This window comes from Actinoplanes sp. NBC_00393, from assembly GCF_036053395.1.
In the GTDB taxonomy this organism is placed as follows: Bacteria; Actinomycetota; Actinomycetes; order Mycobacteriales; family Micromonosporaceae; genus Actinoplanes.
In genome coordinates this window covers 462,501-693,186 of sequence record NZ_CP107942.1, presented here as the reverse complement: position 1 = coordinate 693,186, position 230,686 = coordinate 462,501, and the positions used below count along the sequence as shown (strand labels likewise).

The window sequence follows — 230,686 nt, the reverse complement described above, 5'->3', positions numbered from 1 at the left end:
TCACCGTCCGTAGTCACCGCATGTCAGACCCGTCACCCCTTGTCCGCGCCGGCCGTCAGCCCCTCGGTGAGGAGGCGCTCGGCCGCGAAGAAGATGATCACAATCGGCAGGGTGAGGACGACGGAACCGGCCATCAGCACGGTCTTGCTCACCTCGATCCCGCCGGAGAGCTGCGCCAGGCCCAGCGAGACTGTCCAGTCGGCGCGGTCCTCGACCAGGAAGAGCAGGGCGAACAGGAATTCGTTCCAGGCGATCATGAAGACGTAGAGCGCGTTCGCCATCACGGCCGGAGCGGCCAGCGGCAGCACGACCTTGCGCAGCGTCTGGAGCCGGCTGTACCCGTCGAGCGCGGCGGCCTCCTCCAGGCTCTCCGGGATCGTGGACAGGTAGTTGCGCAGCATGTAGATCGAGACCGGCACGGTCTGCGCGATGTACACCAGCGTCAGCCCGCCCAGCGAGCCGCGCAGCCCGAGGCGCGTGAACAGGACGAACAGCGGGATCGCCAGCAGGATCGACGGGAACAGGTAGACGGCGAGGAACAGGAAGTGCACGTGGCGGCGGCCGACGAAGCGCATGCGGCTCACCGCGTACGCCCCGGGGATGGACACCAGCAGGGTGACCGCGGTGGCGGCCAGCGACACGATCGCCGAGTTGGCCAGGAACCGCAGGAAGCCCTGCCCGCCGCTGTCCGCGGAGGTGAGCACCTCCCGGTAGGTGCGCGTGGTCCACTCGGACGGCCCGATCCAGAGCCGGCCCGGGTTCTGCAGCAGCTCCTCGATCGGGCGGACCGAGAGCAGCAGCATGTACAGGAACGGGAAGACCGTGACGAGGATCAGCACGGTGATCACGATCGGTCGCAGCACCCGCAGCGCACGGGTCTCGACGGTGGCCCGGTCCATCAGTCCTGGTCCCCTTCCACCCGGGGCGCGAGGAAGCGCAGATAGATGGCGAGCAGGACGACCAGGCCGAGGGCCAGGACCAGCGCCTGGGCGGCCGCGGCGCCGACGTCGAACCGCGCGGTGAGGAACTCGTAGACGCGTACGCTCACCACCTCTGTTCCGGCGCCGCCGCCGGTGAGCAGGTAGACGTCGTCGAACTTGTTGAACGTCATGATGAACCGCAGCACGCAGAGCAGCGCGATCACCGCGCTCAGCTGCGGCAGCAGCACGTGCCGGAAGACCTGGGTCGGCGCGGCGCCGTCCACCCGGGCCGCCTCCTCCAGCTCGTGCGGGACCGCCTGGAGGCGGGCCAGCAGGAACAGGAACGCGAACGGGAAGTACCGCCACGACTCGAAGACGATCACGGTGAGCAGGGCGAGCGGGATGTCGACCTGCCAGCCGAGGAGGTTGAGGGCGTACTCCCGCTGGCTGAGGAAGGCGATCGGCCGGTCCCAGCCGAGGAACCGCACGCCCCAGTCGTTGGCCAGGCCGAACTGCGGGCTGAGCAGGACGTTCCACACGAACGTCACGGCCACCACCGGAGCGACGTACGGCAGCAGCACCGAAGCGCGCACCAGGGTGCGGCCCCGGAACGGGGCCCGCAGGGCGAGCGCCGCGATCAGGCCGAACACGATCGACCCGAACGTGGAGCCGACCGTGTAGATCACCGTGGTCCAGAGCGACGACCAGAAGCCCGGTGAGGTCAGCACCGTCTCCAGGTTCGCCAGGCTGTACTCGCCGAACACCCCGGCCCGGCGCAGATTGATCAACCGGATCCGCTGGAACGCCAGCATGACGGTCCACAGGATCGGCAGCACCACGACGACCAGGACCACGATCAAGGTCGGTGAGAGGTACGCCAGCCCCGCCCGGTTCTCCCGTTGCCGGGCGGTCAACTGCTTCTTCGCCGGCCGCTGACCCTCCTCCGGAGCCGGCGGCCGCTCGGTCGTGACGCTCACTCGAGGGACTTCTGGATCGTCTTGACGTCCTCCGCCGCCCGTTCCGCCGCACCGGCCGCATCGAGCTCCCCGCTCGCCAGGCTGTTGATCGCCTTCGGCACGGGCAGCTCGCCGAGGGTGGCGCCGACCAGCGCGCCCTGCTTCTGCGGGAAGCCCCAGCGCTGGAACGTGTCCGGGCTCTTCTGCAGGGCGGTCAGCACCTCGGCCGGGTAGATGCCGGCGAGCGGCTTCTTGGTGTCCACGCCGGCCGGCAGCTTGTTCCAGGCGGTGGTGAACTTCTCCGCCTCCTCGGCGGTGCCCTTGCGTACCGGGAACTTGCCCTCCGGGGCGATGCCGAGCCAGTCCGTGTAGCCCTCGTTCATCATGTAGGCCACGAACTTCTTCGCCGCGTCGGTGCGCGGGCCGTCCTTCGTGATGGTCCAGGTGGTGATCTCACCGAACTGGGCCGGCTGCCCCTGCGGCCCGGCGATCGCGGTGACCACGCCGGTGTTCTTCGCCAGCCAGGCCGGGTCGCTCTTGCACTGCGGGCAGGTGGGCAGGGCGTCGTTGCGCAGCCCGGCCAGCTCGTCGAGCAGGAACGACGACCAGATCACCATGGCGGCCTTGCCGGAGAAGTACGTCGCGCGGGTGGTGTCGACGTCCTGCGCGCCCGGCACCGACCAGTTCTTCAGCACGTCGGAGACGAGCTGGAAGGTCTCGACGCACTGCGGCGAGGCGAGCTGCACGTTCTTGGCGTCGTCGACCAGCTGGCAGTTGTTGCCGAGCGCCAGGTTCTCGAAGGTCTGCTGGGTGAACGAGTCGTTCCCGACCGTGGCCAGCGTCATCCCGGCGACGTCCTTCGAGTTCAGCTTCTGCGCGGCGGCGCGGATCGCCTCGTACGTCTCCGGGGCGGCCAGCCCGGCCTGCTCGAACAGGTCCGTGCGGTAGAAGAGCAGCTGCGCCCAGCCGTCCGACGGCACCGACAGCTGCGCGCCGTCCTGGGTGGTCAGCTCCAGCGCCCGGGCGGAGAACGTGCCGGTGCCGAGCTGATCGACGACGGCCTTGTTCGCGTCGGTGTCGACCAGTTCGTTCGTCGCCATCTGCGCGACCGCCGCCAGCGGCAGCGCGCCGATCACGTCGGGCAGCGTCCCGGCCGCGGCCGCGGAGGTGATCAGGCTGCTGAACTGGTTCTCGTCGGTCGCGACCAGCTTCACCTGGATGCCGGTGGCCGCGGTGAACCCGTCGATGATCTTCTGGGTCGCCTGCACCCGGTCGGTCAGGTTCTCCAGGCTCCAGACGGTGAGCGTGCCACCGCCCTCGTCACCGCCGCCGTCGTCGCCGCACGCCGCTGTCGTGGTGGCGAGCAGCAGAGCGGCGGCCGCCGCTGCCCATCGTGACCTCGTCGTCATGATGACCTCCCCGTTACGCATCGATGACGGAGAACTTGTACCGACGGTAAGCCCGCCACCCGGGGCGCGCGACCCGAGACGAGAATGAGCGCATGACGTTGACCATCCGGGTGGCCACCCACGACGACCTGCCGCGGCTGCGGGAGCTGATGGCCGCGGCGATCGCCGTGCTGCAGAAGGACTTCCTCGACCAGGCGCAGATCGCCGCGAGCCACGCGATCATGGGCATGGACACGCAGCTCGTCGACGACGGCACCTACTTCGTCGTCGAGGACGGCCGGACGATCGTCGGCTGCGGCGGCTGGAGCCGGCGGGCCACCCTCTACGGCGGCGACCACTCCGCCGGCCGCGACGCCGCCCTGCTCGACCCGGCCCGGGACCCGGCGAAGGTGCGGGCCATGTACACCGACCCCGGGCACGCCCGCCGCGGCATCGGCCGGATGATCCTGGACGCCTGCGAGAAGGCGGCGGCCGAGGAGGGCTTCACCACGCTGGAGCTGATGGGCACCCTCTCCGGGCAGCCGCTCTACACCGCGGCCGGTTTCGAGGTCGTCGAGCACCTGGCAGACGACCGGGGCGGGGTGCCGGTCCCGCTGGTCCGCATGCGCAAGCCGATCCGCTAAGGGGCGAGCCAGGCGGCGGCGTCGCGGGCCAGCAGACCGTCCGCGGTCAGCGGCTCGCTAGCCAGCAGCAGCGTGCCGGGCGGCAGCGGCACCGGGCCCGAACCCATGGCCACCACCAGCGTCAAGTTCGGGCGGCGGGCGAGCAGCCGGTCGTCGCCGTCGACCGACCACTCCACCGGGTCGCCGGACCGCAGCACGCCGTCGGTGTGCAGGTGTTTGCGCAGCGCCACCGCCTCCCGGCACAGCGCGAGCGTGGGCGAGGTCAGATGCTCGTCCCAGCCGGCCGGGACCGGCAGCCACGGCGGCGCGGCGCCCGGTGGGGAGAAACCGCCGGGCCAGGGCAGCGGGACCCGGCAGCCGTCCCGGCACATGCCGGAGCGCTGCCACGCCGGGTCCTGCCGGGCGGCCTCCGGCACGTCCACCTCGGGCAGGCTGAACTCCTGGCCCTGGTACAGGTACGCCGCGCCGGGCAGCCCGAGGACCGTGAGCAGGGCTGCCCGGGCGCGGGCCACGCTGCCGTAGCGGGTGGGTGTCCGGATCACGTCGTGGTTCTCCACGACCCAGGTGACCGGTGGATGGCGCAGCAGCCGCTCCCCGGTCTCCCGCCAGGCACGGGCGTCCCACGGGGCGATCACGAAGCCGAAGGCGAACGCCTGGTGCAGCCGGTTCGGCGCGACGTAGCGGGCGGCCCGCTCCGGGTCCAGGTTCACCTCGCCGATCAGGGCGCGGGGCGGATCGTACGCGTCCGCGAGCGCCCGCCACCGCTCGAAGAGCACGGGTGTCTCCGGCTGGTCGCAGGCGTACGGGTTGCCCCGCAGCCGGCCCGGCTCCGGCTCGACGCCCGCCGGCAGCGACGGCAGGCCAGGTGCCTTGAACAGACCGTGCGCCACGTCGATGCGCATCCCGTCGACGCCCCGGTCGAACCAGAACCGCAGCACCTCGTCGAAGAACGGCGCGGTCCGCGGGTCCCGCCAGTTGAAGTCCGGCTGCTCCGGCGCGTACAGATGCAGGTACCAGGCGCCGTCCGGCGCCTGACTCCAGGCCGGCCCGCCGAAGACGCTGGGCCAGTTGTTCGGAACGTCGGCGAAATGGAAACGGGCCCGCGCGTCCGGGTCCCCGGCCAGCGCCTTCTGGAAGAGCGGATGCTCCGACGAGCAGTGGTTCGGCACCACGTCGATGATCACCCGCAGGCCCAGCTCGTGGGCCCGGGCCAGCAGCGCGTCGAAGGCCGGCAGGTCACCGAAGAGCGGATCGACGTCGGTGTAGTCGCTCACGTCGTACCCATGATCTTTCTGGGGTGAGCGCTGGAACGGCGTCAGCCAGATCGCGTCGGCGCCCAATCCGGCGATGTGCCCGAGGCGGGCCGTCAGGCCTGCGAGATCGCCCACCCCGTCCCCGGAAGCGTCCGCGAAGGAACGCGGATAGACCTGATAGACGACCCCGTCCCGCCACCAGTCGGTCACGGGCTCGGCCATCAGCTCAGTGTGCCCGATGCGTGGCGGGCCGGGGAGATCCGGAGAATGCTAGGGGCGGAACCGATCTGAGGGAGCTGCTGTGGAGACCGAACTGTTCATCGGTGGCAAGTGGGTGCCGGCCTCGGCGGGCAGCCGTTTCGACGTGCTCGATCCGGCGACCGGCGACACCATCGCCTCGGTCGCGGACGGCAGCGAGGCGGACGCGATCGCCGCGGTGGACGCGGCGGCGGCAGCGGGCCCGGCCTGGGCGGCGACGCCCCCGAGGGTACGCGGAGAGGTGCTGCGCAAGGCGTTCGAGCTGATGACCGAGCGGGCCGGGGAACTCGCGAAGATGATCAGCCTGGAGAACGGCAAGGCCCTGGTCGACGCGAAGGGCGAGGTGACGTACGCGGCCGAGTTCTTCCGCTGGTTCGCCGAGGAGGCGGTCCGTGGCGAGGGCGTTGTCGCGACCGCGCCGTCCGGCGCGAACCGGATCATCGTGGTCCGCCAGCCGGTCGGCGTGTGCGTGCTGGTGACGCCGTGGAACTTCCCGGCCGCGATGGCCACCCGCAAGATCGGCCCGGCCCTGGCCGCCGGCTGCACGGTGATCCTGAAACCGGCCAGCGACACCCCGCTGACCGCGCTGGCCATGGCCGCGATCCTCGCCGAGGCCGGGGTGCCGGAAGGCGTGGTCAACGTGCTGCCGTCCCGCAGCTCCGGCAAGGTGGTCGCGACGATGCTGCGCGACCCGCGGGTCCGCAAGCTGTCGTTCACCGGCTCCACCGAGGTGGGCCGGATCCTGCTCGCCCAGGCCGCCGAGAACGTGGTGAACACGTCGATGGAGCTGGGCGGCAACGCGCCGTTCGTGGTCTTCGGCGACGCCGACCTGGACGCCGCCATCGAGGGCGCGATGATCGCCAAGATGCGCAACGGTGGCGAGGCGTGCACCGCGGCGAACCGGTTCTACGTCGAGTCGACGGTCGCCGAGGAGTTCTCCCGCCGGCTGGCGCAGCGCATGTCCGGCCTGGTCGTCGGGCCTGGCACGGACGAGAAGACGCAGGTCGGCCCGCTGGTCAACGAGGACACCGTGGCCAAGGTGGACGGGCTGGTCCGCGGCGCGCTGGACGGCGGCGCGGTCGCGGTGACCGGTGGCAGCCGCCCGGACGGCGCCGGCTTCTACTACCCGCCGACGGTGCTGACCGGCGTGGCGGCGGACGCGCCGATCCTGCGCGAGGAGATCTTCGGGCCGGTCGCGCCGATCGTGACGTTCAACAGCGAGGACGAGGCGGTCCGGCTCGCCAACGACACCGAGTTCGGGCTGGTGGCGTACGTCTACACCGGCGACCTGGCCCGCGGCCTGCGGGTGAGCGAGGCGATCGAGGCCGGCATGGTCGGTCTGAACCGGGGCCTGGTCAGCGACCCGGCAGCGCCGTTCGGTGGCGTCAAGCAGAGCGGCATCGGCCGTGAGGGCGGGCACGACGGGCTGCTCGAATACCTCGAGTCGAAATACATCGCCGTCAACTGGTGAACGCGGCGCAGATCTCGGCGAGATTCGGCGGCTCCAGGCGGTCCGGCAGCGAATTCAGATCGGCGGGCAACACCCACGCGTGTTCCAGGAGCTCGCTCTGCTCGTACGCCAGCAATCCCTCCCGGACCACCTGCGGCCGCGACGTGCCGTAGCGGGCGGTGAAGAATTGTTCGTCGCCGGCGAAACGCCGGCCTTTCCACCAGGTGTCGCGATGCACGTCGACGAAGTCCGGGCCGATCGCCGCGGGATCGAGCCCGGTCTCCTCGGAAAGCTCGCGCCGGGCCGTTTCCAGCGGCGTCTCCCCTGGTTCGATGCCGCCGCCGGGCGGTTCCCAGAGCCGGGAACCGTTGGACGGATCCTCCCAGTGCATCAGCAGAATCCGTCCGTCGGCGTCGAAACAGATCACTCGGACGGCTGGCCGGTAAACGGGGTCCATGATCAGACCCTAAGCTGGTCCGAGTGGCGAAGTATTTCGACGTGCACCCGGACAATCCGCAGCCGCGGAGCATCCACCAGATCGTGGACCTGATTCGCGCGGACGGGCTGATCGCCTATCCGACCGATTCGTGTTTCGCGCTCGGCTGCCGGATGGGCAACAAGGACGGGCTGGACCGGATCCGCGCGATCCGGCATCTGGACGACCGGCACCACTTCACCCTGATGTGCCACGACTTCGCGCAGCTCGGACAGTTCGTGCAGATCAACAATGCGCTGTTCCGCGCGGTGAAGGCGTCCACGCCGGGGCCGTACACCTTCATTCTGCCGGCCACCAAGGAGGTGCCGCGGCGGCTGCTGCACCCCAAGAAGAAGACCGTGGGGGTACGCATCACCGCGCACACCACCGCCCAGGCGATCCTGGCCGAACTCGGTGAGCCACTGGTCTCCAGCACCCTGCTGCTGCCCGGCGAACCGGAGCCGATGACCCAGGGCTGGGAGATCAAGGAGGCCCTGGACCACTCGGTGGACGCGGTCGTCGACTCCGGCGAGTGCGGCACCGAGCCGACCACCGTGATCGACCTGTCCGAGGGCGCCGCGGAGATCCTGCGGGTCGGCGCCGGCGATCCGGAACGCTTCAGCGGCTGAGCTTGGCCCGCAATGTGGCGGCCCCCGGGTGGTCGAGCTTCTCCAGCAGCGCGAGCGCCTTGCGCCACTGCCGGCCCGCGGCGTCCCGGTCGGCGGCCGCGGCGTGCGCGTCGCCGAGGTGCTCCCGGATCTCCGCCTCGTTGAGCAGGTCCCCGGCGGCCCGGTACAGCTCGAGGGCCCGCCGGTAACCCGCCACCGCCTGCTCGTGGTCGCCGAGGTGGTGGTGCGCCCAGCCGATGCTGTCCCAGGCGGCGGCTTCGCCGTACCGGTCCCCCAGCTCGTGCTGCAGTCGCAGCGCGGCCCTGCAGTGCCGCAGGGTGAGGTCGTAGCGGCCGTGATGCCCCAGATACCAGCCGAGCGCGTTGAGCGCCCGCGCCTCACCGACCCGGTGCCCGGCCGCCCGGTACAGCTCCAGCGCCCGGGTGGTGTGCCGCAGACAGTCGTCGTAGCGGCCCTGCTGCTCCCGCATCCAGCTGATGCTGAACAGCGTGTGCGCCTCCCCGACCGGATCACCGGTCGCCTGATAGAGCCGGTCCGCCTCGGCGTAGTGCGGTTCCGCCTCGTCGTAGCGGCCCAACTGCACGTACCCGCGCGCCAGCACCCGCTGGGCGAGCGCTTCCGCGCGGGCCTGCCCACGGCGGCGGGCGGCGGCGACGGCGATCTCCTCCACCGCGATCCAGTCGTCCCAGTGCCCCTGCCGGTCCAGGAAGTCGATCAGCACCCAGGGCAGCTGCCAGCCGTAGTCCCCGACGTCGCCGCACGTCCGGATCAGCGCCATCAGGTTGTCGTGCTCGGCGCCGAGCCATTCCAGCGCGGCGGCCTCATCGACGATCGGTTCCGGCGTCACGCTGGGCGGCGGCAGCGTCAGCGGTTCCCGCTGCGGGTCGAGCCGCAGCGCGGCCGCATGGCCGGTGTGCAGATGGTGGTCCAGCAGGCGGTTCAGCGCGAGGCCGCGTTCCCCGGGCGTCAACAGACCGGCGGCGTACGCCCGAAGCAGATCATGCATGACGAAACGGCCGGGCCGGTGTTCGCTGATCAGGTTGGCCGCCACCAGCTCCGCAAGGCTCTGCCTCGTCCCTGCACGTCCGGCGCCTGCACCGTCCGCGGCTTCCGCTGCCGCTCCCTCTGCGGGCGCTTCGTTTGCCGCCGCCGTCTCTGCCGCGGCTCCCCCTGCGGGCGCTTCGTTTGCCGCCGCTCTCCCTGCCTCCTTCTCCTCCTCTCCTACCACTCCCCCTGCGGCCAGCTCCTCTGCCGCCGCTTCCCTTGCCGCCACGCCCTCTCCCGGCACTCTCTCCGCCGACGCTTTCGATGCTTCGCCGGCCAGGGAGCTGAGGGCCGCCATGGAGATGTCGGGGCCGGGGAAGGCGCCGAAGAGCCGGAACAGGCGGGCGGCGGCCGGGCTCAGTGCCCGGTACGACCAGGAGAAGACGCTGCCCGGGTCGGTCGCCTCGTCCGGGCCGCGCAGGCCGTCGAGCCCGGCGCCGGAGATCTCGGCGGCCAGCTCGGCGAGCGGCTGGCCGGCCCGCAGTGCCGCCCGCGCGGCCACGGTGACCAGCGCGAGCGGCAGGCCGGCCGTCGCTTCGAGCAGCGTGGCCACCGTGCAGGGGTCAGCGGCGAGCCGGCCGGCGCCCAGTCGCCCGGCGAGCAGGTCCGTCGCCTGCTCGTCGTCGAGCGCCCCGAGCGAGACCGGCAGCGCGCCGTGCGAGGCGACCAGGCCGGTGAGCCGGTCGCGGCTGGTCACCAGGACCGCGCAGCCGCCGGTTCCGGGCAGCAGGGGCCGCACGTGGTCGGCGTCGCGGGCGTTGTCGAGCACGAGCAGCACCCGGCGGCCGGCGAGCAGGCTGCGCAGCAGGCCGGTCCGGGCGTCGAGGCCGGCCGGGACGGGCCGGTTCGGGGCGAGTGTCACGAGCAGATTGCGGGCCGCCTCGGCCGGGCTCATCACCTCGCCGGAGCGGTCGAAGCCGCGCAGGTTGAGGTAGAGCTGACCGTCCGGGAAGCGGTGCCGCGCCCGATGTCCCCAATGGGCAGCCAGGGCCGATTTGCCCACCCCGGGCGGGCCGGTGACGACAGCAACCCGCACGCCGCCGGACGCCGGCTCCGGCAGCGACCCTGCTCGCGGACTCGGAAACAGCGGCCCGGGCGGCAGCGCGGAATACGAGGGCGCACCGGCCGACAGCGCCGAATGCGGCGGCGATGCGGGCGGCGGCACCGGAAACGGCGGCTCTGAGGACAGCAGCGCTCGGTCCAGGTCGGCGAGCTGGGGGGCGCGGCCGGTGAAAGCGACGGCGTCGGCCGGGAGCTGGGCCGGCGCGCCCGGCAGTGGGCGCCACGGCTCGGGTGCCGGGGTGGTCGCGTCCCGGCCGTCGCCGCGGAGGATGCGGGTGTGCAAGGTGGTGAGTTCCGGGCCTGGTTCGCTGCCGAGTTCCTCGGCGATCGCGTCGCGGGTGCGGGCGAACAGTTCCAGAGCCTGCGCCGGACGGCCCGCCGCGACCAGGGCGTTCATCTGCACCGTGATGAGGGCTTCGACGGTCGGGTGCTCGGCCGCGTACGGGGCCAGCCGTTCAGCAGTCTCCTCAGCCCGGCCCAGTCGCAGCGCGGTGCGGCCCAGCCGGGCGAGCACGTCGAGTTTCTCCCGGGCGAGGGTGTAGCGGACCCGTTCGGCCCAGGCGCCCGGCACCCCGGTGAGCGCCTCGTCGCCCCAGTCCTCCAGCGCCTCGAGCAGCAGCGTTCCGGCTCGCTGCAGGTCGCCGGCCTCCTCGGCGGCGCGTGCCTCGAACACCCGGCGGCGGGACCGGTGCAGGTCCACCAGGTCGGGTTCGCAGTCGATCAGGTAGCCGCCGGCCGCGTACCGGAGGGTGTCCGGGCCGAACACCGGGTCGAGGATGCGGCGCAGGCGGGTGGCGTACGGGGCGATCGGTGTGCGGGAGAGCGGCGGCGCCTCACCCCAGACCCGGTCGATGAGGGTGCTCACCGGCACCACCTGGCGCGGGGTGAGCAGCAACGCGGCGAGGACACACCGCTGCTTGCCCGGACCGAGATCAAATCCGGACTCGGCGCCGGCCTCGTCGACCAGCCGCATGTGCCCCAGCAGCCGCCACCGCATCCGTTCGTCCCCCGTGAACCTCTGTCGGAGGTGACACGATCACCCACGATGCAATCGTTTTGCAAACCGTTGTCGGCAACATGGTCCGGCGTCCACGAGCACCACGGGGATTCGTGGGCGCCACAGCGTCCATGGGGGGCGATGCCGGGGGCGGCCGATGGTCGTTCCCGGCGCCCCGGACCCACGTTCCCCGTCCTCGCGCCAATCAATCCCGCTCCGGCCTAAATCCGGCCAGCCTCGCTCCCGCTCAAGCTCAATCCAGTCCGGCCGGCCCGCTCCCAGGCTCAAGATCGCCCGGCCGTCCGCTTGTTCCGGGGCCGTCCGCCTGGCTTCGCTCCCACTCGATCACTTGTCACGCAGGCCGGCCCGTCTCGCATCTCGCCCGGCCACCAGCCGCGGTGGCGGGTCCTTCCTGATGGCCCAGGACCACGCCTGGGTCCTGCCCCGGGAAACCCGCTCTGCTGGCGGCTCGCACTGCCCAGCCGCCGCTCAGGCATGCTTCCAGGGGGCGGTGAAGCGTGCGTGGGTGGCGGCTCGCACTGCCCAGCCGCCACTCAGCCACGCTTTCCCAGCCGGGAAACCCGCCCCGCCGGCGGCTCGCACTGCCCAGCCGCCACTCAGCCACGCCTACCCACCCGGGAAACCCGCCCCGCCGGCGGCTCGCACTGCCCAGCCGCCACTCAGGCACGCTTCGCGGATCAGGCAGGCGTGGGCGGCGGCTCGCGCAGTCCGGCCGCCGCTCAGGCCCGCTTCGCGGATCAGGCAGGCGTGGGCGGCGGCTCGCGCAGTCCGGCCGCCGCTCAGGCCCGCTTCGCGGATCAGGCGGGCGTGGGCGGCGGCTCGCGCAGTCCGGCCGCCGCTCAGGCACGCTTCGCGGGTGGCTCAGGCCCGCTTCGCGGGTGAGGCGGGCGTGGGCGGCGGCTCGCGCAGTCCGGCCGCCGCTCAGGCACGCTTCGCGGATCAGGCGGGCGTGGGTGGCGGCTCGCGCAGTCCGGCCGCCGCTCAGGCACGCTTCGCGGGTGGCTCAGGCCCGCTTCGCGGATCAGGCGGGCGTGGGCGGCGGCTCGCGCTGTCCGGCCGCCGCTCAGGCGTGCTTTCCGGCCCGGCGGACCCTGCACTGCCGGCGGCTCGCACTGCCGGCGGCTCCGCTGCTCGGTTTGACCGGCGGTGCCGGGAGTGGACGTGACGTCGCCAGCGCGCGGCTGACGCCGCGTTTCGGGCACGGTTGATCACCCGGCCGCGCGGTCATGCTGTCCCATCGCCCGGCAGACAGCGCTGCCGGGCGGCTGAGTGATCGAAGAGGCCGAAACAGCGGCCTCAGCCGCGCGTTGGCGCTGTCACCCGCTGATCATCAGCTGAGACAGCGCTCACGTCGGCCGGTGGAACTCACCTGGCTCCGGGGGTGTGGTCAGGCGAAGAGTGCCAGCGGCACTGCCGCGGCCAGCGCTCCCATGCCGGCGTCGTTCGGGTGCAGGTGGTCACCGCAGTCGTAGGCCGCGAGCATCCGCCGCGGGTCCCGCGGGTCGCGGATCGCCGCGTCGAAGTCGATCACCGCGTCGTACTCGCCCGAGGTCCGCATCCAGGTGTTGAACCGCTCGCGCTCAACCCGGTTGCGCGCGTTGTCGTACGTGCTGCGGGCCCCGCCGAACGGCAGGAGGGTGCCGCCGTAGACGCGCAACCCGGCGCGGCGGCCGCGACTGATGATCTCCCGGTGCCCGGCGATCAGGTCCTCAGCGGTGGTGCCCGGCGTCTGGCCGAGGTCGTTCACCCCGATCAGCGTGATCAGGTAGCGCACCCCGGACTGCTCCAGCACGTCACGTTCGAGGCGGCGGACCGCGGACGGCCCGGCGTGCGCGCGTTCCCCGGAGCGCCCGGTGGGCTGCTCGAACCCGACGAGCAGACGGTTGCCGCTGAGCCCGAGGTTCAGCACGCCCCGCTGCCGGAGCAGGCCCGGCTTGCGGACCTGGCCGTGCTGCGCGAGCCGGCCCGCCGGGACGGAGCCGGACCCCGCACCGGACCCGGCGACGGTCTCCGCGCCGGTCTCCGCGCCGGTGAAGCGTACGTCGTTGATGCCCGGATCGTCGCGGTCCGGATCGTGCAGGCGCAGCCGGGTGGCGAGCAGGTCGGTCCAGCGGTGGTTGGTGTTGAGCTGGGTCCGCACGCCCACGGTGATCGAGTCACCGAGCGCGGCGATCGACGCGGCCGAGCGGCTGGCCCGCACGGTGACCCCGGAGAGCAGCAGGTAGCGGCCGACCCACGAGCCCGCGAACGGCTCGGTGGCGAAGGTCATGTCGCCGTCGCCGATCAGCGTGGACTGGAAGGACTGCGGGCTGACCGTGCCGATCGGGGCCGGCTCCGGCAGGTACAGGCTGATCACCAGGTCGCCGCCGGGCGGCAGGATCAGGTCGGCGGGGTCGCTGGTCAGGGTGCCGCCGGCCGGGAGAACAGCCTCGGTACGCCCACCGAAGGTCAACTGCCGTCCGGTGCCCGGGACGGTCGCGACGCTGTCGAAGGTCCCCCGCCGCAGCGCGATCCGGGCGGTGGCGATGCGTACCGCGCTGGTGCCGAACGTGTTGGTCAGGGTGACGCAGGGCCGGTCTCCGCCGACGCTGAGGTGGACGACCTGCCGTATCGTCTGGTTCGCCACCGTGATCACCTGGCCGGGTTTGACCGCGGTCGGCGCGGTCGCCCAGGTCGCGACCCGGGTCGGCGCTTCGCGGACCGGGTTGCGCTGACCGGCGGCGCCGGGTGTGGCGGCCAGCAGGACAGTGCCGGCACCGCCGAGCAGCAGGGCTCGCCGGGAGGTGGCCCGGCCGAGGGCAGCCCAGCTGCCCGGCCCGGGTACGCCCCCGCTCCCCGCCATACCGATGAGAAAGTTATTTCGCTTTATGGCGACAAATTAAGGAACGGCCGCTCGCGCCGTCAAGCCGCTGAAAGGCGTACCGGCCCCCGGTGGTGTGACGGTTGTCGCACCACCGAGAGCCGGTGATCAATACCCGAAGGTCAGGCAGTTGTGCAGGTCAGGTTGTTGACTTGCGGCGCCGTCGCCCCGGAGGCGAGGAACCCGAACGTGACATGACCGTTCGCCGGGACCGAGGCGTTCCACGACTCGTTCGTCACCGTGACGAGCGAGCCGCTGGCGGTCGCCTTGCCGCTCCAGGCCTGGGCCAGGGTCTGGCTGCCGGGGAAGGTCCAGGAGACGTTCCAGCCGTTCACCGGCGTGGAGCCGGCGTGGACCATCACCTCACCCTGGAACCCGCCCGACCAGGCGGACGTGATCGAGTACATCGCGCTGCAGCCCCCGGTACCCGGGTTCGGGTGCGAGGGCGAAGGGCCCGGGTTGGACGGGCTCGGGCTGGACGGCTGCGGGTTGGACGGGCTCGGGCTGGCCGGGGTGCTCGGGCTGGGTGACTGGGTGCCGCCGTTGCCGATCCCGGTGACCTCACCGTTGCCGCCGTCGAAGACCACGTCCGAGCAGCCGTAGAAGGTCTCCGTGCTGTCCGAGCGGGACCAGACCGAGTAGATCAGGTGCTTGCCGGTCTTGCCGGCGGGCAGCCGGCCGGTCCAGTAGTAGTGGCCGTCGTCGGTGCCCGGCCCGCCGTTGGCCGGCGGGTTGGTGACCTGGTCGAACGGGGTCGGCTCCAGGTCGCTCCACTTCAGCGGCTTGGTCGGGTCGTACCCGTCCTTCGTGATGTACAGGTAGAACGTGCCGGGGTGCTTGGCCCAGTTGTTGTACTTGACATTGATGTTCGCGCCGGCCGTCAGGTGGGTCGTCGGCCAGTCGTTGCGGGCCAGGTTGAACCCGGTGAAGTTGTACGGCCCACCGGTCCCCCCGCTGCACAGCGTGCCGTCCGGGAGGAATCCGTTGACCCGCCCGGCGCCGTCCGAGCGGAGCACGGCGAACCAGTTGTAGAGCGAGTTCACGCCGCTCTGCGCCACCGCCGCGGCACAGGCCGCGTTCTTGGGCTCGATGGCGCCGGTCTGCGGGTTGCGCCCGTCCTGGTAGCAGAACCAGGTACGGCTACCCGGCACCTGGATGGCGCCGTGCGCCTGAGCGGGCGAGCTGGGTAGTGCCAGGATCCCGGCTGCCGCAGCGAACAGGGCCACGGCAGCCATGCGTACGAATCTCATCTGATCACCCCTGGGGGAAGAGCCGGGCGTAGTCGGCGTAGCCGGTGGCGACGTCGACCTGGGCCCAGAACCGGTGATAGTTGAACGTGGGCGCGGGTCCGCCCTTCAGGTACGCGTCGACCTTCGGGAACTCCGGGTCGCTGCGGTAGAAGGAGCGGATGTCGAGGAACGACACGCCCGGCTGGATGACGTCGCCGTTCGGCATCTCGCCGCGCCAGCCCTGCGGGATGTAGATGCCCTGGCCCGTGGAGGCGTTGTAGGCGTCGTCCATCCGGTTGTAGTCGGCCCGGGTCTCGGTCACCGAGACGCCCTTGTCGTCCTTGTACGCCCAGATCGCGTCGAGCAGCCCCTTGGCCGCCGTCTTCGCCTGCGCGTTGCCGGACTTCGCGGCGTAGTAGGTGAGCAGCTTGGCGAACGAGCCCGCGATGCCCAGGTCCTGACCGTGGGCGGTGACCCGGACGCGCAGGTTGGTGTTCGGCTGCGGGCTGGACGGGTTCCACGTGGCCGGAGCGCCCGACCACTCCATCTCGGCGGGGATGGAGAAGCTGTCCGCCTCGATGGTGGTGTTCGCCAGCGCCCACGGCACCCACTTGTCGAGCACCGCCTTGGCCTTGGCGTTCCCGGTCACGTAGTACAGCTCGGCGAGCCGTTCCAGCGACCAGGTCTGCATGCCGAACCAGCGGTTGGACGGCGGGTCGGCGTAGACCGGGGCTTCCACGTACGCGAGACCGTAGAAGGTCGGCGTGCCGGCCGGCCGCGCCGAGTAGTTGCCGTTCCAGCTGTTCGTCGCGCCGCCGGCGATGGCGCCGTCGGCGGACTGCAGCCACTGGTAGAACTCGAGCTGCCGGTCCAGGCTGGCCTGCCAGTCCGCCTTCGCGGTCGGCGACTTCGGGGTGAACGCGCTGACGTTGGACAGGATGTACGCCGCCATCGGGTTCTGGTAGCCGAAGTGGCTGGTGCTGGAGCCGATCCGCCACGCCCAGCCGGCGCTGGTGTCGTACGCGCCGCCCCAGGCGTAGTACCAGGACATCAGGTTGCTCGACGCGTTCTTACCGGTGCCCGCGGGGCACGAGGTGGACGCGCAACCGGGCTGCTTGAAGTACTTGTCGTAGAACGAGTACCGCAGGTAGTCACCCATCTTGGCGGCCTTGGCCACCGCGTCGGAGATCTGCGACGCCTTGCCCTGCTCGGTGGCCCACTGGTGCGCCCAGTACGCCACCTGCACCGCACGCGCGTCGGCGTCCGGGGCGTTGGTGTACTTCCACTGCTTGGCGTACGAGGCGTCCTTGGTGAACAGGTCGAGGAAGCCGTTCGGGCCGCCGTGCGCGAAGGTGTCGCAGGACGGCTGCGGCACGGTCTCGAACACCGACTCCTGCGGGCCGCGCTGGAACGTGTTGATGTACGTGACCCGGGTGGTCCCGTCACCGCAGTGCCCGAAGCCGTACGTGTTGTCGACGTCCAGCAGCCAGTGCATGCCGTAGATGTCGTCGGTGCCGTACGCCGCCTTCAGCTCGGCCGCGAGCGGGTCAGTGCCCACCGAGACCGACGAGTCCAGCTGCGACGGGTACTGCGACGGCTGCGGGTACTCGGCCGCGTACGTCGCCGGCTTCTGCGCGTTGTAGTTGGCGTTGGTCGGCTGGTCGGCGTGCGACGGGATGATGTACTTCTCCATCGTCGCCCAGGCGCTGTTGAACGGCGCCCACTCACCGGTGATCTGGCCGTGCTCGGCCTCCAGCCAGAGCCAGTAGCTGAACGCCTCACTGGTGGTCTCGTGGCCGTGGTCGGGCGCCTCGTTGATCAGCGTCTCGATCGAGTGGTACGGCACGCCCTCCGGGCTGAAGTACCCGTTGGCCGGGTTCTTCAGGTCGTTGTAGAGCTGGGTGAACCGGGCGTCGACCGAGCCCTCTTCGATGATCGTGACACCGAGCTGGGCCGCGGTGTGCCCGGTCGCGGTGGCCGCGATCGTGGCGGTGGAGCCGACGGTGGCCGAGGTGGCCGCCGCGACCGACACGTTCTGCGCGGTGTTCCAGTTCGACGGGGTGAAGGTGAGCGTGGCCGGGGTGGCGGTGACCGCCGTGGTCCCGGCGGTGCGGGCGACCGCGACGCTGACGTTCGCCGTCGGCGCCTTGCTCAGCTTCAGCTGCCACTGGCCGCTCTTGCCGGCCGCGAGGGCCAGCGAGGTGGCGCTGGCGACGACCGACGGGGTGGTCGCCGCGTCGACGAAGACCGGCACGTCGGCCGTGCTGCTCTTCAGCCCGGCGCCGTCGTAGGCCACGGCCTGGAGGTGGTAGGCCGCGGACTGCGCGGGGACGCCGTCCCAGGTGTACGCGTACGGGGCGGTGGTGTCGCTGCCCAGCAGCAGACCGTCGTGGTAGAACTCGACCCGGCTGATCGTCTGCCCACTGGCCGCCGCCGCGGTCGCCGCGATCGGGATGGACGCCGGTGCGGTGAACCGGGTGTTCGCGGCCGGGCTGGTGATCTGCACGGTCGGCACGTTCGCCGTCTGGTTGCAGGCCGTCCCGTTCAGCGTGAACGCGGTCGGCACCGGGTTGGCCGAGCCGAACGTGCCGTTGAAGCCGGTGCCGACGCTGGCGTTGGTGCCCAGATTGCCGTTCCAGGCGGCGTTGGCCACGGTGACGTGCTGGCCGCTCTGGCTGTAGACGCCGCTCCAGCCCTGGCCGGCCTTCTGGCCGGCGTCCGGGAAGTCGAACTCCAGCTTCCAGCTGGTCAGCGGGTCACCGGTGTTCTTGATCTGGATGTCGCCGGTGAAGCCGCCGGGCCATTGGCTCTGCACCTTGTACACGACGGTGCAGCCGGCCGCGGCGTAGGCCGGGGCGCCGGCTGCCAGGACCGCGCCGGCGCCGAGGACGGCGACGCCGGTGAGGGCCAGCCTGCGTCGCAGGCGTTGACGGAATGGTCTCACGGTGTTCCTCTCCGCCGGACCGGCGACGCTCAGCGCATCGCCGGCCCGGCCCGCGGGGACGGGGTGGTGCTCAGGTGGTGGAACAGGTGATCGGGGACGGAACGGGGTTGGTGGTGCCGGTGTTGCTGCCGAGGAATCCGAAGGTCGTGGATGCCCCGGACGACAGCGCGCCGTTGTACCCGGCGTTGACGACGCTCACGTTCGCGCCGGACTGGGTGGCGGTGCCGCCCCAGCTCTGGGTGACGGCCTGGCCGCCGGTGTAGGCCCAGGTGACCTTCCAGGCGGTGGTGGCGGCCGTGCCGGTGTTCTTGACGGTCACCTCGCCCTGGAAGCCGCCGCCCCACTGACCGGTCACCTTGTAGATGGCGGTGCAGGACGCAGTGCCCGTGGAAGGAGAAGGGCTCGGTGAGACGGAGACCGACGGCGAGACCGACGGCGAGACCGACGGCGACGGAGAAGCTGAGGAGGAACTGGCCGAGGGCGACGGGGAGACCGGGCCGCCGGCGCGATCGGCGTAGAGGATTCCGCGGCCGTTGGTGCCCAGGTACACCCGGCCCCAGATCCGCGGGTCACCGGCGAGGGCGTCGCCCGCGTTGCCGTACTGATGCTGGTCGTCGTTTATCCGTACCCAGCTCGCTCCGGTGTCGTCGGACCGGTAGACCCCGGCCGTCCCGTCGACCGTGCCCACCAGGAAGATCGCCGGGCGGGTCGCGCCCGGCGCGGCCCTGCCGAAGGCGACGTTGATGCCCTTGCTCACGCCGCTGACCGCGGTGAAGGTCGTCCCGGAGTCGGTGGAGCGCAGCAGACCGGTCTCCCCCGCGAGCCACACCTCACCCGGCGCGCCGGGCACCGCACGCAGGTTGACGCGTCCGGTCGCCGGCATGGCAGCAGCCGACTCCGCGAAGGTCGCCCCACCGTCCGTGCTCGTGTAGAACTTGCCCGCGGCGTACGCATAGAAGGTCTTGGGGTTGACCCGGTCCGACTCCACCTTGGCCCCGGCCGGGATCCCGGTCGAAGCGGTCCACGAGCTGCCCCGCGTGGTCGAGTAGTGCACGCCGGTGCCGGCCGGCGACCAGACCACCGCGTTCGCGTCGGCGCCGACCGCCACGGTGCCGCCGCCGGTGACCCCGGACGGCTGTTGCCCCTGGTACCAGTTCTTGCCGCCGTCGTTGGAGATGCCGATGTGCGGAGCCGCCGAGTTGTTGCCGACCCGCACGAAGAACTGCGGGTTGAGCTCGGCGAAGTCGAGGCCGGTGTTGCTGCCCAGGTTCGGGCTGTCGTGGTAGCTCGCCGGCACCGTGTCCAGATCGGCGTGGTAGAAGCCGCCGACGTCGAAGAGGGCGCTGACCAGCGGCGCGCCGGTCGGTGGGCTGGCCAGGTCCTGGACCGCGGTCTCCTCCAGGCCCTTGGCGAACGGCTTGATGGTGAACGTGGTGTTGCGGTCCCAGTTGGTCAGCTGGGTGGTGCCGTAGACGGTGGCGCCGGTGCCGTAGAACAGGCGGTCGGAGTTGAACGGGTCGATCGCGAGGGACTCGTTCATCCAGCCGAGCTTCGGGGCCTCCTCCGGCGGTGTCGGGTTGCCGTTGAAGTCCAGCCACGGGTTCGCCGAGATGTCCATGGTGTATCGCTTGGTACGGCTCGGGTAGCCGTTCCAGTCCCAGATCCGGGTCCAGGTGGCGCCGTAGTCGGTGCTGCGGAAGAAGATCGCGTCCGGGAACCAGGAGATCTGGGTGGCGACCATCAGTGTGCCCGGCTTCTGCGCGTCGACCGTCAGGCCGGAGTAGCCGTAGTACCGGTCGGCGACCGGGGTCGGCGAGATGTCGGTCCAGGTGCCGGTCGTGGTGTCCAGCCGCGCGACCTGCCCGGCCGTCCCGTCGTACGGGCCTCCGGTGTCACTGGTCGCGATGAACAGGTACCTGCCCTGCACGACGCCCTTGTGCGCGAGATAACCGGTCGGCTGGCCCGGGATCCGCTCCCACGTGGCCCCGGAGTCGAGCGACCGGTAGACCGGGTTCTCCTTGTCCGCCACGCCGACGTAGATCGCCGGCGAAGCGGAGTCGAAGGTGACCCAGGTGAGTCCTTGGTTCTGGCTGAGGTAACCGTTCGTGTCCGACGGGTCCTGGACGTAGTTGCCGGCGTTCGGGAATTGGGACACCTTGCCCCACGTGACGCCGTAGTCGGTGCTGCGCCAGAGCCCGTTTCCGCCCTCGGCGGCGAAATAGACGTTCCGGTTGTTGCGCGGGTCGACCGCGAGGCGCTCCCCCATGCCGCGCCCGGGCATGTTGCCGCCGACCTTGAACGGCAGCGCGGTCCGCTGCCAGGTGTTTCCCTTGTCCGTCGAGCGCAGGATGGCGCCGTTGTTCGGGTCCCAGCTGTTGGTGTACATGCCGACCGCGGCGTAGACCCGGTCGGTGGCGACCGGGTCGGGCGCGATGCTCAGCACGCCGTTGTGGCCCCAGTCGTCCTGTCCCACCCAGTCCAGCAAGGGTGTCCAGGACTGGGCCGTCTGGTTCCAGCGGTAGGCGCCGCCGATGTCGGTGCGCGCGTAGATCAGGTTCTTCTCGCCCGGGTTGAAGACGATGCCCGGGACGAAACCACCGCCGTCGATCCGCACGTTCTTCCAGGTGTACGGCTCGGCGGCGGCCGCGGTGGCGGCGCCCGGACCGGCCACCACGGCGACCGCCGCGGCCGCGGTCAGCAGGGCGGCGACCAGCGCGCCGGCGGGGGACCTTCGCATACGGGCACCTTCCATCGACGAACGTTCATGTGGGAGCGCTCCCAGCAGCGTCGTTCCCCGTCATCGGTATGTCAAGAGCCGGAAACACCGCGCACACGCTTCGTGGCCGCGCGTGAAAACCGTCGCGATTACGGAGAGCAGCGGCCGATCACGGGGCGTTGCGGGCTTGGGGTTACCTGGGTAAAGAGAGGCTGCTGAGGTCGGCAGCGTAGGACGAAGACGGCATCCAGGGACAAAAGTACGGGTCTTCGGCTGTGTATCATTCGGCCCGGAACACGCAGGCCGACGCCACCGCACGTCGTCCGGCCGGCCCGGCGAGAGCCGGGGACGCGGTCGGCAGCACGTGGCGTAACCGCGGCCCGCGAGCGGTGGAGGAGATTGCATGAAGGTTTGCGTTGTCGGTACCGGCTACGTCGGTCTGACCACCGGCGTCAGCCTCGCCTTCCTCGGGCACGAGGTGACATGCCTCGATCTCGACCAGGCGAAGGTCGACATGCTGCGGGCCGGACGCTGTCCGATCTACGAGCCCGGCATGGAGGAGTTGCTCGCCGAGGCGGCGCCGAACCTGACGTTCACCACCTCGTACGAGGACGCCGTCCCCGGCTCCGACGTGGTCTTCGTGGCGGTGCAGACGCCGTCGGCCGAGGACGGCAGCCCCGACCTGCGGTACCTGCGCAGCGCGGCGGAGAGCGTGGCGCAGGCCCTGGACCACGACTTCACCGTCGTCGTCAACAAGTCGACCGTCCCGATCGGCAGCGGCAACTGGGTGGACGCCATCCTGCGCGACTCGTTCGTGCAGCGCGCGGAGAAGAACGGTGAGTTCGCCGTCGCCTCCAACCCGGAGTTCCTGCGGGAGGGCAACGCCATCGCGGACACCCTCTACCCCGACCGGATCGTCATCGGCTCGGACAACCCGCGCAGCCTCGAGGTGCTCAACCGCCTCTACCGGCCGATCATCAACCAGACGTTCACGCCGCCGACCTTCCTGCCCCGGCCGGAGGACGTCAACGCGGTCCCGCTGGTCTCCACCGACCTGGCGTCGGCCGAGCTGATCAAGTACGCGGCGAACGCCTTCCTGGCTCTCAAGATCAGCTACGCGAACGAGATCGGGCAGCTCGCCGCCAAGGTCGGCGCGGACATCACCGAGGTGGCCCGCGGCATGGGCCTGGACCAGCGGATCGGCTCCCGGTTCCTGCAGTCCGGCGTGGGCTGGGGCGGCTCCTGCTTCGGCAAGGACACCAAGGCCCTGATCGCGACCGCCGCCGAGTACAACCTCGAGATGCCGATCGTGCAGGCGGCCCGCGACGTCAACCAGCGCCAGCGGGCGATCGCCGTGGAGCGCCTCCAGGACGAGCTGCGCATCCTCAAGGGGCGCAAGATCGGGCTGCTCGGGCTGGCGTTCAAGCCGAACACCGACGACCTGCGCGACGCGCCGGCACTCGACATCGCGAACTCGCTGCTCGCCCGGGGCGCCCGGGTCAAGCTGCACGACCCGGTGGCGACCGAGCGGTTCCGGGTGGAGCAGCCGGAGCTGGCGGCGTACCTGACCGAGACGATCGACGAGCTCTTCGCCGACTGCGACGCCGTCGTGCTGGTCACCGAGTGGGCGCAGTACCTCGAGCTGGACTGGTCGAAGTTCGTCGGTCTGATGCGTACGCCGGTGGTGCTGGACGGCCGCCACGTGCTCGACGCGGAGCGCATGCGCCGGCTCGGTTACCGCTACCTGGCGGTCGCGCGCTAGCGCGCCGCGACGTTACAACAGACCCGCCGCGGTGGCCCTGTGCCACCGCGGCGGTTCCTTTTTGCGGCTGAACCGCCGGATGCGCCCCTTGCCGACTGAAGCAGCTTCCCGCGAACGCCAACAAAACCGACTCACTCTTATCCATACGCCGGTTTAAGGCGGAGATTTCGGGGTATAACGGTGCAAGTTGTGTGCCTCTTTCGCCAATCTTCTTAACCGGTTAAGGTTCCGAGGTATCGCAGCGATATCGTTACCGACTCGATCACGGCGAAATCATTGCGCAACTTGCTGGTTACCTCTTGACTGTTGGTCAAGAAGCGCTTCGGACGGCGGCGTCATCATGACGCCGGAGGCGCTATATGACATAGGGAGCGGTATGTTCGGTCAACGTGGGAGTTCGCGATCCCGGGTCGCGCTCGCCGGTGCCCTCAGCGTCGGGCTTGCTTTCAGCCTGACCGCTTGTGGCGGGGACAGCGACTCGGAAGGCGGATCCACCGACACTCAGGCAGCGTCGATCGACTGCGCGCCGTACAAGGCGTTCGGCGACCTGACGGGCAAGACGGTCACGATTTACACCGGAATCGTCACTCCGGAGGACACTCCCCACAAGGAGTCGTACAAGCCCTTCGAGCAGTGCACCGGCGTCACGGTTAAGTACGAGGGCGACAAGGCCTTCGAGACCCAGATCCTGGTCCGCGCCAAGGCCGGCAACCCGCCGGACGTGGCGTTCGTGCCCCAGCCGGGTCTGCTGCAGCAGCTCGTCGCCACCGGCAAGGCGGTCGAGGCCCCGGCCGAGACCGCGGCCAACGTCGACAAGTGGTTCGGCGAGGACTGGAAGAGCTACGGCACGGTCGACAACAAGTTCTACGCCGCGCCGCTCGGTGCGAACGTGAAGTCCCTGGTGTGGTACTCCCCGAAGGAGTTCGAGGAGGCCGGCTACACCGTTCCCACCACGCTCGACCAGCTGAAGACGCTGACCGACAAGATGGTGACGGACGGCAAGAAGCCGTGGTGCGCCGGCATCTCCAGCGGTGAGGCCACCGGTTGGCCGCTCACCGACTGGATGGAGGACTTCATGCTCCGGACCGGTGGTCCGGAGACCTACGACAAGTGGGTCAAGCACGAGATCCCGTTCAACGGCCCCGAGGCCACCGCGGCCCTCGACGCCGTCGGTGCGTACCTGAAGAACGACCAGTACGTGAACGGTGGTCTCGGCGACGTCAAGAGCATCGCCAGCACCACGTTCCAGGACGCCGGTCTGCCGATCCTCGACGGGCAGTGCTCGCTGCACCGCCAGGCGAGCTTCTACGCGGCGAACTTCCCGAAGGAGACGAATATCGCCAAGGACGGCGATATCTACGCGTTCTACCTGCCGGGCAAGGACGAGACCAGCAAGCCGGTTCTCGGCGGTGGCGAGTTCGTTCTCGCGTTCGCCGACCGTCCCGAGGTCAAGGCGTTCCAGACCTACCTGTCCAGCGACGTGTGGGCCAACGCCAAGGCCAAGCTGTCGTCGGGCTGGGTCAGCGCCAACAAGGGCCTCGACCCGAACAACCTGAAGAACCCGATCGACCAGCTGTCGGCGACCATCCTGCTCGACCCGAACGCGACCTTCCGGTTCGACGCGTCGGACCTGATGCCCGCCGCGGTCGGCTCCAACGCGTTCTGGAAGCAGACGACGGCCTGGATCGCCAGCGGACAGGACACCAAGACGACTCTGGACAACATCGAGAAGGCTTGGCCGCAGTAATGCGCTAGCACCACCGCGGGGCCGGTCGGGATCTTGCCCGACCGGCCTCTAGCAGTTCGGCCGTCTTTGCACTTCACTAGTCTTCTTGCTGGGAATCCGCCCTAGGAGGAACGGGACGCGTGTTCACCACCGCCTCCACCACCACCGACAAGCTCGTCCAGATGTTCGCGGCGATCTTGTTGTTCGCCGCTGTCGTCGGCGTGCTCCTGTTCATCGCCGGTCGTTTCGGCGGTAAGCGCGACCGCGTGGTCGCCTATCTCTACCTCGCCCCCGTCGTGCTGATGCTCAGCGTGGGCCTCCTCTACCCCGGCGTGCGCACCATCTACGAGTCGTTCTTCAACGCCGCAGGTGACGCGTTCATCGGGATCGACAACTACAAGACCATCTTCACCGACTCGGAGCAGTTGGTCGTGCTCCGCAACACGGCGTTCTGGGTGCTGCTCACGCCGTTCGCGGCGACCGGCGTCGGCATGCTCTACGCGATCCTGGTCGACAAGGCCAAGGGCGAGGCGTTCGCCAAGGCGCTGATCTTCCTGCCGATGTCGATCTCGTTCGTCGCGGCGTCGGTGATCTGGAAGTTCATGTACGAGTACCGCCCCGACCAGGGCAACGTGAAGCAGATCGGTCTGGTCAACCAGATCATCGTCTGGCTCGGCGGCAAGCCGGTCCAGCTGCTGATCGACTCGCCGCTGAACACCTTCCTGCTGATCGCGGTCATGATCTGGATCCAGGCCGGCTTCGCGATGACCGTGCTGTCGGCGGCCATCAAGGCGATCCCGGACGACATCATCGAAGCGGCCCGTCTCGACGGTGTCGGACCGTGGGGCATGTTCCGCTTCGTCACGCTGCCGGCCATCCGCCCGGCGGTGATCGTCGTGATCACCACCATCGCGATCGGCACGCTCAAGGTCTTCGACATCGTGCAGACGATGACCGGCGGCCGGTTCAACACGAGCGTGATCGCCAACGAGTTCTACAGCCAGAGCTTCCGCAGCGCCAACCAGGGCCTCGGCGCCGCGCTCGCGGTCGTGCTGTTCGTTCTCGTGATCCCGATCGTCGTGTACAACATCCGGCAGCTTCGCCGTTCGGAGGCGTGATGACTACCGCTACTCCCCTCACCACCACGCCTCCGGTCGCCGTGGACAAGAAGGAATCCGCCGCGTCCAAGGCGAAGAAGAAGCTCACTTCGCCGTGGGCGTCACTCGTCGCGATCATCATCGCGGTGCTCTGGACGCTGCCGACGTTCGGCCTGCTGATCTCCTCGTTCCGGCCGGAGCGGGCGATCAAGACGAGCGGCTGGTGGACGTGGTTCTCCGACCCGACGTTCACCCTGGACAACTACCGGTCGGTCTTCGACCCGGACGCCATCAACCTGGCCGACTTCTTCCTGAACTCGATCGTCATCACACTGCCGGCAGTGATCATTCCGCTCTGCCTGGCGTCACTGGCGGCGTACGCGTTCGCCTGGATGAAGTTCCCCGGGAAGAACTTCCTGTTCATCGCGATCTTCGCCCTGCAGATCGTGCCGATCCAGGTGACCCTGATTCCCCTGCTGACGCTCTACGTCGACATGGGCATCGCGAACACCTTCTGGACGCTGTGGCTGTCGCACTCGGCATTCGCACTGCCGCTGGCGATCTACATCCTGCACAACTTCATCAAGGAAGTGCCGTCCAGCCTGATCGAAGCCGCCCGCATGGACGGCGCCGGCCACGTGGCGATCTTCTTCCGGGTGCTGCTGCCCCTGCTCACCCCCGCGCTCGCCGCGTTCGGCATCTTCCAGTTCCTCTGGGTCTGGAACGACCTGCTGGTCTCGCTGACGTTCGCCGGCTCGCCGGAGATCTCCCCGCTCACCGTCCAGCTGTCCAACCTCAGCGGCACCCGCGGCACGGCCTGGCACCTGCTCTCCGCAGGCGCCTTCGTCTCGATCATCGTGCCGGTCACGGTGTTCCTGCTGCTTCAGCGCTACTTCGTCCGAGGCCTGCTCGCAGGCAGCGTCAAGGGGTAGCTGTATCCGCGTCACCAAGGGCCGCATCCAGCTTCGGATGCGGCCCTTGCGCTTCACCCCGCTTGCCGCCGCACGCTCGACCCCTCCTGCTCACCTCCGCGCGCTTCACCCCTCCCGCTTACGCCTTCCTTCCGCTTACCCCTCCCTTCCGCTTACCCCTTCCTCCGCTTACGCCTTCCAAGATCAACATCCTCCCCGGTACGGGCATTCGCCGCCCCGCCGAAACCTGCCCGTCCCGCCGAGCCGCGCGGCCACCTGCCATTCAAGGCCGAAGCGCGACCACCGGGAAACGCCACGGCTGCCGCCCAGGCCCCAGCCCTCAGCTGTCACCCAGCGCTGCTTCACGAAGGCCGAAGCAGCACTCACCGTCAGCCAGGATGATCCAGCTGACCACGAACGCTGCCTCAAGCCCGCCGAAGCAACACTCACCGTCAGCCGGGGTGGTTTGGCTGACGGCGGGCGCTGGCTCGAGCCCGCCGAAGCAACGCTCACCGTCAGCCGGGGTGGTTTGGCTGACGGCGGGCGCTGGCTCGAGCCCGCCGAAGCAACGCTCACCGTCAGCCGGGGTGGTTTGGCTGACGGCGGGCGCTGTCTTGAGCCCGCTGAAGCAGCGCTCACGGTCAGCGTGGTGCGTGGGCGGGGGTTCGGGCTGGTTTCGGGTGCAGTGACCGGGCTGCCAGGGTGACGCTCAGCGTCAGGAGGACGACCGGCACCAGGTAGGTGGCGCCCACGGCGGCTGCCAGTCCGGATTGGGCGGCGTCGCGGGCGGCCTGGTCCAGGGCGAGCATCTCGGCTACCCCGCCCTCCCCGGGCATGCGGGCGGTGATCAAGGCGCTCAGCGTGACGGCTACGGCAGCGCCGCCGAGGGCTGCGGCCAGTTGCTGCGCCAGCGCGAGCAGGGTGGTGCCGCGTGGGGTTTCGGCGTTGTCCAGGTCGCGCAGCGCCACGGTCATGGTCGGCATGATGGTGGCGCCTGAGCCGGCGCTGACCAGGACCGAGGCTGTCACGATCCAGGGGTAGCCGGCCTCGGCGACGGTTGTCACGGCGAGTCCGGCGGCGCCGGTCAGGGTGAGCAGCGTGCCGGTGAGCACGATTCGGCGCGGCGGCACACGGTCGACGAGCCGGGTCGCGATCTGGGCCGTCACGCCCACGGCGATCGCGGACGGCAGGGTGAGCAGACCGACCAGGCCGGCGCTGTCTCCCCGGACGCCCTGCACGTAGAGCGGGAGCACCGCCATCGAGCCGAAGTAGGCCGCACCGAAGAAGACGAGCACCGCCAAGCCTGCCCGGAACGGCCGGTGGGCGAGGAGCCGCAGGTCGACGAGCGGTTCCGGTATCCGCCGCGCCCGGCGGACGAAGGCCGCGATCAACAGCAACCCGAGCACCAGTAGCCCGGCCGCCGGCCACATGACGGCGCCGGGCCGGTCGAGCAGGGTTCCACCGAGCACGACCAGCACTGCTCCCCCGGCCAGCTGTGTCAGCCCGATCCAGTCGACCCCGCCGGGACCGGCCGAGGCCGTATTCGGGGAGGGCGCGGCAGGAAAAGAGGCGGCCGGAGGTGGTCCCGCAGCGGGAGGCCCTGCAGCTGCGGAGGCAACAGCCGGAGACGGCGCCGTAGCGGGAAACCATGCGGCCGGGGAGGAGACGGCCGGAGACGGCGCTGCAGTGGGAGGCCGTGCGGGCGGGGAGGAGGCGGCGGGAGGTGGTGCGGGGTCGGCGGGGAGGATTCGGGCGCAGACCAGGAGGGCTATGAGGCCCAGCGGGATGTTGATCAGGAAGATCCAGCGCCAGGAGGTGGTGTCGATCAGCCAGCCGGCCAGTAGCGGGCCCAGCACCGGGCCGATCATCAGCGGGAGCACCAGCAGGCTCATCAGGCGGCCGCGCTGGTCGCGGGGTGCGGCTCGGAGGCCGATGGCCTGGCCGACCGGGTTCAGCAGGCCGCCGCCCAGGCCCTGCAGGACCCGGAACACCGCGAGGGCGGCGGCGCTCCAGGCGAGGCCGGCGAGGGCCGAGAAGAGGGTGAAGGCCAGCAGCGCCGCCAGGTAGACGCGGCGGGCGCCGTAGCGGGCCGACAACCACCCGGCCAGCGGGATGACCGCGACTATGCCGAGCAGGTATCCGGTGGTCACCCACTGGACGGCGGGCAGGGTGCTGTCCAGGCCGGCGACGATGGCGGGCAGGGCCACCACGGTGACGGTGGTGTCGACGACGACCATCAGGCCGCCGAGGGCGAGCGTGAGACCGATCCGGCGGACGCTCATCGGCGGGCGAACGGGGTCTCGCGCCGGGCGCCGCGCAACACCCCGGCCCACCAGGTCAGCTCGTGCAGCGCGGCGTCGAAGGCCGCTTCCACGCCGGGCGGCGGCGCGTACCCGGTCGGTCCGAGATCGTTCCACGGGGTCCGCAGGCCGACGACCCGGCGGGTGGTGACCATGTGCAGTTCCGCGAAGACCCCGCGCAGATGCTCGGTGGCGAGCAGCCCGCCCTGGACCCCGTAGGAGAGCACCGTCGCCGGCTTGAACATCCACTCCCGGTAGTGCCAGTCGATGAGCCGCTTCAGGCTGGCCGGATAGCTGTGGTTGTACTCCGGGGTGACGAACACGAAGGCGTCGGCGGCGTCGATCCGGGCGGCGACCGGCGAGCCCGAGCTGCCGCCGGGGCGCAGTTCGGCATCGTCCGGCAGCACGCAGTCGGCGCAGTCGACGAGGTCGACCTCCAGATCACCGGCGGCCCGGAAGGCGGCCCATTCGGCGAAAGCACGGCCCATCCGCTGCTCGCGGACACTCGCGGCGACCACGACGAGACGCAGGGGCGGGCCGTCGTCGGCCGCGGGGACGGTGGGCAGGTCGGTAACGGTCGTCTCAGTCATGCCGCCAGACTCAGCGTTCAACATATGTTGAAGTCAAGGCAGAACCGGAGGGAGCATGGGCCGATGACGGTTACTCAGCAGACTGGCACCTACACGCTCACCGTCGGGGAGGTCGCCGCCGACGCCGGGGTGGCGCCGTCCGCGGTCCGCTTCTACGAGCAGCACGGCATCATCCGGGCCGAGCGCACCGCCGGTGACCAGCGGCGTTTCGACGAGAGCGCGGCCTGCCGGATCCGGGTGGCGAAGGTGGCCCAGCGGGTCGGCCTGACGGTCCGCGAGATCGCCGAGATCTTCGCCGACCTCCCCGAGGACCCGGGCCCGCGGGACTGGGGCGGCGTCGCCGAGCAGCTGATCACCGAGGCCGAGGAGCGGACCGCCGCCCTGAAGGCGTACCTCGGTGAGATGCGCTCCGGCGCCAAACTGTGTGAGCTCTAGACCAGCCGCCCGTCGCGCAGGGTGAGGACCCGGTCGGCCCGGTCGATCAGGGCGGCGTCGTGCGTCGCCACCAGGGCGGTCATCCCGCGGGCGTCGACCACCGCGCGCAGCAGGTCCATGATGGCCCGGCCGGTGTCCGAGTCGAGCTGGCCGGTCGGTTCGTCGGCGATGAGCAGATCCGGGTCGTTGGCCAGGGCGCGGGCCACCGCGACGCGCTGCTGCTGGCCGCCGGAGAGCTCGCCGGGACGCTGCGCGGCCTGCCCGCCCAGGCCGACCAGTTCGAGGAGTACGGCCACGCGCTGGTCACGTTCGGCCGGGTCACGTCGGGCCAGCCGCATGGGGACGCTGACGTTCTCGGCCGCGGACAGGATCGGGACCAGGCCGAACGACTGGAACACGAAGCCGATCACGTCGCGCCGCAGCTCCAGCAGCTTCTTCTCACCCGCCCCGGTGACCTTGTGGCCGGCCACCGCGATGGTCCCGGCGTCCGCCCGGTCCAGCCCGCCGATCAGGTTCAGCAGGGTGGTCTTCCCGGCGCCGGACCGGCCGCGGACCGCGACCAGCTCGCCTTTCGCCACCTCGAACGAGACGTCGGTGAGCGCGTGCACCTCCCGGTCACCGCTGCCGTAGACGCGGCTCACCCCGGCCACCTCGACGACGTTCATGCCTGCTCCTCCTGCACGTCGGACGATTGAGAGGGCCGGACCTCGACGTGGTCCGGTTCCAGGTTGAGGCGTACCCGGTCGCGCAGCGAGAGCGCCTCGACGAACGCGGCCGGCAGTTGCAGACGGCCCGCCCGGTCCAGCACCGCGTACTCCTCGGTGACGTGCTGCTCTGTCCCGTCCGCACCGATGCGCGCGCTTCGGCGTACCTCTGATGCGGTCTTCCCGTCGCGGATGGCGACCGCGCGCCGCACCTGCCCGGCCACGTTCATGTCGTGCGTGACCACCACGACGGTGACCCCGAGTTCGGCGTTGACCGTGCGCAGCGCGCCGAAGACCTCGTCGGCGGTGGCCTCGTCGAGTTCGCCGGTCGGCTCGTCGGCGAAGAGCACCTCGGGGTCGTTGGCCAGCGCCACCGCGACCGCGCAACGCTGCTGCTCGCCGCCGCTCATCTGGTCGGGGCGGCGATCCGCCCGGTCGGCGACGCCGACCATCTCCAGGAGCTCCATCGCGCGGTCCCGCTTGCGGTTGCCGGCCAGGCGCATCGGCAGTTCGACGTTCTCCCGGGCGGACAGGTACGGCAGCAGGTTGCGGGCCGTCTGCTGCCAGACGAACCCGACGATCTGCCGCCGGTACTCGAGCCGTTTCTTCGCCGACATGCCGAGCAGCTCGTAGCCGGCGACCCGGGCCATGCCGGCGGTCGGCTCGTCCAGCCCGGAGAGGATGTTGAGCATGGTGGACTTGCCGGAGCCGGACGCGCCCACCACGGCCAGCAGTTCACCCCGGTCGACGACCAGGTCCAGGCCCTGCAGGGCGACCACCTCGACGCCCTCGGTGCGGAAGATGCGGACCAGGCCGTCGCAGACGATGTGGCCGCTCAGCCGGTCCTGCCCGCCGGCGCGGGCCGCGGCCCGTTCCGCCGCGCGACGTTCCAGGTCAGCGAGCTCCATCATGGCTCCTCTCCGAGCCGCAGCACCGTACCGAGGCGCAGGCGGCGGTTGGCGACGTCCTCGACCACGAGCGCGGCGGCCACGGCCAGCGCCGCGATCAGCAGCACTCCGGCGGCCAGCAGGGGGTCGATGCTGATGCCGGCGGGCAGGCCCGCGGTGAAGGTGCTCAGGCCCAGGGCGGACCCGATCAGCGCGGGCAGGGCGATCCCCACCAGGCCGCCGACCAGCACGGCGACCGAGATGAGGGGTACGAGTTCGAACACGAGCAGCCGTCTCCCCTGCCGGGTGGACAGTCCCAGGGTGCGCAGGCGCGACAGCGTCCGGCCGCGGTCCGGCGCCCCGGCCAGGACGGTCAGCGCGACCGCGAGCAGGGCGAGCCCGGCCGACGCGGCCACCCCGGCGGCGAAGGTGAAGGCGAGCACCCCGTCGACCCCGCGGTTGTCGAGCTCCGCGCGGTACGCCTCCCGGGTGGTCAGGGTGGCGGGCATGGCCAGCTCGAAGGTGTCCTGGGCGGTGCCGGTGGCGTCCTCGGCCTGCCGGCTCTGACCGAGGTCGGCGGCCTTGCGGACTGCCTGCGGGTCGTAGCCCTCGCCGTCGATCAGGATGCGGTTGGGCACGATCGGCTGGAAGTCCGGGATCGGCATGGCCTGCGCGGGGAGGGCCACGAAGTCCCGGATGCCGGTGCCGAGCCCGGGCACAGTGTCCTGGACCGCCGCGACCCGGAACTTGTATTGCCGGGACTGGATGTCGATGATGCCGCCGGCGCCGATGCTCGCGGCGAGCTTCGGCGACACGACCGCCGGCACCGGATCGGCGCCGGGACGCGCGCCGGCGAGCACCGCGGGCATGCCGGGAATCGCCGAGGCGTCGGCCACCAGCGCCGGCGCCTGGGTTAGCAGCGGGCTGGTGTCGCCGCGGATGGTGGCGGCGGACTGGATCAGCACCGGCACCGCGGCGGTGACGCCGTCCACCGCCGCGACCTCACGGTCGGTGCCCGGGGCGAACAGGAAGCCGGTGACCATCGCGTCGGCCGGGATCGCGAGCTCGGCGGCGCGGTCCCGGGCGTGGCTCACGGTGGTCAGCACAGTGCTGCTGAAGATTCCGGTCGCGATCGCCACCACCAGCACGGCGAGCGGTCCGGAGCGCAGCGGGGCGCCACGGCCGGCGCCGCTGAGACCGAGGAAGACCACGGCGCCGCGGGCCCGGGCCGCGAGCCGGCCGAGCCGGCGCAGGGGGAACGGCATCAGCCGCAGCGCCACCAGGGAGGCGGCCAGGGCCAGCAGGACCGGGACCACCACGAGGTACGGGTCGACGCCCGCCCCGGCGTCCAGCCCGCGACGGCGTACGAGATAGGTGCCGCCGAACGCCAGCGCCACGATGAAGATCTCCGCGGTGAGCCGGCGTGGGGTCGGCCGGTCCCCGGCCAGGTCCCGCCGGTGCCCGGTGAAGTCCGGCCGGCGGGCCACGGCCGCGGCGTACCCGGCCGGCGCCGCCACCGCGAGCAGGACGATCGCCGCGACCAGCAACGGTTCTCCAGCGTCCGGCCGTCCCCCGGTGAGGAAACCGGCGAGCCAGCCGGCCAGACCGGCGGGCAGGGCTACGAGCACGGTCTCGGCCAAGGAGCGGGCGCCGATCGAGCGGACCGAGCCGCCGCGGGCGCGGATCAGCGCGTACTCGTTGCGGCGCCGGTCCACGGCGAGCCGGGCGGCCAGCAGGATCAGCCCGGCGGTGGTGGCCAGCAGGCCGGCCTGCACCACCGCGAGCAGCGCCCGGACGCCGCGCAGCCGCTCGTCGAAGTCGGCGAGAGTGCTGTCCACGCTGCTCAGCAGCGAGGTGTTGGCCGGCGGGGCGCGGCGGGCAGCGGCCACCGCGGTGGTGAGCTCGCCGATCCGGTCGGCGGTCAGTTTCCCGGCGTCGATCCGGTACCGCCAGCGTTCCTTCAGCTCGCCGGCGCCGATGCCGGCCGCCTCCGCCCCGGCGGCGTCGGTCAGCAGGGTGGCCCGGAACCGGGTGCCGTCGTCCACGCTCGGGCAGGAGACCCGGGTCAGCTTCATGTCCGCCCAGAACGGGTCGGCGGGGTCGACGACCTCGTAAACGCCGACCACGCGGACCGTCGCGACGCCCCACCGGCCCAGGACGCTCAGTGTGTCGCCGATCTTCAGGTTCAGAGCCTTGGCCTCGTCCCGCCCGGCGACCGCCTCCGCGACCTTTCCGGATTTCGGCATCCGGCCCTCGGTGATCCGGACGGCCTGCTCGGCGCCGGTCTGCCGGCGGACCGCGGCCAGCGGCGGGCAGCTACCGGGATCGGCGTTGCCGACGGCCGCGTTCGCCGGGCCCACCTCGGAGACGAACCAACCGTTCTCGATCAGCCCGGGCAGCGGCGCCGGCAACTCCCGGCGGATCTTGTCGAGCTCGCCCGCCTTCCAGTCGGCCGACGGGCCGAACTCGGGGTCGAAGAACGACAGCGAGAACGTCAGGTCCCGCTGGCTCGACTCCAGCCGGCCGATGTCGGATCGCAGGCCGGCGTCGGTGCGGTCGTTGGCGATCCGGGGCAGGCCGGAGGCCAGGAACGCGGCGAGCACCACCAGGGCGGCGATCAGGCCCAGCTGAGCGGCGTAGGTTCGGACGCGGTGGAGCGTACCCCTGAGGTTGTTCACTGGTCCGCTCCCAGGCGCAGGCGCGCGGCAGGCAGGCGGCGTGCTGCGGAGGCCGCGCTCGCGGCGCTGAGCGCGAGCGCGATGCCCACCAGAAGCACCACGCTGCCCATCGTCGGCAGCCAGCCGACCTCGACCACCGGCTCCGGAACCGGCCGCACCGCGGCCGGGGTGAGCACCAGCAGCGGCGCCATCGCGCCGGCGACCAGCAGACCGACCGCGAGCCCGGCGAACGCGCCGACCCCGGCCAGGAACGCCTGCTCGACCACCAGCGACCGGGCCAGCAGCCGCGGCCCGGCGCCGAGGGTGTGCAGAACGGCCAGCTCACCGGCCCGGCGGCGGGCGGTGGCCCGGGAGTCGGCGGCGATGCCCGCGGCGGCCAGCAGCACCGCCCCGAAGGCGGCAAGGAAGAGCGCGACGCGTGCGCCGGCGCCGAACGGATCGCGCGAGGCGGCGTCGGCCAGCTGCCGGCGATCGAGTACGCGCACCCCGGCCAGATCGCCCGCCCCGGCCGGCGCACCGCTCAGCCACCACTCGCCGGTCCCCTGCACGAGCCCCCAGCCCTCGAAGAGCGCGGCGTCGAGAGCCGCCCGGTCGGCGAGGATCGCCTCGCCCCCGGCGGTGCCCGGCACCCGCTCGACCACCGCGACCAGCCTGATCGGCACGCCGGCGTTGCCGATCTTGAGGAAGGTGGTCTTGCCGGCCTCCGCGTTCAGCTCGGCCAGCGCGCCCGGGGTCATCGCGACCGGAACCGGGGACCGGCTCGGCGACCGCGCGACGGCGAACCGGCCGGCGAACTGCACCGAGCCGTCCGGGAGCGCGGCCTGCCCGGTGCCGGTCGGGCCCACCGCCCACCAGCTGCCGTCCTGCCCGCTGACCCGCCACGTCACCGTGCCGGCGCCGGGGTCCGTTCCTGCGCCGGGATCCACGATGAAGCCCAGGAGACCGGGTCCGGCGGCGGTGAAGTCCAATGGCCGGTTCCGGTCGCTGAGTCCGAGTTCGATCCGCCGGCCGTCGGTGAAGATCGCCGAAGTACGGGCCGGCCCGCTGGTGACGATCCGGCCCGGCTTCAACTCGCCGGTGCGCTGTCCCGGGGCGCGCGCCGCGACCAGCCGCTGGAACAGCTGCTCCGGCGGTCCGCCGGTGGCGTCGTCGCGGGCCCGCACCACCTTCGCGGCGGCCTCGGCGTCCAGCGCCAGGAACTCGGCCGGCTCCTTGCCGGCGGTCAGCGGCATGCTCTCCCGCCAGGCCGGGACGATCGTGCCGGCGCCGGGCAGCGCGGCGAGCTGCTCCAGCCGGCCCGCCGGCGCGACGCCACCGGTCTCGACCAGGCGCATGTTCGCGCCGACCTGCTGCTCGGCCTGATCGTTCAGCGAGGCCCGGGCGGTGCCGGCCAGTCCCCAGGAGACCGTGGCGGCGGCGACGGCGAGCGCGAGCATCACCATCGGGCCGGCGTGCGAGCGGCGGCCGGCCTGCCAGGTGCCGAGCAGCCGGGCCCGGGTCACGCCCCGGTCCAGCCGGGCCGCCGCGAGCCGGGCGATCGGCGGGAGCAGGCGGATCGCGACGACCGCGCCGGTCAGCACGCCGAGGGTGGGCGCGGCGGCGAGCAGCGGGTCGATGCCCAGCCCGGCGCCGACCGGCGACGAGTACTGGCGCAGCTGCAGCCAGCCGAGCACGGCGAGCGCGATCACCACCAGGTCCAGGCCGGCGCGGCGCAGAATCGGCAGGCGGGCGCGGGTCGCGGTCTCGGCCACATAGGTGCGGCCGCGGCTCAGCGCGGGAAGGGTGAGCGCGAGGATCCCGCCGGCCACGGCGAGGGCCGCGATCAGCCACACCGAACCGTCCAGGCGGGCGTCGACCTGCAGGCCGCCGGGGAGCGGGACGGTCCGGACCAGGAACACCGCGAGCGGTGGGGCGAGCAGGGCAGCCGGCAGCATCAGGACGAAGGCTTCGGTGGCGGCCAGCCGGGCGAGCTGGCTGCGGGCGGCGCCGCGGGCCCGCAACAGCGCGGTCTCCGAGCGGCGCGCCTCGCCGAGCAGCAGGGCCACCAGGGTCAGCGCGTACAGGCCGAGGACGGCGAGCAGCAGCATCGGCGTGACCAGGGCGGAGCGGCGCACCAGGTCGGCGCGGTCCAGGCGGGCGGACAGGCCCGGCAGGCCGGAGGTGATGGTGGCCGACGAACCCAGGCCGGTGCGTTCCGGCACGGCCGCAGCGGTCGAGGTGGCAGCCTCAGCGGTACGCGCAACCTGCGCCAACGACACGTCAGCGAGATCCGGCCGCGCCAACCAGCCGGCCGAGGCGCCGGTGGCGAACACCCGGTCGAAGACGGCCCGGTCCACCACGATCGGGCCGTGCGTGCTGGTCTGCGGCGCCCGGCCGGCGAACACGTCCGGGGTGAGCAGCCAGTACGGGTCGGTGGCGTCGGCCGGGCGCCACAGCCCGGAGACGGGCACCGGGACGATCCGCTGCGTGCGACGGTCGACCAGGCGCAGGGTGTCGCCGGTGGTGACGCCGAGCAGAGCGGCGACCGGCTCGGCGAGCGCGGCTGATCCGGTGCTCGACGCCCACTCGCCGGACACCAGGGTGGCGTGGGCGGGCAGGTCCTCCAGGGCCACCACCGAGGCGTAGGCCACCCCGTTCGAATCGGTGACCGCGCCGGCGCCGGGCCGGTCGATCGACCAGCCGGAGCCGTAGACCGCGCCCTGGACGGTGACCGGCGTACCGGCCAGGCCGTCCGCATAAGCCTCACGCACCGCCCGGTCGTGATCGGCGCCGCCGGTGCCGCGAACCAGGACAGACCGTTCCTCCGGCGCCGCCGCGGCGACGGCAGCACCGACTCCCGCCTCGCCGGCCGCGCCCGCGTACGCGGTGAGGCCGGCCAGCAGGAGCACGGCGATGAACATGACCGCGGCTCCGGCGGCCAGCAGACCCTTGGTGGCAGCGGCGCGCCGGACCAGCAGAAGCATTTTCCGGATCTTGCCATATGGACAGCGGGCCGGTGGTCCCCCACCGGCCCGCTGATGATCACGGTTTGCTGCGCGGGCTGTGCGGGGCCAGCGAGTCGATGAACTCGTTCGGCTCGTTGGCCTTGTCGGAACGGGCGGCCGCGCCCTCCGCCTTCAGCGTGCTCGCCACCGAGCCGGTGTCCACGCCCGGGATGGCGGCCACCTTGTCGTAGGCCTTCTCCGCGAGCGCGTACGCCGCCCGGTACTCATGCGCGGCGAACGCCTTCGCCGCCAGGGCGAGCAGACCGTCCGCGGCCAGCAGCGCGGTGCGGCCCTTGCCCTTCGGCACGGTCGCGGCGAGCCGGTTCGCCGCCTCCCAGTACGCCGCGGTCAGGAACCGGTCGCTGTTGTCCCGGTCGAACTGGCTGAAGTCCCAGTTCAGGTCGATGTAGCTCATGATCGAGTTGCTCTCGTCGCCGGCGTTGGCGAAGTAGAAGTCGCCGACCGCCTCATAGGCGACACCGGTGGTGCTGTCGTAGCCGTCGTGCGGGTGGCTCAGCCCGAGGTGGTGGCCGACCTCGTGGATCTGGGTGGTGGTCAGGCCGTAGCCGGCTTCGACGATCTCCGGGGAGATGAAGTTGAAGACGTACGTCTGGTCGCCGGTGGTGTAGTCGTCGTCGGCGAAGCCGAGCAGGCCGCTGCTGAGGTTCGGCCCCACCGCGTAGTTGAAGATCGGCAGCTCGTAGTCGACCTTGCCGGTGTCGTCCAGCACCCGCTCCAGGTTCTCCCGGTTGTACAGGTACAGGTTCGCGAACGCCGGGTAGCCGGAGTCCGGATAGCACGACTCCTCGGCGAGGAAGCCCAGGTAGCACGTCTCGGCCTGCCCGGTCAGCGGCAGGTCTTGCTTGTCATGGCTGAATCTGTTGCGCCAGCGCAGCTCGGAGAGCTCGTCGACCAGCAGAGACGGGGTGATGTACTGCTCCGAGGCGTCCACCCCGGCCCAGCCCTCGTACGTGTTGTTGTCGAGGTTGATGGTCTTGGGCGGCTCGGGGGTGGGCAGTTCCACCGGGTAGTACGGCGAGCTGGTGAAGAGCAGGTTCAGCGCCACGTACCGGGTGATCTTGCCGAGGTCCCCGGCCAGCGCGTCCGGGGAGCGGTAGCCGTCCGCCGTGTACTCCCAGGTCGGCGGCATCCGGTAGTCGGGCACCCCGTCGCCGTCCACGTCCGGGTTGTCCACGTCGTAGTTGCCGGTCCACGCCTCCGGGCCGGCCGACAGGTCGTGGAACCAGACCCGCCGCGTGCTGCCCAGACCGGTCTCCTCGTCGTCGGCGGTGGTGCCGCCCCACGCGATGACCTTGCGGCTCTCCCGCTGGACGCCGAAGTCGTAACCGGTGTCCGGGTCGGGCTCGCCGGTCTTGGTGTAGACGTGGTGCTTGAAGTCGGACCGTCCGTACCAGTTGATGAAGAAGACGGTGTTGCGCCGGGTGTCGACGCCGGCGGGCGCGTGGTAGGCGAGCCACTTCTCCACGCTCGGCGCGTCGATGGTGTGGTTGCCGGCGACGTCGAGGACGTTGTTCTGCTGGTCGTTGTAGGCCTGCTGGTACTGGGTCAGCGCGGCCGGCTTGGCGAGCTTCGACAACTGGCCGAAGAAGGCGTTCTCGTACGATTTGTTGGCGTAAGTGAGCCGGTAGTCGTACTTGTAAGTGATCCCGATCTTCTCGGTGATGTCGTAGTAGAGCCGGGAGCGCACCACCGGCTGATACGACCCGGCAAGCTCGGCGAGGAACTTGCTCTTGGCGACCTGTGCCGGCTCATAGCCGACGAAGACGACGTTGACCGGCACCTTCTCCACCAGGCGGGGCTGGCCGCCGGGGTCCAGATAGCCGAATCCGGGTGCGGCCGTGGCGCCGGCGGGTCCCGCCGAAGCAGCCACCAGCGCCGCGACGAGCGTCGCGATGAACGGGCTCTTCCATCTCATGTGGACACGCTGCCATCAACCGCTACCGATGGCTACCCCCATCGATACGGAGAGGTCCACTATGCTCGCCGCGTGGGTGCCGCTGCGTTGGAGATCCGTGGACTTTGCAAAACATTCGGGACATTCCAGGCGGTGGATGGCGTTGATCTGACCGTTCGGGCGGGCACCTTCCACGGCATCGTCGGGCCCAACGGGGCCGGCAAGTCGACGACCATCGGCATGACCGTCGGCCTGATCACCCCCGACGCCGGCGAGATCCGCATCCTCGGGCACGACGCGCTCGCCGACCGCGGCCGCGCCCGCGCCCTCACCGGCGTCCTCCCCGACGGCCTCGACCTGCCGGAACGGCTCACCGGCGCCGAGCTGCTGCGCTACAGCGCCGGCCTGCGCGGCCTGCACCGGACGGCGGCGGCCGGCCGGGTCGCCGAGCTGATCGAGGTCCTCGGCCTGGCCAAGGCGGCCGGCACCCCGCTCGCCGACTGCTCCACCGGCACCCGCAAGAAGGTCGGCCTCGCCCAGGCTCTCCTCCATGCACCCCGGCTGCTGGTCCTCGACGAGCCGTTCGAGGCGGTCGACCCGGTCTCGGCGGCCACCATCCGCCGGGTCCTGCGCCGCTTCGTCGACGGCGGCGGCACGACCGTCCTCTCCACCCACTCGATGCTGCTGGTCGAGCAGATGTGCGACGACGTCACCGTGATCCACCAGGGCCGGGTGGTAGCCGCCGGCGCCGTCACCGAGGTCGCCGCCGGCTCGGACCTTGAGGACCGCTTCGTCCAGCTGGTCGGCGCCGACACCCCTGGCACCGACGGCCTGGATTGGCTGACCACGCCCGGAGCTCCCCAATGACCGCCCGCCGCCACCCCATCACCGCCACCGCCGCTCCCGCTTCGTCTGCTGGTTTCGCTCCTCCTGCTTCGTCCGCTTTCCCTGCTGCTCTCGCTTCTCCTGCTTCGTCCGCTTTCCCTGCTGCTCTCGCTCCTCCCGCTTCGTCCGCTTTTCCTGCTGCTCTCGCTTCTCCCGCTTCTTTTGCGGCCACCGCGCTGATTGGTTCCATCTCCTTGGGAGGGTCGCGGTGAGCGCCGGAATCCTGGGCCCCGGACCGCTGGTCACGCTGGGTGCGAAGGTCGCGGTTCCGGCCCGGATGCGCGCCGCCATGCTCCGCCGCTCGCTGCGCGAACACCCCGGGCCCGTGGTGGCCGGCCTCTGCGGTCTGCTCGCGGCCGCCTGGCTGATCCGGTACGCCGTACGCGGCGACCAGCACACCCTGTCCATCCTGGCCGGCACCTGGGTGCTCGGCTGGATCGTGCTGCCGCTGCTGCTGGGCGGCGGTCGCGGCCGGGTCCGCCCGGCCCACCTGCGCCTGGAGCCGATCGGCGGGTTCACCGCCGCGGCCGGCCTGCTGGCAGCCTCCGCCGTCGGCATCGGCCCGGCCGTCTCCCTGCTCGCCCTGGCCGCCCTCCCCGTCCACGCCGCCCGCTACGGCCCGCGCGCCGTCCTGATCACCGCGTTCGGCGCCCTGCTGCTGTGGCTGATCGGCCTGATCGGCTCCGCAGTCGCCCTGGAAGCGGTAGGCCACGCAGGCGGCCCCACCGGAGCCGTGCTGACCGGCGTCTTCACCGGAACCGTGATGGGCGTGCTCGGCTCCATCTGGGCAGTCGCCCCCTGGCTGACGTTCCTGCTCGTAGTCGGCCCACCCGGCGAGATAGTGCGAATCATGCCGTACGTCCCGAGCAGCTGGCCGATCTCCGCAGTCCTCGGCCCACCCGACCGCCGCGTCTGGATGCTCACCGGCCTCGTCGCTCTCGTGGCGCTGAGCGCTGCGGCGTACATCGCCCTGGTCCGTCGGTCCCTGACCGGCACGGTGACGTTCCGCCCCCACCGCTCCAAACCGGTCCCACTCCCCCACCGCACCACCCCACCGACGCTGAGCCCGACCGCAACCACCAGCCCTACGTCGCCTCGCGTCGCCCCCACCTCCCTGGCCAAACCCAGCTCACCGTCACCAGCCACCGAACCCGCCTCGCCACAACCGGCCGCCACTTCCATCGCCAGACCCGCCTCGCCGCTGTCGGCCGCCACTTCACCCGACTTTCCTGCGCCGGCCGCCATACCAGCCGCCTCGCCCCGGCCGGGTAGCGCCTCGCCCACCGGACCCGCGTCGCCTTCGCCGCTGGCCACCTCAGTAGCCGACCCCGCCGCGCCTTCACCGAGTGCCACATCACCGGCGGTGGCCCCGAGACCGGGCGGACCCGTCGGCCCCGCCCCAGCCTCCGGCGCTGTCCCGGCCGCCGGCACCGCCGGCCGGATCCGGCTTCTTGATCGGGTGCCCGCCCCGGTGCGGGCCGTCACCGGCAGAGAGCTGCACACCTGGTTGCGGCACCCCCTCCGGCTGCAGTACCTGGCGTTCGCGGTGGTCTACGGTTCGCTGCTGGCCGGCCTGCCGCTGCTGGCCGACGTGGACCTCCTCGCTCCCTGGGCCGGAGCGCTGACCGCGCTCTGGGCAGCGGCGATGTCAGCCGGGCTGGTCGGTCTCGACGGCACCGCGCTCTGGCTGCCGTTCACCACACCCGACGGCGAACGCGCCGAAGTCCGCGGCCGCGCCGTCGCCTGGCTCGCGCTGATCACCCCGATCGCGCTGCTGCTCACCGCATCCGGGCTGCTCGCCGCGCCCGGCGTCGACCCGCTGCCTGCGCTCACCGTTCTGCCCGCGGTACTCGGGGCCGGCGCAGCGTTCCCGGTCTGGGTGTCGCTACTACGGGTACGCCCGGTGCCCGACCCCCGGCATCCGACCGCCGCCGACAACCCGACCGACATCATCAGCGTCCTGGTCGCCACCGGCGCCGGCCTGATCGCCGCAGCCCCCGGCTTCGCCTTGCTGATCTGGGGCCCGGACGACCTACGCTGGCTCGCTCCGCTGGTAGGCCTGGCGTCCGGTGCGGCCGCCTGGTGGGGCGGCACCTGGCTGGCCGACGACCGCCTGGCCCGGCACCGAGCCGAGGTACTCACCGCCGCCGGTCAACGCACCCGTCCACCGGAAGCGCCGATCCCCCTCACCTGGGACGCCGACTGGTACCGCGAGAACCGCGCAACGGCCTGGGCCCTGATCCTGCTCACGCTCGGCTGGATCCCGGTGATCCCACAAGGCTTGATGGTCCTGGCCTTCGGCATCGACGGCGGCTGGATCATCGCCTCCCACCTGGAGGGCGCCGCCCACACCGGCACAGCTCTGGCCATGGTCACCCTGGGCGGCGCCATGCTGCTGACCGGCCTGGTCCTTTGGGGCCGCCGCCCCACCCCGAACTGATCACCGCGCACGACGGGATCACCGCCCTGCACGATGGGCCCGCCTGGCCACGGCCCCACGCCACGGCCACCCAGCCTTCGTCCTAGACCACGGCCCTGCCTTCGTCCTAGACCACGGCCCTGCCTTCGTCCTAGACCACGGCCCTGCCTTCGTCCTAGACCACGGCCCTGCCTTCGTCCTAGACCACGGCCCTGCCTTCGTCCCAGGCCACGGCCGCGCCTTCGTCCCAGGCCACGGCCGCGCCTTCGTCCCGGGCCACGGCCGCGCCTTCGCCTCAGGCCGGGGCCCTGCCTTCGTCCCGGGCCAGGGCCGCGCCTTCGCCCTGGGCCACGGTCGTCACCCGATCTTGGAAAGCCAACCACTCAACGGCAAGACGGCGTGCACGGAGGCCCAAGATCTCCCCCGCCAACGCCAGGCCCGCAGATCTTGGGCCGACAACCACCCCTCGGGGTGCATACAAGCCCAAGATCGCCGCCGCGGCGCCACGGCCCGCAGATCTTGGGCGAATTGCCACATCACGAGGTGGTCAAACACCCAAGATCGGTTAGCGCCTTCCTATGTGCAGAGCGCGCACACCGGGGAGAGTCCGACGCCGCAGGGGCCAGCCCACTACACATCGCTCGCCCACCGCGGAGAGTGCGCCGCAGAAGGTGCATACCATCGCATATCACCCGGCCACTCACATTGCCAGCCGTCGCGGAAGGCGCCACCGAGCGAACACCATGTAAGAGGCCGCCGACCGCGGGTTACCGGCCAACGTGGACTGGTCGCCAACCGCACAAGGCCCGCTCCCGCGCAATGCCCGACCGCCGAATAAGACCCGCCCCGCGCAAGGCCCGCCCCCGCGCAATGCCCAACCGCCGAACAAGGCCCGGCCGCCGCGCAACGCCCTCCCAACACGGACGCCCAACCAAACACGCCAACGCCGGCCCGCCCGGCCGCGGCGCGTCAGGCGGGGAGTAAGCGCGCCGCCAGCAGATCCACGCCCGGCCCACTGAGCTGGGGCAAGGCGACGCCCCGCCCGCAGCACACCAGCAACAGCGCGGCGGTCGGCCCGCGCACCTCAGGCCCATCCCCGAACGACCACGCCGTGTCGGTGGCGGCGAGGTGGAGGCCGGCGATGGCGCGTACCGATGGGGGTGGCGGTGGGATCCGCATGGTCAGCGTCCGCTGGGCGCAGACGGCGGCCGCCGTCGGCGGCATCGGGTGGTCGCGGCAGAGGGGCAGTGCGATGTCCTGGCTGTGTACGAGTAGGTCGGTCAGCGTCTCGACCGGCGTGACCCCGAAGTTGCGCCGCCGCAGGCCGGCCGTATCGCGGATGTCGGCGATGATCTGCCGGGGGCTGAGTTCTGCAGCGCGCCGCTGGGCCGCGGCCTGGATGGTCCGGTCCATGCTGCCTTTCCAGTGGCGTGGCATGCGGAGTACGTCGCGGAACCGCAACTGCTGGAGGGTGAGGTGGGCGGCGACATCGTGGATGGTCCAGCCGTCGCAGAGGGACGGCCGGGCCCATTCGCCGGGGTCGAGGGAGTCGAGCAGGTCGGCGACGGCGAGTCGTTGACGGTGGATCTCGGGCCACGGGTTCATGTCGGCACCTCTGCTCCGAAGACGGCAGTGACGAGGGACGTGAGCTGCTCGGACGGGTCGAAGGCCGGGTCCGGCACGGCGAGTTCGTGCAGGACGACGCCGGTCCAGTAGTTCATGATCAGGGGGGCCTGGCGGTCCGGGTCGGTGGAGCCGGCGAGGCGCAGCCAGGCCATGAAGTACGCGTTCACGCGCGCGCCGGTCGTCAACAGCCGGGCGCGCAGTGACGGGTGGATGCCGGCTTCGACGAGAATCGCGTACCGCGCGAGGGTGAGGGTGCGGTGCGGGCCGACGGCGTCGTGCGCCATCCGGGTCAGGACTTGCGCCAGCTCGGCCGGGCCGTGGGGCACCGACTCCATCAGGATCGCCTCGAAGTTGTGCCGTTCCCGGTCGGCGAACCGCTCGACGACCGCTTCGAGCAGCGCGTCCCGCGTGCGGAAGTGGTTGGAGCAGGAGCCGGCCGGCAGGCCCGCGGCCGCGTCGACGCGGCGATGGGTGAGCCCATGCATGCCGGACCCGCCGAGGACTTCGATCGCGGCGTCGAGCAGGTCGTTTCTCCTGTTCCCCACACTTCGACACTACCATCGTAGTCACGATAACTACACCAGTAGTGCGACGGGCAATCGCGGGAGGATGTCGCGCTCGACGGTGAACGCATGCGCCCCGGTGCTGGTCGAGGACGGCCGGATCGCCGCGGTCGCGCCGCCCGGCACGGAGCCGGGTTGCCCGGTGGCCATGAAGGCACCCAGGACGAAGGGCCGCACCCCTCGCGGGATGCGGCCCCTGAGAACGAAGCCGAAGCTCAGTTCTTCTTCCAGTCGTTGCTGTGCTTCTGGCCGTGCCAGTTGCGGTCGCCGCGGTTGTTGGTGTGCTTCTGGCCGTGCCAGTCGCGGTCGCCGTGCTTGTTGCCCTGGTGCCAGTTCCAGCCGTAGTAGACCTTCAGCGCCCAGTCGCCGCGGTGGAATCCGCGCCAGACCTGGAAGCACTGGTAACGCTCCCAGTTGTCCTTCCAGACGCCGACCCGGCCCAGCTTGTGGCAGGTGCGCGGGCTGCGGTAGAAGCCGACGATGCGGTCACGCCGCTGCACGTCCTGCTGCTTGGTGGCGGCGGGCTTCGCGCCGGCCTCGGCGCCCGACGGGGCGGTCGAGGTCGCCGCGGCCGGGCCGGCGGCCATGGTCAGCCCGGCGGCCACCGCCACGCCCGTCATGACGAACGAACGCGTCAACTTGTTCATGAAATCACCGCTTCAAGAGCAATGGTAAATCCGGACATCAGGGACTCTAGGTCATAAATCGGGCAAGGCCAGCAGCGACGCGCTCAACCGGAAGACACAACAGCAGAGGTACGGGTTCTCGAAGGAGTACCGCCGAGCCGCGCGAGCCTCAGCGAAAGCCGGGGCCCCAGCGCGACCGCCGGGAAACGGCACGGGGACGGCCCGGGCGCGCTGCGCGCACCCGGGCCGGAAGGGACCAGAATCAGACCGCGATCTTCGTACGCGCTGCCGGCCGCAGATAGACCGCCCAGGTGACCAGCACACAGAGCGCGTAGAACGCGATGAACCCGATGTACGCCGCGTCGGCGTCCTTGTAGGTCAGGAACGACTGCCGGAACGCCAGGTTGACCAGGACGCCGCCGACCGCGCCGATCGCGCCGGCGATGCCGATGACGGCTCCGGAGATGCGGCGGGCCTGATGCTCGTCGCCGGCGTACTTCTGCTTGAAGATGGCCGGGATCATCTTGTACGACGAGCCGTTGCCCAGACCGCTCAGGACGAAGAGCGAGATGAACCCGACGAGGTAGAGCGGCAGCGACCGTTGCTGGGCCGCGACCAGGACGATCGAGGCGCCGACCGCCATCGCGATGAAGTTGACGAAGGTGACCTTCGCGCCGCCGAGCCGGTCGGCCAGGGCACCGCCGAACGGGCGGATCAGCGAGCCCAGCAGCGGGCCGAGGAAGGTCAGGTAGGCGGCCTTGATCGGGGTGTTGAACGTGTCCGCGAACTGCACCTGCAGCACCTGGCCGAAGGCGAACCCGAAACCGATGAACGAGCCGAAGGTGCCGATGTAGAGCAGCGACATGATCCAGGTGTGCGACTCCTTGGCGGCGTCACGCATGCCCCGCTTCTCGTTGCGGGCCTGGGACAGGTTGTCCATCTTGAGCGCCGAGAGGACCACCGCGATCACGATGAACGGAATGTAGATGCCGGCCACGATGCCCGGGTTCCCGGCGCCGAAGACGGCCAGGACGAAGAGGCCGATCAGCTGCGCGACGGCCACACCGAGGTTGCCACCGCCGGCGTTGATACCGAGCGCCCAGCCCTTGAGCCGGTCCGGGTAGAAGGCGTTGATGTTCGCCATCGAGGAGGCGAAGTTGCCGCCGCCGACACCGGCGAGCGCGCCGAGGATCAGCAGGGTGGAGTACGAGACGCCCGGCTGGATCAGGAAGGCCGCCGCGATCGACGGGACGAGCAGCAGCGAGGCGCTGATGATCGTCCAGTTCCGGCCGCCGAAGGTGGCGACCGCGAACGTGTACGGGATCCGCAGCGCCGCGCCGACCAGCGCCGGAACCGCGGTGAGCAGGAACTTCTGGGCCGGGTCGATGCCGTACTCGGGGCCGAGGAAGAGGACCAGCACGGACCAGAGCGTCCACACCGAGAAACCGATGTGCTCGGAGAAGATCGAGACGATCAGGTTGCGCTTGGCGATCGCCGCGCCGCCGTTGTCCCAGAACTCCCGGTCCTCGGGCCGCCAGTCGTCGATCCAGTGGCCCTTCAGGCTCGCGGCTGCCGGCCGGGCCTCGGTAACGGTCGGGGGAAGAGTCGCAGTCACTATCAGTCTCCCAGGATGATCTGATCGCCGTCGACCCGGACCGGGTAGACGTCGATCGGGGGCTGGCCGGACTGGGAGCACCCGGTGGCGAGGTCCCATGCGTACAGGTGCAAGGGGCAGACGACAACCTTGTTGTCAATCTGGCCGTCCGCGAGCGGGCCGCCCTTGTGCGGGCAGACCGCGGACACCGCGCGAAGGGAGCCGTCGCGGAGGCGGAAGACTGCGATCATTTCGTCGCCGACGGCGTAGGTGCGTCCTTCGCCGAACGGGATCTCTTCGAGGGGGCCGAGAACGGTCTTCTCGACAGGAGCGATAGTCATGCGCGCACCGGAACCTGGGGGAGAACGGTCAGGGGAAGGGAGGTACGGAACTGGCCGGGCGTGGCCGGGACGGCCCGCTCCTTCCAGGGGTCCTTGTAGGACTGCACGGCCTCTTCGACCGCGGCATCCAACTCAAGGGCGATGCCGTCGGAGTCCTCGACGACGATCTCCCGGATCCGCTCGATGCCGACCCGCGGGACGAACGCGTACGTCCGCTCCAGCCAGTTCGCGTTCTCCCGGTAGTACTGGAGGAACCGGCCGGTCAGCTGGATGACCTCTTCGGCGGAGCCGACCGTGGCGAGCAGGTCACCCTTGCGGATGTGGGCGCCGGCGGCACCGCCGACGTAGATCTCCCACTTGCCACCGTCGATCGCGACGACACCGAGGTCCTTGACGTACGCCTCGGCGCAGTTGCGCGGGCACCCGGTGACGGCGAGCTTCATCTTTCCGGGGCCTTCGAGGCCTTGGAACCGCTCCTCGATCGCGATGCCCAGGGCGGTGGAGTCGCCGACTCCGAACCGGCAGAAGTCCGAGCCGACGCAGGTCTTCACCGTGCGGAAGCTCTTCGCGTAGGCGTACCCCGAAGGCATGTCCAGATCTGCCCACATCGCCGGAAGCTGTTCCTTGGGAATGCCGAGCAGGTCGATGCGCTGGCCGCCGGTGAGCTTGACCATCGGCACCTTGTACTTCTCGGCGACCTCGGCGATGCGCTTGAGCTCGGCCGGGGTGGTGACGCCGCCCTTCATCTGCGGGACCACCGAGAAGGTGCCGTCCTTCTGGATGTTGCCGTGCACCCGGTCGTTGATGAAGCGGGCGTCGCGCTCGTCCTCGTACTGATCGGCCCACATCATCTTGAGCAGCGAGGCCAGGCCCATCTTGCTCTTGGCGTCGTGCTCGCCGCCCGGCACCAGCTTCTCGAAGACCGCGGAGACGCTCTTCAGCTCGTACTTGCGGATGGCGGCCATCAGCTCGGGCTTGGGCATCGGTACGCCGGGGACGTACCAGGACGCCGCCGGGTCCTCCTCGGCCTCGCCGCCGGCCGCCCACTCGACGATCCGCTGGACCAGGGGCTTGCACGTGCCGCAGCCCTTGCCGGCGCGGGTCTTGTCCATCACGCCGCTGACCGTCTTGCAGCCGGCGTTGACCACTCCGCAGATCGCGCCCTTGCTGACGCCGTTGCAGTTGCAGACCTGGGCGTCGTCGGGCATGTCCGCGGGCGCGACCTCACCGGCCGGGCCGCCGATGTCGAAGAGCATCTCGGCCCGCTCCTCCGGCAGGGCCTGGGCCCGGTCGAAGGCCTGGATCAGGTTGGCGGCCTTGCGGTTGTCGCCGACCAGGATCGCGCCGGCCAGCACCCCGTCGCGGATGATCAGCTGCTTGTAGACGCCCTTCTTCGGCTCGTTGTAGATGATCACCTCGTCGTCGGTCTCGGGTTCGATGAGACCCATCGAGGCGACGTCGATGCCGGCGACCTTGAGCTTCGTGGAGAGCTTCGAGCCGGTGTAGGCAGCTTCGACGTCCCGCCCGGTGATGTGGTCGGCGAGCACCTTCGCCTGGTCCCACAGCGGCGCGACCAGGCCGTACAGGTTGCCGCGGTGCTGGGCGCACTCACCGACCGAGTAGATGTCGTCCTGGCCCTGCACCCGCATCTGGTCGTCGACCACGATGCCGCGCTCGACCGCCAGGCCGCTGTCCGCCACCATCTGGGTGTTCGGCCGGATGCCGGCGGCGATCACCACGACGTCGCACGGGATCTCCCGGCCGTCGGCCAGCTTGACCCCGGTGACCCGGTCCTTGCCGAGGATCTCGGTGGTCATCGCGTTGGTGACCACCTCGATGCCGAGCTTGCCCTCGACGCTGGCCTGCAGCATCTTGCCGGCCCGCTCGTCGAGCTGCCGTTCCATCAGGTGGCCCATGGCGTGCAGCAGGGTCACGTGGCTGAGGTGGTTCTGCAGGCCGCGTGCCGCCTCCAAGCCGAGCAGGCCGCCGCCGATCACGACCGCCCGCTCGTGGTCCCGGGCATAGCGGATCATGCCGCGGGTGTCGTCGAGCGTCCGGAAGGCGAAGACGCCCTGGTGGAAGCCGCGCTTCGGGTTGTGGATGTTCTTGATCGGCGGTGTCCACGAGCTGGACCCGGTCGCGATGATCAGCTTGTCGTACGGGGTCTTGGTCCCGTCCTCGGCGATCACGAACTTCTTCGACCGGTCGATCTTCGAGATCCGGACGCCGGCGTGCAGCGTGATGTTGTTGTCCGCGTACCAGCTCAGGTCGTTCAGGAAGATCCCGGCCTCGTCCTCCACCCCGGCGAGCAGGTTGGAGAGCATGATCCGGTTGTAGTTGCCGTACGGCTCGTCACCGAACATCGTGATCTGGAAGTCGCCGTTGCGGGCGAGGATCTCCTCGACCGTACGGGCGCCGGCCATGCCGTTGCCGATCACAATCAGCCTTTGAGTTGAAGAACGCTGGGTCATCCGAAAGTCCCTTCCGGCACGCGCGTGATCGCCACCGCGCACACCTTGAAAGCGGGCATCTTGGAGTGGGGGTCCAAGGCCGGGTTGGTCAACGCATTGGCTCCGGGCCAGTGGAACGGCGCGAAGACCGTGTCCGGGCGGATGCCGTCACTGAGCCGGGCGCGCAACGTCGCGACGCCCCGGCGGCTACGGAGTTCGACCAGGTCGCCGTCGGCGATGCCGTGGCGGCGGGCCAGGTCGGGATGGATCTCGGCACGGGGTTCGGGCAACGCCACGTTGAGCGCCTTCACCCGCCGGGTCTGGTTGCCGCTCTGGTACTGCTGCATGTTGCGGCCGGTCGTCAGCACGTACGGGAAAGAAAGATCGGGAAGCTCGGCCGCGTCGCGGTGATCGACCCGGATGAACCTGGCGCGGCCGGAGGCCGTCGGGAAGCTGTCGGCGAACAGCCGAGGCGTGCCCGGATGATCGAGCGACGGGCACGGCCAGAAGACGCCCTGCTCGGCCTCGATGCGCTCGTAGGTGATGCCGGCGTAGTCGGCGATCCCACCGGCGCTGGCCCGGCGCAGCTCCTCGAAGACGGCCTGCGGCTCGTCGGTGAAGAACTCGCCCCGGCCGAGATGCGCTGCCAGCTCGGTAAGAACCTGCAGGTCGGTCTTCACCAGAGGCGGCGGCGGAAGAGCCATCTTGCGGCGGATGACCCGGCCCTCGAGGTTGGTCATCGTGCCCTCCTCCTCCGCCCATTGGGCGGTGGGGAGGACGACGTCGGCGAGCTCCGCGGTCTCCGAGCGGAAGATGTCCGAGACGACCAGGAAATCGGTGCTGCCGAGGCGATCGCGGACCCGGTTGCTGTCCGGCGCCGAGACGACGATGTTGCTGGCCAGGACCCAGAGAACCCGAACGCCACCTTCGGTGCCGAGACGATCGATCATTTCGTACGCCGAGAGCCCCGGCTGCGGTAGTTCGGCGGGGTCGATCCCCCACACCTTCGCGACGTGCTCACGGGCGGCCGGGTCGTCGAGCTTGCGGTATCCGGGCAGCTGGTCGGCCTTCTGGCCGTGCTCGCGGCCGCCCTGCCCGTTGCCCTGGCCGGTGATCGTGCCGTACCCCGAGTAGCGCTCGCCGACCAGGCCGAGCGCGAGCGCCAGGTTGAGCCAGGCCTGCGCGGTGTCGGTGCCGTTGCTGTGCTGCTCGGCGCCGCGTGCGGTGAGGATCATGCTCGGGCGGTTCTCGGCGAGCAGCCGGACCGTCTCGCGCAGCTGGGCCTCGGGAATGCCGGTGATCCGCTCGACGCGCTCCGGCCAGTAGGAGTTCGCTTTGTTGAGGCTTTCGAAGCCTTCCGTTCTCTTTTCTACGAATTCTTGATCAACGTATCCCGCACGGATCGCGATGTGCAGCATCCCGTTCGCGAGAGCCAGATCCGTGCCGGGCAGCGGCTGCAGGTGCAGGTGGGCGCCGTTGGCGGTGTTGGTGCGCCGCGGGTCGACCACGATGTGCTTGGCGCCGTTGGCCCGGCCGGCGTCCAGGTACTGCATGGACGGCGGCATCGCGTCGGCCGGGTTCGCGCCGACCAGCAGCACGGTCCGGGCCTCGGCGACGTCGGCGAGCGGGAACGGCAGGCCCCGGTCGATGCCGAGCGCCCGGTTGGCCGCGGTGGCCGCGCTCGACATGCAGAACCGGCCGTTGTAGTCGATCGCCGACGAGCGCAGCGCCACCCGGACGAACTTGCCGAGCGCGTACGCCTTCTCGTTCGTCAGACCGCCGCCGCCGAAGACGCCGACGCTGTCCCGGCCGTACTGTTCCTGGCTGTCCCGGATCGCTCCGACGATTCGCTCGTACGCCTCTTCCCAGGAGGCCTCCCGCAGCGGGCTCTCCCGGTTGCCGGGCTCCTTGCGGACCAGCGGCGTCAGCAGCCGGTCCGGGTGGTCCAGCAGGTCCGCCGCGGTGAAGCCCTTGGCGCACAGGCCGCCCCGGTTGACCGGGAACTCGGCCGGCTCAAGCCGCACCCGGGGGATTCCGGGCGTCAGCGTCATCCCGCACTGCAAAGCGCAGTAGGGGCAATGCGTCTGGGTCGCCGTCACGGGTTGTAGCTTTCCGGCGGCCCGTTAACCCTTTCGACAACCTCTGGTGACGCTGTTGTCAGGAAATCCCTACAACGCGCCGGCGGCCATTGTGAGCCGGGCGGCATCGAAACGACGCAGAACCAGATCGGCGATGGCCGGATCGTGGCACAGCGGCGGGGTCACCGAATCGGCGCCGGACGCGTGCAACGTACGGTAGAAAAGTCCTTCGGCCAGCAGATACGCAGCGACGGCCACCTTTTTCGCACCGTCCGCGCGCAGCCCTGCGACCACGTCGGCCACCCGCGGCCCGCTGCCGGAGGTGTAGCCGACCGCGGCGGCGCCGAGCTCGGCCGCGACGTTGTCGACGTCGGCGCGCCAGAGCGGATCGGAGGAGCCGGCCGCCGCGAGCACCACCGCGTCGGCGTCCGGCAGGTTGCGGCGCATGCTCTCCAGCAGCACCGGGTCCGGGCCGAGCGGGCCGGTCACCGGGAAGTTCCTGCCGGTCACGGCCTCGGCGATGTCGACCCGCACGTGATAGCCGCAGGAGAGCAGCAACGGTACGACCACCGCGTGGCCGGCCGTCGGCACGATGTCGGCGACCTTCGGCTCCTGCACGTCGACGTAGCAGAGCCGGACGTCGAGGCCGGGCCGGCGCCGCTGCACCGCGGCGGCCAGCTCCTGGATCTGCCGGCGGCCGACCGGCGAACGGGTGCCGTGCGCGACAGCTATCAATGTCTCGGTCACGATGTTCTCCTCGGGTGCGGTATCTCCGGTAACGAGCGGCCCGGCAAGACATCAGGCACCACTCGGCATCACTGCCGGCATTTCTCCGGGCGGAGTAATCCGCTCAGGCGGTACGCCGTATTCTGCAGTCGCCGTGTTTCCGGCCGACTCCGAATTGAGTCCGCCGTGTTTCGTCGCCGCTGTGTTCCGGGTCTCCTCGATACCGGAGCCACCATTTGTTTCCGTGCCGTTTCGGAATGCTCACGGCCGGCGTTGTGCCGATCGGCGCCGTGCCGGATCGGCGCTATGCCGCGTCGTCTATCCGCAGCCGGTAGCCGCGCTTGATGACCGTCTCGATGTGCTTGCCGGAGCCGAGCGCCGCCCGCAGCCGAGCCACCGCTACGTCCACCGCGTGCCCGTCGTTGCCCCGCGGCAGCGCCTCGGCCAGCAGATCCTTCGACACCACCGCGCCCGGCCGGCGGGCCAGCGCGGTCAGAATCGCCATGGCGGCCGGCGCGAGCGTGTGAATCGTCCCGTCGATCAGCACGGCGTGTCCGCGTACCTCGAGGGTGGAACCTGCCACCTGGAGCTTCACCGCCCGCTTGGGCAGCTCGTCGGTGACGGTCTTGATCAGCGCGCCGAGCCGGTACCGCTCCGGCATGACCACCGGGATACGCCGGTCGATCAGCGGGGCGGCGGTCACCGGGCCGACGCAGGCGGCCAGGGTCCGGCAGCTGAACGCGGTGTTCACATCCGCGCCGGCCTCCTCGGCGATCTGCAGGAACGCCTTCACGGCCGGCGCGCTGGTGAACGTGACCGCGTCGATCTGCCCACCGGCCACCTGCTCCGCCAGCCTTTTCACCGGCGCAGTGTCCGGCGGCATCGCCCAGCGGTATACCGGCACCTCAACGACCGCCGCACCGGCCGCACGCAACGCGTTCACGAACTCGACCTGCGGCTCGCCGTGCTCCTGCACCACGATCCGCCGCCCGGCGACGCCCTCGCTCAGCAGCCGCTGCAGGATCTCCTCGTTCGCCTCGGTCTTGGCGGCCCACTCCTCGGTGAGGCCGGCCGCCCGGATGGCGCCGCACGGCTTCGGGCCGCGGGCCAGGATGCGGGCGCCGCGCAACGAGGTCCGGAGCGTCTCGCCCATCCCCCAGCCCTCGGCCGCCTCCAGCCACCCGCGGAAGCCGAAGCCGGTGGTCGCCACGACCAGATGCGGTTCCAGGCCGATGCAGGCCGCGGTCGCCGCGTGCAGCGCCTCGTCGTCGATCAGCGGAATGATCGTGATGGCCGGTGCGCTGACCACGCGCGCGCCGCGGCGCTCGAGCAGCGCCGCCATCTCGTTCCGCCGCCGCTCCGCGGTCACCGCCACGGTGAACCCGGCCAGCGCGCCCTCGGCCAGCGATCCCTCGGTCATCCGGTCCCCATCCTGTGCCGCCGTCACCGAGGCCTGCTCACGTGCCGTGTGCAACAAGCCCCGACGCTAGAGTCCTAAGACCTGATTTCGGGACCGGCAATGCCATGTTTCCGCCAGAATAACGGCCGGTCACTTGCCCACCGCCCGCCGATGTGAATTGTTGATCATGCCCCGGTCACACAGTGGCCCTGGTCACAGCCCGACATCCCGCCGGGCCGCCCACCCCGATCCGCTGCCGCCGGGTCCGCTGCCGCCGGGCCACCCACCCCGATCCGCTGCCGCCGGGCCGCCCGCCTCGGGCCGCTCCCTCGCCGGGCCGTTTACGCCGGGCCGTTTACGCCGGGCCGTTTACGCCGGGCCGTTTACGTCGTCGGGTCGTTCGTAGAGCGAGCCCTCCACCCCCAGGATCCGCCGGATCTCGGCAATGTGGTGGAAAGCGGCGATCCGCCCGTCCAGCAACCCGACCCGGTAATCGGCGCCGACCTCAGGGTCCTCAGCGATCTGCGGATCCCGGAGCCCAGCAGCCCCGTCCACCCGGCCCGCGTTGTAGGCCACCAGAGCGTCGTCCATCGATTTCTCTCCCCATACCCGCCGAACGTCGCGACAGGTTCCCACGCGCGACACCCCGGGCCCACCGGCCGACCGGGCGGATCACACCTGTCCGTCGGGCACCACGGGTCACCCACCCAGCGGCCAACCACCGGCAACTCCGCCGAAACCACCTCGCACCCCAGCGATCTCCGTCACCCGATCTCCACAGCTGGCACTCACGGCTGTTTCCCGCGCCCGCAAACAACCCTCACCGCCAGCTGGATCACCACGGCTGGCTCCCACGGTTGTTACCCACGCCCGCGAACAACCCTCAGCGCCAGCTGGATCACCACGGCTGGCGCTCACGGCTGTTTCCCGCGCTCGCAAACAGCCCTCAGCGCCAGCCGGGACAGCGTCGCAGAGGACGACCGGCGCGAAGATCAGCCGCGGTGACAGCGGGGAGGCAAGCGGCTGCGCGCGTTGTCCGTACCGCTGCGGGATTTGAACTGTGGGGATGCGGGCGGGACCGGCCGGGCTGGGCGGGACCACCGGCCCGGCCGGCGTCAGGGGTCAGGCGGGCCGCGGCAGCAGGCCGGAGGCGCGCCACAACGCGGTGCCCGGCCCGCCGATCAGGTCCAGGTCCTTGAGGAACGTGACCACCCGCTCGCCGGCCCACCGCATGGTCTCCCGGTGGTACGGGTTGGCCCGCGCCGCCCGCCGCCCCTCCTCCGGGTCGATGCCGACCGCGGAGTAGACGCGCGGGTCGACCAGCCGGGTCCCGGTGAGGTACGCCGCCCGCCCGATCACCAGCTTGTCGAAGGCGAGCCGCCCTTTGCCGGCCACCCGGATCTGCCGGGCGAGTTCCTCCCGGGCATAGCGGACGTGGCGCGCCTCCTCGACGACGTGGATGCGGGAGACCATGCGGACCAGCGGCTGCACGTCCTCGTCGGCCATCGCCTCGCGCTGCAGGGTGTCCAGGATCTCCTCGGCGATCAGGATGGCCGCGTACATCCGTGGGCCGACGCCGGTGTGCGCGATCCACTTGCCGAGCCACTGGTTGAATCCGCCGGGCTGGTACACCGGAGTACCGAGGCGCGCGATCATCCGGCCGAACATCACCGAGTGGCGGCACTCGTCGCCGATTTCGGTCAGCGCGTACTGCGCGTGCGGGGCGGTCGGGTCCTGCTTGAAGTACTCCCGGACGAGCAGCTGCATGAGGATGGTCTCGAACCAGACGCCGAGCCCGGCGATGCTCGCCACCTCGTGTTTCGTGAGCTCGATGCGCTGCTCGGGGGTCATCCGGTCCCACAGCGCGGTGCCGTAGAGGCTGGACCGGTGCGGGGGCACGAAGTACTTGCCCTCGGCGAACGGCGCCTCCCAGTCGATCTCGACCTCCGGATCGTACGAGTGCTCGGCGGACGAGCGGAGCAGCCGGGTGGCGGTGCGGTCGCGATCGGACGGAGTCACTGTGGTCATTTTTCCAGCCTCCGAAGCCTTGACGTTACCGGCGGTAACAGTTACTTCTAGTACTATGAACTCGGTCACTCCCCCCGTCAATCCCGATCGATCGGACGGCCGCCGCGGCCGCTGGGACGGTCACCGTGAACAACGCCGGGCGGAGCTGACCACTGCGGCGATCGAGGCGATCCGGATGCACGGGCCGGACATCGGCATGGAGGCGATCGCCGCCCACGCCGGGGTCAGCAAGCCGGTGCTCTACCGCTACTTCGCCGACAAGTCCGAGCTGTGGCTCGCCGTCGGCCAGCAGGCCGGAAACATGGTGATCGAGGCGATGGTCCCGGCCGTCGCCGCGGTCCGCGAGGAGCGGGCGATCATCGCCGCGGCGATCGACGTCTACCTCGCGCACATCGAGGGCGACCGCAACCTCTACCGGTTCGTCGTGCACCAGCCGGACATCGCGCGGCACCGCGACGTGGTCGCCGACGTGATGGACACCGTGGCCAGCGGCCTGGCGCGGATCTTCGGCGATCGGCTGCGGGCCCGCGGGCTGGACTCCGGGGCCGCGCTGCCCTGGGCGTACGGGGTGGTCGGCTACGTACAGGCGGTCGGTGACTGGTGGCTGCGGCAACAGCAGCCGATCAGCCGGGACGCGCTCGGCGAATACCTGACGACGTTCCTCTGGAGCGGTATCGCCGGCATGCGCCGCGCCGCCGACATTCCCGGAGGACTGGCGGCACACGAAGGGTGGGCGGACAGGGCGTGAGCACCGAAGAGGAGGAGTACCGGGGGCCGGCACAGTTACGGCTGGACGACGGGACGGTCTCGGTCGAGGTCCGGATGTCGGCCCGCTTCGAGCCGATCGAGGGCCGGTTCCGCTGGGCCGGCCGCACCGGACCCGATGAGATGTTGCGCGAACGCGTCGGCAACGGCCTGCGCAAGGCCGCGCTCGTCATCGACGAGCGCGAGACGCCGGTGAAGCTCGGTGATCCGGACCCCTGGGGTGGCGTCCGGATCACCGGCACCGGCACACCCCCGTGGTTCCGGGAGGTCCGCGATGCCGGCTGACCGCGACTTCGACGTGCTGATCATCGGCGCCGGTCTGTCCGGGATCGGCGCCGCCTGGCGGTTGCAGAAACAGCGCCCCCGCGACACGTACGTGATCCTCGAGGCCCGCGACGCGATCGGCGGCACCTGGGACCTGTTCCGCTATCCCGGCGTGCGATCCGATTCGGACATGTTCACTCTGAGCTACCCGTTCCGGCCGTGGCGCGAGCCGGAGGCCCTGGCCGGTGGCGACAAGATCCGCCGGTACATCGAGGAGACCGCCGAGGAGGCCGGCATCGACCGGCACATCCGGTTCGGCACCCGGGTGGTACGCGCGGACTGGTCCTCCCCGGACGCCCGCTGGACCGTGCGCACCGCCGGCGGCGACGTCTACACCTGCAGGTTCCTCTACGGATGCGCCGGCTACTACCGCTACGACGAGGGCTATCAGCCGGACTTTCCGGGTCTGGACGAGTTCCAGGGGCGGGTCGTGCATCCGCAGTTCTGGCCGGCGGATCTGGACTATCGCGGCAAACGGGTCGTGGTGATCGGCAGTGGCGCGACCGCGGTGACGCTGGTTCCGGCGATGGCCGCCGACGCGGCACATGTGACGATGCTTCAGCGCTCCCCCACGTACGTCACGCCTCTCCCCGACCGGGACGTGATCGCCGACCTGGCCCGCAAGCTGCTGCCGCCGAAGGCGGCCAACCGGGTCGCCCGCGCCAAGAACATCCTGCTCACGCAGACCTTCTATCAGCTGGCCAGGCATCGGCCGCGGCTGGTCCGCCGCGCCCTGCGCGGCATTGCGTTGCGCTACCTGCAGAATCCGGGGTACGTGGATGAGCACTTCAAACCGTCCTACGACCCCTGGGATCAGCGACTCTGCGTGATCCCGTCCGGTGATCTGTACACCTCGATCACGTCCGGCCGGGCGTCGGTGGTGACCGACCACATCGAGACGTTCGTGCCCGAGGGCATCCGCCTCAAATCGGGCACGGTGCTCGACGCGGACGTCGTGGTCTCCGCGACCGGGCTGACCCTGCTGCCGCTCGGCGGAATCGACCTGGCCGTGGACGGCGAGCCGATCGAGGTCGGCGGGCGGGCCACCTACCGGGGGTTGATGCTCGCCGGGGTGCCGAACTTCGCCTACTGCATCGGCTACGTCAACGCCTCCTGGACGCTGCGGGCCGATCTGTCGCACCGCTACCTGCTGAAACTGCTCGACCACATGGAACGGCACGGCTACGCAAGCGCGACCCCGACGGCGCCGGCCGGCATCGGCCGGCCTTTGCTTGATCTCTCTTCCGGGTACGTGCAGCGTGCCCTCGACAAGTTCCCGGTCCAAGGCGATCGCGACCCATGGCTGGTCCGCCAGAACTACATGCGCGATGTGCTGACGACCCCACGAGCCGATGTCACCCGCGACATGGCGTTCATCCGGCGTGCTGCCGGTGACTCCGCTCTTGGCGCCGGCCCCGCTGCGGGCCTTAATGCCGCTCCCGCTGCCGGCCCTAGCACCGCTCGCGCTGCTGCTCCTGTCGCTGCTTCCGTTGCCAGCCCTAGCGCCGCTCCCGCTGCTGCTCCTGGCGCTGCTTTCGTTGCCAGCCCTAGCGCCGCTCCCGCTGCTGCTCCTGGCGCCGCTCCCGCTGCCGGTCCAGCCCTCGGCCCTGAATCCGCTTCCGGTCCCGAACCTGGCACAGGTTCCGCTCCTGGCTATGCCACTGGCTCCGCTTCCGCTCCCGGCCGTGACACCAGCCCCCGACCCGGCGTCGGCGTTGGCGTTGGCTCTGAACCCGCCTCCAGCGCCGCTGATCATGCCGTCACCCCCGGCCTCGGCGCCGCTCATGGCCCCGACCTTGGCCGCGACCGCAAAGAAGAGGTGATCCGATGAGACTGCCCGAATACCGGTTCGCCGGGCAGACCGCTGTGCTCACCGGCGCGGCAAGTGGGATCGGCGAGCAGCTCGCCTACGGTTTGGCCCATCGCGGCAGCGACCTGGTCCTGATCGACGTCGACGCGGACCGGTTGAAGCCGGTGGCCGACCGGATCCGCTCAGCCCATCCCGGCCTCCCTGTGCAGGACATCGTCGCCGACCTGTCCGAGCGGCCGGTCGTCGAGGGCCTGGCCGATCGGATCATGGCCGAGCATCCGGCGATCGGTCTGTTGATCAACAACGCCGGGATCGCGCTGGGTGGACGCTTCGATCAAGTCAACATTGAGCAGTTCGAGCACGTCATGAACGTCAACTTCCGCGCACCCATGTTGATGACGCACATGTTGATTCCCGCATTGACTGCATCGCCGGGCAGTCATCTCGTCAACGTGTCCAGCCTGTTCGGGTTGATCGCGCCACCAGGACAGAGTGCGTACAGCGCCAGCAAGTTCGCTCTGCGCGGGTTGAGTGAATCGCTGCGCAGTGAGCTTCTCGAGAACGGCGTCGGGGTGACCACGGTTCACCCCGGGGGCATCCGGACGCGGATCGCGGAGTCGGCTCTGGTGGGCTCACGCGTACCGGAAGAAGAGATCGAACCGAATCGTAAGCTCTTCGCCGCGCTGCTCAGCTATCCCCCGGACAAGGCCGCGGAGCAGATTCTGCGGGCCGTCGCGAAGCGAAAGGCACGGCTGCTGATCGCGGCCAGCGCCAAGGCGCCGGACCTGCTGGCCCGGCTGATGCCGGTCGGTCACGCACGCATCGTGCGCGCGCTCACGGTCGCCCGTGGCAGCCGCACCCCCAGCGCCACCGCCCACGGCACCGGCTCGGCGGCGGTCGAGCGATGAATTACGTGGACGTTCGGGGCACCCGTATCCGCTTCCATGAGACCGGCGACCCGGCCGCACCGCCCGTCATCCTGCTGCACGGCATCGGCCGCAGCCTGGAGGACTGGTGGCCGCAGCACGAACTGCTCGGCGCCGAGTACCGGGTGATCAGCTTGGACATGCCCGGCTTCGGCCTGTCGCAGCGGATGCCGTCGCCGACCACACTGCCGGTGCTGGCCGAGGGCGTGTGGGCGAGCCTCGACACGCTCGGCGAGACCCGCCCTGTGCACTTGATGGGCAACTCGCTGGGCGGCGCGGTGTCCATGGAGATGCTGTCCAGTACACCTGAGCGGGTGTCAACGTTGACGCTCGTCAACAGTGCAGGCTTCGGCAAGGAGGTCACCATCGCCCTGCGCATGCTGGCCGTCCCCGGCCTGGGCCGGCAGATGCTGCGCCGCATCGACCGGTGGACCGCCCCGCGCGTGGAACGCAACCTCTTCGCCGACCGCGCCATGGTCACCCGCGAGCGGATCGAGATGGCCATCAAGATCGCCCGCCAGCCGGACTTCGCCCCGGTCTACCTGGAGATCGCCCGCGCGCTGGGCGGTTTCCGAGGCGTAGCCGCAGCCTGGCGCACCGACCTCCTCGATCGCGTGTCCCCCCACGTCAAACCCACAATGATCATCTGGGGCGATCGCGACATGATCCTCCCGTGCACCCACATGGCGGCGGCGCAGGCAGCTTTCCCACATGCCCGGTCTCATCTGTTTCCCCGGACCGGCCACATGCCCCAGATCGAACGCCCGACGGAGTTCGCCAGCCTGGTCAAGCCAATCCTTGCGGAGGTCGCTGCCTAGCCTTCACACGCCACGGCGCCCAGCCCGCGACAGTGCCCAGCTTGGGCGGAACCTCCCAGCGGTGCCGCGATCCGCGGTCCTGCCTCGAACCGCAGGTGGCCATGAGCCGCAGGTCAGCCTCAAGCCGCAGGTCGGCCTCAGCCGCAGGCCAGCCTCAAGCCGCAGGCCAGCATCAAGCCGCAGGCCAGCATCAAGCCGCAGGCCAGCCTCAAGCCGCAGGCCAGCCTCAAGCCGCAGGTCGGCCCCAAGCCGCAGGTCGGCCCCAAGCCGCGGGTCCCAGGTTGAGCAGGAGATACACGTTGAGCAGCACGGGTCCATATTGAGCAGCACGGTCTCATGTCCCGGGTTGAGCCGTGCGGTCCCAGGGTGTGCAGCGCCGACCCACGGTCAGCAGCAAGGCCCTCCTGGGACCGCCAGGTTCGGGAGCCCACCTGGAGGGCCCACTGGGAGCCAATCGAGGGCGCGCCCTGTGGCGCACACAAAGCCCGGCCCGGGCGGCGGTCAAGGGGGGTCGCCGCCCGGGCCGCCTCACCCCGCCCCGAAGGCCTCACCCCCACCACCCCGAACACCGACGTGCCGGTGGCTTGCGCTGCCGCTCGGCACCGCGCTTCTCGGTCTTCGAAATCAGAGACCGGCCGCTGATCGTGGTCCGCCACCTGGCCGTCGACCTGGTTTCGTCTGCAGGGCGACAGCGGCACGGCTCGGACGCAGCCGCGCGGCTGACCATCAGTGCTCGATCCCGCATCCCACCAGATCCAGCGAGAGCTCAGTCTTGGGTGATCGACCAACTTGAGCTGGACTGCCAAGATCTCCGGTGGCCGGTGGCCGGTGGCCGGTAGCCGGTAGCCGGTAGCCGGTAGCCGGTGCTCTGTAGCCGGTGCTCTGTAGCCGGTGCCCTGTAGCCGGTGCCCTGTAGCCGGTGCCCTGTAGCCGGTGCCCTGTAGCCGGTGCCCTGTAGCCGGTGCCCTGTAGCCGGTGCCCTGTAGCCGGTGCCCTGTAGCCGGTGGCCCGTGGCCTGTAGCCGATGGCCGGTGGCAACAGCCGGTTGGCTCAGGCGTTGCGTTGTAGGGCTGCGGGCCAGCCGGGAACGTCGGTGGCTGCGCGTTCGGCTGGGCCTACGTAGTCCGCTGACGGGCGGATGATTTTGCCGAGGCGTTTCTGTTCCAGGATGTGGGCGCTCCAGCCTGCGGTGCGTGCGCAGGTGAACATTGCGGTCAGCATTTCGGCGGGGACGCCGGCGAAGTCGAGCACGACTGCGGCCCAGAATTCGACGTTTGTTTCCAGGACCCGGTCCGGCTTTCGTTCGCGCAGTTCGGCCAGGGCGGCCAGCTCCAGTTCGCGGGCCACCTCGTAGCGCGGGGCGCCCAGATCGCGGGCGGCGTCTCGCAGGATGCGTGCTCGCGGGTCTTCGGCCCGGTAGATCGCGTGACCGAAACCCATCAGCCGACCGCCACCGTCCAGGATGCGCCGCACGTATGCGCGGGCGTCGGCGCCGCGTTCGACGGCCTCGACCATGCCGAGTGCGCGGGCTGGGGCGCCGCCGTGCAGCGGGCCGGAGAGGGCGGAGATCGCGGCGGTCAAGCAAGCCGGAGCATCCGCGCCGGTGCTGGCGACCACCCGGGCGGTGAAGGTGGAGGCGTTCATGCCGTGTTCGGCGGCGCAGATCCAGTACCGGTCGATGGCGGCGACGTGGCGTGGGTCCGGCTCGCCCTGCCAGCGGATCATGAACTGTTCGGTGGCGGTGCGACCGGCATCGATCAGATTCTGCGGGACGGCGGGGGCGTTGTTGCCGCGGGCGGCCTGAGCGACGTACGACAGGATCGCAGCGGACGTCCGCGCCAAGTCGTCGCGCGCCTGCTCCTGGCTGATGTCGATCAGCTGCCCGAGTCCCCAGCGCGGGGCCAGCATCGACACCGCGGCCTGCACGTCGACGCGGATGTCCCCGGACTGCACCGGGATGATCAGCGGCTCGGCGGCCGGCAGCGCGGCTTCGAAATCGCCGTCGGCGAGCAGGCCCCACACGTCGGCGAAGGAGACCGTGCCGGCGAGCGAGCGGATGTCGACGCCGCGGTACCGCAGCGACCCGCCGTCCCGGTCGGGTTCGGCGATCTCGGTGTCGAATGCGACGACACCGGCAAGCCCTGGATTGACAGTCAACATGAAATCAATGTGAAATCAACACGTCCCAGTGTCAATGTTGATTCAGTCAATATGAGAGCATGCGCACATGGATCCGGAACTGCTGACAACCGAGCAAGTTGCTGAGCGGCTGGGCGTCAAGCCGGCGACTGTGTATGCGTACGTCAGCCGCGGCCTGCTCAACAGCCACCGCAACGCTGACGGCAAAGGCAGCCTGTTCACAAAGGGCGACGTGGATGCCTTCGTATCCAGTCGCAAACGCACGACCACGCCGAACATCCAGACCGGCATCACGTTGATCAAGGACGGTGGCCTGTTCTACCGCGGGCGCGACGCGACGGTGCTGGCCAGCACGTCCGGCTACGAGGCGGTCGCGAGCCTGCTCTGGACCGGCGATCTCGAACCGGTCCCGTTCCCGCTCAACTACGAGCTGATCCGGCTGGCCGGCGCGGTGACCCGCCCGCTGCCGGAGAGCGCGCGCCTCACCGACCGGCTCCGGGTCACGGTCGCCGCGGTGGCCGCCGCCGACCCGCTGCGGTTCGACACGGCCCCGGCAGCGGTGGTCGCCGCCGGTCGCCAACTGCTGGTCACCATGGTGTACGCGTTACCGCCACGAACCGGCGTCCCGGTCAACACTTCATCACTCGCCGAGTCCTTCTGGTACCGATTGACGGCCACCCCGCTGACCGAATCCGGCCTGCGCGCCCTCGACGCCGCCCTGGTCCTGCTCGCCGACCACGATCTCGCCGCGTCCACCCTGGCCGCCCGGATCGCGGCGTCCACTCGCGCCCACCCGTACGCCGTGGTCAGCGCCGGTCTCGCCGCTCTCGACGGACCTTTGCACGGGGCGGCGAGCGCTCTCGCGTACCCCCTCTTGGCCGAAGCCGTCAACGGCCTGGACCCGGTTGCCGGCATCTCCGACCGCCTGCGCTCCGGGGTTCCGGTGCCCGGTTTTGGTCATCCGCTGTACCCGGACGGCGACCCGCGCGCCACCGCCCTGTTCGCGTTGCTCGACGACGGGCCGGTGCGCAAGACCGCAACCCGGCTGGCCGAGGCGATGCGCGCGCGGTCCGGCATCGCCCCCAACATCGACCTCGCGCTGGCGGCGCTCGCCCTGCACTACGGCATGCCAGCGGACGCCGGCGAGGCGATCTTCGCGGTGGCGCGCACGGCGGGCTGGCTTGCGCACGCGTTGGAGGAGTACGCCGACCGGCCGAGCCGCTTCCGCCCGAGCGGACGCTACGCGGGACGCTCGCCGGCCTGACCACCCGCGCAGGAAGGTGATGAACCGGCCGACCGTACCCATGTCCACTGCCTTACCGCCTGTATCGATGCGGCCATTACGCCGGCTGCCAGGGTTACCGCGTGCGGACCGCCGGATCGGGCTCGCCGCCACTTTCCCGCCGCAGGCCCAGGGCGCGCCGCACCGGCTCCAATCGGCCGCCCAAGCCCGCCAAGCCGCCCGGCACGAAGTAGACCGCCAGGATGAACAGCGTTCCCAGTACGAACAGTGGCTCGCCCAACGGTCCCGGCAAGGAGCCGCCCAGGCGGGCCAGCCGCTGGTCCAGGTAGGCGTAGAGGATGCCGCCCAGGACCGCGCCCCAGCGGGTGCCGGCGCCGCCCAGCACGGCCATCACGATCAGTGACAGTGTGAGCTCTGAGGACGCCACGTGCGGTGACGCTCCGCCGACCACCACCGCATAGGTCACACCGCCCAGGGCGGCTAGGGCGCCGGCCAGGACGAACGCCAGCAATTTGAGACGGTACGGGGAGAGCCCCAGCACTGCGATCCGCCGCTCGTCGTCGCGTAGGCCGGTCAGCGTTCGGCCCAGCGGGGCGCGGTCGATCGTGTGGACCACCAGGACTACGACGGTCAGGAACGCCAACGCCAGCCAGTAGAGGTTGACGGTGTTGGCTACGCCTACGAAGGCGGCCGGCAGGCCTGCGCTGGCCAGGGGCAGGCCCTCTTCGCCGCCGGTCAGGCCGCCGGGATCCCGGTTGATCACGATGTGGCCTACCTGGGCGAAGGCCAGCGTGACCATGGAGAACGCGATGCCGGAGGTCTGCAGCGCCACCGAGCCGAGCAGGGCCGCTAGCAACGCTGCGGCGAGGACGGTTGCTGCGGCTGCGGTCCACAGTTCCCAGCCGTAGTGGCTGACCAGGATGTCCACGCCGTAGGCGCCGGCGGCGATGTAGAGCGCGTGGCCGAAGGAGAGCAGCCCGGCGCGGCCGAAGAGCAGGTCGTAGCCGAGTGCCAGCCCACCGAAGACCAGGCAGAGCGCTAGCAGTTGCAGGGTGCCGGGCGAGTTCAGCGGGCCGTCGAACAGGCCGGGCAGGCTGAGCGTCGACCACGGCAGCAGGACCGCTACCAGGAGCACCAGCAGCGGCGCGGCACGCCGCAGCCGGGAGGGCCCCGCAGAGGAACCGGCCCCAGGGGAAGCAGCGGGCAAGGCTGGAGCAGCCGCCGGAGCGGCCGGCGAAGGAGATGAAGAGAAAGCGGAGGCCGGAGCATCCAGCGGGACGGAACTGCGCTCACTCATGCCGTAGCCACCTTCCCAGCGAGACCGGCCGGGCGAAGCAGCAGCACCGCAGCAAGCAGCACCACCACGCTCACATCCCCCGCCCCGGCCGTGCCGTAGTAGTTCACGAACTGCTGCAACAACCCGACCGCGACCGCCGCACCGGCCGCCCCGGCCACCGAGCCGAGGCCGCCGATCACCACCACGATGAACGCGAAGATCAGCAGCGAGGCGCCTTGACCCGGCGAGATCGAACTGAAGTACGTGCCGGCCAGGATCCCGGCCAGCCCTGCGAGGGCCCCACCGATCGCGAAGACCAGCGTGAACGCGTTGCGCACGTCGATGCCGAGCGCGCTGACCATGTTGCGGTTCTCCACCCCGGCCCGGATCACCAAGCCGTACCGGGTGAACCGCAGGAACGCCAGCAGACCGAGCAGCACCAGGACGGCCACGCCGATCAGCAGGAACCGGTCGGCCGGCACCTGCGCGCCGGCGACGCTGACCACCGACGACGTCCAGGCCGGCCGCGGGAAGACCCGCGCGTCCGCACCCCAGACCGATTGGAGCAGCGCCACGCCGGCCAGGGAGAGCCCGACCGTAACAAGCACTTGCTCGGTATGCCGTGTGTAGAGCGGCCGGATCAGCACTAGCTCGACCAGCGCGCCGGTCGCCGCGCCGGCCGCGACGCCGAACAGCAGCGCCGGCAGCCAGCCCCAGAGCGGGGCCGCCCACCAGGTCGCGTACGCGCCGACGGACAGGAACAGGCCGTGCGCGAAGTTGAGGACCCCGGCCAGGCCGAAGACCAGGGACAGGCCGGAGGCGATGAGGAAGTACAGGGCGGCCAGGCCGAGGCCGGTCAGGGTCAGCAGGACCACGGTGGACATCAATGCCTCCCGGCGGTGGATCCGACGCCGAGCAGCGACTTCGTCGCTTCGGCATCTCCGAGCAGGTCGGCGGCGCGGCCACGCCAGGCGGTCCGCCCGGCTTCGAGCACGACCGCGTCGGTGGCGAGCCGGCGGACCACCGCCAGGTTCTGTTCGACAAGCAGGATCGGTACGCGTGACGCGACCCGTTCCAACACCCCGGCGACCGCCGTCACCACGGCCGGCGCCAGTCCCTTGGTCGGTTCGTCGACGAGCAGCAACCGGTTCGGGTTGAGCAGCACCCGGGCGATGGCGACCATCTGCTGCTGCCCGCCGGACAGCGTCCCGGCCCGCTGGGCGGCACGTGCCTTGAGCTCGGGAAACAGCTCGTACACCAGGTCGTAGTCCGGCGACGGGACCCGGACGGCGAGGCGCAGGTTCTCCGCCACGGTCAGTCCGGCGAAGACACACCGGTCCTCCGGCACGTACGCCAGCCCGTCCCGGACCAGCTTGTGGGTGTGCCGGCCGAGCACCGGCCGCCCGTCGAACGTCACCGAACCGGCGGCGGGCACCTCACCGAGGATCGCCCGCAACGTGGTGGTCTTGCCGACGCCGTTGCGCCCGAGCAGCGCGGTCACCCCGGTCTCGGCGACGTCGAAGGCGACACCCTGCAGGATGTGCGAGCCGCCGAGCCGCACGGACAGATCGGCTACTTCGAGGATCACAGGTCCTCCCCCAGGTACGCCTCCTGCACGAAGGGGTCGCTCATCACCGCGTCCGGCGTGTCGCAGGCGAGCAGCGCGCCGTGGTGCAGCACTGCGACCCGGTCCGCCACGTCGAGCACGACGTCCATGTGGTGTTCCACCATGAGCACGCTGCGCCCGGTGTCGGCGGTCAACTCCCGGACCACCGCGACCAGGGCCGGAACCTCCTCGGCGCTGACTCCGGCCATCGGTTCGTCAAGCAACAGCACCCGCGGTTCGCCGGCGAGCAGCAGGGCGATCTCCAGTTTCCGTTTCTCGCCGTGTGCCAGGGAACCGGCGAGCCGCATTGCGCGTTCGGTCAGGCGTACCTCGGCAAGGATCTTGTCGGTGCGAACCGCGATGTCGCGGTCGGCGCGCTTGCGCCACGCCCGCATCGCGCCGCCCTGCCGGGCCTGGACCGCCAGGGCGACGTTCTCGGCCACGGTGAGGGAGCCGAAGACCGCCGAGGTCTGGAAGGTGCGGCCCAGGCCGAGGCGGGCCCGCCGGTACGGGGCGAGCGTGCTCACGTCGTCCCCGCCCAGCAGAATCCGCCCGGAGCTGGGCCGCCGCAGCCCGCTGATCAGGTTGAACAGTGACGTCTTGCCGGCGCCGTTGGGCCCGATCAGCGCCATGAACTCGCCCGGTTCGAGGCGCAGTGTCACGTCGTCGACGATCGGCACGGCCCCGATCCGCCACGACACCCCGTCGACCGCGACGGCCGCCATGGAACTCAACCCTTCATCGCCGCCGCGGGCGGGGCGGCGTCCTCGGCGGACACTGTGCCGGCCGGGGTAGCCGTCTCGGCGTCGGTGAGCTTGGCCTGGAACATCGGCTGCAGCAGGGCGTGGTCCTCGGCGCGGACCGTGAGCTTGCCCTTGACCGAGTCGAAGCTGTGCCCCTCGAGCGCGCTGACCATCTTGTCGACATCGTCCGGGCTGCTCTGCAGCGCGTGCACGATCATCTGCGCGGCGGCGAACCCGTCCGGGTGGAACAGGTCGGTCTTGCCGCCCGGCACCGCGGCCTTCAGCGCCTGGTAGGCGGCGTTGTCGGTGGCGCCGTCGAAGTAGTGCGCGAGCAGGTTGAGCTTGGTCGCGCCGGCGCCGAAACCGGCCCACGAGGCGCGGATGTCCAGACCGGTGACCACCTTGGTGGAGGCGAGCACGCCCTGCTGGTCGAGGGCCTGCCACATGGCGCCGGCGGTGGTGCCGGCCCAGGCGACGAAGACCAGGTCGGGGGCGGCGGCCTTGATCTGGCTGGCGAACGGGGTGAAGTCGGTGGCGTTGGCGGGCACCGCGATGTTGCTGACGGTCGCGCCGGCGCCGCCGAGGACCGCGGTCACGGCGTCGACGTTCGACTTGCCGAACGCCGAGTCCGGCGCGAAGACCAGGACCTTCTTGCCACCGCCGAGGTACGACTTGGCGGTCTGCACATCCTGGTACGACTGCCGCCCGGACCGGAACGTGTACTTGTTGACCCCGGTGATCCCGTCGGTGGCGGCCGGACCCGAGACGAACAGCACCTTGTTCTCCGCGGCGAGCGGGGCGACCTGCAGCGCGACGCCGGACGAGGTGGACCCGCCGAGCACCTGGTAGCCCTTGCCGATCAGGTCCTTGGCCGCCGACACCGCCTTGACCGGGTCACCGGCGTCGTCGGCGTAGGTGACCTCGACCGCCCGGTCGCCGATCTTGCCGGTGCCGCCGGTCGCGTAGGCGAGGCCGGCCTTGAAACCGTCCGCGTACTGCGCGCCGTAGGTGGCGAGCGGACCGGACTGCGAGTAGACGATGCCGACGCGGATCGGGCCGGAGCCGTCCGTGGCCGCCTGTGGGCTGCCGCAGGCGGCGAGGAGCAGGGCAGCCGCCGCGACGACGGCCGTGGTGAGAGGACGATTCATGGGGCCACACGCTAGGAGCTGGGGTGTGGCGAAAACCACGGCCTTCGATCACATGAGGTGGCGCCCGGTTGTGTGTCCCGGACACATATCGATGACGGGCGGCGGTCCGTACGTTCGGCGCCATGACGACGGAACCAATGAACCTTTTTCAACCTGGCATCGGGCCGACGGCGTCAGGGCCGTCGGCCGGCGCCGGGCCGCACGTCCCTGGCCACGTTGAAAAAAGTTCAGTGGTCGACCTTGATCTGACGGGCCGCACCGCGATGGTGACCGGCGCGGGCAGCGGCATCGGGCGTGCGTGCGCCGAGCGGCTGGCCGCGGCCGGCGCCGAGGTGGTGGCGGTGGACATCGACGAGCGGGCCGCGAAGGAGGTGGCGGCCGCGATCGGTGGCCGGGCCATCGCCGCGGACCTGTCCGATCTCGACGCCGTGGACGCGCTGCCGGCGACGGTGGACGTGCTGGTCAACAACGCCGGACTGCAGGTGGTGGCGCCGCTGGGCGAGTTCCCGGTGGACAAGTTCACGCTGATCCAGCGGGTGATGGCGGAGGCGCCGTTCCGGCTGATCCGGCTGGTGCTGCCGCACATGTACGAGCGCCGCTGGGGCCGGATCATCAACATCTCCTCGGTGCACGGGTTGCGGGCCTCGCCGTTCAAGGCCGCCTACGTGACCGCCAAGCACGCCCTGGAAGGCCTGTCCAAGGTCACCGCGTTGGAGGGGGCGCCGTACGGGGTCACCTCCAACTGCATCAGCCCGGCGTTCGTGCGCACGCCACTGGTCGACAAGCAGATCGCCGACCAGGCCGCGGTCAACGGCATCCCGGCCGCCGACGTGGTCGAGAAGATCATGCTGGACCGGGCGGCGATCAAGGAGCTGGTCGAGCCGGAGGACGTGGCGGAGATCCTCGCCTACCTGTGCGCGCCGCCGGCCCGCCTGATCACCGGCTCGTCGATCACCATCGACGGCGGCTGGACGGCACACTGACGGTCATGGAAGAGATCGACATCAAGGTTGCGGGCGGCAAACTGCGGGTGCTCAGCTGGCCCGCGGACGGCCCGGTCGTGCTGGCCGCGCACGGGATCACCGCGAACGGGCTGTCCTGGGCCGCGGTGGCCCGGGAGCTGCGCGGACGCGTACATCTGATCGCCCCGGACCTGCGCGGACGTGCCGGCAGCGCTCACCTGCCCGGCCCGTTCGGCATGTCGGCGCACGCCGACGATCTGGTCGCGGTCGCCGACCACTTCGGCGTCGAGCGGGCGCCGCTGGTCGGGCACTCGATGGGCGCCTTCGTGGTGGCCGCGACCGCGGCCCGGCACCCGGAGCGGGTCGGCCCGGTGCTGATGGTCGACGGCGGCGTGGCCCTGCCGGTGCCGCCCGGCATCGACGTCGACGCCGCCCTGCTCGCGGTGATCGGCCCGGCCATGACCCGGCTGTCGATGACCTTCGCGTCGCCGGACGCCTACCTGGACTACTTCCGGGCCAACCCGGCGCTCGGCCGTTACTGGACACCGGACTTCGCGGCGTACGTGCTGCGCGACTTCACCGGCACCGGATCGTCCTGCAACATCGAAGCCATCCGGGCCGACGCCGCCGACATGCTGACGAAGCCGGTGCCCGCGCCGTACCCGCTGCTCTGGGCGCCGCGCGGCCTGATGGACGAGGACCGCGGCCTCTACACCGCTGACCAGCTCACCGGCGTCGACCACGAACTGGTCCCGGACGTCAACCACTACACGATCATGCAAGCTCCGCGGGTCGCGGAACGGATCGTTACGCTCCTCCCATGACCGACCAGCCGCAGGATCTTGGCCTGCTCGAGGCGCTGCACTCCACGCCGGCCCGCCGTTACCTGTCCACCGAGCCGATCGACGACGACGTGATCCGGGAGATCCTGGACGCCGCGATCCGCGGCCCGTCGGCCGGCAACGGCCAGTTCTGGGCGTGGATCGTGGTCCGCGACCAGGACACCAAGCGGCAGATCGCCGAGTGGTACCGCGAGGGCTGGGAACGCCATTACGGCTCCCGGCGCGAGCAGATCCTGAACGCGCCGCCCGGCAGCACGATGAGCAAGGCCAGCTTCCTCGCCGCCGACCACCTCGCGAACCACCTGGAGGAAGCCCCGGTCTGGATCATCCCGGTGCTGCTCGGTGCCGCGAAGTCCACCAACCCGCGGCTGGGCTCCTCCATCTACGGCGCGGTGCAGCACCTGATCCTCGCGGCCCGCGCACACGGCCTCGGCGCCACCCTCACCACCCTGCACATCGGCCATGAGGAGGACGTCCGCAAGCTGCTCGGCCTGCCTGACGACGCGCTGACGATGGCCCTGATCCCACTCGGCCACCCGGCGAAGGGCCGCTGGTCGCAGCCGAAGCGCCGCCCACTCGACGAAGTCGTCTTCTACGACCGCTACAGCTGAGCGGGCACCGGGGAATGTCACCCCGGGTCAGCCGCTCCGCTGCAGCTGAGCCGGGATTGGGAAGGTCACGCCGGTCAGTCGCTCGGACTCGGCCCAGAGCCGGCGCTGAGCCGCCTCGTCGTGCGACGCGGCGGAGGAGTCGACCTTGACCGGATGGCCGGTGAACTGGAACCGCCCCGGAGGCCCGAAGAAGTCACCACCGCGCGCCTCCGGGTCGGTCGCGGCCCGCAGCACCGCGAGCGCCGCGACCTCGGGGCTCTGCATGAGCCACCAGGTCAGCGGGCGGGCGCGTGGGCTCATCAGGGCTCGCGCGACCGGGCTCAGGGCGCGGCCGAACTCGGTGCGCGCGTTCCCGGGGTGGGCGGCGACGGCGATGGTGCCCGCCCCGGCGGCGGTGAGACGGCGCTGCAGCTCGTAGGTGAACAGCAGATTGGCCAGCTTGGACTGGAAGTAGGCGGGGCGATCAGGCCCGCGCGGCTCTGGGGCGTCGCTGAAGTGCAGGTCGTCGAAGTTGATCGTGCCTGCGCCATACCGATGACCGATGCTGCTCACGGTCACCACCCGCGCGTCGGGCACCGCGAGCATCGCGCCGAGCAGCAGGCCGGTGAACGCGAACGGACCCAGGTGGTTGGTGGCGAGGGTCAGGTCGAAACCGTCCTCGCTGGTGGAGCGTCGTGGCATCAACGCGCCGGCGTTGTTGATGAGCAGGTCGATCCGTGGGTGCCTGGCACGCAGCCGGCCGGCCGCTTCCCGCACCGACGCCTGCGAGGCGAGATCGACGTGAACGATGTCGACGGTGCGGCGGAGCGGAGTGTCGCCGATCTGGGTGGCGGCTGCCGCCGCGCGCTGTGGGTCGCGGCATGCCAGCACCACGGTGGCGCCGCGGACCGCGAGCACCTGGGCGGTCTGGAAGCCCAGCCCGGTGTTGCCGCCGGTGATCACCGCGGTGCGGCCGTGCAAGTCGGGAACGTCTGCTGCGGTCCAGTGCCGTGCCATGCTGTCCCTTCCTGACGATAGAATCGGGACGAGTGTCCCGCTTATTCGAATATACGGGATGCTCATCCCGTTTAGCAATGGAGGACGGGTTGCCGAGAGAGCTGCGTGCTGACGCCCGCCGCAATCGCGCGCGCGTGCTGGAGGTCGCCGCCGAGGTGTTCGCCACGGAAGGGCTGGGCGTGCCGGTGCACGAGATCGCCCGGCGGGCCGGGGTCGGCACCGGCACCGTGAGCCGGCACTTCCCCACCAAGGAGTCGCTGTTCGCGGCGATCCTGCTGGAGCGGATGGCCGGCCTGACCGCGGAGGCCGACGCGCTCGCCGCAGAGGAGGAGCCCGGTGAGGCGTTCTTCCAGTACTTCGGGGCGCTCGTGCACGCCGGCGCCGGCAATCGCGGACTCGCCGAGGCGCTCGCGGGTGCCGGCTACGACCTGGACACGGTCGGCGCCGAGGCCGGGCACGACGTGGCCGGCCGGCTCCGCGACCTGCTCACCCGCGCCCAGCAGGCCGGCGCGGTCCGGCTCGACATCGAATATCCCGACCTGAAGGCGCTGATGGTCGGCTGTCAGGCGCACCCGGCCGGGAGCACCGACGCTGCCGCACTGGACCGCATCATCGCCGTGGTCACCGCGGGCCTGCGCAATCCCTGACGGCTTGGGCTTCGTTCCGCTTCCCCGGGGGTACGGGCTACACGGCCTCAGCGAAGTCATGTCCGTTATGCGCACCACGCGATCCCGGGCATCGGGTCACAGCCCCGGCGCAACCGCCGGACCCAGTCGCGCCACAGCCCCGGCGCGACCACCATACCCAGTCGGATCACAGCCGCGGCGCGACCGCCGGCTCAGGCAGCCACGCTCCGGGCCACCCTCGTGCCTGGCGGATCTCCTCCCAGGCCGGGCAGCAGCGCACAGGGGCAGCCGGCAAGCAAGCACCGACGCTGGGCCGGTGAGGTCGCTGACGCGCGGCTCGGGCCTTGTTTCGAGCCCGGTTGATCACCCTGCCGCTCGGTAGCGCTGTCTCACCGCCCGGCAGGGAGCGCCAGCGGACGGCTCAGTGATCGAAGAGGCGGAAATAGCAGCCCCGGCCGCACGCCAGCGCTGCCACGCCAAAGAGGAGCAGTCAGGCCAAAGGAAGGTTGCCACGCCAGGGAAGGAGCTGTCAGGCCAAAGGAAGGCTGCCACGCCAGGGAAGGAGCAGTCAGGCCAAAGGAAGGCTGCCACGCCGGGGAAGGCGCTGTCAGGCCAAAGGGCTGCCGCGCCGAAAGGAAGAGCACTCACGGCCGAACCAAGACCTGAATGGTTCGAGCGCAACCAACAGAACAAGCCTGGCGATCGCGCCAAGGCAGCCGGCGAGCGCGGAACGCCGGGAACGGCCACAACGTCGGCGCGACAAGCTCGCACGTACCCCTGAAACACAAGCCGCTACCGGGCCAGCATCGCGTACCGCCCACCGTCACGCACCAGCGAATCATGCGTGCCGGACTCCAAGATCCGGCCGTGATCGATGACCGCGATCTGGTCCGCGTCGCGGACCGTGGACAGCCGATGCGCGATGGTCACCGTAGTCCGCCCGCGGGACAGCTCGTCGAAAGCGCGCTGCACAGCCCGCTCCGTCTCGTTGTCCAGCGCGCTGGTCGCCTCGTCGAGGACCAGGATCCGCGGGTCGCGCAGCAGCGTCCGGGCGATCGCGATGCGCTGCTTCTCGCCGCCGGAGAAACGATGCCCGCGCGAGCCGACCATGGTGTCATAACCGTCCGGCAGCGCCTCGATCAGCGAGTGGATCTGGGCGGCGCGAGCGGCCGCGACGATCTCGGCGTCGGTGGCGTCCGGCTTGGCGTAGCGCAGGTTCTCCCGGATCGTCGTGTGCAGCAGGTAGGTCTCCTGGCTGACGACGCCCACGATCGAGGCCTGCTGCGAAAGCGAGATGTCGGTGATGTCGACGCCGTCGATCGTCACCCGGCCCGACGTCGGGTCGTGCAGGCGGGCGATCAGGGCCGCGATCGTGCTCTTACCGGAGCCGGTCTCCCCGACCAGCGCCAGTGACGACCCGGCGGGGACGTCGAGGTTCACTCCGGCGAGGGCTGCTGTGGGGCTTCCCTCGTACGCGAAAGTCACGTCCTCGAAGCGCAAGTGGCCACGCACCGCGGAAAGCCGCACCGGGCTGGCCGGTTCCTTGATCTCGACCGGCAGGTCGAGGTATTCGAAGATCCGCGCGAACAGCGCGAGTGAGCTCGTCAGGGTGACCCCCACGTCCAGCAGGCTCATCAGCGGCCGGAACAGGTTGCCCTGCAGCGCGGTGAACGCGACCAGCGTCCCGATGCTCATCCCCCCGGCCGCGAACGGCAAGCCGGCGGCCAGGTAGATCGCTGCCGGAATGGCGGCGAACACGATGCTCATGGCGGCCATCCGCCAGCGCCCAGCCAGCTCGGAACGCAGCTCGAGGTCGATCAGCCGGCGCGACGACGCGGTGAAGCGGTCGATCTGCGCGTCCCCGGCGCCCATCGTCTTGCTCAGCTGGATGCCGCTGATCGACAGGCCCTCCTCGATGATCACGTTGAGGTCGGCGAGCTCGCGCTGGCGCTGGGCGGTGATCTTCTGGCGCATCCGGGCGACCCGCCGGGTCAGGATGATCGCCGGCGGCAGCGCGACCAGCGAGACCAGCGTGAGCTGCCAGGACAGCGCGGTCATCGCGGCCAGCGTGGCGACGACGGTGGTGAAGTTCGAGGCGACGGAACTCGCGGTGGACGTGACCACCTGCTGCATGCCGCCGATGTCGTTGGTGATGCGGGACTGCACCTCGCCGGTGCGGGTCCGGGTGAAGAAGCCGACCGACTGCCGCTGCAGGTGGGTGAAGACGTCGGTGCGCAGCCGGTGCATGACCTTCTGCCCGACGCCCGTGGAGATCCAGGTCTGCACGACGCCGAGCGCGGCGGTCACCGCGGCGACCGCGACCATGCCGGCCACCAGCCAGATGAGCAGCCGCAGGTCAGCCTGCGGCAGCGCGACGTCGATCACCTCGCGCAGCAGGAACGGCGAGATCATCGCCACGCCGGAGGAGATCACGATGACGGCCACGACGACGGCGAGCTGCCGGCGGTGGCCGCGGAAGAGTGCGCCGATCCGGCGCAACGAGACGGATCGGGCCTGCGCCTTCTCCGCCGGGGTCACTGTGGGTGCCGCGCCGCGGCCTTGTCCTTGAGCCAAAGAGCCCTCCCTGTACGGGCTACGCGTGCCGCCCCGCGAAAGAGGCGATCAATTGATGAGGTTACCTCAACATGAGGTAACAACGCCAACTCTTGGTAGCTTGTTCCCGTGGAGGACGAAAGCCTGCTCGAGTCGTTCTGGGCCGTTACCCGCCGGCTGCGTCACCGAACCCGGGTCGCCCTGGAACCGTGGAACGTCTCACCGTCGCAGTCCCGCGCGCTGGGCGTGCTGATGCACCACGGCGAGATGCGCCTGAGCGCGCTCGCCGAGCATCTGCGCATCGCCCCGCGCTCCGCCACCGAGGTCGTCGACGACCTGCAGCAGCGCGGCCTGGTGGAACGCCGGCCCGACCCCGCCGACCGCCGGGCCACCCTGGTCGCGCTCACCCCGCAGGGCACCGACACCGGCGCCGCGATCCGCCAGGCCCGCGCCGCCGAGGGCGAACGCCTCTTCGCCGAGCTCAGCCCCACCGACCGCGCCACGCTGTCCCGGATCCTGCGCAAGCTCCACGACTAAACCGCGCGACAGGGTGCGCTCCGAAAGCCAGAATGGCCCGCTGTGGAGTACGGAACAGCAGCACCCGAGCGACTCGGCAGCACCCGGTTACCGGCCGGACGACGGCTCGGCTGGGCGGAGTGGGGACCCCTCGACGGCGTACCCGTCCTGCTCTGCCCCGGCGCGGCCACCAGCCGCTCCCTCGGCTTCGGCAGTCATCTCGTCGCCGGGCTCAACGTCCGCCTGATCTCGGTGGACCGGCCCGGGCTCGGCGCCTCCGATCCGGATCCGGGCCGTGATCTGCTCGACTTCGCCACCGACATGGCCGACCTGTGCCGCCTGCGGGAGCTCACCGGCGTACGCGGAGTCGGCTTCTCCCAGGGCGCCCCGTTCCTGCTGGCCTGCGCCGCGGCCGGCGTCCTCACCGCGGCGGCGGTCGTGGCCGGCACCGACGAACTCGCGCATCCCGTGCACGCCGCGGCGCTGCCCGCCGATGTCACCGCGATGATCGAGGCGGTACGCGCCGATCCGGCCGCCGCCGAGCGGTTCTTCGCCGGGTTCGGCGAGCCCGGCGAGTTCTGGCAGCGGATCCTGACGATGGCCGGGGAGCGGGACCGCGGCGTCTACACCGACCCGGCGTTCGCGGGCGCCTACCAGCACGCCATGGCGGAAGCGCTCGCGCCGGGCCCGGAGGGGTACGCCCGGGACACCGTCCTGGCTTCCGCCCGCTGGCCGTTCGATCCCGCGGGCATCACCATCCCGGTGGACCTCTGGTACGGCGCCGCCGACACCAGCCCGGTGCACTCCCCCGACTTCGGCGCCGCTCTGAGCGCCCGCCTGCCGCAGGCACACCGGCATGTGCTGCCTGACGCGGGCGGCGCGCTGCTGTGGACGCACGCCGGCGAGATCCTGCGGACCCTGCTGAGCCGGTAGGCGTAACTGCGGGTCAGGCCGAGGGCGGCACGTGCAGGCGGACGACCGGGAACTTGCGGTCGGTCTTCTTCTCGTACTCGGCGGCCTCGGGCCAGTAGTCGCGCCAGATCGCGTACTGGTCGGCCCAGCGCGGGTCGCCCGGCCGGATCACCTCGTAGTCGGCGGTCAGCGTGGCCGCGCCGAGCTCGATCGTGGCCGGCCCGTCGGCGGCTTCCAGGTTGGCGACCCACTGCGGGTCCTCCGCGGCGCCGCCGGCACTGGCGCAGACCACGTAGGCGTCGCCGTCCGGCGCCGCGACCAGGGGATTGACCCGCTCCGCGCCGGAGCGCCGTCCGATGTGGTGCAGCAGCAGGAGGGTCTTGCCCTCCCAGTGCATGCCGACCACCCCGTCGTTCGCCCGGAAGATGTCGATGATGTTGTCGTTGAAGGACGCCATCACCTCACGCTACCGAGTTCCGGTCAGCGCAGCCGGGTGAAGTGGTGGACCAGGCCGGCGCCGGTGGTCGCGCACAGCAGTCCGAAGTAGATGTTCTCCGGAACCGTGACGAGGCTCGTGACGTCCAGGGCCGCCACGACGCCGAAGGCGGCCAGGAACCAGATCATCGAGACACGGGCCACGTGGGCGAGCGCGTCACGGCGCTGCGACGGGCGGGTCACGAGGTGGCTGCCGGGGTGGACGCGCAGTGACTCGGCGAAGTCGTCCGCGGCCTGGGCCAGGGACGGGGCGTCCACGACGCCGCGCATGGCGGCTTCGATCCGGCTCAGCGCGGTACGGGCGCCGGCGTGTTCCGGGTCGAGGTTGAGCGCCCGGGCCACCGCCTCCCGCGCGCTGAGCGGGCGGCCGATCGCGAACAGCGCCAGCCCGTAGGTGACGTACAGATCAGGGTCGTAACCGGCCAGCTCGACCGCGATGCGCAAGCCCTCGGCCGCGTCGGCGGTCAGGCCGGCGGCCAGCTGGGCCTCGGCGAGCCGGTTGTGCATCCGCGGGTTGCCCGGGTCGTCCTGGCAGGCGCCGTACGCGGATTCGATGGCCTCGGCGTGCTCCCCGAGCGCCGTGCAGGCCCGGCTGACCCAGAACAGCGCCTCGGCGCCGTCCGGGTCGAGCTGCCAGGCGGCGCCGGCGGCTCGCAGGGCGCCCGGCGCGTCACCGAGGTCGAGCCGGGCCCGGGCCATCCGGTGCCAGGCGCCGATGTTGCCCGGCTCACGCCCGACGAACGGGGCGAGCAGGTTCGCGGCGTTGCCGGCACGGCCGCGGGCCAGCAGGGCGTCGGCTTCGATCAGGAGAGGCTCGGTAGGCACGCCGCCTTGATCGGCGACCGCGGCCGTGACTTACGAAGGCGGCCCGTTGCGCTCCGGTTGCACCGGTCGGCCGCGCAGCTCGTCGCGGTAGCTGACCAGGGCCTCGCCCATGCCGGCCAGGAACCGCTCGACGGCCTGCAACTCCTCGACGCTGAACTTCTCCATCACCGCGTCGGTGTGCGGGCGCAGCGGGGTGAAGAACGCCATGGCCAGGCTCATGCCGGCGTCGCCGTAGCGCAGGTGCACCACCCGCCGGTCGTTGCTCTCCCGGGTGCGGCGCAGGTGCCCGCCCCGCTCCAGCCGGTCGATCAGCGCGGTGGTGGCGCCGGACGAGAGCCCGATCGCCTCACCGAGCCGCCCGGGCGTCAGCGGGTTGCCGTGCCGCTCGGCGTGCATCACCGCCAGCAGGGCGTGCATGTCGGTGGCATGCAGATGGTTGCGGTTCGCGAAGGCGTGCCCGATGTGCTGCGCCTCGCTGCTGTACGTGTTCAGCAGGTCGACGAGCGCCCTGCGTAACCGCTGCCGTTCCGCGGTCTCGTTCCCTTCCACGGGGGTAAGTGTTGCAGATCCGTCCTCGGTCGTGAACAATCTCGATAGTAAAGATTCTCAGTCTTGGAGGCTTTCATGAGACGGGCTTGGGCAACACTGTTGCTGGCCCTCGTGCTCGGCGGGTTGGTTTTCGCCTTCGCCGGGACGACGAAGACGGACAACGACGCCACCTCGTCGCTGCCGTCCTCGGCCGAGTCGACCCGGGTGGCGCAGCTGCAGAAGGAGTTCCCGTCGGGCCGGACCAACCCGGCCCTGATCGTGATCGCCAAGGGCGGCGAGGCGCTGACCGACGCCGACCTGGCGAGCGTTCAGGACCTGGGGCAGCCGATCCTCTCCGAGGACCGCAAGGCCGCGCTGATCACCGTGACCCTGCCGGCCACCGGTGACAGCGACGAGACCATCCGCGTGGTGGACGAGCTGCGCGCCAAGGCCAAGGACGGGCTGCCGGCCGGGGTGACCGCGCAGGTCACCGGCGGCGCCGGGTTCGGCGCCGACCTGGCGAACAGTTTCAGCGGGGCGAACACCCGGCTGCTGATCGTCACCGTGGTGGTGGTGACCGTGCTGCTGTTGGTCACCTACCGCAGCCCGATCCTGTGGATCGTGCCGCTGTTCGTGGTCGGATTCGCCGACCAGCTCGCGGCGAAGGCGATCTCGCTCTACTCCGAGCACACCAGCCTGGCGATCAACGGCTCGACGACCGGCATCGTCACCGTGCTGGTGTTCGGCGCCGGCACCAACTACGCGCTGCTGCTGATCTCCCGCTACCGCGAGGAGCTGCACAAGTACGAGAATCGCTTCGAGGCCATGTCGAAGGCGCTGCGCGGGGCCGGCCCGGCCATCGCGGCGAGCGCCGGCACGGTCATCCTGGCGCTGCTCACCCTGCTGCTGGCCAGCCTGAAGACCAACGCCGCGCTGGGCGTCACGGCGGCCACCGGTGTCGCGATCGCCATGGTGTTCGCCCTGGTCGTGCTGCCGGCCGCGCTGGTGGTCTGCGGCCGCGGCCTGTTCTGGCCGTTCATCCCGCGGGTCGGCCAGGCCGGCCCGGAGGACGGCAAGGGCTTCTGGGCCAAGGTCGGCCGCATGGTCGTGCGCCGCCCCACCGCGGTGACCGCCCTGGCCGTGGCCATCCTCGCCCTGCTGTCGCTGGGCAGCCTCGGCACCAAGGTCGGCCTGTCGCAGACCGAGCAGTTCCGGGTCGAGAGCGAGTCGGTCGCCGGCCTGGAGACGCTGAGCAAGTACTTCCCGGCCGGCGCTGCCGGACCCGCGGTGGTGCTGGCCACCCCGGACAAGGCCGAACAGGTCCTCACCACGGTCACCGACACGCCCGGCGTCGCCCAGGCCCGGATCGGCGAGCGCACCGACACGCAGGTGAGCATCAGCGCCGTGCTGGAGGCCGCGCCGGACACCGCTGAGGCGTTCGACACGATCCGCGAGCTGCGGGACCGGGTCGGCGACGACGCGCTGGTCGGCGGCAGTGTGGCGACCGCCCTGGACACCCGCGACGCCGCCCGCGACGACCTGTTGACGATCGTCCCGGTGATCCTCGCGGTGGTGCTGATCGTCCTGATCGTCCTGCTCCGCGCCCTGGTCGCCCCGCTGCTGCTGATGGCGACCGTGGTGCTCAGCTTCATGGCCTCGCTGGGCGCCGGCTCGTGGCTGTTCCGCAACGTGTTCGATTACCCGGCCCTGGACAACTCGGTGCCGCTGTTCTCGTTCCTGTTCCTGGTCGCGCTCGGCGTGGACTACAACATCTTCCTGGTCACCCGGGCCAAGGAGGAGACGCCGAAGCGTGGCACCCGGGAGGGCATGGTGCACGCCCTGGCGGTCACCGGCGCCGTCATCACCAGCGCGGGCATCCTGCTCGCGGCGGTGTTCGCAGTGCTCGGGGTGCTGCCGGTGGTCACCCTCACCCAGATCGGCATCATCGTCGGTATCGGAGTGCTGCTGGACACCCTGCTCGTGCGTACCGTGCTGGTGCCTGCCCTGGCCACGCTCACCGGTGACCGATTCTGGTGGCCGGGCCGTCCGCAGGCCATTGAGGCCGAGCCGTCGTCCGCCCACCGCCCGCGCCAGGACTGGGAAGCGGTGGACCGAGCGAAGATCACCGAGTCCGCGGACACCAAGTAGGCATCACTCACCGCCAGGAGCCCGGTCGCGCTTTCCGCGCGGCCGGGCTCAACCCTGTCAAGAAGAGGCAGGCAGGGGTACGCCGGCGAAGGGAATCGCCGCCGGCGCAGTGTTCTTGTCCCCCGCCGGATGCTGCCAGACGCCACGGCGGCGCAACTCCGGCAGGACCCCTTCGCCGAACCAGTACGCCTCCTCCAGGTGCGGATAGCCGGAGAGGATGAACTCGGAGATGCCGAGCGCCGCGTACTCCTGGAGCCGGTCGGCGACCTCGGTGTGGCTGCCGACCAGCGCGGTGCCGGCGCCGCCGCGGACCAGGCCGACCCCGGCCCACAGGTTCGGCGAGACGACCAGGCCGTCGCGCTCGCCGCCGTGCAGCTCGAGCATCCGCTGCTGCCCGACCGACTCGCTGCGCCGCAGCCCGGCCTGCACCTCGGCGATGTCGTCCGGGGAGACGTTCTGCAGCAGGCGGTCGGCCTCGGCCCAGGCGGCGTCGGCGGTGTCCCGGGTGATCACGTGCAGCCGGATACCGAACCTCATCTCCGGCTTGAGGGTGCGGATCCAGGCCAGCTTCTCGGCGACCTGCGCGGGCGGTTCACCCCAGGTCAGGTAGACGTCGGCGTGCGCGGCGGCGACCGGCCCGGCCGCCTTCGACGACCCGCCGAAGTAGATGCCGGGCTTCACCTCGGGGACCCGGGACAACCGGGCGTCCTCGACGTGCAGGTGCTCGCCCTCGAAATTGACCGTCTCGCCGCGCAGCAGCGCGTTGACGATGCTCAGGAACTCCCCGGTCCGGGCGTAGCGGGCGTCCTTGTCGAGGAAGTCGCCGAACTGCTTCTGCTCGTGGGACTCGCCGCCGGTGACCACGTTGAGCAGCAGCCGGTTGCCGGAGAGTCGCTGGAAGGTGGACGACATCTGGGCGGCCAGGGTGGGCGAGATCAGCCCGGGCCGGAACGCGACCAGGAACTTGAGCCGCTCGGTGACCTCGGTCAGCATCGCGGTGGTCAGCCAGGCGTCCTCGCACCACGCGCCGGTGGGGGTGAGCGCGCCGACGAAACCGAGCTGCTCGGCGCTGCGGGCGATCTGGCCGAGGTAACCGATGGTCAGCGGGCGCACCCCACCGGCCGAGCCGACCGGTACGCCGTGGCCGCCCGAGACGATGTCCCGGCTGTCACCGTTGGTGGGAAGAAACCAGTGGAAGTCCATGGCCGGAAGACTACCTACAACTCCCATCTACTCGATAGGATCCCTCGACATGAACGAGGGTGAATACGATGAGCGCCGCCTGCGGGACTTCGTCGCCGGGCGGGCACGCGGCTTCTCACGGCGCGAGCTGCTGCTTCTGACCGCGGCCGTCGGCGTCGGCGCGGCCGCCGCGACCACCGGGGCGCGCCCGGCCGCCGCAGCGTCGCCGATCGTCAAGCCGTTGCCGCCCGAGCTGTTCAAGGTGCACGGCACGAACGCGGAGACCCGCTGGTCGGCGCTGAAGGGCCAGGGCTACCACGTGCCGATCGACCGGTTCTTCGTCCGCAACCACACCAGCACCCCGATCATCGACCCGGCGACCTGGAATCTGGAGGTGTTCGGCTCGGGCCTGCGCGGCGCGGCGGAGCACTTCACCCTGCGGGACCTCAAGCGCCTGCCGAGCGAGACCCGCGACGTCGCGGTGGAGTGCGCGGGCAACGGCCGCAGCTACTTCACCAGCCAGCAGGGGCAGACCGTCTCCGGCACCACCTGGGGTCTGGGCGCGGTCGGCGTGGCCCGCTGGCGGGGCGTACGCCTGTCCACCGTCCTGCGGCACGCCGGCCTCAGCCGCGACGCCGTCGACGTGCAGCCCTCCGGCCTGGACGCCGACTTCGTCAGCGGCGGGGTCGACCTGGGCCCGGTGCGCCGGCCGTTCCCGCTGCGCAAGGCCCTCGACGACGTGCTGCTCGCCTACGAGATGAACGGCGAGCCGCTGCCCGCCGACCACGGCGCCCCGGTCCGCGCCCTGGTGCCCGGCTGGGTCGGCATCGCCTCGATCAAGTGGGTGGGCCGCATCGAGGTCTCCGCCGAGCCGCTCTTCTCCCCGTGGAACACGCAGTTCTACCGCCTGTTCGGCCCGGAGTTCCCGGCCGCGGGCCTGCCCTTCGACCGGCAGGTGATCAAGAGCGCGTTCGAGCTGGACCCGGGCACGACCCTCCCATCCGGGGTCCGCACCCGGCTGACCGGCCGCTCCTGGTCGGCGAACGGCCCGATCCGCAAGGTCGACGTCAGCACCGACGGCGGCACGACCTGGCGCCGGGCCCGGCCGTACGGGGCGACGCCGGGCGGGGTCTGGCAGCGCTGGGAGCTGGACTGGACGCCGGCCGCCGGATCGCACGTGCTGCTCGCCCGGGCCACCGACGTGCGCGGCAACACCCAGCCGGACGTCACCCGCCACAACACGCTGGGCTACGTGTTCGACGCCGTGGTCCGGGTGCCGGTGACCGCGGTCTAGAACGTCTCCACCCGGAGGCGGGTCAGCCGCAACGTGGTCACCATCGGGGCGACGGTCCGCAGCCGGGTACGGATCACCACGGTGAACGACCGGCGTTCGGCGTGCCGGTGCAGCGCCACCAGGCAGCGGTGCGTGATGAACTCGAGCCGCTCGGCGTGCACCGTCACCTCGCCGCCGGCCGGGCACAGTTCGGCACGCTCCAGGACGGTGGTGAACAGGTCCTCCGAGGTGTTGTCCAGTTCGCCGGCGAGCACGGTCTCCGCTGCCGTGCGGCCGGCGAACAGCTGGAACGGCAGCCCGGCGTTGGAGCGGCGGTGCACGCACGCCAGTTCCTCGACGGCCCGGTCGCCCAGCACGGTCCGGTCGTAGACGCAGATCGCCCGCAGCGGCGCGGTGCGCATGTAGCGGCCGACGGCGTACTCGTACCGGACGAACGCGTCCAGCCGCGGCCGGGTGCGGACCATCTCGGTCGCGTCGGCGACCACCCGCAGCCCGCGGAATCCGGCGCTCACCGCGTCCTCGGTGGCGGCCACGTACGCGGCCATCTGCGCGACCGGGTCGAAGTGCCCGTTGCGGGGATAGACCTCCGCCGGGTCGAGGACGCGCACGGCACCCGCCGGCCAGGCGGCGCGCCGTCGAGCAGCCAGCCGGTGACCCCGCTGGAGCGTTGCCCGGGGACGTACCAGACCCGCTCCCCCGCGGACAGCCCGGCGTGCAGGAAGGCCCGGGCTTGCAGCACGAACGACCGATGGTCGTCGTACGACCAGCAGGTGTGCTCGGGCGCGGGCACCGCGCGCGTCATGACCTCAGCGTGCCACGGCACCGGGTGTCCGGCGGTGTGCCGTCGCCCGTCCGGGGGATCGACGGTCCGGACCGGCGGTTACGTTATGGTGGGTCCCCGACCCAGGGAGCGCGCATGCCGTCCAGAAGGGCCAGCGGCAAGCCCACGTCCAGCGATGTGGCGGCGGCTGCGGGCGTCTCCCGGTCGGCGGTGTCGTTCGCGTTCAACAATCCGCAGCGGATCTCGCTGGCCACCCGGGAGCGCATCCTGGGCGTCGCCGAGCAGCTCGGTTACACCCCGAGCACGCTGGGCCGGATGCTGCAGGCCGGCACCACCAACTCGATCGGGGTGCTGCTGCCGCAGCGGCTGGCCCGGGTGCTGGAGAACCCGTACTACTCACGGTTCCTGATGGGCGCCGGGCAGGTCTGCGACGAGCAGGGTTACACCCTGCTGCTGACGCCGCCGCTGCAGGACTCGGTTCTCAAGGCGATTCCGTACGCGGCGGTGGACGGTTTCATCGTCTGTGGGCTGGAGGTGGATCGCGGCGAGGTGGCCGAACTGGATCGTCGCGGCATCCCGTTCGTGCTGATCGACAGCGACCGGCACGAGGGCGCGCCGAGCGTCGAGGTGGACGACCGGGGCGGCGCCCGGGAGGTGGCCCGGCACCTGCTCGACCTGGGACACCGGCGGCTGGCCGTGCTCTCGATCGGCCCGGAGCACCAGGCGCTGGAACGGGGCAGTTACGGTCCGCTCGCCCGGCGTCTGACCGGGATCGAGGACGCCCTGGCCGAGGTGGGGATGAGCCTGTCCGACGTACGGCTGGCCAAGGCGCCGGTGACCCGCGGCGACGGGTATCGTGCGGCGCGCGAGCTGATGGCCGGGGACGACCCGCCCACCGCCATCCTGGCCCTCTCGGACGTCCTCGCGTACGGGGCGGTGGAAGCTTTGCAAGAACTTTCCATCGACGTGCCCAGAGAGGTCTCCGTGACCGGGTTCGACGACCTGAGCGAGTCGGCTTGGTTCCGCCCGCGGCTGACCACTGTCCGGCAACCGATCGTCACTAAAGGGCGAATCGCCGCAGACTTTCTGATCTCAGCGATCCGGGGTGAGGATCAGCACCCGCACCAGACGCTCGGCACGTCATTGGTTCTTCGCGAATCCACCGCAAAAGCCGCATAACACTGCGTTGCAAGAACTTGCAGCAAGAAAGCAACCGTTGAGCTATGTAACACGAGTTAGTTGCCTGCTACCTTCCTCGCCATGACAGATGCACTGATCGCACCGCCCGCCGTGGAGGCGCCGCCCGCATCCTGGTGGCGCAACGCGGTCATCTACCAGATCTACCCGCGCAGCTTCGCCGACTCGAACGGCGACGGCATCGGCGACCTGCCCGGCATCCACAGCCGGCTGCCGTACCTGCGGGATCTGGGCGTCGACGCGGTCTGGCTCTCCCCGTTCTACGCCTCTCCCCAGGCGGACGCCGGTTACGACGTCTCCGACTACCGCACCGTCGATCCGATCTTCGGCACCGTGGCCGACGCCGAGAAGCTGATCGCCGGCGCCCACGAATTCGGACTGCGGGTCATCGTCGACCTGGTCCCCAACCACTCCTCCGACCAGCACGAGTGGTTCCAGAAGGCGATCGCCAGCGGGCCCGGCTCGCCGTTCCGCGAGCGCTACCACTTCCGTCCCGGCAAGGGCGAGAACGGGGAGCTGCCGCCGAACGACTGGCCGTCGATCTTCGGCGGGCCGGCCTGGACCCGGGTCGCCGACGGCGAGTGGTACCTGCACCTGTTCGCCCCCGAACAGCCGGACTTCAACTGGGAGCACCCGGCGGTCCGCGACGAGTTCAAGACGATCCTGCGGTTCTGGCTCGACCTGGGCGTCGACGGCTTCCGGGTCGACGTGGCGCACGGCCTGGTCAAGGAGGACGGCCTGCCGGACGTCGGCTCGGACGCCGAATGGCACCTGCTCGGCGTCGGCGAGAGCCCGTGCTTCGACCGCGACGGGGTGCACGAGGTCTACCGCGACTGGCGCAGGATCCTCGACGAGTACCCCGGTGAACGGATCGCGGTGGCCGAGGCCTGGGCGCCGAACCTGGCCCGCGTCTCGAACTACGTCCGCGACGACGAACTGCACCAGGCGTTCAACTTCAGCTACCTGGGCACCGCGTGGAACGTACACGAGCAGCAGCAGATGATCGAGGACTCGCTGGCCGCGATGCGTACCGTCGGCGCCCCGACCACGTGGACGCTGTCCAACCACGACGTGGTGCGGCACACCACCCGGCTGATGCAGACCGCCGAGGGTGAGGTGGCCGGCCGCAAGGCGACCGCGGTGGACGAGGTCGCGGGTCTGCGCCGGGCCCGGGCGGCCTCCGCGCTGATGCTCGCCCTGCCCGGCTCGGCCTACCTGTACCAGGGTGAGGAACTGGGTCTGCCCGAGGTGCTCGACCTGCCGCCGGAGGCACGCCAGGACCCGGCGTTCCACCGGGCGACCGGGCAGGACGGCTACCGCGACGGCTGCCGGGTGCCGATCCCGTGGAGTGGCACGGTCGCACCGTACGGATTCGGGCCCGACGGTGGTGGCAGCTGGCTGCCGCAGCCGGACTCGTGGGCCGCGCTCAGCGTGGCCGCGCAGGCCGGCGTGCCGGACTCCACCCTGGAGCTGTACCGGTCCGCGCTCGCCGTCCGCCGCTCGCACCCGGCGCTGCTGCCCACCGACAACCTGAGCTGGGTGTCCGCCCCGGCCGGAGTGCTCGCCTTCGAGCGCGCGGTCGAGGGCGCGCCGGTGTTCCGCTGCACAGTCAACATGAGCGGCCAGCCGGTCGCGATCGGCCGCCCCGGTGAGCTGCTGCTGGCCAGCGGCCCGCTCGAGGGCACCCCGGACAACGTGGTGCTGCCGCCGGACACCACCATCTGGTGGTCGATCTGAGGTAAGCGTCCCGGCCACCCTCGGACGGTGGGGGTGGCCGGGCACCGTCCTGATTGGATCATGAACTCGGGGCGTATGCTCTGGGTCCATGACCGACAGCGACGCCGTGAAGCTCGACACCAGCGTTCCGCACTCCGCGCGGGTCTGGAACTACTGGCTCGGCGGCAAGGACAACTACCAGGTGGACCGGCAGGTCGGTGACGACTTCGCGGGGTTCTATCCGGACATCACGGTGGTCGCACGCCAGTCGCGGGCGTTCCTCAAGCGCGCGGTCACCCACCTGGCCACCGACGCCGGGATCCGCCAGTTCCTGGACATCGGCACCGGCATGCCGACCGCGGAGAACACCCACCAGGTGGCGCAGGCCGCGGCGCCGGACTCGCGGATCGTCTACGTCGACAACGACCCGCTCGTGCTGGTGCACGCCCGGGCCCTGCTCACCGGCACGCGTGAGGGCCGCACCGAGTACGTCGACGCCAGCCTGCACGAGCCCGAGAAGATCATCGCGGCGGCTCGCGGCACGCTGAACTTCGACCAGCCGGTCGGCCTCATCCTGATGAACATCCTCGGCCACGTGCCCGACCTCGACGACGCCGTGTCGATCGTCCGCCGGCTGCTCGCCGAACTGCCGTCGGGCAGCTACCTGGTCACCGCGGACGGCACCAACGTCCTGGACGGCCCGGCCTTCGAGGAGGCGATCGGCGTGTGGAACGCGAACGCCCCGCTCAGCTACCACCTGCGGCACCCCGACCAGCTCGCCCGCTTCCTGGAGGGCCTCGACGTGCTGGAGCCCGGCCTGGTGCCGTGCGCGCGGTGGCGTCCCGCCGAGGGCGCCACCGCCGAGGAACTGCGCGCAGTGGACGAGTACGGCGCGGTCGGCCGCAAACCCTGAGCCCGGCGACTCCCGGACCGCCCACAACGGCCGCGAAACCGGCCTGACCGGCGGCCCGCACCCACCAGCCGCCACTGAGCCACCCAACAACAACCGTGAAACCGGCCTGACCGGCGGCCCACACCCACCAGCCGCCACTCAGCCACCCAACAACGACCGCGAAACCAGCCTGACCGGCGGCCCACACCCACCAGCCGCCACTCAGCCACCCAACAACGACCGCGAAACCAGCCTGACCGGCGGCTCGTGGCCACCGGCCGCGCCGCTAGGGCGCCCTAGGGCCGAGCGGCAACCGGCGTGGTGGGCGGGCGGCTCGAGGGCGGGCGGCAACCGGCGTGGTGGGCGGGCGGCTCGAGGGCGGGCGGCTCGTGGGCTGCTGGTGACGGCCAACGCCGGGCTGCCCTCGTCGGTCCTCAGCTGCGGTGGGGCAGCGTCCGGGTGGCAGCGGGCATCTGGGGCATTGGGCTCGGCGCCACCCGGGCCGACTGCTTTACGCGGTGACCTCTGCTTTGCGCGGTGACCCCGGCTTTACGCGGTGACCTCGGCCCGGTCGCGGATGGCGTGGCCGACCTCGGCCCGCAGCGCGGCGAACTCCGGCAGGCCGCGCAGTTCGGCCGGGGCGATCCCGGTTCGCGGCAGTTCGATCGGCAGGTCCAGGGCGATCTGCCCGGGTCGGGGCGTGAGGACCACGACCCGGCTGCCCAGGAAGACCGCCTCGTCGACGCTGTGTGTGACGAAGATGCTGGTCCGCCCGGTCTCGGCGCTGACCCGGCGCAGGTCCTCCTGGAGCCGTTCGCGGGTGAGCGCGTCGAGCGCCGCGAACGGTTCGTCGAGGAGCAGCAGCGGGTTGTCCACCGCGAGGGCGCGGGCGATCGCGACCCGCTGCTGCTGGCCGCCGGAGATCTGCCAGGTGCGGCGGTGCGCCACGTCGTGCAGGCCGACCTGGGCCAGCAACTCGTCGACCCGGGAAGGGGTCGCCGGCAGGCCGGCGTAGCGCAGGGCGAGGGCGACGTTGCCGCCGACCGTCTTCCACGGGAACAGCCGCGGCTGCTGGAAAACCAGGCCCGCACCGCGCCCGGGCACCGGCGGCGAGCCGGCCGCCAGCACGCTGCCTGTGGTCGGCTGCTCGAATCCGGCGATCAGCCGCAGCAGCGTGCTCTTGCCGCACCCGGACGCGCCGACCAGGACCAGGAACTCCCCCGCCGGGACGGTCAGGTCGACCGGCCCGACCGCGGTCACGTCGCCGTAGGAGTGCGACACCCCGGCAATGGCGACAGCGTCAGCCGAGGACACTGGGCAGACCCTTCACGTAGATCGACTTCTTGACCTCGTCCAGCGTCGGCACAGCGTCCACCTTCTGCTGGGACTTGAGGAACTCGGCCGCGCTCACCAGGTTGTCGGCGATCTTGCCCACGTTGTTCTCGGTGCCGAGCCACTCCGGCGAGGAGATCTCCGCCGGCTTGAGGAAGACGCCCTGCTTCAGCTGGTTCGCGGCCTCCTCCGGGGAGAGATTCAGTTCGGTGCCGACCGCCTTCGCCGCTGCGGACGGGTCGGACGCGATGATGTCCAGGGCCTGCGCCTCGACCTTGCGCCAGGCGTCCACCGCCTCGGGGTGAGCTGACGCGAACGCGGTGGAGACCACGCCCAGGTCCAGGGTCGGCTTGCCGCCGGCGGCCAGCTCGCGGCTGGTGATCAGGACCTTGCCGGTCTTCTTCAGCTCGTCCAGCGAGGGCAGCCAGCTGTACGCCGCGTCCAGGTCACCCCGCGTCCAGGCGGCCAGGATGTCCTGCGGCTCCAGGTCCACGATGGTCAGTTCGGATTCCTTGACGCCGGCCTTCTCCAGGGCGGCGAGCAGGCTGTAGTGCGCGGTCGAGGCGAACGGGGTGGCCACCTTCTTGCCGCGCAGCGAGGCGATGTCGGTGACACCGCTGCCGTTGCGGGCGACGAGAGCCTCGTTGTCACCGGCGACGTCGAGCACGAACGCCACCTGGTACGGGATGTTCAACGGCGCGGACAGCCCGCGGGCCACCGGGCTGGAGCCGATCGCGGCGATGTCGATGCTCTTGGCGACGAAGGCGGTGTTGATGCTGGCGCCGGAGTCGAACTTGGTCCAGGTGATCTGGTAGTCGGGCAGCGCCTTCTCGAGCAGACCCTGGTTCTTGACGATCAGGTCGCCGCTGGGGAAAGCCTGGTACGCGAGCCGGATGGTCTTCTTCTCCGGGTCCGCGCCACCGCTGGCGGCGCCGTTGCCGCAGGCCGCGAGGAAGAGAACGGAGACAAGGGCGAGGAGCTTCTTCAACTTGGTTTCCTTAACTACGGCCGCGCCACGGGATCAGCCGGTTCTCGGCGATCCGCAGCAGGGCGTCGATGAGCAGGCCGGAGAGGCCGATGGCGAACAGGCCGAGGACGACCACGTCGGTCTGGGAGTAGCGCTGGGCGTCACGGACCATGCCGCCGATGCCGGGCACGCCGTTGATGGTCTCGGCGGCGACGACCGACGAGTACGCGACGCCGACCGCCAGCCGGATCCCGGTGAAGATCTCCGGGAGGCCGGCGGGCAGCACCACGTCCCGGATCGTCTGCCAGCGCCCGGCGCCGAGAGCCCGGGCGGCCTCGACCAGGCCGGTCGGAGCACCCTGTACGGCGGTGGCGGTGGCGACCGCGACCGGGGGCAAAGCGGCGATCGAGAGCAGCCACAGCTTCGGGGTCTCGTCGATGCCGAACCAGATGATGAACAGGCTGAAGTAGGCGAGCGGGGGCAGCGCCCGGATGAACGTGACGACCGGCTCGGTCACCACGCGCAGCCAGCCGATCGTGCCCATCAGCACCCCGAGGACCAGGCCGCCGGCGATGCCGATGACCGAGCCGATCAGGATCCGGCGCAGGCTCACGCCGAGGTGCTCGATGAGCAGGTGGCCGCTGTATCCGCGTACGCCGTCGTGCACGGTCGAGGTGGTGATCAGCTGATCCCAGACCGCCGAGGGTGAGGGAATGAAGGTCGGGTTGCGCATGACGCGCGCGGTGACCTCCCAGAGCAGGTACAGCGCGAGCAGCGCGAGAAGCCGCAGCGCGATGCGGCGGCGCAGGCCGCCGCCGGGCGCGAGCGCCGAGGCGGGGCCGGCCACAGCGTTGGCCCGCTCGGCAGGCGGCGCGGGGGCGACGGAGGTGGTCACAAAGAAACTCCAGGCCAGAGGTACGCGTAAATGCCCGCTATTCCTATCGCATCTATGGGGTTACTGGCAATCACCATCTCGCAGGCCGGACCGGAAACCCTGTTCTGGGCCGGCCTCGGCTACCTCTACGACCGACTGCAGATGTCCGGCGGTCCGCCTGTACGAGTCGATCGGTTTCGCGCCGCGGCGGCGCACTGACTTCACCGCGTATCAGCGCCTACCCTGGGGCGCGTGGCGTTCAGCGAAGAAGAGATTGCCTACCTGCGTTCCCAGCCGCTCGCCCGGCTGGCCACCGTCGGCGCCGAGGAACAGCCCGACGTGGTCCCGGTGAGCTTCGAGTTCGACGGCGCGGTCTTCTGGGTGGGCGGCCCGGGCGAGTCCGTGCTGCACACCCGGAAATTCCGGAACGTGACTGCCGGGCGGGGCCGGGCCGCCCTGGTCATCGACGACATGGTTTCCTTCGAGCCGTTCATCGCCCGCGGCATCCGCGTCTACGGCGACGCGGCCGGCCCGATCCAGCGCGCCGGCATCGTCGGCCCGGGCTTCTATCTGCGCATCACGCCGACCGTGTCGTGGAGCTGGAATCTCGCCGGCGACCCGGTCGGCGACCAGTGGTACCCCGCCCACCGCACCGACCACCACCCCGCCGGCTGACCGCTCCAGCCGATGCCGATGCGCAGCCGCTAGGAGCGCTCGCAGACGGGGTGGAGCTAGAGCGGCCGGCCGCCGGTCGAGGTGCGCAAGGCGTGCAGGGCCCAGCGGTTGACGGCGGCCGACACGGCGAGCGCGGCCGCGAGCAGCGGGTGGCCGGTCAGGAGCAGGGCGATCGTGGCGCCGCCGAAGACCAGCCACTCCGGGAGCAGGCGCTGCGGGTCGGGCAGGGGGTGGCTCGCCTTCGGGGCCACCCAGCGGCCCCAGACGATCGCGGCCACCACGGGCAGGGCGGCCGCGGCCGCGATCCGGGTCCAGAGCGGCCCGGGCGTGTGCCAGCCGCCGTACGCCAGTGCGGCCAGCGCGCACAGCTCCAGCACGAACCGCAATCCCAGGTTGAACGCGCGCATGACGTACGGATCTACCAGAGCGCAGACCGCAGGACCAGTAGATATCCCGGCCAAAACCTACTTCGCCTGTAGGTTTTATTGACTTCATCGGGGAGGTGGATCAGAGTGTTTACATGACGCACCTCTCCACCCGGACCCGCCTGGCCAGCCCGGTAGACACCGCGACCTACGGCGAGTACCGCACCGCACCCGAGACCCGCTTCCACGCCCGCATCACCGAGGACGGGCCCTACACCGCGCGGCCGTTCCGCTACCACTGTTACGGCGGCTGGTTCTGTCCATGGACCCACCGCGTCGCGATCACGCGCGAGCTGGCCGGCCTGCACGACATCGTCACGATGTCGTACGTCGACGATCACCGGGACGCCCGCGGCTGGGCGTTCCGCGAGACCTACGGCCCGGACCCGGTCAACGGTTTCACACTGCTGCGCGAGGCGTACGAGGCGACCGAGGACGACTTCGACGGGCACGTGGCCGTGCCGATGCTCTGGGACCGCTTCTCCAGCCGGGTGGTCAGCACCGACCCCACCGGCATCGGCATCGACCTGGCCACCCGCTTCCGGCATCTCGCCGACACCCCGGTGGACACCTACCCGGAGGCGCTGCGCGACGAGATCGAGCGGCTGGACCGCTGGATCGGCCCGGCCGTCAACCACGGCGTCAACACCGCCCGGCACGATGCGGCCGCCCGCTCCGCCCTGCTGGAGGCGTTCGAGCTGCTCGACGGCCGGCTCGCGCACACCGACTTCCTGATCGGCGGTGTCCTCACCGAGGCCGACATCCGGCTCTGGGTCACCCTGGTGCGCTACGACACCGGGCCGAACACCGGCCGCGCCATCAACCCGGGTCTGCACGTCTACCCGCATCTGCTGCGCTACGCGCGCCGGCTATGGGAGGTGCCCGCCTTCCGCGTCACCACCGGCACTCCCCCCGCCTGGGCCTGATTCGGTGCGATGGCTGGGGTCGGGCCGGCGGCCGGCCACCTCGACGAGATGATGCCGGCAGGACTGCGCGGCCGGGCTGAGCGGCCGGTCCCGGCTGTGCATCACCCCGATCGGCGGGTGCACCGGCGTCGGGTGCAGGTGCCGTACGGCCACCGCCGGCCCGGGCGCGTCCTCGGCCGCCGCCCGGGACAGCAGGCCCACCCCGAGCCCGGCGGCGATCAGTTCCCGGATGCCGGCCGCGCCGGCCGCCTCGAACTCCACCCGCGGCGCGAACCCGGCCGAGCGGGCGGCGTCCTCGAGGATCCAGCGCAGCCCGAGGCCCCGCGGCAGGCTGACGAACGGCTCGTCGCGGGCCTCGCCCAGGGTGAGCCGGCCGGCCCGGGCCAGCGGGTGGCCGAGCGGCAGCGCCAGCAGCAGCTGCTCGTCGACCAGCGGCAGCGCGTCGAAGCGGGCCGGCAGGTCGGCGTACAGCGGCCCGACGACCAGGTCGAGTTCTCCCTCGTCGAGAGCCCCGAGCAGGCCGGTGAGCAGCCCGGACCGCAGCCGCAGCGCGATGCCGGGGAACCGGTCGCGGAACCGGGCCAGCGCCTGCGGCAGGTCGTACGGCCCGAGCGCAGCGGTCGCCCCCAGGCTGACCCGCCCGTTGACCACCGAGGTGATCTCGTGGATCTCGGTGCGCGCCCCGTCCAACTCGGCCAGCACCCGCCGCGCCCGGGCCACGAACAGCTCCCCGGCCGGGGTCAGCGCCACCTTGCGGGTGGTCCGGGCGAACAGCGCCAGCCCGAGTTCCGCCTCCAGCGCCCGGATCTGCGCGGACACCGCCGACTGCGCGACGTGCAGCCGTTCCGCGGCCCGGGTGAACCCGCCGTACCGGGCCACCGCCTCGACGTAGCTGAGCTGCCGTAACTCCATTCCGCCGATCTTGACGAAATCGACGCCCTCGGTGCCGGAGAACTCCGCAAGATCGGCCGTTAGAGAGAAAGCTCCTTGGCTGCGCGGCGAGCTCCCGGCCGCCGGTGGAGTCGCCGGCCTGCAGCACCACCGGATGGCCCTGCGGGCTGCGCGGCACCGCTCCGGACCGTCGTGTTGTTTACGCCCGGGAAATGCGCGGCGCGGATGATCTGCTCAGGCACGGCCGCCCTCCCTCGGCCAGCGGCCCTCCGCCGTCCCGCAACCCTCCGTCTGCCTGCGGCCCCCGCCGGTCAGCGGTCCGAAGCTGTCCTCGAACGTGACGAAGTCCAGCTGGGCCTCGTCAGCTTCCCGCGCCAGATCGACCCCAGCGATCAGCGGTGAAGCAGCGCCCGTCCAGGGCGACCGCCAGAGGACGATGACGCAGGGCTCAGTGCTTCTCAGTCAGGAAGCAGCAATCCGGGCGGCTGGCTCTTCAGCTTGCAGACCACGGCAGCGAAGAACAGGGCCGGCACGGTCACCCAGAGCCAGAACGAACCGGGCACCAGATCAAGGACGAGGGCCGCGAACAGGCCGGCAGCTCCGGCCAGGCAGCCGATCGCCCAGAGCACATAGACCTCAGGGCGAAAACGACGGATCGGTACGCCCTTCGCGACGATCTGCACACTCCCCGGGTTGAGCCGCAACCACTCGTGCGCGACCGCTTCGGGCAGGTCCGGGATCCGCACCACCCGCCCGGCCTCGGTCACCGGGTCCTGCTTGGGCCGCCATCGCTGCCGGGTCGAGGTGGAAATCAACAGGAGGATCAGCACGGCGAGGCGGGCCCAGATCCAGAAGGTCTCCCCCGGAAAGAACTCGGGGTCGACGAAGACCGGCACGGCGGTCAGCACCAGAAGCGGCAGGACGATCAGGTCGACCGGCCTCAACCGCAGGTATCGGCGGGCTTTGGCCGCGCTCGCCGGGTCGTAGGGCAGGCGCACGACCGGATGACGCTGGAAGGCCAGCGCGCCACCCGGCATGTCGACCCAATCGACTTCCGGGCCGCCCGTGGTCACGGCGAGTGGCGGCACGATCAGATTCGGCACCGACTCCACCGGCACGACCACGTCCACCCGCTGATTCATGATCGACACGGTAAGGCATTTGGTCACCACGCTGAACCGAACCGGCGGACCATGCGTTCCCCATGACGTGCAGCCGACAGACCTCGCCGATCCGACGCCGACCCCGGACGAGCCGCAGACCCCGGACGACGCTCAGCATGAGCCGGACCGGGCAGTCTCGGACACCGCTCCCGACGAGCCGGACCGGGCGGTCCCGGAACCCGCCGCCTCCGCGGACGAGCCGGCGACCGAACCGGCCGCGGTGCAGCCTGGGCGCGTACGCCGGCTGTTGAACCAACCCAGGGTCGCGCTCACCTTGACCGTCCTGGCATGCGTGATCGTGTTCGCCGCGCTGCTCTACCCGAACGTGCTCAAGCGCCTCTCGGCCGGCGGGTTCGCCCGCATCCCGATCGAGGCCGCCCTCGGGATCGCCCTGCTCATCGCGGTGCCGCGCCGCCCCCGCCTGATCCTCGCGTCGATCGCCGGCGTCGTCCTGGGCTGGCTGGTCATCGAGAAGTCCCTGGACATGGGGTGGTTCGAGATCCTGGCCCGGCCGTTCGACCCGGTCCTCGACTGGGTGCTCTTCGACGACACCTACGGCTTCATCCGCGAGTCGTACGGCCAGACCGCGGCCTACGGCGCCATCGCCGGGGTGGCGGTCGGCGTCGTCGTGGTCCTCGCCGTCACCACCTGGTCCGTCCTGCGGGTCACCGCCCTCGTCGCCCGTCACCGCAGGACCTCGGCGTACACCGCGGGCGGGATCGCTGTCGCCTGGCTGGCCACGTTCCTGCTCGGCGTACAGATCGTCCCGAACGTCCCGGTCGCCGCCCGGACCACCGTGACCTACGCCTGGGATCGCGCCCATCAGGCACGCGCCGGCCTCGCTGACGAGGCGAAGTTCGCCAAGGAGGTGGCCGCCGACCCGTTCCGGACCGCCACCGGCGACCAGCTGCTGACCGGTCTGCGCGGCAAGGACGTGATCTTCACGTTCGTGGAGAGCTACGGCCGCAACGCCCTGGAGGCGCCGGAACTGGCGCCCGGCGTCAACGCTGTCCTGGACGAGCGGGCGCCGCAGCTGCAGCAGGCCGGCTTCGGGGCCCGCAGCGGCTGGCTGACGTCGCCCACCTTCGGCGGCAGCAGCTGGCTGGCCCACTCCACCCTGCTGTCCGGCCTGTGGATCAACAGCCAGAGCCGGTACCGCAACCTCACCGCCAGTGACCGGCTCACCGTCACCAGCTCGTTCAAGCGGGCCGGATGGGACACCGTGAGCGTCATGCCGGGCGCCACCCGGGCCTGGCCGGAGGGGGCGTTCTACGGCTACAACCGGGTCTGGGACTCGCGCAACCTCGGCTATCAGGGTCCCAAGTTCAGCTGGTCGCCGATGCCCGACCAGTACACCCTCAAGCAGTTCACCGAGTTGGAATACAAGAAGGCGGACCGGCAGCCGCTGATGGTCGAGATGCCGCTGGTCTCCAGTCACACGCCGTGGGCGCCGATTCCGTCGTTCATGGACTGGGAGAAGGTCGGTGACGGCTCGATCTACCACGAGACCGTGGCGAACGCGCCGAAGAAGGCCGACATCTGGGGCAGCTCGAAGAAGGTCCGGGCCGAGTACGGCAAGTCGATCCAATACTCGCTCACGTCGCTGCTCGACTGGGCGCAGACGTACGGCGACGAGAACCTCGTGCTGGTCTTCCTCGGCGACCACCAGCCGTCCAAGGTGGTCTCCGGGGAGGACGCCAGCCACGACGTGCCGATCACCATCGTGGCCCGGGACCAGGCGGTCCTCGACAAGATCAGCAGCTGGAACTGGACCGAAGGACTGAAGCCGGCCACGGACGCGCCGGTCTGGCCGATGAACGCCTTCCGGGACCGCTTCCTGACCGCTTTCGGTTCCACCGCCCACTAGCGCGGTGTGTGGCGCCCGGCCCGGTCACTCCGGCGCCACACACCCGACAGCTGGCTCTCAGTGCTGTTTCGCGGCCCGGCGAACAGCCCTGAGAGCCAGCCGGTGTGGCCTTGGCTGACCGCTAGGGCTGCTTCCGAGCGCTTGAGGCAGCGCTGACCGTCAGCCGGGCTAGCGAGGGGTGCGCAGGACTGGGCGCAGGGCCTCGAGGATGTCGGGGTTTTCGATCGTGGAGGGGATCGGCTCGTCCCGGCCGTCGGCGATCCCCCGCATGGTGCCGCGCAGGATCTTGCCGGAGCGGGTCTTCGGGAGAGCGGCGACGACGTCGACCCGGCGTAGCGCGGCCACCGGGCCGATCCGCTCCCGCACGCGGGCCACCAGCTCCTCCTCCAGCCGGGCCGGATCGGCCGGCACCCCGCTCTTGACGACGACGAAACCGCGCGGCACCTGGCCCTTCAACAGGTCACCGACGCCGATCACGGCGCACTCGGCGACCGCGGGATGGGCCGCCAGGACCTCCTCCATGGCACCGGTCGACAGGCGGTGACCGGCCACGTTGATCACGTCGTCGGTGCGGCCCAGCACGTACAGGTAGCCGTCGGGGTCGAACCGGCCGCCGTCGCCGGTCAGGTAGTTGCCCTGGAAGGCGGTCAGGTAGGAGCGCACGTACCGCTCGTCGTCCTGCCACAGGGTCGGCAGGCAACCCGGCGGCAGCGGCAACCCGATGACGATCGAACCCTCCTCGCCCGGCGGCACCGCGGTCCCGGACTCGTCGACGACCCGCACCCGGTAACCGGGCATCGGCACCGACGGGGAACCCGGACGGGTCGGCAGCTCCTCCAGCCCGCGCGGGCTCGCGGCGATCGGCCAGCCGGTCTCGGTCTGCCACCAGTTGTCGATCACCGGGATGCCGAGCAGGTCGCCGGCCCACGCGTACGTCTGCGGGTCCAGCCTCTCCCCCGCCAGGAAGAGCAGGCGCAGGCTGCTCAGATCGCGCCCCTCCAGAAGTTTGCCGTCCGGATCCTCCTTGCGGACCGCGCGGATCGCGGTCGGCGCGGTGAACATCGCGGTCACCCGGTGCTCGGCGGCGACCCGCCAGAACGCGCCCGCATCCGGGGTGCCGACCGGCTTTCCTTCGTAGAGGATCGTGGTCGCGCCGGCGAGCAGCGGGCCATAGACGATGTACGAGTGGCCGACCACCCACCCCACATCCGAGGCTGCCCAGAAGACTTCGCCCGCGCGTACCCCGAAGATCTTCTCCATCGACCACCGCAACGCGACCGCATGGCCGCCGTTGTCGCGAACCACGCCCTTGGGGCGCCCGGTCGTGCCCGACGTGTAGAGGATGTAGAGCGGATCCGTGGCCCGCACCGGCACACACTGCGCCGGTTGCGCCCCGGCGATCGCATCCGACCAGCTCAGATCGCCGTCCCGGAGCGTCGCCGGCGCCTGCGGGCGCTGCAGGATCACCCGGTGGCTCGGCCGGTGCGCGGCCTCGGCGAGCGCGGCGTCCAACATGGGCTGATAGGGCACCACCCGGCCGGCCTCGACACCGCACGAACTCGCCACGATCACCTTCGGCCGGGCGTCGTCGATCCGGACGGCCAGTTCCCGCGCCCCGAACCCGCCGAAAACCACCGAGTGCACCGCGCCGAGCCGGGCGCAGGCGAGCATCGCGACGACCGCTTCCGGCACCATCGCCATGTAGATCACCACGCGGTCGCCGGCCTCGACCCCCAGCCGCCGCAGCGCTCCCGCGAAGATCGCGACTTCGTCGCGCAGTTCCCGGTACGACCAGGTCCTTGTGGTCCCGGTGACCGGGCTGTCGTAGATCAGCGCCGCGTGGTCACCGCGCCCCTCCCCGACGTGCCGGTCCAGGGCGTTGTGGCAGGTGTTCAGCTCGGCATCGGGAAACCAGCGGAAGATCGGCGCCGCGCTGTCGTCGAGGATCCGCTCCGGCGCCCGCTCCCACTCGATCGCGGCGGCCGCCTCCCGCCAGAACCCGTCCGGGTCGGTGATGCTGCGCTCGTACGCCTCCCGATAAGCACCCATGATCTGACGCTGCCCCCATCAGGCCACTTTGTCCACCCACTCGGCGCGCCCGCCACCCGCGCTTCGCCCTCAGCCGCCCCGCCGCGAGCCCACCGGATGCCCCGGGGACGCCGGGTCAGCCCGCCGATTACCTGCGTGAGCGCCAGCCGAGCGGGGCGAGCTGGCGCTGGCGCAGGTCATGCGTGCCCGATTACCTGCGTGAGCGCCAGCCGAGCGGGGCGAGCTGGCGCTGGCGCAGGTCATGCGTGCCCGATTACCTGCGTGAGCGCCAGCCGAGCGGGGCGAGCTGGCGCTGGCGCAGGTTATACCTGCCTGATTACCTGCGTGGACGCCAGCCGAGCGGGGCGAGCTGGCGCTGGCGCAGGTTGAACGTGGCCGAATACCTGCGTGAGCGCCAGCTGAGTGGGGGGCCGTCGCTGCGGTAGGTGTCGGCAACCTCGGATTGCCTGTGGTTGAGGCCGCCACCCGCAGGGCGTCCTAGGAGGCTAGGTGGAAAGGTGGACCGGAGGGTCCGGGGAGGGGACGTTCCGGTCCGTGGGCCGAGGGCGTTCCGGTCCGTGGGCCGAGGGCGTTCCGGTCCGCCGGCGGGGAGGGGACGCTACGGTCCGTTGGCTGGGAGGCGTTTCGATCCGTCAGCGGGCCTGAGGGAACACCTGTTCCACCATGGTGAGCAGCGTCGTCGAGAGCAGCGTGTGGACCTGGTCGCGGGTCAGAGCTCCCCGCTGCAACCACTCCCGCCCCGTGTAGATGGCGAGGCCGACGTAGGACCGGGCCATGCCGCGCAGCGCCTCCGGCGGGGAGTCGCCCAAGCCGAAGGCGGCGAGCACACCGTCCGCAGCGACATCAACGGCCTCGGAGATCACTTCGTCGACGTCGGTGTCGCCGGACATGCCGCCGGCTGAGATGGCGGCCAGCCAGGTGGTGCTGTGCCGGGAGACGACGTCGAGGAACCAATTCACCATGGATTCGACTCGTTCGCGCGGTTCGCCCCCGGCAATGCGCTCCACCGCCACCGCAGGCACGGTAAGCATGACTCTTACGACTTCTAGGTATAAATCCTTTTTAGTCCCGAAGTAGTGGTTGACGAGGCCGCGCGCCACTCCGGCGCCCCGGGCGACATCGGTCGTGGACACCTCGGCGTACGGTCTCTCCCCGAACAGCCGGATCGCCACCGAGAGGATCTGTTCGCGCCGGGCGTCCGGTTCCAGCCGGCGCCGCCGGGTCGCCTCGACATCCACCACCCCGTGACCTTACGACACGTCGATTCATCACCTGCTGAGATCGGCAGGTTGTCGATGCGTTGATCGGATCTAACGATGAATGGCGAGAATTCATATCGCGCTTATTGACACATCGCCAATAGTGATCGAGGGTGGGTCGATGCCGACGCCTGGAATGGATGGCTACGCCGAGCCGTGGCGCAAGCCGGAACACGACGACCTGGCCGAGCTGGCCCGCACCTTCTTCACGAAGGAGGTGCTGCCGCACGCCGGCCGCCTGGAGCAGCAGGGCCATCCCGACCGCGAGCACTACCGCCGGGCCGGCGAGCTCGGTCTGCTCGGCCTCTCCGTCCCCGAGCAGTACGGCGGTGGCGGCGGCGACTTCACCCACGAGGCCGTGCTGCTGCACGAGCAGACCCTCGCCGGCGAGGGCAGCCTCGGCCTGGCCGTGCACAGCGGCATCGTCACCGGTTACCTCACCGAGTACGGGACCGAGGAGCAGAAGCAGCGCTGGCTACCCGGCCTGTGCAGCGGCGAGCTGATCGGCGCGATCGGGATGACCGAGCCGGACGGCGGCTCCGACGTCCAGGCGATCCGGACGCGGGCCGTCCGGGACGGCGAAGATTACCTGGTCACCGGGGCGAAGACATTCATCACCAACGGCGGACTTGCGGACCTGTTGGTCCTTGCGGTGAAGACCGATCAGTCCGCCAAGGCGCACGGCATCTCGCTGCTGGTCTGCGAGCTCTCCGATGACCTGCCCGGGTTCCGCCGCGGCCGCAATCTGGAGAAGATCGGCCTGCACTCCAATGACACGGCAGAGCTGTTCTTCGATGAGTGCCGCATCAGAAGCGACAACCTGCTGGGCACCGAGAACGCCGGCTTCTTCCAGATGATGCAGCAGCTGCCGCAGGAGCGGCTGGTGATCGGGGTGGGCGCGGTCGCGTCCATGCAGCGTGCGATCGAGCTGGCCACGGCGTACGCGAAAGAGCGCACCGCCTTCGGCAAGCCCCTGCTCGGCCACCAGAACACCCGGATGGTGCTGGCCGACTGCGCGACCCGGACCAGGGTGTCCCGGATCTTCCTGGACGACTGCATCCTGCGCCACGCCCGTGGTGAGCTGGACGTGGCCACCGCCGCGATGGCCAAGCTGTATCTCACCGAGGGGCAGTGCGACGTGGTCGACCGCTGCCTGCAGATCTTCGGAGGGTACGGCTACACGACCGAGTACCCGATCGCCCGGATGTATGCGGACGCCCGGGTCCAGAAGATCTACGGCGGCACGAACGAGATCATGAAGGAGCTGATCGCGCGTGTCCTCTGAGCCCCGCCCACCGCTGGCCGGGATCAAGGTCGTCGAGCTGGCCGGCCTGGCACCCGGACCGTTCGGTTGCATGGTGCTGGCCGACCTCGGCGCCGACGTGGTGCTGGTGGATCGGCCGAGCGGTTTCGGACCGCTCGTTCCGCAGGCCGGCCCGCTGCAGCGCAACCGCCGCACGGTCGCGCTCGACCTCAAGTCCGAGGCCGGCCGCGCCGATCTGCTCAGCCTGATCGAGCAGGCGGACGTGCTGGTCGAGGGCTATCGCCCGGGCGTCGCCGAGCGCCTCGGCTTCGGCCCGGCAGAGACCGAGAAGATCAACCCCAGACTTGTGTACGCGCGGATGACCGGATGGGGCCAGCAGGGTCCCCTCGCCCCGGCCGCCGGCCACGACATCGACTACCTCGCGATCGCCGGCGCCCTGGAACCCCTGGGCCGCCCCGGGCAGAACCCGCACGCGCCGATCAACCTGCTCGCCGACTTCGCCGGGGGCGGGATGCTGCTCGCCGTCGGGGTGCTCGCCGCCCTGCTGGAACGCGAGCGGTCCGGGCGCGGCCAGGTCGTCGACGCCGCGATGGTGGACGGGTCGGCGCTGCTCACGACGTTCCTGCACGGCATGATCGCGGGCGGGATGTGGCGCGGCGGCCGCGGGGAGAACCTGCTCGACGGCGGGGCGCCGTTCTACGACACCTACCGGACGTACGACGGCGGGTACATGGCGGTCGGCGCGCTGGAGCCGCAGTTCTACGCCGCGCTGCTGAGCGGTCTGGGCCTGGACGACGAGAGCCTGCCGCACCAGATGGACCCGTCCGGCTGGCCGGAGCTGCGGCGGATCTTCACCGAGAAGTTCGCGAGCCGGACCCGGGACGAGTGGGAGCAGGTCTTCACCGGGGTGGACGCCTGTGTGAGCCCGGTGCTGACCCCGGCCGAGGCGCCGGCCCATCCGCACAACCGGGAACGGGGCACCTTCGTCGAGGTGGACGGGGTGCCGCAACCGGCGCCGGCGCCGCGCTTCGGGCGTACCCCGGCTGCTCTGCCCTTGCCCCTGCGACCGGCCACCGTCGCTGACGTGCTCGAGTCCTGGAAGTAGGCGTCGCGACGCAGCCCTGTTGATTAGCCAGGGTTATGCGGCGCGCTTGTCCTGGTACATGGCGGCGTCGGCTTCCGCGCTCAGAGCGTCGAGGTCGGCGTCGCCGCCCGCCGGCCGCATGGCCACGCCGGCGCTGACGCCGACCGTGACCTGGTGGCCGTCGCCGATGTCGACCGGGCGGCGGATCGCGTCGCGGATCCGCACCACCGCACGCGCGACCACCGCGGTGCCGGCGTCCGGGAGCAGGACCAGGAACTCGTCGCCGCCGATCCGGCCGGCCATGCCCTCCGAGCCGAGCGCGGTGGTCAGCCGGGCGCCCACCTCGTGCAGCAGCCGGTCCCCCGCCGCGTGCCCGTACGTGTCGTTGACCTGCTTGAAGCCGTTGAGGTCGAGCAGCAGGACGCCGAGGGGACGGCCGGTGAGGCGTTCGGCGTACCCCGCAAGGTTGGCCCGGTTGGGCAGCCCGGTGAGGCCGTCGTGGGTGGCCTGGTGCTGCAGCGCCCGGCGGGTCTCCTGCAGCGCGGTGAGCTGGCGGGCGAAGGCGGTCGACTGCGTTCCGGCGATCACCGCTGTCATCACGTTGACCCCGATCACGAAGGCGAAGTCCGGTGAGTCCGGCACCAGCAGCACGAACGACACCGAGGTCGCCAGCAGGACCAGCAGCGCGCCGGTGAGCCGGTGCCGGATGGCGGCGATCGAGATGGCGAGGCCGAGCAGCGGCCAGGTGGTCTGCCCGCCCTGGTGCTCGGCGGCCGCCACGAACGCCACGATCGCCGCGGTGTCCAGCACGACCTGCCCGGCGCTGAAGGCTTGGTAGAACCGGGAGGCGGGCCGGCGGCGGGCGAGGACGCCCAGCACGTTCGAGGCGGCCATCGCGCCGATGCACGACGCGCAGACGAGCATGGTCAGCTCGCTGAGATCGCGGGGCGCCAGATCGGTTAGGCCGCTGATGTAGAGGACAGCGCAGAGCATTCCGAAGGTACGCGAGACGAGTTGCGCCGTCTCGATGGCCCGCCGCCGGGACAGCAGCGAGTCGTCGACCGCGCCGGTGCTCACGCGGCGAGGGCGCGGCTGCGCTTGTCGCGGTACATCGCGGCGTCGGCCTCGGCGGTCAGCGCGTCCAGTCCGGCAGTACTGTCGGCCGGCCGGTGTGCCTGCCCCACGCTGACTCCGATGGTCACCTCGGCGCCACCGATGTCCACCGGCTGCCGGACGGCGTCCCGGATGCGATCGGCGATCGGCGCGATGGCGGCCGGGTCGGCGTCCGGGAGCAGCACCACGAACTCGTCGCCGCCGAGCCGGCCGGCCAGTCCGTGTTCGCCGAGCGTGGCCTTCAGCCGGGTGCCGACCTCGTGCAGCAGCCGGTCACCGGCGGCGTGCCCGTACGTGTCGTTGACCTGCTTGAACCCGTTCAGGTCAAGCAGCAGGACGCCCAGGGGACGGCCGGTGAGGCGTTCGGCGTACCCGGCGAGGTTGGCCCGGTTGGGCAGCCCTGTGAGGCCGTCGTGCGTGGCCTGGTGCTGCAGCGCCTGCCGGGTCTGGTGCAGGGTGGCCAGCTGGCGCGCGAAGGCCAGCGACTGGAAGCCGGTGACCAGTGCGATCAACAGGTTGATCAGGCCGGCGAAGACGACTTCGCGCATGGTCGAGCTGCCTGCCGTGCCGGGAATCGCCGCCGCGAAGGCGATCGTGGTCGCGGCCCAGGCCAGCAGGGCGCCGGTCAGCTGGTGCCGGACCGCGGCGACGACGACCGCCACCGTGAGGATCGGCCAGGACATCTGATCGAGGTAGTGCTCCGCGTAGCCGACCAGACCGCCGATGACGAGGGTGTCGAGGGTGACCTGCGCCGCGCTGAGAAGGGTGTAGCGCGGGGAGGAAGGACGGCGCAGGGCGGCCACGGCCAGCACGTTCGCCACGGTCATCGCCGCGATCCCGATCCAGCAGATCACGTGCAGCCCCGGCGGGCCGGCTTCGAGGTCGATGGCGCCGACGCCGATCACGGACAGGACCGTGGCGACGATCCCGAGTCCCCGGCTGAGCAGCGCGCTCTTCTCCAGGGTGCGGCGACGGGTCAGCGACGTCTCGTCGACCGATGCGTCCCCGGTCCCGGCCTGCCAGCGCATATGTCCCTCATCGGCATCCCGGGGCCGATCGTGAGAAATGTGCGTGGGGCCGGGCACCTTCCGGCGCCCGGCCCCACGTGGTCGATCTCTGATCAGAACTTGAAGGCGCCGACCAGCGTACGCAGCTCCTCCGCGGTACGGGACACCTCGGTGCTGGCCTCGCGGGTCTGGTTGACGCCGCCGACCGTGGCCGCGCTGGCCTCCGACACGTCGCTGATGTTCGCGGCGATCCGCTGCGAACCGGCGGCGACCTCGGCGATGCTCCGGCTCATCTCACCGGTGGTGGCGGTCTGCTCCTCCACCGCCGAGGCGATGGTGGTCTGGAAGTCGTTGATCTGGGCGATGACCTCGGAGATCCGGTTGATCACGTCAACCGCGCCGCCGGTGTCCTGCTGGATGGCGTTGACCCGCGCGCCGATGTCCTCGGTGGCGCGGGCGGTCTCCTGGGCCAGGTCCTTGACCTCGCTGGCGACGACGGCGAAGCCCTTGCCGGCGTCGCCGGCCCGTGCGGCCTCGATGGTGGCGTTCAGGGCGAGCAGGTTGGTCTGCTCGGCGATCGAGGTGATCAGCTTGATGACGTTGCCGATCTCGGCGGACGACTCGCCGAGCTTGCGGATGGTCTCGGTGGCGCTGGCGGCCTCGGAGACCGCGATCGAGGCGACCTGAGCCGCGTCGGCCGCGTTGCGGGAGATCTCGCGGATCGACAGGCCCATCTCCTCGGAGCCGGCCGCCACGGTCTGCACGTTGCGGGAGATCTCGTCGGCCTCGGTCGAGGCCGAGCTGCTCTGCCGGTCGGTGTTGTCGACCGCCGTGGCGATCTCGCCGGAGACGGCGGCGAGCTCGGTCGACGCGGCGGCCAGGCTGTCCGCGTCGTGGGCGATGGTCTGCATGGACTCGCGCAGCTTGTCCAGCGAGCTGTCGAGAGCCGTGGCCATCTGGCCGAGCTCGTCGCGGCTGGTGATGCCGCTGCGTACCGTGAGGTCCCCGCGGGCCAGCGCGTCGATCACCGAACCGAGCTTGCGGATCGGGCCGAGGATCGAGCGCACCATCGGGATGGCGAGGCCCATCAGGAGCAGCAGACCGGCGAGCGCGACCATGATCGCGGTGTTGCGGGTCGAGCTGACCGTGCTGGCCATCTCGGCCTTCTGCTCGGCGACCCGGGCCTCCACCTCTTCGGTGATGCCGTCGAGTACGTCGTCAGTCTTGTTGTTGCGCTCGGCGATCTCGTCGGTGCGGTCGATCACCGACTTCGGGTTGGCGACGCCGGCGGTGACGAACTCCGTGATGAAGTCGTTGAAGGCGTCGAAGTCCGGCCGGGAGCCGTTGAAATCGGCGACGATGTCAGCGGGCAGGCCCGAGGTGACCACGAGGTTCGCCGCGTTGACCGACGACTCGACATCGTCCTTCACGTCACCGCTGACGTCGTGCCCGAGCGCCGCCCGGTACGCGTCCACCTTCAGTTCGCTCTGCCGGTTGTTCAGGTGGTTGAGCGCGGCGAGCCCGGCTTCCAGGCTCCGCATCTCCTCCGCCTGATCAGCCAGCCGGTCCTGGCCGACCAGGGTGATCGAGGCCATCGCGCCGAGTGCGACGGCACCGGTCACCACGATGGCACTCAGCCGTTTGGCTGTGCCGATGTTCTGTAAGCCGCGCATCTGCCCTCCATGACTCTCCGACGTAGGGTCCATCGACCAGGCGGAGACACACTTGAGGCAGTGAACCTTTCAGCAACCATTACGTTCTGTAGCAGACGATTTCCAAGCAGATCAGCGGTTGAGTCTGCTGCGCCAGTCGGACGGAACAGCGCCTGACGGGCCGGGCACGGTCTGGTCGTCCGGCCGGCTGGTCGGCGGGGCCAGTTCCGGCCCGGAGGCGGCCTGCTCGGTGGTGTAGTCCCAGTACCAGTCCTCGCCGGGCTCGAAGGACTGGATGACCGGGTGGCCGGTGCTGCGGAAGTGGGCGGTCGCGTGCTGCGAGGGCGACGTGTCGCAGCAGCCGACGTGCCCGCACTGGGCACATCGGCGCAGGTGGAACCACCAGCCGCCCGAGTCCAGGCACTCGGCGCAGCCGGGGCCGGAGGGCGGGACGTCGACCTGGATCGGGGAGTCGGCACTCATGATCGGAACCTATCAGCGGGCGCGGTCGTACTCCGCCTGTGCGACGCGTACTTGACCGATCTCACCTTCGAGCAACTCGATCAACTCGATCAACTTGCCGGCGACCCGCTCGCCGAGCTCGGTCAGGCTGTACTCCACCCGCGGCGGGATGGTCGCCTGCACCTCGCGGCGGACCAGACCGTCGCGCTCGAGCGCCTGCAGGGTCTGGGCCAGCATCTTCTCGCTCACGCCGTCGACCCGGCGGCGCAGGGCATTGAACCGGTACGCCCCCTCGTGCAGCGCGGCCAGGGCGAGTGTGCCCCAGCGGCCGGTCACGTCGGTCAGCACCGACCGAGACGCGCACTCGCGGGCGAAGACGCTGGGGATCAGGTCGTCGTCCGGTTCGCTCATGCCCCGACGATACCCAGCGGCACAGTGCTGAGTCTCGTGACTGCACTCACTGAAGGTTGGCACTTTCGAAAAGTTAGTGCAGTCTCGGTGGCAAGCACCCCGATCCCCTCAAGGAGTCGTCATGACCATCGCCGTCACCGGAGCCACCGGACACCTCGGCCGCCTCGTCGTCGAGGCGCTGATCAGCCGGGGCGTGGCGCCGGGCGAGATCGTCGCCGCGGTCCGCGACACCGCGAAGGCCGCCGATCTGGCCGCCCGGGGCGTGGAGGTACGCCTGGCCGACTACGACAAGCCGGAGACCCTGGCGCCCGCCTTCGCCGGCGTCGACCGGCTCCTGCTGATCTCCGGCAACGAGGTCGGCAAGCGGGTTCCCCAGCACACCGCCGTGATCGAAGCGGCCCGGGTCGCCGGGGTGGGCTTCCTGGCGTACACCAGCATCCTGCGCGCCGACACCACCAAGGTCGGGCTCGGCCCCGAGCACCTGGCCACCGAGCAGGTGATCGCCGGCTCCGGCCTGCCGTACGCGCTGCTGCGCAACGGCTGGTACATCGAGAACTACACCGGCCAGTTCGGCACCGCGCTGAGCACCGGCGCCTTCCTGGGCAGCGCCGGGGACGGCCGGATCGCCGCGGCCACCCGCGACGACTTCGCCGAGGCCGCGGCCGCGGTGCTGCTGTCCGGCGAGCCCGGGGTGTACGAGCTGGGCGGCGAAGCGTTCACCATGGCCGAACTGGCCGCCGAGGTGGCGCGGCAGACCGGCACCCCGGTGGAGTACCGCGATCTGCCCGTCGCCGAGTACCAGGCGGTCCTGGTCGGCGCCGGCCTGCCGGAGGGATACGCCGCGCTGCTCGCGGACACCGACGCCAAGATCGCCGACGGTGAGCTGGACACCGACAGCGACGACCTGACCCGCCTGATCGGCCGCCCGGCGACCCCGCTCGCCGACGCCGTAGCCACCGCCCTCAAAGCCTGAAACCCGGCTGACCGCCAGGGTCCCTTCCGCGCCCCGGAGGGGACCGTGGGCGTCAGCCGGACCAACCGGCTGACGCCCAACGCTGCATCCCAGGCCCGGAGACAACGCTCAGCGTCAGCCGGACCAACCGGCTGACACCCAACGCTGCATCCCAGGCCCGGAAACGACACCCGGCGTCAGCCGGACCAACCGGCTGACACCCAACGCTGCATCCCAGGCCCGGAAACAACACCCGGCGTCAGCCGGGGGGTGGGGCTACTTGACAGGCTGTTTCCGCTTAGTGGGAACAGCCCTGTAAACCAGCCCAGGAAATGCTTAAGCCCGGCGCGGGCGCTGGGGCCGGGAGTGGGCTCGTGGCCGCCGTGGGTGAGCGGGGACTTTTCGTCACCCGTACTGATAAAGGGTTTTATTCCGTGACGTCGGCGAATCGGCCGCCCAGTGCCGAGACCGCGGCGTCGGCTCCGACGCGCAGCGCGACGCCGCGCTCGCCGGCGCCCAGGCTGATGGTGCGGCCGCGGGTGCGCTCGTCGGCGATGACCGGCCAGGGCTTGGCCGAGCCGAACGGCGTGATGGTGCCGCGCTCGTAGCCGGTGGCCTCCAAGGCCCCGGCGGCGTCCGGCATGGAGAGCCGGCTGACACCGAGCAGGGCGCGCAGTTTGGGCCAGGAGATGGAGCGGTCGCCGGGGACGAGGACGAACAGGAACTCACCCTCGGCGCGGCGCACGACGAGCGTCTTGACCAGGTCGCGGACCTCGACGCCCTGGGCGGCGGCCGCCTCGGCCACGCTGTTCACCGGGCCGTGCCGCAGCACGTCGTGCTCGATCCCGGAGGCCGTCACCGCATCGATCGCAGAGGTCGTCACGCGCTCACCCTAGTAGGCTCGGCCCATAGATCGAGGAGGGAATCCGATGGCAATGAAGCCCCGGTTGCAGCCCGGACCGGATCATCCGATCACCGTCACCCCGACCGGCAAGCGCGTCGTCGTCACCGTCGCCGGCAAGGTCGTGGCGGACACCCGCAACGCGCTGACCCTGCAGGAGGCGAACTATCCGCCGGTGCAGTATGTGCCGTTGCTCGACGTCGACCAGGACCTGCTGGAACGGACGGAGAGCCAGAGCTACTGCCCGTACAAGGGTGAAGCGAGCTACTACTCGATCCCGATCGGCGGGGAGCGTTCGGTCGACGCGATCTGGGAGTACCGGGAGCCGCACGACGCGGTCGCGCCGATCCGCAACCACGTCGCCTTCTATCCGAACCGGGTGGACGAGATCGCGCTCGGGTCAGCCGCGGAGAGCTGACCGGACGGCAGCCATCTGGTAGCGGTCTGCTTCGTAGGGCGTATATAGCGAGATCCGATCAATCACCCGGCCGAACCGGGCGCGCAGACCGGCCGCGACCGTGGCCGGGTCGCCGGAGACGGCGAAGGCGTCCAGCACGTCGTCGTCGATCTCGGCGGCCATCTCGGCCCAGGCCTGCCGCCGGGACAGCAGATTGAGCCGGTCCGCCAGCTCGCCCCAGCCGTGCAGCTCCAGGACCGGGCGGTAGGCCGGGGTGGACGCGTAGAACGCGATCTGCCCGCGGACCGCTTCCTCGGCGCGGGCCCGCTGCTGCGGGTCCGCGCCGAGCACCACCATGGCGCTCATCTCCAGCTGGAAGCCGTGCAGGTTGCCGCGGGCCGAGCGCAGGGCCGGCAGGATCCGCTCCCCCAGGTACGCCGAACTGGTCAGCGGGTGCACCAGCAGCCCGTCCGCCACCCGCCCGGCCGCCGTGATCATCCGCTCCCCCACCGCGGCGAGCGAGACCGGCGGGTTGCCCCAAGGGTTGGGCCCGGGGCTGAAGAACTCGGTCATCAGGGTGTGCTTGTAGAACTCGCCGCGGAACGCCAGCCGATCCCCGGTCGCCCAGGACTTCCAGATCGCCCGCAGCGCGCCGACGAACTCCTCCATGCGCGCGGCCGGCCGGCTCCACGGCATCGCGAACCGTCGCTCGATGTGCGGCTGCACCTGGGACCCGAGCCCGAGCCGGAACCGCCCCTCGGAGATCAGCTGCAGGTCGTTGGCGAGGACCGCCACGGTCATCGGGTTGCGCGCGAACGCCACGGCGATCCCGGACTGCAGCGAGATCCGGGAGGTGGCGCGGGCCACCAGCGCGAGGGTGGTGAACACGTCGTGCCGGGTCTCCGCCGCCGAGAAGCCGTCGTAGCCGACCTGCTCCGCCGACACCGCCGCGGCTTCCGCTTCGGCCGGTGACGCCGCGACCGGGGCGGAGTAGTCAACCAACATCCCACAGTGATACACCAATGATCCTCAGCCGGTGACAGCGGACCGGATCGCGTCGGCGGTCACCTCCGCGGTGACGGCGCGGAGCAGGTCGATGTCGGCGTCGCCGGCCTCGCCGGTGGCCAGCGCGACCACCGCGTCGCCGTCGAAGCGGGAGTGCGCGGGGTGCAGCGCACGGGCGTAACCGGTGTGGCCGCTCTGCGCGAGCAGGAAGCAGTCGGTCTTGGTGAGCCGGGCGTCGGTGAGGACCACGGCGATCGTGGTGTTCTGCATGCCGAACGGGTTGTCGACCCGGGCCGGTGAAGCGCCGCCGGACAGCGGCCGCCCGTCGCCGCCGAGCACGTCACCCCAGGCGTTGACCACGGCGATCACGGCCACCCGGGCCGAGCCGGCCTGCCCCTGGGCCATGCCGATTCCGCCCGGCACAGGTTCGCCGCGCCATTTGCCGGTGGTGGCGCCGGCGCCCGCGCCGACCGTTCCGGTGCCGAAGGGATCTCCCCGCAGCGCCGCCAGCGCGGCCTCGCGCCCGGATGCGGCGCCGGGCGGCGTGCCGGCCACCGAGAGGTCGAAGACCGACATGCCCACGACGATCGGCACCGGGCCGACCGGGGTGGGAAAGCCCTGCTCCCGCTCGCGCAGCAGAGTCATCACGCCGTCGCCCGCGGCCAGCCCGAACGCGGACCCGCCGGAGAGCACCACCGCGTCCACCCGGTCGACCAGGCGGGTCGGGTCGAGCAGGGCGAACTCGCGGGTGGCCGGGGCGCCGCCGCGAACCTCGCCGGAGCCGACCGTGCCGGGCGGCGGAAGGATCACGGTCACCCCGGTGCCGTCGCCGGTCCAGTGTCCGGCGTACGCGGAGAGCAGCTGTGGCGCGGTCATGGCGAAACGGTATCGGCCGTCCACGTTCTGGAGGGAAATGCCGGGGTATGCAACCGGCTCGTTCCCGTAGTCAGACAGATCGGAAGAACCACATGGCCTCGTCGCGCAAGCCGGAGCCCACCGTTCCCAGCCCGGCGACGCTGGATCCGGCGGCCTCCACGCCGCTGACCGCCTCCCTCGCCCCGGAACGGGGTCTGCAGACCGGTGACTACCTCACCTCGGGGCAGGGGGTACGCCTGCCCGACACCGATCACTCGCTGAAGGCCGGCCCGCGCGGCCCGGCGCTGATGGAGGACTTCCACCTCCGCGAGAAGATCACGCACTTCGACCACGAGCGGATCCCGGAGCGGGTGGTGCACGCCCGCGGCTCCGGCGCGCACGGGGTGTTCCAGGCGTACGGCAACGCGTCCTCGGTCACCCGCGCCGGCTTCCTCGCCGAGAAGGGCAAGGAGACCCCGGTCTTCGTACGCTTCTCCACCGTCCTGGGTTCCCGCGGCTCCGCCGACACCGTCCGTGACGTGCGCGGGTTCGCCACCAAGTTCTACACCGACGAGGGCACGTTCGACCTGGTCGGCAACAACATGCCGGTCTTCTTCATCCAGGACGCCATCAAGTTCCCGGACGTGATCCACGCCGCGAAGTGGCACCCGGACCGGGAGATCCCGCAGGCGCAGACCGCGCACGACACGTTCTGGGACTTCGTCTCGCTGCACACCGAGGCCACCCACCACGTGTTCTGGGCGATGTCGGACCGGGGCATCCCGCGTTCGTACCGGACCATGGAGGGCTTCGGGGTACACACCTTCCGCCTGGTCAACGCCGCGAACGAGTCGGTGCTGGTGAAGTTCCACTGGAAGCCGGTGGCCGGGGTGCACTCGCAGGTCTGGGAGGAGACCCAGATCACCGCCGGCGTCGACCCGGACTTCCACCGCCGGGACCTGGCCGACTCGATCGACGCGGGCCTGTACCCGGAGTGGGAGCTCGGCATCCAGGTGATGCCGGACAGCCCGGACGAGTCGTTCGAGGGCATCGACCTGCTCGACCCGACCAAGATCGTGCCGGAGGAGCTGGTCCCGGTGCAGCGGATCGGCAAGCTCACCCTGAACCGCAACCCGGACAACTTCCACGCCGAGACCGAGCAGATCGCCTTCCACATGGGCAACCTGGTGCCCGGCATCGAGGTCACCAACGACCCGCTGCTGCAGGGCCGGCTCTTCTCCTACCTGGACACCCAGCTGAGCCGCCTGGGCGGGCCGAACTTCACCCAGCTGCCGATCAACCGGCCGCACGCGCCGGTGAACGACAACTTCCGGGACGGCATGCACCAGAGCGTGGTGCACCGCGGCATCGCGCCCTACCTGCCGAACAGCCTGAGTCAGGACGGTCCGGTGCCGGCCCCGGCGGAGGAGGGCGCCTACGTGCACCTGCCGAAGCCGGTGCAGGGTGACAAGGTACGCGCGAACCCGGTCTCGTTCGACGACCACTACTCGCAGGCGGCGCTCTTCTACGCCAGCATGAGCCCGATCGAGCAGGACCACATGGTCGAGGCGTTCACCTTCGAGCTGAGCAAGTGCTACGAGCAGGCGATCCGGGAGCGGCAGCTGAAGGTGCTGGCCGACGTGAACGCGGACCTGTGCGAGCGGGTGGCGGCCGGGCTCGGTCTGCCCGCGCCGAAGGGCACGCCGCCCGCGGAGGTCGTGCCGTCCCCGGCTCTCTCCCAGGTCACCGACAAGGTCTGGCCGATTGCCGGCCGGGTGGTCGGGGTGATCGCCGGCCCGGGCGCCGACCTGTCCGGGATCGCCGAGCTGCGCGACGCGCTCAAGCCGCTGGGTGTGGTGCTGCGGGTGGTCGCCCCGATCGGTGGTCAGCTCACCGACGGCAAGGCGGTGGAGATCGTGGAGCGGACCTTCCAGACCGCCCGCTCGGTCGAGTTCGACGCGGTCGTAGTCGCCGGCGGAGCCGGCAAGCTGTTCGACTTCCAGCTGGTGGTGCTGCTGCAGGAGGCGTTCCGGCACGCCAAGGCGCTCGGCGCCTGGGGCGACGGCGCCGACCTGCTGCGCACGGCCGGCATCGACCCGGCGGCGCCGGGTGTGCTGCACGCCGAGGAGGCCGGCAAGGGGTACGGCGAACTGCTGGCCGCCGCACTCGGCAAGCACCGGGCGTGGGAGCGGATGCCGGTCCTGCGCCCGACGGTGTCGTCGCAGGGAAGCTGACCGGGCGACCGGCCGCAAGACGCCGGCGCGGCGGAGGGCCACCGCCGCGCCGGCCCCGGCAATCGGAGAATCAGCTGGTCAGGGACTTGTCCTGGGACGAGCCCTCGATGACCTGGTGACCGCTGCCGCCGGTGGTGATCTCGATGCGCCGCGGCTTCGCGGCCTCGGCCACCGGGATGGTCACGGTGAGCACGCCGTCCTGCCAGGTCGCACTGATCTTGTCGAGGTCGAGACCGTCACCGATGGTGAGGCGCCGCTCGAACGTGCCGGTCACCCGCTCGCGCCGGACCCACTGCACGTCGGCGTCGGTCCGCGCGGACCGCTCGGCCCGGATGGTCAGGACCCGGCCGTCGACGTCCACCTCGACCGAACCCGGGTCGATGCCGGCGAGGTCGCAGTGCAGCACGAAGTGGTCACCGGACCGGTACAGGTCCATCGGCATCGCCGCGACGGCGGGGCCGCCGGCGACTGCGGGGGTGCCCAGCATCTGGCCGGCCAGGCGGTCGAACTCGCGGAAAGGATCGAAAGTCAGCACCACGGATGCACCTCCTCGAGACAGCCGCCGGCCTGTCCGACGGCTCGTGGCGCTCGGCTCACAACCATTGCCGAGGTCGGCTGTCAGATCTCTGACCAGCGCCGACAAGACATTTTTTAGCACTGTCGGCGAGCGAGTGCCAGCCCCTTTTCAAGATTTTTTCGAGGCCGTCCGGAAGCCCGTGTTGCCGGTCGAGGAGTCCGGCGTGTTCGACGAGCGGGCGGCGTTGCGGTAGCGATTGCAGTACGAGTCGTGGCACAGGTACGACCCGCCGCGGATCACCTTCGCGGCGCCGGTGGAGGGCCCGCGCGGGTCGCCGGCCGGGGACTCGGCGTAGTAGGTGGGCGAGAACCAGTCCGCGCACCACTCCCACACGTTGCCGACCGGCTGCCACAGCCCGTACGCGTTCGGCTCGAACGAACGCACCGGCGCGGTGGTGACGAACCCGTCCGCGGCGGAGTTGCGGACCGGGAACTCGCCCTGCCAGATGTTGACCGCGTGCCCCTCCGCGGGCAGGTCGTCGCCCCACGGGTAGCGCAGCGACGGCAGGCCGGCGCGGGCCGCGCACTCCCACTCCGCCTCGGACGGCAGCCGGCGGCCGGCCCAGGCGCAGTACGCCTGCGCGTCGTTCCAGCTCACGTGGACCACCGGGTGGTCCTCGGTGGCGGTGTCGGACGGGCCGCCCGGGTGGGCCCAGTCGGCGCCCTCCACACCCAGCCACCAGGGGGTGCCGTGCATCCGGCCTACGACGTGGTCCGGGTCGGTCAGCGCCAGGTGGAAGACGGCCGACCAGCCGTGCTTCTCGGCGTCGGTGCCGTATCCGGTGTCCGCCACGAAGGCGCGGAAGTCGGCGACGGTCACCGAGGTCGCGTCGATCTCGAAGGCGGGCAGGCGGACCTCGTGCACCGGTTGTTCGCCGTCCGCGCGTACCCCGTCGTTGTGGGCGTCGCCCATCGCGAAGGCCTGCGAAGGCACCCGGATCTGCTCGATCCGGTGGTTGCCGGCGCCGGTGATCGGCGCCGGCAGCGCGGTGGCCGGCCGGCCGGACGAGGGCGTGCAGCAATCCATAGCCGATAGGATAGGTATAGATTTCGGCCAGCAGGTGAGCGGGTCGGATCGACGGTAGGTTGAACCTCATGAGCATGCGTTTCGGGGTTTTCGTGCCCCAGGGCTGGCGGATGGACCTGACCGAGATCGCCGATCCGGTGGAGCAGTACGAGGCGATGACCGCGGTGGCGAAGCTCGCCGACGCCGGCCCGTGGGACAGCGTCTGGGTGTACGACCACTTCCACACCACGCCCGAGCCGACCATCAACACCACCTTCGAGTGCTGGACGGTCAGCTCGACCCTGGCCCGTGACACCAGCCGGGTGAACATCGGGCAGATGGTCGGCTGCAACGGCTACCGGCACCCGTCGCTCTACGCCAAGATCGCTTCGACCGTGGACGTGGCCAGCCACGGCCGCCTCTACGCGGGCATCGGCGCCGGGTGGTACGAGCACGAGTGGAAGGCGTACGGCTACGAGTGGGCCGAGGTCCCGGAGCGGATGGCCGCGTTCAAGGAGGCCGTCCAGATCGTGCACCGGATGTGGACCGAGGAGCGGCCGGTCTTCACCGGCAAGCACTACCGCATCGACCAGCCGATCAACGAGCCGAAGGGCGTACGCAAGCCGCACCCGTCGTTCTGGATCGGCGGCGGCGGCGAGAAGGTGACCCTCAAGCTGGTCGCGCAGTACGCCGACGCCGCCAACATCGGCGCCGGTGACCCGGAGACGATCAAGGCGAAGCTGGCGGTGCTGAAGGCGCACTGCGACCGGCTGGACCGCGACTACGACCGGATCATCAAGTCGACCAGCTACAACCTGAACCTGGCGGATTCCAGTGCGGAGAACGTCCGCAAGCTCGAGGCGATCGCCGAGGCCGGGGCGGATTACGCGATCGTCTACATCCCCCGCGTGGCGTACGACCACGAGCCGCTGCTGCGCTTCGCGGAAGAGGTGATTCCCCAGTTCTCGTAACGGTTCCGGAACGTGGCATGATTTCGGTGCCGGCTCCGAAAGTTCCAGCCGAGATGGCCGGCCGTAAGGAGCGCTCCCATGGCCATGGCCAGGCAACGTGTGACCATCGCAGCCATCGCTCAGGCTGCCGGCGTCTCGGTTCCCACGGTGTCGCGAGTGCTCAACGGACGCTCTGACGTGTCCCCACAGACGCGTGAGCTGATCGAGCGGCTGCTCCGGGAGCACGATTACCGGCCCCGCAACTCTCGGCATTCCGGCCGGGCCCGCCTGGTGGACCTGGTTTTCAACGACCTGGACAGCCCGTGGGCCCTGGAACTGATCCGCGGTGTCGAGGACGTCGCCCACGCGGGCGGCGTCGGCACCGTGGTCTCCCAGGTGCACCGGCGCACCACCGCGACCCGGCAGTGGCTGCAGAATCTGCGGGCCCGGGCCTCGGACGGGGTCATCTTCGTGACCTCGGACGTGGCCGAGCCGGTGCACAACGAGCTGCACCGGCTCAAGGTTCCCGTGGTGATCATCGACCCGGCCGGCGGGGCCGCGTCGGACGTGCCGACGATCGGCGCGACGAACTGGTCCGGCGGCCGGACCGCCACCGACCACCTGCTGTCGCTGGGACACCGGCGGATCGGTTTCGTCGCCGGGCCGAAGGAGCTGCTGTGCAGCCGGGCCCGGCTGGACGGTTACCGGGCGGCCCTGGAGGCGGCCGGTCTGCAGGCCGACGAGGCGCTGATCGAGACCGGCGACTTCCGGCACGAGTCCGGGTTCGTGGCGGGCTGCCGGCTGCTCGATCTGCCCGACCCGCCCACCGCGATCTTCGCCTCCAGCGACCTGATGGCGCTGGGCGTCTGCGAGGCGGCCCGGCGGCGGGGCATGCGGGTGCCGGAGCAGCTGAGCGTGATCGGCTTCGACGACCTGCCCGAGTCGCGGTGGGCGTCGCCGCCGCTGACCACAGTCCGTCAGCCGCTGGCCGAGATGGGGGCGCTCGCCGCGCGTACCGTGTTGCGGTTGTCGCGCGGCGAGACCATCGAGACCCCTCGGGTGGAGCTGGTCACGAAACTGATGGTCCGGGAGAGCACCGCTCCCCCGGCCACCACCTCACTTGCCGAAACCGGCCGTTAGGCCGCTGACCAGCTGCCGGCGGCCGATCGCGTAGAGCAGCACGATCGGGATCGTGGTGAGCGTGACCGACGCGGCGACGGCCGGGACGTTCACGCCGAACTGGGTCTGGAAAGTGGCGAGCGCGAGCGGGATGGTCGCCTGGTCCGGGCTCTGGGTGAGGATCAGCGGCAGCAGGAAGCCGTTCCAGATGCCGACCGCGTTGTAGATCATCACGGTGACCAGGGCCGGGCGGGTGAGCGGGAACGCCAGCCGCCACATCGTGCCCCACTCGGTGGCGCCGTCCATCCGCATCGACTCGAAGAGCTCCTTCGGGACGTCGCGGATGAAGTTGGACAGCACGAGCACCGACAGCGGGATGGCGAACGCGATCGACGGCAGGATGATCGCCTGGAGCGTGTCGTACAGCTCCATCTTGATGATGATCAGGTAGACCGGGATGACCACCGCCTGCAGCGGAATCGCCAGGCCCATCAGGAAGATGCCGTTGACCGTCCGCAGGAAGCGGTTGCCCGCGCCACGGACGATCGCGTAGGCCGCCATGAACGAGATCAGCGTCGCCGGGAGGATGGCGCCGGCGGTGACGATGACGCTGTTCGTGAAGTACCGGACGAAGTCGCTCTCGATCACCAACTGGTAGTTCTCGAAGGTGAACTCGGTCGGCGGCTTCAGCGGGTTGGTGAAGAAGTAGTTCGCCTGGGTCTTGAAGCTCGTGATGACCAGCCAGTAGAGCGGCAGCATCACGATGAGCAGCCAGATCCAGCCGAAGCTGCCGCCGATCCAGTTGGACTCGCGCAGCCGTCGCCTGTTCGACGGGCGGGCGGCGTGCGCCCCCGGCGTCTTGGTGGGCCGGGTGCCGGCCGGGGTGGGGGTCAGGGTTGCCACCTCAGGCTCCTTCCAGCTGGCTCTCGTCGGAGCGGCCGCCGAGTCGCCGCAGCAGCAGCGAGAGGGCGAGGCCGGTCAGGACCAGGATGACGGCGATGGCACTGGCCGGACCCATCAGGCTGGCCTGGAAGCCTTGCTGGTACATCTGCACCGCGAGGGCGCGGGTGGCGTCGCCGGGGCCACCGGCGGTGAGCACCCAGATCAGGTCGAAGAACGTCAGCGAGCCCACCACCATCAGCGTCGACGACGTGATGATCGTGTACTTGAGCTGCGGCAGCGTGATGCCGAAGAACTGCCGGACCCGGCCGGCGCCGTCGATCTGCGCCGCCTCGTACATCGAGTGCGGGATCTGCCGGACGGCGCCCTGGTAGATCAGCGAGTGGAACGGGATGAACTGCCACGAGACGACGAAGATCAGCGTGGCGATCGCCAGGTTCGCCTCGCCCAGCCAGTTCTGGTTCAGCGCCTCGATCCCGAGGCCGGCGCCGATCCCGAAGCTCGGGTCGAGCAGCGACTTGTAGGTGATGGCGATGGCCGCGGAGCTGAGCAGCAGCGGGATGAAGTAGAGCACCGAGAGGAAGCCGCGGTACCGGGTCTGGCGGGCCATGAAGACGCCGAGCAGGATCGAGATCGGGGTCTGCACCAGCCAGGACAGCGCCATGATCAGGAAGGTGACCCAGATGGCGTTCGGCAGGCTCGGGTTGCTCAGGGCCGCGCGCCAACTGGTCAGACCGGTCAGCTCGATGGTCGGCGTGATGCCGTTCCACGTGGCGAAGCTGAGCACGATCACGCCGAGCAGCGGGATGATCCCGAAGAACACGAACATCACGAACGCGGGCAGGGCCATCCACACGACGGAGCCGCTCCGCCCGCCGCTGGATCTGGTGGGCTCCTGACCTCGTACGACGGGCGGAGCGAGCGTCGTCACTTTCCGATGACCCCGTTCATGTTGTCGACCCACTGCTGCGGGCTGACCTGGAGCTGGAACAGCTTGGCGATGTTGTCCAGCAGCACCTCGGCCGCGGTCGGGCTCAGAGCCTGGTCCCACGACTGCGCGAAGGTCTTCGCACCGGCCGCGATCGCCGCCATGTCCTTGAGGAATTGCGCGTCGTCACCGGTGAACAGACTGTCGGCGCCCTTGAGCACCGGCACACCGCCGGACTTGACCCAGCCGGCCTTCTCCTCGTCGTCCACGAGCGTGGTGGAGAAGAACTTCTTCGCGGTCTCCTTGGCCTCGGCGGACGCCTTGGAGGAGATCGACAGGTACTGGCCGGGGTTGCCGACGGTGTTGGTCGGGTCGCCCTTGCCGCCGTCGATCGGCGGGAAGTTCATCCAGCCCAGGCCGCCGTCGGCGACGAACTTGCCGCCGTTGGCCTTCTGAATACCGTACGACCAGGAGCCGTGCACCATCATCGCGGCCTTGCCGGTGTAGAGCAGGGCCTGGTCGGCGTTGGTGTCGGCGACGGTCGAGGCGAAGCCCTTCTGGAACGCGTTCTGCTTCACCAGGTCCTGGACCTTGGTCAGCATGTCCAGCACGGCCGGGTCGGACCAGGCGCCCTGCTTGCCGGCGAAGACGTTGTCGAACACCTCGGAGCCGGCCTGGCGGTCGAGCATGAACTCGAGCCACATCATGTTCGTCCAGCGGGACTGCCCGGCGAGCGAGAACGGCGCGATGCCCGCGGCGTTGAACTTCGGGATCAGGGCGAGGATGTCACCGTAGGTCTGCGGGGGCTGCACGCCGACCTTCTCGAAGACCTTCTTGTTGTAGTAGAGAACGATCGGCTGGACCGTCTCGACCGGCAGCGCGTAGACCTTGCCGTTGACCGTGGCCGCACCGAACGAGGACGGGAGGATCTTGTCCTTGACCGCGGCGTTCTGGCTCAGCCAGTCGGTCAGGTCCTCGACCTGGCCGGCGTCGACGTAGCTCTTCAGGCCGCCGCCGCCCCAGCCCCAGATCATGGTGGGAGCCTGGTTGGCGCCGAGAGCGGTCTTGATCTTCTGCTTGTACGCGTCGTTCTGGAAGAACGTGGGGGTGATCTTGGCGTCCGGGTTGGCCTTGTTCCACCGGTCGGCAGCCGCCTGACGGTACGGCTGGCCCGGCTCGCCGCTGAGCGACCAGTAGCTGGCTTCACCGCCGCCGCCGCTGCCTTCCCCGGAACCGCCACCGGGGCCTTCGTTGCCACAGGCAGCCAGCGCGGCACCCGCGGCGGCTCCAGCGGACAGGGTCAAGAAGTTCCTGCGTTTCACGCTGATCTCCGAACTCGAAGCCGCGGGGGAGCGGCTGGGTAAATGGCGACGTCGCCGCCGATCTGGCGAACCGGTTAAGTTTTCGGAAGTTTCGATCGGCTGCTGCAAATTAACGCGAGGTTTCGTAAACGTAGGGTTTCGCTGTGACGAGTGTCAAGACCCTTGCCGTAACAGTGCTCAGAGCGCGAGAGTAGGCGGCGCGAGCACCCACTTGTGGGCGCATTGCGAGCCGATCGCCGAGGTCTCGCGGCGACCGGAAGTTTCGGAAACTATCGGAGGTACCCTTGACGACAGAACAAGCGCCGCCCGCGTGGCGCGACCCGAAGCTTCCGGTTCCCGACCGGGTCGATGCGCTTCTCCTCGAGATGACCCTCGAGGAAAAGGTCGCCCAGCTCGGCAGCCGTTGGCTCGGTAAGGACAAGGGTGCCACCGGAGCGGCCGGACCGGAGCCCGAAGAGAGTCACAACGTGGCACCGATGGAGGACGAGTTCGGCGCCGGGGCGGCACTGGAGGACGCCAGCCGGCACGGTCTGGGCCATCTGACCCGGGTGTACGGCAGCTATCCGCTCACCGTCGCCGAGGGAACCGCCGAGGTCGTCCGGCAGCAGCGGATCGTGATGGCATCCTCCCGGCTGGGCATCCCGGCCCTGGTGCACGAGGAGTGCCTCACCGGTTTCACCGTGCACGGCGCCACTGTCTATCCGGCCGCGATCGCGTGGGGCGCGACGTTCGACCCGGAGCTGATCGAGCGGATGGCCGCGGCGATCGGCCGGGACATGGCGGCCCTCGGCGTGCACCAGGGCCTCTCCCCGGTGCTGGACGTGGTCCGCGACTACCGCTGGGGCCGGGTCGAGGAGGCCATCGGCGAGGACCCGTACCTGGTCTCCCGGATCGCCGCGGCGTACGTGCGCGGCCTGCAGAGCGCCGGCGTGATCGCCACCCTGAAGCACTTCGCCGGTTACTCGGCCTCCCGGGGCGCCCGCAACCACGGTCCGGTCCCGATGGGCCGCCGCGAGCTGCTCGACGTGATCCTGCCACCGTTCGAGACCGCGATCGTCGAGGCCGGCGCCGGTTCGGTGATGAACTCGTACGCCGACGTCGACGGGGTGCCGGCCGGCGCGGACCCGTGGCTGCTCACCGACCTGCTCCGCGACGAGTGGGGGTTCACCGGCACGGTCGTCTCCGACTACTGGTCGATCCCGTTCCTGGCGAGCATGCACGGGATGGCCGCCGACGTGGCCGGCGCGGGCGTGCGGGCGCTCGAGGCCGGCATCGACGTGGAGCTGCCGGACACCATCGGCTACGGCGAGAACCTGGTGGCCCGGGTTCGCAGTGGCGAGGTGCCCGAGGAGTACGTGGACCGGGCCGCCCGGCGCGCGCTGATCCAGAAGGCCGAGCTGGGCCTGCTCGACGCGGACTGGACGCCGGAGGGCTCGGTGGCCGGCTCGGACACCGTCGACCTGGACTCCCCCGGCAACCGGGACCTCGCCCGCGAGCTCGCCGAACGCTCGATCGTGCTGCTCGACGCGGGCACCGCGCTCCCCCTCGCCGCGCCCGGCCGGATCGCCGTGGTCGGGCCCTGCGCCGACGACGCGCGCACCTTCCTCGGCTGTTACGCCTTCCCCAACCACGTCCTGCCGCGCTACCCCGGCGTCGACCCCGGGATCGCGCTGCCCAGTGCTCTCGAAGCGCTTCGCCTCGAGTTCGGCGACAGCGAAATCGTGTACGCGGCCGGCAGCGCTGTCGACGGCCGGGACCGCTCCGGTTTCGCCGAGGCGGTCGCGGCCGCCGAGTCCGCCGACGTGACCGTCGCGTTCGTCGGCGACCTGGCCGGGCTGTTCGGCAACGGCACCTCCGGAGAGGGCTGCGACGCCGAGGACCTGCGGCTGCCCGGTGTGCAGGCGGAGCTGCTGGACGCCCTGCTGGCGACCGGGAAGCCGGTGGTCGTGGTGGTCGTCTCCGGCCGCCCGTACGCGCTCGGCGAGCTGCACGAGCGGGCGGCCGGCCTGGTGCAGGCGTTCATGCCGGGTGAGGAGGGCGGCGGCGCGATCGCCGGTGTGCTCTCCGGCCGGGTGCAGCCGAGCGGCAAGCTGCCGGTGCAGATCCCCCGGCACCCGGGCGGCCAGCCGGGCACCTATCTGCAGCCGCGGCTCGGCGCCGTGCACACCGGTGTCAGCAACCTCGACCCCACCCCGCTGTACGCCTTCGGGCACGGCCGCTCGTACACCACGTTCACGGTGAGTGACCTTCGGATCAGCGAGACCCGGGTGCCGGTGGACGGCGAGTTCACGGTCACCGTGCGGCTGACCAACACCGGTCCGCGGGCCGGCGCCGAGGTGGTGCAGCTCTACCTCACCGACCCGGTCGCCGAGGTCACCCGTCCGGTGCATCAGCTGACCGGGTTCCACCGGGTCGAGCTGGCGGCCGGCGCCGCGGCCGACGTGACGTTCCGGGTGCACACCGACCGGACCGCCTACACCGGCCGCCGGATGGAGCGCATCGTCGAGCCCGGTGAGCTGCGCATTCAGGTCGGCACGTCGGCAGCGGACCTGCCGTGCACGGCCTCCGTCGAGTTGACCGGCGAGGTTCGGCCGGCCGGCACCGGCCGGCGCCTGGTCACCCCGGTGGAGGTGCGGCCAGCCGATTCGTGACACGGGGTGACGTCCCCGGTGCGGTTGGCGGACACTAGGCTGAAACGGTGCCCCGACACATCAATGACGACGAGCGGCTGCGTCGGCTCGAAGCGGTCACTGATGCGACGTTGTCCCGGCTCGACGTCTCCGATCTGCTGGACGAGCTGCTGGACCGGGTGCGCGATCTGCTCGGCGTCGACACCGCCGCCGTGCTGCTGCTCGACCTGCACGCCCAGCAGCTGGTGGCGACCGCGGCGAAGGGCCTCGAGGAGGAGGTCCGGGCCGGGTTCCGGGTCGCGGTGGGCCGGGGTTTCGCCGGCCGGATCGCCGCGACCCGCCGTCCGGTCCGGCTCACCGACGTCACTCCCGCCGATGTGCTCAACCCGATCCTGCTGGAGAAGGGGATCCGGTCGCTGCTGGGCGTACCGATCATGGCCGGCCGTGACCTGATCGGCGTGCTGCACGTCGGCTCGCTGTCCCGCCGCCACTTCGGCGACGACGACATCCGCCTGCTGGAGCTGGTTGCCGACCGCGCCGGGGTGGCCGGCCGGATCCGCGCCGGCAAGATGGACCAGGCCGCCGCCCTGGCGCTGCAGCGCAGCCTGCTGCCGGCCCGGCTGCCCGAGACACCGGGCGTCGAGCTGGCCGCGCGGTACGTGCCCGGTCACTCGTTCGGCATCGGCGGCGACTGGTACGACGTCTTCGGGCTGCCGTCCGGCTGGCTCGGGATGGTGATCGGCGACGTCTCCGGGCACGGACTCGCCTCCGCCGTGGTGATGGGGCGGGTCCGTAGCGCGCTCCGGGCGTACGCGCTGATCTGCGACGACCCGGCGGAAGCCCTCACCCTGTTGGACCGCAAGGTCAACCACTTCGAGGCCGGCAGCCTCACCACCGCGATGTACGCCATGATCAGCCCGGATCGGAGCCGGATCGTGGTCTCCTCGGCCGGGCACCTGCGGCCGGTCCTGGCCGAGCCCGGCCGCCCGGCCGGGCTGGCCGAGTTCCCGGTCGACCCGCCGCTCGGGGTCGGCCGCGCGGTCCGCTCCCGGCGCAGCAGCACCCTCGGCCTGGCGCCGGGTGGGGTGCTGCTCGGCTACACCGACGGTCTGGTGGAACGCCGCGGCGAGGTCATCGACGTCGGCATGGATCGCCTGGTCAAGCTGGTACGACCGGCCCCCGCGGAGGCGGTTTGCGCTACCGTCATGGCGGATGCGGGCGTCGAGCAGCCGACTGACGACGTGGCCGTCCTGGCCGTTCGCCGCCGTCCGTGAGTGTGCGGAAAATTCTCTGAACCCTCTTGTTCGCCACGGATTCAGCGGAAAAGATGGGGCCGCAGGCATGGATACCACAGATGGAGGCCGGATGTCCGCCAAGTCGGTACTGCACAATTTCGTGGGCGGCGAGGCGGTCGCGCCCGTCGAGGGGCGGTACGAGGACCTGATCGACCCGTCGACCGGCGAGGTGTTCGCCTCCGCCCCGGTCTCCGGGGCCGAGGACGTGGACCGGGCCATGACCGCCGCGGCGTCCGCCCTCGAGCAGTGGCGCGACACCACCCCCGGCGACCGGCAGCGGGCGCTGCTGAAGTTCGCCGACGCCATCGAGGCCCGTGCCGACGAGCTGGTCGAGGCCGAGTCGCAGAACACCGGCAAGCCGCTCGGCCTGACCGCCAGCGAGGAGCTGCCGCCGGCCATCGACCACCTGCGCTTCTTCGCCGGTGCGGCGCGCCTGCTCGAGGGACGCTCCGCCGGGCAGTACATGAACGGCTACGAGAGTTATGTACGGCGTGAGCCGATCGGTGTCTGCGCCCAGGTCACCCCCTGGAACTACCCGCTGCTGATGGCGATGTGGAAGATCGCGCCGGCGCTCGCCGCGGGCAACGCCGTGGTGCTCAAGCCGTCCGACACCACCCCGGTCACCAGCGTCCTGCTCGCCGAGATCGCCGCCGAGTTCCTGCCGTCCGGCCTGTTCAACGTGGTCCTCGGCGACCGGGACACCGGCCGCGCCCTGGTCACCCACAAGACGCCGCAGATGGTCTCGATCACCGGTTCGGTGCGGGCCGGCATGGAGGTGGCCGGCAGCGCCGCCGCCGACCTGAAGCGCACCCACCTGGAGCTCGGCGGCAAGGCCCCGGTCGTGGTCTTCGACGACGCCGACGTGGAGGCGGCCGCCGCCGCGATCGCCGAGGCGGGCTACTTCAACGCCGGGCAGGACTGCACCGCCGCGACCCGGGTGCTCGTCGCCCCCGGCATCTACGACGACTTCGTCGCGGCCCTCGCTGAGCAGGCCCGGAACACGAAGACCGGCGCGCCGGACGACGAGGACGTGCTCTACGGCCCGGTCAACAACGCCAACCAGCTGGCCCGGGTCTCGGGGTTCATCGACCGGCTCCCGGACCACGCCCGGCTCGAGGCCGGCGGCGCCCGGGTCGGCGACCGCGGCTACTTCTACTCCCCCACCGTCGTGGCCGGCCTGCGCCAGGACGACGAGATCATCCAGAACGAGGTCTTCGGCCCGGTCATCACCGTGCAGAAGTTCAGCGACGAGGACGAGGCCGTCCGCTACGCCAACGGCGTGGAGTACGCGCTCGCCTCCAGCGTCTGGACCAAGGACCACGGCCGGGCCATGCGGATGACCCAGCGCCTGGACTTCGGCTGCGTCTGGGTGAACTGCCACATCCCGCTGGTCGCGGAGATGCCGCACGGCGGGTTCAAGCACTCCGGGCACGGCAAGGACCTCTCGGTGTACGGCCTGGAGGACTACACCCGGATCAAGCACGTCATGCACCACGTGGGTGCCTGATGACCTCCTCTGATGAACTGCACAAGCGGCGCGTCGCAGCTGTCGCGCGGGGCGTCGGCTCGACCATCTCGTCCTACATCGCCGAGGCCGGCGGCGGCACGCTGACCGACCTCGAGGGCCGCGAGTGGATCGACTTCGCCTCCGGCATCGCGGTCACCAACGTCGGCAACGCCGCGCCGCGTGTCGTCGCGGCGGTGCGCGAGCAGGTGGAGAAGTTCACCCACACCTGCTTCATGGTGGCGCCGTACGAGTCCTATGTGTCGGTCTGCGAGCAGCTGATCGAATTGACCCCGGGCAGCTTCGAGAAGCGGGCGGCGCTGTTCAACTCCGGCGCCGAGGCGGTGGAGAACGCGGTCAAGATCGCTCGGCACGCGACCGGGCGGCAGGCGGTCGTGGTGTTCGACCACGCGTACCACGGCCGGACCAACCTGACGATGGCGCTGACCGCGAAGAACATGCCGTACAAGCACCGGTTCGGGCCGTTCGCCCCGGAGGTGTACCGGGCGCCGATGTCGTACCCGCTGCGCGACGGTGGGCTGGACGGCGCCGAGGCGGCCCGCCGGGCGATCGACGTGATCGAGAAGCAGGTGGGCGCCGGCAACGTGGCGGCCGTGCTGATCGAGCCGATCCAGGGCGAAGGCGGCTTCGTGGTGCCCGCGCCCGGCTTCCTGCCGGCGATCGCCGCGTGGACGGCCGAGGCGGGGGCGGTCTTCATCGCCGACGAGATCCAGACCGGGTTCTGCCGTACCGGGCAGTGGTTCGCCTCGTCGCACGAAGGCCTGGAACCCGACCTGATCACGACGGCCAAGGGGATGGGCGGCGGCCTGCCGATCGCCGGTGTGGTCGGGCGGGCCGAACTCATGGACGCGGTGCACGTGGGTGGGCTGGGTGGCACGTACGGTGGCAATCCCGTCGCTTGTGCGGCGGCCCTGGCCGCCATCGAGACCATGCGCGAGCTGGACCTGGCCGCGTCCGCGCGGCACATCGAGTCGATTCTGAAGCCGGCGCTGGCGGACATCTCCGACCCCGGCATCGCCGAGGTCCGCGGCCGGGGCGCGATGCTCGCGATCGAACTGGTCAAGCCGGGCACCGACGAGCCGGACCCGGTCCGGACCGCGGCGGTCTCCAAGGCCTGTCACGAGGCGGGGCTGCTCACCCTGACCTGCGGGACGTACGGGAACGTGCTGCGTTTCCTGCCCCCGCTGGTGATCTCCGACGAGGACCTCGATCGAGGCGTTGCGATCCTCCGTGCTGCCTTCCGGTGAACGCTTGGGGAAGAATCGCGGCGTGACCGACACGGCGCTGGATGAGATCAACAAGCAGATCATCGAACACCTGCAGCGGGACGGGCGGATGTCGTACGCGACATTGGCCAAGACCATCGGGCTGTCCGAGGCGGCGGTACGCCAACGCGTACAGCGGCTGCTCGACAACGACCTGATGCAGATCGTCGCGGTGACCGACCCGCTGACCCTGGGCTTCGCCCGGCAGGCCATGGTCGGCCTGCGCGTCAACGGTGACCTGCGGGCGATCGCCGACGAGATCGCGGCGATCCCCGAGGTGGACTACGTGGTGATCTGCGCCGGGCGCTACGACCTGCTCGTCGAGCTGGTCTGCACCGACGACGAACACCTGCTGGACCTGCTCAACGAGAAGGTCCGGGCGATCGAGGGCGTCTCCGCCACCGACACCTTCATGTACCTGAAGCTCGCCAAACAAACCTATGCCTGGGGAACAAGATAGATGAGCACCGCAGCGCCCTCCTTCTGGTTGCACTCGCTCGGCCCGATCGAGAGGCGCGCGCCGCTGCCCGGTGACACGATCGCCGACGTCGCGATCGTGGGCGGCGGCTACACCGGCCTCTGGACGGCGTACTACCTGGCCAAGGCCGCGCCCGAACTGCGGATCGTGCTGCTGGAGGCGGAGTACTGCGGATACGGCGCCTCCGGCCGCAACGGCGGCTGGGCCTCCGGGCTGTTCCCCGCCTCCGAGGCCAAGCTGTCCCGCCGCTACGGCCCGCAGCGCGCGGCGGCCATGCACCGCGCGCTGGAGGCATCGGTCGACGAGGTGGGGCGGGCGGCGGCCGCCGAGGGCATCGACTGCGACTACGCCAAAGGCGGGACGATCTCGCTGGTCCGCAGCCCGGCACAGCTGCGGCGAGCCCGCAAGGCGCCCGGTTTCGTGGACGCCGGGAAGGCCGGCGAGATCTGCGCCGCCACCGGTGTGCTCGGCGGTCTCTACAGTGAACACTGCGCCGCCCTGCACCCGGCAAAGCTGGTCCGTGGGCTGGCGGCCACCGTCGAACGGCTCGGCGTCACCATCCATGAAGGAACCCGGGTCAAGCATCTGGAACGCGGCAAGGTGGTCACCGATCACGGTACGGTCCGGGCCACCACTGTGGTGCGGGCGCTGGAGGGCTACACCGCGGGTCTGGCCGGGCACCGGCGGAATCTGGCCCCGGTCTACTCCCTCATGATCGCTACCGAGCCGCTGCCGGCCTCGTTCTGGGAGCGGGTCGGCCTGGCCCGGCGCGAAACCTTCACCGACGAACGCCGGATGATCATCTACGGCCAGCGGACGGTTGATGATCGCCTGGCCTTCGGTGGGCGTGGCGCGCCCTACCATTTCGGGTCCCGCATCCGGCCCGAATACGACCAGGTCCCCTCAGTCTTCGACGCGCTCCGGCGGACCCTCACCGAACTGTTCGGCATCGACCCGCCGATCGCGTACCGCTGGGGCGGCCCGTTGGGCATCCCCCGCGACTGGATGCCCTCGGTCGGCCTGCGCGACGGCATCGCCTGGGCCGGCGGCTACGTCGGCGACGGCGTCGCCGCCGCCAACCTGGCCGGCCGCACTTTGGCCGACCTGATCCTGGCCCAGGAGACGGAACTGACCGCACTGCCCTGGGTCGGCCACCGCTCCCGCCGCTGGGAACCGGAACCGGTTCGGTGGCTGGGCATCAACGCCGCCTTGCGGGCCACCGCGCTGCTGGACGCCTGGGACCGCCGCCGCGCATCCTGACACCGCCGCCGCTCGGCCCGGCAGCCCGCCACCGCGCAGCCCTACCGCCGCTGCCGCGCAGCCCTACCGCCGCTGCCGCGCAGCCCTACCGCCGCTGCCGCGCAGCCCTACCGCCGCTGCCGCGCGGCCTGGCGTTCAAGACGCCAGTAGCGGGAAACGGTTGCCCTCGGTGTCACGCAGCAGCGCCCACCGGCCGAACGGCAGGTCGATCGGCTCCTGCACGAACTCCACACCGCGGGCGGCGAGCTCGCGCCAGGTGGCGTCCACGTCGTCACAGGCCAGGAAGACCGGCGTGTTCGGCTGCCCGGGCGGAGCTGCCGGATCCGGCCCGTCCGACTTCTCCAGCACGAGAAGCACACCGTCCGGCAGGCGAACCTCGAGCCAGCGCTCGTCACCGTACGTCTCGTCCTGAGCGACATCGCACCCGATCGTCTCGGTCCAGAACCGCTTGGCGCGCTCCTGATCGCGCACCCCGACCCGAACCTTGCTGATCCCGCGAAGCATCCCGTCCGCCTCCCGAAGTCCCGGCAACGCCGGTGATGCTATCCCCGCCACCCTCGCCCCGTAGATCCTGAGCGCACAAACCACACCAGAACCGGGCAAGCGAGCCAAGATCGTCAAGCATCCCCGTCCAATGCAATCTTGGGTAGATAACCACACCGGAGTGGGGCTGGAAGCCCAAGATCGCCGAGGGTTGCGCTCCCCCACCCCCCTCCTCCGCGATCTTGAGCAATTTGCCACATCGGAGTGGGGACAAAGGCTCAAGATCGCCAGCGTGGGGGTGAGCAGGCCCGGCCTGGCGGGATGGGCCCGGCGGGCGGGCCCGGCGGGGCGGGCGGATGCGGGCTGAGCAGGGCCGGGCGGAGGGGGCCGGGCGGGGCGGGCCGGGCGGGGCCGGGGCGGGTCGAGCGGGCGGATGCGGAACCGAGCAGAGCCGGGCGGGCCGAGCAGGTCGAGCAGAGCCGGGCGGACCAGGGCCGGGCGGAGGGGGCCGGGCGGAGGGGGCTGGGCTATAGGCCGGGCTGGGCGGTGCCGAGCCTGGCTGGGCCGGGCGGAGCGGGCGGCCGGGCTGGGCAGGAAAGGGCGGGGCGGGAACGGGCGGAAGGGAGCAAAGAGGGCCGAGAGGAGCGGGGTCGAGGCAGGGCAGACGGGGGCAGGTGACGGATGGGAGCGTGTCCGGCAGACTCGCGGGGCCGGGAACAGGAGCAAGGGGGACCGCATGCGGGCGCGTTGGCGATACTTCGCTGGGTTTGGAGTCGTCGGTGTGCTCGTGGTCGGGCTGCTTGCTGCGCTGCGCGTGGGCGCGAGCGAGGGAGAGGGAGACGGTGAGGGCGAGGGTGCCAGGCCGGCCGCGGAGGCGCCGTACCGGAATGCCGGCCTGCCGGTGGAGCAGCGGCTCGATGACCTGATGGGGCGGATGTCCCTGGCGGACAAGATCGGGCAGATGACGCAGGCCGAACGCAACGTGGTCGGCGATCAGCCGGAGCTGGTCACCGAATGGCGGCTCGGGTCGGTGCTGTCCGGCGGCGGCTCGGTGCCGAGCCCGAACACGCCCGAGGCCTGGGTGAAGCAGGTCAATGCACTCCAGCGGGCCGCCCTCGAAACGCCGCTCGGGATTCCGCTGATCTACGGGATCGATGCGGTGCACGGGCACGGCAATGTGCACGGCGCCACGGTCTTTCCGCACAACGTCGGGCTCGGGGCGAGCCGTGACCCGGAGCTGGTGCGGCGGGTGTACCGGGCGACCGGCGAGGAGATGCGGGCCACCGGCATTCCGTGGAACTTCGCGCCCTGCCTCTGTGTCGGCCGGGACGAGCGCTGGGGCCGGACCAAGGAGAGTTTCGGCGAGGACCCGGCGCTGGTCACCCGGATGTCTACGGCGGTCGACGGGCTGCGTGACGCCGGTGTGCTGGCGACGGTGAAGCATTTCGCGGGGGACGGCGACACCGAGTACGGCACCGGGGACAGCGACTACGCCATCGACCAGGGGGTGACCGTCACCAGCCGGAAGGACTTCGACCGGATCGATCTGGCGCCGTACGTCGCGGCGGTCAGCAAGCACGGCGTGCGGAGCGTGATGCCGTCGTACTCCAGTGTGGACTGGACGGAGGACGGCACCGGCAACCCCGTCAAGATGCACGCCAGCCAGGAACTGATCACCGGGAAGCTCAAAGGCGAGATGGGCTTCGACGGGTTCGTGATCAGCGACTTCGAGGGCATCCACCAGATTCCTGACCCGGACGCGCCCGCCGGCGCCGCCGAACCGACGGCCGGGCAGGTGCGGCTCGGGGTGAACGCCGGCATCGACATGTTCATGGAGCCGAAGACCGCGCCGCAGTTCCAGGAGCTGCTGAAAGCCGAGGTGGACGCCGGGAGGGTGAGCACCGGGCGGATCGACGACGCGGTCCGGCGGATCCTCAAGGTCAAGTTCGATCTGGGGCTGTTCGAGAACCCGTACGTCACCGGAAGCAGTGAGGTGGGCAGCGCCGCGCACCGCGCCATCGGCCGGGAGGCTGTGGCAAGCTCGCAGGTTCTGCTGAAGAATGCCGGCGCGACGCTGCCGTTGCGGGCGGATGCGCGGATATACGTGGCCGGGCGCAACGCCGATGATCTCGGCAATCAGGCGGGCGGCTGGACCATCGACTGGCAGGGACGCTCCGGCGACATCACCCCGGGCACGACCGTGCTGGCCGGCATCGAAGAGGTCGCGTCCGTCACCTACAGCGCCGATGCGTCCGCGCCGATCAGCCCGACCGACGTCGGGGTGGTCGTGGTCGGCGAGACGCCCTACGCGGAGGGCTTCGGTGACGTGGGCGGCACGGTGTGCCCGTGGTGCCCGGCGAACCAGAAGGAGACCAAGTCGCTCACCCTGCAGCCGGGCGACAAGGCGGTGATCGACAAGGTCTGCGACGCGGTGGCGAAATGTGTGGTGCTGCTGGTCTCCGGCCGTCCGCAGGTCGTCACCGACCAGCTCGGCAAGATCGATGCGCTGGTCGCGTCGTGGCTGCCGGGCAGCGAGGGCGCCGGGGTCGCCGATGTGCTCTTCGGCAGGAAGCCTTTCACCGCACGGCTGCCGCTGAGCTGGCCGGGCACGGTCACCCAGGTGCCGGTCAACGTCGGCGATGCCGACTATCAGCCCCTTTATCCGTACGGGTGGGGCCTGCAAACCGGCGACGACATCTTCACGGCCGCGCAAGCCCGCGCCGCCGCCGGAAAGGCGAAGGCCGGATGGCAGAAGTTGTTCGCGCAGGCCGCCCTGGCCTACGAGGCCGGCAACCCCGCCCGGGCCGCCGCCCTGCTCCGCCGCATCTGAACCCGGGTCAGGCGAAGCCGCCACCCGGCGGCGCCTGGGTGTGGGTCTCGACCGCCTGGCAGCGGGTGCACTCCTTGAAACGCCCACCGTCCTCGGTGAAGCGTCTCGTCCACTTGTGCCAGCCCAGCCGGCAGCGCAGCGGCTTGCTCACGATGCCTGACGCTACGCGCGGCAGGGCCGCTCCCCCAGGTTGCGGGAGCGGCCCTGTCGTCTGCCGTGAAAACGGCGTTGCTCAGAGGCGGTTCTGGGCCTCGGTGAGCACCGAGCGGAGGATCTGCTCGATCTCGGCGAACTGGGTCTCCGTCGCGGTCAGCGGCGGCGCCAGCTGGATGACCGGGTCGCCCCGGTCGTCGGCGCGGCAGTACAGGCCGGCGTCGAAGAGGGCGCTGGAGAGGAAGCCGCGCAGCAGCCGCTCCGACTCCTCCTCGTTGAACGTCTCCTTGGTGGCCTTGTCCTTGACCATCTCGATGCCGAAGAAGTAGCCGTCGCCGCGGACGTCGCCGACGATCGGCAGGTCGAGGAGCTTCTCCAGGTACGACCGGAACAGCGGGCTGTTGTCGCGGACGTGCTGGTTGAGGTTCTCCCGCTCCATGATGTCCAGGTTGGCCAGAGCCACCGCGGAGCCGACCGGGTGGCCGCCGTAGGTGATGCCATGGGCAAACCAGTTGGTGCCCTGCAGGAACGGCTCGGCCAGGCGCTCGGAGGCGATCATCGCGCCCAGCGGGACGTAACCGGAGGTCAGGCCCTTGGCGACGGTGATGATGTCGGGCTGGTAGCCGTACTTGTCGGCGCCGAAGTATTCACCGAGGCGGCCGAACGCGCAGATCACCTCGTCGGAGACGAGCAGCACGTCGTAGCGGTCGCAGATCTCGCGGACCCGCTGGAAGTATCCGGGCGGCGGCGGGAAGCAGCCACCGGCGTTCTGCACCGGCTCGAGGTAGACGGCGGCGACGGTGTCCGGGCCCTCGAACTCGATGGCCTCGGCGATCCGGTCGGCGGCCCAGATGCCGAACTGCTCCGGCGTCATCGACTCGTCCGGGCGACGGTAGTAGTTGGTGTTGGGCACCCGGAGTGTCGAGGGGACCAGCGGCTCGAAGTCCTGCTTGAGCGCCGGGATGCCGGTGATCGACAGGGCGCCCATCGAGGTGCCGTGGTAAGCGATCGACCGGGAGATCACCTTGGTCTTGAGCGGCTTGCCGGTGCGCTTGAAGAACGACCGGGCCAGCTTCCACGCCGACTCGACGGCCTCGGAGCCGCCGGTGGTGAAGAAGACCCGGTTCAGGTCGCCGGGGGCCATCTCGGCGAGCCGGCCGGCCAGCTCGATCGCCTTGGGGTGCGCGTACGACCAGATCGGGAAGTAGGCCAGCTCGCTGGCCTGCTTGGCGGCCGCCTCGGCGAGTTCCTGCCGGCCGTGGCCGGTCTGCACGACGAACAGCGCGGAGAGCCCGTCGAGGTAACGCCGGCCGGCGGAGTCGTAGACGTAGCAGCCGTCACCGCGGGTGATCACGGGTACCGGCGCGTCCCGGTACGCCGAGAGACGGGTGAAGTGCATCCACAGGTGGTCACGGGCGGTCGCGGAGAGTGCGTCCACGTCGGCGGGCAGTTGGTCGGTCACGGATATCTCTCCTACGAGTTCTGCGGTTGCCACTGATCCTGCCCACGGAATCCGTTGCACACAAGCCCACGAGCAACTATTTCCGCGCAAGTTAACAGAGCACACGCGACATGACAGGGGCTCAGGAGTCGAAGCCGAGGCCCAGCGCGTCGAGCAGCCGGAGCCACAGGTTGCGCCGGCCTCCGTTGGCGTCGGCGCGGGCGATGGACCAGCGGGTGAGCTGGATGACCGCGGAGCGCAGGGGCTCCGGGGGGAACGGGACCGGCTTGCTGCGAACCATCTTCAGCCGGGTCAAGGCGGTCGGCTCGCCGCCGAGCAGGTCGAGCATCACCTCGGCGCCGAAGCGGGTGGCGCCGACACCCAGACCCGTATAACCGATCGCGTACGCGAGGCGGCCGCGGTAACCCGTACCGAAAAAGGCGCTGAACCGGCTGCAGGTGTCGATGACGCCGCCCCATTTGTGGGTGAAACGCACATCGCGCAGTTGCGGGAAGGTGGTGAAGAAATGCTCGGCGAGCTTCCCGAATGTTTCGTCGCGCAGGTCGCGCGACGGTTTGATCTTCCCGCCGTTGTAGTAGACCGCGTCGTAGCCGCCCCAGAGGATCCGGTTGTCGGCGGTGAGCCGGTAGTAGTGGAACTGGTTGCCGGCGTCGCCGACGCCCTGCCGATTGCGCCAGCCGATGGCCCTGAGCTGCTCGTCGGTGAGCGGCTCGGTCATCAGGACGTAGTCGTAGACCGGCACGATCCAGTGGTTCAGCCGGCGCAGCAGGGTGCTGTGCGCGCCGGTCGCGAGGGCCACCCGGTGCGCGTCGACCCGTCCGGAAGCGGTGTGCAGGGCGAGCCCGTCCGGCGTCTTGGTGATCTTCTCGACCCGGGTGTTCTCGTAGAGGCGGACGCCGAGCTCGAGGCAGGCGCGGCGCAGGCCCCAGACCAGGCGGGCCGGGTCGACGGTCGCGGTGCTGCCCGGTTCCCAGACGCCGCCCAGGTAGGTGGGCGAGTCGATCTCGGCACGGACCGCGTCCCGGTCGAGGAAGCGGACGTCCAGCCCGCGCACGGTGGCCGCGGCGTGGAACTCGGCCAGTTCGTCGAGCTGCCACGGTTCGGTGGCCACGTTCAGCTCGCCGGTACGCCGGAAGTCGCAGTCGATACCGTACCGATGAACCGCCTGCTCGATCGCGTCCAGATTGGCCCGGCCCAGCTTCTCCAGGATGTCCATCTCGTCCGGGAAGCGGCTCATGCCGTTGTCGAAACCGTGGGTGAGGCTGGCGGCGCAGAAGCCGCCGTTGCGGCCGGAGGCGGCCCACCCGGCGGTGCTCGCCTCGACGACGACCACCTCGCGGGCGGGGTCACGTTCCTTGGCGATCAGGGCGGTCCAGAGGCCGCTGTAGCCGGCCCCGACCACGGCCAGGTCTGCAGAGATGGTGCTGGTCAGAGGGGGTGCCGGCGGTGGGGCGCCGTCCTGGGCGAGCCAGTACGACTCCCCCACCGCGCCGGCGAGGGCCCGCACGATCAGTCCTGTTGCTTGCGGGGGCGGGAACGGAGGTTCGCGATCACCGCGATCAGCACGCCGACCGCGAAGATCAACGTACCCATCACGTTGACCTGCGGCGGGAGCCCGACTCGGGTGGAACCCCAGATCCACAACGGGAACGTCTGCACGTTGCCCGCGGTGAAGTTGCTGATCACGAAGTCGTCGATGGAGAGCGCGAAGGCCAGCATCACGCCGGAGAAGATGGCCGGCAGCAGGATCGGGAAGGTGACCTTCCAGAACGTGGTCCAGGCGTTGGCGCCCAGGTCGGCCGCGGCCTCCTCGATGGAGCGGTCCAGGGTGACGACCCGGGCCCGGACCACCGTGGCGACGAAGGCGATCGAGAACATGACGTGCGCGATGGTCAGAGTGGTCCAGCCGGGCCCGACACCCATCGAGACGAACAGGGTGAGCAGCGAGGCGCCCATCACCAGCTCCGGCGAGGAGATGGCGGCGAACATGACCAGGTTGGTGGCGCCGGCGCCGCGGAACCGGTAGCGGCCCAGGGCGTACCCGATGCCGGTGCCCAGCGCGCCGGAGACCAGCGAGCTGATCACCGCCACCACCAGCGACGCGATCAGGGCGTCGGTGAGGTCGGGCAGCGCGAACAGGTCGCGGTACCACTTCAGCGTGGGCGGGCCCTGCCAGGTCTGGTTGTATCGGCCGGACGGGTTGTTGAACCCGAACAGGATCATCACCAGGATCGGCAGCGCCAGCCAGGCGATCAGCAGCCAGGTGTAGAAGTGCATGACCCGGGCCCCGCCGATCCGGAACCGGCGCCGGGGCGCCGGCCTGGTCTCCGAAGCCGGCGGTGCGGGGATGAGCGTCTGGGTCATCGGGCCGCCACCTTCATCACGTCCTCGGTGCCGAGTGCCCGGGCGTAGGCGAAGACGCCGAGCAGGAGCACTGCCATCAGGGAGAAGGCGAGCGCGGAGGCGGTCGGATAGTCGGAGGTGTGCAGGAACTTGCTCTGGATGACCTGCCCGATCATGGTGGTCGAGGTGCCACCGAGCAGCTCCGAGTTCACGTAGTCGGAGCTGGCCGGGACGAACGTCATCAGCACGCCGGCGAAGACGCCGGGCAGCGCGAGCGGGAAGATCACCTTGCGGAACGCGGTGGCCGGTGAGGCGTACAGGTCGCGGGCGGCCTCGACCACCCGCGGGTCGATCCGCTCCAGGGCCACGTAGATCGGCAGCACCATGAACGGAAGGAAGTTGTACACCAGGCCACCGATCACCGCGGTCGGGGTGCCGAGGAGATGGAAGCCGGACGAGAGCAGCCCGGCCTCCTTCAACGGGTGCAGCAGTACGCCGTCGTCGGTCAGCAGCATCCGCCACGAGATGGTGCGCAGGACGAACGACACGAAGAACGGCAGGAGGATCAGGAAGAGGTAGATCGCCTTCTTCTTGCCGCCGTAGAAGGCGATCCAGTACGCGACCGGGAACGCCAGCACGATCAGGATGACCGAGGTGATGGCGCCGTACACCAGCGAGCGGATCAACTGGGTCTGGTAGTCCGAGATCGCCTCCACGTAGGTCTGCCAGTGACCTGTGAAGACGTACCCGTTGACGATGTCGCCCTCCTGCAGTGACAACGACAGCATGGTCGCCATCGGCACCACGAAGAACAGCAGGAGCCACAACCCGCCCGGCAGCACGAGCAGGTAGGGCGCGAGTGCACGTTTTACCCGGTTCATCGCATCAGCCCAGCACGATCGGATCGAACACCTTGCTGAAGTCCTGCTGCTCCTCGGCGGTGTTGAACCCGACGTAGTAGTGCAGCTTGGCGTAGTCGGCCTCGCCGGGGAACACCAGCGGGCTCTCCGCCACCGACTCCAGGTACGCCTTGTCCTCGCCGGTCAGCGCGGCGGCGTGCTTGCGCATCGCGGCCTGCGCGGCCGGCACCGGGCACACGTAGTTGATGTACTCCGCGAGGGTGGCGGCGTTCTCCACCTCGTAGAAGAAGTCCATCAGCATGATCGCGTCGACCGGGTTGGCGGCGGTGATCGGAATGGCCATGTTGTCGGTCCAGATGGTGCCGCCCTCCTCCGGGATCACGAACTTGAAGTTCGTGCCGTCGGAGACGTTCTTCTGGAAGACGTCACCGGACCAGGCCTGGGTGATCCACACCTCGCCCTTGCCCAGCGCGTCGATGTAGCTCTGGTCGTAGTACTTGCGGACGATGCCGGCGTCCTTCTGCTCCTGGAGCTTGGCGGCCGCCTTCTTCCAGTCCGCCTCCTCCGACTTGGCCGGGTCCAGACCGGCCGCGAGCAGGCCGAAGTTGGCCAGCTCCTGCAGGTCGCTGAACATGCCGACCTTGCCCTTGAACGCCGGGTCCCACAGGTCGGCGAGCTTGGTGATCGGCCGGCCGGTCTTGGCCTCGTCGTAGGCGATGCCGGTGATGCCGGACGCCCACGGGATGCTGAACACGTTGCCCGGGTCGTAGGCCGACTGGGCGTAGGACTTGGCGGCGTTGGCGGCGTAGTTCGGCAGCTTCGAGTGGTCCAGCGGCGCCAGGAAGCCGGCGTCGCGGAACTGCCCGAACTGCATGCCGTTGGTGATCACCATGAGGTCGTAGCCGATCGACTGCCCGGCGGACAGCTGCGGCTGGACCTTGGCGAACCAGGGCCCCATCTCCTGGATGACCTCGTCGTACTTGACCGCGATCCCGGTCTTCTCGGTGAACTTCTTGAGCTCCGGCTTCTTCGGGTCCATGTAGAGCGGCCAGCCCGCGAAGTCGAGCTTGTTGTTCTGGACCTTGCCGCTCCAGAACTTGGCGACCGCGTCGGGCGCCGCGGAGGCGCCCGGCTTGCCCTTGCCTTCGACGCCGCACGCGGCGAGGAAGGCGCCCATCGCCGACAACCCACCGAGGCGCAGGGCGTCGCGGCGGCCGAGCCGCCGCTGCGTCACGCCTCGGAGGAGGGAGGGGTCCGGCTTACTGGTGGGGAACAACTTCAGACTCCGATCGGGTACGAGTGCTGCGGGGCCCAGGTGAGGAAGACGCGCTCGCCGCGCGAGGCGACGTCCTCGGCATCGTGAGCATTCTGATCGAACACCACGAAGTCTGATCCAGCGGAGGTCGCCACTGTGTAGTTCGTCGATGTCCCGTGGTACACGACCTCGGTGACCACACCGGAGATGATGCTGGTCGTGTTGCTGTGCGGCATCGTACGGTGCAGGTCGATCTTCTCCGGGCGGATCGACACCTCGAGCTTGTGCCCGGGCTGCACCGCTCCGCCGACCGGGACGAGTACCCGCTCGCCGGGGGCGAAGTCGAGGACCGCCAGACCGTTGTCGGCCCAGCTGACCTGACCGTCGATGAGGTTGGAGGTGCCGATGAAGCCGGCCACGAACCGGCTCGCCGGCTTCTCGTAGATCTCGCGCGGCGAGCCGAGCTGCTCGATCAGGCCGGCGTTCATCACCGCGATCCGGTCCGACATGGTCAGCGCCTCGCCCTGGTCGTGGGTCACGTAGACGAAGGTGATGCCGACCTCGCGCTGGATCCGCTTGAGCTCGACCTGCATCTGCTGGCGCAGTTTCAGGTCGAGGGCGCCGAGCGGCTCGTCGAGCAGCAGCGCCCGCGGGTGGTTGACCAGGGCCCGGGCCAGCGCGACCCGCTGCTGCTGACCACCGGACATCTCCCGGGGCTGCCGCTTCTCCATGCCGGTCAGCGAGACGATCTCGAGCATCTCGCCGACCCGTCGCTTGATCTCGCTCTTGGAGATCTTCTTGCGCTCCAGGCCGAAGGCCACGTTCTGCAGCACGTTGAGGTGCGGGAAGAGCGCGTACGACTGGAAGACCATGTTGACGTCACGCTTGTTCGGCCCGACGTCGGTGACGTCCTTGCCGTCGAGGAAGACCTTGCCCGCGGTGGGCTCCTCGAAGCCCGCGATCATCCGCATGGTGGTGGTCTTGCCGCAGCCGGAGGGCCCGAGCAGCGAGAAGAACTCCCCCTGTCCGATCGCCAGATCCAGACTCTTGACGGCGGGCACCGCCTCACCGTGCGACAGGTAGTCCTTGCGCACGCCGACGAACTCGATCGCCGGGTGCCCGGCGTGCTGCCCGGAACCGGGCGGCGCGCTGGTGGCGTGGTGCGGGGGAGAAGTGGTCATCTATCACCTCTGAGGCGGTTATTCAAAAAAGGGGGCGGCGGGAGTCAGCCGTTGAAGCTCATCACGTGCTTGATCCGGGTGTACTCCTCGAAGCCGTACATCGAAAGGTCCTTGCCGTAACCGGAGTGACCGTAGCCGCCGTGCGGCATCTCGGAGACGAACGGGAGGTGCGTGTTGATCCACACCGCTCCGAAATCGAGACGGCGCGAGACGCGCATCGCCCGGCCGTGGTTCTGCGTCCAGACACTGGCGCTGAGCCCGAACCGTACATCGTTGGCCCAGCGCACCGCCGCGTCCTCGTCGGTGAAGCTCTGCACGGTGATGACCGGGCCGAAGACCTCGTCCTGGATCATCTCGTCCTGCTGCCGCAGACCGGTGACGACGGTCGGCTCGAAGAAGTATCCCCGGTCCCCGATCCGGTTGCCGCCGGCCACCACCTCGGCGTGGTCCGGCGTCCGGGCCAGGAAGCCGGTGACCCGGTCGAGCTGGTTGACGTTGTTGACCGGGCCGAAGTAGGCGCCGGTGTCGGACGGGGCGCCGACCCGGGTGTTCTTGGCCGCGGCGGCGAGGGCGGCGGTGAACTCGGCGGCGATCCGCTCGTGCACCAGCACCCGGGTGGCGGCGGTGCAGTCCTGGCCGGCGTTGAAGTAGCCGGCGCCGGCGATCGCCTCCGCGGTCGCCGCGATGTCCACGTCGTCGAAGACCACGACCGGCGCTTTGCCGCCGAGCTCGAGGTGGACCCGCTTGAGGTCGGGGGCGGCGGCCGAGGCCACCTCCATCCCGGCCCGGGTGGAGCCGGTGATCGACACCAGCTGCGGCACCGGGTGCGACACCAGCGCACGGCCGGTGTCCCGGTCGCCGCAGACCACGTTGAGCACGCCCGGCGGCAGGAACTCGGCGGCGATCTCGGCGAGCAGCAGGGTGCTCACCGGGGTGGTGTCCGACGGCTTCAGGACCACCGAGTTACCGGCCGCGATGGCGGGCGCGAACTTCCAGACCCCCATCACCATCGGATAGTTCCACGGCGTGATCTGTGCGCACACGCCGATCGGCTCACGGCGTACGAAAGAAGTGTGGTCCCGCAGGTACTCCCCCGCGGACTTGCCCTCCAGGACGCGTGCCGCGCCGGCGAAGAAGCGCAGCTCGTCGAGGAGCGGGCCGAGCTCCTCCTGCCGGGTCGCCTCGACCGGCTTGCCGGTGTTGCGGCACTCGGCCGCGATCAGCTCCTCGCCGCGGGCCTCGACCGCGTCGGCGATGCGCAGCAGCGCCCGCTGCCGCTCGGCGGGCGTGCTGTCCCGCCAGGTCTCGAACCCCGTGGCGGCGGCCGCCACCGCCGCCTCGACGTCCTGCGCCGAGGAGACGGGCGCACTCGCGTACGCCTCCCCGGTGCTCGGGTCGACGACCGGCGAGGTGATCCCGTCCACGGTGCCGGTGTACGACCCGTTGACGAAGTTGCGTAGCACGGGACTATCGGTGCTCACAGGGATTTGACCTTCCGATCGTGATGCCGGGTTCGCACCCGGACAGGGGGGAGGTTGTCACACGAGAGAGCGTGCGGGCAAGGGAATCCGAAGTAATTTCCAAGCCTGAAACGGAATCAGAACTTCGAGCCCGGCCCGAACGACGAAAACCGGGGTTTCAGGCGGTGTAGAAGCTGTCCGCGACGCTCAGCGCCTCGTCCAGGATCGACAGACCTTCCCGCACCTCGCCGGCCGTGGTGGTGCAGGGCGGCACGACGTGGATCCGGTTGAAATGGGTGAACGGCCAGAGCCCGCGTTCCTTGCAGGCCGCGGCCACCTGGTTCATCGGCGCGGCGGCGGCGCCGGCCGCGTTGAACGGCACCAGCGGCGTCTTCTTCGCCCGGTCGGAGACCAGCTCGATCGCCCAGAAGACGCCGAGGCCGCGGACCTCGCCGACGCTCGGGTGCTTCTCGGCCAGCGCGGCCAGTTCCGGGCCGATCACGTCGTCACCGAGCGCGCGGGCGTGCTCGATGATCCCCTCCTCCTTGAAGATCTGCATCGACGCGACTGCCGACGCGCAGGCGAGGGGGTGCCCGGAGTAGGTGAGGCCACCGGGGAACGGCCGCTCGCGGAACGTCGCGGCGATCTCGTCGGAGATCACCACACCGCCCAGCGGCAGATAGCCGGAGTTGACGCCCTTGGCGAAGGTGATCAGGTCGGGGGCGACACCCCACCGGTCGATCGCGAACCACTCGCCGCACCGGCCGAACCCGGCCATCACCTCGTCGGCGATGAAGACGATGCCGAACTCGTCGCAGATCTCCCGCACACCGGCCAGGTAGCCGGGCGGCGGGACCAGGATGCCGTTGGTGCCCACCACGGTCTCGAGCAGGATCGCGGCGATGGTGGCCGGCCCCTCGAAGACGATCGTGTCGCGCAGGTGCGCCAGGGCGCGCTCGGTCTCCTGCTCGGGCGACTCCGAGTGGAACGGCGACCGGTACGGGTACGGCCCCCAGAAGTGCACCACGCCGATCGCCACCGGCTCGTTCGGCCAGCGGCGCGGGTCGCCGGTCGCGGTGATCGCGGTGGCCGTCGAGCCGTGATAGCTGCGGTAGGTGGAGAGCACCTTGTGCCGGCCGGTGTGCAGCCGGGCCATCCGGATGGCGTTCTCGTTGGCCTCGGCGCCGCCGTTGGTGAAGAACACCTTGTTCAGGTTGGCCGGGGCGACCTCGGCGATCATCCGGGCCGCCTCGCCGCGCTTGTCGTTGGCGAAGGCCGGCTGGATGGTGCAGAGCTTGGCGGCCTGCTCCTGGATCGCCTCGATCATCCGGGGGTGCTGGTGCCCGATGTTGATGTTGACGAGCTGGGACGAGAAGTCGAGATACTTCCGGCCGCTGTAGTCCCAGAAGTAGCTGCCCAGCGCTTTCTCGATGGGCAGCGGGTCGATCAGGCCCTGAGCGGACCAGGAATGGAAGACGTGGGCGCGATCGTCGGCGCGCACCTGGGAATCAGTGCTCACAGGAACATCCTCACCGGGTCTGCGGGAAGCCGAGGTCGATCGCCGAGGTTCCCGGGTCGGGCCAGCGCGAGGTGACGACCTTGCTGCGGGTGAAGAAGTGGATGCCGTCCGGGCCGTACATGTGGGTGTCGCCGAACAGCGACGCCTTCCAGCCGCCGAACGAGTAGTAGGCGACCGGCACCGGGATCGGCACGTTCACCCCGACCATGCCGGCGTTCACGTCGAACTGGAACTGCCGGGCGGCGCCACCGTCGCGGGTGTAGATGGCGGTGCCGTTGCCGTACTCGTTGGCGTTGACCAGCTCGACGGCTTCGGCGTAGGTGTCCACGCGGACGACGGAGAGCACCGGCCCGAAGATCTCGTCGGTGTAGACCGTCATGGACGGGGTCACGTTGTCGAGCAGGGTGGCGCCCAGGAAGAATCCCTTGTCCGAGATTTCTGACAAACGGCCATCCGCGACGACGGAAGCCCCCTCGGCAGCGCCGGCCTCGATGTACCCGGCGACCTTGTCCCGGTGCTGCGCGCTGATCAGCGGGCCCATCTCCGACGACGGGTCGGAGCCGTCCCCGATCTTGATCTTCGGCAGGCGGGCCGCGATCGCCTCGACCAGCGGGTCGGCGATGTCACCGACGGCCACCACCACGGAGATCGCCATGCAGCGTTCACCGGCCGCGCCGTACCCCGCGCTGATCGCCGCATCGGCGGCCGCGTCCAGCTCGGCGTCCGGCAGCACGATCATGTGGTTCTTGGCGCCGCCGAGGGCCTGGACCCGCTTGCCGTGCGCGGTGCCGGTCTCGTAGATGTACTTGGCGATCGGGGTGGAGCCGACGAAGCTGACCGCCGCGATGTCCGGGTGGGTCAGGAGCGCGTCGACCGCCTCCTTGTCGCCGTGCACGACGTTGAAGACGCCGTCCGGCAGGCCGGCTTCCTTCCACAGCCGGGCCAGGAACAGCGACGCGGACGGGTCCTTCTCGCTCGGCTTGAGCACGAACGCGTTGCCCGCGGCGATCGCGGTGGCACACATCCACAGCGGCACCATGGCCGGGAAGTTGAACGGGGTGATGCCGGCGACCACGCCGAGCGGCTGACGGATCGAGTACACGTCGACGCCGGTGGCGGCCTGCTCCGAGAAGGAGCCCTTCATCAGGTGCGGGATGCCGGTGGCGAACTCGACGTTCTCCAGGCCGCGGGCCACCTCACCGGCGGCGTCGGCGAGCACCTTGCCGTGCTCGGTGGTGATGATCTTCGCCAGCTCGCCGGTGTTCGCCGCGAGCAGCTCCCGGAACTTGAAGAGCACGGCGGAACGCTTGGACAGCGACGCCTCGCGCCACTCCTTGGCGGCGTCCTTGGCGACGGCCACCGCGGCGGCGACCTCGCCGGTCGAGGCCAGGTCGACCGAGGCGATCTGCTCGCCGGTGGCGGGGTTGAAGACCGGGCCGACCCGGCCGGACTCGCCGGCGCGCTCCGCGCCGCCGATCCAGTGCGCGATGTGATTCATGGGCTGGACATTATGTGACGACCCTAGACCAAACAATGCCCTCGTTGTACTGTCACAAAAATGCCCGGGCTTTTTACCTGCGTGAAAGAACGACTCGCGGATTCCAGCGCCCGCGGTCTGGCCGAGGCGGTCAGCCGGGCCGTCGGCGACGGCGCATTGCCGGGCGGGACCAAACTGCCGCCGGTCCGGTCGGTCGCGACCGAACTGCACCTGTCGCCCAGCACGGTCAACGCAGCGTGGCAGCTGCTGCGGCGGGCCGGCACCATCCGGACGGACGGGCGGCGCGGAACGGTCGTCGCCACTCCCGGCGCGGGCGGACCGGGCCGCTACCGGGCAGCGCTACGGCAGACCTCCGGCTTCGGGCTCGACCTGTCCACCGGGGTTCCCGACCCGCGGCTGCTGCCGCCCATCCCGGCGCTGTACGGGCTCTCCCCCGCGCCGACCAGCTACCTCGACGAGCCGGTGCTGCCCGAGCTGGGGGCGCTGCTGCGGGAGCGGTGGCCGTACCCGGCGGAGCGGCTGGCGATCTTCGACGGGGCGATGGACGCGGTCGACCAGGTGGCGTCGGCGCTGCTGCGCCTCGGGGACCTGGCCGTGGTGGAGAACCCCTGTTTCCCGCCCCTGCTCGATCTGCTCGAGGTGCTCGGCGTACCGGTGATCGGGGTCGGCACCGACGAGCTGGGCATGCTGCCGGGCCAGCTCGAAGCCGCGATGGCGCGACGGCCCGCCGCGGTCTTCCTCCAGCCGCGCGCGCTGAACCCCACCGGTGCGTCGTGGTCACCGTCGCGGGCGGGCGCACTCGCCGCGGTGCTTGCGCAACACCCGTCGGTGTACGTGGTGGAGGACGATTCGGCCGGCGATCTGGCCTCCGGGCCGCTCTGTTCTCTCGGGACGCATCTGCCCCGACAGGTCGTACACGTGCGCAGTTTCTCCAAGTCGCACGGCCCGGACCTGCGGCTGGCCGCGGTCAGCGGGCCGGCCACGGTCCTCGACCCGATCCTCGAGCGGCGGCTGCTCGGCCAGGGCTGGACCAGCCGGCTGCTGCAACATCTGCTGCTCAGCTTGTTGACCGACCCGGCGTCGGTGACGGCGGTGCGGGCCGCACGCGACGAGTACGCCCGACGTCGTCACCTGATCACTTCCGGTCTGGCGGCCGCGGGCATCGCGCTGCCGCCGGGCGAGGGCCTGAACATCTGGCTGCCGGTGGCGGACGAGCAGGCCGCGCTGCTGAGCCTGGCCAGCGCCGGCATCGGGGCGGCGGCGGGCACAGCGTTCGCGGTGGGTCCGGCCGGAGAGTCCCACTTACGGGTGACCGTTGGGCTCGTGGCCACCGACCACGCAGAGGTAGCAACGCAGCTCGCACGGGCCGCCGAAGCAGCAACGCCCGGAATCTTTCGTTGACCAACGCCTACTAGGCATGTGACAGTGTCCGCATGAGCGCATGCGAGACTCGAACCATGAGCCTGGACGAGCTTCTGAAATCCGGCGGCCCCTGGACTGAGCAGGAATTCCTCGCGCTCGACAAGACGGCGACCCGAGTCGAGCTGATCGATGGGAGCATCCTGGTGAGTCCGGCACCGCACCGGCGCCATCAAGACATCTCGGCCAGACTCTGGATGTCTTTGTTCGCCCCCGCTCAGGCCGCCGGCCTGAGCGCCCGGCAAGCCGTCAACGTGCGACTGGGCCCCCAGACGATCGTGATCCCGGATCTTGTGGTCGAGACGGCGCGCGACGGGGGCGTCGTCGAAGACGCTTCAGGCGTCGTTCTGGCCTGTGAGATCACCTCACCGAGCAACGTCATGACCGACCGGATCGGTAAGAAGCTGTTCTACGCCGACGCGAGAATCCCGTGGTATCTGCTCGTCGAACCCGACTTCGCCGACTACACGACGGTCTCACTGCATTTGTTCCGGCTGGAGGGCAAGAAGTACACCGTCCATGCGGTCGCCCGGCCTGGCGAAACCCTCAGCTCGGCCGAGCCGTTTCCGTTCAAGATCCATACCAGCGACCTGAGCGACTTCTAGATCAATCAGCGGGGACGAAGCTGTCGAAGACCAGCTGCAAGTCGTCTTTCGCCCCGGCCCACGCTGCGTCGCTGGTCTGCCAGTAAAAGCCGTAGGCCTTGTCGTCGGCGACCACCACGCCCCGGTTGTTGACGTGCTGCCGCACACCGTTGCGGCTGAACGTGAACTCCCAGTCGGCCGCCTTGCGGAAATAGGGCACCGACTCGATCTTGATCTCGCGGTATCCGGGGAAGTCGCCCCGGTCCACGCGGTAATCCGACTGGCTGCGCCAATCCGCCACCGGATCCGACTTCGGCCGGTCGGTCTGGTCGATGCCGAGCACCTTGCCGTCGCCGCGGAAGTACACCATCGTCCCCTCTTTCGAGCGTTTCCAGCCCGAGGGGACGTACACCTCAAAACCTGTCGCATCGCGATAGTCGCGCCACCCGGCCGGGAGGTCCGGCCTCGCGCCCGCCGCTCCCCCGTCCGGTGACGCCGGCGCGTTCTCGGTGGGCCGGGTCGCGCTCGGCGCCGCACCGGTCGAACTGCTTCCGGTCGGGCCGGCCCCGGTCGGGCTCGTCCCGGGCTGCACCACGGGGTCCGGGCCGGCCGATCGGGTCACACCCGGTTGCCCGCGCTGCGCGGCCGGATCCTCCGGATCCTGGTCCGCCACCAGCCACACGGCGCCCGCCGCGACCAGCGCGGTCAGGGCGGCAGCCCCAGCAAGCAGCGCACGCCGGGGTGTCTTGGGCTGCGCAGGCTGGGGCGCACGGTCGCCGTCGGTTTTCGGTACGGGGAGAAGCTGCGTCCCCGCATTCCGGTCCGAGCCGTCGCCCGGCTCTTGCGGTCCTTGCGGCTCCTCCTGGTCTTCCGGCTCTTCCTGCGTGCCGGGCGCGGGCCCCCAGGATCTCTGCGGCTCCTCGTCCGCCAGGTCCGCGATGATCCGCCGGAGCAGGCTGTCCGCGTCCTCGGCCTCCATCCGCGCGGCCGGATCCTTGCGGAGCAGGCCGTCGAGCAGCGGCCGCAGCGCGCCGGCCCGCTGCGGTGGTTCCGGCTCCTCGGTGGTGAGCGCGGCCAGCGTCGCCATCGTCGACCCCCGCTGGAAGGGCGCCCGTCCCTCCACCGCCGCGTACAGGGTCGCGCCCAGCGACCACAGATCCGCCTCCGGACCGCCGGCCCCGGTCTGCGCCCGCTCCGGCGCCATGAACTGCGGCGACCCGACGAGCACGTCCGACCGGCTGATCACCGCGTCGTCGTCGACGGCCGCGATGCCGAAGTCGCTGAGCAGCACCCGCCCGTCGTCGGCGAGCAGGACGTTGGCCGGTTTCACGTCCCGGTGCTGCACGCCCACCCGGTGCGCGGCCCGCAACGCGGAAAGCAGGTCCAGGCCGATGCGGGCCACCCGGTACGGTTCCAGCGGCCCGTCGTCCTGCACGACCTGGCGCAGCGAGCGGGACGGCACGTACTCCATGACGATCCAGGTGCGGCCGTCCAGCTGAAGCACGTCATACACCTGGACCACACCGGGATGGCTGAGCCGCGCCGCCGCCCGGGCCTCCCGCAGCGTGCGCCGCGCCGCGGCGTCACCGTCCTCCGCCGTCGGCTGGTCGATCTCCTTGACCGCGACGTCACGTTCCAGGACCTCGTCGCGGGCCAGCCACACCTCGCCCATGCCGCCCCGGCCCAGCAGGGCAGCAAGCCGGTACCTCCCGGCGAGCAACGCTGGCGCATCGGACATGGCCACCGTTATACCCGGAAGCCGCTTCCGTAACGCGAGCCAAGTTCATCGCCCGGTTTCGCGGCCGCTTCTTACCCGGCTGCCGCCGCTTCTCACCCGGTCGCGCTGCTCCTCACCGGCGCCGCGGCCCCTTTCTTACTCGGCCGCGGCTCCTCCCGCCGCGCTTCCTCAGTCGGCCGCCGGGCGGCGCACCAGGCGGGCCGCCGGGAGGGTGGCCGCGGCCAGTGCGCACAGCAGGCAGAGCAGGACGGTCCCGGCGGTCACCGGCCAGGAGATCAGGACGGGTACGTGGTGACCCACCTGCTCGCTGAGCGAACGTGCCGAGCCGGCCACCGCGAGCATTCCCGCACCCCCGCCGAGCAGGGTCCCGATCGCCACCACGCAGGTGGTCTCCAGGGCGATCGCCCGCAGCACCTGCCGCCCGGACGCGCCGGACAGGCGCAACACCCGGTAGTCGGGGCGGCGGTGGCGGGCGGTCATGAGCAGGGTGTTGGTGACCGCGAGTGCTCCGGCCCCGGCCGAGACAGCGAGGAGCAGCAGGGTGAAGATCCCGATCAGCCGGTCGTCCTCGGCTTCCGCCTGCCGGGCCAGGTCGGCCGGGGCGGCGATCCGCGCGCCGAGACCGGCGGGGCCGGGCGGAGCGGGATAGACAGCGGGCGCCAGCGCCGACGGGTCGTGCCGGCGCGCGGTGTCCCGCGAGATCACCAGATCCGCGGCGAACGGACCGTCAGGCGGAGCTCCGGTCACCCGCAGCGTCTCAGTCGCGCCGTCGGCGTAGGTGACGGTGATTGCCGATCCGTCGCTTGCGCCGCCGGCATCAGCCGATCCATCGCCAGCACCGGCGTCAGCCGATCCGTAACCTGCGCCGGCGGCGGCTGATCCGGAAAGCCCGGCGCCGACCAGTGCAGTTCCGGCAGGGACGCGGTCGGCGCCGATCGTCACGACCGCGCGGCCATCGACGTACACGGTGGTGTCCAGAGGCGCACGGCCCGCCGCCGCGTCGCTGAGGCCGGGCGTCCCTGAAGGGACCAGGACCTGCCCCGGCGGGACCGTGTCGCTGCGCCGGGCGTCGAACGCGGCGGCCCCCGTCTGCACCGTCCCGGTGACGAAGACGGCGAAGGCCACGGTGAACAGGACCGGCGCGGCGGTGGACGCGGTGCGGCGGACCGCGGTGCGGGCGCTCTCCCGGGCCAGCGTCGCGATGATCCCCTTCAGCGGGGCGAGCAGGAAGCGGATCAGGGCCGGCACCACCGCCGGGGCGAGCAGGGCCGCCGCGGCGATCAGCGCCATCGCACCCATCAGGGCATAGGTGCCGAGGTCCCGGAGGCTGCCGGAGGTCGCTGCCGCGATGCCGGCGCCGGCCGCAGCGGCGAGGGCGGCGAGGCCCGCGGTCCAGCGGGCCCGGCTCATCGCACGCGGTTCGACCTCGGCGACGCGCAACGCTTCGAGGGCGCCGACCCGGGAGACGCGGCGGGCCGCCACGGCGGCGCCGGCCAGCGAGATCAGCGGGCCCGCCAGGAACGCGACAGCCAGCACCCAGGGCTGCCAGAGGACGGCATATCCGTACGGCTCCAGGCCGGCACGGACCAGCGCCGGCGCCAGCACCAGGGCGATCAACGACCCGATCAGTACGCCCACCGCAGCCGCCCCAGCCCCGAGGAGCAGCGCCGACCGGTGCAGCATCGACCGGATCTGCCGCGGTGTCGCCCCGACCGCACGCAGCAGACCGATCTCGCGGCGGCGCTGGTTCACCTCGTACGCGGCGGTCGAGGCGACCAGGAAGATCGCGGCGAACCCGGCGACGGCTGCGGTCCCGCTGAGCACCTGCATGCCGATCCACCGCAGCCGGGCGTCGGCGCGCGGCTCGGCGGCTCCCCGCTGGTCCCCGGTCAGCACGCGACCCTCGGCGCCGACGACGGCCCGCACCGCGGCGGTATCGAAATCGCCGGTGACGGCCATCGCGCGTACCCCGGGCCCCAACCGTGCCGCGATGTCCTCCGCGACGTGGACGCCGGGACGGTCGGTGTGCCCGCTGACCTGCCACTGCACCGGCCCGGCGCCGGTGAGCACGGTGATCGGGGCACCCACCGGGATGCCGAGGTCCCGGTTCACGACCGCCCCGCCGGGGTCGGCGCCCGGCCACGCGTGCCCGCGGGTGCTGCCGGCCACCGGGCGGCCGTCCACCACCGGCTGGGCGTAGAAGTCGCGGTCCACGGTCACGCCGGTCACCCCGGGCACCGCCCGGATGCGGTCCGCCAGCGACTGTACGGTCGCCGCCGTCCACGGCACCGGCTCGGCGAACTCGTCCGGCCGGTTGTCCGCTGCCGGGCTCGCCACCACGGCGGCGGCGCCGGCGAACCGGTCCGGTACGCGGGGCCGGGCGGACGTGAGCAGCAGCAGGAACGTCGTGACCAGCACGGTGCCGAGCACGACCGCGACGAAGCTCCCGATCCGGTCCCGGGTCAGCACGTCCGCTCCAGCATGGTCATCCGCTCGGCGACACCGGCCGCGTCGGCGCCGGTCAGCTCATCGGTGATCCGCCCGTCGACCAGCAGCACCACCCGGTCGGCGGTCGCGGCGGCCACCGGGTCGTGGGTGACCATCACGACGGTTCGCCCGTGCCGGTCCACCAGGGTCCGCAACAGGGTCAGGACCTGGTGCGACGTACGGTTGTCGAGCGCACCGGTCGGCTCGTCGGCGAAGAGCACGTCCGGCCGGGTGAACAGGGCCCGGGCGATCGCGACCCGCTGCTGCTGGCCGCCGGAGAGCTCACGGGGACGATGCCCGGCCCGGTCCGCCAGGTCGACCTCGGCCAGCGCTGCGCGTACCCGGTCGCCGTCGGCGCGCCGCCCGGCGAGCCGTAGCGGCAGTGCCACGTTCTGCGCCGCGGTCAGCGAGGACACCAGGTTGAAGTCCTGGAAGACGAACCCGACCCGGTCCCGGCGCAGCCGGGTGAGCTCGTTCTCGCCGAGGTCGCCGAGGCGGGTGCCGGCGATCGTCACGGCGCCCGTGGTGGCCGGTTCGAGGCCGGCCGCGCAGTGCAGCAGCGACGACTTGCCGGAGCCCGAGGGGCCCATCACCGCGGTGAACGTGCCCTCGCCGAAGCGGGTGCTCACCCTGTTCAGCGCGGTCACCGGGCCGGCGCCGCCGTCGTATCGTTTGGTCACTTCGTCCAGCACGACTGTCATGCCCCGACGATGGCGGCGCGGCGGCGAGAAGTCGTCCAGCCGTGGTGTGGCTCGTCCGGCCGTACGTCATCCCCTGGTCTGACCGCCCGTGGGTGGAGGCGTTCATCCACGCATCTGGTTACGCTCCGGCCTGTGCCCGTACCGTCGCTGCTTCTGAAACGGCTCGGCCCGGCGGCGCAGTGGATGCTGGACCTGCTGATCGCCGCGTCGGCCGGCCTGCTGTGCTGGTTCGCGGCTGTCGAGTCGCCCGGCCCCGGCTGGCGGGCCGTGCTCACCGGCGTCGCCCTCGGCGCGCCGCTGATCCTCCGCCGACGGTGGCCCGGCACAGTGGCCGTCACCATCGGTGCGGCCGCCGGCATCGCACTTGCCACCGGCATCGTCGCGGACTACGCCTCGCCCGCCCTCATGGTCGCCGCCGGCGTCGCGGTCTACACCGCCGGCCTGCAGGTTCCCGGACGCCGAGGCGCGGTGTTCGCGCTGGTGGCGACCGCGCCGGTGCTGGCCGGCATGGCCTCCGCGGCGGCCGACGGCCCGGGGCTGGGCGGGATCGCCTTCGTCGTGCTGGTGTGCGGGGCGAGCTGGGCGGTCGGATGGACGCTGCGGGAGCGGCGCCGGCAGTTCGAGCAGACCGCGGCGCAGAGCACCGCACGGGCGGTAGCCGAGGAACGGCTGCGGATCGCCCGGGAGATGCACGACGCGGTCGGGCACAGCTTGAGCCTGATCGCGGTGCAGGCAGCCGTCGCCAACCACGTTGCCCGGCAGCGCCCGGAAGAGGCGGTCGCCGCCCTCGAAGTGATCGAGTCGGCCAGCAAGGGCGCCCTCGCCGAGCTGCGGCGCACGGTCGGCGCGCTGCGCACCGAACCCGACTTCGGGGTGCCGCCGACCCTGCAGGAACTGGGGAAACTCGCGGATCGCGCGGAGTCGGCCGGGGTCACGGTACGCCTGGACGTCCGCGGCGGCGACGACCTGCCGGAACCGGTGGCGCTCGCCGCGTACCGGATCGTGCAGGAGTCTTTGACGAACGTGATGCGGCACGCCGCCCCGGCCGAGTGCCGCGTCGACGTGGAGAGCACCGGTGACCGGCTGCGGATCGAGGTCACCGACGACGGCACCCGGCGCCCACCACCGGCGCCCGACGGGACCGGGCTGGCCGGGATGCGGGAGCGGGTCGCCGCGTACGGTGGCACGTTCGACGCGGGACCGCGGTCCGGTGGCGGCTTTACGGTCGTCGCCACCCTGCCGTACGGGGCCGTCCCGTGACCGCCGATCCGGTCCGCGTGCTCATCGCCGACGACCAGGCGCTGCTGCGGGCCAGTTTCCGGCTGCTGATCGACACCACCCCGGAGCTGGTAGCGGTCGGCGAGGCGGGCAACGGCGCGGAAGCGGTCCGGCTGGCCCGGCAGGAACAGCCGGACGTGGTGCTGATGGACATCCGGATGCCCGACCTGGACGGCATCGAGGCGACCCGCCGGATCTGCGGCGCCGGCCAGACCCCGGCGACCCGGGTGCTGATCCTGACCACGTTCGACTACGACGAGTACGTCTTCGCCGCGCTCCGGGCCGGCGCCAGCGGTTTCCTGCTCAAGGACGTGGCGCCGGCCGACCTGGTGACCGCGGTGCAGGTGGTGGCCGGCGGCGACGCCCTGCTCGCTCCGGCGATCACGCGCCGGCTGATCGCCCACTACGCCACCCTGCCGGAACCGTCGCCCGGCCGGCCCGCGACCGGCCTCGACCACGTCACCGAACGGGAACGGGAAGTGCTCGTCCTGATCGCCGGCGGCCTCTCGAACACCGAGATCGCCGAACATCTGCGGCTCAGCCTGGCCACCGTCAAGACCCACATCGGGCGGCTGCTGGCCAAACTGCACGCGCGCGACCGGGCCCAGCTGGTCATCGTCGCCTACGAGACCGGGCTGGTGGTGCCGGCCCGCTAGCCTGACCGGCATGCAAGATCATGAGGTGGCGATCGCGGCTGCGGCGGCCGGCGCGGCCGAAGTTCAGGCACGGTACGGCGGTGAGCTCGCACGGGTGGCGAAAGGCGGCGGCGACTTCGCCACCTCGGCGGACCTCGCTGCTGAGCGGGCCGTCCTCGACGTGTTGCGGGCTCAGCGGCCGGGCGACGCGGTCACCGGCGAGGAAGGCGGGGCTCAAGGACCGGCCGGGGCGGCCCGGCGGTGGCTGGTGGATCCGCTTTGCGGGACGTTGAACTACGCCGTGCGTACGCCGCTGGTCGCCGTGAACGTCGCCCTGCGTGACGGCGCGGACGTGCGGGTGGCCGCTGCCGCCGACCCGTTCGCCGGCGAGATCTTCTGGACCGACGGGGTTGTCGCCCGGGTCCGCCGGGCTGACGGGACCGATCACGTGCTCACGCCGTCAGCGGAGTCGGCGCTGGTGGACGTCAACCTGGACCCGCCGTACCCGCGGCATCCGGCGTTGCTGCTGGCCGACCCGGCCTTTGCGGAACGGTTCCGGCCGCGGGTGCTCTCCACCACCCTCGCCCTGCTCTGGGTGGCGGACGGGCGGCGGGCCGCCTACGTCACGTACGGCGATCTGCGGGAAAGCGTGCACTTCGCCGCCGGCATCGCCATCTGCCGGGCCGCGGGCTGCGTCGTCACCGGCATCGAGGGCCAGCCTCTGCACACCGGCCCCGGCGGTCTGCTGGCCGCCGCCGACCTTCCCACGCACGCAGCCCTTTATCCCATGCTCAAACCCTGACCCCATCCCTCCTTTCCTGCCCCCTCGCTTCCTGCACGCCGATCAGCCCCGCCGTCAGCCACTCATCCCGGCTGGCGCTGACGGCTGCTTCGCGAACGCTGAAACAGTCCTGAGCGCCAGCCGAGGGCCTGCATGGGCCCCGGGTGGGTGCGTTGGAAACCCCCGAGTAGGCCCGCGGTCGCGGGGGTAGGCGGGGACTGTGCGCCGCGCGTACATCGGAAAAGCGCGAGCGGAACGCTTAGGCCTGATTAGTGGGGGTTTGCGGGGGTACCTCTGCAGCGGACAACCGTGCAGGACGGAGGGGACGATGACCCACACAGACGCACGAACCGAGGCTTCCACCGCGCAACTGGTCAGCCAGCTCAGCGAACAGGTGACCACGCTCGTCCGCGACGAGCTGGCCCTGGCCCGCCTCGAGATGACGGAGAAGGGCAAGAAAGCCGGCAAGGGCGCCGGCCTGCTGGGCGGGGCCGGAGTGATCGCCCTGTACGGGGTAGGCGCCCTCTTCGTCACGATCGGCGCAGCACTCGCGCTGGTCATGCCGGTCTGGGCAGCCGCGCTGATCGTGACCGTGGCCCTGTTCGCCACGGCCGGGATCGCCGGGATGATCGGCAAGAAAGAGGTGCAGCAGGCGGTCCCACCGGCGCCCGAAGCCGCCATGGCCAGCGGCCGCCGCGACGTCGATGCGCTGATGACCGCGGCCCGCCACGGGAGGCATTCGTGAGCACGTCTACGAACCGCAACAGCGACACCCCGAAACCAGGCCCGGGACCGCAGAACCGGACCGGTACGGGCCAGAGCCGCACCGACCCCAAGCCAGCTCCCCCGGGCCGGAACCGCACCGACGCGCGGCCGGGCCCCAGCGGACAGGCCAAGTCCGGCCCCACGCCGGCGAAGCCCCACCGCGACCAGCAGGGGACGACGCACGACGCGAAGAAGACGGCTTCCGCAAAGCCGGGAAGCGCTTCCGGCACGCCGGGCAATTCCGGCGCGAAGTCCGGCACGGCGACGAACTCCGGCCAGAGCGCAAACACTGGCATGGCCGGCAGCTCGGGCCACAGCGGAACCCTCGGCACAGCCGGCAAGTCGGACCATGGCGCAGGCACGCTGTACAGCTCCGGGCACAGCGCAGCCACTGGCACAGCGGGCAAGCACGAAGGCACCGAAACCCGTCCGGACAAACCAGGTCCGGTCGCTACGAGCGCCGGCAAATCGACGCCGCAGCACATCGGCGGCGTTCCGAACAACGAGGCGGCAGCCGGTCAGCAGAAGACGCCCGCCGGCATTGACCGGGGCGCCGCCGGGCAGTCGGCATCGAGTTCCGGTCCCGCGAGCGGCGGTTCGGGACGGGCAGGCGAGAACGCCACCGGCAAGACTGGACCGAGTGCCGCCGGGAACGCTGGGTCAGTGACGGCCCCCGGGCCGGGTACAGCCGGTCACGCAAAGCCGGCGCCGAGCGGCAAGGCTATGCCCCACCCGGCAAGTGCCGGAGCGGCCACCCCGATCGCCACCAGCAACGCCACACCGAGCAAGCCCGACGCCGCCAAGACAACGCCGAGCCCCGCAGGCGCTGCAACAGCTCCGAGCCCCGCAGGCGTTGCAACAGCTTCGAGCCCCGCAGGCGCTGCAACAGCTTCGAGCGCCACCGGCAACGCCGCACCGAGCAGGCTCGAGGCCGGCAAGGCAACGCCGAGCCCGACTGGTGGCAGCTCGCCGAGTACGGCCGGCGCCGGGAAGGGGGCGCCGGGTCCCAGCCCTTCGGCGGTCAGCGACACCAGGCCGACAAAGGGTGCGGGCAGCAGCGCCGTGGCCTCCGGTGAGAGCACCGAAGCGGCTGCCGCCGAGCGGGCCGAGGAGCCTTCGAAGCGAGGCGACCCCGGAGCCAAGCCGGCGACCGGGCAGGCGGGCACCTATCTGACCACGCCCGTACACACCGAGACCGAGATGCCGAAGAGCGCACCACATCCGTACGTCCAGGAAGGCACGGCTACCGCCGGCGACGACGGGGGTACGCCCGATCGCGCGGAAGAACTCAAGGCCGAGATCGAGCGTACGCGTGCCGAGATGGGTGAGACCGCCGCTGCCCTGGCCGCCAAACTGGATGTGCCCGGCCGGGTCAAGCAGTCGGCCGCCGAGACCGGGGCTCATCTGGCCAAGTCGGCCGCCGACACCGGCACACACCTGGCCAAATCCGCCGCCGACACCGGCACACACCTGGCCAAATCCGCCGCCGACACCGGCACACACCTGGCCAAATCCGCCGCCGACACCGGCACACACCTGGCCAAATCCGCCGCCGACACCGGCACACACCTGGCCAAATCCGCCGCCGACACCGGCACACACCTGGCCAAATCCGCCGCAGACACTGCGAACCGCGCCGGTGCCGCGCTCGGCTCGGTCCCGCGCCGGGTCTCCGCGGACCCGCAGCGCTTCGCCATGATCGGCGCCGCCGTCGCCGCCGCGGCAGCCGGCATCGTGCTGATCCGCCGCAACCGCCCGCGGCGCCGCTGATTGCCCGTGGGTCTCGCCGTCTGGCGAGACCCACGGAAGGCACCCGCCCCGGGCCGGTCCGCGTCGCGCAAACCAGCAACCCGCCGCAGCAGGCCGCTGCAGCAGCGACCCGCCGCAGCCAGCCGCCGCAGCGGCGACCCGCCGCAGTGACCCACCGCAGTGACCCCCCCGCAGTGACCCGTCGCGCCGCGAGCCCACGGCAGGCTGGAGGACGCCGCCCCTCGACGCGAGTTGCAAGATCGCGGCGGGTGGGCGCCGACCGTCCATGCTTGCGGCGCCACCCCAAACATTTCGGCACACACTTATCCGCGGGCTGTCCGACACTTTGATTCGCCGGCCGTCCGGCGCTCTGACTTGATCTGAGAAGGCCGCCGCGGAGGTTCGGGCCGGGCGAGATCACGGCGGGACGGCGGCGCAGCGCGCGGCCGCCCCCGCCCGGGCCACAGCACGTGGCCGACGCCTCGGGCTCAGCCGGGGCAGTGCCCAGGTCATGGCCGGGCACGGTGGGCGGTCCCGCATCGAGCCCACACCGCAGCCCGGGATCGGATCGCGGTGTGGCACGCGCCGGCGCGCAAATGAAGCGGCAGCATGCGGCTCAATGTGTTGAAACGTCTCACCCAACCGGGCCGGGCAGAGCGGGCCACCTAGCGGGTGGGTCTCGCAGACCGGGCGGAGTCAACTCTTGACCACGCGCTAACTGGCTCGTAACGTGAGTCACACCTCGGATAGAACGTTTCAAGAGCCCTTACAACAGGAGGCGTCATGCGTCCTCGGTTCGCTGCTGCCGTCGCGCTCACCGCGACGGCCGCCATAGCTCTCACCGGCTGCACCAAAAAGAACGAGACCGACTCTGCCGGCGGCACTGATGCCGGCAGCAAGACCTACAAGGTGGCCTTCGTCCCGAAGCTGCAGGGCGTGCCCTACTTCGAGGCGATGAACGCGGGCGGCAAGGAAGCCGCCGCCGCGATGGGCAACGTCGAGTGGCTGTACCAGGGGCCGACCCAGGCCGACGCCGCGGCGCAGGCCGATATCGTGCGCTCCTACATCCAGCAGAAGGTCGACGCCCTGATCGTCGCGCCGAACGACCCGGACAGCATGGCCCCGCTGCTGCAGCAGGCCAAGGACGCCGGCATCCACGTCGCGACCGCCGACACCGACGCGCCGAGCAGCGTCCGTGAGGTCTTCGTCAACCAGGCCACCGCCGAGGGCATCGGCACCGGCCTGACCGACGCGCTGCTCAAGGCGATGGGCGGCAAGGGGAAGTACGCGATCGTCTCCTGCGGCCAGACCGCCGAGAACCTGAACTCGTGGATCGAGGTGCAGAAGAAGGTCACCGCGGAGAAGTACCCGGACGCCGAGATCGTCGACATCGTCTACGCCGGTGAGGACCAGGCCAAGGCGACGCAGATGGCCACCGACCTGATGAACGCCCACCCCGACCTGACCGGTCTGGTCGGCGAGTGCACGTCGAGCGCGCCGGGTGTGGCGCAGGCGGTCAAGGACGCCGGCAAGATCGGCAAGGTCTTCACCGTCGGCCTGGGCACCCCGCAGGCGATGAAGCCGTACCTGCAGGACAAGTCGTCGACCGCCGCGATCCTCTGGGACGTGGAGAACCTCGGCTACCTGACCGCGTGGGCCGGCGCCCAGATCGCGCAGGGCAAGTCGTTCGAGGCCAAGAACAACGTCTCCAGCGAGCTGTCCGCGGTCGAGTACACCGAGGCGGACAAGATGCTGCTCCTCGGCCCGGCTCTGGAGATCACCGACCAGAACGTCGACCAGTTCAACTACTGATGACCGACAACAACGAAACCCCCCGGCTGCGCCTGACCGCTATCAGTAAGCGGTTCGGCGCGGTTCGGGCCATTCAGCACGGCGATTTCACGGTACGGGCGGGCAAGGTCCACGCTCTCGTCGGTGAGAACGGCGCGGGCAAGTCCACGATGATCAAGATCATCGCGGGGGCGGAGACCGCCGACACCGGCGAAGTCGAGTGGGACGGCGCCCCGGTGCGGATCCACTCCACCACCGACGCGATCGCCCTCGGCATCGCGACCGTCTACCAGGAGCCGCAGCTCTTCGCCGAGCTGACCGTCGCGGAGAACATCTTCCTCGGCAAGGAGCTCAAGAAGAGCGGAAGAGTCGACTGGGCCGCGCAGAACGAGCGGGTCGTCGAACTCCTCGAGCTGCTCGGCCTGCCGGCGAAGTACGCGACCGCCACGGTCGGCGACCTATCGATCGCCGAGCAGCAGCAGGTCTCGATCGCGAAGGCGCTCTCCGGCGACGCGAAGGTGCTGATCCTGGACGAGCCGTCGGCGATCCTGACCGACGCCGAGATCGAGGTGCTCTTCGACGTGGTCCGGCGGCTGACCGCCTCCGGTGTCGCGGTCATCTACATCTCGCACCGGCTGGACGAGCTGTTCCGGATCGCCGACGAGGTCACTGTCATGCGTGACGGCAGGACCATCGGGACGTACCCGATCGGTGATCTGAGCGTGCGGCAGATCGCCCACCTGATGGTGGGTGAGGAGCTCTCCGACGCCCGGCCGCACCGTGAGGTCCCGGAGGGACCGGCCGTGCTGGAGCTGCGCGGCCTGACCCGCGCCGGCAAGTTCCGCGACGTCGACGTGGCCGTCCGCAAAGGCGAGATCGTCGCCCTGTACGGGCTGGTCGGCAGCGGTGTCTCGGAGATCGCCGCCTGCATCTACGGCATCGACCGGGCCACCGGCGGCGAGCTGAGGCTGGACGGCGCCACCGAGACCTTGAAGTCCCCGGAGGACGCGCAGAAGAAGGGCGTCGCGCTTCTCCCGGCGAACCGCAAGCTCGAGGGCATGTTCGGCTTCCAGTCGATCGCCTTCAACATCTCCGCGGGTCACCTGAAGCTGCTGTCGCGGTTCGGCATGTTCATCGACCGGGCCCGCGAGACGAAGGTCGCGACCGGCCTGATCCAGCGGCTCGCGGTGAAGACGCCGAGCGAGCGGCAGCCGGTGAACGCGATGTCCGGCGGCAACGCGCAGAAGGTGGTGCTGGCCCGGCAGCTGGTGGAGCGGCCGAAGGTGCTGATCCTGGCCGAGCCGACCCAGGGTGTCGACGTCGGCGCCAAGGAGGAGATCCACCGGATCATCACCGAGCTGGCCGAGGAGGGCACCGCGGTGCTGGTGGTCACCTCGGACCTGCCGGAGGCGCTGCGCATCGCGGACCGCATCCAGGTGGTGCGCGGCGGGACCACGACCGAGGAGTTCGGCCCGGACGCCAAGCAGGTGGACCTGCTGGCGGCGGCCGCGGGAGGAAGCGAATGAGCGTCACGACGGCGGAGAAGCCCGCCGTGCGAACCAAGCAGAAGGTGCTCCCTCCCCCGGTCACCGGCCAGGAGATCGTGCTGGTCGGCGTGATCGCGATCCTGTGGGTGGCGCTCTGGGCCAGCACCCCGGCGTTCATGACCGCCGGCTCGATCCAGCCGCTGCTGGTGGCGACCGCGCCGGTGGCGCTGGTCGGCGTCGGCATGACCATCGTGATCATCACGGGTGGCATCGACGTCTCGGTCGGCGCGGCCATCATGGTGTGCTCGGTGCTGACGGCGAAACTGCTGGTCGAGGCCGAAGTCAACCTGGCCGTGGCGGTGCTCGTCTCGGTCGCGGCCGGTGGCCTGCTCGGGCTGATCAACGGCGTGCTGATCGCGTACGGCCGCGTGCACGCGATCATCATCACCTTCGGTACGGCGAACCTGTTCCTCTTCCTGGGCCTGCAGATCTTCGGCTCCGGAACGGTGAACGGGATCCCCGGGACCCTCGCGTTCTTCGGGCGCGGCCAGGACGGGCGGACGTTCGGCGTACCGCACGCGTTCCTGATCACGCTGCTGATCACGGCGGCGGCCTGGTGGTACCTGCGGCACACCGCGGGCGGCCGGCACTTCTTCGCCATCGGCGGCGACGCGCAGGCGGCCCGGCTGGCGGGCGTACGCGTCCAGCGCCGCGTCCTGCTCGCCTACGTGCTCACCGGCCTGCTCGTCGGCCTGGCGTCCTGCTTCGTGATCGCGCAGGGCACCTCCACGCTCGACCAGTCCGTCGGCTCCGGCAAGGAACTCGCCGTGATCGCCGCCGTCGTCATCGGCGGCACCTCGATCATGGGTGGCCGCGGCTCGGTGCTCGGCACCCTGCTCGGCGCCCTGCTGGTCCAGTCGGTCGCCTCCGGCGTCACGCAGCTGGGCTGGAGTTCGCAGCTCTCCGACCTGTTCGTCGGCATCTTCATCATCGTGGCGGTCGGTGCCGACCTGCTGCGCGCCCGGGCGAGGAGGTCCCGATGACCGCGACAGCGGCGCCGGTCCGGCAGCGGCCGGACATCCTGAAGATCCTCCTCACCCAGCGGATCCCGCTTCTGGCGGTGCTGATCGTGCTGGTCGTGGTGACGTTCTTCATCAACGACGCGGGCGGCTACCTGACCGCGCCGTACGACTTCGACTACATGTCCGCCGCCCTGATCAACGCGGTCCCGCTGGCCATGCTCGGCCTCGCCGAACTCCTGGTGATCCTCTCCGGGCGCGGCGGCATCGACCTCAGCGTCGGCGCGATCGTGAGTCTCGCCGGCATGGTGTTCGGCTTCGGGTACGGCGAGTGGGGCTGGCCGCTGTGGATGGCGATCCTGGCCACCGCAGGGTTCGGCGCGCTGTGCGGCGCGGTCAACGGGTTCCTGGTGTCCTACATCGGATTCCCGGCGCTGATCGCGACCCTGGCGACGTACTACGCGTTCAAGTCGATCGCCATCGTGATCAACAGCCAGCAGCCGATCAGCACGCCGCCGATCCAGGACCTGTTCTCGCTGAGCAAGTCGGTGGAGCTGCCGCTATTCGGGCAGTACATCCCGGACGTACCCCTCGGGATCTTCACCTTCCTGCTGCCCACGGTCGTGGCGGTGTGGGTTCTGCTGGCGCGTACCGCGTACGGTCGCCGGCTCTATGCCATCGGCACCAACGACGTGGCGGCGCGCTGGTCCGGTCTCCCCGTGCGTGACACGCGTTTCAAGGCCTACGTCTACGCGGGCCTGATCTCCGGCCTGGTGGCCGTGGTGACCGTCGCGCAGTTCGCCTCGGCCCGCCCCGACGCGGGCGTCTCCGGCAGCGGCATGGCCCTGCCCGCCATCACCATCGCCGTGCTCGGCGGGGTGGCGATCACCGGCGGCATCGGCAGAGTGGCCGGCGTCGTCCTCGCGACCCTTCTCATCGTCTGGCTCAACGCCGGCATCCTGCTCGCCTTCGTCGGCAACGAGGGCGCGCAGTACCAGCTCCTCGCCCTGGGCACCGTCCTCGTCTTCGCGGCGCTGCTCAACGGGCTCACCAACCGACGGTACGGAGGTACCTCATGACCCGCCTCGACGAGCTCGACGACTTCACGGTCGAGGTCCCCAGCTGGGCGTACGGGAACTCGGGGACCCGGTTCAAGGTCTTCGGCCGGCCCGGGGTGCCGCGCAACCCGTACGAGAAGCTGTCCGACGCCGCGCAGGTGCACCGCCTGACCGGCCTGGCCCCGCGGGTCTCGCTGCACATCCCGTGGGACCTGGTCGACGACTGGACCGACCTGAAGGCGCACGCCGACAAGCTGGGCGTGAAGATCGGCGCGATCAACTCGAACCTGTTCCAGGAGGACGACTACCGGCTCGGCTCGCTGTGCCACCCGGACGAGGCGATCCGCCGCAAGGCCGTCGACCACCACCTGCAGTGCCTGGATGTGATGCGCCAGACCGGCTCGACCGACCTGAAGATCTGGCTGCCGGACGGCCTGAACTACGCCGGGCAGGACTCGCTGCGCGGCCGGCAGGACCGGCTCGCCGAGTCGCTGCGCACGATCTACGACGCGCTCGACGACAACATGCGGATCCTGCTCGAGTACAAGTTCTTCGAGCCGCACTTCTACAGCATGGACATCCCGGACTGGGGCACCTCGCTGGTGCACTGCCTGGCGCTCGGTGACAAGGCGACCGTGGTGCTGGACACCGGCCACCACGCGCCGGGCACCAACATCGAGTTCATCGTGATGCAGCTGCTGCGGGTGAACAAGCTGGGCGCGTTCGACTTCAACTCGCGCTACTACGCCGACGACGACCTGATCGTCGGCTCGGCGGACCCGTTCCAGCTCTTCCGGATCATGGCCGAGATCGTGTCGCAGGGCGCGCACCGGCCGGCGTCGGGCGTCAACTTCATGCTCGACCAGTGCCACAACATCGAGGAGAAGATCCCGGGCCAGATCCGCTCGGTCCTCAACGTCGAGCAGGCCCTCGCGAAGGCGCTGCTGGTGGATCAGGAGGCGCTCGCCGCCCAGCAGCGCGCCGGTGATGTGCTGGGGGCGCACGCGGTGCTGATGGACGCGTACGAGACCGATGTGCGCGCCGAGCTCGCGGACCGGCGCGAGGCCCGCGGCCTGCCGCGCGACCCGGTGAGGGCGTTCAACGACTCGGGGTACGCGGCGACCGTCGCCGCCGAGCGGGTCGGTGGCCAGCAGGCCGGCTGGGGCGCCTGAGCCAACTCCGGCAAGTCGGTGCGCCGGGGCTGAGCTCTGGCGCACCATGGTCGGCATGGGAACCGTCACGGACGACGAGGCCCGGGTCTCCGGCGTCCGCGCCCGCCTGGCCGACATCACCGAGGGCGATCCGACACCGGCCGAGATCGCCCTGGTCCTGCGGTTGCTGCGCTCGTTCGAGGGCCGGGTGCCGGCCGCCGCCGACACCCTGATCGGGCTTCTGCACGACGGCGACCCGGGCCCGGTCCGGGACCAGGCGCACTCGTTGAAGGGTTCGGCCGCGAACATCGGCGCGACCGCCCTCGCCGAGCTCTGCGCGTCGGTGGAGGATCAGGCCCGCGCCGGGACGGTCGCCGATCCGGCGGCCACCGCCGACCGGGTCCGGGCCGAGGTCGCCGGCGCCCTGCGGGCGGTGTCCGTGGTCACCGGCGACTACCAGAGCTGATCTCGGTGTGCTCCGGCGAGCGCGGCGGCCACGTCATATCGCCGCCCGCGGAGTGCGGCTGAGTGTTCGGCGGCACGGAATTCCTCCGGCCGAAGTCCTCAACCGGGTGCCGCGCAACGCCGAAGTTCAGGCCACGTCCTCGCGAACCCTCGCCGGCGACCTGGGAGAACGGATGCAGATGTGAGCGCAACAGGGGAAGACGCCCGTCTCGCGGCCCTGGACAGCTACCAGCTGCTCGACGGCCCGCGCCCGCTGGTGCTCGACGAGCTGACCCGGCTCGCCAGTTCGGTGCTGGAGACCCCGATGTCCGCGGTCAACCTGATCGGCCGGGACCGCCAGTGGCACGCGGGGAGCAGCGGGATCCTGCCCGGCGAGGTCCCGCTGGAACTCTCGCTGTGCGCCCGGCTGGTCGGCACCCGGGAGCCGCTGGTGGTCGAGGACACCCACGACCACCCGGAGTACCGCGACTGGGAACCCGTCCGGTTCTATGCCGGCGCCCCGGTGATCGACGAGGACGGGCACGTGCTGGGAACCCTGTGCGTGCTCGACGACCGGCCCCGGACGTTCACCGGGCGGCAGCTGGACATGCTGGTGATGATGGCCGGGCAGGCCGCCGGGCATCTCGCGGCGATCCGGGCCCGGCGGCTGCTGGCCGAGGTGGGCGACGAACTGTCCCGGGCGATCAGCCGGGAGGAGGACTTCGTCGCGACCGTCTCGCACGAGTTGCGGACACCGGTCACCACGATCCAGGGGTATCTGGAGCTTCTGGTAGACAACGAGGAGCTCACCCCGTACCGGAAACTGATCGACCCGATCCAGCGCAACGGCGAACGTCTGGTCGCCATGGTCGACCACCTGCTGGCCGGCACCCGGCCGGCGGGCACGCCGCTGCCGCTGCTGCGGGCCCGCACCGACCTGGTCAGCGTGGCCGAGGCCGCGGTGGCGGCCTGCCGCCACCAGGCCACCCAGCGGGACGTACGCGTGGAGATCCGCCCCGGCGACGGCGCGGCCCTGGTGCCCGGCGACTTCACCCGGCTCAGCCAGGCCGCCGAGCAGCTGGTGCGCAACGGGGTGCTGTTCAGCCCGGCCGGCTCGACGGTGACCGTCCGGATCGCCGCCGGCGCCCTGGAGGTCACCGACACCGGCGCCGGTATCCCGGTCGACGAGCTGGCACACGTGTCGGAACGCTTCTACCGCGGCCGGTTCGCCCGTGAGCAGGCCGTTCCCGGCGTCGGGCTGGGCCTGAGCATCGCCGACCGGATCGTCCGGGCACACGACGGCGCGCTGGCCGTCACCTCCGCCGGCCCGGGCGCGGGCACCGTCGCCCGGATGACTCTGCCCGATATGTGAACTCACGCTCAGTCTCGGGCGCTCTCCGCCGATCAGGATGGAGAAGGCCCGGCTTGAGCAGGGAGTGTCGATGGCGGTTCTGCGGCGGCTTCGTCTGGCCGGGCGGCTCGGTGTCGCTTTCACGGTCGTCCTGGTCCTGCTGGGTGTCGCCGTCGGGATCGGCGCGGTGGCCCTCAACCACCAGTCCGAGTCGGCCGGGCGGTTGCGGACGCTGCAGCACCTGATGCACCAGGTCGACGAGCAGAAGTTCCTGAACGCCGACGTCTCGGGCTGGCAGCTGGCGTACGCCTGGGACGTCTACCGGCTCGACCCGAAGACGGCGGTGGACCCGGAGAACCCCAACCGGGCCGGCTTCCTCGCCTCGCTCGACTCGCTGGCCGAGCTGCTGTCGGAGACCGACGTGGCCGCCATGACAGCTGCCGAGCGGGACGTCTTCGACGGTCTGAGCGCGCGCTGGGACGACTACCGCAAGGCCGACGAGCAGATCGTCGCGCTCTACACCGCCGAGCAGGTCAAGGAGGGCGACGCCCTGCTGCTCGGGGACAGCTACGACCTCTACTTCAAGATCGTCGAGGGCACGAACCAGCTGATCGCCTCGGTCACCCAGCGGGCCGACGCCGCCGCCCAGGAGGCGCAGGACGAGGCGGCGTCCACCCGCAACGCGATGATCGTGGTGTTCCTGCTCGCGGCGGTGGCCGCCCTGCTCTTCACGATCGCGGTGACGCGCAGCGTGGCACAGCCCGCCGGCCGGCTCGTCACGGCGCTCGAGGGGATGGCGCACGGCGATCTGACGGTCCGGGTGGACACCAGCGGCACCGACGAGATGGCGGTGATGGGCCGGGCCGTCGACGAGGCGATCGCCGGCGTCCGTGCCACGGTCGTCGAGATCCTGGACAACGGCGGCCGGCTGGCCGAGGCCTCCGAGACCATGCGCCAGGTGAGCCGGCAGATCGGCAGCTCGATCGCCGAGGCCGACCAGCAGGCCGGGCTCGCCGCCACCGGCGCGGCCGGCGTCTCCGGCAACGTGCACACGGTCGCGGCCGGCTCCGACGAGATGGGCTCGGCGATCAGCGAGATCTCCCGCAACGCCGCCGACGCCGCCCAGGTGGCCTCGGAGGCGGTCGGCGCGGCCCGCTCCACCAGCGAGACCATCAACCGGCTCGGCGAGTCGTCGGCGCAGATCGGCGACGTGATCGACGTGATCACCACGATCGCGGCGCAGACCAACCTGCTGGCGCTGAACGCGACCATCGAGGCGGCCCGGGCCGGCGAGTCGGGCAAGGGCTTCGCGGTGGTGGCCAGCGAGGTGAAGGACCTGGCCCAGGAGACCGCCCGGGCCACCGAGAAGATCTCCCAGCAGATCTCCGCGATCCAGGCGGACACCGGCCAGGCGGTCACCGCGATCGACGAGATCAGCCGGATCATCGAGCAGATCAGCGACTACCAGACCACGATCGCTTCCGCGGTGGAGGAGCAGAGCGCGACCACCGGCGAGATGAACCGCGGGGTGAGCGAGGCCGCCAACGGCGTCAGCGAGATCGCGAACAACATCGCCAGCGTGGCGCACAGCACCGCCGCGAGCCGGGAGGGCGTCGGTCAGGCCGCCCGGACCGCGGACGACGTGCAGGAGCTCGCGGACCGGCTGCGGGCCGCCGCCCAGCGGTTCACGGTCTGAGCGCGGCCGGGCCGCCGGTCAGCGACTCGTACGCCCCGATGGCCTGCATGACCCGGCGGACGATGCCGCGCGGCCGGACCACCCGGAAGTCCACGCCACGCCGGCGGGCCGCCTCGCGGGCGCCGATCAGCGCGTCGATCCCGGTCGAGTCGCAGAAGGTCAGCCCGGCCAGGTCGAGCACCAGCTGTTCGGGGGCCGGGCCGGTCAGCACCCGGGTGACCTGCTCGGTGATCCGGTCGGCCTGGGCGATGTCGAGCTCGCCGCGGATCTGGAGGCGGACCACACCGCCGTCGTCGAGGCGGACGATCTTCATGACGCACTCCCTCGAGCGCTTCCCGACTCACCGGTACGCACGCCGGGGCATGGGCTCAGCACGACCCGGACCCGCTTGCCACCCTCGTGGTTCTGCACGGTCCACCCGGTCGACAGCGCCTCGATCAGGGCGATTCCCCGGCCGCCCACGCCGTCCGGGTCGCGCCGGCGCGGCACCACCGAGGAGCCGTCCGCCACCGAGACCGTGACCCGCTCGTCGTGGGCCTCCACGTGCAGGGCGACGCAGCCACCGCCGTGCCGGACCGCGTTGGTGACGAGCTCGCTGACCACCACGGCCGCCGAGTCGAGCCAGTCCTCGTCGCGGAATCCCCAGCCCGCCAGCACGGCGGTGACAGCCCGGCGGGCCGTTGCGGGAGCCTCCCGCGAGAGTGGTACGTCCAGATATGCGGTCAACGCGCTCATGCAGAACCCCAGGAGTCGCCGATGTGCGGCCGGACAATACCCCGGCCCTCGGGACCCGGAAACGTCGCCGACCCCTATGTCTGGTTTCATATGATTCAGGAATGGCAGCGGTGCTCGTCGTCGAGGACAACCCGGAACACCAGGCCGTCATCGCCGAGGTGGTCCGCCGGCTGGGCCACGACGTCACCGTCGCCGGCGACGGGCTGGCCGGGCTCGCCGCCGCCCACGCGCACCGGCCCGACCTGGTGGTCGCCGACGTCGACATGCCGCATCTGGACGGCATCCGGATGTGCCGGGCGCTGCGCGAGGACCCGGCCACCGCCACGGTGCCGGTGGTGCTGGTCACCGCGTACCTGCCGCCCGGCGACGCGCTGCTCACCGGTGCCGAGCCGGCCGCGATCGTCCCGAAACCGTTCCGGGTCCGCGAGCTGACCGAGGTCCTGCGCACCTGTCTGGCCGCGCCTCAGCCGGAACCGGCGCCGCCGGCCGACGCGCATCACACCGCCTTCCTCGAGGCGATGCTGCACAGCCTGGACACCGGCGTGGTGGCCTGCGACCTCGACGGCCGGCCGCTGGTGGCCAACCAGGCGGTCCGCGACTTCTTCGGCCCGGACGCGATGACCGTGCCGGTCCGCGACTGGATCGGCCACTTCGGGCTGCGCCGCCACGACGGCAGCCCGCTGCAGGTCGGCGAGTTGCCGCTGCACCGGGCGCTGAGCGGCGAGGAGGTACGCCACGCCGGCCTGCTCGCCGACGACCGGCAGCACCGCCCGCGCTGGTTCTCGATCAACGCCCGCCCGGTCCGGGACGCCGCCGGGGTCGTGCTGGGCGCGGTGGCCGCGGTCCACGACGTCACCGCCGACCAGCACCAGCACCAGTACCAGCGCTGCAAGAGCCGGGTCCTGAAAGCCCTGGTCCAGGCCCCGGACACGGCGAGTGCCGCGCGCGCGGTGCTCGGTGCGATCGCCGACGAGCTGCACTGGCCGTACCTGCGGCTGTGGCTGGTCGACGAGGTCACCGAACGGCTGCGGCCGGCCGCCACCCACACCGGTCCCGGCGGCGCACCACCCGCCCTGCCGGCGGCCATCGAGCGGGGCAGCGGGCTGGCCGGCACCTGCTGGGCCCGCGGCGAGCTGGTCTGGGTGCCGGACGTCCACAGCCCCGGCTCGCCGCTGCTGCCCGAGGTGGCGGCGTCCAGCGCCTACCGGGCGGCCGGCGCGGTGCCGGTGCGCAGCGCGGACAAGGTGGTCGGCGTGCTCACCTTCTTCACCCACGCGCCGCAGGAGCCGGAACCGGCGCTCGCGGTCCTGCTCACCGGCATCTCCGGGCACATCGGCGCCTACCTGGAACGCCGCCGGGCCGAGGAGCTGGCCAACCAGCTGGCGGCCAGCATCGGCGAATACGTCGCCCTGGTCGGGCACGAGCTGCGTACGCCGCTGACCTCGATCGGCACCTACACCGACCTGATCGCCGAGTCCGGCGACGACACCACCATCGGCGAGGTGCGTGACCTGCTCGCGGTGATCGAGCGCAACAACGCCCGGCTGCGCACCCTGGTCGAGCAGCTGCTCGACCTCGCCGCCCTGGAATCCGGGCACGCCCAGCTCAACGTCACCGCCGTGGACCTGGCCGCGGTGGTGGCGACCGTCGCGACCACCGCCGCCGCCGACGCCGAGCCGCACCCGGAGATCCGCACCGAGCTGCCCGCCCGGCTGACCGTGCCGGGCGATCCGGTCCGGCTCCGGCAGGTCGCGGAGAACCTGATCGGCAACGCGGTCAAGTACAGCCCGGCCGGTTCCACGGTCACCGTCAACCTCACCACGGCCGAGGACGCGGCGTTACTCACGGTCACCGACACCGGGATGGGCATCCCTCCTGAGGAGCGCGACCGGCTCTTCGCCCGCCTCTACCGGGCGACGAACGCGCGGCACAGCGGCATTCCGGGGGCCGGCCTGGGCCTTTCGCTCACCCGCGCCATCGTCGATCTCCATCGGGGAACCATCACGCTGCGCGACGGCGAGCAGGGCGGTACGGTCGCGACCGTACGACTCCCGATGAACCCGCAGTCGTACGCGTGACGAAAAGTCCCGCACTACCGCGCGACCATGCACGAGGCGAGGCCGCAGCGCGGCCGCCGGGCTGAAGCTCGGGTCAATGATGCGACGGGTGATCCCCGAGCAGCTTGGTGGCCAGCACCGCGGCCTGGGTACGCCGTTCCAGCCCGAGCTTCGCGAGCAGGCTGGACACGTAGTTCTTCACCGTCTTCTCGGCCAGGAACATCCGCCCGGCGATCTCCCGGTTGGTCAGGCCCTCCGCGACGAACTCCAGGATCCGCCGCTCCTGATCGGTCAGCGAGGCCAGCTCGCGCGGCTGCTCCACCCCGTTGCGGATGCGCTCCAGCACCCGCTGAGTGACCGCGGGGTCGAGCAGCGACTGCCCGGCCGCGACCCGGCGCACCGCGTCGACCAGGTCGGTGCCGCGGATCTGCTTCAGCACGTACCCCGACGCGCCGGCCATGATCGCGGCGAACAGCGCCTCGTCGTCCTCGTACGAAGTGAGGATCAGGCCCTTGATCGTCGAGTCGACCGCCCGCACGTCCCGGCAGACGTCGATGCCGTTGCCGTCCGGCAGGCGGGCGTCGAGCACCGCCACGTCCGGGCGCAGGGCCGGGATGCGCCGGGCCGCCTCCTGAGCGGAACCGGACTCGCCAACGACCTCGATGTCACCGCCCGCCTGCAGCAGATCGATCAGGCCGCGGCGGACCACCTCGTGGTCGTCGAGGAGAAAGACTCGGATCATGTCTCCTTCCTACCCCCGGTCGACCCGGCCACCAAGGGCCTAAGGTCCCGCGTCGCCGCACGGCCCCAACCGATAGCCTCGACGCCGTGGCCGAATCGACTCCCTCGCTGGGCCTGAGTCCGCTGTCCCGGGTCCGGCTCGACGAGCTGCTGCACGAGATGCAGAACCGGGTCGGCGACATCGTCACCAGCCGCGAACGGCTGCGCGCCCTGCTCGACGCGGTCGTCGGCATCGGCACCGACCTGGACCTGCGCAGCACCCTGCAACGGATCGTGGAGGCGGCGTGCGCGCTGGCCGGCGCCCGGTACGGCGCGCTCGGCGTGCTCGCCCCGGACAACGACAGCCTCTCCGACTTCGTCACGCACGGCATCGACCCGGCGGCGCACGCGAAGATCGGCGACCTGCCGCACGGGCGCGGCGTGCTCGGCCTGCTGATCACCGACCCGCGGCCGGTGCGGCTGCCGGACATCACCAGGCACCCCAACTCGTACGGGTTCCCGCCGCACCACCCGCCGATGCACAGCTTCCTCGGCGTCCCGGTCCGCACCCGTGATCAGATCTTCGGCAACCTCTACCTGGCGGAGAAACAAGGCGGGTACCCGGCCGAGAAGCAGGGCGCCGAGCAGTTCAGCGAGGACGACGAGGAGATCGTGGTGGCCCTGGCCGCCGCGGCCGGCGTCGCGATCGACAACGCCCGGCTGTACGAGCTGGCCCAGCGCCGGCAACGGTGGCTGGCGGCCGCGGCCGAGATCACCGGGGTGCTGGTGGGGACGGTCCGGCGTACTGAGGCGCTGCGGCTGATCGCCCGGCGGGCCCGCGAGGTGGCCGGCGCGGACCTCGTGCTGGTGCTGCTCTACGAGGAGGAGAACGCCCGGTACCGGATCGAGGTGTCCGACGGCGCCGATCTCGCCGGGCGGGTTCTGCCGGCTGACACGCGTACTTTCGGGCAGGAGTCGTACCGGCTGGTGGAGAACCTGCGGGCGGCCGCCGAGTGGCCCGGCGAGGTGCCGGACGGCCCGGCGCTGGTCGCCCCGCTGGCCGGCGCCGACCTGCCGCAGGGCGTCCTGATCGTCAGCGGGCCGGCCAGCACCGACGACGCCGCGCTGCTCTCCTCGTTCGCCGGGCAGGCCGCGCTCGCGCTGGAACGGGCCCGGGCCCAGGAGGAGCGGGAACTGCTCGCCGTCCTGGAGGACCGCGAACGGATCGCCCGCGACCTGCACGACGTGGTGATCCAGCGGCTCTTCGCCACCGGCATGCAGCTGCAGGGCGCGGTCGCCCCGGCCGGGATGAGGCCGGAGGTGGTGAAGCGGATCAACGCGGCGGTCGACGATCTGGACGCCACCATCCGCGACATCCGCCGCTCGATCTTCGAGTTGCGTGCCCCGGTCGGCGCGACGTTGCGTACCGAACTGCGCGACACCTGCGACGCCGCCCTGGACACCCTCGGTTTCCGGCCCACGCTGGAGACGTCCGGCCCGGTGGAGAGCGCGGTCCCGGACGACATCGTGCCCGAGCTGATCGCGGTGCTGCGGGAGGCGCTGTCCAACGCCGCCCGGCACGCGCAGGCCCGCGCGGTCCGCGTCTCGGTACGCGTCGCCGGTCGCGAGCTGATCCTGCAGGTGGAGGACGACGGCGTCGGCATGGACCCGGCGCTGGCCCGCGGCGGCGTGGTCAACATGGGCGAGCGGGCGGCCGACCTGGGCGGCGGTTTCGAGGCCGGACCCCGCCCGGACGGCACCGGCACGCTGATCACCTGGCGGGTCCCTCTGGGCGCCTGAGCGAGCGGGACCTTCGGCCCTTAACGGTGGGCGCTCCCGGGAGGCACCGTTGAGGGAACACCGGGAAGGAGAACCGCCGTGATCCGCTACGACGAGTCCGACCTGCGGCGCGCCGCCGCGGCCGGCATCCACGCACCCTCCATGCACAACACCCAGCCGTGGGCGTTCCGGCTGCGCGACGGCGCGATCGAGGTGCTCGCCGACCCGTCCCGCCAGCTCGCCGTCGCCGACCGGGCCGGCTGGGCGATGCGGCTCGCCTGCGGTGCGGCCACCTTCAACGCCCGGCTCGCCCTGGCCTGGGCGGGCACCCCGGCGGACGTGCTGCTGCTGCCGGACAGCGACGAGCCCGAGGTGATGGCCCGGCTGACGCCGGGACGGCAACGGCCTCCGACATACGCCGAACGCGACCTGCACGCCGCGATCGAACGCCGGCACAGCAACCGTGACCCGTTCTGGCCCGACCCGGTGCCCGCCGACGTCCGGGTCCGGCTGCTGGACGCGGCCCGGGCCGAGCACGCCTGGCTGGACCTGCTGGTCGGGATGACCGCGCTGAGCGGCTTCTCGGAGATCGCGCACAGCGCCGACCGGGTGCTGCGCCGCGACGACCACTACCAGTCCGAGCTGATCACCTGGACCGACACCGAGGTCGCGCCGGACGGCATCCCGGTGACCGCGGGCGCGCCGGTCGGCGAGCCGCAGGACCTGATCCCACAGCGGTTCGGGCACCGGCGCCGGGCGCCCGGCCGCGACTACGAGCCGGAGCCGCTGGTCGGCATCCTGGGCACCGCCGGCGACCGCAAGCTGGACCAGGTGATGGCCGGGCAGGCGCTGCAGCACGTGCTGCTCGCGGTGACCGACGCCGGCCTGGCCTGCTCGATGATCTCCCAGCCGATCGAGGTGCCGGCCGCGCGGGACCAGCTGCGGCGCTCGCTCGGCCGGACCGGTTTCCCGCAGATCGCGCTGCGTATCGGTTACGGCCGGCCGGGAAACCCGGCGCCGCGCCGCGAGGTCGCCGATGTGGTGGTCCACACAGGCTGACCTCTGGTAGTTGCCACATATATGCAACAACGCATGCCCGGGAATATGCTGACGCCGATGGGCCCCGACCGCGGCCCGCGGCGGGAGGCTCCATGGAGACGCAGGCGATGCACATCGCCAATGGCATCATCGACGGGCCGGTGTCACTCGCCTTCGTGGCGATCTCACTGGCCGCGCTGGCGGTCTGCGTCTGGCGGGCCCGAGCCGACCTCGACGACCGGCTGGCCCCGATGGCCGGGCTGGTCGCGGCGTTCATCTTCGCCGTGCAGATGCTCAACTTCCAGGTGCTGCCCGGCGTCTCCGGTCACCTGCTCGGCGGCACCCTCGCGGTGATCCTGGTCGGCCCGTGGGTCGGCTCGCTGTGCGTGGCGACCGTGCTGATCGTGCAGTGCCTGCTGTTCGCCGACGGCGGCCTCACCGCCATCGGGCTGAACATCTTCAACATGGCGATCCTCGGCACCGCGGTCGCCTACCTGCTGGTCGCCGGCCTGCTACGGATCCTGCCGAAGACCCCGGCCGGGCTCGGCGCCACCGCCTTCATCGCCTCGATCATCGGCGTCGTGGTCGCCTCGATGGGCTTCGTCGTCCAGTACGCGCTGGGCGGCACCACCGAGCTGTCCCTGGCCGGGATCGCCGGGACGATGGCCGGCGTGCACGTGCTGATCGGCATCGGTGAGGGCCTGATCGCCGCCACCACCGTGGTCACCGTCGCGCGCGTGCGCCCCGACCTGGTCTACGCGCTCCGTCACTTCCGCAAGCCCGCCCTCGCCAAGATCGGAGTCGAGGCATGAGCAAGAAGCTGGGATGGTTCCTGGCCGGTGGCCTGCTCGTCGCCCTGCTGCTGGCCGGTGTGGTGTCCAGCTTCGCCTCGGGCAGCCCGGACGGCCTGGACTACGCGGCCCGCGAGGGCTGCACGTTCAACGCCGACGACGAGATCACCGGCGGCTCCTGCATGCTGCAGCAGGAGGGTGACCATCAACTGGCCGACAGCCCGCTGGCCGACTACGGCATCCGGGGCATCGACAACGAGTTCCTCTCCACCGGCCTGTCCGGCGTCCTCGGCGTACTGATCACGTTCGCCGTCGGCGGCGGCCTGTTCTGGCTGGTCCGCCGCCGCGACAAGGTCTCCTGACTTGGCCGCGGGGCACGCCCACCCGCTGCACCTCGACCGGGACAGCCCGATCCACCGGCTGTCCCCCGAGGTGAAGATCGTGGCGATGCTGCTGTTCACCGTCATCGTGGTGGCCACCCCGCGGACCGAGTTCCTCGCCTTCGGCGGGTACGCGCTGCTGCTCGCCGGAGTGGCGGTGCTGGCCCGGGTGCCGGCCGGCTGGCTGGCCAAGCGGGCCACCATCGAGCTGCCGTTCGTGCTGCTCGCGATCGCGCTGCCGCTCGCCGGGCATGGGGAGCGGGTGGAGTGGCTGGGCCTGTCGCTCTCGGTCGACGGCCTCTACGGCGCGTGGAACATCTTCGCGAAGGGCACGCTCGGCGTACTGGCGTCGCTCCTGCTCGCCGCGACCACCACCATGCGTGACCTGATCCTCGGCCTGGACCGGCTGCGCTGCCCCGAGGTCCTCACCCAGATCATGACGTTCATGCTGCGCTACATCGACGTGCTCGCCGACGACGCCCGCCGGATGCGGATCGCCCGGCTGGCCCGCGGCTACGACCCGCGTTTCCTCTGGCAGGCGAAGGCGTTCGCGGTCGGCGTCGGCGCGCTCTTCCTGCGCTCCTACGAGCGCGGCGAGCGGGTCTACCTGGCCATGCTGTCGCGCGGCTACTCCGGCCGGCTCCCCCAGCTCGGCGGCGGCCCGGCGCCGGCCCGCGAGTGGGCGATCTCCGCGGCCCTGCCGGTCGCCACCGCCGGCATAGCCGTCGCCGCGCTCGTCCTAGCATGACCCCATGAGTGTGCCGGCTGCCCTGCAGATCACCGGGCTGCACTTCGCGTACCCGGACGGGCGCGAGGCGCTACGCGGCGTGGACCTGACCCTCGCGCCGGGCGAGCGGGTCGCGCTGCTCGGGCCGAACGGCGCCGGCAAGACCACCCTGGTGCTGCATCTCAACGGCATCCTGCACGGCGGGGCCGGGCGGGTGGAGATCTCCGGCATGCCGGTCACGCCCGGCGATCGCAAGGCGATCACCGAGATCCGCCGCCGGGTCGGCGTCGTCTTCCAGGATCCCGACGACCAGCTCTTCATGCCGACGGTCGCGGAGGATGTGGCTTTCGGCCCGGCAAATCTGGGGGTACGCGGAGACGAGCTCGCCGCCCGGGTCGACGAGGCCCTGACCGCCGTCGGCATGCTGGAGCACCGCGGTCAGGTGCCGCAACACCTGTCCTTCGGCCAGCGGCGGCGGGTCGCGGTCGCCACCGTGCTGGCCATGCGCCCGGAGATCCTGGTCCTCGACGAGCCCTCGTCCAACCTGGACCCGGCGAGCCGGCGGGAACTGGCCGAGATCATCGAATCCCTGCCGGTCACCGCGCTGATGGTGACGCACGACCTGCCGTACGCATTGGAGCTCTGCCCCCGCTCGGTGATCCTGGACGCCGGCCGGATCGTCGCCGACGGACCGACCGGGGAGCTGCTCACCGACCGCGACCTGATGGCGAGCCACCGCCTCGAGCTGCCGTTCGGTTTCGATCCCCGGACGGTGTGAAGTCCGGGGACCCGGACTTCACACCCGCGGAGGAGAGGTCAGGCGGCCTGGCGCAGCGGCGCCTGCACGCCGCCGACGAGGGCCTGCCAGGTGCGGGGCCCGATGACCCCGTCCGCCGCGACCTCGGCGCCGTCGGCACGCAGCGCGGATTGGAAGGCGCGTACCGCCTGTTCGGTGGCCGGCCCGTACACCCCGTCGGCCTGGGGGGCCACATCGCCGCGGACCTGGAACTCGTGCTGCACGCCGCGCACCGCGTTGCCCTTCGCACCCGGCCGTACCTCGACGATCAGCGCGCGCCAGGTCTGCGGGCCGACGACACCGTCGTCGGGGAGATTCTTGGCGCGCTGGTAGGCGCGTACCGCGTCGGAGGTCTGTGCACCGAAGACTCCATCAACGGTGACCGTGTGCCCGTGTGCCAGCAGCAGGTATTGCAGCATCGGCACCGGGTGATTCGTCGCGCCCTGCCGGGTCGTCGGCCAAGGGTTCAACGTGGCGGTCATACGGGGGTCCCCTTCCTCATCGTCGAGCGACGGGTGTGTACTTCCCTCACTTTCGCGCCCCGCGCCGATGATTGAAAGGGTGAAGTAAGTCATCGCCAGCGATTCGTCAGAAATGATTTCGGCCGGCTGACCGATTCGCACCCGTCAAAGCCCGTTCACCCGCGCGAAACTGTGAATTCGCGCGCCGGACCGCGCATCCACGCGCACCGGGCAGTGGGATATCGCACGGGGCCCGGCACCATCTGGCGCCGGGCCCCGGGTGCGTGCAAGATCAGTGTTCGGCCCAGTCTCCGAGCGACCAGTCCCGCACCTCGGGCATGTCCTCCAGATGCTCGACGACGTACCGCTCGTGCTTCTCCAGCTGCGCCTCGCACCAGGCCTTCAGCTCGGTCGCGCCGACCGGCAGCCGCTTGGCGTTGTTGATCGCGTCCATCACCAGGTGGTACCGGGACGCCCGGTTGCGCACCGTCATGTCGAACGGTGTGGTGGTGGTGCCCTGCTCGATGAAGCCGCGGACCCGGAACCGGTCGGCGTCCGGCCGGCCGTGCACCAGCTGGTGGATGGCGCCCGGGTAACCGTGGAAGGCGAACACCACGTCCACGTGGTCGGTGAACAGCTCGCGGAACATGGTCTCGCTCATGCCGTGCGGGTGGTCCTTCGGCCGCGGCAGGGTCATCAGGTTGACCACGTTGACCACCCGGACCTTCAGCTGCGGCAGCTTCTCCATCAGGATCCGGGCCGCCGCCACCGTCTCCATGGTCACCACGTCACCGGCGCAGGCCAGGATGATGTCCGGGTCGCTGTTGCCGTCGTCGGTGCCGGCCCACTCCCAGACGCCGGCGCCCTTCGCGGTGTGCTCGATCGCCTGATCCATGTCGAGCCACTGCAGCTGCGGCTGCTTGTCGATGACGATCAGATTGATGTACGACTTCGACCGGAAGCAGTGGTTGGCCACCGAGAGCAGGGTGTTCGCGTCCGGCGGCAGGTAGACCCGGGCCACGTCGCCGCGCTGGGTGAGCACCACCTGGATCAGGCCGGGACCCTGATGCGAGAAGCCGTTGTGGTCGTTGCGCCAGGCGGTCGAGGTGAGCAGGATGTTCAGGCTCGGCACCTTGGCCCGCCAGGGCAGGTGCTTGGCCTCCTGCAGCCACTTGCCGTGCTGCACCGTCTGCGAGGCGCTGACCATGGCGAACGCCTCGTACGTGGCGAACATGCCGTGCCGGCCGGTCAGGTTGTAGCCCTCCAGCCAGCCGTGGCAGTTGTGCTCGGAGAGCACCTCCATGACCCGGCCGTTGCGGCTGAGCTTCACGTCGTCGTCGTTCACCGACTCCATGAACGCCCGGTCGGAGACCTCGAAGACCGCGCCGAGCCGGTTGCTGTTCGTCTCGTCCGGGCAGAACAGCCGGAACCGGTCGCTGTTGCGCTGGTAGATGTCGCGCATCATCTCGCCCAGCTTGCGGGTGGACTCGGCCCGGGTCTGCGCCGGCTGCTTCACCTCGATGGCGTAGTCGCGGAAGTCCGGCAGGTCGAGGTCGCGGGTGAGCAGGCCGCCGTTGGCGTGCGGGGAGGCGCTCATCCGCAGGTCGCCGTCGGGCGCCTCGGCGCGGATCTGCTCGACCGGCGCGCCGGTGGCGTCGAACAGCTCCTCCGGCCGGTACGACTTGAGCCACTTCTCCAGCTCACGCAGGTGGTCCTCGTTGTCGCGGACCCCGGAGAGCGGGACCTGGTGCGAGCGCCAGGTGCCGGTCACGGTGATGCCGTCGATCTTCTCGGGACCGGTCCAGCCCTTCGGCGTACGCAGCACGATGAGCGGCCAGTGCGGACGCGCGCCGTCCCAGTCGCCGCCGCGCGCCGCGCTCTGGATGGCGCGGATCTTGCCCCACGCCTCGGCCAGCGCCGCCGCGAAGCGGTGGTGCATGCCGGGCAGGTCGGCCCCCTCGACCTCGATGATCTCGTAGCCGTGGCCCTCCAGGAGCTTGCGCACCTCGGCCGGGTCCTTGCGGGCCAGCACGGTCGGCCCGGCGATCTTCGCGCCGTTGAGGTGCAGGATCGGCAGCACCGCGCCGTCGTGCTCGGGGTTGATGAAGGAGATGCCCTTCCAGGAGCCCTCCAGCGGACCGGTCTCGGCCTCGCCGTCACCGACCACCGCGATGGTGAGCAGGTCGGGGTTGTCCATCACCGAGCCGAACGCGTGCACCAGCACGTAGCCGAGCTCGCCACCCTCGTGGATGGACCCGGGCGTGGTCACCGAGACGTGGCTGGGGATGCCGCCGGGGCTGGAGAACTGCCGGAACAGGCGCAGCATGCCGCCCTCGTCGAGGCTGACCTTCGGGTACACCTCGGAGTAGGTGCCCTCCAGGTAGCCGGCGGCGACCAGGGCGGGGCCACCGTGCCCGGGGCCGGCCAGGTAGATGGCCTGCTGCCCGGTCTTGCGGATCAGGCGGGACACGTGGGCGTACACGAAGGAGAGACCGGGGCTGGTGCCCCAGTGGCCGAGCAGGCGCGGCTTGATGTGCTCCGACTTGAGCGGCTCGCGCAGCAGCGGGTTGCCCTGCAGATAGATCTGGCCGACGGTCAGGTAGTTGTTCGCCCGCCACCAGGCGTCGAGGCCGGCGACCTCGGCGTCGTCCGGGGCGGCGAGCTTCCGGACGAGCTCCTCGTGGTCGAGCTGGGACCGGTTGTCCGAAACGGCGGTCACGATCATTCCTCTCGCCGGAGTTGTCGATTCTGAACGTATCGGCGGTGGCCATCGGGAACACGGGTCTTTCGGCCCTTCCCCGTGGGACGTTACCCCCAGCGACCGCCGGGTTACGTCGACCGCTACATGAAGGTCACGTAAAGTGGGCGTCGGTGTGCCGGGAAGCCTGGTCGGCCTTACGACAGGCATGCCCATCGGGAGGACCGCCATGACCTCGCCACCACGCGGCCAGTTCCGGCTGCTCGGGCTCGGCAGCTGGACCGAAGCACGGCGGATCGCCGAGATCCTGCGCGCCGAGACCGTGGGCGGCATGCTCCTGCTCGGCGCCACGGTGCTGGCCCTGGCCTGGGCGAACTCCCCATGGAAAGACTTCTACCAGGAGCTGGCGGCGTTCCGGGCCGGGCCGGGCGACTTGCACCTGAACCTCTCGCTCGCCGCCTGGGCCGCCGACGGCCTGCTGGCGATCTTCTTCTTCGTCGCCGGGCTGGAGCTGAAACGCGAGTTCGTCGTCGGCGACCTGCGCGATCTGCGGCGGGCCGCGCTGCCGGTGACGGCCGCGATGGGCGGCATGCTCGTCCCCGCGCTGATCTACGTGGCGGTCATCCTCACCGACGACGGTGACGGGCTGCGCGGCTGGGCCGTGCCGACCGCCACCGACATCGCCTTCGCACTGGCCGTGCTCGGCGTGATCAGCACCCATCTGCCGGGCGCGCTGCGGACCTTCCTGCTCACCCTGGCCGTCGTCGACGACCTGCTGGCCATCACGATCATCGCGATCTTCTACACCGCGGGCCTGCACCCCCTCCCGCTGCTGGCCGCCCTGCTGACGATCGCGGTCTTCGGCGCGCTGGTCCAGCGCGGGATCACCCGCTGGTGGCTGCTGCTGCCGCTGGCCGGGCTCGCCTGGTCGCTGATGCACGCCTCCGGGGTGCACGCCACCGTGGCCGGCGTGCTGCTGGCGTTCACCGTGCCGGTCCGCGGCCGCGGCGGCGTCGACCTGGCCCACCGCCTGGAGCACCGCTGGCGGCCGGTCTCGGCCGGCTTCGCGGTGCCGGTCTTCGCCTTCTTCGCGGCCGGTGTCACGATCAGCGGCAGCGGCGGGCTCGGCGCCACCGCCACCCTCGCCGCGGTCGCCGGCCTGGTGCTGGGCAAGCCGATCGGCATCATGGCCTCGGCCTGGCTGGTGCAGCGCTTCACCCGGGCCCAGCTCGCCGACGGGCTGAGCTGGTGGGACGTGCTGGGTCTGGGCCTGCTCGGCGGGATCGGCTTCACCGTGTCGCTGCTGATCAGCGAGCTGGCCTTCGGCTCCGGCAGCGAACTCGACGACCAGACGAAGATCGGCGTGCTGGCCGGTTCACTGATCGCCGCCCTGCTCGCCACGGTCCTGCTGCGCATCCGCAACCGCCACTACCGCCGCCTCTGCGCCCTCGAGGAGGCCGACGACGACGCCGACGGCATCCCCGACGCCTACCAGCGCTGAGCCGTCCCACCCCTCCCCCGGCCCTCCCTCGCACCGCCAGGCCCTCCGTCGCGCCGCCCAGCCCCGCATCGCACCGCCAGGCCCTCCGTCGCGCCGCCCAGCCCTCCCTCGAACCGCCCAGTCCTCCCTGGCACCGCCCAGTCCTCCCTGGCACCGCCCAGTCCTTCCTGGCACCGCCAGCCCTCCCCCGTACCGCCCAGCCCTCCCTCGATCCGGCTGGGTCCGCACGGCCGACAGATCAGCCCGCGCCGGGCAGCGCCGTCCAGCAGGATTTCCCGGAAGGGGCCACACCCACAGCGTGTGTGCCCACACCCGCTGTGGGTGTGCCGACGCTCCGGGAACCCATCGCCAGCCGACGCTGATCTTGCGCCCGAGGCGAGACAGGGCGGCGCGGCGCGGCGCAAGGCAGGGCAGGGCGGCGCGGCGCAAGGCAGCGCGGGACGGCGCGGGGCGAGGCAGGGCGGGGCGGCGCGGCGCAAGGCAGGGCGGGGCGGGGAGCGGCCGGCGGAGCCGGGTGGGCTCCGCCGGGCACTCGTCGCTGCTAGCCCAGGGTGAGGGTGCAGCTGTCCTGGTCAGCGGCGAGTTCGGTGACCTCGTCGCCGAGCTGGACGCGCCACGGCAGGGCGTCGCCGGTGCGGCCGATGCGGATCTCCGCGCCCTCCCGGACGACCGTGAAGACGCTGTCGGCGCCGGCCGGGCCGGGCACGACCACCGCGGTACGCCCCTCGGCCGGCTCGAACAACCGCAGGGTCACCCCGTCGCGGTAGTCGTAGTCGGGCCGGTCCACCCGGTTGCCCACCGGAATCATCGCGCCCGGCCGGACCAGCAGCGGCACGCTGTCGAAGGCGTGCGTCTCCCGGACCCAGCCGGGGCCCTCCACGACCTCACCGGTCAGGAAGTGGGTCCACCGCCCGGCCGGCACGTAGAACTGCACGTCGCCGCCGGCGGTGAAGACCGGCGCGACCAGCAGGTCTCCGCCGAGCAGGTACTGCCGGTCCAGGTGGGTGACCGCCGGGTCCGCCGGGAAGGAGAACGCCATCGGCCGCATCACCGGCAGGCCGTCCAGGTGCGCCTCGCGGGCCACGCCGAACAGGTACGGCATCAGCCGGTACTTAAGGTGCGTGAAGTGCCGGAGCACGTCCACCGCCTCCTCGTCGAAGTCCCACGGCACCCGGTACGACGTGCTGCCGTGCAACCGGCTGTGCGAGCTGAGCAGCCCGAACGCGACCCACCGCTTGAACACCGCCGGGTCCGGCAACCCCTCGAAGCCGCCGATGTCGTGGCTCCAGAACCCGAAGCCGGACGACATCAGGGACAGCCCGCCACGCAGGCTCTCCGCCATCGACTCGAAGTTGCTGGAGTTGTCGCCGCCCCAGTGCACCGGGAACTGCTGCCCGCCGACCGTGGCCGAGCGGGCGAACAGCACGGCCTCGCCTTCGCCCTTCGATGAACGCAGCACGTCGAAGACGACCTGGTTGTAGAGCTGTGTGTAGTAGTTGTGCATCCGCTCCGGGTCGGACCCGTCGTGCCACACCACGTCGGTCGGGACCCGCTCGCCGAAGTCGGACTTGAACGCGTCGACGCCCATCTCGACAAGACCACGCAGCTTGGCCGCATACCACTCGCGCGCGGACGGGTTGGTGAAGTCGACCAGGCCCATCCCGGCCTGCCAGAGGTCCCACTGGAAGACGTCGCCGTTGGCCCGCTTGACCAGGTAGCCCTTGGCCTTGCCCTCGGCGAACAGCGCGGAGCGCTGGGCGATGTACGGGTTGATCCACAGGCAGGTGCGCAGTCCCCGGTCGGCGAGCCGCTTGAGCATGCCCGGCGGGTCCGGGAAGACCCGGGAGTCCCACTCGAAGTCGCACCAGTTGAACTCGCGCATCCAGAACGTGTCGAAGTGGAAGACGCTGAGCGGCAGATCCCGGTCGTGGAATCCGCCGACGAACTTGTTGACCGTCTCCTCGTCGTAGGAGGTGGTGAACGAGGTGGTCAGCCAGAGGCCGAACGACCAGGCCGGGGGCAGCGCCGGGCGGCCGGTCAGCGCGGTGTACTTGCGGATCACGTCGGCCGGGGTGGGTCCGTGGATCACCAGGTAGGACAGCGACTGGCCGGCGACGCTGAACTGGGTCCGCGACACCATCTCCGAGGCGACCTCGAACGACACCTTGCCGGGGTGGTCGACGAGCACGCCGTACCCCGCGTTGGTGAAGTAGAACGGGACGTTCTTGTACGCCTGCTCGCTGCTGGTGCCGCCGTCCTCGTTCCAGATGTCGATGCTCTGGCCGTTCTTGACGAACGGCCCGAAGCGCTCGCCGAGGCCGTAGACCGTCTCGCCGACACCGAGGTCGAGCTGCTCGTGCACATAGGACTCGCCGTCATCGGTGTCGACGATGCCCATGCCCTTCCAGCCGCTGCCGGTGATCCGGCGCCCGTCGGCGAAGAAGTCGAGCGCCCAGTTCTCCCCCGGGTTGAACCGTGCGGTCAGCGCACCGGACGTGATCGAGGTGTCATCGACGACGACGTCGACCGGCGACGAAGCGATGGCGAACTCGGGCAGCCGCGGCTCCAGTCCCTGGAAGTGCTCGATGGTGACCCGGATGACGTCCGGCGCCGGCGCCGAGCAGGTGACCGTCATGAGCGGGGCGTTGAGCGTGTCACCGCGATGGCGGACCGGCCGGGTGGCGGCGTAGACGGTCAGCGAGTCCGGCGCCGCGACGCTGTCCTGGAAGTGCGCGGGGTGGAGCACAGTGAGACCGTCACGCTTGCGCCAATAGCCGTCGGTGAACTTCATGAAGATCCTTTACTTGATGGCGCCGGCGGCGATGCCGCGCGTGAGGGTCCGCTGGAAGATCAGGAAGAAGAGCATCGCGGGGAGGATGCCGATCAGCGCCGAGGCGCTGGTCGTGGTGGCGTCCATCATCCGGTCGCCCTGCAGGACGCCCAGTGCCACCGGGACGGTCTGGTTGTCGTTGGAGATCAGGAAGACCAGCGGCAGGAAGAACTCGTTCCACGTCCAGATGAAGAAGAACGTGAAGAGCACGCCCAGCGTCGGCATGCTGACCGGGACCACCACCCGCCACAGCGTGCGCCATTTGCCGGCGCCGTCGATGGACGCGGCTTCCAGCAGTTCCCGGGGGAACTCGCTGTAGACCGAGGTCAGCAGGTAGGTGCCGAAGGCACTCTGGATGACCGTGAAGATGATGATGATCGCGATCAGGTTGTCGTAGAGGCCGGCTTCCTTGGAGATGTAGTACAGCGGGTAGACCAGCACCTCCTGCGGCAGCAGGTTCGCGACCAGGAAGAACACCAGGAACCAGACGCGGCCCTTCACCCGGCCGATGCCCAGTGCGTACGCGTTGAGGATGCTCAGCACGACACCGAGGACCGCGACGACCAGGCTGGTGATGAAGCTGTTCCAGAGCTTCTGGCCGAAGTTCACCCGGTTCCAGAAGTCGACGATGCCGTCCCAGTAGAGGCTCGTCGGGATCGAGAGCGGGCCGCTGCCGGCGTACTCGGCCGGGCTCTTCACCGCGTTCACCGCGACCACCAGCAGCGGCCCGACCAGCAGGAGGAAGAGCACCAGCAGGCCGGTGAGCACGAAGAACCGGGCCGGGTTGCGATGCCGCAGCGCCTTCGGCGCGTCACCGGACGGGGTACGCGCGGGAGCTTTCGTAGCCGTGACGGTCATGACTGCTCCTCGGCCCGGTGCTGCAGCCGCAGGAACACGAAGGCGAGCACGACGATCAGCACCGTGAGCACAGTGGAGATCGCCGACCCGTACCCGACCTGGGCCTTCTCGAAGAAGTTCTTGTAGGCGAAGTAGGACGGCACCAGCGTCGCGTTGCTCGGCCCACCCCCGGTGAGCACGAAGACCTGACCGAAGATCTTCAGCGCCGCGATCGTGGTGGTGATCAGCACGACGTAGAACTCCGGCCGGATCATGTACACCGTGATCTTGCGGAACCGCTGCCACCAGGTGGCGCCGTCCAGGTCCGCCGCCTCGTAGATCGACGGGTCGATGCGCTGCAGACCGGACATGAACATGACGATCGGGTAGCCGAGCTGGAACCAGATCATCACGGCCATCACGCTGTACAGCGCGTAGTCCGGGTCACCGAGCCAGTTCTTCGCGAGCCCGCCGAGCCCGACCGCCTCCAGGATCCGGTTCAGCGCGCCGTAACTGGGGTGCAGGATCCAGGCCCAGATGATGCCGGTCACGGCGACCGGGATGACCTGCGGCAGGTAGTAGCCGGAGCGGAAGAAGCCGGCCCAGCGGTCCCCGAACTTCTTGGCCACGTAGTCGAAGAGCACCGCCGCCAGCACCAGGCCGAGCAGCGTCGGGATCACCGCCATCGCGATGATGAGCAGGATGATGTTGCTGAACGACTGCCAGAACAGGGTGTCGCCGAAGAGGCGGGTGTAGTTGTCGAAGCCGACCCAGCGCGGGTCACCGACACCGGTCCACTTGGTGAAGCTGATGTAGACCGTCATGACCAGCGGCACGATGATCACCAGCAGCGAGGCGAGCACGCCGGGGATCAGATAGACCGCGTAACCCTTTTGTTTAGCCATACCGGCTCCCTTTCGCGGCGCGGGCGGTGGCGGACCACCGCCCGCGCGCTGCGCTTACTTGCCGAGATCCGCGAGGTTCTCGTTGTACGGGCCGGCGATCTCGTCGAGGACCGCGTCCGGCGTCTTCGAGCCGTTGATCAGGCCCTGCACGCCGGCCACCAGCACGTCGTAGTAGCCGGGCGCCGGCCAGTCCGGGTAGAACGCGAGGCCGTCGCTGGTCGAGATCTTGTTGAAGTTCTCGATCAGCTCCTTGTTCTTCGGGTCGGTGATCTGCGCGACGTCGGCCGCGACCGGGACACCACCGCTGTTACCGAGCAGCGCCTGGATCTCCGGCGTCATGGTGATGTCGATGAAGTCGTACGCCAGCGCCTTGGCCTTGCTCTTCTCCGGCACCACCCAGAGGTTGCCGCTGGAGCCCGGGTGCAGGTTGTTGCCCGGGAACAGGAAGGTGCCCCACTCGAAGTTCTTGATCTCGTTGGCGAACCGGCCGTACCACCAGCTGCCGGAGATCAGGATCGGGAACTTGCCCTGGGTGAAGGCGACGCCCATGTCCTCGGCCTTGATGCCGGCCGAGTCCTTCGAGATGTAACCGGCCTTCACCCAGTCGGCGAAGGTCTGCGCGCCGTAGCTGAGCTGCGCGCCCTTGAAGTCGACCTTGTTCTTGTAGAGCTGGTAGTCGTCGACGAACGCGCGGTCGGCCTTGGAGAGCGCGAGCTCGTAGAAGATCTGCTGGGCCGGGTACTCCGCGCCGCCGACGGAGAGCGGGGTCACGCCGGCCTTGACGAAGGTGTCCATCGCGGCGGTGAACTGGTCGAGGGTGGTCGGCACCTCGACCTTGTGCTTCGCGAACAGGTCCTTGTTGTAGTAGACCATCACGTATTCGCCGTAGTTGGGCACGCCGTAGAACTTGCCCGAGCCCATGATGCCGTCTTCGTCGTACTTCGCGGTGGTCTGCAGGCTGGAGCTCAGCTTCTTGTCCCAGCCGCGCTCGGTGGCCTGCTCGCTGAGGTCGGTGAGCAGGCCCTGCTTGGAGAGCAGGCCGGCGGTCGCGTTGCCCTTGTTGTATTCCATGATGTCGGGCGCGCTGTCCGAGTTGAGGATCATCTGGGCGTTCTGCTGGATCTGTTCGAAGCCCTTCTCCTCGAACTTCACCTCGACGCCCGGGTGCTTCTCCTTGAAGATCTCGATCGCCTTGGTCCAGGCGATGCCCATCGCGCTGGTCGGGCCCTCGTAGTGCCAGAGCGTCAGGGTCTTGGCGTCGGCGCCCTCCTCGGCGCCGCCGCTGTCGTCGCCGCCGCAGGCGGCCAGGCCGAGTGACGCCGCGAGCAGCAGCGCACCGGCCGCCAGACCGGATCGTGATCGGAACATGCCGTCCTCCCAGAGGGACTGGAATCTGTCAAAGCCGGCGGCACCATCGTCGAAGCGCTTCGACGAATCGAAGCCCGCTGTCGAAGCGCTTCGACGATGTGCCTTGCCGAGACGCTATGAAACGCGCGCCTGTCGTGTCAACGGTGTGACGTGGAGATTTCGCGGCAGCTGTCCCGCTCCACCAGGCTCGGTGCGAGCAGGCGGGTGTACTCCACCCGGCGACCGTCCAGCAGCCGCATCGCGGTCTCCACCGCGAGGGTCCCGACGTCGTGCGCCGGGATGTCGATCGAGGTCAGGTTGACCGGCATCGAGACCGCCACGTCGCGCGGGCAGATCGCGACGATCGAGATGTCCTCCGGGACCCGCCGGCCGGTGGCGTGCAACAGGTCCAGCAGCGGCCGCAGCGCCTCCTCGTTGTGCACGACCAGGGCGGTCAGGGCGGGCAACTCGGCGTCGATCTCGGCCAGGCAGGACCGCACGCCTTCGGCGCCCGGCTCGCAGGGATGGGTCACAGTCCGCAGGCCCAGCTCAGCCGAGGCCTCCAGGAAACCCGAGAGGAACCGGTCCGCGTACGTCGTCTGCCGTCGATAGACCGCCGGCGACGGACCCACCAGGCCGATCCGCTGGTGGCCGTGCCCGGCGAGATGAGTCAGCGCCTCCCGGGCGGCGGCCGCGAAGTCCAGGTCGACGCAGGCGATGCCGGTGTGGTCGGACGGCAGCCCGATCAGCACGGACGGCTGCTTGAGCCGGCGCAGGGCCGGGATCCGCAGGTCGTCGCGCTCCAGGTCCATCAGTATCAACGCGTCGACCATGGTGCTGTGCGCCACCCGCTCCAGCCCCGCGGTGCCCTCGTCCTTGGTGAGCAGCAGCACGTCGTGGTTGTACGAGCGGGCTGCGGTGACCACCGCGGTGGCGAACTGCATGATGACCGGCACGTTGACGTCCACGCGCAGCGGCGCGACCAGCGCGAGCACGTTGGTCTTGCTGCTGGCCAGGGCACGCGCCCCGGCGTGCGGGTGGAAGCCGAGCTCGGCGATGGCCGCCTGGACCCGGGCACGGGTCTCGGCCGAGATCGGACGGCGGCCGCTCAGCACGTACGACACCGTGCTGGGCGACACCCCGGCCGCCCTGGCGACGTCGTTGATCGTGGGCACTGCGCCTCCCCAAGTCGCCACAGCCTCTCCTTTCGTGGATCCTACTGATCACCGTGGGTGCACCTCGCCGGGCACACCCACGGTGATCACGTCACCGGATGCTGAACGTGGCCAGCCGCAGACCCGGACTGGGCACGAGGTAGACGTCCTGGCGCCCGTTCGCCTTGGCCAGCGCGGCGGTCACCGTCGCGTACCGGTAGACGCCGCCGGTGTCGGCGAGCGTGGCGGTGCCGAGCAGCCGTCCGGTCGGCGAACCGAGCCGGACCTGCACGGTTCCCGCGCCGGAAGCGCGAGCGGTGAAGGTGGTCCCGCCCCGCAGCGCGGCGTCGCGGAAGGCGATCCAGTCGCCGGCCGACTGCGCCCCGACCACGGTGCCGCGCGCCTTGGTCTCGTCCAGCAAGCGCGCTCCGGCGTACGCGTCAAAGGTCTCCGCCCTGGTCTCCTCGGCCAGATCGCGCGCCGGGATGGTCTCCCCGCGCACCGGCAGCGTCGCCCGTTGCCGGATGTCGCTCGACGAGGAACCGAGAAGAACGTCGTAGACCGAGGTCTCCACGATCCAGCGCTGCCGGGTCTGATCCCAGCGGGCCAGGTCGGCCGGCTTCAGCGCGAACGTGACGGTCCTCGACTGACCGGCCGCGAGATGCACCTTCTGGAAGCCGCGCAGTTGCTTGACCGGGGTGGCGTCCCGGGAGGTGCGCTGGTGGGTGTAGAGCTGGACCACCTCGTCGCCGGCCCGCCTGCCGGTGTTGGTGACGGTCAGGCTGACCCTGCCGTTCCTCACCACCGGCTTCCCGTACTTGAAGGTGGTGTAGGAGAGCCCGTGCCCGAAGGCGTACAGCGGCTTGGCGTCGCTGTAGAGATAGGTCTGTCCGGTGTTGATGATGTCGTACTGGAGCAGGTCGTCGGGAAGCTGCTCGGTCGAGGCGGGCCAGGTCTGGGTGACCCGGCCGGCCGGGTTCACGTCGCCGAAGAGCACGTCGGCGACCGCGTGCCCGGTCTCGGCGCCGGCGTGCGTGGTCCAGAGGATGCCCGGCACGTTGCGCTGCGCCCAGGTGAGCGTCTGCGGGTAGCTGGACTGCACCACCACGACGGTGTTCGGGTTCGCCGCCCGGACCGCCCTGATCAGCGCCTCCTGCCGGGCGCCGAGATCGATCGACGCGCGGTCGTGCACCTCACGGCCGGCGACGAACGGGTCGGTGCCGACGACGACCACGGCGGTCTTCGCCTTCTTCGCGGTGGCGGCGGCCTCGGCCACCCCGTCGACCAGGACCTCCCGGGTGAAGCGGGCGGCGCCGGCCGCGTCCGGCGAGCCGAGGGCCAGATTGCCGTCGGCGCCGATCGTCACGTACGTGTTCGCGCCGAACCAGGACTCCTGCGTCTCGTAGCCGACGTAGTGCAGCACGACCGTGCCGTCGGACTGCTCCTCGAGCTTGAACTGCTGCTGCACGAACCAGCCGGTCGGGTTGTTCTCGACGGTGACGAACGGTCCCCAGTTGTAGCCGAGCAGCTTGCCGTTGCCGACGTTGCGCAGGGTGGAGACGCCGTCGCCCCAGTCCACGCTCTCGAACTGGGCGGCCGGCGTGGCGGTGGTCTCGACGACACCGGCGGGGCCGGCGGTCGCGCTCAGGTAGCGGCCGGTCGACACGTCCTTCAGAGCGATCCGGTCGGCACCGAACGCGCTGGTCACCGACTTCGCCCGGGCCTTGATGCCGTCCAGCACCGTCACCTCGTACGGGAGCTGTCCGCCGTACCAATCGCTGTAGAGCTTGTCGGCCAGCGGACCGACGACCGCGACGTCACCGCCCGGCTTGAGCGGCAACGCGCCGGTGTTCTTCAGCAGCACCGCCGCCTCGGCGGCGGTCTCCCGGGCCAGCGCGCGATGCTGCGGGCTGTCGATCACCGCGGGCGTGATGTCCGCGTACGGGCCACCGTCCGGATCGAACTCACCGAGCCGGAACCGGATGCTCAGCGCGTTGCCCACCGACTCGTCGATGTCGGCCTCGGTGAGCAGTCCCTGCGCGAGCCCCTCCTTGACCGCGGTGGTGGTCGGCTCGGCGTTGGTGTCGTTCACCGTGAAGCTGTCCAGACCGGCCTTGAGCAGCGCGGCGTTCGCCTCGGCCTGGGTGGCGAAGTACTGCTGCGAGCCGGTCAGGTTGGTCGGCGCCCAGGCGTCGCTGACGTTGAAGAGCCGCCGCTCGCTCCAGTCCCGGACGAGTGTGCCGAGGTCCGGGTCCACAGTGGCGGGCCGGCCGTTGATCAGGTTGTAGGAGGCCATCACACCGGTCGCCGCGTCGTTGCGCAGGGCGATCTCGAACGGCTTGCGCTCGTACTCGTTGAGCACCCGCTGCGGGACGTTGGACGAGGTCACGTCCCGTTTGGTCTCGTTGTTGTAGGCGGCGTAGTGCTTCAGGGTGGGCGCGACCTTCAGATGGTCCGGGTCGTCGCCCTGCAGGCCCCGCCCGTACGCGGTGGCGATCTCGCCGGACAGCAGCGGGTCCTCCGAGTAGCCCTCCTCGTTGCGGCCCCAGCGCGGGTCACGCAGCAGGTTGACCACCGGCGCCCAGGTGTTCAGGCCCCACACGACCGGATCCCGCGCGTGGAAGCCGCGCAGCTCGTCGCCGACCGCGTCACCGACCCGTTCGATCAGCTCCGGATCCCACGTGCTGGCCAGGCCGACGGCCTGCGGGAACACCGTCGCCGTCGCGTCGATCTTGGCGCCGTTGTTGCGGTAGTCGTTGGACCAGGCGACCCCGTGCAGCGCCTCGGTGCCCGACTTGAACACCTCGAGGCCGAGGCGTGGGACGGCCGGCTGGTACTGGTGCAGCAGGGAGATCTTCTCGTCGAGGGTGAGCCGGCCGACCAGGTCGTCGAGGCGGGTCTGCAGCGGCAGGCTCGGATCACGGAACGGAAAGGCGGGGTCGGCCCGGGCGGCGGACGGAGCCAGGGGCACGACCAGCAGGGCGGCGGCGAGGACGGCCAAACCGCGTTTTCGCATGACGCTCTCCTGAGAATGGGTTTGCGGACCGATCGTCGAAGCGCTTCGACGGTGACACGAGCGAAAGCTCGGTGAAATGAGGAGCGGTGCGGTCACCATAGATCGGGGCTGATGCGGCAGGCAACAACTGCCGGCAGCTTTCCTTCAATTCCGGCCGTGACTTCAGGGCAGAATGGGACGCGTGCGACTGATCGTCATCGGGGGCGACGCAGCGGGTATGTCCGCGGCCTCGCAGGCCCGCAAACGCCGCGGCCGGGAAGACCTGGAGATCCTCGCGTTCGAGCGGGGTGACTTCACGTCGTACTCGGCCTGCGGCATTCCGTACTGGATCGGCGGCCTGGTGGACGGGCCGGACGGGCTGATCGCCCGGGACCCGGCGGCGTTCCGGGAGGCCGGCATCGAGGTGCGCATCCGGCATCGGGTGACCGGTATCGACCTGGACGCGCGTACGGTCACCGTGCGCGACCTGGCGGCCGGCCGGGACGTGCGGGAGGGCTTCGACGAGCTGGTCTACGCGGCCGGCGCCACCCCGGTCAGCCCCCCGTGGGCGCAGACCCCGGCGAGCGGCGTGTTCGGCGTGCAGACCCTGGGCGACGGAGCGGCGGTGCACGCCTGGCTGGACGAGTCGCCGAAACCGGAGTCCGCCGTGGTGATCGGCGCCGGCTACATCGGTGTCGAGATGGCCGAGGCGCTCGTCCGGCGCGGGCTGCGGGTCGCCCTGGTGGAGAAGGCCGACCAGCCGATGTCCACCGTGGATCCGGACATGGGCGCGCTCGTGGCCGAGTCGGTCCGCAAGCTCGGCATCGACCTGCGCACCGGCGTGACGGTGCAGGGCCTGGAGACCAGGAACGACCGGATCAGCGCGGTGGTCACCGACAGCGGGACGCTGCCGGCCGACATCGTGGTCCTCGGTCTGGGGGTACGCCCGAACACCGAACTCGCCTCCTCCGCGGGTCTGCCGCTGGGCGATTCCGGCGGGCTCGTCCCCGACCTGCGCCAGCGGGTCGGCGAGGGCGTCTGGGCGGCCGGTGACTGCACCGAGGTGCTGAACCTGGTCAGCGGCCGCCGGATGCACGTCCCGCTCGGCACCCACGCCAACAAGCAGGGCCGGGTCGCCGGGATCAACATCGGCGGCGGGTACGCGACCTTCCCCGGCGTCGTCGGCACCGGCATCACCAAGATCTGCGACCTGGAGGTGGCCCGCACCGGGCTGACGTCGCGCGAGGCCTCGGTGGCCGGGTACGAGTTCGTCACCGCGACGGTGGAGTCGACGAACCGCGCCGGGTACTTCCCCGGCGCGGTCCCGATGACTGTCAAGATCCTTGCGGAGCGGGACACCGGGCTGCTGCTCGGCGCGCAGATCGTCGGCAAGACTGAGGCGGCCAAGCGGATCGACGCGTTCGCGGTCGCCCTGTGGAACAGGATGACGGTCACCGAGATGACCGCGCTCGACCTGGGTTACGCGCCGCCGTACGCCCCGGTCTGGGACCCGGTCCTGATCGCCGCCCGCAAAGCGGGCGAAGCCCTCGGCTGACGCCTGCTGTCGCTTCCCCGGCCGGGATACCGCGCTCGGTGACAGCCGGGGTCAGGCGGTCCGGCGGGCGGCGGCCAGCAGCGACCAGGCGACGAAGCCCCAGATCACGCCGGCGATCAGGTTGCCGCCGGCCTGGGACAGGATGATCGACGTCAGCCAGACCAGCACCAGGGCGAAGGCCAGCGGGCGGGGCAGGGTGCGGGTCCGCCAGGTGGCGACGGCCAGCAGGATCGAGCCGAGCAGCCAGAACAGGTTGGCCGGGGCCGCCACGATCGGGAACCACGAGTAGTCCTGGTCGTGCAGGTTCGTGCTGGTCATGCCGAGCGCCAGCAGGGCCGAGCCGGCAACCGCGAGCCAGGCGCCGATGCGGGCGGTGCGGGTGCCGGCCAACCTGCCGAGGGCCAGGTAGCCGGGTATCCAGAACACCAGCGCCGCGGCGACCATGGCCAGCAGCACGTGTTCGGAGGTGCCGACCAGCGGGTTGCCGTCGTCGGAGCGGACCGCCTGGATGGCGCCGGCAACCGCGGAGGCGATGGCTCCGGCAGCGGCCAGCCAGCCCACGACGGGCCGGACCGTGGCGGTGGTCGCAGTGGTGTTTTCCGAGGTAGTGATCGTCATGCCGATCAAGTTACGGAGAACACCCGCCCCGGCTCGTCGGTCTGCGGTCGTCCGCACGTACCTCCGAATGATGATCTTTGTGCGCCTGGAGGATGACGCCCGCGCGCCGCGCGGATGGTTAGGGTCCTCGCCGTGGATGCCCTGACCACCCTCTCCCGGGTACCGCGCCGGCCACCCCGCGCCGACGTCGCGCTCACCGCCCTGCTCTGCGGCTGGGCGGCGATCGAGGCCGTCGCCCTGCCCGGCCCCGGCGCGCTCTGGCAGCGATTGGCGTTCGCAGCCGGGGTCACGCTGCCGCTCGTGCTGCGCCGCCGGGCGCCGATGACGGTGCTGGCGGTGATCGTGGTGATGCTGATCGTGCGGGTCATCACCGTCACCGGGCCGGAGACCACCACGTTCCCGTTCCCCAGCCTGCTGGTCGCCACGTTCTCGGTGGCGCTGCACGGGCGGCGGGTCGCCTTCACCGTGCTCGGCGGGGTGGCGACCGTCGCGACGATGCTGTCGTTGTTCCCGCTCGGCTACTACTCGAACAAGCCGGACGTCGGGCAGGTCATCATCCTCGGCTTCTTCGTGACCGGGGCGTGGGTGGCGGGCTGGCTGATCCGGGTCCGGGTGGCCCAGGCCGAGGTGGAGCGCGAGGCCGCGGCACGCGCCGCATCCAGGGCGGTGGCAGCCCGGGAAGCCGCAGCACAAGCCGCGGTACGCGCGGACGCCGAACGTGCCGACGCCGAGCGCCGGGCCGCGACGGCGGTCACCGCCGAGCGGGAACGGATCGCCCGGGAACTGCACGACGTGGTGGCGCACTCGCTGTCCATCGTGGCCGTGCAGGCCGGTGCGGCCGAGGAACTGATCGCCCTGGACCCGGAGAGCGCCCGCCGGCACATCGCTGCGGCCCGGTCCACCGCGCGCGAGGCGCTCACCGAGATGCGGCACGTCCTGGACGTGCTGCGCGACGACGACACCCGCGCCGAACTGCTCCCCCAGCCCACCCTGGACCGCACCGGCGAACTGGTCGACGAGGTCCGGGCCGCGGGCCTGCAGGTCGAGCTGATCGTCGAGGGCGACCGCGGGACCGTGCCGGCCGGCGTCGACCTGGCCGGTTTCCGGATCGTCCAGGAGGCGCTGACCAACGTGCGCCGGCATGCCGGCGGGGCGCCGGCCACGGTCCGGATCGGCTATCGGGAAAGAGAGATCACCATCAACGTACGCAACACCGGCGGCCCACCCACGGCGGTGTCCCACCCGGGCCGCGGCCTGATCGGCATGCGCGAGCGCGCCCGGCTGTACGGCGGGACGCTCACCGCCGAACCCGACAGCGAAGGCTTCACCGTCACCGCCCGGCTGCCCCGGGACCCGTCATGATCCGCGTCCTGGTCGCCGACGACCACGCGCTGATCCGTTCCGGACTCGCCGGCATGCTCGGCGCCCAGCCGGACATCACCATCGTCGGTGAGGCCTCCGACGGCGCCGAGGCGGTCCGCGCCACCGCCGACCTCTCCCCCGACGTCGTGATGATGGACATCCGGATGCCGAAGATGGACGGCATCGAGGCCACCCGCCGGATCACCGGCCGGCCGGACGCCCCGCACGTGCTGGTGCTGACCACGTTCGACCTGGACGAGTACGTCTACGACGCCCTGCACGCCGGAGCCGCCGGGTTCCTGCTGAAGGACGCGCCGCCCGGCCAGCTCGCCGAGGCGGTCCGCACGGTCGCCGCCGGGGACGCGCTGCTCGCACCGGCGGTCACCCGGCGCCTGATCAGCCGGTACATGCGGGTGCCGCCACCGGCCGCCGCGGCCGCCCGGGCCACCGACCGGCTCACCGAGCGCGAACTCGAGGTGCTCCGGCTGGTGGCCCGCGGGCTGAGCAACGCCGAACTCGCGGTCCGCCTGCACCTGTCCGACGCGACCGTGAAGACGCACGTCAGCCGGGTGCTGACGAAGCTGGACCTGCGAGATCGGGTGCAGGCGGTGGTCTACGCGTACGAGCAGGGCCTGGTGGTGCCCGGCGAAGAGGAATAGGCCGGCGTTCGCCTTCGCTGAGATCGCCGGCCTAGGCGCGCAGGTGGACCAGGGCGACCGGGGTCTCCTGGCCGGGCCAGCAGCCGGTGAGCACGCCGACGTCGGCCGGGTCCACGGCGACCAGCGGCACCCGGCTGACCACCAGCTCGACCGCACCGGCCCGGACCACGGTCGGGTCGCCGTCCCGGTGCCCGGTGATCTCCCCGGCCGGCGGCGTCCCGGCGCCGCTGCCGCTCAGCTTGAGGTCGGGTTCGCGGAGCACCCGCTCGCCGCCGTTGTCGACCTCCTCCGGCGCCTCGTGCCCGCCCTCCCGGATCACCCGGGTCAGCTCGGCCACGTAGACCGGGTCGCCGGTGGCGTCGTACACCCAGCGCTTGCCGAGCACCGAGTGCTCGACCGTGCCGACCAGGTGCGCCTCGGCGCCGTCGAGCGGGGCGCCGCGGTAGGTGAGCGGAATCTGCCACGCCGGGCCGTCACCGGCACGAACGATGAGGGTCTCGATGCCCACCTCACCGTCCGGGTCGTCGAACCGCGCGCCGGCGACGCGGGTCAGCTCGGGCTCGGCCGGTCCGTCGTACCACGGGCGGGTCGGCAGCCAGGCCGCGAGCAGTTCAAGTTTGCTGGGCGTGATCGTTGCCTTGTGGAGGAGCGCCATGCCGGAAAGCCTAGGGGTCGTGATCCGGCATCCGGCGGTCTGGTCCGTACCCGCCGTGGTCGGCTGGTCGTCGTGGCCATGCCGCCCGGACCCGGGCCCGGCGTTGTAGCTTTTCTGCATTCGAGTGCTGCTCCTGGGAGGTGGCGCCGGTTGCTCCCCGAGAAGAGGACCCGCCGCGTCAGCACGCCCCTCGTCATCGGTTCCCTGCCGGTGGTCGTCGCTGCCGGGAGCTGGCTGACCAACGTGCTGACCGACGGCTGGAACCCGTGGCTGTTCGGCGTCCTGGCCGTCGTGGTGGCCGTCTCGTCCGGGCTCACCGTCGCGGCGGAGAGGGCGGCCGGGAATCTGCGAGCCGTCCACCGCGAGCCGGTTCCCGTCCCGGCGCCGATCTGGCTGGACGTGCCACCTCGGAACCGGCACTTCACCGGCCGGGAAGACCTGCTGGCGGGGCTGGATCTGCGAACGGCGGACAGCGCCGACCCGGCGGTGACCGCACTCGTCCCGCATGCTCTGTACGGGCTCGGCGGGGTGGGAAAGACGCATCTCGCCATCGAGTTCACGCACCGCCACCGATCCGCGTTCGACCTGGTGGCGTGGATGCCGGCTGAGCAGGAGGCGGTGCTGCGATCGGCGTGGCTCAACCTGGCGCGAACCATGGGCATCGCCGAGTCGGAGACTCTCGAGCGGACGGTCGACATGGTCCGTGACGGGCTGCGCCGTGGGATCCCGTTCCGCCGCTGGCTGGTCGTTTTCGACAATGCCGAGGACCCGGCAACGCTGCGGCCGTATCTGCCGGAGGCGGCGCAGCCGCACTCGACCGGGCGAGTGTTGATCACGTCGCGCAACCGAACGTGGCACAGTCTGGCCGACACCGTCGAGGTGGAGGTCCTGCACCGTGACGAGAGTGTGGCTCTGCTCCGCAAGCGCAACCCCGGTGTCACTGACACCGACGCGGGCCGGCTCGCCGAACAGCTCGGTGACCTGCCACTCGCGCTGCGCACCGTCCTGGCCGATCCGGTCCGCCTGGACCGGGCGATGACGCAGGTCGGCCGTCTTTCACTGGCGAGGCTCGACAAAGCCCGCGGCACCATTCAGGTGCATCGGCTGGTACAGGCGGTGGTCCGGGCCCGGCTACAACCGAATGACCAGGCGGAGCTCCGGTCCGCTGCGCAGAGGTTGCTCGCCGCGGCCGTCTCCTCAGCGCCCTGGGTGGACGAACCGGCATCCTGGCCGGCCCATGGCCTGATCACGGCACACCTACGCTCCGCCGGTTGCGTGGAGAGCGCGGACCGGCACATCCAGGAACTGGTGTTGCAGCACATCCGGTACCTGGAGGTCCGTGGGGACAGCGCGAGCGCACATCGCCTGGCGCGGGAGGCGTGGAACCGCTGGGGTGAGCTTCTCGGCCCGGATCACCAACTGACGTTACGGGCCGCCTTGTCCCTGGTCGAAGCGGCCCGGACGCTGGGTGAGCAGTTCACCGTCACTCCGCTGCTGGAGGAGACGCTGAGCCGGGCCCGGCGGGCCCTCGGGGAGACGCACCGGGTCACCCTCAAGATCGCGAACAGCTACGGCGGGAGCCTGCGGCTGGCCGGGGACTTCCGCCGTGCGTACCGGCTGGACCTGGTGACCCTGGACCGGGCGTGCGACACGTCCGGGGAGACCGACGTCTTCACCATCCGGGTGCGCAACAACCTGGCAGCTGACCTGCGCCATCTGGGCAGGTTCGCGGATGCGTTCGCGCTGGACGAGGAGAATGTCGCCCTTCGCGAGCTCGTCCTCGGGCCGCATCACCCCGACACCCTGTACTCCCGGTGGATGTGCGGGCTGGACCGGTACTACCTGGGTGCGCACGAACGCGCCCACGAGATGATCCGCACTGTGCTGCCGGAGATCGAGGCGGACCTGGGCGCCTTCCATGTCCGGGCCCTTCAGACCTCGGCATACGTCACCCACCCGAGCGAGCCGGCCGGCGCCTTGTCCCTCGCGGTCCGCACGTTGGAGCTGCACCGGCAGGTGTACGGCAAGGAGCACCCGGCGACCGTCGCGGCTCTGGTGGCCACCGCCGTCGTCGAGCGCCGCAACAACGAGTTCGGTGCGGCCGCCCGGCACGGTCGCGAGGCGGTGGCTCTGGCTCGGCACGTTCTCGGCGCCGATCACTGGATCACGCTGGCCGCGGAGGCCGGCTGCGCCCTGGACGAAGCGACCACCGGCGATCTCCCGAACGCGTACCAGCTGCTACGCGCGGTCTACGAGCGTTCGGTCGCCATCAGCGGCGCGGGGCATCCGCACACCCTGGCCCGCGCCGCGAATCTCGTCCGGGTGGGCCGGCGAGCGTTTGACGGCGCCATGGAGCAACGACTGCGCGCCGAGATCGGCGCGGCGATGGGTCTGGAGCCGGGCGACGTGGTGCCATTGCTCGCCCGGCGGCGCGGACGGGGCTGGGTGGAGTGCCCGGTCGAGGTACCTCCGTACTGAGCGACCGGCCACCCCGTACCCCTTCCCCCCGGAGCTCAGAGACCCATGTCCTTAGCGATGATCATCTTCATGACCTCGCTGGTGCCGCCGTAGATGCGGTTGACCCGGTTGTCCGCGTAGAGGCGGGCGATCGGGTACTCGTTGATGAAGCCGTAACCGCCGTGCAGCTGCAGGCAGCGGTCGATCACGCGGTGGGCGACCTCGGTGCAGAACAGCTTGGCCGAGGCGGCCTCGGCGGCGGTCAGCTCGCCGGCGTCGAGGGCCTCCAGGGCGCGGTCGGCGACGGCCTGGGCGGCGTCGACCTCGGCCTGGCAGGCGGCCAGCTCGAACTTGGTGTTCTGGAACGAGGAGACGGCCTGGCCGAAGACCTTGCGCTCCTGCACGTACTGCTTGGCGAAGCGGACCGCGGCGGCGGCCTGGGCGTAGGCGCCGTAGGCGATGCTGAGGCGCTCCTTGGGCAGGTTGTGACCCAGGTACGAGAAGCCCTTGTTCTCCTCGCCGAGCAGGTTCTCCACCGGCACCTTGACGTCGTCGAACGCCAGCTCGGCGGTGTCGGAGGTGCGCAGGCCGAGCTTGTCGAGCTTGCGGCCGACCGAGTAGCCGGGCGACTTGGTGTCGACGACGAGCAGCGAGATGCCGTAGCGGCGGTCGTCCTGCTTCGGCGGCGAGGTCCGTGCGCAGACGATCACCCGGTCGGCGAGGACACCGCCGGTGATGAAGGTCTTCGCGCCGTTCAGCACGTAGTGGGTGCCGTCCTCGCTGAGTCGGGCTGTGGTGCTCATGCCGGCCAGGTCGCTGCCGGTGCCGGGCTCGGTCATGGCGATCGCGTACATGGTGTCGCCGGAGACGAACTCGGGCAGCCAGCGCCGCTTCTGCTCCTCGGTGCCGAGCTGCATCAGGTACGGCAGGCAGAGCGCGACGTGTGCTCCGGAAGCGCCGAACGAGACGCCGGCCCGCGTGGTCTCCTCGGTCTGGATCGCGGCGAACTTGAACGAGTCGATGCCGGCGCCGCCGTACTCCTCCGGCACCTCGATGCCGAACAGGCCCAGCTCGGCGAGCTGCTTGTAGAAGTCGCGGGGCACCTGGCCCTCGACGAACCACTGGTCGTAGCGGGGAACCACCTCGGCCTCGATGAACTCCCGCAGGGTCTGCCGGAAGGCTTCGTGGTCCTCGTTGAAAACTGAGCGACGCATATCAGGATCCTCGAACTAGAGACGGCGTCCGCCGTCGACGTAGATGGTCTGGCCGGTGATGAACGACGCGGCGTCACTGGCCAGGAAGGCCACGACCTGGGCGATGTCCGACGGGTGGCCGACCCGCCGCAGCGGGGTGATCTCGGCGGCCCTGGCCTGCATGTCGGCGGCGGAGATGCCGACCCGGGCCGCGGTCGCGTCGGTCATCTCGGTGACGATGAAGCCGGGGGCCACCGCGTTCACGTTGATGCCGAACGGCCCCAGCTCCATCGCGAGCGTACGCGTGAAGCCCTGGATCCCGGCCTTCGCGGCGGCGTAGTTGGCCTGCCCGCGGTTGCCGAGCGCGGACACGCTCGAGGTGTTCACGATCTTGCCGGATTTCTGGGGCACCATGTGCCGCTGTGCCGCCCGGCTGCACAGGAAGGCGCCGCGCAGGTGCACGTTCATCACGATGTCCCAGTCCGCCCCGGACATCTTGTGCAGCAGGTTGTCGCGCAGCACGCCCGCGTTGTTGACCAGCACGTCGACGCTGCCCAGCTCGGCCGCGACCTTGTCGATCACGGCGTCCACCTGGGCCTCGTCGGAGACGTCGCAGCCGTGGGCGACAGCCGTCCCGCCGGACGAGCGGATCTGGTCGACGACTGACGAGCATGCGTCCTGGTCGAGGTCGAGGACGGCGACGGCGGCGCCCTCGGAGGCGAACTGCAGCGCGGTGGCCGCGCCGATGCCGCGCGCGGCACCGGTGACGATGGCTACCCGACTCAAGGGGACTCCTCTGTTCAGAACGCGCTGATCCCGGTCAGCGCCCGGCCGATGAGCAGTTTCTGGATCTGGCTGGTGCCCTCGTAGAGGGTGGTTACGCGGGCGTCGCGCATGGCCTTGCCGACCGGGAACTCGTCGACGTAGCCGTAGCCGCCGAACACCTGGATCGCCTGGTTGGACGCTTTCACCGCGGACTCGGTGGCGAACAGCTTGGCCATCGACGCCTCGGTGCCGAACGGGCGGCCCCGGTCGACCAGGTCGGCGGCCCGCCACACGAGCAGCCGGGCCGCGTCGGTCTCCACGGCCATGTCGGCGAGCATCTCCTGCACGAGCTGGTAGGAGGCGATCGGCTTGCCGAACTGGGTGCGCTCCTGGGCGTAGGCGACCGCCGCCTCCAGGCAGCCGCGGGCCAGCCCGACCGAGCCGGCGGCGACCGCGATCCGCCCCTTGTCCAGAGCCGACATCGCGATCTTGAAGCCGCCACCCTCCCGGCCGAGGCGGTTCGCGTCGCTCACCCGTACGCCATCGAAGTTGATCTCGGCGGTTGCCTGGCCACGCAGGCCGAGCTTGCCCTTGATCTCGCGCCGGGTGAGACCCGGCGCATCGGCGGGGACCAGGAAGGCGGTGATCCCTTTCGGACCAGGCCCCCCGGTACGCGCGAACACCAGCACCACCTGCGCCCAGGTGCCGTTGGTGATGAAGATCTTCTCGCCGGTGATCAGCCAGTCGTCGCCGTCGCGCACGGCCCGGGTGGTCAGCGATCCCGCGTCCGACCCGGTGCCCGGCTCGGTGAGACCGAAACAGCCCAGCGTCTCGCCGGCGCACATGCCGGGCAGCCAGTGCCGCTTCTGCGCATCCGTCCCATACGCCTGGATGCTCTTCGCGACCAGGCCGAGCGAGACCGAGACGATGCCGCGGACGGAGGTGTCGCCGCGCCCGAGCTCTTCCATCATCAGGACGTAGGAGAGGAAGTCGCCGCCCGAGCCACCGAACTCCTCGGCGATCCCGAGACCGAGAAAGCCCAGCTCGGCGAGCTTGCCGACGATCTTCAGGTCGACCTGCTCGGCCCGGTCCCACTCGGTGACGTGCGGGACGATCTCGCGATCCACCCAGTCGCGGGCGAGGTCACGGAACTGTTCCTGCTCCTGGGTCAGGCCTAGGTCCACAGAAACTCCTAAAACTAACGCTGTCAGGTTTCTCGACGAGTGCTAACTTAACACCGTTAGGCACTTCTGCGAAAGGACCTCACATGCCCCGGCCGACCACGCCCCTGCTGAGCCAGGCCGGCATCCGGGCGGCCGCGCTCGAGATCATCGACTCCGACGGTCTCGACGGACTGAGCATGCGCAAGCTGGCCGCCGCACTGAGTGTGAGCGCCCCCGCGCTGTACTTTCACTACCCCACGAAGGAGCAGCTGCTCGACGACGTGGCCAGCGAGATCATGGAGAAGGTGGACACCGGCGCCTTCTCGCTCGGCTGGCGCGAGGGGCTGCTGGGCTGGGCCCGGTCGTACCGTGCGGCGCTCGCCGAGCATCCGAACATCGTGCCGTTCCTGGCCCGCGGCCCCGGTCAGCGCGACGCCTCGCTGCGCCGGGCGGACGCGATCCACGGCGGCCTGGTCGCCGCGGGCTGGCCGGCCCGGGAGGCGACGATGATCGGCGCCTCGACGAAGTACCTGGTGGTCGGCGCGGCGATGGGCTCGTTCTCCCGCGGGTTCGTCGACGACGTGCAGGTCTACCTGGACCGCTATCCGGCGCTCGGCGACGCGCACCGGCTGCGCGAGCACGCCGACGCGGTGGACCGGGACAGCTTCGAGTTCGCGCTCAGCATGTTCGTCGACGGGCTCGCCGCCCGCCTGCAGGGGATCAGCCCTTCGGGCGCGGCGGGCGCACGGTCAGTCCCGCCCGCACCAGCGACCGGCGCATCTCCTCCAGTCCCGCGGTGAAGTCGCTGCTGTCCTGCTCGCGATAGCGGCGGAAGAACCAGGACGGCACCCGCGGCGCCCGCTTGCGGGTGAGGAAGAGCTGGTCCTGCACCTGCCGCGCCATCAGGGTGAGATCCCGGACCGCGCCCGGCTCGTGCCCGCGGGCCGCCAGCTGCAGGCAGCGCGCCCGGGAGTGCCGCGCGACCCGCTGCCGTTCCGAGAAGACCCCGCGCTGGTCCCGGAAGGTGTCCCAGCCCAGCAGGAACATGCCGAGGGACGGTACGCACCACTGCACCACGAAGTCGGTGATCGTCGAACCCCGGATCATGGCGGACAGCAGGCCGACGATCGCCCAGACGATCATGCCGAAGAGCACCGCGAGGGCGTACCGGCGGCGCACCCGGCCACCCCACGCGAGATTCTGCTGCTGACGGGCCAGCACGTCGAAGGGCCGGGGCAGGTTCGGCATGTCGTAGTGGGCGCCGAGCGCCTGTTCGTCTCCGTGGAACCGGCTGCTGAGCTGGCGTACGTCCTCGGCCGGGACCTCGTCGGCGGCGAGCACACTGTTCCAGCACAGGCCGAAGAACCGGGTCTCGAAGGCCTCCTGGAGCAGCGCGGCCCGGCGCAGCTCCCGGTCGGCCCAGGAGGCCAGTCCCATCGAGTAGGTCAGCGCCCACAACGCCCCGCCGACGGTGACCGCGATGCTCAGCGACTTGACGAAGGGAGTCGAGTTCAGCGAGCCGGCGTAGACCGTGGCCAGGCCGACCGCGGCGAGGGTGGCGGAGATGGCCATGCGCAGGGCGGCGAGGCGGCGGACCCGGGCGTGCGAGACGGTCATCGCCCGGAGCAGGTGACAGAGAGTGGGCTCGAGCTGGCGCTGCCGCACCACAGGTTTGCGGTCAGTCATCGGCGTCACCGCCACGAAAAGCAGGACAGGAAGTCCATTATCCCCAAAAAACAGCTACGTTCATCGATACGTACAGATAACAGCAAAGAACACTGAGCGTGTTGGTTACGATGCGGGCGCACCGGGACCAACACGCTCAGTGTCAGGGCGTCTGCAACGCCTCGGTCGGTGCGAGGCGGGCGGCGCGCACCGCCGGATAGAGCCCGGCGATGCCGCCGATCACCAGGGTCGCGGCCAGGCCGCCGGCGAGGGCCCAGGCGGGGATCACCCAGGGCCACTCCTCGTACGCGGCATAGCCCACGGTCACCGCCGATCCCAGGAGCACTCCCCCGGCTCCACCCAGTGCCGAGAGCAGCAGGGACTCGGCGAGGAACTGGGTGCGGACCTGTCCCCGGGTGGCGCCCAGCGCCCGCCGCAGGCCAATCTCCGGCCGCCGTTCCAGCACCGAGATGACCATCGTGTTCGCCACCCCGACACCACCGACCAGCAGCGCCACCGCGCCGACGCCGAGCAGCAGCCCGGCGAACGCCTGACTGGTGGCCTGCTTGGCGGCGAGCGCGTCGGACGGGCGGGACACGTCCACCTCGTTCGGCGCCTCCGGGTTGGCGGTCGCGGCGAGCAGGTCCCGTACGGTTTCGAGGCGGCTCTCCACCGACCGGGTGTAGACGGTCGTGGCGTGCTCGTCGAAGTCGAGCCAGCGGGCCGCCGCCGGCCAGCCGATCAGAGCCGCGCTGTCCAGTTCGTCGGCGAGGGGCACCGGGTCGAGGATGCCGATCACGGTGCACCGGACGCCGCCGACGACGATCTGGGTGTCCGGCCCGGCCGCGCCGATGCCGAGCCGCTCGGCGGCGGCCGCGCCCAGCACCACGGCCGGGAACGTCTCGGTGGCCGGGTTCAGCCAGACCCCGCTGCGCAGGGTGGCGCCGATCGTGTCGAGCAGGCCGCTGCGGGCGGCGTACGCGACCAGCCCGCCGGTCTGCGCCTCCGGGATGTGCTCGGACCGGTAGACCTTCGCGTCGTCGACCCGGCCGACCGCGGTGACCTCCTGCACCCCGTCGACCCGCTCGATCATCGCCTCGGCCTCGAGGGGCAGTTCGGCCTCCTCGCCGAGGATGGTGTTGCCGGGGCCGACGGTGAGCAGGTTGGTGCCGAGCGCGGACAGGGTGCGGTCCAGCTCGGCGCCGGACGACGAGGAGATGCCGACCACCGCGACCATCGCCGCGATGCCGATGGCGATGCCGAGCGCCGACAGGAACGCCCGCATCGGCCGGGTGCGCAGGCCGACCCCGCCGACCCGGATCACGTCCACGGCCGACAGCCGTGCCGGAACGAGCTCGCTCATCGGATCTTCCCGTCCCGCATCCGCACCTGCCGGGGCAGGCTCGCGGCGATGTCCCGGTCGTGGGTGATCACGACGACTGTGGTGCCGGCCGCGTTCAGCTCGAACAGCAGCTCCATCACCCCGTCCCCGGAGCGCGAGTCGAGTGCCCCGGTCGGCTCGTCGGCGAGCAGCAGCGGCGGTCTCCCGGCCACCGCGCGGGCGATCGCCACCCGCTGCCGCTCGCCGCCGGAGAGCTCGTGCGACTCGTGCCGGACCCGGTGGCCCAGGCCCACCCGGTCCAGTGCCTCGGCTGCCCGGCGCCGCCGCTCGGCCCGGCGGATCCCCAGGTAGAGCAGGCCGTCCGCGACGTTGTCCAGCGCGCTCGTCCCGGCCGCCAGATGGAACTGCTGGAAGACGAAGCCGATCCGGGTGGCCCGCAGAGCGGACAGCTTCCGGTCGGAGAGCCCGGCCACGTCGTGGCCGTCGACGATCACCGTGCCGGAGGTCGGACGGTCCAGGGTGCCGAGGATGTTCAGCATCGTCGACTTGCCGGACCCGGACGGGCCGACGATCGCCACCAGCTCCTGCCGGGAGATCCGCAGGCTCACCCGGTCCAGCGCGGTCACCCCACCCGGGTACGCCTTGCTCACCTCGGTCAACTCGATCACTTCGGCATCCCCACAGTCATGCCCGCGGCCAGGCCGTCCCCGGTGATCTCCACCCGGCCGTCGGCGAACAGCCCCGTCTTCACCGGCACGTGCCGGGTGGCGTCGCCCTCGACGACCTCGACCGCGAAGCCGCCGCCGTCGGCCGCGACCAGTGCCGCGACCGGGACGGTGAGCACGCCCTTGCGCTCGGCGGCGGTGAAGGTCACGTCCACGGCAGCCGTACCGAAACTGGTCTTGATCGCCACCTGCGCCTCGATCTCGGTGGTGGGTTCGGCGTCCTGCCCGGCGCCCGGCTCGATCACGGTGGCCACCTCGGTGACCTTGCCGGTGGCCCGCTTGCCGTCCGGCAGGGTCACCGACGCCGTGGCGCCGACCTCGGCCACCGAAGCGTCCGACACGTCGAGCCGCACGGTGACGACTTTCGTCGTGCCGGTCCAGGTGAGCAGGGCCTGGCCGGGCGCGACCGCGGCGTCCCGCTCGGCGGTCAGGGCGTCGACCCGCACCGCTCCGGACGCGAAGACGACCTGGCCCAGCTCGACCACGCCGCTCTCCGGCAGTCCCATGTCCTCCTGCCACTGTTCGACGGCGTCCGCGGTGGAGCCGGTGTAGTCGTCGTCCACGGTGAAACCGTCGTAGCCGAGCGCCTCCAGGTTCTTCTCCAGCTGGGCGACGTCGCGGCCCTCGTCGCCGGAGCGCATCGGCCGGTACGCGGGGGTCGAGCCGTACATCAGCACGGCCGGTTCGTCGTCGATGCGGTGGAGCGGCTTGCCGCGGGTCACCGTCGCGCCGCTCTCCGGCAGCCAGGTGACGATGCCCTGCCTGCGGGCCGAGGCGGTGCGCGTCGGGCCGTACCCCAGCTCGCCGTCGGCCTCCACGGACTCGCGCAACGTGCCCTTGGTGATCTCCACGGTCGCCGGTGGCAAGCGGCCCCCGGCCGGCTCGTCGCTGCCCGCGCCGGGCCGGGCGACCAGCACAGCTGCCACGCCCGCCGAGGCGACCGCGACCGTCCCGGCGGCGATTTTGAGGGCGCGGCTCACCGTGGCCCCTGCATCTTCGAGGCGCAGGCCTTCTCGGCCGCCTCGAAGTCCGGGTCCCCGCCCGAGCTCTGGTCCAGCCGCACCATGCCACCCTCCGGGTCCGGGAACGACTCGACGCCGTTGTCCCGCATGCACTGCGCGTACGCCCGCATCCGCTCCTCCTGCTGCGGGTCCGGACCGTTGCCGCCGCCGGTCACTCCGGTCGGCGCCCACTCCCGGCAGGCCTCCATGGCCTTCTGCACCGCCGCCTGGTCGGTCCCCGGGCCGAACTTCATCGTGAAACCCTTGCCCGGCTCCGGATCGGGCACGTCGAGGCCCTGTTCGCGCAGGCACTCGGCGAACTTCAGGCTGCGAGCGTGCGGGTCCATGCTCGGCGCCGCGGCCGGTTCCTCCTTCTCCGCCGCACAGCCGGCCAGGGCCAGCAGAATCCCGGCCAGGATCATCAGTCGTCGCATCGGTCTCCCCTTTCGAAGGTCGGGGTCGATCCAACGGGTCGGGCCGTTTCCGCAGCGTTTGCCGATCTGCAAACACCGCGGAAACGGCGGCGCTGGCAGCATGGGCGGATGCGGATCCTGGTGGTGGAGGACGAGCGCGTGCTCGCGGACGCGATCGCCGAGTGGCTGCGCGAGGAGACCCACGCGGTGGACGTCGCCGACGACGGCGCGGCCGCGCTGGAGCGGGTCGCGGTGAACGACTACGACGTGGTGGTGCTGGACCGCGACCTGCCGAAGGTGCACGGCGACGAGGTGTGCCGGCAGATGGTGGCCGGCGGCGCCCAGGCCCGGGTGCTGATGCTGACCGCGGCGGCCGAGGTACGCGACCGGGTGGCCGGCCTCTCGCTCGGCGCCGACGACTACCTGACGAAGCCGTTCGCGCTGCCCGAGCTCGCCGCGCGGGTCCTGGCCCTGGGCCGGCGGACCCGCCCGGGCAGCCCGCCGGTGCTGCGCCAGGCCGGCATCACCCTGGATCCGGCGCGGCGCGAGGTCACCCGGGACGGCCGGTACGTCTCGCTGTCGAAGAAGGAGTTCGCCGTGCTGGCCGAACTGCTGCGGGCCGGCGGGACGGTGGTCTCCGCCGAGCATCTCCTGGAGAAGGCATGGGACGAGCACGTCGACCCGTTCACCGGCGCGGTCCGGCTGACCATCCTGAAACTGCGCCGCAAGCTCGGCGACCCGCAGGTGATCGAGACCCTGCCCGGAGTCGGGTACCGGATCGCATGAGACTCACGCTGCGCCTGCGCCTGACCCTGGTCTACGGCAGCCTCTTCCTGGTCGCCGGGATGCTGCTGCTCGCCGTCAACCTGCTGCTGTTCCGGGAACGCTTCTACCTCGGCATCGCTCCGCCGCCCGGCGCCCGCGACCTGCGGCAGGTGATCGTGAACGGCGACACCGTACTCACCGGCGAAGAGGCCGCGCGATGGCTGGAGGCGCAGCGGGACGCCGTGGTCGCCGCGGCTACCAAGACCCTGCTCGTCCAGGGGTCGCTCGCCCTGCTGCTGGTCGGGATCGCGGCGTTCCTGTCCGGCTGGGTGGTGGCCGGCCGGATGCTCGCCCCGCTGCACCGGGTCACCGCCACCGCCCGGCGGATCTCCGCCGCGCCGGCCGCCGAACGGGGCCTGCGCCGCCGGATCGGCCTGCACGGGCGTGACGACGAGGTGAAGGAGCTGGCCGACACGTTCGACGCGATGGTGGAACGTCTGGAGCACGCCTTCGACGGGCAGCGCCGGTTCGTCGCGAACGCCTCGCACGAGTTGCGTACCCCGCTGACCCTCAACCGCGCTCTGGTCGAGCTGGCCATGCACCGCCGGACCGCGTCCGCCGACGTGGTCCGGCTCGGCGAGGACCTCCTGAAGATCAACACCCGGCACGAGAGGCTGATCGACGGCCTGCTGCTGCTCGCCCGCTCCGAGCAGGAGCTCACCGAGCGTACGCCGCTCGACCTCGCCGACATCGCGGCGCACGTGGCCGAGCAGTCAGCCGATGCCGACATCAAAGTCACCGTGATCGCCGGGCCGGCGCCGGCCGAAGGCGACGCGCTCCTGCTCGAACACCTCGTCCGCAACCTGGTCGAGAACGGCATCCGGCACAACACCGGGCCCGGCGGCTGGGTCCGGGTGGAGACCGGGCCGGGTCCGTCGGTCACCGTGAGCAACACCGGGCCGACCATTCCGGGGTACGAGATACCCGCGCTCTTCGAACCGTTCCGGCGGTTGACGGGCGACCGCGTCACGTCGGAGAAGGGATCCGGGCTGGGGCTGTCGATCGTGCGCTCGGTGGCCCGGGCGCACGGCGGCTCGGTGGACGCTGTCCCACGCGAGGGCGGTGGGCTCGTGGTGACCGTTACGCTGCCGGACGCCAGCCCAGGGCCGGACCCAGATGCACGGCCATATCGGTGAGGATCTGCACGTAGTCGTCGTGTTCGAAGGTGAACGGCAGCGCGAACGCCACCTCGTCGATCTCCCGGAACGCGGCGTGCTCATTCAGCCGCTCCGCGATCTCGGCCGAGGTGCCGACGATGTCCGGGGCGAACATCAGCCGCGCCGGAGTCTGCGGCGTGGCGGTGCGTGGCAGCCTCTTCTCCGCGTACGCCCGGTATTTCGTGACCTGGGCCGGCGTCGCCGAGTCGGTCGGGATGACGACCAGGCCCTGCGACACCCGGGCGCTCTCGCCGTCCGGGTGGTGCGCACGGAACGCCCGGATGTGCGAGAGCTGGACCTGCTCGAAGTCCTCCGACTCCTCGGCCTTCACCACGCTGCTGGTCAGGAAGTTCATCCCGTGCTCGCCGGCCCACTGCGCCGAGCGGAGACTGGCCCCGCCGTACCAGAGGCGGGACGCGAGACCCGGTGAGTGCGGCTGCACGCGGTCGGAGAAGTCCTCGAACCCGACCGTGCCGCGGAAGGCGGTGACCGGCTCACCGCGTACGCATCGCAGCAGCCGCTCGACCCGCGCATAGCTGAAGTCCTCGTCGGTGTCCGGGTAGAGCGCGTCCTTGACCCGCTCGAACTGCATCGGCGGGCCCACGCTCAAGCCCGGGTTGAGCCGCCCGCCGGAGAGAAGGTCCACGGTCGCCCAGTCCTCGGCGAGACGCAGCGGGTTCTCCCAGCCGAGCGGGGTGACCGCGGTGCCCAGCTCGATCCGGCTGGTCCGCTGGGTCGCCGCGGCCAGCACCGCGACCGGCGACGAGATGCCGAACTGCAGGTGCCGGTGACGTAGCCAGGCGCTGTCGAAACCGAGCCGCTCACCCAGCTCGATGATCTCCAGGGTGGACTCGTGGCCGCGGCGCGGATCCGTCTCGTCGAACAGGCCGATCGTGAGAAAACCCAGCTTGCGCAGCATGAATTCACCCTAGCGAAAGATCCTCATATCGCACCGTGTGACACCGGCTACCCTGGTCGGGTGCCGAGCGACCCGTACCCCGTACGCCCGCACTCCCGGACCCGGGCCTACCTGCTGATCCTGATCGCTGTCGCCCTGGTCCTGGCGCTCGGCGCAGCCGTCGCCCTGGCCCGCTCCCGCCAGCCGGAGCGCGCCGCCGCCCCCGGCCCGGTCCCGCCGCCGGCCTCCGCCGCAGCCGTCCCGGGCAGCGCGGCCGCGCCCCTCCCCGCCGCCCCGCCACCGGACGACCTGCCGGTGATCAGCTACTCGGACGGGCCGCGCGGACTGCCCGCCGACCCGGAGGCGAAATCACCGACCGTGCCGACCGAGGCGCTGCGCCCGCACCAGCGGATGGCCCTCTACGACGCGCCGGGCGGCAGACCCCGGGCCTTCCTGCCGCCGCGGATCAGCGGCCTGCCGGTGGTCGCGCCCATCGTGGCCCGCGAGAACGGCTGGGCCGCGGTGCTCGCGCCGTCGGCCAACCAGCGGATCGGTTGGGTGCCGACCGACGGCTGGCGGCCGGAGCCGCTGCGTGACCACCTGCTCGTCGACCTGAGCGAACACCGGCTGACCTGGATCCGCGAGGGTGCCGAACAGCAGAGCTGGACGGTCGCGGTGGGCACGAAACAGACGCCGACGCCGCCGGGCCGCACCTTCGTGATGGGCCGCACCGGTACGCAGGGATCGGTCTACGCCGGCCTGGAAGCCCTGGTGCTCGGCTCGGTCCCGGAGAACCCGGAGGCGCTGGCCGCATCGCTGCGGGGCGCGCACACCGCGATCCACGCCTGGTCACGCAGCAGCGCCTTCGGCAAGAGCGTGTCCAACGGGTGCGTCCGGATGCCACCTTCGGCGCAGCGCATCCTGCTCAAGCAGATCGACCCGGGCACGCCGGTCCTGGTCGCAGCCTGATCTCCCGGACCTTCCTCAGGCCTTTATCAGCATGCCGCCGCGGCAGCCGAGCCGCAGCAGCCGGGCCGACCGCGGCCGGACACCGCCGCCAACTGCGCAGCGCGCTGCCGGGCCGGCGCCCGTACCGCCGTTGCCGCTGCGCTCGGTGGCACACCGCAGCGTGACCCGCTGCAGCGGCGCCGCAACGCGCGCACGCGGCGCCGGCGTCGTCGCCCGCAACAACTCCCGTCGCACCTCGTCCAGCAGCTCCGGCATCGGCAGCCCGAGGGCCCGGCAGATCGCCGCCAGCACCTCCGACGAGGCCTCCTTGGTGCCGCGCTCCACCTCGGAGAGGTAGGGCAGCGAAACCCCCGCCGCCTCGGCGACGTCCCGCAGGGTCCGGCCCTGGTGCTGGCGTACCCGCCGCAGAACCGCCCCGATCACCCGGCGTAGTAATGGCATGCCCGTCTCCTCCGCATCCGCTCCGGGCCCCATCATCACCCGTGATGGCCATGCACGGCCATCCGGTGCTACCGTTGGCGCAACCGGATCCCGGATGCCGGCGTTCCTCGCCACCCGGAGATCCACCTTCCATCAAGCCGCCGGACGGCTTTTCCGCAGGCACGCGCGCTTGCTTTCACCGCCCCGCTTGCTTTGCACGCCCGCTTCGAGCCCGCGCTTCGCAGGCACGTTTCGCAGGCACCGATCCGGCTCCGCCGCGTATCCACGCCCGGGCTCCGCCTGGCGGCACCCCACCCTCCCAAGGAGAAACACCGTGACCGATGTAGTCACCCGTACCCCGAAAAAGCGCAACCCGCCCACCGAACCTCTCGCCGTCGACGCCCTTCTCGATGTCGTCGGCGACCGCGCCTGGCTACGCGCCGACGGCTACCTGCCGTCCCGCGCCGACATCCCGGTCGCGCTGAGCGAACTCCGCCGTCTCGGCCTGCGCCGCGGCGACCGGGTCACCGGTTTCGCCGAGATCTCCGGCAACCGCCCGGCCCGCCTGCAGATCGAACCCCCGGGCCCACGCCCCGGCTTCTACCAGCTCACCCCGCTGCACCCGCACGAACGGCTGCGCCTGGAGACCGAGCCGCACCTGCTGACCACCCGCGTCATGGACCTGGTCATGCCGATCGGCAAGGGCCAGCGGGCACTGATCGTCGCCCCGCCGAAAGCCGGCAAGACCACCGTCCTGCAGCAGATCGCCGGCGCTATCGCCCGCAACCACCCCGAGTGCCACCTGATGACCGTCCTCGTCGACGAACGCCCCGAAGAAGTCACCGACATGCGCCGCACGGTAAGCGGCGAGGTGATCGCGGCGACCTTCGACCGGGCGCCGCAGGACCACACCGCGGTCGCCGAACTCGCCGTGGAACGCGCCAAACGCCTCGTCGAGCAGGGCCGGGACGTGGTTCTGCTGCTCGACTCGATCACCCGGCTGGGGCGGGCGTACAACCTGGCCGCGCCGGGCCGTGGGCGTACCCTCTCCGGCGGCCTCGACTCCACCGCGCTGCACCCGCCCAAGCAGCTGCTCGGCGCCGCCCGCGCGCTGGAGAGCGGCGGCTCGCTCACCATCATCGCCACCGCGCTGGTGGAGAACGGCTCCGCGATGGACACGCTGATCTTCGAGGAGTTCAAGAGCACCGGCAACGCCGAACTCAAGCTGGACCGTTCGCTCGCCGAGGCGCGGATCTTCCCGGCGATCGACGTGACCGCCACCGGAACCCGGCACGACGAGGTGCTGCTGGCGCCCGCCGAGCTGGCGATCGCCGGTCAGGTGCGGCGCGCGCTGGCCGGTCAGGAACGGCGCGACGGCATGGAGCAGCTACTCAAGCAACTGCGCACCACCCCCGACAACGCAGCCTTCCTGCGCCGGATCGCGGCCTCTATGGCGTACGCCTAAAGCATCCTCTCCCGGGCGATGCGCTCGACCTCGTGCTTGGCCTCGGCGAGCCCCACCCCGGTCTGCTCCCGATATGCCTTGATCGCCTGGATCTTGTTGCCCTGCTCGAGATGCCGCACCACGTCCGGCTGATGTTCGCCCCGCGGCTCGGCGATCCCCAGGTGCTTCATCACCGCGTCGAGTTTGCGCTCGATCGCCGCCAGCCGCCCGCTGATCCGCGCCTGCTCCCGGGCGCGTGCGCCGCTGAACAGCATGAACAGGCCGAGGACCAGGACACCGAAAAGCACCAGGGTGAGGTCGTCCATCCGGTCATCGTCACACACTGCGGCCACCGGCCGTAACCGCGCACCGATAGGCTCGGGGCATGGCGGATGAGGCCGCGGTCCGGGAGTTGCTCGCCGCGATTCCGGCGGGTTGCACCTGGCTGCTGCCGGTGCACGACCAGGCCGGCGAGGTGGTGGATTTCCGCATCGCCGCGACCAGCGACCAGATCCGCGACATCTACGGGCGCGGTTCGCAGCGGGTCGACGGGCGGATCAGCGAGCTCTACCCGTCCATGGTGGGCGGTCCGCTCTGGAATCTTTACGGCGAGGTGCTGCGCACCGGCGTGCCCGGCAACATGGACGAGTTTCGGTACGAGGAGAAGCAGTCCGGTGTCGTCGCCGAGTCCCGCTTCGAGATCAGCGTGCACCGGGTCCTCGGTGGCCTGCTGGTCTGGTGGCAGCGGATGGACGAGCACCAGCGCCGCCTCGAGCACACCGAACTGCTCGGCAGCCTCGGCTGGTCGGAGTACGACCTGGTCAGCGGCCGCAGCGACTGGTCCCCGGGGATGTACCGGATCTTCGCCCGTCTCCCGGCCGACGGCCCGCTGTCCCGCGCCGACCAGGGCCGGGCGATGCTGCCGGAGGACCGCGCCATCGCCGAGGTGGCCTGGCAGACCCTGGACAGCGGCGCCACCTCGGACGTCACCGTCCGGTTCCGGATCGGCGAGACCGTCAAACACCTGCGCATCCTGTCCGACGTGGCCCGCGACGCGTCCGGCAGACCGGTGAAGGTCTACGCCGTCGTGCAGGACGTGACCGCGCGGGTCGACTCGCGTACCGAGATCGAAACCCTCAGCGACAAACTGCGCACCCGGGAGATCACCGCGCTGGCCGAGCACCGCCTGGCCGGCCAGCTGCAGAACATGATCCAGCCGGTGCCGACCGCCCCGTTCGCCCTCGACGGCCTGGAGGCGATGGTCAGCTACCTGCCCGCGGAGAGCGCCGTCCAGGTCGGCGGCGACTGGTACCACGCCCAGACCCTCCCCGACGGCCTGGTCGCCCTGGCCATCGGCGACGTCGCCGGCCACGGCCTGGAAGCCGCCAGCGGCATGGCCCACCTGCGGTTCGCCCTGGTCGCCTGGCTGTCCATCGGCATCCGCGAGCCCGGCGTGCTGCTGCGCCACATGAACCGGCTCTGCGCCCAGCTCGGCATCACCGGCACCGCGCTGGTCGCCGTCTACGACCCGCGCACCCGCACCCTGCCGTGGGCCCGCGCCGGCCACATGGCCCCGCTGCTGGCCCGCTTGGGCGAGAGCACCGAACTCGACCGCCCACCCGGCCTGCTGCTCGGCGCCGAACCCGAGGCCGACTTCCCGGTCGCCAACGCCCACCTGGAACCCGGCGACCTCATCCTCTTCTACACCGACGGCCTGGTCGAACGCCGCACCGGCGACATGGCCGGCCGCGCCGCCGAGGTTCGCAGCCACCTCTCGGCCGTCTCCGTCGAACCCGGCACCGATCCGCTGCCGCGAATCCACCGCCTCTTGCACGCCCCCAGCCCCGACGACGACACGTGCACGCTGGTGGTCCGGGTGACCCCATAACCACTCCGGGGTACGAACATCCCCGCCCCACCCCGCCCACCCCACCCCGCCGCGCCACGCCCCGCCACGCCACGTCATCCGCCAGACTCCGCCGCACCACCGGCCAGGCCCGCACCGCAGGCACCCGCCAGGCCCGCACCGCAGGCACCCGCCAGGGCCGCACCGCACCCGCCTGCCAGGCTCGCACTGCATCCACTCGCCAGGGCCGCACCGCACCCGCCTGCCAGGCAAGCCCCACCGCGCCGCCACGCTGACACCGCCCCCGCTATCCCCGACCCCCTCAGCCCACCGCAAGGCCAAGGGATCCGTGACCGGCCCTCACCCCGACACTGGTGGCATGGCCAAAGGCGGGCGGCCGCCCACGCCAGCCCAGCAGGCATAGGCCCACACCCTCGTCTGCCGCGCTCGCCAGACCGCTTCCGCCCATGACCGGCTGGTTAACAAGGTTGTTTGAGCCGCTCTCAAACAGCCCTGTCAACCAGCCGCACTCCGGAGCCCCGCCGACCCCGGCCACGGAAGCACCCGGTCACCGCAACAACGCCCGTCCCGCCCGGCAGCCAATGACGTTGCGTGGCCGACCGCCACGCAGGCTGCTGGTGCGATCTTGGGCGATAACCCACACCCCGGGGTGCACGGAAGCCCAAGATCGCAGCAGCAACGGATCTTGGGGGCGGAAATATAGCCGGCGCGGTTTCAGGCGGCGCTGAGCAGGAGCACACCAGCGAAGCGGCGCGAACGAGACACGCAAACCCAAAGCAGCGCGAACGAGACACGCAAAGCCCAAAGCAGCGCAGAACCAGGCATGCAAGAGCAAAAGCAGCGCGGCTCAAGATTGCGAGGTTCGGGGCCCGCGGTAACGGCCAGCCCCCGTACCGGGAATCAGAGGTTGAGGCAGATCCGCACCAACGTGCCCCCCGGCACCGTCCAGGTGTAGACCGAGTCGCAGACCCGTTCGACGATGGCGAGCCCACGCCCGCGGATAGCCTCAGCGGACGGCATGGCACGCCCGAAAGGCCGGTCCGGCCCACCGTCGACGACGTCGCAGACGAGCCGCCCGTTCTCCGCCCAGACCCGGATGTGCCCACCGCCCTCGGTGTGCTGCAGCGTGTTGGTGGTCAGCTCGCTGACCGCCAGGGTGAGCACGCCCACCCGGCCGGCGGGCAGGCCGAGGGCGAGGGCGCGTTCGGTGACGAAGGCCCGGACTGCCCGGAGGTCGTCCGGCTCCGAATACGACATCCCGTCGTCGGCGGGCTCAGGCATGGCGGCGGTCTTCGGCCGGAGCGCGCAGGAGGGCGTCGAGGCCGGTGAGTTCGAGGACGGCGGCGACCGGGCCGGTCGCGTTGACGACGTAGACGCGGGCGTTGCGGTTCTTGGCGGCGTGGTGGGCGGTAATCAGGCCGTGCACCCCGCTGGAGTCGAGGAAGGTGAGCCGGGCGAGGTCGACGAAGACGGCGTTGGTCCGTTGGAGCGCGTCGAGCAGGACGGCGGTGAGGTGCTCGCGGGCCGAAAGGTCACACTCGCCGGCGAGGGACACCGTGATCCGGTCTGGCCCGGCAGCGGTCCGCGCCTCGAAGTTCGCCATCGACTGCCGTGCCTTTCCCTGCGGTGACGGCCTGCCCGGCCCATCATGTCATCCGCCGCGCCGGAGCGCTCCTACCCATACGGGAACGGCGTCGACCAGCCCGGCGATCGCCTCGGCCAGCCTGTCGAGGCCGTCGGTGGGTTCGCCGCCCGGCTCGAGCATGTACTGGTCGCGACGGATCTCGATCATCAGCGCGGAGACCTCGGCGGTCACCCCGAGATGCTTCAGCGGCACGTAGGCGCCGGCGAACGGACTGTCCAGCCCGGCGCCGGGGAAGGCGGCCCGGGCGGCCGAGAGGAGCCAGTCGGGGGTGTGCCCGGCCAGCGTGCCGAGGCAGATCGGTGGTCGCGGCCCGTCACCGTGCAGCTCGTAGGGCAGCGCGGCGGTCGGATAGGAGTGCACGTCCAGGATCACCGCACGGCCGGCGCCGGCCAGAACCGAGTCGACCAGCGTGGACATCGCTTCCGCGTACGGAAAGAAGTGCTCTTTCATCAGCACCGCGTCGCGTGCCGGATCAGCCTCGCGCAACCGTCGCCCGGCGTAGCCGTGGGTGTAGACCGGCCCCATGCCCACCGCGAGCATCTCCTCGGTCTCGTCCGGGAACCGCTCCGGATCGACGACCAGCCGGGACAACCGGTTCACCAGCATCCATGGTCGCCGCACGGCGGCCGCGGCCGCCCGTGAAGCGATCACGTCGGTGTACGCATCGGTCAGATGGTCTAGCTCCGCACCGAGCGCCGCCGAGTCCAGGATCAGGCCGGACTCGGCGAGCGCCCGTGAGGCGTGCGGAACGTGCAGGATGACCGGCGAACCGGCATCCCCGGGAATCACTTCGAACGCCACGCCCCGGAAACTACTCCCGGGGTCCGACAGAATCAGGAAGCCAGCGCCGAGCAGCAGGTGTCGATGATCAGGCGGGTGACCACGTACGGGTCGACGTTGGCGTTCGGGCGGCGGTCCTCGATGTAACCCTTGCCGTCCTTCTCCACCTGCCACGGGATACGCACCGACGCGCCCCGGTCGGAGACGCCGTAGCTGTACTCGGTCCACGGGGCGGTCTCGTGCAGGCCGGTGAGCCGGTGCTCGATGTCCGCGCCGTAGCCGTCGACGTGCTCCTGGCGCTTCTTGCCGAGCGCCTCACACGCCGTGATGATCGCGTCGTAGCCGGAGCGCATCGCGTTGGTGGAGAAGTTGGTGTGCGCGCCGGCGCCGTTCCAGTCGCCCTTGACCGGCTTCGGGTCGAGGGTGGCGGAGATGCCGTAGTCCTCGGCGATGCGGTAGAGCAGCCAGCGGGCGACCCAGAGCTCGTCGGCGACCTGCGGCGCGCCGACCGGGCCGATCTGGAACTCCCACTGACCCGGCATGACCTCGGCGTTGATGCCGGACAGGTGCAGGCCGGCCTCGAGGCAGGCGTCCATGTGCGCCTCGACGATCTCGCGGCCGAAGACCTCGTCCGCGCCGACGCCGCAGTAGTAGCCGCCCTGCGGGGCCGGGTAGCCGCCGCCGACCGGGAAGCCGAGCGGGCGGCCGTCCTTGAAGAAGGTGTACTCCTGCTCGATGCCGAAGATCGGCTCCTGGTCGCCGTACTTGGCGGCGGTCTCGGCGCAGAGGGCACGCGTGTTGGTCGGGTGCGGGGTGCCGTCGATCAGCAGCACCTCGCAGAGCACGATGATGTTGTTGCCCCCACGGATGGGGTCCGGACAGGTGAAGACCGGCTGGAGCACACAGTCCGACTTGTCACCGGGCGCCTGGTTGGTGCTGGAGCCGTCGAAGCCCCACACCGGCGGCTCGGCGCCCTCAGCCAGGATCTTGGTCTTGGACCGCAGCTTCGCGGTCGGCTGGGTGCCGTCGATCCACAGGTATTCGGCCTTGATAGCCACGGAGAGTCTCCTCGTAAGCGAGTCATGAGCGAGCGGGTCGAGCGCGAGGAGGCTAGCTTTCGAACATTTACGCCACGTTTCCGATCCCGCACCTCGGACGCGTGATCCCGGTTACTCGGTGACGCTTCAGTCATCGGAATGTTCGGCCGATGAAACAACCGTGACCTCGATCGCCCGTTCCCCGGAAGGCCTGGAACTCGGCTATCTGATCCTGCAGGCCGGACGCATGATCCAGAACGCCCTGGACGAGGCGGCAGCCGACGCCGGGATGCCGGCGCTGGACCTGCTGGCGCTGTACGCGCTGGGCGAGCACGACGGCCTGACCGGCGGCGCGCTGGCCCGGCTGCTCTACGTCCAGCAGTCCTCGGTCACCCCACTGGCCGACCGGCTGGAGGCGGCCGGCCTGATCGAACGGGAACGTGACGAGGCGGACCGCCGCCGGGTCTGGCTCTGCCCCACCCCGGAGGGCGAGAAGATGGCCCGGGAGGTCACCGCCAAGGCCCGGGAGGCGGTACGCCACGCGTTCATCCCTCTCTCCCCCGGCGCCGCCACCGCCCTCGCCGCCCTGCTCAGCGACGTCGTCGGCCCCTTGCTCACGGAGATCGTCGGCCCGAAGCAGGTCACCAGAGACGACCCTGCATGAGCAGCGCCCCACGGGCCGCCGACACGTGCGGCTCGTCCCGCCCGGCGGTCCGGGTGGCCAGGTAGATCGTGTTGATCGGCGGGTCCTCGGTGGGGTGCAGGTCGACCAGCGTGCCGGCCCGCAGTTCGTCGGCGACCAGATAGCGGGGCAGCACGGTCGCCCCGATCCCGGCCGCCGCCGCGGCGCGCAGACCCCGCAGATCGGGCACGACGAGCACGGCCCGTTTCGGCGGCGGCGTCCCGAGCACATGCCGCCACCATCGGCGGATGATCGGCAGTTCCTCGGCGTAGGCGAGCAGCGGCGCCGCGGAGAAAGCCAGTCCCGGCGCGCCGACCAGCAGGAATTCCTCGTCGCAGAGCGGTTCGGCGGAGATCCCGCCCCGCCGCGGCCGGATCGCGCTGACCACCAGGTCGAGTCGGCCGGCGGCCAGGTCGGCGAGCAGGTCGTCGGCGAGGCCGAGCTGGACGCGTACCGAGACCCCGGCGGCGATCGTCCCGGCCAGCGCGGGCAGCACCCGGGCGGTCATCAGCTCGGCCGGACCACCCAGGTGCAGAGTGCGGCCGGCCGGCCCGGCGGCGCCGGTCAGCCCGGCAGCCACCGCGGCCAGCGCGTCGAGCGGCCCGTCGAGCCGGCGCGTCAGGTCGTCGGCGGCCGCGGTCGGGGTGACGCCGCGCGCGCCGCGCACGAACAGCGGCTGCCCGATCCGCTCCTCCAGTGCCCGGACCTGCGCGGTGACCGTCGGCTGGGCGAGACCGAGCGCCTCGGCCGCCCGGGTCAGGGTGCCGGCGCGGTGGACGGCCAGGAACGTCTGCAGCAGGTCCAGCGAGATCATGCCATCAGTATTCCGATGGCTCACCCGTGCTGTTGCTCTTGGTGCCCGATGGCTGTGGCGGCGCATGATCGGGGGCATGACGAACCGAATCCTGATCGCCCTCACCAGCCACGGCGACCTCGGCGGCCTCCGCCCGACCGGCTTCTACCTGCCGGAGGCGGCCCACCCGTGGCAGGTCTTCACCGACGCCGGCTACAAGGTCGACCTGGTCAGCGTCGCCGGCGGGGAGCCGCCGGTGGACGGTGTGGACCTCTCCGACCCGGTGCAGCGCGCCTTCACCGAGGACACCACGGTTCAGGAGAAGCTGAAGAACACCCCGCGCTTCGCCGACGTCGAGCAGGCCGACTACGACGCGGTCCTGTTCGCCGGCGGCCACGGCGCGATGTGGGACTTCCCCTCCGACCCGGATCTCGCCGCCTTCGCCCGCGACCTGTACGAGCGCGGCGGCGTGGTGGCCGCCGTCTGCCACGGCCCGGCCGCTCTGATCGGCATCACCCTGTCCGACGGCACTCCGCTGGTCGCCGGGAAGAACGTCGCCGGGTTCACCGACTCCGAGGAGAACGCGGTCGGCCTCACCGAGGTGGTGCCGTTCCTGCTGCAGAGCCGCCTGGAGGGGCTGGGCGCGAAGCACACCGGCGCCGCCGACTGGCAGCCGCACGTGGTCACCGACGGCCGCCTGGTGACCGGTCAGAACCCGGCCTCCTCGACCGGTGTCGCCGAGGCGGTGCTGAAGGTCCTGAAGAGCTGAGGACACTTGGCCTTGCCGAACGGGTCGTTCACGAACGACGATCAGAGTGGAATGTGAGGAGGCTCACCGTGTCCACTCAGAAGATCGTCGTCGGGTTCGACGGCTCTCCGGACGCGCGCAAGGCCGCACGCTGGGCTCTCGACGAGGCCCAGCGCACCGACGCGCCGGTCGAGCTGCTCTATGCGTACGAGTGGCCCACCTATGTGCCCGCGGCGGCGATGATGCCGGCCGCTGCCGTCTACCCCGACGCCGACACGGACGACGCCGTCGGGGACATGCTCGGCAAGGCGATCGCGGCGGCCGGTAAGACGCACCCGTGCGTCCGTGTCGGTGCCCGCGTCGAGCACGGCACGGCCGCGGTGGCGCTGACCCAGCGGGGTGCGGAGGCCGGCCTGCTCGTGGTGGGCGGCCCGCGCCACTCCGGCGTCCGCGCTCTGCTCGGCTCGACCAGCGCCTCGGTGAGCGCGCACGCCCGCTGCCCGGTGGTGGTGGTCCGCGGCGAGCCACGGGCCACCGACCCGGTCGTCGCCGGTGTCAGCGACTCCCCCAATGCCGGCCAGGTGCTCGGTTTCGCTTTCGAGCAGGCGGCCGTACGCGGTGTCCCGCTGCGCGCGGTGCACGGCTTCTCGGTCCCGGACAGCGGACCGGACCTGCTCTGCGAGGCGAACCTGGCGGCCGTGGCCGCGCAGCGCCACCGGCTGGACGAGATCGTCGCCGGCTGGCGCGGACGGTTCCCGCAGGTGCCGGTGACCACCGAGGTGCTGGTCGGCGCGCCGGGCGAGGTCCTCGCCGAGGCGGCCGCCGGGGCCCAGCTGGTGGTCGCCGGCGCCCGGATCCGCCGGGCGTTGCGGGTCGCTCTGCGCCCGTCGATCGGCCGGCACCTGCTGCATCGCGCCCGGTGCAGCATCGCCCTCGTGCACGGCTAGCATCCGATCCCTGGAAAGACTTGGGCAATCTACCGAAATCACCCGGAAATGGCTTCTAGAGTTGGTTGCGCCTATCGACGCCGACGGAGGAAGCCATGCAGCAGGAGAGCAGCCGACCGCCCTTGACCGCCTCTCGTGGTCTGCTGGAGCGGCTGCTCGGCGACCGGAGCCTGCTGATCAAGAGCACCGTGGCGGCGGCCTGCGTCGCCCTGGTCGCCCTGCTGGTCACCGGCGTCGCGCTGAACCGGATGGGTGAGCTGCGCGACGACCTGCGCGACATGAAGGCGAACCACATCGACGGCATGGAACAGATCGCCAACATGCGCACCGCGCTGACCGGCATGTTCCGGGGCATGCTGCTCTTCAACTCGGGCGGCGCACGCAAGGACGACGAGTTGGCGAAGCTCGGCGTACAGGCCACCGAGGCGTCCGACGCACAGATCGAGGCGGCGGTGGCGGGCTACCGCGGGATCGCCGAGGGCTCGGGCGCCGCCGACCGGCTGGAACGCCTGACCGCCTTCTCCGACGCGATGCAGAACTACCGGGCGCTGCGCGACACGATCATCTTCGGCAAGCCGATGGCCGCCGGATACGAGATGCCCGCCGCGGATCAGATCCTCCCGGAGTTCAACCGCGTCGAGACCGCCATGAACGAGGCGATGGACTCGCTGCAGGCGGCCGAGGAGAGCGACGCCGACGCGATGGCCGAGCACGGCGACGACTCCTACCAGAACGCCCGCCTGATCACCCTGCTCGGCCTGGTCATCGGCTTCGTGCTGGCCGCCGTCATCGGCTTCGGCGTGATGCGCCTGATCAAACGGCAGTTGGCCACGGTGTCGGTGGCCCTCAGCGCGGTGGCCGACGGCGACCTCACCGTGCCCGCCGAGGTCCGGTCCCGCGACGAGCTCGGGCAGATGGCCGAGGCCACCAACCGCGCCCGCGACGGCCTGATCACCAGCGTCCGCCAGCTCAACCACGGCGCCGAGGTGCTCGGCGACGTCACCCAGCGGCTGAGCACCATCACCACCCGGCTGGACGCCGAGTCCCGGGAGGCCGCCGAGCAGGCCGGCCTGGTCGCCGGGACCGCCGGCGAGGTCTCGGCCAGCGTGCAGTCGGTCGCGGCCGGCAGCGACCAGATGGGCGCGTCGATCCGGGAGATCTCGGAGAACGCCAACAGCGCCGCCCAGGTCGCCTCGGGCGCGGTCGGCGTCGCTCAGACCACCAACGAAACGGTGGCCAAGCTGGGCACCTCCTCGGAGGAGATCGGCAACGTGGTCAAGGTGATCACGTCGATCGCCGAGCAGACCAACCTCCTGGCGCTCAACGCGACCATCGAGGCGGCCCGGGCGGGCGAGGCGGGCAAGGGTTTCGCGGTGGTCGCGACCGAGGTGAAGGACCTGGCCCAGGAGACCGCGAAGGCCACCGAGGACATCGCGCGCCGGGTCGAGGCGATCCAGGCCGACACGTCCAGCGCGGTGACCGCGATCGCCGAGATCTCCCGGATCATCTCGGAGATCAACGACTACCAGGTCACCATCGCGTCGGCCGTGGAGGAGCAGACCGCCACGACCAACGAGATGAGCCGCAGCATCGGCGAGGCCGCGAACGGCAGTTCGACCATCGCCGGCAACATCAACGCGGTCGCCAGCGCGGCGCACGCCACCACGGCGGCACTCGGCGAGGCTGACGCCTCGGTCAGCGAACTCACCCAGGTGGCCGGCGAACTGCGCGAGGTGGTCCAGCGCTTCAGGGTCTGAAAACCTTGATGACGTACGGGTCTGCGAAAAGTCCCCGCTCTCCCATGCGACCATCAGCCCGGTCGCGGCCCCAGGGCCGCCGCCGGGCTGATGCGCGGGTCAGGAGACCGAGACGGGCAACAACCGCTCGACCCGGCGCAACAGTTCGGCCGGCGAGAACGGCTTGACGAGATAGTCCTCCGCCCCGACCATCCGGCCGAGGTCCACGTCGGACTGACTGCCCCGCCCGCTGATGATGATCACCGGAATGTCCGCCGTCTGCGGCGACGAGTGCAGCTCGTAGCAGAACCCGAGCCCGTCCAGCCCCGGCATCGACACGTCGAGCACGATCAGCTGCGGCCGCTCGTTGACCGCCAGAGCCATCGCCGTCCGCCCGTTGCCGGTGGCCAGCGTCCGGTACCCGGCCATCTGCAGCTTGAACACCACCAGCTCCCGGATGTCCTCGTCATCCTCGGCCACCAGAACGGTGGGCGGCTGCAGAGCCGCCGCCCAGTCGTCCACCGGCCACGACAGCACCCCGGAATCGGCGTCACTGAACGAGATGGTGGTCGGCCCGAGCGGGTTCTGCGGCATGACTGCTCCTCTCCTTGGACCCGCACCAATCGGCCACCCCGCCCCGCGCCGCAGAAACCTTCCGGTGCATCCCGGGTGCATCCGGCCACCCCCGCGCGCCCAGCCAGCCCGCCGCCAGCCTGCCCGCCGCCAGCAAGCCGACGGCCAGCAAGCCCGCCGCCAGCAAGCCCGCGCACCCACCCCGGCCGCCCCCGCAAGCCGTGCCTCCACCGAGCTGTTAGGTTAGGGTTACCTAAACGAGCGTGGAGGCCGATCGTGACCCAGACCGTCGTGCCCACCGAGGCGACCCCGTTCCGGTTCTTCCCGGTGGAGGTCTCCCGGGTGACCCGGCTCAGCCCGAACTTCCTCCGGGTCACCTTCACCGGCGCCGACCTGGACCGTTTCGCGAACAACGGCTGGGACCAGCGGATCAAGCTGATCCCCCCGCTGCCCGGCTCCGGCCACGACCACCTGCCGACCGGCGCGGACTGGTACACGCAGTGGCGCGGCCTGCCCGACGAGCACCGCAACCCGATCCGGACGTACACGGTTCGCGAAGCCCGCCCCCACCTGCGCGAGGTCGACGTCGACATGGTCCTGCACGGCGTGAACGGCCCGGCCTCCCGCTGGGCCGTCGAGGCCCGCCCCGGCTCCACGGCCTGCATCCTCGGCCCGAACGCGGACTTCACCGGCGGCTCGGGCGGCATCGACTTCCACCCGCCGGCCGGCACCCACCGGATCCTGCTCGGCGGCGACGAGACCGCGGTCCCCGCGATCGCCTCGATCCTGGCCGGCCTGCCCGCCGACGCCCGCGGCGAGGCCCTGCTGGAGGTCCCTGAGTCCGCGGACAAGCTGGAGATCGCCGCTCCGCCCGGCTTCCGGGTGACCTGGCTGGCCCGCGACGGCGCCGCCCACGGCACGTACCTGATCCCCGAGATCGAGGCCGCCGCCGCCCGCCTGCTGGGCGACTGCATCACCCCGGCCGACGTCACCCTCGAAGACGTGGACGTCGACGAGGAGATCCTCTGGGAGGTCCCGGACGCCGCCGCCGGCAGCATCGACGGCTTCTACGCCTGGCTGGCCGGCGAGGCCGCGGTGATCAAGACCCTGCGCCGCCACCTGGTGAGCTCCTGTGGCGTGGACCGCCGGGCCGTCGCCTTCATGGGCTACTGGCGCCTGGGCCGCGCCGAGTGCTGACCCCTCACTGACCGATGCCGCGCCGGCTGCCCCGGCGCGGCATCACTTTGTGAACGGAACTCAGCTGGTGGGCGTGACCGTCAGGCGCCCGGTGACCGTCCCCTGGTAGTAGCTGCGGTTGATCGCCGTGCCCGCCGTCTGCAACCGGTTGACCAGCCCGAAGCCGAGCGTCGCCCGGCCGCTGATCGCGCCGGTGCCGGAGTCGATCGCGGCGAACGAGAAGGCGTCCGCGTCACCGCGCCGCTGCCCCAACTGAGCTGGCCCGGCTTGCGTGCCGGCCCACGATCGTACGCATACCGCCACAACAACCCGGAGCGAGGCCGGGAATGCTCAGCTCAGCCCGGTGCGGGCCGATGGTCGGCCCATGATTTCCCGGTACGCCGCCCGCACCGCCGCCTTCGCCGCGGCCTATCTCGCGATCTTCTGGCTCAGCGGGCAGCTCGGCCCGGTCATGCTGCTGACGCCGATCGCGGTCGGCGCCATCTGGCTGGTCGCCCAGACCCGGTACGCCCTGCGCCGGTTCGACGTGATCGCCCTGGCCACCACGAGCATGGTCGCCGGCACCCTCGACGGCGCCGGCCTGCTCCAGACCTTCACCATCGGCGTGTGGGCGGTCGTGCCCGCCCTGTTCTTCGCGATGCTGCTGGAACGCTGGCTGCCCGGCTACTGGCTGGGCCACGGCGACCGCTTCCGCCGCACCCGCGCCTCGTTCGGCCGCCTGGCCGGCGCGGCGGCGCTCACCGCGGTAGCCGGCCTGACCATCCAGGAGCTCATCCTGCCCGGCACCGGCCTGCTGCACGCCGCGTTCCAGCTGCTCCGCGACACCGCCATCATCGTGCTGCTGACCCTGGCCACCCGAGCCGTACGCCGTACCCGCCAACCCCGCACCCACCGCGGCGGCCTCTCCGTGGTCCGCTGACCCCGGGGAAGCCGCATCACCGCCGCGGCGTTGTACCGGACATGGAACCGCGCATCATCTCCTGTCCCGCGTGCGGCCGGCGCAACCGAGTCCCCGCCACCGCGAAGGGCACCCCGTCCTGTGGCGCCTGCCAGGCCGCTCTGCCATGGATCGTCGACGCCGACGACCGGACGTTCCGCTCGATCGCCGACGAATCGTCCACCCCGGTCCTCGTCGACCTCTGGGCTCCGTGGTGCGGACCCTGCCGCATGGTCGGGCCCGCGCTCGAGAAGGTGGCCACCGACCTGGCCGGCCGGGTCAAACTGGTGAAGGTCAACGTCGACACCGCCCCCGCCCTGTCCCGCCGCTTCACCGTGCAGGCAGTGCCCACGCTGCTGCTGATCCGCGACGGCCGGGTCGTCGCCCAGCAGTCCGGAGCCGCTCCGGCGCCGGTGCTGCGCCGCTGGGTGGAGCAGGAACTCGCCCTGACGGTCTGACTCCGGGGAGATCTTCGCCATAGCGACTGTCCGCAGTTCGGGACAGCCGTAACAACTAGATGGATATCGCCGGAAAGATCGACGCGCAAATCGATCGACCAGTGAGAGAATCACCGGCTTGAGATCACCAGTAACCCCTGGACGCAGGAAACGGGGAAGGCAGCCGGCATGACCATCTATGGACGATCCGCGCGACTGTTGCGCCGCTACGGGCCGTGGACTCTCGTGGTGACCGCGGCCACTGTCGCCGCCGCCTACGGGGTCAATCAGTCGTTGCCGGCCGACTACCGGTCCGAGGCGACCGTGCTTGTCGAGGCACGTGTCGCCGCCGGCACCACCCCGGTCCAGCCGAACCTGGACACCGAACGCGCCGTCGCCCTCTCCGAGGCCGTCGTGCTGCCCGCCGCCCAGCGGATCGGCATGAGCGCGAGCGCCATGCTCGACGGCTTCGAGGTCGAGGTCGTGCCGGGCGCCGACGTGCTGACCTTCGTCTACTCGGCGAACAACCAGTTCAGCGCACAGGTGCGGACCCGGGCGCTGGTCGAGGCGTACCTCGACTATCGCAAGGCCGGGACGGTGGCCACGCCGACGCTGATCAGCCCGGCGAGCCTTCCGTCGGAGCCGGACACCCGTCCGCTCGTACCCGATCTGGCTGCCGGGCTGGTGGTCGGTCTGCTGCTCGGCGCCGGCACCGCCCTGCTGCGCTCGCTGACCCGCAGCAAGATCCGCAGCCGGGAGGACTTCGAGCGGCTCTCCAAGGCGACCGTGCTCGCCACCGTGCCGCGGACCAAGCGCCCGGCCGGCACCGCCACCGGCCTGCCGGTGGTGCTCCGCCAGCCCGGTTCGCCGGCCGCCGAGTCCTACCGCTACCTGCGGACCCGCCTGCAGCCGGTGTTGCGCCCGACCAGCGCGACCACGCTGCTCGTGACCAGCGCCACCGACCGGGACGGGCGGACCACGGTCGCCGCCAACCTGGCCGTGGTCCTGGCCCAGGCCGGCCGCTCGGTCGTGCTGATCGACGCCGACCTGCGCCGCCCGGTGCTGCACAACGTCTTCCAGGTTCCCGGCGAGTACGGCCTGACCACCCTCCTCGACGGCGACGCCACCGTCTCGGAGGTGCTGGAGGACACCTCGGTGCCGCGGCTGCGTCTGCTGCCCGCCGGCCACCGCAACGGCGAGCACGTCGACCTGCTGGAGAGCCCGCAGCTGGCCCGGGTGCTGCGTGCCGTGCAGAAGCACTGCGACGTCGTCATCCTCGACTCGGCCGCGGTGCTCAGCGCCTCCGACGCGATCGCGCTCGCCACGCTGAGCGACCAGGTTCTGCTGGTCGGCGACTTCCGGCACACCAAGCGGGGTTCGGTGCAGCGGGCCATGGCCGAGCTGGCCGAGGTCGTCGAGGACAACGTCAGCGCCGTGCTGCTCAACGTGCCGAAGAGCGCGGGTGGACTGGCCCCGCACGCGCGCGAGCTCTCCGGCGCCTCCCCGTCGAAGCTGCTGTACGGCCAGCCCAACGGGCGCCTCAAGGCGGACGCCGAGGACGTGGCGCCGCCCGGTATCACCTCGCACCTCTACATCGAGGCGGAGGAGGAGGACGACGAGCCCGAGGAGCAGGTGCAGGAGGAGCAGGCCCGCCCGGTGGTGCCGGTGATCTACGGCGCGCCGGTTACGCCTACGGTCTACAGCTCTTCCGCGGCACAGCCGTCCGCCGCCGCGGCCGTGCTGGAGGAGCCGACCGCCCTGCAGCCGATCATCGAGGAGCCCGCGGCCCGCGTCGAGGAGCCTTCAACGCACGTCGAGGAGCCCACGGCCCTCATCGAAGAGCCTTCAACGCACGTCGAGGAGCCCACGGCGTACATCGAAGAACCCGCGACGCACGTCGATGAGCCCACAGCGCACCTCGAGGAGCCCACGGCGCTCATCGAAGAGCCCTCGGAGATCGTCGAAGAGCCTTCGACGCTCCTCGTCGAGGAGCGGGAGTCTGAGCCGGATGACACCGACGAAGAGGACACCAAGATCACCGGCAGCGAGCCCGAGGTGATCCACTCGCGCAGCTGACCCGTCGTCCTGTCAAGTCATGGACAACGGCGGGCACGGAGTCCGATTAGCGTCACTCCTGGAGCGTGAATGAACCGCATCACATGGTTGGTCGCCGGCATACGAGGGGCATAGACGGCATAAGCCCAGCCAGCCCATCCCCGGAGAGGTGAGCGATGACCACGAACCAGACGAGCACGATCGGCACAACGCCCGACCAGCTGCAGGAGGAGGACTCCCAGTCCCGCGCCCGTCAGGCAGTCACCACAGCCGGCGGCACCGTCCGCCGCAACCCGAAATCAGCGACGGCCGGTGTCCTGGCCTTGGCCGCAGCCGCCGCGGCCGCGGTCTTCCTGGGCCGGAAGCGAGCAGCGAAGTCCCGCCCACGCCGCCGCTTGTCCAGGCTGCTGCACCGCTAGCTCCGGCGGCCGGCTGAGCGACGGCCGGTTCCGCTCTCAGCCGGCCGGGTCGCCGGTCGGGGCCCGCCCCCGACCGGCGATCCGGCTTTGTCAGGTCCGCTCCCCCGTGATGTAGTCCGCCAACGTGCTCCGCTCGGTCTCCAACTCGTCGATCCGGTTCTTGACCACGTCGCCGATGCTGACGACCCCCCGGAGCGCGCCGTCGACCACCACCGGCACGTGCCGGAACCGCCGCTCGGTCATCAACCGCTCGACGTCCTCGAGCTGCGCCTCCGGCGTCACCGTCCGCACCTGCGTCGTCTGAATGGCGCTGACAGCTTCGGTCAGCACCCCGGCACCGCGCGCGGCAAGCGCCCGCACGATGTCCCGCTCACTGACGATCCCGTCCACCACCGAACCGTCGCGCGACACCACCACCGCGCCGATCCGATGCTGTGCGAGAACGGTCAGCAGACCTTCCACTGGGGTGTCCGGAGGCACCGTGACAACCTGCTCACCCTTGACCCGGAGAATGTCACTGATCCGCATCGTTCCTCCTCGGAGTCGGCCGCGTACCCCACCTCTATGCCGAACCCACAAGCTCCTGTCAAGAAAACCACCGCAGATGTACGCCTACACCTCATCGAAACCCAGCTACGCCGCCCCCGGCTCCGCCGCTACCGCCGGTACCGTCACCGTCCATGAAGCCCGACCTCAGTGACCGCCAACTGACCGCCATCGCCGAGGTGCTCGACGTAGCGGCAAGGATCAAAACCCCCCTGTGGCTCCGGGGCGGCTGGGCGATGGACTTCTTCCTCGGCGAGGTGACCCGCCCGCACACCGACATCGACTGGTTCGTCCCCCACACCGACGCCCCGCGTCTCGCCACCGCCTTGATCGACCGCGGCTACACCCTGGAACCCGAACCGCCGTCCCACACCCAGCAGCTGGACCTGTCCCGCGACGACATCGAACACAGCTTCGCCCTGGTCGCCCACGACTCCGCCGGCCACCCGGTGGTAGCCGGCGGCCCCTGGGCCGGCGCCCCGTGGCCGAAAGACATGTTGGACGGACCGTCCCCGATCCTCGCCGGCATCCGCTGCCCGGTCGTCTCCCCACAGGCTCAGATAGAGATAAAGAAGATGATGCCGATCTGGGTCCCCGGCCGCCCCCGCCGCCCGAAGGACGCCGCAGACATCGCCCGACTCGAACAGGCGCTCGCCGGATAAAAAACGCCCACCCGAAAGCCCGCCTCAGCCCCTCATCTAATCCACAAATGCAGAAAGGCCCACCCCGGTCGGGGTGGGCCTTTCTGTCACGTTGAGTCCGGCGGCGTCCTACTCTCCCACACCCTCCCGAGTGCAGTACCATCGGCGCTGGCGGGCTTAGCTACCGGGTTCGGAATGTAACCGGGCGTTTCCCCACCGCTATGACCACCGAAACAACCATCAGCGTGGAACAAACCAGCAACCCGGGCCGACCTTTAGAGGCCGAACTACCGGGGTGGTTGTTCGTTTGCTGTGAATCACACAGTGGACGCAAGCGCAAAGTATTAGGTGGTTAAGCCCTCGGCCTATTAGTACCGGTCAACTCAACACGTTACCGTGCTTACATTTCCGGCCTATCAACCCAGTCGTCTAGCTGGGAGCCTTACCCACTCAAGGTGGTGGGATACCTCATCTCGAAGCGAGCTTCCCGCTTAGATGCTTTCAGCGGTTATCCCTTCCGAACGTAGCCAACCAGCCGTGCCCTTGGCAGAACAACTGGCACACCAGAGGTTCGTCCGTCCCGGTCCTCTCGTACTAGGGACAGCCCTTCTCAAGTATCCAACGCGCACGGCGGATAGGGACCGAACTGTCTCACGACGTTCTAAACCCAGCTCGCGTACCGCTTTAATGGGCGAACAGCCCAACCCTTGGGACCTGCTACAGCCCCAGGATGCGACGAGCCGACATCGAGGTGCCAAACCATCCCGTCGATATGGACTCTTGGGGAAGATCAGCCTGTTATCCCCGGGGTACCTTTTATCCGTTGAGCGACACCGCTTCCACACGCAAGTGCCGGATCACTAGTCCCGACTTTCGTCCCTGCTCGACCCGTCAGTCTCACAGTCAAGCTCCCTTGTGCACTTACACTCAACACCTGATTGCCAACCAGGCTGAGGGAACCTTTGGGCGCCTCCGTTACCCTTTAGGAGGCAACCGCCCCAGTTAAACTACCCACCAGACACTGTCCCTCGACCCGATCAGGGCCGCAAGTTAGATACCCAAACCCAACAGAGTGGTATTTCAACAACGCCTCCACCCGAACTGGCGTCCGAGCTTCACCGGCTCCCACCTATCCTACACAATTAAATTCAGATACCAATGTCAAGCTATAGTAAAGGTCCCGGGGTCTTTCCGTCCTGCCGCGCGTAACGAGCATCTTTACTCGTACTGCAATTTCGCCGGGCCTGTGGTTGAGACAGTGGGGAAGTCGTTACGCCATTCGTGCAGGTCGGAACTTACCCGACAAGGAATTTCGCTACCTTAGGATGGTTATAGTTACCACCGCCGTTTACTGGCGCTTAAGTTCTCCGCTTCGCCCCGAAGAGCTAACAGGTCCCCTTAACGTTCCAGCACCGGGCAGGCGTCAGTCCATATACATCGTCTTACGACTTGGCATGGACCTGTGTTTTTAGTAAACAGTCGCTTCCCCCTGCTCTCTGCGGCCATACCACGCTCCACCCGCACGGGGCTTCACGCGTCCGGCCCCCCTTCTCCCTAAGTTACGGGGGCAATTTGCCGAGTTCCTTAACCACAGTTCACCCGTCGCCTCGGTATTCTCTACCTGACCACCTGTGTCGGTTTAGGGTACGGGCCGCTCGGAACATCGCTAGAGGCTTTTCTCGGCAGCATAGGATCAATGACTTCACCAGAACGGCTCGGCATCACGTCTCAGCCTATATGCGCCACGGATTTGCCTATGGCACGGCCTACACGCTTACCCCGGCACAACCACCGGCCGGGATCATCTACCTTCCTGCGTCACCCCATCACTAAACTACTACCCACCAGGGTCCTGGTCTCCATACCCTTGGTCCGAAGACCGCCGGCACTTCAAGCAGTTAGCACAGTGAGGTTCGTCTTGGGCGCTCCTTTGCGGGTACGGGAATATCAACCCGTTATCCATCGACTACGCCTCTCGGCCTCGCCTTAGGCCCCGACTCACCCAGGGCGGATTAGCCTGGCCCTGGAACCCTTGGTCATCCGGCGGAAGGGGTTCTCACCCTTCATTCGCTACTCATGCCTGCATTCTCACTCGTGTCACCTCCACGGCTGGATCACTCCGCCGCTTCCCCGGTGACACGACGCTCCCCTACCCATCCACACACCTGCACAACACCCTCAAGGAGTGAAGCGAAGTTAATGTGTGAATGCCACAGCTTCGGCGGTGTGCTTGAGCCCCGCTACATTGTCGGCGCGGAACCACTTGACCAGTGAGCTATTACGCACTCTTTAAAGGGTGGCTGCTTCTAAGCCAACCTCCTGGTTGTCCATGCGATCCCACATCCTTTTCCACTTAGCACACGCTTAGGGGCCTTAGCTGGCGATCTGGGCTGTTTCCCTCTCGACTACGAAGCTTATCCCCCGCAGTCTCACTGCCGCGCTCTCACTTACCGGCATTCGGAGTTTGGCTGATTTCAGTAAGCTTGTAGGCCCCCTAGACCATCCAGTGCTCTACCTCCGGCAAGAAACACACGACGCTGCACCTAAATGCATTTCGGGGAGAACCAGCTATCACGGAGTTTGATTGGCCTTTCACCCCTAACCACAGGTCATCCCCCAACTTTTCAACGTTGGTGGGTTCGGTCCTCCACGCAGTCTTACCCACGCTTCAACCTGCCCATGGCTAGATCACTCCGCTTCGGGTCTAGAACATGCGACTAAAAACGCCCTATTAAGACTCGCTTTCGCTACGGCTACCCCACACGGGTTAACCTCGCCACATGCCACTAACTCGCAGGCTCATTCTTCAAAAGGCACGCCATCACCCCAAAAGGCTCTGACGGATTGTAGGCGAACGGTTTCAGGTACTATTTCACTCCCCTCCCGGGGTACTTTTCACCATTCCCTCACGGTACTTGTCCGCTATCGGTCACCAGGAAGTATTCAGCCTTACCAGGTGGTCCTGGCA

Annotated in this window: 194 protein-coding genes, 2 rRNA genes and 3 pseudogenes (1 of these 199 running past the window's edge); 87 read left to right on the top strand and 112 right to left on the bottom strand. The window is 70.7% G+C overall.

Annotated features, from left to right (window positions below):
• Positions 1–32: 32 nt before the first annotated feature.
• Genes OHA21_RS03065 through OHA21_RS03055 form a run of 3 tightly spaced genes read right to left on the bottom strand, consistent with a single transcriptional unit; the run spans position 33 to position 3,285 of the window.
• Positions 33–899, bottom strand: a complete 867-nt coding sequence (locus OHA21_RS03065) for a carbohydrate ABC transporter permease (RefSeq protein WP_328469900.1) — start codon at positions 897–899, stop codon at positions 33–35.
• Complete coding sequence (locus OHA21_RS03060) at positions 899–1,897, bottom strand: carbohydrate ABC transporter permease (protein WP_328469898.1); 999 nt, start codon at positions 1,895–1,897, stop codon at positions 899–901. The genes OHA21_RS03065 and OHA21_RS03060 overlap by 1 nt, the downstream gene beginning before the upstream one ends.
• Complete coding sequence (locus OHA21_RS03055; RefSeq protein ID WP_328469896.1) at positions 1,894–3,285, bottom strand: ABC transporter substrate-binding protein; 1,392 nt, start codon at positions 3,283–3,285, stop codon at positions 1,894–1,896. The genes OHA21_RS03060 and OHA21_RS03055 overlap by 4 nt, the downstream gene beginning before the upstream one ends.
• Positions 3,286–3,377: 92 nt before the next feature.
• Between OHA21_RS03055 and OHA21_RS03050 the strand changes: the two genes are divergently transcribed.
• Positions 3,378–3,908, top strand: coding sequence for a GNAT family N-acetyltransferase (locus OHA21_RS03050; protein ID WP_328469894.1), 531 nt, complete (start codon positions 3,378–3,380; stop codon positions 3,906–3,908).
• Here OHA21_RS03050 and OHA21_RS03045 read toward each other — a convergent pair.
• The gene (locus OHA21_RS03045) at positions 3,905–5,383 is read right to left on the bottom strand and encodes an alpha-amylase family glycosyl hydrolase (protein WP_328469892.1); all 1,479 of its coding nucleotides are present in this window, start codon (positions 5,381–5,383) and stop codon (positions 3,905–3,907) included. The two genes, OHA21_RS03050 and OHA21_RS03045, sit on opposite strands and share 4 nt — an antisense overlap.
• A 79-nt stretch (positions 5,384–5,462) precedes the next feature.
• Between OHA21_RS03045 and OHA21_RS03040 the strand changes: the two genes are divergently transcribed.
• The gene (locus OHA21_RS03040) at positions 5,463–6,890 is read left to right on the top strand and encodes an NAD-dependent succinate-semialdehyde dehydrogenase (protein ID WP_328469890.1); all 1,428 of its coding nucleotides are present in this window, start codon (positions 5,463–5,465) and stop codon (positions 6,888–6,890) included.
• Here the strand turns inward: OHA21_RS03040 and OHA21_RS03035 are convergent.
• Entirely contained in the window at positions 6,880–7,326 is a 447-nt protein-coding gene (locus OHA21_RS03035) for an NUDIX hydrolase (RefSeq protein ID WP_328469888.1), read from the bottom strand. The genes OHA21_RS03040 and OHA21_RS03035 overlap by 11 nt on opposite strands.
• A 23-nt stretch (positions 7,327–7,349) precedes the next feature.
• On the opposite strand from OHA21_RS03035, the gene OHA21_RS03030 reads away from it, so the two are divergent.
• Positions 7,350–7,973 (top strand): L-threonylcarbamoyladenylate synthase, encoded by a 624-nt coding sequence (locus tag OHA21_RS03030; protein WP_328469886.1) that lies wholly within the window; start codon positions 7,350–7,352, stop codon positions 7,971–7,973.
• On the opposite strand, the gene OHA21_RS03025 is transcribed toward OHA21_RS03030, so the two are convergent.
• The 5 genes from OHA21_RS03025 to OHA21_RS03005 all read right to left on the bottom strand — a co-directional run bounded on the left by OHA21_RS03025 (position 7,963) and on the right by OHA21_RS03005 (position 20,867).
• Positions 7,963–11,076, bottom strand: a complete 3,114-nt coding sequence (locus OHA21_RS03025) for an AfsR/SARP family transcriptional regulator (RefSeq protein WP_328469884.1) — start codon at positions 11,074–11,076, stop codon at positions 7,963–7,965. The two genes, OHA21_RS03030 and OHA21_RS03025, sit on opposite strands and share 11 nt — an antisense overlap.
• 1,408 nt (positions 11,077–12,484) lie before the next feature.
• Complete coding sequence (locus tag OHA21_RS03020) at positions 12,485–13,939, bottom strand: GDSL-type esterase/lipase family protein (RefSeq protein WP_328469882.1); 1,455 nt, start codon at positions 13,937–13,939, stop codon at positions 12,485–12,487.
• Positions 13,940–14,079: 140 nt separating this feature from the next.
• A complete protein-coding gene (locus tag OHA21_RS03015) occupies positions 14,080–15,207 on the bottom strand; it encodes a lytic polysaccharide monooxygenase auxiliary activity family 9 protein (RefSeq protein WP_328469880.1) in 1,128 nt (375 codons plus the stop codon).
• Between the two features lie 4 nt (positions 15,208–15,211).
• On the bottom strand, positions 15,212–18,130 hold the full coding sequence (locus tag OHA21_RS03010; RefSeq protein ID WP_328469878.1) for a glycoside hydrolase family 48 protein: 2,919 nt from the start codon (positions 18,128–18,130) through the stop codon (positions 15,212–15,214).
• A 70-nt stretch (positions 18,131–18,200) separates the two neighbouring features.
• On the bottom strand, positions 18,201–20,867 hold the full coding sequence (locus tag OHA21_RS03005) for a cellulose binding domain-containing protein (protein ID WP_328469876.1): 2,667 nt from the start codon (positions 20,865–20,867) through the stop codon (positions 18,201–18,203).
• Between the two features lie 382 nt (positions 20,868–21,249).
• Here OHA21_RS03005 and OHA21_RS03000 point away from each other — a divergent pair, with 382 nt between their 5' ends.
• The 4 genes from OHA21_RS03000 (at position 21,250) to OHA21_RS02985 (ending at position 26,363) form a co-directional block, all read left to right on the top strand.
• A complete protein-coding gene (locus tag OHA21_RS03000) occupies positions 21,250–22,608 on the top strand; it encodes a UDP-glucose dehydrogenase family protein (RefSeq protein ID WP_328469874.1) in 1,359 nt (452 codons plus the stop codon).
• A 376-nt stretch (positions 22,609–22,984) separates the two neighbouring features.
• Positions 22,985–24,355 (top strand): ABC transporter substrate-binding protein, encoded by a 1,371-nt coding sequence (locus OHA21_RS02995; RefSeq protein ID WP_328469872.1) that lies wholly within the window; start codon positions 22,985–22,987, stop codon positions 24,353–24,355.
• Positions 24,356–24,516: 161 nt separating this feature from the next.
• Positions 24,517–25,452: a carbohydrate ABC transporter permease gene (locus tag OHA21_RS02990; RefSeq protein WP_328478264.1), complete on the top strand. Its 936-nt coding sequence runs from the start codon at positions 24,517–24,519 to the stop codon at positions 25,450–25,452.
• On the top strand, positions 25,452–26,363 hold the full coding sequence (locus OHA21_RS02985; RefSeq protein ID WP_328469870.1) for a carbohydrate ABC transporter permease: 912 nt from the start codon (positions 25,452–25,454) through the stop codon (positions 26,361–26,363). The genes OHA21_RS02990 and OHA21_RS02985 overlap by 1 nt, the downstream gene beginning before the upstream one ends.
• Positions 26,364–26,983: 620 nt before the next feature.
• Here the strand turns inward: OHA21_RS02985 and OHA21_RS02980 are convergent.
• Both OHA21_RS02980 and OHA21_RS02975 read right to left on the bottom strand, forming a co-directional pair.
• The gene (locus tag OHA21_RS02980; protein WP_328469868.1) at positions 26,984–28,624 is read right to left on the bottom strand and encodes an MFS transporter; all 1,641 of its coding nucleotides are present in this window, start codon (positions 28,622–28,624) and stop codon (positions 26,984–26,986) included.
• Positions 28,621–29,232, bottom strand: coding sequence for an NADPH-dependent FMN reductase (locus OHA21_RS02975; protein ID WP_328469866.1), 612 nt, complete (start codon positions 29,230–29,232; stop codon positions 28,621–28,623). Before OHA21_RS02975 ends, OHA21_RS02980 begins: the two co-directional genes overlap by 4 nt.
• A 63-nt stretch (positions 29,233–29,295) precedes the next feature.
• On the opposite strand from OHA21_RS02975, the gene OHA21_RS02970 reads away from it, so the two are divergent.
• Positions 29,296–29,667 (top strand): MerR family transcriptional regulator, encoded by a 372-nt coding sequence (locus OHA21_RS02970; protein ID WP_328469864.1) that lies wholly within the window; start codon positions 29,296–29,298, stop codon positions 29,665–29,667.
• Here the strand turns inward: OHA21_RS02970 and OHA21_RS02965 are convergent.
• From OHA21_RS02965 to OHA21_RS02945, 5 genes are read right to left on the bottom strand one after another with little or no spacing between them, the layout of a single operon-like run.
• A complete protein-coding gene (locus OHA21_RS02965) occupies positions 29,664–30,332 on the bottom strand; it encodes an ABC transporter ATP-binding protein (protein WP_328469862.1) in 669 nt (222 codons plus the stop codon). The two genes, OHA21_RS02970 and OHA21_RS02965, sit on opposite strands and share 4 nt — an antisense overlap.
• Positions 30,329–31,282 carry an ABC transporter ATP-binding protein gene (locus OHA21_RS02960; protein WP_328469860.1) on the bottom strand — a complete coding sequence of 318 codons (954 nt, stop codon included), beginning with the start codon at positions 31,280–31,282 and terminating at the stop codon, positions 30,329–30,331. The genes OHA21_RS02965 and OHA21_RS02960 overlap by 4 nt, the downstream gene beginning before the upstream one ends.
• A complete protein-coding gene (locus tag OHA21_RS02955) occupies positions 31,279–33,936 on the bottom strand; it encodes an ABC transporter permease (RefSeq protein WP_328469858.1) in 2,658 nt (885 codons plus the stop codon). The genes OHA21_RS02960 and OHA21_RS02955 overlap by 4 nt, the downstream gene beginning before the upstream one ends.
• The gene (locus tag OHA21_RS02950; protein WP_328469856.1) at positions 33,933–36,899 is read right to left on the bottom strand and encodes an FtsX-like permease family protein; all 2,967 of its coding nucleotides are present in this window, start codon (positions 36,897–36,899) and stop codon (positions 33,933–33,935) included. The genes OHA21_RS02955 and OHA21_RS02950 overlap by 4 nt, the downstream gene beginning before the upstream one ends.
• A gap of 58 nt (positions 36,900–36,957) precedes the next feature.
• A complete protein-coding gene (locus OHA21_RS02945; RefSeq protein WP_328469855.1) occupies positions 36,958–38,856 on the bottom strand; it encodes a hypothetical protein in 1,899 nt (632 codons plus the stop codon).
• Positions 38,857–38,928: 72 nt separating this feature from the next.
• Between OHA21_RS02945 and OHA21_RS02940 the strand changes: the two genes are divergently transcribed.
• Positions 38,929–39,702 carry an ABC transporter ATP-binding protein gene (locus OHA21_RS02940; protein WP_442875057.1) on the top strand — a complete coding sequence of 258 codons (774 nt, stop codon included), beginning with the start codon at positions 38,929–38,931 and terminating at the stop codon, positions 39,700–39,702.
• A gap of 226 nt (positions 39,703–39,928) precedes the next feature.
• On the top strand, positions 39,929–42,160 hold the full coding sequence (locus OHA21_RS02935; protein WP_328469851.1) for a hypothetical protein: 2,232 nt from the start codon (positions 39,929–39,931) through the stop codon (positions 42,158–42,160).
• A 948-nt stretch (positions 42,161–43,108) separates the two neighbouring features.
• Here OHA21_RS02935 and OHA21_RS02930 read toward each other — a convergent pair.
• The 12 genes from OHA21_RS02930 to OHA21_RS02875 form a co-directional block, all read right to left on the bottom strand.
• Entirely contained in the window at positions 43,109–43,744 is a 636-nt protein-coding gene (locus tag OHA21_RS02930; RefSeq protein WP_328469849.1) for a maleylpyruvate isomerase family mycothiol-dependent enzyme, read from the bottom strand.
• Positions 43,741–44,310, bottom strand: a complete 570-nt coding sequence (locus tag OHA21_RS02925; RefSeq protein WP_328469847.1) for a TetR/AcrR family transcriptional regulator — start codon at positions 44,308–44,310, stop codon at positions 43,741–43,743. The genes OHA21_RS02930 and OHA21_RS02925 overlap by 4 nt, the downstream gene beginning before the upstream one ends.
• 30 nt (positions 44,311–44,340) lie before the next feature.
• Complete coding sequence (locus OHA21_RS02920) at positions 44,341–44,478, bottom strand: hypothetical protein (RefSeq protein WP_328469846.1); 138 nt, start codon at positions 44,476–44,478, stop codon at positions 44,341–44,343.
• Positions 44,479–44,543: 65 nt separating this feature from the next.
• A complete protein-coding gene (locus OHA21_RS02915; RefSeq protein ID WP_328469844.1) occupies positions 44,544–44,975 on the bottom strand; it encodes a hypothetical protein in 432 nt (143 codons plus the stop codon).
• 241 nt (positions 44,976–45,216) lie between these two features.
• Positions 45,217–46,569, bottom strand: coding sequence for a nitrate/nitrite transporter (locus tag OHA21_RS02910; protein WP_328469842.1), 1,353 nt, complete (start codon positions 46,567–46,569; stop codon positions 45,217–45,219).
• A 2-nt stretch (positions 46,570–46,571) separates the two neighbouring features.
• Positions 46,572–46,889, bottom strand: coding sequence for a Rieske (2Fe-2S) protein (locus OHA21_RS02905; RefSeq protein ID WP_328469840.1), 318 nt, complete (start codon positions 46,887–46,889; stop codon positions 46,572–46,574).
• Positions 46,886–49,360: a nitrite reductase large subunit NirB gene (gene nirB, locus OHA21_RS02900; RefSeq protein ID WP_328469838.1), complete on the bottom strand. Its 2,475-nt coding sequence runs from the start codon at positions 49,358–49,360 to the stop codon at positions 46,886–46,888. Before nirB ends, OHA21_RS02905 begins: the two co-directional genes overlap by 4 nt.
• A complete protein-coding gene (locus OHA21_RS02895) occupies positions 49,357–51,438 on the bottom strand; it encodes a molybdopterin oxidoreductase family protein (protein ID WP_328469836.1) in 2,082 nt (693 codons plus the stop codon). Before OHA21_RS02895 ends, nirB begins: the two co-directional genes overlap by 4 nt.
• A gap of 69 nt (positions 51,439–51,507) precedes the next feature.
• A complete protein-coding gene (locus OHA21_RS02890) occupies positions 51,508–52,164 on the bottom strand; it encodes a sirohydrochlorin chelatase (protein ID WP_328469835.1) in 657 nt (218 codons plus the stop codon).
• Positions 52,165–52,447: 283 nt separating this feature from the next.
• The gene (locus tag OHA21_RS02885; protein WP_328478262.1) at positions 52,448–53,563 is read right to left on the bottom strand and encodes a uroporphyrinogen-III synthase; all 1,116 of its coding nucleotides are present in this window, start codon (positions 53,561–53,563) and stop codon (positions 52,448–52,450) included.
• A 348-nt stretch (positions 53,564–53,911) separates the two neighbouring features.
• Positions 53,912–54,133 (bottom strand): hypothetical protein, encoded by a 222-nt coding sequence (locus OHA21_RS02880; RefSeq protein ID WP_328469833.1) that lies wholly within the window; start codon positions 54,131–54,133, stop codon positions 53,912–53,914.
• A gap of 531 nt (positions 54,134–54,664) precedes the next feature.
• Positions 54,665–55,570 (bottom strand): AurF N-oxygenase family protein, encoded by a 906-nt coding sequence (locus tag OHA21_RS02875; RefSeq protein WP_328469831.1) that lies wholly within the window; start codon positions 55,568–55,570, stop codon positions 54,665–54,667.
• A gap of 55 nt (positions 55,571–55,625) precedes the next feature.
• Here OHA21_RS02875 and OHA21_RS02870 point away from each other — a divergent pair, with 55 nt between their 5' ends.
• The 5 genes and pseudogenes from OHA21_RS02870 to OHA21_RS02850 all read left to right on the top strand — a co-directional run bounded on the left by OHA21_RS02870 (position 55,626) and on the right by OHA21_RS02850 (position 60,213).
• Positions 55,626–56,318 (top strand): TetR/AcrR family transcriptional regulator, encoded by a 693-nt coding sequence (locus OHA21_RS02870; RefSeq protein WP_328469829.1) that lies wholly within the window; start codon positions 55,626–55,628, stop codon positions 56,316–56,318.
• Entirely contained in the window at positions 56,315–56,620 is a 306-nt protein-coding gene (locus OHA21_RS02865) for a DUF4873 domain-containing protein (RefSeq protein ID WP_328469827.1), read from the top strand. Before OHA21_RS02870 ends, OHA21_RS02865 begins: the two co-directional genes overlap by 4 nt.
• Positions 56,610–57,995: pseudogene (locus tag OHA21_RS02860) on the top strand (flavin-containing monooxygenase); the annotation flags it as partial. The gene OHA21_RS02865 and the pseudogene OHA21_RS02860, both read left to right, overlap by 11 nt.
• Positions 57,996–58,525: 530 nt before the next feature.
• Complete coding sequence (locus OHA21_RS02855; protein WP_328469825.1) at positions 58,526–59,377, top strand: SDR family NAD(P)-dependent oxidoreductase; 852 nt, start codon at positions 58,526–58,528, stop codon at positions 59,375–59,377.
• Positions 59,374–60,213: an alpha/beta fold hydrolase gene (locus tag OHA21_RS02850; protein WP_328469823.1), complete on the top strand. Its 840-nt coding sequence runs from the start codon at positions 59,374–59,376 to the stop codon at positions 60,211–60,213. Before OHA21_RS02855 ends, OHA21_RS02850 begins: the two co-directional genes overlap by 4 nt.
• A 1,050-nt stretch (positions 60,214–61,263) precedes the next feature.
• Here OHA21_RS02850 and OHA21_RS02845 read toward each other — a convergent pair.
• Positions 61,264–62,373 (bottom strand): citrate synthase 2, encoded by a 1,110-nt coding sequence (locus OHA21_RS02845; protein ID WP_328469821.1) that lies wholly within the window; start codon positions 62,371–62,373, stop codon positions 61,264–61,266.
• 67 nt (positions 62,374–62,440) lie between these two features.
• Between OHA21_RS02845 and OHA21_RS02840 the strand changes: the two genes are divergently transcribed.
• Positions 62,441–63,616 carry a citrate synthase family protein gene (locus OHA21_RS02840; protein ID WP_328469819.1) on the top strand — a complete coding sequence of 392 codons (1,176 nt, stop codon included), beginning with the start codon at positions 62,441–62,443 and terminating at the stop codon, positions 63,614–63,616.
• A gap of 94 nt (positions 63,617–63,710) precedes the next feature.
• Here OHA21_RS02840 and OHA21_RS02835 read toward each other — a convergent pair whose 3' ends face one another.
• Genes OHA21_RS02835 through OHA21_RS02815 form a run of 5 tightly spaced genes read right to left on the bottom strand, consistent with a single transcriptional unit; the run spans position 63,711 to position 68,368 of the window.
• Positions 63,711–64,892 carry a branched-chain amino acid ABC transporter permease gene (locus OHA21_RS02835; protein ID WP_328469817.1) on the bottom strand — a complete coding sequence of 394 codons (1,182 nt, stop codon included), beginning with the start codon at positions 64,890–64,892 and terminating at the stop codon, positions 63,711–63,713.
• Positions 64,889–65,755: a branched-chain amino acid ABC transporter permease gene (locus OHA21_RS02830; protein ID WP_328469815.1), complete on the bottom strand. Its 867-nt coding sequence runs from the start codon at positions 65,753–65,755 to the stop codon at positions 64,889–64,891. The genes OHA21_RS02835 and OHA21_RS02830 overlap by 4 nt, the downstream gene beginning before the upstream one ends.
• Positions 65,755–66,459: an ABC transporter ATP-binding protein gene (locus OHA21_RS02825; RefSeq protein WP_328469813.1), complete on the bottom strand. Its 705-nt coding sequence runs from the start codon at positions 66,457–66,459 to the stop codon at positions 65,755–65,757. Before OHA21_RS02825 ends, OHA21_RS02830 begins: the two co-directional genes overlap by 1 nt.
• The gene (locus OHA21_RS02820) at positions 66,456–67,202 is read right to left on the bottom strand and encodes an ABC transporter ATP-binding protein (protein ID WP_328469811.1); all 747 of its coding nucleotides are present in this window, start codon (positions 67,200–67,202) and stop codon (positions 66,456–66,458) included. Before OHA21_RS02820 ends, OHA21_RS02825 begins: the two co-directional genes overlap by 4 nt.
• Positions 67,203–67,207: 5 nt before the next feature.
• Positions 67,208–68,368 (bottom strand): substrate-binding domain-containing protein, encoded by a 1,161-nt coding sequence (locus OHA21_RS02815; protein WP_328469809.1) that lies wholly within the window; start codon positions 68,366–68,368, stop codon positions 67,208–67,210.
• Between the two features lie 230 nt (positions 68,369–68,598).
• Between OHA21_RS02815 and OHA21_RS02810 the strand changes: the two genes are divergently transcribed.
• From OHA21_RS02810 to OHA21_RS02800, 3 genes are read left to right on the top strand one after another with little or no spacing between them, the layout of a single operon-like run.
• Positions 68,599–69,351, top strand: coding sequence for a 3-hydroxybutyrate dehydrogenase (locus OHA21_RS02810; RefSeq protein WP_328469807.1), 753 nt, complete (start codon positions 68,599–68,601; stop codon positions 69,349–69,351).
• Between the two features lie 5 nt (positions 69,352–69,356).
• The gene (locus OHA21_RS02805; RefSeq protein WP_328469805.1) at positions 69,357–70,154 is read left to right on the top strand and encodes an alpha/beta hydrolase; all 798 of its coding nucleotides are present in this window, start codon (positions 69,357–69,359) and stop codon (positions 70,152–70,154) included.
• Positions 70,151–70,783: a nitroreductase family protein gene (locus OHA21_RS02800; RefSeq protein WP_328469803.1), complete on the top strand. Its 633-nt coding sequence runs from the start codon at positions 70,151–70,153 to the stop codon at positions 70,781–70,783. Before OHA21_RS02805 ends, OHA21_RS02800 begins: the two co-directional genes overlap by 4 nt.
• A gap of 27 nt (positions 70,784–70,810) precedes the next feature.
• On the opposite strand, the gene OHA21_RS02795 is transcribed toward OHA21_RS02800, so the two are convergent.
• Positions 70,811–71,779: an oxidoreductase gene (locus OHA21_RS02795; RefSeq protein ID WP_328469801.1), complete on the bottom strand. Its 969-nt coding sequence runs from the start codon at positions 71,777–71,779 to the stop codon at positions 70,811–70,813.
• Positions 71,780–71,868: 89 nt separating this feature from the next.
• On the opposite strand from OHA21_RS02795, the gene OHA21_RS02790 reads away from it, so the two are divergent.
• Positions 71,869–72,426 carry a TetR/AcrR family transcriptional regulator gene (locus OHA21_RS02790; protein WP_328469799.1) on the top strand — a complete coding sequence of 186 codons (558 nt, stop codon included), beginning with the start codon at positions 71,869–71,871 and terminating at the stop codon, positions 72,424–72,426.
• A gap of 771 nt (positions 72,427–73,197) precedes the next feature.
• On the opposite strand, the gene OHA21_RS02785 is transcribed toward OHA21_RS02790, so the two are convergent.
• Positions 73,198–74,943: an ABC transporter ATP-binding protein gene (locus tag OHA21_RS02785; RefSeq protein ID WP_328478260.1), complete on the bottom strand. Its 1,746-nt coding sequence runs from the start codon at positions 74,941–74,943 to the stop codon at positions 73,198–73,200.
• A gap of 144 nt (positions 74,944–75,087) precedes the next feature.
• Here OHA21_RS02785 and OHA21_RS02780 point away from each other — a divergent pair, with 144 nt between their 5' ends.
• Positions 75,088–75,495 (top strand): MarR family winged helix-turn-helix transcriptional regulator, encoded by a 408-nt coding sequence (locus tag OHA21_RS02780; RefSeq protein ID WP_328469797.1) that lies wholly within the window; start codon positions 75,088–75,090, stop codon positions 75,493–75,495.
• A gap of 42 nt (positions 75,496–75,537) precedes the next feature.
• Positions 75,538–76,407 (top strand): alpha/beta fold hydrolase, encoded by an 870-nt coding sequence (locus OHA21_RS02775; protein ID WP_328469795.1) that lies wholly within the window; start codon positions 75,538–75,540, stop codon positions 76,405–76,407.
• A 13-nt stretch (positions 76,408–76,420) separates the two neighbouring features.
• Here the strand turns inward: OHA21_RS02775 and OHA21_RS02770 are convergent, their stop codons facing one another.
• The 3 genes from OHA21_RS02770 to OHA21_RS02760 are packed head-to-tail and all read right to left on the bottom strand — an operon-like array spanning position 76,421 to position 78,255.
• A complete protein-coding gene (locus OHA21_RS02770) occupies positions 76,421–76,843 on the bottom strand; it encodes a nitroreductase/quinone reductase family protein (RefSeq protein ID WP_328469793.1) in 423 nt (140 codons plus the stop codon).
• A gap of 23 nt (positions 76,844–76,866) precedes the next feature.
• Positions 76,867–77,706, bottom strand: coding sequence for a tetratricopeptide repeat protein (locus OHA21_RS02765; protein WP_328469791.1), 840 nt, complete (start codon positions 77,704–77,706; stop codon positions 76,867–76,869).
• A gap of 30 nt (positions 77,707–77,736) precedes the next feature.
• On the bottom strand, positions 77,737–78,255 hold the full coding sequence (locus OHA21_RS02760; RefSeq protein WP_328469789.1) for a MarR family winged helix-turn-helix transcriptional regulator: 519 nt from the start codon (positions 78,253–78,255) through the stop codon (positions 77,737–77,739).
• Between the two features lie 75 nt (positions 78,256–78,330).
• On the opposite strand from OHA21_RS02760, the gene OHA21_RS02755 reads away from it, so the two are divergent.
• Positions 78,331–80,382, top strand: a complete 2,052-nt coding sequence (locus OHA21_RS02755; RefSeq protein ID WP_328469787.1) for an MMPL family transporter — start codon at positions 78,331–78,333, stop codon at positions 80,380–80,382.
• A gap of 57 nt (positions 80,383–80,439) precedes the next feature.
• Here the strand turns inward: OHA21_RS02755 and OHA21_RS02750 are convergent, their stop codons facing one another.
• Positions 80,440–81,585, bottom strand: a complete 1,146-nt coding sequence (locus OHA21_RS02750) for an LLM class flavin-dependent oxidoreductase (RefSeq protein ID WP_328469785.1) — start codon at positions 81,583–81,585, stop codon at positions 80,440–80,442.
• Positions 81,586–81,634: 49 nt separating this feature from the next.
• Between OHA21_RS02750 and OHA21_RS02745 the strand changes: the two genes are divergently transcribed.
• A complete protein-coding gene (locus OHA21_RS02745) occupies positions 81,635–82,858 on the top strand; it encodes a sulfite oxidase (RefSeq protein ID WP_328469783.1) in 1,224 nt (407 codons plus the stop codon).
• Here the strand turns inward: OHA21_RS02745 and OHA21_RS02740 are convergent.
• A pseudogene (locus OHA21_RS02740) lies at positions 82,855–83,660 on the bottom strand (MEDS domain-containing protein). The gene OHA21_RS02745 and the pseudogene OHA21_RS02740 sit on opposite strands and share 4 nt — an antisense overlap.
• A 114-nt stretch (positions 83,661–83,774) precedes the next feature.
• Between OHA21_RS02740 and OHA21_RS02735 the strand changes: the two are divergent.
• The 3 genes from OHA21_RS02735 to OHA21_RS02725 all read left to right on the top strand — a co-directional run bounded on the left by OHA21_RS02735 (position 83,775) and on the right by OHA21_RS02725 (position 87,465).
• Positions 83,775–84,818 (top strand): LacI family DNA-binding transcriptional regulator, encoded by a 1,044-nt coding sequence (locus tag OHA21_RS02735; RefSeq protein WP_328469781.1) that lies wholly within the window; start codon positions 83,775–83,777, stop codon positions 84,816–84,818.
• 81 nt (positions 84,819–84,899) lie between these two features.
• The gene (locus tag OHA21_RS02730) at positions 84,900–86,573 is read left to right on the top strand and encodes a glycoside hydrolase family 13 protein (RefSeq protein WP_328469779.1); all 1,674 of its coding nucleotides are present in this window, start codon (positions 84,900–84,902) and stop codon (positions 86,571–86,573) included.
• An 88-nt stretch (positions 86,574–86,661) separates the two neighbouring features.
• Positions 86,662–87,465, top strand: a complete 804-nt coding sequence (locus OHA21_RS02725; RefSeq protein WP_328469777.1) for an SAM-dependent methyltransferase — start codon at positions 86,662–86,664, stop codon at positions 87,463–87,465.
• 528 nt (positions 87,466–87,993) lie between these two features.
• Here the strand turns inward: OHA21_RS02725 and OHA21_RS02720 are convergent.
• From OHA21_RS02720 to OHA21_RS02710, 3 genes are read right to left on the bottom strand one after another with little or no spacing between them, the layout of a single operon-like run.
• A complete protein-coding gene (locus OHA21_RS02720; RefSeq protein WP_328469775.1) occupies positions 87,994–88,758 on the bottom strand; it encodes an ABC transporter ATP-binding protein in 765 nt (254 codons plus the stop codon).
• On the bottom strand, positions 88,745–89,764 hold the full coding sequence (locus OHA21_RS02715; RefSeq protein WP_328469773.1) for a taurine ABC transporter substrate-binding protein: 1,020 nt from the start codon (positions 89,762–89,764) through the stop codon (positions 88,745–88,747). The genes OHA21_RS02720 and OHA21_RS02715 overlap by 14 nt, the downstream gene beginning before the upstream one ends.
• 10 nt (positions 89,765–89,774) lie before the next feature.
• Positions 89,775–90,638 carry an ABC transporter permease gene (locus tag OHA21_RS02710; RefSeq protein ID WP_328469771.1) on the bottom strand — a complete coding sequence of 288 codons (864 nt, stop codon included), beginning with the start codon at positions 90,636–90,638 and terminating at the stop codon, positions 89,775–89,777.
• Positions 90,639–90,869: 231 nt separating this feature from the next.
• Here OHA21_RS02710 and OHA21_RS02705 point away from each other — a divergent pair, with 231 nt between their 5' ends.
• Positions 90,870–91,292: a PPOX class F420-dependent oxidoreductase gene (locus tag OHA21_RS02705; RefSeq protein WP_328469769.1), complete on the top strand. Its 423-nt coding sequence runs from the start codon at positions 90,870–90,872 to the stop codon at positions 91,290–91,292.
• Between the two features lie 56 nt (positions 91,293–91,348).
• Here the strand turns inward: OHA21_RS02705 and OHA21_RS02700 are convergent, their stop codons facing one another.
• On the bottom strand, positions 91,349–91,699 hold the full coding sequence (locus OHA21_RS02700; protein WP_328469767.1) for a YrdB family protein: 351 nt from the start codon (positions 91,697–91,699) through the stop codon (positions 91,349–91,351).
• 113 nt (positions 91,700–91,812) lie between these two features.
• Between OHA21_RS02700 and OHA21_RS02695 the strand changes: the two genes are divergently transcribed.
• Positions 91,813–92,643 (top strand): glutathione S-transferase C-terminal domain-containing protein, encoded by an 831-nt coding sequence (locus tag OHA21_RS02695; protein ID WP_328469765.1) that lies wholly within the window; start codon positions 91,813–91,815, stop codon positions 92,641–92,643.
• Here OHA21_RS02695 and OHA21_RS02690 read toward each other — a convergent pair.
• Both OHA21_RS02690 and OHA21_RS02685 read right to left on the bottom strand, forming a co-directional pair.
• Positions 92,587–93,555: a LysR family transcriptional regulator gene (locus OHA21_RS02690; protein WP_328469763.1), complete on the bottom strand. Its 969-nt coding sequence runs from the start codon at positions 93,553–93,555 to the stop codon at positions 92,587–92,589. The genes OHA21_RS02695 and OHA21_RS02690 overlap by 57 nt on opposite strands.
• A gap of 437 nt (positions 93,556–93,992) precedes the next feature.
• Positions 93,993–94,676: a hypothetical protein gene (locus tag OHA21_RS02685; protein ID WP_328469761.1), complete on the bottom strand. Its 684-nt coding sequence runs from the start codon at positions 94,674–94,676 to the stop codon at positions 93,993–93,995.
• A gap of 67 nt (positions 94,677–94,743) precedes the next feature.
• Between OHA21_RS02685 and OHA21_RS02680 the strand changes: the two genes are divergently transcribed.
• Entirely contained in the window at positions 94,744–96,564 is a 1,821-nt protein-coding gene (locus OHA21_RS02680) for a sulfatase-like hydrolase/transferase (RefSeq protein WP_328469759.1), read from the top strand.
• Between the two features lie 168 nt (positions 96,565–96,732).
• Here OHA21_RS02680 and OHA21_RS02675 read toward each other — a convergent pair whose 3' ends face one another.
• Positions 96,733–98,613: a propionyl-CoA synthetase gene (locus OHA21_RS02675; protein ID WP_328469757.1), complete on the bottom strand. Its 1,881-nt coding sequence runs from the start codon at positions 98,611–98,613 to the stop codon at positions 96,733–96,735.
• A 632-nt stretch (positions 98,614–99,245) separates the two neighbouring features.
• A complete protein-coding gene (locus OHA21_RS02670) occupies positions 99,246–99,854 on the bottom strand; it encodes a TetR/AcrR family transcriptional regulator (protein WP_328469755.1) in 609 nt (202 codons plus the stop codon).
• A gap of 139 nt (positions 99,855–99,993) precedes the next feature.
• Here OHA21_RS02670 and OHA21_RS02665 point away from each other — a divergent pair, with 139 nt between their 5' ends.
• Together OHA21_RS02665 and OHA21_RS02660 are read left to right on the top strand one after the other, a co-directional pair.
• Positions 99,994–101,157, top strand: a complete 1,164-nt coding sequence (locus OHA21_RS02665) for an acyl-CoA dehydrogenase family protein (RefSeq protein ID WP_328469753.1) — start codon at positions 99,994–99,996, stop codon at positions 101,155–101,157.
• On the top strand, positions 101,147–102,241 hold the full coding sequence (locus OHA21_RS02660) for a CaiB/BaiF CoA transferase family protein (protein ID WP_328469751.1): 1,095 nt from the start codon (positions 101,147–101,149) through the stop codon (positions 102,239–102,241). Before OHA21_RS02665 ends, OHA21_RS02660 begins: the two co-directional genes overlap by 11 nt.
• A gap of 33 nt (positions 102,242–102,274) precedes the next feature.
• On the opposite strand, the gene OHA21_RS02655 is transcribed toward OHA21_RS02660, so the two are convergent.
• The 5 genes from OHA21_RS02655 to OHA21_RS02635 all read right to left on the bottom strand — a co-directional run bounded on the left by OHA21_RS02655 (position 102,275) and on the right by OHA21_RS02635 (position 106,865).
• Entirely contained in the window at positions 102,275–103,297 is a 1,023-nt protein-coding gene (locus OHA21_RS02655; protein ID WP_328469749.1) for a GGDEF domain-containing protein, read from the bottom strand.
• A complete protein-coding gene (locus OHA21_RS02650; RefSeq protein WP_328469747.1) occupies positions 103,294–104,361 on the bottom strand; it encodes a GGDEF domain-containing protein in 1,068 nt (355 codons plus the stop codon). Before OHA21_RS02650 ends, OHA21_RS02655 begins: the two co-directional genes overlap by 4 nt.
• A gap of 92 nt (positions 104,362–104,453) precedes the next feature.
• Positions 104,454–106,013, bottom strand: coding sequence for a methyl-accepting chemotaxis protein (locus tag OHA21_RS02645; protein ID WP_328469745.1), 1,560 nt, complete (start codon positions 106,011–106,013; stop codon positions 104,454–104,456).
• Positions 106,014–106,124: 111 nt separating this feature from the next.
• Entirely contained in the window at positions 106,125–106,475 is a 351-nt protein-coding gene (locus tag OHA21_RS02640) for a UBP-type zinc finger domain-containing protein (RefSeq protein WP_328469743.1), read from the bottom strand.
• Between the two features lie 12 nt (positions 106,476–106,487).
• Positions 106,488–106,865, bottom strand: a complete 378-nt coding sequence (locus tag OHA21_RS02635; protein WP_328469741.1) for a winged helix-turn-helix transcriptional regulator — start codon at positions 106,863–106,865, stop codon at positions 106,488–106,490.
• Positions 106,866–106,986: 121 nt separating this feature from the next.
• Between OHA21_RS02635 and OHA21_RS02630 the strand changes: the two genes are divergently transcribed.
• Positions 106,987–107,838, top strand: a complete 852-nt coding sequence (locus OHA21_RS02630) for an SDR family oxidoreductase (protein WP_328469739.1) — start codon at positions 106,987–106,989, stop codon at positions 107,836–107,838.
• Positions 107,839–108,244: 406 nt separating this feature from the next.
• On the opposite strand, the gene OHA21_RS02625 is transcribed toward OHA21_RS02630, so the two are convergent.
• On the bottom strand, positions 108,245–108,700 hold the full coding sequence (locus OHA21_RS02625; RefSeq protein ID WP_328469737.1) for an aminoacyl-tRNA deacylase: 456 nt from the start codon (positions 108,698–108,700) through the stop codon (positions 108,245–108,247).
• A gap of 46 nt (positions 108,701–108,746) precedes the next feature.
• On the opposite strand from OHA21_RS02625, the gene OHA21_RS02620 reads away from it, so the two are divergent.
• Entirely contained in the window at positions 108,747–109,136 is a 390-nt protein-coding gene (locus OHA21_RS02620; RefSeq protein WP_328469735.1) for a DUF427 domain-containing protein, read from the top strand.
• On the opposite strand, the gene OHA21_RS02615 is transcribed toward OHA21_RS02620, so the two are convergent.
• Both OHA21_RS02615 and OHA21_RS02610 read right to left on the bottom strand, forming a co-directional pair.
• On the bottom strand, positions 109,119–110,120 hold the full coding sequence (locus OHA21_RS02615) for a TIGR03617 family F420-dependent LLM class oxidoreductase (RefSeq protein ID WP_328469733.1): 1,002 nt from the start codon (positions 110,118–110,120) through the stop codon (positions 109,119–109,121). The two genes, OHA21_RS02620 and OHA21_RS02615, sit on opposite strands and share 18 nt — an antisense overlap.
• A 24-nt stretch (positions 110,121–110,144) precedes the next feature.
• Positions 110,145–110,996, bottom strand: coding sequence for a P1 family peptidase (locus OHA21_RS02610; RefSeq protein WP_328469731.1), 852 nt, complete (start codon positions 110,994–110,996; stop codon positions 110,145–110,147).
• 92 nt (positions 110,997–111,088) lie between these two features.
• Between OHA21_RS02610 and OHA21_RS02605 the strand changes: the two genes are divergently transcribed.
• Complete coding sequence (locus tag OHA21_RS02605; RefSeq protein WP_328469729.1) at positions 111,089–113,209, top strand: catalase; 2,121 nt, start codon at positions 111,089–111,091, stop codon at positions 113,207–113,209.
• A gap of 70 nt (positions 113,210–113,279) precedes the next feature.
• On the opposite strand, the gene OHA21_RS02600 is transcribed toward OHA21_RS02605, so the two are convergent.
• Both OHA21_RS02600 and OHA21_RS02595 read right to left on the bottom strand, forming a co-directional pair.
• Positions 113,280–113,747 carry an Hsp20/alpha crystallin family protein gene (locus tag OHA21_RS02600; protein WP_328469727.1) on the bottom strand — a complete coding sequence of 156 codons (468 nt, stop codon included), beginning with the start codon at positions 113,745–113,747 and terminating at the stop codon, positions 113,280–113,282.
• Positions 113,748–113,894: 147 nt separating this feature from the next.
• Complete coding sequence (locus OHA21_RS02595; RefSeq protein WP_328469725.1) at positions 113,895–114,812, bottom strand: formylglycine-generating enzyme family protein; 918 nt, start codon at positions 114,810–114,812, stop codon at positions 113,895–113,897.
• Positions 114,813–114,880: 68 nt separating this feature from the next.
• Between OHA21_RS02595 and OHA21_RS02590 the strand changes: the two genes are divergently transcribed.
• Both OHA21_RS02590 and OHA21_RS02585 read left to right on the top strand, forming a co-directional pair.
• Positions 114,881–115,762 (top strand): LLM class F420-dependent oxidoreductase, encoded by an 882-nt coding sequence (locus tag OHA21_RS02590; RefSeq protein WP_328469723.1) that lies wholly within the window; start codon positions 114,881–114,883, stop codon positions 115,760–115,762.
• 84 nt (positions 115,763–115,846) lie between these two features.
• Entirely contained in the window at positions 115,847–116,881 is a 1,035-nt protein-coding gene (locus OHA21_RS02585) for a LacI family DNA-binding transcriptional regulator (protein WP_442875056.1), read from the top strand.
• Here the strand turns inward: OHA21_RS02585 and OHA21_RS02580 are convergent.
• From OHA21_RS02580 to OHA21_RS02570, 3 genes are all read right to left on the bottom strand, one after another.
• A complete protein-coding gene (locus OHA21_RS02580; RefSeq protein WP_328469719.1) occupies positions 116,858–117,763 on the bottom strand; it encodes a carbohydrate ABC transporter permease in 906 nt (301 codons plus the stop codon). The genes OHA21_RS02585 and OHA21_RS02580 overlap by 24 nt on opposite strands.
• A 1-nt stretch (position 117,764) precedes the next feature.
• Positions 117,765–118,610, bottom strand: coding sequence for a carbohydrate ABC transporter permease (locus OHA21_RS02575; RefSeq protein ID WP_328469717.1), 846 nt, complete (start codon positions 118,608–118,610; stop codon positions 117,765–117,767).
• 77 nt (positions 118,611–118,687) lie between these two features.
• Positions 118,688–120,010 (bottom strand): extracellular solute-binding protein, encoded by a 1,323-nt coding sequence (locus OHA21_RS02570; RefSeq protein ID WP_328469715.1) that lies wholly within the window; start codon positions 120,008–120,010, stop codon positions 118,688–118,690.
• 284 nt (positions 120,011–120,294) lie between these two features.
• Here OHA21_RS02570 and OHA21_RS02565 point away from each other — a divergent pair, with 284 nt between their 5' ends.
• From OHA21_RS02565 to OHA21_RS02540, 6 genes are all read left to right on the top strand, one after another.
• On the top strand, positions 120,295–122,661 hold the full coding sequence (locus OHA21_RS02565) for a glycoside hydrolase family 3 N-terminal domain-containing protein (RefSeq protein WP_328469712.1): 2,367 nt from the start codon (positions 120,295–120,297) through the stop codon (positions 122,659–122,661).
• A 47-nt stretch (positions 122,662–122,708) separates the two neighbouring features.
• Positions 122,709–123,914 (top strand): PP2C family protein-serine/threonine phosphatase, encoded by a 1,206-nt coding sequence (locus OHA21_RS02560; protein WP_328469710.1) that lies wholly within the window; start codon positions 122,709–122,711, stop codon positions 123,912–123,914.
• Positions 123,915–124,005: 91 nt separating this feature from the next.
• Positions 124,006–125,442: a gamma-aminobutyraldehyde dehydrogenase gene (locus tag OHA21_RS02555; protein WP_328469708.1), complete on the top strand. Its 1,437-nt coding sequence runs from the start codon at positions 124,006–124,008 to the stop codon at positions 125,440–125,442.
• The gene (gene gabT, locus OHA21_RS02550) at positions 125,442–126,707 is read left to right on the top strand and encodes a 4-aminobutyrate--2-oxoglutarate transaminase (RefSeq protein WP_328469706.1); all 1,266 of its coding nucleotides are present in this window, start codon (positions 125,442–125,444) and stop codon (positions 126,705–126,707) included. The genes OHA21_RS02555 and gabT overlap by 1 nt, the downstream gene beginning before the upstream one ends.
• Positions 126,708–126,729: 22 nt before the next feature.
• Positions 126,730–127,185 (top strand): Lrp/AsnC family transcriptional regulator, encoded by a 456-nt coding sequence (locus tag OHA21_RS02545; RefSeq protein ID WP_328469704.1) that lies wholly within the window; start codon positions 126,730–126,732, stop codon positions 127,183–127,185.
• Positions 127,186–128,463: an NAD(P)/FAD-dependent oxidoreductase gene (locus OHA21_RS02540; RefSeq protein ID WP_328469702.1), complete on the top strand. Its 1,278-nt coding sequence runs from the start codon at positions 127,186–127,188 to the stop codon at positions 128,461–128,463.
• A 135-nt stretch (positions 128,464–128,598) separates the two neighbouring features.
• Here OHA21_RS02540 and OHA21_RS02535 read toward each other — a convergent pair whose 3' ends face one another.
• Entirely contained in the window at positions 128,599–128,994 is a 396-nt protein-coding gene (locus tag OHA21_RS02535) for a VOC family protein (RefSeq protein WP_328469700.1), read from the bottom strand.
• Between the two features lie 733 nt (positions 128,995–129,727).
• Here OHA21_RS02535 and OHA21_RS02530 point away from each other — a divergent pair.
• Positions 129,728–131,776 (top strand): glycoside hydrolase family 3 protein, encoded by a 2,049-nt coding sequence (locus tag OHA21_RS02530; RefSeq protein ID WP_328469698.1) that lies wholly within the window; start codon positions 129,728–129,730, stop codon positions 131,774–131,776.
• 7 nt (positions 131,777–131,783) lie between these two features.
• On the opposite strand, the gene OHA21_RS02525 is transcribed toward OHA21_RS02530, so the two are convergent.
• The 10 genes from OHA21_RS02525 to OHA21_RS02480 form a co-directional block, all read right to left on the bottom strand.
• Positions 131,784–131,927: a hypothetical protein gene (locus OHA21_RS02525; RefSeq protein WP_328469696.1), complete on the bottom strand. Its 144-nt coding sequence runs from the start codon at positions 131,925–131,927 to the stop codon at positions 131,784–131,786.
• An 81-nt stretch (positions 131,928–132,008) separates the two neighbouring features.
• Positions 132,009–133,391 (bottom strand): aspartate aminotransferase family protein, encoded by a 1,383-nt coding sequence (locus OHA21_RS02520; protein ID WP_328469694.1) that lies wholly within the window; start codon positions 133,389–133,391, stop codon positions 132,009–132,011.
• A 121-nt stretch (positions 133,392–133,512) separates the two neighbouring features.
• The gene (locus OHA21_RS02515) at positions 133,513–134,898 is read right to left on the bottom strand and encodes an NAD(P)/FAD-dependent oxidoreductase (RefSeq protein ID WP_328469692.1); all 1,386 of its coding nucleotides are present in this window, start codon (positions 134,896–134,898) and stop codon (positions 133,513–133,515) included.
• 2 nt (positions 134,899–134,900) lie between these two features.
• Positions 134,901–135,755: an ABC transporter permease gene (locus OHA21_RS02510; RefSeq protein WP_328469690.1), complete on the bottom strand. Its 855-nt coding sequence runs from the start codon at positions 135,753–135,755 to the stop codon at positions 134,901–134,903.
• On the bottom strand, positions 135,752–136,615 hold the full coding sequence (locus tag OHA21_RS02505; protein ID WP_328469688.1) for an ABC transporter permease: 864 nt from the start codon (positions 136,613–136,615) through the stop codon (positions 135,752–135,754). The genes OHA21_RS02510 and OHA21_RS02505 overlap by 4 nt, the downstream gene beginning before the upstream one ends.
• 4 nt (positions 136,616–136,619) lie before the next feature.
• The gene (locus OHA21_RS02500) at positions 136,620–137,828 is read right to left on the bottom strand and encodes a polyamine ABC transporter substrate-binding protein (RefSeq protein ID WP_328469687.1); all 1,209 of its coding nucleotides are present in this window, start codon (positions 137,826–137,828) and stop codon (positions 136,620–136,622) included.
• A gap of 44 nt (positions 137,829–137,872) precedes the next feature.
• A complete protein-coding gene (locus OHA21_RS02495; protein WP_328469685.1) occupies positions 137,873–139,030 on the bottom strand; it encodes an ABC transporter ATP-binding protein in 1,158 nt (385 codons plus the stop codon).
• Between the two features lie 44 nt (positions 139,031–139,074).
• On the bottom strand, positions 139,075–140,511 hold the full coding sequence (locus OHA21_RS02490) for a gamma-aminobutyraldehyde dehydrogenase (protein WP_328469683.1): 1,437 nt from the start codon (positions 140,509–140,511) through the stop codon (positions 139,075–139,077).
• Between the two features lie 157 nt (positions 140,512–140,668).
• Positions 140,669–142,009, bottom strand: coding sequence for an aspartate aminotransferase family protein (locus OHA21_RS02485; RefSeq protein WP_328469681.1), 1,341 nt, complete (start codon positions 142,007–142,009; stop codon positions 140,669–140,671).
• Between the two features lie 10 nt (positions 142,010–142,019).
• Positions 142,020–143,507 (bottom strand): CoA-acylating methylmalonate-semialdehyde dehydrogenase, encoded by a 1,488-nt coding sequence (locus OHA21_RS02480; protein ID WP_328469679.1) that lies wholly within the window; start codon positions 143,505–143,507, stop codon positions 142,020–142,022.
• Positions 143,508–143,588: 81 nt separating this feature from the next.
• Here OHA21_RS02480 and OHA21_RS02475 point away from each other — a divergent pair, with 81 nt between their 5' ends.
• Positions 143,589–144,908 (top strand): aminotransferase class I/II-fold pyridoxal phosphate-dependent enzyme, encoded by a 1,320-nt coding sequence (locus OHA21_RS02475; RefSeq protein WP_328469677.1) that lies wholly within the window; start codon positions 143,589–143,591, stop codon positions 144,906–144,908.
• Positions 144,909–144,964: 56 nt separating this feature from the next.
• Positions 144,965–145,531 carry a Uma2 family endonuclease gene (locus tag OHA21_RS02470; RefSeq protein WP_328469675.1) on the top strand — a complete coding sequence of 189 codons (567 nt, stop codon included), beginning with the start codon at positions 144,965–144,967 and terminating at the stop codon, positions 145,529–145,531.
• A 1-nt stretch (position 145,532) separates the two neighbouring features.
• Here the strand turns inward: OHA21_RS02470 and OHA21_RS02465 are convergent, their stop codons facing one another.
• The 3 genes from OHA21_RS02465 to OHA21_RS02455 all read right to left on the bottom strand — a co-directional run bounded on the left by OHA21_RS02465 (position 145,533) and on the right by OHA21_RS02455 (position 150,436).
• A complete protein-coding gene (locus OHA21_RS02465) occupies positions 145,533–147,248 on the bottom strand; it encodes a serine/threonine-protein kinase (RefSeq protein WP_328469673.1) in 1,716 nt (571 codons plus the stop codon).
• A gap of 168 nt (positions 147,249–147,416) precedes the next feature.
• Complete coding sequence (locus OHA21_RS02460) at positions 147,417–149,717, bottom strand: ABC transporter permease (RefSeq protein WP_328469671.1); 2,301 nt, start codon at positions 149,715–149,717, stop codon at positions 147,417–147,419.
• Positions 149,711–150,436 (bottom strand): ABC transporter ATP-binding protein, encoded by a 726-nt coding sequence (locus tag OHA21_RS02455; protein ID WP_328469669.1) that lies wholly within the window; start codon positions 150,434–150,436, stop codon positions 149,711–149,713. Before OHA21_RS02455 ends, OHA21_RS02460 begins: the two co-directional genes overlap by 7 nt.
• A 132-nt stretch (positions 150,437–150,568) precedes the next feature.
• Here OHA21_RS02455 and OHA21_RS02450 point away from each other — a divergent pair, with 132 nt between their 5' ends.
• The 4 genes from OHA21_RS02450 to OHA21_RS02435 all read left to right on the top strand — a co-directional run bounded on the left by OHA21_RS02450 (position 150,569) and on the right by OHA21_RS02435 (position 153,875).
• Complete coding sequence (locus OHA21_RS02450) at positions 150,569–151,696, top strand: sensor histidine kinase (RefSeq protein WP_328469667.1); 1,128 nt, start codon at positions 150,569–150,571, stop codon at positions 151,694–151,696.
• The gene (locus OHA21_RS02445) at positions 151,693–152,370 is read left to right on the top strand and encodes a response regulator transcription factor (protein WP_328469665.1); all 678 of its coding nucleotides are present in this window, start codon (positions 151,693–151,695) and stop codon (positions 152,368–152,370) included. Before OHA21_RS02450 ends, OHA21_RS02445 begins: the two co-directional genes overlap by 4 nt.
• A 10-nt stretch (positions 152,371–152,380) precedes the next feature.
• Positions 152,381–153,151 carry an inositol monophosphatase family protein gene (locus OHA21_RS02440; protein ID WP_328469663.1) on the top strand — a complete coding sequence of 257 codons (771 nt, stop codon included), beginning with the start codon at positions 152,381–152,383 and terminating at the stop codon, positions 153,149–153,151.
• 307 nt (positions 153,152–153,458) lie between these two features.
• A complete protein-coding gene (locus OHA21_RS02435; protein WP_328469661.1) occupies positions 153,459–153,875 on the top strand; it encodes a phage holin family protein in 417 nt (138 codons plus the stop codon).
• 712 nt (positions 153,876–154,587) lie between these two features.
• On the opposite strand, the gene OHA21_RS02430 is transcribed toward OHA21_RS02435, so the two are convergent.
• Positions 154,588–154,977 carry a hypothetical protein gene (locus OHA21_RS02430; RefSeq protein WP_328469659.1) on the bottom strand — a complete coding sequence of 130 codons (390 nt, stop codon included), beginning with the start codon at positions 154,975–154,977 and terminating at the stop codon, positions 154,588–154,590.
• Here OHA21_RS02430 and OHA21_RS02425 point away from each other — a divergent pair.
• The 9 genes from OHA21_RS02425 to OHA21_RS02385 all read left to right on the top strand — a co-directional run bounded on the left by OHA21_RS02425 (position 154,958) and on the right by OHA21_RS02385 (position 165,641).
• Positions 154,958–155,665, top strand: coding sequence for a DUF3618 domain-containing protein (locus tag OHA21_RS02425; protein ID WP_328469657.1), 708 nt, complete (start codon positions 154,958–154,960; stop codon positions 155,663–155,665). The two genes, OHA21_RS02430 and OHA21_RS02425, sit on opposite strands and share 20 nt — an antisense overlap.
• A 762-nt stretch (positions 155,666–156,427) precedes the next feature.
• Positions 156,428–157,456 (top strand): autoinducer 2 ABC transporter substrate-binding protein, encoded by a 1,029-nt coding sequence (locus OHA21_RS02420; RefSeq protein WP_328469655.1) that lies wholly within the window; start codon positions 156,428–156,430, stop codon positions 157,454–157,456.
• Positions 157,456–158,961, top strand: a complete 1,506-nt coding sequence (locus OHA21_RS02415; protein ID WP_328469653.1) for a sugar ABC transporter ATP-binding protein — start codon at positions 157,456–157,458, stop codon at positions 158,959–158,961. The genes OHA21_RS02420 and OHA21_RS02415 overlap by 1 nt, the downstream gene beginning before the upstream one ends.
• Entirely contained in the window at positions 158,958–159,965 is a 1,008-nt protein-coding gene (locus OHA21_RS02410) for an ABC transporter permease (protein WP_328469652.1), read from the top strand. Before OHA21_RS02415 ends, OHA21_RS02410 begins: the two co-directional genes overlap by 4 nt.
• Entirely contained in the window at positions 159,962–161,020 is a 1,059-nt protein-coding gene (locus OHA21_RS02405) for an ABC transporter permease (protein WP_328469650.1), read from the top strand. Before OHA21_RS02410 ends, OHA21_RS02405 begins: the two co-directional genes overlap by 4 nt.
• Positions 161,017–162,171: an L-rhamnose isomerase gene (gene rhaI / locus OHA21_RS02400; RefSeq protein WP_328469648.1), complete on the top strand. Its 1,155-nt coding sequence runs from the start codon at positions 161,017–161,019 to the stop codon at positions 162,169–162,171. Before OHA21_RS02405 ends, rhaI begins: the two co-directional genes overlap by 4 nt.
• A gap of 55 nt (positions 162,172–162,226) precedes the next feature.
• The gene (locus tag OHA21_RS02395) at positions 162,227–162,616 is read left to right on the top strand and encodes an Hpt domain-containing protein (RefSeq protein ID WP_328469645.1); all 390 of its coding nucleotides are present in this window, start codon (positions 162,227–162,229) and stop codon (positions 162,614–162,616) included.
• 180 nt (positions 162,617–162,796) lie between these two features.
• The gene (locus OHA21_RS02390; protein WP_328469643.1) at positions 162,797–163,966 is read left to right on the top strand and encodes a GAF domain-containing sensor histidine kinase; all 1,170 of its coding nucleotides are present in this window, start codon (positions 162,797–162,799) and stop codon (positions 163,964–163,966) included.
• 70 nt (positions 163,967–164,036) lie between these two features.
• Positions 164,037–165,641, top strand: coding sequence for a methyl-accepting chemotaxis protein (locus OHA21_RS02385; RefSeq protein ID WP_328469641.1), 1,605 nt, complete (start codon positions 164,037–164,039; stop codon positions 165,639–165,641).
• On the opposite strand, the gene OHA21_RS02380 is transcribed toward OHA21_RS02385, so the two are convergent.
• Positions 165,631–165,954, bottom strand: coding sequence for an STAS domain-containing protein (locus OHA21_RS02380; RefSeq protein ID WP_328469639.1), 324 nt, complete (start codon positions 165,952–165,954; stop codon positions 165,631–165,633). The two genes, OHA21_RS02385 and OHA21_RS02380, sit on opposite strands and share 11 nt — an antisense overlap.
• Complete coding sequence (locus OHA21_RS02375; protein WP_328469637.1) at positions 165,951–166,376, bottom strand: ATP-binding protein; 426 nt, start codon at positions 166,374–166,376, stop codon at positions 165,951–165,953. The genes OHA21_RS02380 and OHA21_RS02375 overlap by 4 nt, the downstream gene beginning before the upstream one ends.
• Positions 166,377–166,477: 101 nt before the next feature.
• Between OHA21_RS02375 and OHA21_RS02370 the strand changes: the two genes are divergently transcribed.
• Entirely contained in the window at positions 166,478–168,454 is a 1,977-nt protein-coding gene (locus tag OHA21_RS02370; protein ID WP_328469635.1) for an ATP-binding protein, read from the top strand.
• Between the two features lie 73 nt (positions 168,455–168,527).
• On the opposite strand, the gene OHA21_RS02365 is transcribed toward OHA21_RS02370, so the two are convergent.
• A complete protein-coding gene (locus OHA21_RS02365) occupies positions 168,528–169,175 on the bottom strand; it encodes a response regulator transcription factor (protein WP_328469633.1) in 648 nt (215 codons plus the stop codon).
• Positions 169,176–169,333: 158 nt separating this feature from the next.
• Here OHA21_RS02365 and OHA21_RS02360 point away from each other — a divergent pair, with 158 nt between their 5' ends.
• The 6 genes from OHA21_RS02360 to OHA21_RS02335 all read left to right on the top strand — a co-directional run bounded on the left by OHA21_RS02360 (position 169,334) and on the right by OHA21_RS02335 (position 174,646).
• The gene (locus OHA21_RS02360; RefSeq protein ID WP_328478256.1) at positions 169,334–170,953 is read left to right on the top strand and encodes a GAF domain-containing sensor histidine kinase; all 1,620 of its coding nucleotides are present in this window, start codon (positions 169,334–169,336) and stop codon (positions 170,951–170,953) included.
• A gap of 78 nt (positions 170,954–171,031) precedes the next feature.
• The gene (locus OHA21_RS02355) at positions 171,032–171,991 is read left to right on the top strand and encodes an Acg family FMN-binding oxidoreductase (protein ID WP_328469631.1); all 960 of its coding nucleotides are present in this window, start codon (positions 171,032–171,034) and stop codon (positions 171,989–171,991) included.
• Between the two features lie 92 nt (positions 171,992–172,083).
• Complete coding sequence (locus tag OHA21_RS02350) at positions 172,084–172,782, top strand: energy-coupling factor ABC transporter permease (protein ID WP_328469629.1); 699 nt, start codon at positions 172,084–172,086, stop codon at positions 172,780–172,782.
• Complete coding sequence (locus tag OHA21_RS02345) at positions 172,779–173,123, top strand: PDGLE domain-containing protein (RefSeq protein WP_328469627.1); 345 nt, start codon at positions 172,779–172,781, stop codon at positions 173,121–173,123. The genes OHA21_RS02350 and OHA21_RS02345 overlap by 4 nt, the downstream gene beginning before the upstream one ends.
• A gap of 1 nt (position 173,124) precedes the next feature.
• Positions 173,125–173,889, top strand: coding sequence for a cobalt ECF transporter T component CbiQ (cbiQ, locus tag OHA21_RS02340; protein WP_328469625.1), 765 nt, complete (start codon positions 173,125–173,127; stop codon positions 173,887–173,889).
• A gap of 4 nt (positions 173,890–173,893) precedes the next feature.
• Positions 173,894–174,646, top strand: a complete 753-nt coding sequence (locus tag OHA21_RS02335; protein WP_328469623.1) for an energy-coupling factor ABC transporter ATP-binding protein — start codon at positions 173,894–173,896, stop codon at positions 174,644–174,646.
• Positions 174,647–174,684: 38 nt separating this feature from the next.
• Here the strand turns inward: OHA21_RS02335 and OHA21_RS02330 are convergent, their stop codons facing one another.
• Positions 174,685–175,146, bottom strand: coding sequence for a peptidoglycan-binding domain-containing protein (locus OHA21_RS02330; RefSeq protein WP_328469621.1), 462 nt, complete (start codon positions 175,144–175,146; stop codon positions 174,685–174,687).
• Positions 175,147–175,417: 271 nt separating this feature from the next.
• Positions 175,418–177,850: a phosphoketolase family protein gene (locus OHA21_RS02325; RefSeq protein WP_328469619.1), complete on the bottom strand. Its 2,433-nt coding sequence runs from the start codon at positions 177,848–177,850 to the stop codon at positions 175,418–175,420.
• A 202-nt stretch (positions 177,851–178,052) separates the two neighbouring features.
• Here OHA21_RS02325 and nhaA point away from each other — a divergent pair, with 202 nt between their 5' ends.
• Positions 178,053–179,324, top strand: coding sequence for a Na+/H+ antiporter NhaA (nhaA, locus tag OHA21_RS02320; RefSeq protein WP_328469617.1), 1,272 nt, complete (start codon positions 178,053–178,055; stop codon positions 179,322–179,324).
• 541 nt (positions 179,325–179,865) lie between these two features.
• Here the strand turns inward: nhaA and yicI are convergent.
• The 6 genes from yicI to OHA21_RS02290 form a co-directional block, all read right to left on the bottom strand.
• Positions 179,866–182,115 (bottom strand): alpha-xylosidase, encoded by a 2,250-nt coding sequence (gene yicI, locus OHA21_RS02315; RefSeq protein WP_328469615.1) that lies wholly within the window; start codon positions 182,113–182,115, stop codon positions 179,866–179,868.
• 9 nt (positions 182,116–182,124) lie between these two features.
• Positions 182,125–183,012 carry a carbohydrate ABC transporter permease gene (locus OHA21_RS02310; protein ID WP_328469613.1) on the bottom strand — a complete coding sequence of 296 codons (888 nt, stop codon included), beginning with the start codon at positions 183,010–183,012 and terminating at the stop codon, positions 182,125–182,127.
• Entirely contained in the window at positions 183,009–183,896 is an 888-nt protein-coding gene (locus OHA21_RS02305) for a carbohydrate ABC transporter permease (protein ID WP_328469611.1), read from the bottom strand. The genes OHA21_RS02310 and OHA21_RS02305 overlap by 4 nt, the downstream gene beginning before the upstream one ends.
• Positions 183,897–183,950: 54 nt before the next feature.
• On the bottom strand, positions 183,951–185,264 hold the full coding sequence (locus OHA21_RS02300) for an extracellular solute-binding protein (RefSeq protein WP_328469609.1): 1,314 nt from the start codon (positions 185,262–185,264) through the stop codon (positions 183,951–183,953).
• Between the two features lie 137 nt (positions 185,265–185,401).
• Positions 185,402–186,418, bottom strand: a complete 1,017-nt coding sequence (locus tag OHA21_RS02295) for a LacI family DNA-binding transcriptional regulator (protein WP_442875149.1) — start codon at positions 186,416–186,418, stop codon at positions 185,402–185,404.
• Positions 186,419–186,509: 91 nt separating this feature from the next.
• Positions 186,510–189,413 (bottom strand): glycoside hydrolase family 3 protein, encoded by a 2,904-nt coding sequence (locus tag OHA21_RS02290; RefSeq protein ID WP_328469606.1) that lies wholly within the window; start codon positions 189,411–189,413, stop codon positions 186,510–186,512.
• A 172-nt stretch (positions 189,414–189,585) separates the two neighbouring features.
• Between OHA21_RS02290 and OHA21_RS02285 the strand changes: the two genes are divergently transcribed.
• Positions 189,586–190,947, top strand: coding sequence for an FAD-dependent oxidoreductase (locus tag OHA21_RS02285; protein ID WP_328469605.1), 1,362 nt, complete (start codon positions 189,586–189,588; stop codon positions 190,945–190,947).
• 51 nt (positions 190,948–190,998) lie between these two features.
• Here OHA21_RS02285 and OHA21_RS02280 read toward each other — a convergent pair whose 3' ends face one another.
• Positions 190,999–191,565: a hypothetical protein gene (locus OHA21_RS02280; protein ID WP_328469604.1), complete on the bottom strand. Its 567-nt coding sequence runs from the start codon at positions 191,563–191,565 to the stop codon at positions 190,999–191,001.
• A gap of 132 nt (positions 191,566–191,697) precedes the next feature.
• On the opposite strand from OHA21_RS02280, the gene OHA21_RS02275 reads away from it, so the two are divergent.
• Entirely contained in the window at positions 191,698–192,927 is a 1,230-nt protein-coding gene (locus tag OHA21_RS02275; protein ID WP_328469603.1) for a sensor histidine kinase, read from the top strand.
• The gene (locus OHA21_RS02270) at positions 192,924–193,586 is read left to right on the top strand and encodes a response regulator transcription factor (RefSeq protein WP_328469602.1); all 663 of its coding nucleotides are present in this window, start codon (positions 192,924–192,926) and stop codon (positions 193,584–193,586) included. Before OHA21_RS02275 ends, OHA21_RS02270 begins: the two co-directional genes overlap by 4 nt.
• 31 nt (positions 193,587–193,617) lie before the next feature.
• On the opposite strand, the gene OHA21_RS02265 is transcribed toward OHA21_RS02270, so the two are convergent.
• Positions 193,618–194,241: a CG0192-related protein gene (locus OHA21_RS02265; protein WP_328469600.1), complete on the bottom strand. Its 624-nt coding sequence runs from the start codon at positions 194,239–194,241 to the stop codon at positions 193,618–193,620.
• 150 nt (positions 194,242–194,391) lie between these two features.
• Between OHA21_RS02265 and OHA21_RS02260 the strand changes: the two genes are divergently transcribed.
• Positions 194,392–196,719 (top strand): tetratricopeptide repeat protein, encoded by a 2,328-nt coding sequence (locus tag OHA21_RS02260; RefSeq protein ID WP_328469598.1) that lies wholly within the window; start codon positions 194,392–194,394, stop codon positions 196,717–196,719.
• 35 nt (positions 196,720–196,754) lie between these two features.
• Here the strand turns inward: OHA21_RS02260 and OHA21_RS02255 are convergent, their stop codons facing one another.
• Genes OHA21_RS02255 through OHA21_RS02245 form a run of 3 tightly spaced genes read right to left on the bottom strand, consistent with a single transcriptional unit; the run spans position 196,755 to position 199,840 of the window.
• Positions 196,755–197,912 carry an acyl-CoA dehydrogenase family protein gene (locus OHA21_RS02255; protein WP_328469596.1) on the bottom strand — a complete coding sequence of 386 codons (1,158 nt, stop codon included), beginning with the start codon at positions 197,910–197,912 and terminating at the stop codon, positions 196,755–196,757.
• Positions 197,913–197,927: 15 nt separating this feature from the next.
• A complete protein-coding gene (gene fabG, locus OHA21_RS02250) occupies positions 197,928–198,677 on the bottom strand; it encodes a 3-oxoacyl-ACP reductase FabG (RefSeq protein ID WP_328469593.1) in 750 nt (249 codons plus the stop codon).
• A 14-nt stretch (positions 198,678–198,691) separates the two neighbouring features.
• A complete protein-coding gene (locus tag OHA21_RS02245; protein ID WP_328469591.1) occupies positions 198,692–199,840 on the bottom strand; it encodes an acyl-CoA dehydrogenase family protein in 1,149 nt (382 codons plus the stop codon).
• Positions 199,841–199,923: 83 nt separating this feature from the next.
• On the opposite strand from OHA21_RS02245, the gene OHA21_RS02240 reads away from it, so the two are divergent.
• Entirely contained in the window at positions 199,924–200,619 is a 696-nt protein-coding gene (locus tag OHA21_RS02240; protein WP_328469589.1) for a TetR/AcrR family transcriptional regulator, read from the top strand.
• Here the strand turns inward: OHA21_RS02240 and OHA21_RS02235 are convergent.
• The 5 genes from OHA21_RS02235 to OHA21_RS02215 all read right to left on the bottom strand — a co-directional run bounded on the left by OHA21_RS02235 (position 200,540) and on the right by OHA21_RS02215 (position 204,986).
• Positions 200,540–201,505 (bottom strand): S-4TM family putative pore-forming effector, encoded by a 966-nt coding sequence (locus OHA21_RS02235; RefSeq protein WP_328469587.1) that lies wholly within the window; start codon positions 201,503–201,505, stop codon positions 200,540–200,542. The two genes, OHA21_RS02240 and OHA21_RS02235, sit on opposite strands and share 80 nt — an antisense overlap.
• A 142-nt stretch (positions 201,506–201,647) precedes the next feature.
• Positions 201,648–202,847: an ABC transporter permease gene (locus tag OHA21_RS02230; RefSeq protein ID WP_328469585.1), complete on the bottom strand. Its 1,200-nt coding sequence runs from the start codon at positions 202,845–202,847 to the stop codon at positions 201,648–201,650.
• On the bottom strand, positions 202,844–203,494 hold the full coding sequence (locus OHA21_RS02225) for an ABC transporter ATP-binding protein (protein ID WP_328469583.1): 651 nt from the start codon (positions 203,492–203,494) through the stop codon (positions 202,844–202,846). Before OHA21_RS02225 ends, OHA21_RS02230 begins: the two co-directional genes overlap by 4 nt.
• Positions 203,491–204,531, bottom strand: a complete 1,041-nt coding sequence (locus tag OHA21_RS02220) for an efflux RND transporter periplasmic adaptor subunit (protein ID WP_328469581.1) — start codon at positions 204,529–204,531, stop codon at positions 203,491–203,493. Before OHA21_RS02220 ends, OHA21_RS02225 begins: the two co-directional genes overlap by 4 nt.
• Entirely contained in the window at positions 204,528–204,986 is a 459-nt protein-coding gene (locus tag OHA21_RS02215; RefSeq protein ID WP_328469580.1) for a hypothetical protein, read from the bottom strand. The genes OHA21_RS02220 and OHA21_RS02215 overlap by 4 nt, the downstream gene beginning before the upstream one ends.
• Positions 204,987–205,094: 108 nt before the next feature.
• Here OHA21_RS02215 and OHA21_RS02210 point away from each other — a divergent pair, with 108 nt between their 5' ends.
• Complete coding sequence (locus OHA21_RS02210; protein ID WP_328469578.1) at positions 205,095–205,751, top strand: response regulator transcription factor; 657 nt, start codon at positions 205,095–205,097, stop codon at positions 205,749–205,751.
• Positions 205,748–206,926, top strand: a complete 1,179-nt coding sequence (locus tag OHA21_RS02205) for a sensor histidine kinase (RefSeq protein ID WP_328469576.1) — start codon at positions 205,748–205,750, stop codon at positions 206,924–206,926. Before OHA21_RS02210 ends, OHA21_RS02205 begins: the two co-directional genes overlap by 4 nt.
• Here the strand turns inward: OHA21_RS02205 and OHA21_RS02200 are convergent.
• The gene (locus tag OHA21_RS02200; RefSeq protein ID WP_328469574.1) at positions 206,871–207,866 is read right to left on the bottom strand and encodes an LLM class flavin-dependent oxidoreductase; all 996 of its coding nucleotides are present in this window, start codon (positions 207,864–207,866) and stop codon (positions 206,871–206,873) included. The two genes, OHA21_RS02205 and OHA21_RS02200, sit on opposite strands and share 56 nt — an antisense overlap.
• 60 nt (positions 207,867–207,926) lie before the next feature.
• On the opposite strand from OHA21_RS02200, the gene OHA21_RS02195 reads away from it, so the two are divergent.
• A complete protein-coding gene (locus OHA21_RS02195) occupies positions 207,927–208,814 on the top strand; it encodes a L,D-transpeptidase (RefSeq protein ID WP_328469572.1) in 888 nt (295 codons plus the stop codon).
• Between the two features lie 209 nt (positions 208,815–209,023).
• Here OHA21_RS02195 and OHA21_RS02190 read toward each other — a convergent pair.
• Positions 209,024–209,255 (bottom strand): annotated as a pseudogene (locus tag OHA21_RS02190) (helix-turn-helix domain-containing protein); the annotation flags it as partial.
• Positions 209,256–209,568: 313 nt separating this feature from the next.
• Here OHA21_RS02190 and rho point away from each other — a divergent pair.
• Positions 209,569–210,699: a transcription termination factor Rho gene (gene rho, locus OHA21_RS02185; RefSeq protein WP_328469570.1), complete on the top strand. Its 1,131-nt coding sequence runs from the start codon at positions 209,569–209,571 to the stop codon at positions 210,697–210,699.
• On the opposite strand, the gene OHA21_RS02180 is transcribed toward rho, so the two are convergent.
• Positions 210,696–211,004, bottom strand: coding sequence for a ribosomal protein L7/L12 (locus OHA21_RS02180; protein WP_328469568.1), 309 nt, complete (start codon positions 211,002–211,004; stop codon positions 210,696–210,698). The genes rho and OHA21_RS02180 overlap by 4 nt on opposite strands.
• Before the next feature lie 59 nt (positions 211,005–211,063).
• Between OHA21_RS02180 and OHA21_RS02175 the strand changes: the two genes are divergently transcribed.
• Positions 211,064–212,566 (top strand): PP2C family protein-serine/threonine phosphatase, encoded by a 1,503-nt coding sequence (locus OHA21_RS02175; protein WP_328469566.1) that lies wholly within the window; start codon positions 211,064–211,066, stop codon positions 212,564–212,566.
• An 879-nt stretch (positions 212,567–213,445) separates the two neighbouring features.
• Here the strand turns inward: OHA21_RS02175 and OHA21_RS02170 are convergent.
• Genes OHA21_RS02170 through glnII form a run of 4 tightly spaced genes read right to left on the bottom strand, consistent with a single transcriptional unit; the run spans position 213,446 to position 216,028 of the window.
• Positions 213,446–213,826: an ATP-binding protein gene (locus OHA21_RS02170; protein WP_328469564.1), complete on the bottom strand. Its 381-nt coding sequence runs from the start codon at positions 213,824–213,826 to the stop codon at positions 213,446–213,448.
• A complete protein-coding gene (locus tag OHA21_RS02165; protein WP_328469562.1) occupies positions 213,819–214,148 on the bottom strand; it encodes an STAS domain-containing protein in 330 nt (109 codons plus the stop codon). Before OHA21_RS02165 ends, OHA21_RS02170 begins: the two co-directional genes overlap by 8 nt.
• 48 nt (positions 214,149–214,196) lie before the next feature.
• Positions 214,197–214,991, bottom strand: coding sequence for an N-formylglutamate amidohydrolase (locus OHA21_RS02160; RefSeq protein ID WP_328469560.1), 795 nt, complete (start codon positions 214,989–214,991; stop codon positions 214,197–214,199).
• Positions 214,992–215,023: 32 nt separating this feature from the next.
• Complete coding sequence (gene glnII / locus OHA21_RS02155) at positions 215,024–216,028, bottom strand: glutamine synthetase (protein WP_328469558.1); 1,005 nt, start codon at positions 216,026–216,028, stop codon at positions 215,024–215,026.
• Between the two features lie 160 nt (positions 216,029–216,188).
• On the opposite strand from glnII, the gene OHA21_RS02150 reads away from it, so the two are divergent.
• Positions 216,189–216,671 carry a MarR family winged helix-turn-helix transcriptional regulator gene (locus OHA21_RS02150; RefSeq protein ID WP_328469556.1) on the top strand — a complete coding sequence of 161 codons (483 nt, stop codon included), beginning with the start codon at positions 216,189–216,191 and terminating at the stop codon, positions 216,669–216,671.
• Here the strand turns inward: OHA21_RS02150 and OHA21_RS02145 are convergent.
• Positions 216,649–217,503: a LysR family transcriptional regulator gene (locus OHA21_RS02145; protein WP_328469554.1), complete on the bottom strand. Its 855-nt coding sequence runs from the start codon at positions 217,501–217,503 to the stop codon at positions 216,649–216,651. The genes OHA21_RS02150 and OHA21_RS02145 overlap by 23 nt on opposite strands.
• A gap of 76 nt (positions 217,504–217,579) precedes the next feature.
• Here OHA21_RS02145 and OHA21_RS02140 point away from each other — a divergent pair, with 76 nt between their 5' ends.
• The 3 genes from OHA21_RS02140 to OHA21_RS02130 all read left to right on the top strand — a co-directional run bounded on the left by OHA21_RS02140 (position 217,580) and on the right by OHA21_RS02130 (position 220,934).
• Positions 217,580–218,251 (top strand): type 1 glutamine amidotransferase domain-containing protein, encoded by a 672-nt coding sequence (locus OHA21_RS02140; protein ID WP_328469552.1) that lies wholly within the window; start codon positions 217,580–217,582, stop codon positions 218,249–218,251.
• A 68-nt stretch (positions 218,252–218,319) separates the two neighbouring features.
• Positions 218,320–219,177 carry a universal stress protein gene (locus OHA21_RS02135; protein ID WP_328469550.1) on the top strand — a complete coding sequence of 286 codons (858 nt, stop codon included), beginning with the start codon at positions 218,320–218,322 and terminating at the stop codon, positions 219,175–219,177.
• 95 nt (positions 219,178–219,272) lie between these two features.
• Positions 219,273–220,934, top strand: coding sequence for a methyl-accepting chemotaxis protein (locus OHA21_RS02130; protein WP_328469548.1), 1,662 nt, complete (start codon positions 219,273–219,275; stop codon positions 220,932–220,934).
• Positions 220,935–221,033: 99 nt separating this feature from the next.
• Here OHA21_RS02130 and OHA21_RS02125 read toward each other — a convergent pair whose 3' ends face one another.
• Positions 221,034–221,507, bottom strand: a complete 474-nt coding sequence (locus tag OHA21_RS02125) for a response regulator transcription factor (RefSeq protein ID WP_328469546.1) — start codon at positions 221,505–221,507, stop codon at positions 221,034–221,036.
• 255 nt (positions 221,508–221,762) lie between these two features.
• On the opposite strand from OHA21_RS02125, the gene OHA21_RS02120 reads away from it, so the two are divergent.
• Positions 221,763–222,683, top strand: coding sequence for a siderophore-interacting protein (locus tag OHA21_RS02120; protein WP_328469544.1), 921 nt, complete (start codon positions 221,763–221,765; stop codon positions 222,681–222,683).
• A gap of 60 nt (positions 222,684–222,743) precedes the next feature.
• On the opposite strand, the gene OHA21_RS02115 is transcribed toward OHA21_RS02120, so the two are convergent.
• A complete protein-coding gene (locus OHA21_RS02115) occupies positions 222,744–222,935 on the bottom strand; it encodes a hypothetical protein (RefSeq protein ID WP_328469542.1) in 192 nt (63 codons plus the stop codon).
• Positions 222,936–223,047: 112 nt separating this feature from the next.
• On the opposite strand from OHA21_RS02115, the gene OHA21_RS02110 reads away from it, so the two are divergent.
• The 4 genes from OHA21_RS02110 to OHA21_RS02095 all read left to right on the top strand — a co-directional run bounded on the left by OHA21_RS02110 (position 223,048) and on the right by OHA21_RS02095 (position 226,531).
• Positions 223,048–223,602, top strand: a complete 555-nt coding sequence (locus tag OHA21_RS02110) for a hypothetical protein (RefSeq protein WP_328469540.1) — start codon at positions 223,048–223,050, stop codon at positions 223,600–223,602.
• A 41-nt stretch (positions 223,603–223,643) separates the two neighbouring features.
• Positions 223,644–224,078, top strand: coding sequence for a thioredoxin (trxA, locus tag OHA21_RS02105; protein ID WP_328469538.1), 435 nt, complete (start codon positions 223,644–223,646; stop codon positions 224,076–224,078).
• Between the two features lie 168 nt (positions 224,079–224,246).
• Positions 224,247–226,133: a polysaccharide biosynthesis tyrosine autokinase gene (locus tag OHA21_RS02100; protein ID WP_328469536.1), complete on the top strand. Its 1,887-nt coding sequence runs from the start codon at positions 224,247–224,249 to the stop codon at positions 226,131–226,133.
• 155 nt (positions 226,134–226,288) lie between these two features.
• On the top strand, positions 226,289–226,531 hold the full coding sequence (locus OHA21_RS02095; protein ID WP_328469534.1) for a hypothetical protein: 243 nt from the start codon (positions 226,289–226,291) through the stop codon (positions 226,529–226,531).
• Positions 226,532–226,621: 90 nt separating this feature from the next.
• Here the strand turns inward: OHA21_RS02095 and OHA21_RS02090 are convergent, their stop codons facing one another.
• Entirely contained in the window at positions 226,622–227,059 is a 438-nt protein-coding gene (locus OHA21_RS02090; RefSeq protein WP_328469532.1) for a CBS domain-containing protein, read from the bottom strand.
• Between the two features lie 152 nt (positions 227,060–227,211).
• Here OHA21_RS02090 and OHA21_RS02085 point away from each other — a divergent pair, with 152 nt between their 5' ends.
• The gene (locus OHA21_RS02085) at positions 227,212–227,739 is read left to right on the top strand and encodes a nucleotidyltransferase domain-containing protein (RefSeq protein ID WP_328469530.1); all 528 of its coding nucleotides are present in this window, start codon (positions 227,212–227,214) and stop codon (positions 227,737–227,739) included.
• A gap of 95 nt (positions 227,740–227,834) precedes the next feature.
• Here the strand turns inward: OHA21_RS02085 and rrf are convergent.
• A 5S ribosomal RNA gene (gene rrf, locus OHA21_RS02080) occupies positions 227,835–227,951 on the bottom strand.
• Between the two features lie 115 nt (positions 227,952–228,066).
• Positions 228,067–230,686: ribosomal RNA gene (locus OHA21_RS02075) — 23S ribosomal RNA — on the bottom strand; it runs 490 nt beyond the window's last position.

Coding starts and splice junctions, on each gene's coding strand:
- OHA21_RS02085 (WP_328469530.1), top strand. CDS start 227,212: ATGAAGCCCGACCTCAGTGACCGCCAACTGACCGCCATCGCCGAGGTG.
- OHA21_RS02620 (WP_328469735.1), top strand. CDS start 108,747: ATGGCAATGAAGCCCCGGTTGCAGCCCGGACCGGATCATCCGATCACC.
- OHA21_RS02585 (WP_442875056.1), top strand. CDS start 115,847: ATGGCCAGGCAACGTGTGACCATCGCAGCCATCGCTCAGGCTGCCGGC.
- OHA21_RS03025 (WP_328469884.1), bottom strand. CDS start 11,076: ATGCGGTGGCGGCTGCTGGGGCACATGCGGCTGGTCGACGAGGCCGGC.
- OHA21_RS03065 (WP_328469900.1), bottom strand. CDS start 899: ATGGACCGGGCCACCGTCGAGACCCGTGCGCTGCGGGTGCTGCGACCG.
- OHA21_RS02730 (WP_328469779.1), top strand. CDS start 84,900: ATGACAGATGCACTGATCGCACCGCCCGCCGTGGAGGCGCCGCCCGCA.
- OHA21_RS02610 (WP_328469731.1), bottom strand. CDS start 110,996: ATGACCGCGCCACAGCTGCTCTCCGCGTACGCCGGACACTGGACCGGC.
- OHA21_RS02905 (WP_328469840.1), bottom strand. CDS start 46,889: ATGACTATCGCTCCTGTCGAGAAGACCGTTCTCGGCCCCCTCGAAGAG.
- OHA21_RS02835 (WP_328469817.1), bottom strand. CDS start 64,892: ATGAGTGAGCGCAGTTCCGTCCCGCTGGATGCTCCGGCCTCCGCTTTC.
- OHA21_RS02350 (WP_328469629.1), top strand. CDS start 172,084: ATGGAGACGCAGGCGATGCACATCGCCAATGGCATCATCGACGGGCCG.
- OHA21_RS02365 (WP_328469633.1), bottom strand. CDS start 169,175: ATGATCCGAGTCTTTCTCCTCGACGACCACGAGGTGGTCCGCCGCGGC.
- OHA21_RS02695 (WP_328469765.1), top strand. CDS start 91,813: ATGACGCACCTCTCCACCCGGACCCGCCTGGCCAGCCCGGTAGACACC.
- OHA21_RS02175 (WP_328469566.1), top strand. CDS start 211,064: ATGGCGGATGAGGCCGCGGTCCGGGAGTTGCTCGCCGCGATTCCGGCG.
- OHA21_RS02330 (WP_328469621.1), bottom strand. CDS start 175,146: ATGACCGCCACGTTGAACCCTTGGCCGACGACCCGGCAGGGCGCGACG.
- OHA21_RS03045 (WP_328469892.1), bottom strand. CDS start 5,383: ATGGCCGAGCCCGTGACCGACTGGTGGCGGGACGGGGTCGTCTATCAG.
- OHA21_RS02590 (WP_328469723.1), top strand. CDS start 114,881: ATGAGCATGCGTTTCGGGGTTTTCGTGCCCCAGGGCTGGCGGATGGAC.
- OHA21_RS02980 (WP_328469868.1), bottom strand. CDS start 28,624: ATGAGCGTCCGCCGGATCGGTCTCACGCTCGCCCTCGGCGGCCTGATG.
- OHA21_RS02630 (WP_328469739.1), top strand. CDS start 106,987: ATGACCATCGCCGTCACCGGAGCCACCGGACACCTCGGCCGCCTCGTC.
- OHA21_RS02665 (WP_328469753.1), top strand. CDS start 99,994: ATGCCGACGCCTGGAATGGATGGCTACGCCGAGCCGTGGCGCAAGCCG.
- OHA21_RS02645 (WP_328469745.1), bottom strand. CDS start 106,013: ATGCGCGGCTTACAGAACATCGGCACAGCCAAACGGCTGAGTGCCATC.
- OHA21_RS02640 (WP_328469743.1), bottom strand. CDS start 106,475: ATGAGTGCCGACTCCCCGATCCAGGTCGACGTCCCGCCCTCCGGCCCC.
- OHA21_RS02310 (WP_328469613.1), bottom strand. CDS start 183,012: ATGACCGTCACGGCTACGAAAGCTCCCGCGCGTACCCCGTCCGGTGAC.
- OHA21_RS02820 (WP_328469811.1), bottom strand. CDS start 67,202: ATGGCGGCCGTCGCGGTCGACGGGGTGTCGTGGCGGATCGGGGCCGTG.
- OHA21_RS02170 (WP_328469564.1), bottom strand. CDS start 213,826: ATGCCTGAGCCCGCCGACGACGGGATGTCGTATTCGGAGCCGGACGAC.
- trxA (WP_328469538.1), top strand. CDS start 223,644: ATGGAACCGCGCATCATCTCCTGTCCCGCGTGCGGCCGGCGCAACCGA.
- OHA21_RS02395 (WP_328469645.1), top strand. CDS start 162,227: ATGGGAACCGTCACGGACGACGAGGCCCGGGTCTCCGGCGTCCGCGCC.
- OHA21_RS02750 (WP_328469785.1), bottom strand. CDS start 81,585: ATGGACTTCCACTGGTTTCTTCCCACCAACGGTGACAGCCGGGACATC.
- OHA21_RS02985 (WP_328469870.1), top strand. CDS start 25,452: ATGACTACCGCTACTCCCCTCACCACCACGCCTCCGGTCGCCGTGGAC.
- OHA21_RS02205 (WP_328469576.1), top strand. CDS start 205,748: ATGAGACTCACGCTGCGCCTGCGCCTGACCCTGGTCTACGGCAGCCTC.
- OHA21_RS02995 (WP_328469872.1), top strand. CDS start 22,985: ATGTTCGGTCAACGTGGGAGTTCGCGATCCCGGGTCGCGCTCGCCGGT.
- OHA21_RS02380 (WP_328469639.1), bottom strand. CDS start 165,954: ATGAAGATCGTCCGCCTCGACGACGGCGGTGTGGTCCGCCTCCAGATC.
- OHA21_RS02215 (WP_328469580.1), bottom strand. CDS start 204,986: ATGCGACGACTGATGATCCTGGCCGGGATTCTGCTGGCCCTGGCCGGC.
- OHA21_RS02405 (WP_328469650.1), top strand. CDS start 159,962: ATGACCGCGACAGCGGCGCCGGTCCGGCAGCGGCCGGACATCCTGAAG.
- OHA21_RS02650 (WP_328469747.1), bottom strand. CDS start 104,361: ATGCGCTGGCAGGCCGGGACCGGGGACGCATCGGTCGACGAGACGTCG.
- OHA21_RS02675 (WP_328469757.1), bottom strand. CDS start 98,613: ATGGGTGCTTATCGGGAGGCGTACGAGCGCAGCATCACCGACCCGGAC.
- OHA21_RS02495 (WP_328469685.1), bottom strand. CDS start 139,030: ATGACCACTTCTCCCCCGCACCACGCCACCAGCGCGCCGCCCGGTTCC.
- OHA21_RS02435 (WP_328469661.1), top strand. CDS start 153,459: ATGACCCACACAGACGCACGAACCGAGGCTTCCACCGCGCAACTGGTC.
- OHA21_RS02370 (WP_328469635.1), top strand. CDS start 166,478: ATGGCAGCGGTGCTCGTCGTCGAGGACAACCCGGAACACCAGGCCGTC.
- OHA21_RS02100 (WP_328469536.1), top strand. CDS start 224,247: ATGACCATCTATGGACGATCCGCGCGACTGTTGCGCCGCTACGGGCCG.
- OHA21_RS02130 (WP_328469548.1), top strand. CDS start 219,273: ATGCAGCAGGAGAGCAGCCGACCGCCCTTGACCGCCTCTCGTGGTCTG.
- OHA21_RS02870 (WP_328469829.1), top strand. CDS start 55,626: ATGAACTCGGTCACTCCCCCCGTCAATCCCGATCGATCGGACGGCCGC.
- OHA21_RS02920 (WP_328469846.1), bottom strand. CDS start 44,478: ATGGCCACCGGGCAACCCGGCTCCGTGCCGGGCGGCGCGACCGCGGCG.
- OHA21_RS03035 (WP_328469888.1), bottom strand. CDS start 7,326: ATGGACCCCGTTTACCGGCCAGCCGTCCGAGTGATCTGTTTCGACGCC.
- OHA21_RS02335 (WP_328469623.1), top strand. CDS start 173,894: ATGAGTGTGCCGGCTGCCCTGCAGATCACCGGGCTGCACTTCGCGTAC.
- OHA21_RS02480 (WP_328469679.1), bottom strand. CDS start 143,507: ATGAATCACATCGCGCACTGGATCGGCGGCGCGGAGCGCGCCGGCGAG.
- OHA21_RS02360 (WP_328478256.1), top strand. CDS start 169,334: ATGCAGAACCGGGTCGGCGACATCGTCACCAGCCGCGAACGGCTGCGC.
- OHA21_RS02300 (WP_328469609.1), bottom strand. CDS start 185,264: ATGTTCCGATCACGATCCGGTCTGGCGGCCGGTGCGCTGCTGCTCGCG.
- OHA21_RS02615 (WP_328469733.1), bottom strand. CDS start 110,120: ATGTTGGTTGACTACTCCGCCCCGGTCGCGGCGTCACCGGCCGAAGCG.
- OHA21_RS02440 (WP_328469663.1), top strand. CDS start 152,381: ATGCAAGATCATGAGGTGGCGATCGCGGCTGCGGCGGCCGGCGCGGCC.
- OHA21_RS02165 (WP_328469562.1), bottom strand. CDS start 214,148: ATGGCGAACTTCGAGGCGCGGACCGCTGCCGGGCCAGACCGGATCACG.
- OHA21_RS02240 (WP_328469589.1), top strand. CDS start 199,924: ATGCCCCGGCCGACCACGCCCCTGCTGAGCCAGGCCGGCATCCGGGCG.
- OHA21_RS02505 (WP_328469688.1), bottom strand. CDS start 136,615: ATGAACCGGGTAAAACGTGCACTCGCGCCCTACCTGCTCGTGCTGCCG.
- OHA21_RS02960 (WP_328469860.1), bottom strand. CDS start 31,282: ATGATGGAGCTCGCTGACCTGGAACGTCGCGCGGCGGAACGGGCCGCG.
- OHA21_RS02375 (WP_328469637.1), bottom strand. CDS start 166,376: ATGAGCGCGTTGACCGCATATCTGGACGTACCACTCTCGCGGGAGGCT.
- OHA21_RS02930 (WP_328469849.1), bottom strand. CDS start 43,744: ATGAACCCGTGGCCCGAGATCCACCGTCAACGACTCGCCGTCGCCGAC.
- nhaA (WP_328469617.1), top strand. CDS start 178,053: ATGACCTCGCCACCACGCGGCCAGTTCCGGCTGCTCGGGCTCGGCAGC.
- rhaI (WP_328469648.1), top strand. CDS start 161,017: ATGACCCGCCTCGACGAGCTCGACGACTTCACGGTCGAGGTCCCCAGC.
- OHA21_RS02270 (WP_328469602.1), top strand. CDS start 192,924: ATGATCCGCGTCCTGGTCGCCGACGACCACGCGCTGATCCGTTCCGGA.
- OHA21_RS02510 (WP_328469690.1), bottom strand. CDS start 135,755: ATGACCCAGACGCTCATCCCCGCACCGCCGGCTTCGGAGACCAGGCCG.
- OHA21_RS02555 (WP_328469708.1), top strand. CDS start 124,006: ATGTCCGCCAAGTCGGTACTGCACAATTTCGTGGGCGGCGAGGCGGTC.
- OHA21_RS02455 (WP_328469669.1), bottom strand. CDS start 150,436: ATGACAGTCGTGCTGGACGAAGTGACCAAACGATACGACGGCGGCGCC.
- OHA21_RS02265 (WP_328469600.1), bottom strand. CDS start 194,241: ATGGCGCTCCTCCACAAGGCAACGATCACGCCCAGCAAACTTGAACTG.
- OHA21_RS03055 (WP_328469896.1), bottom strand. CDS start 3,285: ATGACGACGAGGTCACGATGGGCAGCGGCGGCCGCCGCTCTGCTGCTC.
- OHA21_RS02345 (WP_328469627.1), top strand. CDS start 172,779: ATGAGCAAGAAGCTGGGATGGTTCCTGGCCGGTGGCCTGCTCGTCGCC.
- OHA21_RS02280 (WP_328469604.1), bottom strand. CDS start 191,565: ATGACGATCACTACCTCGGAAAACACCACTGCGACCACCGCCACGGTC.
- OHA21_RS03000 (WP_328469874.1), top strand. CDS start 21,250: ATGAAGGTTTGCGTTGTCGGTACCGGCTACGTCGGTCTGACCACCGGC.
- OHA21_RS02575 (WP_328469717.1), bottom strand. CDS start 118,610: ATGGCCCTGCCCGCGTTCGTGATGTTCGTGTTCTTCGGGATCATCCCG.
- OHA21_RS02540 (WP_328469702.1), top strand. CDS start 127,186: ATGAGCACCGCAGCGCCCTCCTTCTGGTTGCACTCGCTCGGCCCGATC.
- OHA21_RS02200 (WP_328469574.1), bottom strand. CDS start 207,866: ATGCTGCGCAAGCTGGGTTTTCTCACGATCGGCCTGTTCGACGAGACG.
- OHA21_RS02805 (WP_328469805.1), top strand. CDS start 69,357: ATGGAAGAGATCGACATCAAGGTTGCGGGCGGCAAACTGCGGGTGCTC.
- OHA21_RS02965 (WP_328469862.1), bottom strand. CDS start 30,332: ATGAACGTCGTCGAGGTGGCCGGGGTGAGCCGCGTCTACGGCAGCGGT.
- OHA21_RS02970 (WP_328469864.1), top strand. CDS start 29,296: ATGACGGTTACTCAGCAGACTGGCACCTACACGCTCACCGTCGGGGAG.
- OHA21_RS03015 (WP_328469880.1), bottom strand. CDS start 15,207: ATGAGATTCGTACGCATGGCTGCCGTGGCCCTGTTCGCTGCGGCAGCC.
- OHA21_RS02140 (WP_328469552.1), top strand. CDS start 217,580: ATGACGAACCGAATCCTGATCGCCCTCACCAGCCACGGCGACCTCGGC.
- OHA21_RS02745 (WP_328469783.1), top strand. CDS start 81,635: ATGAACGAGGGTGAATACGATGAGCGCCGCCTGCGGGACTTCGTCGCC.
- OHA21_RS02305 (WP_328469611.1), bottom strand. CDS start 183,896: ATGGCTAAACAAAAGGGTTACGCGGTCTATCTGATCCCCGGCGTGCTC.
- OHA21_RS03050 (WP_328469894.1), top strand. CDS start 3,378: ATGACGTTGACCATCCGGGTGGCCACCCACGACGACCTGCCGCGGCTG.
- OHA21_RS02770 (WP_328469793.1), bottom strand. CDS start 76,843: ATGGCGTCCTTCAACGACAACATCATCGACATCTTCCGGGCGAACGAC.
- OHA21_RS02420 (WP_328469655.1), top strand. CDS start 156,428: ATGCGTCCTCGGTTCGCTGCTGCCGTCGCGCTCACCGCGACGGCCGCC.
- OHA21_RS02755 (WP_328469787.1), top strand. CDS start 78,331: ATGAGACGGGCTTGGGCAACACTGTTGCTGGCCCTCGTGCTCGGCGGG.
- OHA21_RS02290 (WP_328469606.1), bottom strand. CDS start 189,413: ATGCGAAAACGCGGTTTGGCCGTCCTCGCCGCCGCCCTGCTGGTCGTG.
- OHA21_RS02090 (WP_328469532.1), bottom strand. CDS start 227,059: ATGCGGATCAGTGACATTCTCCGGGTCAAGGGTGAGCAGGTTGTCACG.
- OHA21_RS03020 (WP_328469882.1), bottom strand. CDS start 13,939: ATGGCGGGGAGCGGGGGCGTACCCGGGCCGGGCAGCTGGGCTGCCCTC.
- OHA21_RS02685 (WP_328469761.1), bottom strand. CDS start 94,676: ATGAATCAGCGGGTGGACGTGGTCGTGCCGGTGGAGTCGGTGCCGAAT.
- OHA21_RS02950 (WP_328469856.1), bottom strand. CDS start 36,899: ATGCTTCTGCTGGTCCGGCGCGCCGCTGCCACCAAGGGTCTGCTGGCC.
- OHA21_RS02210 (WP_328469578.1), top strand. CDS start 205,095: ATGCGGATCCTGGTGGTGGAGGACGAGCGCGTGCTCGCGGACGCGATC.
- OHA21_RS02840 (WP_328469819.1), top strand. CDS start 62,441: ATGGATCCGGAACTGCTGACAACCGAGCAAGTTGCTGAGCGGCTGGGC.
- OHA21_RS02830 (WP_328469815.1), bottom strand. CDS start 65,755: ATGTCCACCGTGGTCCTGCTGACCCTGACCGGCCTCGGCCTGGCCGCC.
- OHA21_RS02845 (WP_328469821.1), bottom strand. CDS start 62,373: ATGTTGACTGTCAATCCAGGGCTTGCCGGTGTCGTCGCATTCGACACC.
- OHA21_RS02990 (WP_328478264.1), top strand. CDS start 24,517: ATGTTCGCGGCGATCTTGTTGTTCGCCGCTGTCGTCGGCGTGCTCCTG.
- yicI (WP_328469615.1), bottom strand. CDS start 182,115: ATGAAGTTCACCGACGGCTATTGGCGCAAGCGTGACGGTCTCACTGTG.
- OHA21_RS02285 (WP_328469605.1), top strand. CDS start 189,586: ATGGGACGCGTGCGACTGATCGTCATCGGGGGCGACGCAGCGGGTATG.
- OHA21_RS02800 (WP_328469803.1), top strand. CDS start 70,151: ATGACCGACCAGCCGCAGGATCTTGGCCTGCTCGAGGCGCTGCACTCC.
- OHA21_RS02975 (WP_328469866.1), bottom strand. CDS start 29,232: ATGACTGAGACGACCGTTACCGACCTGCCCACCGTCCCCGCGGCCGAC.
- OHA21_RS02880 (WP_328469833.1), bottom strand. CDS start 54,133: ATGGACGACGCTCTGGTGGCCTACAACGCGGGCCGGGTGGACGGGGCT.
- OHA21_RS02125 (WP_328469546.1), bottom strand. CDS start 221,507: ATGCCGCAGAACCCGCTCGGGCCGACCACCATCTCGTTCAGTGACGCC.
- OHA21_RS02255 (WP_328469596.1), bottom strand. CDS start 197,912: ATGCGTCGCTCAGTTTTCAACGAGGACCACGAAGCCTTCCGGCAGACC.
- OHA21_RS02915 (WP_328469844.1), bottom strand. CDS start 44,975: ATGAACAAGTTGACGCGTTCGTTCGTCATGACGGGCGTGGCGGTGGCC.
- OHA21_RS02180 (WP_328469568.1), bottom strand. CDS start 211,004: ATGGACGACCTCACCCTGGTGCTTTTCGGTGTCCTGGTCCTCGGCCTG.
- OHA21_RS02700 (WP_328469767.1), bottom strand. CDS start 91,699: ATGCGCGCGTTCAACCTGGGATTGCGGTTCGTGCTGGAGCTGTGCGCG.
- OHA21_RS02145 (WP_328469554.1), bottom strand. CDS start 217,503: ATGATCTCGCTGGACCTGCTGCAGACGTTCCTGGCCGTCCACCGCGCC.
- OHA21_RS02850 (WP_328469823.1), top strand. CDS start 59,374: ATGAATTACGTGGACGTTCGGGGCACCCGTATCCGCTTCCATGAGACC.
- OHA21_RS02690 (WP_328469763.1), bottom strand. CDS start 93,555: ATGGAGTTACGGCAGCTCAGCTACGTCGAGGCGGTGGCCCGGTACGGC.
- OHA21_RS02605 (WP_328469729.1), top strand. CDS start 111,089: ATGGCCTCGTCGCGCAAGCCGGAGCCCACCGTTCCCAGCCCGGCGACG.
- OHA21_RS02385 (WP_328469641.1), top strand. CDS start 164,037: ATGGCGGTTCTGCGGCGGCTTCGTCTGGCCGGGCGGCTCGGTGTCGCT.
- OHA21_RS02875 (WP_328469831.1), bottom strand. CDS start 55,570: ATGACCACAGTGACTCCGTCCGATCGCGACCGCACCGCCACCCGGCTG.
- gabT (WP_328469706.1), top strand. CDS start 125,442: ATGACCTCCTCTGATGAACTGCACAAGCGGCGCGTCGCAGCTGTCGCG.
- OHA21_RS02815 (WP_328469809.1), bottom strand. CDS start 68,368: ATGAATCGTCCTCTCACCACGGCCGTCGTCGCGGCGGCTGCCCTGCTC.
- OHA21_RS02885 (WP_328478262.1), bottom strand. CDS start 53,563: ATGACCGAGGGATCGCTGGCCGAGGGCGCGCTGGCCGGGTTCACCGTG.
- OHA21_RS02410 (WP_328469652.1), top strand. CDS start 158,958: ATGAGCGTCACGACGGCGGAGAAGCCCGCCGTGCGAACCAAGCAGAAG.
- OHA21_RS02735 (WP_328469781.1), top strand. CDS start 83,775: ATGCCGTCCAGAAGGGCCAGCGGCAAGCCCACGTCCAGCGATGTGGCG.
- OHA21_RS02235 (WP_328469587.1), bottom strand. CDS start 201,505: ATGACTGACCGCAAACCTGTGGTGCGGCAGCGCCAGCTCGAGCCCACT.
- OHA21_RS02325 (WP_328469619.1), bottom strand. CDS start 177,850: ATGATCGTGACCGCCGTTTCGGACAACCGGTCCCAGCTCGACCACGAG.
- OHA21_RS02945 (WP_328469855.1), bottom strand. CDS start 38,856: ATGAGATGGAAGAGCCCGTTCATCGCGACGCTCGTCGCGGCGCTGGTG.
- OHA21_RS02230 (WP_328469585.1), bottom strand. CDS start 202,847: ATGAGCGAGCTCGTTCCGGCACGGCTGTCGGCCGTGGACGTGATCCGG.
- OHA21_RS03005 (WP_328469876.1), bottom strand. CDS start 20,867: ATGCGAAGGTCCCCCGCCGGCGCGCTGGTCGCCGCCCTGCTGACCGCG.
- OHA21_RS02470 (WP_328469675.1), top strand. CDS start 144,965: ATGAGCCTGGACGAGCTTCTGAAATCCGGCGGCCCCTGGACTGAGCAG.
- OHA21_RS02725 (WP_328469777.1), top strand. CDS start 86,662: ATGACCGACAGCGACGCCGTGAAGCTCGACACCAGCGTTCCGCACTCC.
- OHA21_RS02795 (WP_328469801.1), bottom strand. CDS start 71,779: ATGGCACGGCACTGGACCGCAGCAGACGTTCCCGACTTGCACGGCCGC.
- OHA21_RS02465 (WP_328469673.1), bottom strand. CDS start 147,248: ATGTCCGATGCGCCAGCGTTGCTCGCCGGGAGGTACCGGCTTGCTGCC.
- OHA21_RS02095 (WP_328469534.1), top strand. CDS start 226,289: ATGACCACGAACCAGACGAGCACGATCGGCACAACGCCCGACCAGCTG.
- OHA21_RS02110 (WP_328469540.1), top strand. CDS start 223,048: ATGATTTCCCGGTACGCCGCCCGCACCGCCGCCTTCGCCGCGGCCTAT.
- OHA21_RS02415 (WP_328469653.1), top strand. CDS start 157,456: ATGACCGACAACAACGAAACCCCCCGGCTGCGCCTGACCGCTATCAGT.
- OHA21_RS02595 (WP_328469725.1), bottom strand. CDS start 114,812: ATGGATTGCTGCACGCCCTCGTCCGGCCGGCCGGCCACCGCGCTGCCG.
- nirB (WP_328469838.1), bottom strand. CDS start 49,360: ATGACCCAGCGTTCTTCAACTCAAAGGCTGATTGTGATCGGCAACGGC.
- OHA21_RS02635 (WP_328469741.1), bottom strand. CDS start 106,865: ATGAGCGAACCGGACGACGACCTGATCCCCAGCGTCTTCGCCCGCGAG.